The 229,261-nt window shown below is 52.9% G+C and carries 219 protein-coding genes, 3 tRNA genes, 1 other RNA gene and 2 pseudogenes (1 of these 225 cut by a window edge); 78 read left to right on the top strand and 147 right to left on the bottom strand.

The genetic code is table 11. The features are described 5' to 3' along the window. Together mscK and acrR are read right to left on the bottom strand one after the other, a co-directional pair. A protein-coding gene (gene mscK, locus ACIPDS_RS12675) for a mechanosensitive channel MscK (protein WP_400736138.1) crosses the window boundary here: on the bottom strand, window positions 1–513 show its start. Its footprint begins 2,841 nt before the window's first position; the window shows 513 of its 3,354 coding nt (coding positions 1–513); it begins with the start codon at window positions 511–513; its stop codon lies beyond the left edge, outside the window. 126 nt (window positions 514–639) lie between these two features. After that, the gene (gene acrR / locus ACIPDS_RS12670; protein ID WP_400736135.1) at window positions 640–1,284 is read right to left on the bottom strand and encodes a multidrug efflux transporter transcriptional repressor AcrR; all 645 of its coding nucleotides are present in this window, start codon (window positions 1,282–1,284) and stop codon (window positions 640–642) included. Window positions 1,285–1,426: 142 nt separating this feature from the next. On the opposite strand from acrR, the gene acrA reads away from it, so the two are divergent. The 6 genes from acrA (at window position 1,427) to ACIPDS_RS12640 (ending at window position 8,225) form a co-directional block, all read left to right on the top strand. Next, window positions 1,427–2,623, top strand: a complete 1,197-nt coding sequence (acrA, locus tag ACIPDS_RS12665; protein ID WP_166514720.1) for a multidrug efflux RND transporter periplasmic adaptor subunit AcrA — start codon at window positions 1,427–1,429, stop codon at window positions 2,621–2,623. A 22-nt stretch (window positions 2,624–2,645) separates the two neighbouring features. Next, entirely contained in the window at window positions 2,646–5,792 is a 3,147-nt protein-coding gene (gene acrB / locus ACIPDS_RS12660) for a multidrug efflux RND transporter permease subunit AcrB (RefSeq protein ID WP_400736130.1), read from the top strand. A 546-nt stretch (window positions 5,793–6,338) separates the two neighbouring features. Continuing rightward, the gene (gene tomB, locus ACIPDS_RS12655) at window positions 6,339–6,713 is read left to right on the top strand and encodes an Hha toxicity modulator TomB (protein ID WP_400736127.1); all 375 of its coding nucleotides are present in this window, start codon (window positions 6,339–6,341) and stop codon (window positions 6,711–6,713) included. A 25-nt stretch (window positions 6,714–6,738) separates the two neighbouring features. Continuing rightward, window positions 6,739–6,957 carry an HHA domain-containing protein gene (locus tag ACIPDS_RS12650; protein ID WP_166514717.1) on the top strand — a complete coding sequence of 73 codons (219 nt, stop codon included), beginning with the start codon at window positions 6,739–6,741 and terminating at the stop codon, window positions 6,955–6,957. A gap of 139 nt (window positions 6,958–7,096) precedes the next feature. Beyond that, a complete protein-coding gene (gene maa, locus ACIPDS_RS12645; RefSeq protein ID WP_400736123.1) occupies window positions 7,097–7,651 on the top strand; it encodes a maltose O-acetyltransferase in 555 nt (184 codons plus the stop codon). Between the two features lie 103 nt (window positions 7,652–7,754). Beyond that, window positions 7,755–8,225, top strand: coding sequence for a YlaC family protein (locus ACIPDS_RS12640; RefSeq protein WP_166515072.1), 471 nt, complete (start codon window positions 7,755–7,757; stop codon window positions 8,223–8,225). On the opposite strand, the gene ACIPDS_RS12635 is transcribed toward ACIPDS_RS12640, so the two are convergent. Further along, a complete protein-coding gene (locus ACIPDS_RS12635) occupies window positions 8,200–9,645 on the bottom strand; it encodes a PLP-dependent aminotransferase family protein (RefSeq protein WP_400736747.1) in 1,446 nt (481 codons plus the stop codon). The two genes, ACIPDS_RS12640 and ACIPDS_RS12635, sit on opposite strands and share 26 nt — an antisense overlap. Before the next feature lie 103 nt (window positions 9,646–9,748). Between ACIPDS_RS12635 and ACIPDS_RS12630 the strand changes: the two genes are divergently transcribed. Further along, window positions 9,749–10,459: a GNAT family N-acetyltransferase gene (locus ACIPDS_RS12630; RefSeq protein WP_400736119.1), complete on the top strand. Its 711-nt coding sequence runs from the start codon at window positions 9,749–9,751 to the stop codon at window positions 10,457–10,459. Here ACIPDS_RS12630 and ykgO read toward each other — a convergent pair. Further along, a complete protein-coding gene (ykgO, locus tag ACIPDS_RS12625) occupies window positions 10,456–10,596 on the bottom strand; it encodes a type B 50S ribosomal protein L36 (protein WP_003859006.1) in 141 nt (46 codons plus the stop codon). The two genes, ACIPDS_RS12630 and ykgO, sit on opposite strands and share 4 nt — an antisense overlap. Then, window positions 10,596–10,859 (bottom strand): type B 50S ribosomal protein L31, encoded by a 264-nt coding sequence (locus ACIPDS_RS12620; protein WP_166514714.1) that lies wholly within the window; start codon window positions 10,857–10,859, stop codon window positions 10,596–10,598. Before ACIPDS_RS12620 ends, ykgO begins: the two co-directional genes overlap by 1 nt. A gap of 282 nt (window positions 10,860–11,141) precedes the next feature. Between ACIPDS_RS12620 and ACIPDS_RS12615 the strand changes: the two genes are divergently transcribed. The 5 genes from ACIPDS_RS12615 (at window position 11,142) to ACIPDS_RS12595 (ending at window position 16,125) form a co-directional block, all read left to right on the top strand. Further along, a complete protein-coding gene (locus ACIPDS_RS12615) occupies window positions 11,142–12,173 on the top strand; it encodes an isopenicillin N synthase family dioxygenase (RefSeq protein WP_400736744.1) in 1,032 nt (343 codons plus the stop codon). 26 nt (window positions 12,174–12,199) lie between these two features. Beyond that, window positions 12,200–13,006, top strand: coding sequence for a MetQ/NlpA family ABC transporter substrate-binding protein (locus ACIPDS_RS12610; RefSeq protein WP_400736111.1), 807 nt, complete (start codon window positions 12,200–12,202; stop codon window positions 13,004–13,006). Continuing rightward, window positions 13,003–13,794: a methionine ABC transporter ATP-binding protein gene (locus tag ACIPDS_RS12605; RefSeq protein ID WP_400736108.1), complete on the top strand. Its 792-nt coding sequence runs from the start codon at window positions 13,003–13,005 to the stop codon at window positions 13,792–13,794. Before ACIPDS_RS12610 ends, ACIPDS_RS12605 begins: the two co-directional genes overlap by 4 nt. Beyond that, complete coding sequence (locus ACIPDS_RS12600; protein WP_400736741.1) at window positions 13,791–14,450, top strand: methionine ABC transporter permease; 660 nt, start codon at window positions 13,791–13,793, stop codon at window positions 14,448–14,450. The genes ACIPDS_RS12605 and ACIPDS_RS12600 overlap by 4 nt, the downstream gene beginning before the upstream one ends. Window positions 14,451–14,547: 97 nt before the next feature. Beyond that, entirely contained in the window at window positions 14,548–16,125 is a 1,578-nt protein-coding gene (locus ACIPDS_RS12595; RefSeq protein ID WP_400736105.1) for an EAL domain-containing protein, read from the top strand. 15 nt (window positions 16,126–16,140) lie between these two features. On the opposite strand, the gene ACIPDS_RS12590 is transcribed toward ACIPDS_RS12595, so the two are convergent. The 3 genes from ACIPDS_RS12590 to ACIPDS_RS12580 form a co-directional block, all read right to left on the bottom strand. Further along, window positions 16,141–19,227 carry a beta-galactosidase gene (locus tag ACIPDS_RS12590; RefSeq protein ID WP_400736102.1) on the bottom strand — a complete coding sequence of 1,029 codons (3,087 nt, stop codon included), beginning with the start codon at window positions 19,225–19,227 and terminating at the stop codon, window positions 16,141–16,143. 93 nt (window positions 19,228–19,320) lie between these two features. Further along, entirely contained in the window at window positions 19,321–20,400 is a 1,080-nt protein-coding gene (locus ACIPDS_RS12585; protein ID WP_400736099.1) for a LacI family DNA-binding transcriptional regulator, read from the bottom strand. A gap of 76 nt (window positions 20,401–20,476) precedes the next feature. Next, entirely contained in the window at window positions 20,477–21,091 is a 615-nt protein-coding gene (locus ACIPDS_RS12580; protein ID WP_400736096.1) for a YitT family protein, read from the bottom strand. Between the two features lie 89 nt (window positions 21,092–21,180). On the opposite strand from ACIPDS_RS12580, the gene ACIPDS_RS12575 reads away from it, so the two are divergent. Continuing rightward, window positions 21,181–22,605: a PLP-dependent aminotransferase family protein gene (locus tag ACIPDS_RS12575; RefSeq protein ID WP_400736093.1), complete on the top strand. Its 1,425-nt coding sequence runs from the start codon at window positions 21,181–21,183 to the stop codon at window positions 22,603–22,605. 84 nt (window positions 22,606–22,689) lie between these two features. Here ACIPDS_RS12575 and ACIPDS_RS12570 read toward each other — a convergent pair whose 3' ends face one another. The 3 genes from ACIPDS_RS12570 to ffs form a co-directional block, all read right to left on the bottom strand. Next, a complete protein-coding gene (locus ACIPDS_RS12570; RefSeq protein ID WP_166514705.1) occupies window positions 22,690–22,905 on the bottom strand; it encodes a hypothetical protein in 216 nt (71 codons plus the stop codon). Next, on the bottom strand, window positions 22,902–23,150 hold the full coding sequence (locus tag ACIPDS_RS12565) for a hypothetical protein (RefSeq protein WP_400736089.1): 249 nt from the start codon (window positions 23,148–23,150) through the stop codon (window positions 22,902–22,904). The genes ACIPDS_RS12570 and ACIPDS_RS12565 overlap by 4 nt, the downstream gene beginning before the upstream one ends. A 291-nt stretch (window positions 23,151–23,441) precedes the next feature. Next, an RNA gene (ffs, locus tag ACIPDS_RS12560) (signal recognition particle sRNA small type) lies at window positions 23,442–23,538 on the bottom strand. Between the two features lie 165 nt (window positions 23,539–23,703). On the opposite strand from ffs, the gene ACIPDS_RS12555 reads away from it, so the two are divergent. Continuing rightward, the gene (locus tag ACIPDS_RS12555) at window positions 23,704–24,015 is read left to right on the top strand and encodes an MGMT family protein (protein WP_400736086.1); all 312 of its coding nucleotides are present in this window, start codon (window positions 23,704–23,706) and stop codon (window positions 24,013–24,015) included. Window positions 24,016–24,072: 57 nt separating this feature from the next. Here the strand turns inward: ACIPDS_RS12555 and ACIPDS_RS12550 are convergent, their stop codons facing one another. Further along, entirely contained in the window at window positions 24,073–24,576 is a 504-nt protein-coding gene (locus ACIPDS_RS12550) for a YbaY family lipoprotein (protein WP_166514702.1), read from the bottom strand. 217 nt (window positions 24,577–24,793) lie between these two features. Here ACIPDS_RS12550 and tesB point away from each other — a divergent pair, with 217 nt between their 5' ends. After that, entirely contained in the window at window positions 24,794–25,654 is an 861-nt protein-coding gene (gene tesB / locus ACIPDS_RS12545; protein ID WP_400736082.1) for an acyl-CoA thioesterase II, read from the top strand. A 106-nt stretch (window positions 25,655–25,760) separates the two neighbouring features. On the opposite strand, the gene amtB is transcribed toward tesB, so the two are convergent. The 5 genes from amtB to ACIPDS_RS12520 form a co-directional block, all read right to left on the bottom strand. After that, window positions 25,761–27,047 (bottom strand): ammonium transporter AmtB, encoded by a 1,287-nt coding sequence (gene amtB, locus ACIPDS_RS12540; protein WP_400736738.1) that lies wholly within the window; start codon window positions 27,045–27,047, stop codon window positions 25,761–25,763. Between the two features lie 33 nt (window positions 27,048–27,080). After that, entirely contained in the window at window positions 27,081–27,419 is a 339-nt protein-coding gene (gene glnK, locus ACIPDS_RS12535) for a P-II family nitrogen regulator (protein ID WP_015965555.1), read from the bottom strand. 209 nt (window positions 27,420–27,628) lie between these two features. Next, the gene (locus tag ACIPDS_RS12530) at window positions 27,629–29,407 is read right to left on the bottom strand and encodes a SmdB family multidrug efflux ABC transporter permease/ATP-binding protein (protein WP_400736078.1); all 1,779 of its coding nucleotides are present in this window, start codon (window positions 29,405–29,407) and stop codon (window positions 27,629–27,631) included. Continuing rightward, on the bottom strand, window positions 29,400–31,175 hold the full coding sequence (locus ACIPDS_RS12525) for a SmdA family multidrug ABC transporter permease/ATP-binding protein (protein WP_400736075.1): 1,776 nt from the start codon (window positions 31,173–31,175) through the stop codon (window positions 29,400–29,402). The genes ACIPDS_RS12530 and ACIPDS_RS12525 overlap by 8 nt, the downstream gene beginning before the upstream one ends. Before the next feature lie 23 nt (window positions 31,176–31,198). Continuing rightward, window positions 31,199–31,657, bottom strand: a complete 459-nt coding sequence (locus ACIPDS_RS12520) for an Lrp/AsnC family transcriptional regulator (protein WP_153743501.1) — start codon at window positions 31,655–31,657, stop codon at window positions 31,199–31,201. A gap of 115 nt (window positions 31,658–31,772) precedes the next feature. On the opposite strand from ACIPDS_RS12520, the gene ACIPDS_RS12515 reads away from it, so the two are divergent. Beyond that, entirely contained in the window at window positions 31,773–32,822 is a 1,050-nt protein-coding gene (locus tag ACIPDS_RS12515; protein ID WP_400736071.1) for a PLP-dependent cysteine synthase family protein, read from the top strand. Between the two features lie 45 nt (window positions 32,823–32,867). Here the strand turns inward: ACIPDS_RS12515 and cof are convergent, their stop codons facing one another. Then, window positions 32,868–33,686, bottom strand: a complete 819-nt coding sequence (gene cof / locus ACIPDS_RS12510; RefSeq protein ID WP_400736068.1) for an HMP-PP phosphatase — start codon at window positions 33,684–33,686, stop codon at window positions 32,868–32,870. Window positions 33,687–33,785: 99 nt separating this feature from the next. Between cof and ACIPDS_RS12505 the strand changes: the two genes are divergently transcribed. Together ACIPDS_RS12505 and queC are read left to right on the top strand one after the other, a co-directional pair. Continuing rightward, window positions 33,786–35,486 (top strand): SgrR family transcriptional regulator, encoded by a 1,701-nt coding sequence (locus ACIPDS_RS12505; RefSeq protein WP_400736065.1) that lies wholly within the window; start codon window positions 33,786–33,788, stop codon window positions 35,484–35,486. Window positions 35,487–35,553: 67 nt separating this feature from the next. Continuing rightward, window positions 35,554–36,249: a 7-cyano-7-deazaguanine synthase QueC gene (gene queC, locus ACIPDS_RS12500; protein WP_400736062.1), complete on the top strand. Its 696-nt coding sequence runs from the start codon at window positions 35,554–35,556 to the stop codon at window positions 36,247–36,249. 291 nt (window positions 36,250–36,540) lie between these two features. On the opposite strand, the gene ACIPDS_RS12495 is transcribed toward queC, so the two are convergent. From ACIPDS_RS12495 to bolA, 9 genes are all read right to left on the bottom strand, one after another. Next, window positions 36,541–36,939, bottom strand: a complete 399-nt coding sequence (locus tag ACIPDS_RS12495) for a YbgC/FadM family acyl-CoA thioesterase (protein ID WP_061282103.1) — start codon at window positions 36,937–36,939, stop codon at window positions 36,541–36,543. 103 nt (window positions 36,940–37,042) lie between these two features. Beyond that, window positions 37,043–37,420, bottom strand: a complete 378-nt coding sequence (locus ACIPDS_RS12490; RefSeq protein WP_400736058.1) for a helix-hairpin-helix domain-containing protein — start codon at window positions 37,418–37,420, stop codon at window positions 37,043–37,045. Window positions 37,421–37,570: 150 nt separating this feature from the next. Beyond that, window positions 37,571–39,442: a peptidylprolyl isomerase gene (gene ppiD, locus ACIPDS_RS12485; RefSeq protein ID WP_400736054.1), complete on the bottom strand. Its 1,872-nt coding sequence runs from the start codon at window positions 39,440–39,442 to the stop codon at window positions 37,571–37,573. 212 nt (window positions 39,443–39,654) lie between these two features. Then, window positions 39,655–39,927, bottom strand: coding sequence for a nucleoid-associated protein HU-beta (gene hupB, locus ACIPDS_RS12480; protein ID WP_153743509.1), 273 nt, complete (start codon window positions 39,925–39,927; stop codon window positions 39,655–39,657). Between the two features lie 209 nt (window positions 39,928–40,136). Beyond that, entirely contained in the window at window positions 40,137–42,491 is a 2,355-nt protein-coding gene (gene lon, locus ACIPDS_RS12475; RefSeq protein WP_062773871.1) for an endopeptidase La, read from the bottom strand. Window positions 42,492–42,674: 183 nt separating this feature from the next. Next, entirely contained in the window at window positions 42,675–43,949 is a 1,275-nt protein-coding gene (gene clpX, locus ACIPDS_RS12470; protein WP_166514689.1) for an ATP-dependent protease ATP-binding subunit ClpX, read from the bottom strand. A gap of 134 nt (window positions 43,950–44,083) precedes the next feature. Next, window positions 44,084–44,707 (bottom strand): ATP-dependent Clp endopeptidase proteolytic subunit ClpP, encoded by a 624-nt coding sequence (gene clpP, locus ACIPDS_RS12465; RefSeq protein WP_166514688.1) that lies wholly within the window; start codon window positions 44,705–44,707, stop codon window positions 44,084–44,086. A gap of 230 nt (window positions 44,708–44,937) precedes the next feature. Then, complete coding sequence (gene tig / locus ACIPDS_RS12460; RefSeq protein ID WP_166514687.1) at window positions 44,938–46,236, bottom strand: trigger factor; 1,299 nt, start codon at window positions 46,234–46,236, stop codon at window positions 44,938–44,940. Window positions 46,237–46,570: 334 nt separating this feature from the next. Continuing rightward, window positions 46,571–46,888: a transcriptional regulator BolA gene (gene bolA, locus ACIPDS_RS12455; RefSeq protein WP_062773878.1), complete on the bottom strand. Its 318-nt coding sequence runs from the start codon at window positions 46,886–46,888 to the stop codon at window positions 46,571–46,573. A 299-nt stretch (window positions 46,889–47,187) separates the two neighbouring features. Between bolA and ACIPDS_RS12450 the strand changes: the two genes are divergently transcribed. The 8 genes from ACIPDS_RS12450 (at window position 47,188) to ACIPDS_RS12415 (ending at window position 55,022) form a co-directional block, all read left to right on the top strand. After that, window positions 47,188–47,766: a lipoprotein gene (locus tag ACIPDS_RS12450; protein WP_166514686.1), complete on the top strand. Its 579-nt coding sequence runs from the start codon at window positions 47,188–47,190 to the stop codon at window positions 47,764–47,766. Window positions 47,767–47,812: 46 nt separating this feature from the next. Next, window positions 47,813–49,288 (top strand): muropeptide MFS transporter AmpG, encoded by a 1,476-nt coding sequence (ampG, locus tag ACIPDS_RS12445; RefSeq protein ID WP_400736045.1) that lies wholly within the window; start codon window positions 47,813–47,815, stop codon window positions 49,286–49,288. A 472-nt stretch (window positions 49,289–49,760) separates the two neighbouring features. Further along, window positions 49,761–50,708: a cytochrome o ubiquinol oxidase subunit II gene (cyoA, locus tag ACIPDS_RS12440; RefSeq protein WP_166514684.1), complete on the top strand. Its 948-nt coding sequence runs from the start codon at window positions 49,761–49,763 to the stop codon at window positions 50,706–50,708. A gap of 19 nt (window positions 50,709–50,727) precedes the next feature. Then, window positions 50,728–52,719 (top strand): cytochrome o ubiquinol oxidase subunit I, encoded by a 1,992-nt coding sequence (gene cyoB / locus ACIPDS_RS12435; protein WP_166514683.1) that lies wholly within the window; start codon window positions 50,728–50,730, stop codon window positions 52,717–52,719. Continuing rightward, on the top strand, window positions 52,709–53,320 hold the full coding sequence (locus ACIPDS_RS12430) for a cytochrome o ubiquinol oxidase subunit III (protein WP_062773885.1): 612 nt from the start codon (window positions 52,709–52,711) through the stop codon (window positions 53,318–53,320). Before cyoB ends, ACIPDS_RS12430 begins: the two co-directional genes overlap by 11 nt. Beyond that, the gene (locus ACIPDS_RS12425; protein WP_062773886.1) at window positions 53,320–53,649 is read left to right on the top strand and encodes a cytochrome o ubiquinol oxidase subunit IV; all 330 of its coding nucleotides are present in this window, start codon (window positions 53,320–53,322) and stop codon (window positions 53,647–53,649) included. The genes ACIPDS_RS12430 and ACIPDS_RS12425 overlap by 1 nt, the downstream gene beginning before the upstream one ends. An 11-nt stretch (window positions 53,650–53,660) precedes the next feature. Next, window positions 53,661–54,548 (top strand): heme o synthase, encoded by an 888-nt coding sequence (gene cyoE, locus ACIPDS_RS12420; protein WP_166514682.1) that lies wholly within the window; start codon window positions 53,661–53,663, stop codon window positions 54,546–54,548. Window positions 54,549–54,866: 318 nt separating this feature from the next. Next, a complete protein-coding gene (locus ACIPDS_RS12415) occupies window positions 54,867–55,022 on the top strand; it encodes a Hok/Gef family protein (RefSeq protein WP_400736038.1) in 156 nt (51 codons plus the stop codon). An 82-nt stretch (window positions 55,023–55,104) separates the two neighbouring features. On the opposite strand, the gene ACIPDS_RS12410 is transcribed toward ACIPDS_RS12415, so the two are convergent. After that, a complete protein-coding gene (locus tag ACIPDS_RS12410; protein ID WP_400736035.1) occupies window positions 55,105–55,863 on the bottom strand; it encodes an IclR family transcriptional regulator C-terminal domain-containing protein in 759 nt (252 codons plus the stop codon). Between the two features lie 152 nt (window positions 55,864–56,015). Between ACIPDS_RS12410 and ACIPDS_RS12405 the strand changes: the two genes are divergently transcribed. From ACIPDS_RS12405 to ACIPDS_RS12370, 8 genes are all read left to right on the top strand, one after another. After that, window positions 56,016–56,837, top strand: coding sequence for a shikimate dehydrogenase family protein (locus ACIPDS_RS12405; RefSeq protein ID WP_400736032.1), 822 nt, complete (start codon window positions 56,016–56,018; stop codon window positions 56,835–56,837). Next, window positions 56,834–58,528: an FAD-dependent oxidoreductase gene (locus ACIPDS_RS12400; RefSeq protein WP_400736029.1), complete on the top strand. Its 1,695-nt coding sequence runs from the start codon at window positions 56,834–56,836 to the stop codon at window positions 58,526–58,528. The genes ACIPDS_RS12405 and ACIPDS_RS12400 overlap by 4 nt, the downstream gene beginning before the upstream one ends. After that, window positions 58,525–58,845 carry an NIPSNAP family protein gene (locus ACIPDS_RS12395; protein ID WP_395596753.1) on the top strand — a complete coding sequence of 107 codons (321 nt, stop codon included), beginning with the start codon at window positions 58,525–58,527 and terminating at the stop codon, window positions 58,843–58,845. The genes ACIPDS_RS12400 and ACIPDS_RS12395 overlap by 4 nt, the downstream gene beginning before the upstream one ends. Window positions 58,846–58,856: 11 nt before the next feature. Beyond that, complete coding sequence (locus ACIPDS_RS12390) at window positions 58,857–60,551, top strand: FAD-dependent oxidoreductase (protein ID WP_400736024.1); 1,695 nt, start codon at window positions 58,857–58,859, stop codon at window positions 60,549–60,551. A 74-nt stretch (window positions 60,552–60,625) separates the two neighbouring features. Further along, the gene (locus ACIPDS_RS12385; protein WP_400736021.1) at window positions 60,626–61,429 is read left to right on the top strand and encodes a sugar phosphate isomerase/epimerase family protein; all 804 of its coding nucleotides are present in this window, start codon (window positions 60,626–60,628) and stop codon (window positions 61,427–61,429) included. Between the two features lie 13 nt (window positions 61,430–61,442). Next, complete coding sequence (locus ACIPDS_RS12380; RefSeq protein ID WP_400736018.1) at window positions 61,443–62,807, top strand: MFS transporter; 1,365 nt, start codon at window positions 61,443–61,445, stop codon at window positions 62,805–62,807. Beyond that, a complete protein-coding gene (locus ACIPDS_RS12375) occupies window positions 62,804–63,823 on the top strand; it encodes a Gfo/Idh/MocA family protein (protein ID WP_400736015.1) in 1,020 nt (339 codons plus the stop codon). Before ACIPDS_RS12380 ends, ACIPDS_RS12375 begins: the two co-directional genes overlap by 4 nt. Window positions 63,824–63,983: 160 nt before the next feature. Further along, complete coding sequence (locus tag ACIPDS_RS12370) at window positions 63,984–65,348, top strand: MFS transporter (protein WP_400736012.1); 1,365 nt, start codon at window positions 63,984–63,986, stop codon at window positions 65,346–65,348. Between the two features lie 42 nt (window positions 65,349–65,390). Here ACIPDS_RS12370 and ACIPDS_RS12365 read toward each other — a convergent pair whose 3' ends face one another. Beyond that, window positions 65,391–65,882, bottom strand: a complete 492-nt coding sequence (locus ACIPDS_RS12365) for a YajQ family cyclic di-GMP-binding protein (RefSeq protein ID WP_400736009.1) — start codon at window positions 65,880–65,882, stop codon at window positions 65,391–65,393. A 190-nt stretch (window positions 65,883–66,072) separates the two neighbouring features. Here ACIPDS_RS12365 and panE point away from each other — a divergent pair, with 190 nt between their 5' ends. Together panE and yajL are read left to right on the top strand one after the other, a co-directional pair. Next, window positions 66,073–66,984: a 2-dehydropantoate 2-reductase gene (gene panE, locus ACIPDS_RS12360; protein WP_400736006.1), complete on the top strand. Its 912-nt coding sequence runs from the start codon at window positions 66,073–66,075 to the stop codon at window positions 66,982–66,984. After that, entirely contained in the window at window positions 66,947–67,540 is a 594-nt protein-coding gene (yajL, locus tag ACIPDS_RS12355; RefSeq protein ID WP_400736003.1) for a protein deglycase YajL, read from the top strand. Before panE ends, yajL begins: the two co-directional genes overlap by 38 nt. Before the next feature lie 173 nt (window positions 67,541–67,713). Here yajL and ACIPDS_RS12350 read toward each other — a convergent pair whose 3' ends face one another. Both ACIPDS_RS12350 and thiI read right to left on the bottom strand, forming a co-directional pair. After that, window positions 67,714–68,529 carry a hypothetical protein gene (locus ACIPDS_RS12350; RefSeq protein WP_400736000.1) on the bottom strand — a complete coding sequence of 272 codons (816 nt, stop codon included), beginning with the start codon at window positions 68,527–68,529 and terminating at the stop codon, window positions 67,714–67,716. A 377-nt stretch (window positions 68,530–68,906) separates the two neighbouring features. Further along, the gene (gene thiI, locus ACIPDS_RS12345; RefSeq protein WP_400735997.1) at window positions 68,907–70,355 is read right to left on the bottom strand and encodes a tRNA uracil 4-sulfurtransferase ThiI; all 1,449 of its coding nucleotides are present in this window, start codon (window positions 70,353–70,355) and stop codon (window positions 68,907–68,909) included. Between the two features lie 199 nt (window positions 70,356–70,554). Here thiI and xseB point away from each other — a divergent pair, with 199 nt between their 5' ends. The 4 genes from xseB (at window position 70,555) to ACIPDS_RS12325 (ending at window position 74,617) form a co-directional block, all read left to right on the top strand. Continuing rightward, window positions 70,555–70,797 carry an exodeoxyribonuclease VII small subunit gene (gene xseB, locus ACIPDS_RS12340; protein ID WP_166514667.1) on the top strand — a complete coding sequence of 81 codons (243 nt, stop codon included), beginning with the start codon at window positions 70,555–70,557 and terminating at the stop codon, window positions 70,795–70,797. 1 nt (window position 70,798) lies between these two features. Next, a complete protein-coding gene (gene ispA / locus ACIPDS_RS12335; RefSeq protein ID WP_400735993.1) occupies window positions 70,799–71,698 on the top strand; it encodes a (2E,6E)-farnesyl diphosphate synthase in 900 nt (299 codons plus the stop codon). 18 nt (window positions 71,699–71,716) lie between these two features. Then, window positions 71,717–73,579, top strand: coding sequence for a 1-deoxy-D-xylulose-5-phosphate synthase (dxs, locus tag ACIPDS_RS12330; protein ID WP_400735990.1), 1,863 nt, complete (start codon window positions 71,717–71,719; stop codon window positions 73,577–73,579). Window positions 73,580–73,642: 63 nt separating this feature from the next. Beyond that, window positions 73,643–74,617, top strand: a complete 975-nt coding sequence (locus ACIPDS_RS12325) for an aldo/keto reductase (RefSeq protein ID WP_400735987.1) — start codon at window positions 73,643–73,645, stop codon at window positions 74,615–74,617. A gap of 99 nt (window positions 74,618–74,716) precedes the next feature. Here the strand turns inward: ACIPDS_RS12325 and pgpA are convergent, their stop codons facing one another. From pgpA to nrdR, 6 genes are all read right to left on the bottom strand, one after another. After that, window positions 74,717–75,214, bottom strand: a complete 498-nt coding sequence (gene pgpA / locus ACIPDS_RS12320) for a phosphatidylglycerophosphatase A (protein ID WP_400736735.1) — start codon at window positions 75,212–75,214, stop codon at window positions 74,717–74,719. Further along, a complete protein-coding gene (gene thiL, locus ACIPDS_RS12315) occupies window positions 75,201–76,172 on the bottom strand; it encodes a thiamine-phosphate kinase (RefSeq protein ID WP_400735984.1) in 972 nt (323 codons plus the stop codon). Before thiL ends, pgpA begins: the two co-directional genes overlap by 14 nt. Window positions 76,173–76,246: 74 nt before the next feature. Next, window positions 76,247–76,666 carry a transcription antitermination factor NusB gene (gene nusB / locus ACIPDS_RS12310; protein ID WP_062773912.1) on the bottom strand — a complete coding sequence of 140 codons (420 nt, stop codon included), beginning with the start codon at window positions 76,664–76,666 and terminating at the stop codon, window positions 76,247–76,249. A 19-nt stretch (window positions 76,667–76,685) separates the two neighbouring features. After that, window positions 76,686–77,156, bottom strand: coding sequence for a 6,7-dimethyl-8-ribityllumazine synthase (gene ribE / locus ACIPDS_RS12305; protein WP_062773913.1), 471 nt, complete (start codon window positions 77,154–77,156; stop codon window positions 76,686–76,688). 85 nt (window positions 77,157–77,241) lie between these two features. Continuing rightward, a complete protein-coding gene (ribD, locus tag ACIPDS_RS12300) occupies window positions 77,242–78,345 on the bottom strand; it encodes a bifunctional diaminohydroxyphosphoribosylaminopyrimidine deaminase/5-amino-6-(5-phosphoribosylamino)uracil reductase RibD (protein WP_400735979.1) in 1,104 nt (367 codons plus the stop codon). Window positions 78,346–78,348: 3 nt separating this feature from the next. After that, the gene (gene nrdR, locus ACIPDS_RS12295; RefSeq protein ID WP_166514660.1) at window positions 78,349–78,798 is read right to left on the bottom strand and encodes a transcriptional regulator NrdR; all 450 of its coding nucleotides are present in this window, start codon (window positions 78,796–78,798) and stop codon (window positions 78,349–78,351) included. Between the two features lie 150 nt (window positions 78,799–78,948). Here nrdR and ACIPDS_RS12290 point away from each other — a divergent pair, with 150 nt between their 5' ends. Both ACIPDS_RS12290 and ACIPDS_RS12285 read left to right on the top strand, forming a co-directional pair. Beyond that, window positions 78,949–79,491 (top strand): DUF3251 domain-containing protein, encoded by a 543-nt coding sequence (locus ACIPDS_RS12290; RefSeq protein WP_400735975.1) that lies wholly within the window; start codon window positions 78,949–78,951, stop codon window positions 79,489–79,491. A gap of 294 nt (window positions 79,492–79,785) precedes the next feature. Next, entirely contained in the window at window positions 79,786–80,646 is an 861-nt protein-coding gene (locus tag ACIPDS_RS12285; RefSeq protein WP_400735972.1) for a nucleoside-specific channel-forming protein Tsx, read from the top strand. Between the two features lie 88 nt (window positions 80,647–80,734). Here ACIPDS_RS12285 and ACIPDS_RS12280 read toward each other — a convergent pair whose 3' ends face one another. From ACIPDS_RS12280 to queA, 7 genes are all read right to left on the bottom strand, one after another. Continuing rightward, entirely contained in the window at window positions 80,735–80,842 is a 108-nt protein-coding gene (locus tag ACIPDS_RS12280; protein WP_166514657.1) for a type I toxin-antitoxin system toxin Ldr family protein, read from the bottom strand. 290 nt (window positions 80,843–81,132) lie between these two features. Next, entirely contained in the window at window positions 81,133–81,480 is a 348-nt protein-coding gene (yajD, locus tag ACIPDS_RS12275) for an HNH nuclease YajD (RefSeq protein ID WP_062773921.1), read from the bottom strand. Window positions 81,481–81,593: 113 nt separating this feature from the next. Continuing rightward, entirely contained in the window at window positions 81,594–82,565 is a 972-nt protein-coding gene (gene secF, locus ACIPDS_RS12270; RefSeq protein WP_400735968.1) for a protein translocase subunit SecF, read from the bottom strand. Between the two features lie 10 nt (window positions 82,566–82,575). Next, on the bottom strand, window positions 82,576–84,423 hold the full coding sequence (gene secD, locus ACIPDS_RS12265) for a protein translocase subunit SecD (protein WP_166514655.1): 1,848 nt from the start codon (window positions 84,421–84,423) through the stop codon (window positions 82,576–82,578). Between the two features lie 27 nt (window positions 84,424–84,450). Beyond that, on the bottom strand, window positions 84,451–84,783 hold the full coding sequence (yajC, locus tag ACIPDS_RS12260; RefSeq protein WP_062773927.1) for a preprotein translocase subunit YajC: 333 nt from the start codon (window positions 84,781–84,783) through the stop codon (window positions 84,451–84,453). Between the two features lie 22 nt (window positions 84,784–84,805). Then, window positions 84,806–85,933: a tRNA guanosine(34) transglycosylase Tgt gene (gene tgt / locus ACIPDS_RS12255; protein WP_166514654.1), complete on the bottom strand. Its 1,128-nt coding sequence runs from the start codon at window positions 85,931–85,933 to the stop codon at window positions 84,806–84,808. A gap of 53 nt (window positions 85,934–85,986) precedes the next feature. Then, the gene (gene queA, locus ACIPDS_RS12250; RefSeq protein WP_400735963.1) at window positions 85,987–87,057 is read right to left on the bottom strand and encodes a tRNA preQ1(34) S-adenosylmethionine ribosyltransferase-isomerase QueA; all 1,071 of its coding nucleotides are present in this window, start codon (window positions 87,055–87,057) and stop codon (window positions 85,987–85,989) included. A 91-nt stretch (window positions 87,058–87,148) separates the two neighbouring features. Between queA and acpH the strand changes: the two genes are divergently transcribed. Together acpH and ACIPDS_RS12240 are read left to right on the top strand one after the other, a co-directional pair. After that, the gene (gene acpH / locus ACIPDS_RS12245; protein ID WP_400735960.1) at window positions 87,149–87,730 is read left to right on the top strand and encodes an ACP phosphodiesterase; all 582 of its coding nucleotides are present in this window, start codon (window positions 87,149–87,151) and stop codon (window positions 87,728–87,730) included. A 171-nt stretch (window positions 87,731–87,901) separates the two neighbouring features. After that, entirely contained in the window at window positions 87,902–88,504 is a 603-nt protein-coding gene (locus ACIPDS_RS12240) for a peroxiredoxin C (protein ID WP_062773935.1), read from the top strand. 123 nt (window positions 88,505–88,627) lie between these two features. On the opposite strand, the gene ACIPDS_RS12235 is transcribed toward ACIPDS_RS12240, so the two are convergent. From ACIPDS_RS12235 to ACIPDS_RS12225, 3 genes are read right to left on the bottom strand one after another with little or no spacing between them, the layout of a single operon-like run. After that, window positions 88,628–90,496, bottom strand: a complete 1,869-nt coding sequence (locus ACIPDS_RS12235) for an amidohydrolase (protein WP_400735955.1) — start codon at window positions 90,494–90,496, stop codon at window positions 88,628–88,630. Between the two features lie 22 nt (window positions 90,497–90,518). Continuing rightward, a complete protein-coding gene (locus tag ACIPDS_RS12230; RefSeq protein ID WP_400735952.1) occupies window positions 90,519–91,061 on the bottom strand; it encodes an antibiotic biosynthesis monooxygenase in 543 nt (180 codons plus the stop codon). Between the two features lie 60 nt (window positions 91,062–91,121). After that, entirely contained in the window at window positions 91,122–91,763 is a 642-nt protein-coding gene (locus tag ACIPDS_RS12225) for a hydrolase (protein WP_166514640.1), read from the bottom strand. Between the two features lie 262 nt (window positions 91,764–92,025). Here ACIPDS_RS12225 and ACIPDS_RS12220 point away from each other — a divergent pair, with 262 nt between their 5' ends. Then, on the top strand, window positions 92,026–92,928 hold the full coding sequence (locus tag ACIPDS_RS12220) for a LysR family transcriptional regulator (protein WP_400735948.1): 903 nt from the start codon (window positions 92,026–92,028) through the stop codon (window positions 92,926–92,928). Here the strand turns inward: ACIPDS_RS12220 and malZ are convergent. From malZ to phoB, 7 genes and pseudogenes are all read right to left on the bottom strand, one after another. Continuing rightward, the gene (malZ, locus tag ACIPDS_RS12215; protein WP_400735945.1) at window positions 92,922–94,736 is read right to left on the bottom strand and encodes a maltodextrin glucosidase; all 1,815 of its coding nucleotides are present in this window, start codon (window positions 94,734–94,736) and stop codon (window positions 92,922–92,924) included. The two genes, ACIPDS_RS12220 and malZ, sit on opposite strands and share 7 nt — an antisense overlap. Window positions 94,737–95,021: 285 nt before the next feature. Then, window positions 95,022–95,332 (bottom strand): annotated as a pseudogene (locus tag ACIPDS_RS12210) (CcdB family protein). Window positions 95,333–95,334: 2 nt separating this feature from the next. Beyond that, entirely contained in the window at window positions 95,335–95,568 is a 234-nt protein-coding gene (locus ACIPDS_RS12205) for a type II toxin-antitoxin system CcdA family antitoxin (protein ID WP_400735942.1), read from the bottom strand. Between the two features lie 189 nt (window positions 95,569–95,757). After that, window positions 95,758–97,110 carry a proline-specific permease ProY gene (gene proY / locus ACIPDS_RS12200; RefSeq protein WP_166515068.1) on the bottom strand — a complete coding sequence of 451 codons (1,353 nt, stop codon included), beginning with the start codon at window positions 97,108–97,110 and terminating at the stop codon, window positions 95,758–95,760. A 140-nt stretch (window positions 97,111–97,250) separates the two neighbouring features. Then, the gene (gene brnQ, locus ACIPDS_RS12195) at window positions 97,251–98,570 is read right to left on the bottom strand and encodes a branched-chain amino acid transporter carrier protein BrnQ (protein ID WP_166514635.1); all 1,320 of its coding nucleotides are present in this window, start codon (window positions 98,568–98,570) and stop codon (window positions 97,251–97,253) included. A 411-nt stretch (window positions 98,571–98,981) separates the two neighbouring features. Continuing rightward, a complete protein-coding gene (phoR, locus tag ACIPDS_RS12190; RefSeq protein WP_400735937.1) occupies window positions 98,982–100,277 on the bottom strand; it encodes a phosphate regulon sensor histidine kinase PhoR in 1,296 nt (431 codons plus the stop codon). A 21-nt stretch (window positions 100,278–100,298) separates the two neighbouring features. Continuing rightward, window positions 100,299–100,988 carry a phosphate response regulator transcription factor PhoB gene (phoB, locus tag ACIPDS_RS12185; protein ID WP_062773960.1) on the bottom strand — a complete coding sequence of 230 codons (690 nt, stop codon included), beginning with the start codon at window positions 100,986–100,988 and terminating at the stop codon, window positions 100,299–100,301. Between the two features lie 191 nt (window positions 100,989–101,179). Here phoB and sbcD point away from each other — a divergent pair, with 191 nt between their 5' ends. Both sbcD and sbcC read left to right on the top strand, forming a co-directional pair. After that, window positions 101,180–102,382 carry an exonuclease subunit SbcD gene (sbcD, locus tag ACIPDS_RS12180; RefSeq protein ID WP_400735933.1) on the top strand — a complete coding sequence of 401 codons (1,203 nt, stop codon included), beginning with the start codon at window positions 101,180–101,182 and terminating at the stop codon, window positions 102,380–102,382. Further along, complete coding sequence (gene sbcC, locus ACIPDS_RS12175; protein ID WP_400735930.1) at window positions 102,379–105,519, top strand: exonuclease subunit SbcC; 3,141 nt, start codon at window positions 102,379–102,381, stop codon at window positions 105,517–105,519. Before sbcD ends, sbcC begins: the two co-directional genes overlap by 4 nt. Window positions 105,520–105,716: 197 nt before the next feature. Here the strand turns inward: sbcC and mak are convergent, their stop codons facing one another. Further along, complete coding sequence (gene mak / locus ACIPDS_RS12170; protein WP_400735927.1) at window positions 105,717–106,619, bottom strand: fructokinase; 903 nt, start codon at window positions 106,617–106,619, stop codon at window positions 105,717–105,719. Window positions 106,620–106,706: 87 nt separating this feature from the next. On the opposite strand from mak, the gene rdgC reads away from it, so the two are divergent. Further along, window positions 106,707–107,618, top strand: coding sequence for a recombination-associated protein RdgC (rdgC, locus tag ACIPDS_RS12165; RefSeq protein WP_400735924.1), 912 nt, complete (start codon window positions 106,707–106,709; stop codon window positions 107,616–107,618). Window positions 107,619–107,658: 40 nt separating this feature from the next. Here rdgC and ppnP read toward each other — a convergent pair whose 3' ends face one another. From ppnP to ACIPDS_RS12145, 4 genes are all read right to left on the bottom strand, one after another. Continuing rightward, complete coding sequence (ppnP, locus tag ACIPDS_RS12160; RefSeq protein ID WP_400735921.1) at window positions 107,659–107,943, bottom strand: pyrimidine/purine nucleoside phosphorylase; 285 nt, start codon at window positions 107,941–107,943, stop codon at window positions 107,659–107,661. Between the two features lie 77 nt (window positions 107,944–108,020). Continuing rightward, entirely contained in the window at window positions 108,021–108,698 is a 678-nt protein-coding gene (locus tag ACIPDS_RS12155) for an AroM family protein (protein WP_400735918.1), read from the bottom strand. A 281-nt stretch (window positions 108,699–108,979) separates the two neighbouring features. Next, the gene (gene aroL, locus ACIPDS_RS12150) at window positions 108,980–109,504 is read right to left on the bottom strand and encodes a shikimate kinase AroL (protein WP_400735915.1); all 525 of its coding nucleotides are present in this window, start codon (window positions 109,502–109,504) and stop codon (window positions 108,980–108,982) included. Between the two features lie 271 nt (window positions 109,505–109,775). After that, on the bottom strand, window positions 109,776–110,228 hold the full coding sequence (locus ACIPDS_RS12145; protein WP_166514623.1) for a YaiI/YqxD family protein: 453 nt from the start codon (window positions 110,226–110,228) through the stop codon (window positions 109,776–109,778). Between the two features lie 172 nt (window positions 110,229–110,400). Between ACIPDS_RS12145 and proC the strand changes: the two genes are divergently transcribed. Further along, on the top strand, window positions 110,401–111,210 hold the full coding sequence (gene proC, locus ACIPDS_RS12140) for a pyrroline-5-carboxylate reductase (protein WP_166514622.1): 810 nt from the start codon (window positions 110,401–110,403) through the stop codon (window positions 111,208–111,210). Window positions 111,211–111,265: 55 nt separating this feature from the next. Here proC and ACIPDS_RS12135 read toward each other — a convergent pair whose 3' ends face one another. The 4 genes from ACIPDS_RS12135 to ACIPDS_RS12120 form a co-directional block, all read right to left on the bottom strand. After that, window positions 111,266–111,601 carry a PsiF family protein gene (locus tag ACIPDS_RS12135; protein WP_400735910.1) on the bottom strand — a complete coding sequence of 112 codons (336 nt, stop codon included), beginning with the start codon at window positions 111,599–111,601 and terminating at the stop codon, window positions 111,266–111,268. 93 nt (window positions 111,602–111,694) lie between these two features. Next, window positions 111,695–113,104 (bottom strand): alkaline phosphatase, encoded by a 1,410-nt coding sequence (phoA, locus tag ACIPDS_RS12130; RefSeq protein ID WP_400735907.1) that lies wholly within the window; start codon window positions 113,102–113,104, stop codon window positions 111,695–111,697. Between the two features lie 96 nt (window positions 113,105–113,200). Beyond that, window positions 113,201–113,464 carry a sigma-S stabilization anti-adapter protein IraP gene (locus tag ACIPDS_RS12125; protein ID WP_400735904.1) on the bottom strand — a complete coding sequence of 88 codons (264 nt, stop codon included), beginning with the start codon at window positions 113,462–113,464 and terminating at the stop codon, window positions 113,201–113,203. A gap of 414 nt (window positions 113,465–113,878) precedes the next feature. Then, window positions 113,879–115,078, bottom strand: coding sequence for a multidrug efflux MFS transporter (locus tag ACIPDS_RS12120; RefSeq protein WP_400736730.1), 1,200 nt, complete (start codon window positions 115,076–115,078; stop codon window positions 113,879–113,881). Between the two features lie 276 nt (window positions 115,079–115,354). Between ACIPDS_RS12120 and ddlA the strand changes: the two genes are divergently transcribed. Beyond that, window positions 115,355–116,455 (top strand): D-alanine--D-alanine ligase, encoded by a 1,101-nt coding sequence (ddlA, locus tag ACIPDS_RS12115; RefSeq protein ID WP_400735901.1) that lies wholly within the window; start codon window positions 115,355–115,357, stop codon window positions 116,453–116,455. A gap of 39 nt (window positions 116,456–116,494) precedes the next feature. Here the strand turns inward: ddlA and ACIPDS_RS12110 are convergent, their stop codons facing one another. Continuing rightward, window positions 116,495–116,689: a DUF2754 family protein gene (locus ACIPDS_RS12110; RefSeq protein WP_166514617.1), complete on the bottom strand. Its 195-nt coding sequence runs from the start codon at window positions 116,687–116,689 to the stop codon at window positions 116,495–116,497. Between the two features lie 236 nt (window positions 116,690–116,925). Between ACIPDS_RS12110 and ACIPDS_RS12105 the strand changes: the two genes are divergently transcribed. Continuing rightward, window positions 116,926–117,228 (top strand): DUF2755 family protein, encoded by a 303-nt coding sequence (locus tag ACIPDS_RS12105; RefSeq protein ID WP_400735897.1) that lies wholly within the window; start codon window positions 116,926–116,928, stop codon window positions 117,226–117,228. Here ACIPDS_RS12105 and ACIPDS_RS12100 read toward each other — a convergent pair. Continuing rightward, the gene (locus ACIPDS_RS12100) at window positions 117,225–118,331 is read right to left on the bottom strand and encodes a DUF1615 domain-containing protein (protein ID WP_400735894.1); all 1,107 of its coding nucleotides are present in this window, start codon (window positions 118,329–118,331) and stop codon (window positions 117,225–117,227) included. The two genes, ACIPDS_RS12105 and ACIPDS_RS12100, sit on opposite strands and share 4 nt — an antisense overlap. A gap of 30 nt (window positions 118,332–118,361) precedes the next feature. After that, on the bottom strand, window positions 118,362–119,585 hold the full coding sequence (gene sbmA, locus ACIPDS_RS12095; protein WP_400735891.1) for a peptide antibiotic transporter SbmA: 1,224 nt from the start codon (window positions 119,583–119,585) through the stop codon (window positions 118,362–118,364). Window positions 119,586–119,918: 333 nt separating this feature from the next. Between sbmA and ampH the strand changes: the two genes are divergently transcribed. Continuing rightward, entirely contained in the window at window positions 119,919–121,079 is a 1,161-nt protein-coding gene (gene ampH / locus ACIPDS_RS12090) for a D-alanyl-D-alanine-carboxypeptidase/endopeptidase AmpH (RefSeq protein ID WP_400735888.1), read from the top strand. Here the strand turns inward: ampH and ACIPDS_RS12085 are convergent. Both ACIPDS_RS12085 and ACIPDS_RS12080 read right to left on the bottom strand, forming a co-directional pair. After that, window positions 121,076–121,702 (bottom strand): helix-turn-helix domain-containing protein, encoded by a 627-nt coding sequence (locus ACIPDS_RS12085; RefSeq protein WP_400735885.1) that lies wholly within the window; start codon window positions 121,700–121,702, stop codon window positions 121,076–121,078. The genes ampH and ACIPDS_RS12085 overlap by 4 nt on opposite strands. A gap of 91 nt (window positions 121,703–121,793) precedes the next feature. Further along, window positions 121,794–124,631: an autotransporter outer membrane beta-barrel domain-containing protein gene (locus ACIPDS_RS12080; protein ID WP_400735882.1), complete on the bottom strand. Its 2,838-nt coding sequence runs from the start codon at window positions 124,629–124,631 to the stop codon at window positions 121,794–121,796. A gap of 534 nt (window positions 124,632–125,165) precedes the next feature. Between ACIPDS_RS12080 and hemB the strand changes: the two genes are divergently transcribed. Beyond that, a complete protein-coding gene (hemB, locus tag ACIPDS_RS12075; RefSeq protein WP_400735878.1) occupies window positions 125,166–126,140 on the top strand; it encodes a porphobilinogen synthase in 975 nt (324 codons plus the stop codon). Window positions 126,141–126,333: 193 nt separating this feature from the next. Then, the gene (locus tag ACIPDS_RS12070; RefSeq protein ID WP_400735875.1) at window positions 126,334–128,040 is read left to right on the top strand and encodes a lysophospholipid acyltransferase family protein; all 1,707 of its coding nucleotides are present in this window, start codon (window positions 126,334–126,336) and stop codon (window positions 128,038–128,040) included. Window positions 128,041–128,118: 78 nt separating this feature from the next. Here the strand turns inward: ACIPDS_RS12070 and tauD are convergent, their stop codons facing one another. The 8 genes from tauD to ACIPDS_RS12030 form a co-directional block, all read right to left on the bottom strand. Next, window positions 128,119–128,970, bottom strand: a complete 852-nt coding sequence (tauD, locus tag ACIPDS_RS12065; protein ID WP_166514608.1) for a taurine dioxygenase — start codon at window positions 128,968–128,970, stop codon at window positions 128,119–128,121. Then, entirely contained in the window at window positions 128,967–129,794 is an 828-nt protein-coding gene (gene tauC / locus ACIPDS_RS12060) for a taurine ABC transporter permease TauC (protein WP_400735870.1), read from the bottom strand. The genes tauD and tauC overlap by 4 nt, the downstream gene beginning before the upstream one ends. Continuing rightward, window positions 129,791–130,558: a taurine ABC transporter ATP-binding subunit gene (gene tauB, locus ACIPDS_RS12055; RefSeq protein WP_400735867.1), complete on the bottom strand. Its 768-nt coding sequence runs from the start codon at window positions 130,556–130,558 to the stop codon at window positions 129,791–129,793. The genes tauC and tauB overlap by 4 nt, the downstream gene beginning before the upstream one ends. Window positions 130,559–130,568: 10 nt before the next feature. Next, window positions 130,569–131,534 (bottom strand): taurine ABC transporter substrate-binding protein, encoded by a 966-nt coding sequence (tauA, locus tag ACIPDS_RS12050; RefSeq protein ID WP_400735864.1) that lies wholly within the window; start codon window positions 131,532–131,534, stop codon window positions 130,569–130,571. A gap of 261 nt (window positions 131,535–131,795) precedes the next feature. Then, the gene (gene mmuM / locus ACIPDS_RS12045) at window positions 131,796–132,728 is read right to left on the bottom strand and encodes a homocysteine S-methyltransferase (RefSeq protein WP_400735861.1); all 933 of its coding nucleotides are present in this window, start codon (window positions 132,726–132,728) and stop codon (window positions 131,796–131,798) included. Next, complete coding sequence (gene mmuP / locus ACIPDS_RS12040) at window positions 132,715–134,127, bottom strand: S-methylmethionine permease (protein WP_400735858.1); 1,413 nt, start codon at window positions 134,125–134,127, stop codon at window positions 132,715–132,717. The genes mmuM and mmuP overlap by 14 nt, the downstream gene beginning before the upstream one ends. A gap of 389 nt (window positions 134,128–134,516) precedes the next feature. Then, entirely contained in the window at window positions 134,517–135,638 is a 1,122-nt protein-coding gene (locus ACIPDS_RS12035) for a JmjC domain-containing protein (RefSeq protein ID WP_400735855.1), read from the bottom strand. A 142-nt stretch (window positions 135,639–135,780) separates the two neighbouring features. After that, window positions 135,781–137,079: a diguanylate cyclase gene (locus ACIPDS_RS12030; RefSeq protein WP_400735852.1), complete on the bottom strand. Its 1,299-nt coding sequence runs from the start codon at window positions 137,077–137,079 to the stop codon at window positions 135,781–135,783. Window positions 137,080–137,240: 161 nt separating this feature from the next. Here ACIPDS_RS12030 and ACIPDS_RS12025 point away from each other — a divergent pair, with 161 nt between their 5' ends. Next, window positions 137,241–137,456 carry a hypothetical protein gene (locus tag ACIPDS_RS12025; protein ID WP_166514600.1) on the top strand — a complete coding sequence of 72 codons (216 nt, stop codon included), beginning with the start codon at window positions 137,241–137,243 and terminating at the stop codon, window positions 137,454–137,456. A gap of 238 nt (window positions 137,457–137,694) precedes the next feature. Here the strand turns inward: ACIPDS_RS12025 and ACIPDS_RS12020 are convergent, their stop codons facing one another. From ACIPDS_RS12020 to hpaG, 10 genes are all read right to left on the bottom strand, one after another. After that, window positions 137,695–138,210: a 4-hydroxyphenylacetate 3-monooxygenase reductase subunit gene (locus ACIPDS_RS12020; RefSeq protein WP_400735848.1), complete on the bottom strand. Its 516-nt coding sequence runs from the start codon at window positions 138,208–138,210 to the stop codon at window positions 137,695–137,697. Window positions 138,211–138,229: 19 nt separating this feature from the next. After that, complete coding sequence (hpaB, locus tag ACIPDS_RS12015; RefSeq protein ID WP_035896538.1) at window positions 138,230–139,792, bottom strand: 4-hydroxyphenylacetate 3-monooxygenase, oxygenase component; 1,563 nt, start codon at window positions 139,790–139,792, stop codon at window positions 138,230–138,232. A 394-nt stretch (window positions 139,793–140,186) separates the two neighbouring features. Continuing rightward, window positions 140,187–141,077, bottom strand: coding sequence for a 4-hydroxyphenylacetate catabolism regulatory protein HpaA (hpaA, locus tag ACIPDS_RS12010; protein WP_400735843.1), 891 nt, complete (start codon window positions 141,075–141,077; stop codon window positions 140,187–140,189). Between the two features lie 8 nt (window positions 141,078–141,085). Then, window positions 141,086–142,462, bottom strand: a complete 1,377-nt coding sequence (gene hpaX, locus ACIPDS_RS12005; protein WP_400735840.1) for a 4-hydroxyphenylacetate permease — start codon at window positions 142,460–142,462, stop codon at window positions 141,086–141,088. A 109-nt stretch (window positions 142,463–142,571) separates the two neighbouring features. Next, on the bottom strand, window positions 142,572–143,363 hold the full coding sequence (gene hpaI, locus ACIPDS_RS12000; protein WP_400736727.1) for a 4-hydroxy-2-oxoheptanedioate aldolase: 792 nt from the start codon (window positions 143,361–143,363) through the stop codon (window positions 142,572–142,574). Window positions 143,364–143,377: 14 nt separating this feature from the next. After that, complete coding sequence (gene hpaH / locus ACIPDS_RS11995; protein ID WP_400735837.1) at window positions 143,378–144,181, bottom strand: 2-oxo-hept-4-ene-1,7-dioate hydratase; 804 nt, start codon at window positions 144,179–144,181, stop codon at window positions 143,378–143,380. 244 nt (window positions 144,182–144,425) lie between these two features. After that, window positions 144,426–144,806, bottom strand: coding sequence for a 5-carboxymethyl-2-hydroxymuconate Delta-isomerase (locus ACIPDS_RS11990; protein ID WP_400735834.1), 381 nt, complete (start codon window positions 144,804–144,806; stop codon window positions 144,426–144,428). Window positions 144,807–144,815: 9 nt separating this feature from the next. Further along, window positions 144,816–145,667 (bottom strand): 3,4-dihydroxyphenylacetate 2,3-dioxygenase, encoded by an 852-nt coding sequence (gene hpaD, locus ACIPDS_RS11985; RefSeq protein WP_400735831.1) that lies wholly within the window; start codon window positions 145,665–145,667, stop codon window positions 144,816–144,818. Window position 145,668: 1 nt separating this feature from the next. Beyond that, complete coding sequence (hpaE, locus tag ACIPDS_RS11980) at window positions 145,669–147,135, bottom strand: 5-carboxymethyl-2-hydroxymuconate semialdehyde dehydrogenase (protein ID WP_400735828.1); 1,467 nt, start codon at window positions 147,133–147,135, stop codon at window positions 145,669–145,671. Beyond that, window positions 147,132–148,409, bottom strand: a complete 1,278-nt coding sequence (gene hpaG / locus ACIPDS_RS11975) for a 4-hydroxyphenylacetate degradation bifunctional isomerase/decarboxylase (RefSeq protein ID WP_400735825.1) — start codon at window positions 148,407–148,409, stop codon at window positions 147,132–147,134. The genes hpaE and hpaG overlap by 4 nt, the downstream gene beginning before the upstream one ends. A gap of 262 nt (window positions 148,410–148,671) precedes the next feature. Between hpaG and hpaR the strand changes: the two genes are divergently transcribed. Both hpaR and ACIPDS_RS11965 read left to right on the top strand, forming a co-directional pair. Further along, entirely contained in the window at window positions 148,672–149,085 is a 414-nt protein-coding gene (gene hpaR / locus ACIPDS_RS11970; RefSeq protein WP_400736724.1) for a homoprotocatechuate degradation operon regulator HpaR, read from the top strand. 459 nt (window positions 149,086–149,544) lie between these two features. Beyond that, window positions 149,545–150,033 (top strand): transcriptional regulator, encoded by a 489-nt coding sequence (locus ACIPDS_RS11965; protein WP_400735822.1) that lies wholly within the window; start codon window positions 149,545–149,547, stop codon window positions 150,031–150,033. 15 nt (window positions 150,034–150,048) lie between these two features. Here ACIPDS_RS11965 and ACIPDS_RS11960 read toward each other — a convergent pair whose 3' ends face one another. The 6 genes from ACIPDS_RS11960 to ACIPDS_RS11935 form a co-directional block, all read right to left on the bottom strand. Continuing rightward, window positions 150,049–151,056: a fimbrial protein gene (locus ACIPDS_RS11960; RefSeq protein WP_400735819.1), complete on the bottom strand. Its 1,008-nt coding sequence runs from the start codon at window positions 151,054–151,056 to the stop codon at window positions 150,049–150,051. Between the two features lie 6 nt (window positions 151,057–151,062). After that, on the bottom strand, window positions 151,063–153,552 hold the full coding sequence (locus ACIPDS_RS11955; protein WP_400735816.1) for a fimbria/pilus outer membrane usher protein: 2,490 nt from the start codon (window positions 153,550–153,552) through the stop codon (window positions 151,063–151,065). A gap of 26 nt (window positions 153,553–153,578) precedes the next feature. Further along, window positions 153,579–154,247 carry a molecular chaperone gene (locus ACIPDS_RS11950; protein WP_400735814.1) on the bottom strand — a complete coding sequence of 223 codons (669 nt, stop codon included), beginning with the start codon at window positions 154,245–154,247 and terminating at the stop codon, window positions 153,579–153,581. Between the two features lie 61 nt (window positions 154,248–154,308). After that, window positions 154,309–154,803: a fimbrial protein gene (locus ACIPDS_RS11945; RefSeq protein WP_400735811.1), complete on the bottom strand. Its 495-nt coding sequence runs from the start codon at window positions 154,801–154,803 to the stop codon at window positions 154,309–154,311. An 87-nt stretch (window positions 154,804–154,890) separates the two neighbouring features. Continuing rightward, window positions 154,891–155,565 (bottom strand): LuxR C-terminal-related transcriptional regulator, encoded by a 675-nt coding sequence (locus ACIPDS_RS11940; RefSeq protein WP_400735808.1) that lies wholly within the window; start codon window positions 155,563–155,565, stop codon window positions 154,891–154,893. Between the two features lie 592 nt (window positions 155,566–156,157). After that, on the bottom strand, window positions 156,158–157,048 hold the full coding sequence (locus tag ACIPDS_RS11935) for a siderophore-interacting protein (RefSeq protein ID WP_400735805.1): 891 nt from the start codon (window positions 157,046–157,048) through the stop codon (window positions 156,158–156,160). 243 nt (window positions 157,049–157,291) lie between these two features. Between ACIPDS_RS11935 and iutA the strand changes: the two genes are divergently transcribed. Then, on the top strand, window positions 157,292–159,505 hold the full coding sequence (gene iutA / locus ACIPDS_RS11930) for a ferric aerobactin receptor IutA (RefSeq protein ID WP_400735802.1): 2,214 nt from the start codon (window positions 157,292–157,294) through the stop codon (window positions 159,503–159,505). Between the two features lie 56 nt (window positions 159,506–159,561). On the opposite strand, the gene ACIPDS_RS11925 is transcribed toward iutA, so the two are convergent. The 3 genes from ACIPDS_RS11925 to budA are packed head-to-tail and all read right to left on the bottom strand — an operon-like array spanning window position 159,562 to window position 162,825. After that, window positions 159,562–160,332 carry a (S)-acetoin forming diacetyl reductase gene (locus tag ACIPDS_RS11925; protein WP_400735799.1) on the bottom strand — a complete coding sequence of 257 codons (771 nt, stop codon included), beginning with the start codon at window positions 160,330–160,332 and terminating at the stop codon, window positions 159,562–159,564. 20 nt (window positions 160,333–160,352) lie between these two features. Then, entirely contained in the window at window positions 160,353–162,074 is a 1,722-nt protein-coding gene (alsS, locus tag ACIPDS_RS11920; RefSeq protein ID WP_400735796.1) for an acetolactate synthase AlsS, read from the bottom strand. Next, window positions 162,046–162,825 carry an acetolactate decarboxylase gene (gene budA / locus ACIPDS_RS11915; RefSeq protein ID WP_400735793.1) on the bottom strand — a complete coding sequence of 260 codons (780 nt, stop codon included), beginning with the start codon at window positions 162,823–162,825 and terminating at the stop codon, window positions 162,046–162,048. The genes alsS and budA overlap by 29 nt, the downstream gene beginning before the upstream one ends. A gap of 102 nt (window positions 162,826–162,927) precedes the next feature. On the opposite strand from budA, the gene ACIPDS_RS11910 reads away from it, so the two are divergent. Further along, complete coding sequence (locus ACIPDS_RS11910) at window positions 162,928–163,809, top strand: LysR substrate-binding domain-containing protein (protein ID WP_400735790.1); 882 nt, start codon at window positions 162,928–162,930, stop codon at window positions 163,807–163,809. 26 nt (window positions 163,810–163,835) lie between these two features. On the opposite strand, the gene ACIPDS_RS11905 is transcribed toward ACIPDS_RS11910, so the two are convergent. From ACIPDS_RS11905 to ACIPDS_RS11895, 3 genes are all read right to left on the bottom strand, one after another. Then, complete coding sequence (locus tag ACIPDS_RS11905) at window positions 163,836–164,396, bottom strand: NUDIX domain-containing protein (RefSeq protein ID WP_400735787.1); 561 nt, start codon at window positions 164,394–164,396, stop codon at window positions 163,836–163,838. An 88-nt stretch (window positions 164,397–164,484) separates the two neighbouring features. After that, on the bottom strand, window positions 164,485–165,678 hold the full coding sequence (locus tag ACIPDS_RS11900; RefSeq protein ID WP_400735784.1) for an MFS transporter: 1,194 nt from the start codon (window positions 165,676–165,678) through the stop codon (window positions 164,485–164,487). Between the two features lie 96 nt (window positions 165,679–165,774). Continuing rightward, window positions 165,775–166,911, bottom strand: a complete 1,137-nt coding sequence (locus tag ACIPDS_RS11895; protein WP_400735781.1) for an alpha/beta hydrolase — start codon at window positions 166,909–166,911, stop codon at window positions 165,775–165,777. A 163-nt stretch (window positions 166,912–167,074) separates the two neighbouring features. Between ACIPDS_RS11895 and ACIPDS_RS11890 the strand changes: the two genes are divergently transcribed. Then, window positions 167,075–167,959, top strand: a complete 885-nt coding sequence (locus tag ACIPDS_RS11890) for a LysR family transcriptional regulator (RefSeq protein WP_400735778.1) — start codon at window positions 167,075–167,077, stop codon at window positions 167,957–167,959. Between the two features lie 52 nt (window positions 167,960–168,011). On the opposite strand, the gene ACIPDS_RS11885 is transcribed toward ACIPDS_RS11890, so the two are convergent. Continuing rightward, complete coding sequence (locus ACIPDS_RS11885) at window positions 168,012–171,329, bottom strand: autotransporter outer membrane beta-barrel domain-containing protein (RefSeq protein WP_400735775.1); 3,318 nt, start codon at window positions 171,327–171,329, stop codon at window positions 168,012–168,014. 326 nt (window positions 171,330–171,655) lie between these two features. Beyond that, entirely contained in the window at window positions 171,656–171,868 is a 213-nt protein-coding gene (cspF, locus tag ACIPDS_RS11880; RefSeq protein ID WP_166514574.1) for a cold shock-like protein CspF, read from the bottom strand. Between the two features lie 286 nt (window positions 171,869–172,154). On the opposite strand from cspF, the gene ACIPDS_RS11875 reads away from it, so the two are divergent. The 6 genes from ACIPDS_RS11875 to ACIPDS_RS11850 all read left to right on the top strand — a co-directional run bounded on the left by ACIPDS_RS11875 (window position 172,155) and on the right by ACIPDS_RS11850 (window position 177,750). After that, window positions 172,155–172,373 carry a cold shock domain-containing protein gene (locus ACIPDS_RS11875; RefSeq protein WP_400735771.1) on the top strand — a complete coding sequence of 73 codons (219 nt, stop codon included), beginning with the start codon at window positions 172,155–172,157 and terminating at the stop codon, window positions 172,371–172,373. Window positions 172,374–173,069: 696 nt separating this feature from the next. Continuing rightward, window positions 173,070–174,158 carry an ABC transporter ATP-binding protein gene (locus ACIPDS_RS11870; RefSeq protein ID WP_400735768.1) on the top strand — a complete coding sequence of 363 codons (1,089 nt, stop codon included), beginning with the start codon at window positions 173,070–173,072 and terminating at the stop codon, window positions 174,156–174,158. Next, entirely contained in the window at window positions 174,151–174,780 is a 630-nt protein-coding gene (locus ACIPDS_RS11865) for an ABC transporter permease (RefSeq protein ID WP_400735765.1), read from the top strand. The genes ACIPDS_RS11870 and ACIPDS_RS11865 overlap by 8 nt, the downstream gene beginning before the upstream one ends. Continuing rightward, entirely contained in the window at window positions 174,780–175,457 is a 678-nt protein-coding gene (locus tag ACIPDS_RS11860) for an ABC transporter permease (RefSeq protein ID WP_400735762.1), read from the top strand. Before ACIPDS_RS11865 ends, ACIPDS_RS11860 begins: the two co-directional genes overlap by 1 nt. 31 nt (window positions 175,458–175,488) lie before the next feature. Next, on the top strand, window positions 175,489–176,379 hold the full coding sequence (locus ACIPDS_RS11855) for an ABC transporter substrate-binding protein (RefSeq protein ID WP_400735759.1): 891 nt from the start codon (window positions 175,489–175,491) through the stop codon (window positions 176,377–176,379). A 54-nt stretch (window positions 176,380–176,433) separates the two neighbouring features. Next, entirely contained in the window at window positions 176,434–177,750 is a 1,317-nt protein-coding gene (locus ACIPDS_RS11850) for an LLM class flavin-dependent oxidoreductase (protein ID WP_400735756.1), read from the top strand. 4 nt (window positions 177,751–177,754) lie between these two features. Here the strand turns inward: ACIPDS_RS11850 and ACIPDS_RS11845 are convergent, their stop codons facing one another. The 7 genes from ACIPDS_RS11845 to ACIPDS_RS11815 all read right to left on the bottom strand — a co-directional run bounded on the left by ACIPDS_RS11845 (window position 177,755) and on the right by ACIPDS_RS11815 (window position 182,993). Continuing rightward, entirely contained in the window at window positions 177,755–178,555 is an 801-nt protein-coding gene (locus ACIPDS_RS11845; RefSeq protein ID WP_400735753.1) for a phosphate/phosphite/phosphonate ABC transporter substrate-binding protein, read from the bottom strand. Further along, entirely contained in the window at window positions 178,548–179,519 is a 972-nt protein-coding gene (locus ACIPDS_RS11840) for a fatty acid desaturase (RefSeq protein ID WP_400735750.1), read from the bottom strand. Before ACIPDS_RS11840 ends, ACIPDS_RS11845 begins: the two co-directional genes overlap by 8 nt. Window positions 179,520–179,800: 281 nt before the next feature. Further along, window positions 179,801–180,385, bottom strand: a complete 585-nt coding sequence (locus tag ACIPDS_RS11835; RefSeq protein WP_400736721.1) for a LuxR C-terminal-related transcriptional regulator — start codon at window positions 180,383–180,385, stop codon at window positions 179,801–179,803. A gap of 175 nt (window positions 180,386–180,560) precedes the next feature. Then, window positions 180,561–180,917 (bottom strand): DUF4156 domain-containing protein, encoded by a 357-nt coding sequence (locus tag ACIPDS_RS11830; protein ID WP_166514564.1) that lies wholly within the window; start codon window positions 180,915–180,917, stop codon window positions 180,561–180,563. Between the two features lie 48 nt (window positions 180,918–180,965). Beyond that, on the bottom strand, window positions 180,966–181,505 hold the full coding sequence (locus ACIPDS_RS11825) for an Ail/Lom family outer membrane beta-barrel protein (protein ID WP_400735747.1): 540 nt from the start codon (window positions 181,503–181,505) through the stop codon (window positions 180,966–180,968). Window positions 181,506–181,791: 286 nt separating this feature from the next. Then, on the bottom strand, window positions 181,792–182,280 hold the full coding sequence (locus ACIPDS_RS11820) for a hypothetical protein (RefSeq protein ID WP_400735744.1): 489 nt from the start codon (window positions 182,278–182,280) through the stop codon (window positions 181,792–181,794). Then, on the bottom strand, window positions 182,253–182,993 hold the full coding sequence (locus ACIPDS_RS11815; protein ID WP_400735741.1) for a transcriptional regulator: 741 nt from the start codon (window positions 182,991–182,993) through the stop codon (window positions 182,253–182,255). Before ACIPDS_RS11815 ends, ACIPDS_RS11820 begins: the two co-directional genes overlap by 28 nt. Before the next feature lie 1,135 nt (window positions 182,994–184,128). Between ACIPDS_RS11815 and ACIPDS_RS11810 the strand changes: the two genes are divergently transcribed. Both ACIPDS_RS11810 and ACIPDS_RS11805 read left to right on the top strand, forming a co-directional pair. Continuing rightward, window positions 184,129–185,139: an acyltransferase family protein gene (locus ACIPDS_RS11810; RefSeq protein ID WP_400735738.1), complete on the top strand. Its 1,011-nt coding sequence runs from the start codon at window positions 184,129–184,131 to the stop codon at window positions 185,137–185,139. A gap of 90 nt (window positions 185,140–185,229) precedes the next feature. Further along, a pseudogene (locus ACIPDS_RS11805) lies at window positions 185,230–185,531 on the top strand (tyrosine-type recombinase/integrase); the annotation flags it as partial. A gap of 240 nt (window positions 185,532–185,771) precedes the next feature. Here ACIPDS_RS11805 and ACIPDS_RS11800 read toward each other — a convergent pair. The 12 genes from ACIPDS_RS11800 to ACIPDS_RS11745 all read right to left on the bottom strand — a co-directional run bounded on the left by ACIPDS_RS11800 (window position 185,772) and on the right by ACIPDS_RS11745 (window position 194,330). Beyond that, window positions 185,772–186,503, bottom strand: coding sequence for a DUF2971 domain-containing protein (locus ACIPDS_RS11800; RefSeq protein ID WP_400735735.1), 732 nt, complete (start codon window positions 186,501–186,503; stop codon window positions 185,772–185,774). 120 nt (window positions 186,504–186,623) lie between these two features. Further along, window positions 186,624–187,100: a hypothetical protein gene (locus ACIPDS_RS11795; protein ID WP_400735732.1), complete on the bottom strand. Its 477-nt coding sequence runs from the start codon at window positions 187,098–187,100 to the stop codon at window positions 186,624–186,626. 31 nt (window positions 187,101–187,131) lie between these two features. Beyond that, window positions 187,132–188,274 carry a hypothetical protein gene (locus ACIPDS_RS11790; RefSeq protein ID WP_400735729.1) on the bottom strand — a complete coding sequence of 381 codons (1,143 nt, stop codon included), beginning with the start codon at window positions 188,272–188,274 and terminating at the stop codon, window positions 187,132–187,134. A gap of 608 nt (window positions 188,275–188,882) precedes the next feature. Then, window positions 188,883–189,374, bottom strand: coding sequence for a DNA-binding protein (locus tag ACIPDS_RS11785; protein WP_400735726.1), 492 nt, complete (start codon window positions 189,372–189,374; stop codon window positions 188,883–188,885). 33 nt (window positions 189,375–189,407) lie between these two features. Continuing rightward, on the bottom strand, window positions 189,408–190,193 hold the full coding sequence (locus tag ACIPDS_RS11780) for a hypothetical protein (RefSeq protein WP_400735723.1): 786 nt from the start codon (window positions 190,191–190,193) through the stop codon (window positions 189,408–189,410). Then, a complete protein-coding gene (locus ACIPDS_RS11775; protein WP_214598054.1) occupies window positions 190,190–190,363 on the bottom strand; it encodes a hypothetical protein in 174 nt (57 codons plus the stop codon). The genes ACIPDS_RS11780 and ACIPDS_RS11775 overlap by 4 nt, the downstream gene beginning before the upstream one ends. 413 nt (window positions 190,364–190,776) lie before the next feature. Next, on the bottom strand, window positions 190,777–192,540 hold the full coding sequence (locus tag ACIPDS_RS11770; RefSeq protein ID WP_400735719.1) for a primase-like DNA-binding domain-containing protein: 1,764 nt from the start codon (window positions 192,538–192,540) through the stop codon (window positions 190,777–190,779). After that, a complete protein-coding gene (locus ACIPDS_RS11765; protein ID WP_006809968.1) occupies window positions 192,537–192,851 on the bottom strand; it encodes a DUF4222 domain-containing protein in 315 nt (104 codons plus the stop codon). Before ACIPDS_RS11765 ends, ACIPDS_RS11770 begins: the two co-directional genes overlap by 4 nt. A gap of 10 nt (window positions 192,852–192,861) precedes the next feature. Continuing rightward, the gene (locus tag ACIPDS_RS11760) at window positions 192,862–193,065 is read right to left on the bottom strand and encodes a hypothetical protein (protein ID WP_400735715.1); all 204 of its coding nucleotides are present in this window, start codon (window positions 193,063–193,065) and stop codon (window positions 192,862–192,864) included. Beyond that, a complete protein-coding gene (locus tag ACIPDS_RS11755) occupies window positions 193,062–193,277 on the bottom strand; it encodes a hypothetical protein (protein WP_400735712.1) in 216 nt (71 codons plus the stop codon). The genes ACIPDS_RS11760 and ACIPDS_RS11755 overlap by 4 nt, the downstream gene beginning before the upstream one ends. Then, window positions 193,274–194,149 carry an integrase gene (locus ACIPDS_RS11750; protein ID WP_400735709.1) on the bottom strand — a complete coding sequence of 292 codons (876 nt, stop codon included), beginning with the start codon at window positions 194,147–194,149 and terminating at the stop codon, window positions 193,274–193,276. Before ACIPDS_RS11750 ends, ACIPDS_RS11755 begins: the two co-directional genes overlap by 4 nt. Beyond that, window positions 194,142–194,330, bottom strand: coding sequence for a host cell division inhibitor Icd-like protein (locus tag ACIPDS_RS11745; protein ID WP_400735706.1), 189 nt, complete (start codon window positions 194,328–194,330; stop codon window positions 194,142–194,144). Before ACIPDS_RS11745 ends, ACIPDS_RS11750 begins: the two co-directional genes overlap by 8 nt. A 132-nt stretch (window positions 194,331–194,462) precedes the next feature. Here ACIPDS_RS11745 and ACIPDS_RS11740 point away from each other — a divergent pair, with 132 nt between their 5' ends. Continuing rightward, a complete protein-coding gene (locus ACIPDS_RS11740; protein ID WP_032677338.1) occupies window positions 194,463–194,654 on the top strand; it encodes a toxin-antitoxin system HicB family antitoxin in 192 nt (63 codons plus the stop codon). A 48-nt stretch (window positions 194,655–194,702) separates the two neighbouring features. Here ACIPDS_RS11740 and ACIPDS_RS11735 read toward each other — a convergent pair whose 3' ends face one another. The 7 genes from ACIPDS_RS11735 to proB form a co-directional block, all read right to left on the bottom strand. Further along, entirely contained in the window at window positions 194,703–195,272 is a 570-nt protein-coding gene (locus ACIPDS_RS11735) for a Bro-N domain-containing protein (protein WP_400735702.1), read from the bottom strand. A gap of 20 nt (window positions 195,273–195,292) precedes the next feature. After that, complete coding sequence (locus tag ACIPDS_RS11730; RefSeq protein ID WP_219323636.1) at window positions 195,293–195,505, bottom strand: AlpA family transcriptional regulator; 213 nt, start codon at window positions 195,503–195,505, stop codon at window positions 195,293–195,295. A gap of 134 nt (window positions 195,506–195,639) precedes the next feature. Beyond that, window positions 195,640–196,590, bottom strand: a complete 951-nt coding sequence (locus ACIPDS_RS11725; RefSeq protein WP_400735698.1) for a DUF6387 family protein — start codon at window positions 196,588–196,590, stop codon at window positions 195,640–195,642. Window positions 196,591–196,732: 142 nt separating this feature from the next. Continuing rightward, complete coding sequence (locus ACIPDS_RS11720; RefSeq protein ID WP_400735695.1) at window positions 196,733–197,947, bottom strand: tyrosine-type recombinase/integrase; 1,215 nt, start codon at window positions 197,945–197,947, stop codon at window positions 196,733–196,735. Window positions 197,948–198,113: 166 nt separating this feature from the next. Further along, window positions 198,114–198,189 (bottom strand) — tRNA-Thr (locus tag ACIPDS_RS11715). 113 nt (window positions 198,190–198,302) lie between these two features. Next, the gene (gene proA / locus ACIPDS_RS11710) at window positions 198,303–199,553 is read right to left on the bottom strand and encodes a glutamate-5-semialdehyde dehydrogenase (RefSeq protein WP_400735693.1); all 1,251 of its coding nucleotides are present in this window, start codon (window positions 199,551–199,553) and stop codon (window positions 198,303–198,305) included. 10 nt (window positions 199,554–199,563) lie between these two features. Then, window positions 199,564–200,667, bottom strand: coding sequence for a glutamate 5-kinase (proB, locus tag ACIPDS_RS11705; RefSeq protein WP_166514516.1), 1,104 nt, complete (start codon window positions 200,665–200,667; stop codon window positions 199,564–199,566). Window positions 200,668–200,950: 283 nt separating this feature from the next. On the opposite strand from proB, the gene phoE reads away from it, so the two are divergent. Continuing rightward, a complete protein-coding gene (gene phoE / locus ACIPDS_RS11700) occupies window positions 200,951–202,036 on the top strand; it encodes a phosphoporin PhoE (protein ID WP_166514515.1) in 1,086 nt (361 codons plus the stop codon). Window positions 202,037–202,181: 145 nt separating this feature from the next. Here phoE and crl read toward each other — a convergent pair whose 3' ends face one another. From crl to gpt, 3 genes are all read right to left on the bottom strand, one after another. Next, the gene (gene crl / locus ACIPDS_RS11695) at window positions 202,182–202,583 is read right to left on the bottom strand and encodes a sigma factor-binding protein Crl (RefSeq protein WP_166514514.1); all 402 of its coding nucleotides are present in this window, start codon (window positions 202,581–202,583) and stop codon (window positions 202,182–202,184) included. Between the two features lie 57 nt (window positions 202,584–202,640). After that, on the bottom strand, window positions 202,641–203,885 hold the full coding sequence (frsA, locus tag ACIPDS_RS11690; RefSeq protein ID WP_400735688.1) for an esterase FrsA: 1,245 nt from the start codon (window positions 203,883–203,885) through the stop codon (window positions 202,641–202,643). 106 nt (window positions 203,886–203,991) lie between these two features. After that, window positions 203,992–204,450, bottom strand: coding sequence for a xanthine phosphoribosyltransferase (gpt, locus tag ACIPDS_RS11685; protein WP_042395309.1), 459 nt, complete (start codon window positions 204,448–204,450; stop codon window positions 203,992–203,994). A 256-nt stretch (window positions 204,451–204,706) separates the two neighbouring features. Between gpt and pepD the strand changes: the two genes are divergently transcribed. Then, the gene (pepD, locus tag ACIPDS_RS11680) at window positions 204,707–206,164 is read left to right on the top strand and encodes a cytosol nonspecific dipeptidase (protein WP_400735684.1); all 1,458 of its coding nucleotides are present in this window, start codon (window positions 204,707–204,709) and stop codon (window positions 206,162–206,164) included. Between the two features lie 92 nt (window positions 206,165–206,256). On the opposite strand, the gene ACIPDS_RS11675 is transcribed toward pepD, so the two are convergent. The 9 genes from ACIPDS_RS11675 to ACIPDS_RS11635 form a co-directional block, all read right to left on the bottom strand. Continuing rightward, window positions 206,257–206,700 carry a GNAT family N-acetyltransferase gene (locus tag ACIPDS_RS11675; RefSeq protein WP_400735681.1) on the bottom strand — a complete coding sequence of 148 codons (444 nt, stop codon included), beginning with the start codon at window positions 206,698–206,700 and terminating at the stop codon, window positions 206,257–206,259. A 2-nt stretch (window positions 206,701–206,702) separates the two neighbouring features. After that, the gene (gene dinB, locus ACIPDS_RS11670) at window positions 206,703–207,758 is read right to left on the bottom strand and encodes a DNA polymerase IV (RefSeq protein ID WP_400735678.1); all 1,056 of its coding nucleotides are present in this window, start codon (window positions 207,756–207,758) and stop codon (window positions 206,703–206,705) included. Between the two features lie 96 nt (window positions 207,759–207,854). Beyond that, the gene (gene nqrM, locus ACIPDS_RS11665; RefSeq protein ID WP_062777320.1) at window positions 207,855–208,070 is read right to left on the bottom strand and encodes a (Na+)-NQR maturation NqrM; all 216 of its coding nucleotides are present in this window, start codon (window positions 208,068–208,070) and stop codon (window positions 207,855–207,857) included. Window positions 208,071–208,072: 2 nt separating this feature from the next. Continuing rightward, complete coding sequence (gene nqrF / locus ACIPDS_RS11660; protein WP_166517324.1) at window positions 208,073–209,296, bottom strand: NADH:ubiquinone reductase (Na(+)-transporting) subunit F; 1,224 nt, start codon at window positions 209,294–209,296, stop codon at window positions 208,073–208,075. Window positions 209,297–209,308: 12 nt separating this feature from the next. Continuing rightward, the gene (gene nqrE / locus ACIPDS_RS11655; protein WP_052284364.1) at window positions 209,309–209,905 is read right to left on the bottom strand and encodes an NADH:ubiquinone reductase (Na(+)-transporting) subunit E; all 597 of its coding nucleotides are present in this window, start codon (window positions 209,903–209,905) and stop codon (window positions 209,309–209,311) included. A 6-nt stretch (window positions 209,906–209,911) separates the two neighbouring features. Beyond that, window positions 209,912–210,550, bottom strand: a complete 639-nt coding sequence (locus tag ACIPDS_RS11650; RefSeq protein WP_062777277.1) for an NADH:ubiquinone reductase (Na(+)-transporting) subunit D — start codon at window positions 210,548–210,550, stop codon at window positions 209,912–209,914. After that, on the bottom strand, window positions 210,543–211,337 hold the full coding sequence (locus ACIPDS_RS11645) for a Na(+)-translocating NADH-quinone reductase subunit C (RefSeq protein ID WP_400735673.1): 795 nt from the start codon (window positions 211,335–211,337) through the stop codon (window positions 210,543–210,545). Before ACIPDS_RS11645 ends, ACIPDS_RS11650 begins: the two co-directional genes overlap by 8 nt. Next, a complete protein-coding gene (locus ACIPDS_RS11640; RefSeq protein ID WP_400736716.1) occupies window positions 211,330–212,568 on the bottom strand; it encodes an NADH:ubiquinone reductase (Na(+)-transporting) subunit B in 1,239 nt (412 codons plus the stop codon). Before ACIPDS_RS11640 ends, ACIPDS_RS11645 begins: the two co-directional genes overlap by 8 nt. Window positions 212,569–212,571: 3 nt before the next feature. Continuing rightward, window positions 212,572–213,915, bottom strand: coding sequence for a Na(+)-translocating NADH-quinone reductase subunit A (locus tag ACIPDS_RS11635; protein ID WP_400735670.1), 1,344 nt, complete (start codon window positions 213,913–213,915; stop codon window positions 212,572–212,574). A 547-nt stretch (window positions 213,916–214,462) separates the two neighbouring features. Between ACIPDS_RS11635 and dpaA the strand changes: the two genes are divergently transcribed. Next, complete coding sequence (dpaA, locus tag ACIPDS_RS11630; protein WP_400735667.1) at window positions 214,463–215,203, top strand: peptidoglycan meso-diaminopimelic acid protein amidase; 741 nt, start codon at window positions 214,463–214,465, stop codon at window positions 215,201–215,203. On the opposite strand, the gene ACIPDS_RS11625 is transcribed toward dpaA, so the two are convergent. Next, window positions 215,174–215,941 (bottom strand): class II glutamine amidotransferase, encoded by a 768-nt coding sequence (locus ACIPDS_RS11625; RefSeq protein ID WP_400735664.1) that lies wholly within the window; start codon window positions 215,939–215,941, stop codon window positions 215,174–215,176. The two genes, dpaA and ACIPDS_RS11625, sit on opposite strands and share 30 nt — an antisense overlap. A gap of 41 nt (window positions 215,942–215,982) precedes the next feature. Then, the gene (gene lpcA, locus ACIPDS_RS11620) at window positions 215,983–216,564 is read right to left on the bottom strand and encodes a D-sedoheptulose 7-phosphate isomerase (RefSeq protein ID WP_035894459.1); all 582 of its coding nucleotides are present in this window, start codon (window positions 216,562–216,564) and stop codon (window positions 215,983–215,985) included. Window positions 216,565–216,802: 238 nt separating this feature from the next. Between lpcA and fadE the strand changes: the two genes are divergently transcribed. Then, a complete protein-coding gene (gene fadE / locus ACIPDS_RS11615; protein WP_400735659.1) occupies window positions 216,803–219,247 on the top strand; it encodes an acyl-CoA dehydrogenase FadE in 2,445 nt (814 codons plus the stop codon). A 128-nt stretch (window positions 219,248–219,375) separates the two neighbouring features. Next, the gene (locus tag ACIPDS_RS11610; RefSeq protein WP_400735656.1) at window positions 219,376–220,146 is read left to right on the top strand and encodes an amidohydrolase; all 771 of its coding nucleotides are present in this window, start codon (window positions 219,376–219,378) and stop codon (window positions 220,144–220,146) included. Between the two features lie 162 nt (window positions 220,147–220,308). Here ACIPDS_RS11610 and ACIPDS_RS11605 read toward each other — a convergent pair. Further along, window positions 220,309–220,385, bottom strand: a tRNA-Asp gene (locus ACIPDS_RS11605). 130 nt (window positions 220,386–220,515) lie between these two features. Further along, window positions 220,516–221,247 carry a DNA polymerase III subunit epsilon gene (gene dnaQ, locus ACIPDS_RS11600; RefSeq protein WP_400735653.1) on the bottom strand — a complete coding sequence of 244 codons (732 nt, stop codon included), beginning with the start codon at window positions 221,245–221,247 and terminating at the stop codon, window positions 220,516–220,518. On the opposite strand from dnaQ, the gene rnhA reads away from it, so the two are divergent. Then, a complete protein-coding gene (gene rnhA, locus ACIPDS_RS11595; RefSeq protein WP_166517332.1) occupies window positions 221,201–221,779 on the top strand; it encodes a ribonuclease HI in 579 nt (192 codons plus the stop codon). The two genes, dnaQ and rnhA, sit on opposite strands and share 47 nt — an antisense overlap. Here rnhA and ACIPDS_RS11590 read toward each other — a convergent pair. Further along, window positions 221,776–222,498 carry a class I SAM-dependent methyltransferase gene (locus ACIPDS_RS11590; RefSeq protein WP_400735648.1) on the bottom strand — a complete coding sequence of 241 codons (723 nt, stop codon included), beginning with the start codon at window positions 222,496–222,498 and terminating at the stop codon, window positions 221,776–221,778. The genes rnhA and ACIPDS_RS11590 overlap by 4 nt on opposite strands. Before the next feature lie 31 nt (window positions 222,499–222,529). On the opposite strand from ACIPDS_RS11590, the gene gloB reads away from it, so the two are divergent. Next, on the top strand, window positions 222,530–223,285 hold the full coding sequence (gloB, locus tag ACIPDS_RS11585) for a hydroxyacylglutathione hydrolase (RefSeq protein ID WP_400735645.1): 756 nt from the start codon (window positions 222,530–222,532) through the stop codon (window positions 223,283–223,285). 71 nt (window positions 223,286–223,356) lie between these two features. Then, window positions 223,357–224,718, top strand: coding sequence for a murein transglycosylase D (mltD, locus tag ACIPDS_RS11580; RefSeq protein WP_400735642.1), 1,362 nt, complete (start codon window positions 223,357–223,359; stop codon window positions 224,716–224,718). A gap of 56 nt (window positions 224,719–224,774) precedes the next feature. On the opposite strand, the gene ACIPDS_RS11575 is transcribed toward mltD, so the two are convergent. Both ACIPDS_RS11575 and ACIPDS_RS11570 read right to left on the bottom strand, forming a co-directional pair. Next, on the bottom strand, window positions 224,775–225,569 hold the full coding sequence (locus ACIPDS_RS11575; RefSeq protein ID WP_400735639.1) for an endonuclease/exonuclease/phosphatase family protein: 795 nt from the start codon (window positions 225,567–225,569) through the stop codon (window positions 224,775–224,777). Window positions 225,570–225,711: 142 nt separating this feature from the next. Then, entirely contained in the window at window positions 225,712–226,887 is a 1,176-nt protein-coding gene (locus tag ACIPDS_RS11570) for an MFS transporter (RefSeq protein ID WP_400735637.1), read from the bottom strand. Between the two features lie 104 nt (window positions 226,888–226,991). Between ACIPDS_RS11570 and yafC the strand changes: the two genes are divergently transcribed. Beyond that, window positions 226,992–227,882 carry a DNA-binding transcriptional regulator YafC gene (yafC, locus tag ACIPDS_RS11565; protein WP_400735635.1) on the top strand — a complete coding sequence of 297 codons (891 nt, stop codon included), beginning with the start codon at window positions 226,992–226,994 and terminating at the stop codon, window positions 227,880–227,882. A gap of 74 nt (window positions 227,883–227,956) precedes the next feature. On the opposite strand, the gene dkgB is transcribed toward yafC, so the two are convergent. Next, on the bottom strand, window positions 227,957–228,760 hold the full coding sequence (gene dkgB / locus ACIPDS_RS11560) for a 2,5-didehydrogluconate reductase DkgB (RefSeq protein ID WP_400735633.1): 804 nt from the start codon (window positions 228,758–228,760) through the stop codon (window positions 227,957–227,959). A gap of 162 nt (window positions 228,761–228,922) precedes the next feature. Next, a tRNA-Asp gene (locus tag ACIPDS_RS11555) sits at window positions 228,923–228,999 on the bottom strand. Window positions 229,000–229,261: the final 262 nt, after the last annotated feature.

Genomic DNA, 229,261 nt, shown 5'->3' with positions numbered 1-229,261 from the left:
GGAGTTCATCGCATTTTGCACCCGCTCTGGCTGCGTTTGTAATGAGACCAGCTGGCTGTTGTAGGTGGCTAAATCGTTTTGCGCATTTTGCAGATCGTCAACAGCCTGTGAAACGCGGGCCTCAAGCTGGCGAAGCGAGAGCGTACTGAGCGTTTTGCGCGTTTCATCATCGTTGTCGACATCGGACAGGGAGTTCAGATTGTCGGTTGCCTGGCGAAGCTTCGCCGGTGCCTGTTCCACCTGCTTTTGTAATTGGCTGGTTTCGGCTTTGACGCGCTCTATTTTATCCAGCAGTTGCAGTGTTTCATTGAGGTCCTGCTGCACCAGCTTATCCTGGGGCGTCAGGTCTTTCTTATTAGCAAGGGAATTAAGTTGATCCTGAACGTCAGCGCGGTCAGGAATATCATTGCCGTTTATCGCCCGCGCGTGTACCGCAGCGATAGAAAAGAAAAAGCAGACAGCAATAATACAAAATGCGGAAATCGTAGCCCGTGGGCGGATAGTAAGCAGCATAATATTAACATGTGTGATTGCTAAAGCCGGCAGTCAACCGGGGATAAATGCCTGGGCAGAATAGCACTAATGGCGACAAGCGAATAGACGGATATTCCAGGATTGTTCCTGGTCATCAAGCGATAATTAAAGGGCGGGTTCGCCGCGTAAGGTCGGGCAAAACTGGTACATTTCAAGCAAGACCGCGACATAAGACTTCGCTTCGGCTCGAAGGTCAAAAGATGCGGGGGCAAATAGCCAGTTTTCCATCAGCCCAGAGATGTAGCTGCGGGTTAAAATTGCGGCGCGGCGACTTAACAAATTGGCCGGTAACATGTTTGCCATCACACAGTCATTTAACGCCTGTTCAATTCTATCGTAACTTTCTATACATAAATTGTACTGTGCCTGTTGCACAACGGCCATTTCACCGACAAACTCACACTTGTGAAAAATAATTTCCATCAGAAGGCGTCGGCGTTCTTCCATCACGGTTGCTTCAAGAATATAAACCAGTATTTCCCTTAGAACTGAGAGTGGATCGTCCGGGAATTTTGCCCGATACTCAATTTCAAGATCGCTGATACTGGATTCAGATAACGCCCAGATTTCGTTAAACAGATCAGACTTACCCTTAAAGTGCCAGTAAATGGCGCCACGCGTCACGCCGGCCGCCTTTGCAATCTCGGCCAGTGAAGTAGAAGATACGCCCTGTTGTGAGAACAATCTTAGGGCAACATCCAGAATGTGTTGACGTGTTTCACGCGCTTGTTCTTTGGTTTTTCGTGCCATAGGCCAGTGAAATTGCAGAGGTTATGGTTACATACATTTATGAATGTATGTACGATAGTATGATGATAATACAAACGCAGCAATGGGTTTGTTTACGCTTGTTTCATTGATCAATTTGAAATCGGACACTCGAGGTTTACATATGAACAAAAACAGAGGGTTAACGCCTCTGGCGGTCGTTCTGATGCTCTCAGGCAGCTTAGCGCTAACAGGATGTGACGACAAACCAGCTCAGCAAGGAGCACAACAGGCGCCAGAAGTCGGCGTCGTAACGGTCAAATCTGAACCTCTTGTCATCACAACGGAACTGCCAGGCCGCACCAGCGCCTTCCGCATCGCCGAAGTACGCCCGCAGGTTAGCGGTATTATTTTAAAGCGTAACTTTACCGAGGGTGGTGAAATCACAGCGGGCGAGTCGCTGTATCAAATTGATCCAGCAACTTACCAGGCGTCTTATGAAAGTGCCAAAGGTGATTTAGCGAAAGCGCAAGCTGCCGCCAACATCGCCAAGGTGACCGTCAACCGTTATTCAAAACTGCTCGGCACGCAATATATTAGCCGTCAGGATTACGATACCGCTGTCGCCGATGCACAGCAGGCAAACGCCGCTGTCCTCGCTGCAAAAGCGGCCGTTGAAACGGCGCGTATTAATCTGGCTTATACCAAAGTGACCTCCCCGATTAGCGGTCGTATTGGTAAATCGTCCGTCACTGAAGGTGCGCTGGTGCAAAATGGCCAGACCACTGCGCTGGCAACCGTTCAACAATTAGATCCTATCTATGTTGATGTCACCCAATCCAGCAACGACTTCCTGCGTCTGAAGCAGGAACTGGCGGATGGCAAACTCAAGCAAGAAAACGGTAAAGCGAAAGTCGATCTGGTGACCAACGATGGCATCAAGTATCCACAGAGCGGCGCATTAGAGTTTTCAGACGTGACGGTCGATCAGACCACCGGTTCTATCACGCTGCGCGCAGTGTTCCCGAACCCGGATCACACGCTGCTGCCGGGGATGTTCGTTCGTGCACGCCTGCAAGAAGGGACTAACCCGAATGCGCTGCTGGTACCACAGCAGGGTGTTACCCGTACGCCGCGTGGCGATGCAACCGCATTGGTTGTGGGTGCAGACAACAAAGTTGAAACCCGTCCGATCGTTGCTTCACAGGCGATTGGCGACAAGTGGCTTGTGACAGAAGGTTTGAAAGACGGCGACCGCGTGATCATTACCGGTTTGCAAAAAGTGAAGCCGGGCGTGCAGGTAAAAGCTCAGGAAGTCACTTCTGACGATAAACAGCAAGCCTCAGCAGGCGCCGCTCAGTCAGAACAAACCAAGTCTTAACTTAAACAGGAGCCGTTAAGACATGCCTAATTTCTTTATCGATCGCCCCATATTCGCATGGGTGATCGCCATTATTATCATGCTGGCTGGGGGGCTATCGATCCTCAAATTGCCGGTAGCGCAATATCCAACGATTGCGCCGCCAGCGATTTCGATAACAGCCATGTATCCAGGGGCTGACGCCGAAACGGTGCAGAACACCGTGACTCAGGTTATCGAACAGAACATGAACGGTATCGATCACCTGATGTATATGTCATCGAACGGTGACTCTACCGGTACAGCGACCATCACCCTGACCTTCGAATCCGGTACCGATCCAGATATCGCGCAGGTTCAGGTTCAGAACAAGCTCGCTCTGGCGACGCCGCTTCTGCCGCAGGAAGTTCAGCAGCAGGGTATCAGCGTTGAAAAAGCCTCCAGCAGCTTCCTGATGGTTGTCGGCGTTATCAACACCAACGGCACCATGAATCAGGATGATATTTCTGACTACGTGGCCGCCAACATGAAGGATGCGATAAGCCGTACTAGCGGCGTCGGTGACGTTCAGCTGTTCGGTTCCCAGTACGCGATGCGTATCTGGATGGACCCGAATAAACTGAACAACTTCCAGTTAACGCCGGTCGATGTTATTGCCGCACTGAAAGCACAGAACGCCCAGGTTGCAGCAGGCCAGTTAGGGGGTACACCGCCGGTTAAAGGTCAGCAGTTGAACGCCTCTATCGTTGCGCAGACTCGTCTGACCAACGTGGATGAGTTCAGCAAAATTCTGCTGAAAGTGAACCCGGATGGTTCCCAGGTTCGCCTGCGTGATGTGGCGAAAGTGGAGCTGGGCGGCGAAAACTATGACGTGGTGGCGAAGTTTAACGGCCAGCCGGCTTCCGGTCTGGGGATTAAACTGGCTACCGGCGCTAACGCCCTGGATACCGCTAACGCCATCCGCGCTGAACTGGCGAAGATGGAGCCGTTCTTCCCATCAGGGATGAAAATCGTTTATCCATACGACACCACCCCATTCGTTAAGATCTCGATTCACGAAGTGGTGAAAACGCTGGTCGAAGCGATCATTCTGGTGTTCCTGGTGATGTACTTGTTCCTGCAAAACTTCCGCGCGACGTTGATCCCAACTATCGCGGTGCCGGTCGTATTGCTGGGGACCTTTGCCGTACTTGCTGCATTCGGCTTCTCGATAAACACCCTGACGATGTTCGGGATGGTGCTCGCCATCGGCCTGTTGGTGGATGACGCCATCGTGGTGGTCGAGAACGTTGAGCGTGTTATGGCCGAAGAGGGGCTACCGCCGAAAGAAGCCACGCGTAAATCAATGGGCCAGATTCAGGGCGCACTGGTGGGTATCGCGATGGTGCTGTCAGCGGTATTTATCCCAATGGCCTTCTTCGGCGGTTCTACCGGTGCTATTTACCGTCAGTTCTCCATCACCATTGTTTCCGCGATGGCGCTGTCGGTTCTGGTTGCGTTGATCCTGACGCCAGCACTGTGTGCCACCATGCTGAAACCTATTCAGAAAGGTAGCCACGGCACAACCACCGGTTTCTTCGGTTGGTTTAACCGTATGTTCGATAAGAGTACGCACCATTACACCGATAGCGTAGGCAACATTCTGCGCAGCACCGGTCGTTATCTGCTGCTCTATCTGATCATCGTGGTGGGCATGGCGTTCTTGTTCGTGCGTTTACCAAGCTCGTTCCTGCCGGACGAAGACCAGGGCGTATTCCTGAGCATGGCGCAGCTGCCTGCCGGTGCGACCCAGGAACGTACGCAGAAAGTGCTCGATGAGATGACCAACTACTACCTCACCAAAGAGAAAGATAACGTTGAATCGGTCTTTGCCGTAAACGGCTTTGGTTTTGCGGGTCGTGGTCAGAACACCGGTATCGCCTTCGTATCCCTCAAAGACTGGAGCGAACGCCCGGGCGATGAGAACAAGGTTGAAGCGATTACCGGTCGTGCGATGGGCTACTTCTCACAGATTAAAGATGCGATGGTGTTCGCCTTTAACCTGCCAGCAATTGTGGAGCTGGGTACAGCAACCGGCTTTGACTTCCAGCTGATTGACCAGGGCGGTCTGGGCCACGAAAAACTGACTCAGGCACGTAACCAGCTGTTCGGTATGATTGCGCAGCACCCTGACATGCTGGCGGGCGTTCGTCCGAACGGCCTGGAAGATACGCCGCAGTTCAAAGTCGATATCGATCAGGAAAAAGCACAGGCGCTGGGCGTTTCCATTAGCGACATCAACACCACGCTGGGTACGGCCTGGGGTGGTAGCTACGTCAACGACTTCATCGACCGTGGTCGTGTGAAGAAAGTGTATCTTATGTCCGAAGCGAAATACCGTATGCTGCCGGAAGATATTGGTAAATGGTACGTTCGCGGCAGCGACGGCCAGATGGTGCCGTTCTCAGCCTTCTCAACTTCACGTTGGGAATACGGTTCACCGCGTCTGGAACGTTACAACGGTCTGCCTTCCATGGAGATCTTAGGCCAGGCCACTCCGGGTAAGAGTACCGGTGAAGCCATGAACCTGATGGAAGAGCTGGCGGGTAAACTGCCGGCAGGTATTGGTTACGACTGGACGGGCATGTCCTATCAGGAACGTCTGTCAGGTAACCAGGCCCCTGCCCTGTATGCCATTTCGCTTATCGTCGTCTTCTTGTGTCTGGCGGCACTGTACGAGAGCTGGTCAATTCCGTTCTCGGTTATGCTGGTTGTTCCACTGGGGGTTATCGGTGCCCTGCTGGCGGCAACATTCCGTGGCCTGACTAACGACGTTTACTTCCAGGTGGGTCTGTTGACCACCATCGGGCTTTCGGCGAAGAACGCAATATTGATTGTTGAATTCGCCAAAGACTTGATGGACAAAGAAGGTAAGGGTCTGATTGAAGCCACGCTGGAAGCGGTGCGTATGCGTCTGCGTCCAATACTGATGACTTCACTGGCGTTTATCCTCGGCGTTATGCCGTTGGTTATCAGTACCGGTGCTGGCTCCGGTGCTCAGAATGCCGTAGGTACAGGGGTTATGGGCGGGATGGTCACCGCGACCGTTCTGGCTATCTTCTTCGTGCCGGTATTCTTTGTGGTGGTCCGTCGTCGCTTTAGCCGTAAGAGCGAAGATGTTGAGCACAGCCACAAGGTTGAGCATCACTAACAGTACGTCATCTCAGGGGCCGCGCAAGCGGCCCTTTTTTTTTCTGGCACCGCCTCAATGATTCAAATCCCCTGCATGAAGCCCGCTCTTTATTGATTAAGAAAATACAAACTGCTGTTGGTGCGCAATATTAATAATAAATTAACCTTAACCCTAATCCTGAATTGAGATTTATCTTTAATTAATTATGAATAATCTGTATTCCTCTAATCACTGATAGAATTTAAGAATGTTCCTAAGAAGGTAAGTAGCACGATGATAAGTTTATGAGGTCTAACCTATTGAATTGCCCATACCCACCGCACATTTCAATGTACAAACAAGGTGTTAGCCTTTTAGCCTTCATTGATGTTCTCATCGTTGCCTGAAAATTTAAGCTGATGAAGATTAATTGTAATTTTTCGTAATAGCTCGATGAAATCTTATGCAGAGTAGATTATAGTTAAAGCATATCGGCAACACCTGTGTGTTTCGGATTGACAAGCAGTACCCATCCCGCAACGGTATTTGTTATTCGCTTTTGTTTTACTATCAGGGGGATGCGTTATGGACGAATACTCACCAAAAAGACATGATATCGCACAGCTTAAGTTTCTTTGTGAAACCCTGTATCATGATAGCCTTGCCACGCTGGAAGAGAGCAACCATGGCTGGGTCAACGACCCAACAGCAGCAATCAATCTGCAGCTTAATGAGCTGATAGAACATATTGCAACGTTCGCACTTAATTATAAGATTAAGTACTGTGAAGATAATAAACTGATTGCACAGATTGACGAATATCTGGATGATACTTTCATGCTATTCGGCAACTACGGCATTAATAGCGACGATCTTCTGAAATGGCGCAAGTCAGGGAACAAACTCTTCCGCTGTTTCGTCAATGCAAGCCGTGCTAACCCCGTTAGCCTCTCTTGTTAAAACTATTACAATTAATGGGTGAATTATGTCTGATAAACCACTAACTAAAACTGATTATTTGATGCGCCTGCGACGCTGTCAGTCAATTGATACGCTCGAGCGCGTCATTGAAAAAAATAAATATGAACTCTCTGATAATGAACTGGCTGTATTTTACTCAGCAGCGGATCATCGTCTGGCTGAATTGACCATGAATAAACTCTACGACAAAATCCCCGCAACGGTTTGGAAGTTCATTCGATAGTATTGTCTCTTAACGTGTGTGGCTTACTCCCTCTCGATTCGTCAATATCTGTGATTATTATCACATCGATTGACTGGGAACGTTCCCAAATAATGAATAACCTTTTATCGTGATAGCTTCCACTACCCGGGAGGCTTCCATGAGTGAAGAAAAACGTAAGATGATCGCCGGTGAGTTTTACCGCCCGTCAGACGATACGCTAAGAACAGACAGAATACGTGCCAGGCAACTTATCCACCGTTATAACCATACGGCTCCGGGTGAGAAAACCGAACGCGCGCAGCTGCTAAAAGAATTATTAGGTCAGGGCGACGGCGCCTATATTGAACCCACTTTTCGCTGTGATTACGGCTATAACATCCATCTTGGTGCTAATTTCTACGCCAATTTTGACTGCGTCATGCTGGACGTCTGCCCGATTCATATCGGTGATAATTGCATGCTCGCACCGGGCGTACATATTTATACCGCTACCCACCCATTGAATGCGACTGAACGCAACAGCGGTATCGAATATGGTAAACCGGTCAATATTGGGCATAACGTCTGGATTGGCGGAAGAGCGATTATTAATCCCGGCGTGACGATTGGTGACAATGCGGTTATTGCATCCGGCGCGGTGGTGGTAAAAGATGTGCCAGCCAACGCCGTCGTTGGGGGTAATCCTGCGGCAATCATTAAAATGGTCCCCTGAGACATCGCTGACTGTTATGCTTTTTTGCAACTGATCTGTTACTTTCAGTAAGGATTATCGCAACATACAATAGGCTATTGTGTCTTACGTTGCCGAGCAAAAGATGTCAGAGATCCAGCGATTACTCACGCAAACCATTGATGAATTGAATACCACTGAAAAGCGCGACAACCGGCCGCGCTTTAGTATCAGTTTTATACGCAATCATCCCGGCCTCTTTATCGCCATGTATCTCGCCTTCTTTGCCACTTTGGTGGTCATGATGCGGTCAGATACGCTGGCTGATTCCGTCTGGCTGCTGTGGTTGATGTTTGTGGCGCTCAACGGCTTTTTCTTTTTTGACGTTTATCCTCGCTACCGTTACGAAGATATCGACGTACTGGATTTTCGCGTCTGCTACAACGGCGAATGGTATAACACGCGTTTTGTACCGCCGCAGCTCATAGAGCGCATCCTCACCTCAGACCGCGTGGAAAATACCCTGAAAGCACGGTTACAAAAAATGATCGCCACGAAGGGCGAACTGTCATTTTACGATGTATTCAGTCTCACCCGCGGCGAAGCGGCACAATAAGCCGCTGTAGCGTCCGTATTGCGGCTGAAAACTGCGATGCGGACGTATTGCCATAGCCGAGCACCAGCCCGCTTCGCGCGCGCTGCGCATCAAGATAAAATGGACTGAGTGCGGCAGGCGCCATCTGGTGCAGTCGCGCCTGCCGCACTAATTCAACATCATCAATTCCCTCTATTTCTACCGTCAGATGCAAGCCCCCCTCTCCTGCCATCAAACGATGCGCAACGGTGAGTTCCTGGGTTAGCGCATCATACAACTGCATTTGTCGCTTACGGTACAGCCGGCGCATCGCCGCCAGATGTCGGGCGTAATGTCCTTCTTCAATAAAGCGAGCCAATGCACATTGCTCTGCGCGATGTCCGCCGCGCAATAGCGCACGAATCACCGGTTGCGCCGCCTCAACCAACATGGTCGGTAACACCATAAAACCAATTCGCAGCGAAGGGAAAAGTGTCTTACTGAACGTTCCGAGGTACACCACCGGGGCGTTGTCCACCATTCCACGCATAGCGGGAATCGGCTCACCGCTGAAACGAAATTCGCTGTCGTAGTCATCTTCGACAATCCATGCCCGGTGCTGACGCGCATAATCGAGCAGCGCCAACCGGCGGGCCGCGCTCAACACGCTGCCAGTGGGATATTGATGTGAAGGTGAGGTGAAAATCAGCGTGGGCGGTTTTAGATCGGTGGGGATCTGCATACCTTCATTATCGACCTGAACGCCTTGCAGGCTGAGGCCCGCCGAGATAAATGCGCTTTTGGCACCAAAATATCCCGGATCCTCAACCCAGGCGGTTTGTCCCGGTTCGCTGAGTAAATGGGTACACAGATTGACGCCTTCCAGCGCCCCTTCGGTTATCACAATCTGCTTTGCATCACAGTCAATACCGCGTGATAACGCCAGATGTCGGGCAATGGCCACTCGTAGCGACCACTCCCCAGCCGCATCGCCATAGCCTAACAGAGCGCTTCCCTCTTCACGCAGCACTCTGTCGAGCAATCGCCGCCACAGCGGGAGAGGAAAATAGTTTATCGCCGGGGTTCCGGGCGCAAACAGCAACGGTGGGGTATCGCGAGGCTGGACAGTCGGCAGCGCATCCAGACGCGGCGGCAAAGACACCGGTGCCGCCGATAATCGATTGGACTCCTGCGGCAACGAAGCCACGCGTGAACCCCGGCGATCGCGGGACAGATAGCCTTCCATCGCCAGTTGTTCCAGGGCCGCATTCACCGTATTGCGCGAGATCTGTAACCGCTCCGCGATGATGCGCGAGCCGGGAAGCCAGCTCTGAGCCTGTAGTTGCCCGTGCATAATCGCCTGCCGTAGCGCGCTATACAAACAGCGTTGTAACGTTAACGTGCCGCGAGCTTGCAGCGATTGGGCCAGCATGGCAAAAAAGGGGGCGTCGGGTATATTCATCATCTCTCCTGGTGGCACCATCAGAATATAGACCCATGGCACTTTTTAGGGAACCAGCAAAAACGCTACTCTCAATTTCTTATTTGTTCCCCAAGGAGAGGTTATGAGTCAGCTTAATCAATTTGGTCAGTTAATTGGCGATGCCCTGCCCGACTGGCAACCGCGCCCGCATCCTCAGCGGGTGACGCTGGAAGGCCGTTATTGCCGTCTGGAGCCGCTTTGCACAAAACACGCTGACGCACTGTTTGCCGCCCACCAGCAGGCAACGGATACCCGCGCCTGGACGTGGTTATTACGCGAGCCTGAAAATTCATTAGCGGGTTATCGCGAGTGGATTGCCAGCGTAGAGACGCTACAGGATCCGATTCAGTTTGCGGTCATTGATACGCGCACCAACCTCCCGGTCGGTTCGCTGGCACTGATGCGTATTGACTCTCATCATGGCGTGGTGGAAGTGGGACACGTGCACTTCTCCCCATTACTTAGCCGCACGCCCGCCTCTACCGAAGCCCAATGGCTCCTGATGCGTTATGTGTTTGATACTCTGGGATACCGCCGCTACGAATGGAAATGCAACAGCTTCAACGAGCCGTCGCGCAATGCCGCACAGCGATTAGGTTTTCAATTTGAGGGCCGCTTTCGCCAGGCGTTGGTGATAAAAGGACACAACCGGGATACCGACTGGTTCTCTATTATTGATGCGGAGTGGCCAGCGTTAGATACCGCTTTTCAGAAATGGCTTGCCGTCGACAACTTTACCGCCGACGGCAAGCAGCGCCAGTCCCTGGAGACATTTCGTCAAGCTCAGGCTTAACGTCGTTTTTTACGCCCCTGCACGGCCTTGAAGCGGGGGTTAGATTTGCAGATAACGTACAGACGCCCTTTGCGTTTCACAATCTGGCAATCGGGATGGCGCTGTTTGGCGCTGCGCAACGAGTTGAGTACCTGCATCACGAACCTCTTTTAACATCAACAAATCGGCCAAAGCGCTGGGTAAAGCGCGCTACGCTACCTTCCGTCGACGCGGTGCGCTGCTTCCCGGTGTAATACGGGTGCGATTTGGACGACACATCAATCGTGACATACGGATATGTCACCCCATCCAGCTCAATTTCACGGTCGGTTTTGATGGTTGACCCGACGGTGAAGAACTCATTCGCACTGGTATCATGAAATACCACCGGACGATAATGGGGATGGATATTGGCTTTCATCTTAACCTCAAAGATTATGTTATAACATAACAATTAAGATACGCCGTCTTTATCTGCTTTACAACCCTTCTTTTAATCCGGTCTTTCTATAGCGATTTTTCGCAAAAGCTCAGACCCCCACCTCGACATAAATTAGAAAATAACGTTATTGGCGGCCCTTTTCCTCATCAGGCAGGCTGTGGTCATCAACCCGACGGAGATATCCCATGCAGCGCTGTTGTTGTCATCCCGCATTTGCACCACCTGATTACCCTATTAGACATTGGCAAAACGGAGAACATGATGAGCCTGACTTCCCTGCCCGTATTAAGCCTGGCACGCTACCACCAAGCATCTGAGCGCCCGCTATTTTTAGAGCAGCTTCGCCAGGCCGCGCGTGACGTTGGATTCTTTTATCTGACCGATCACGGCATCAATGAGACTCTCCAGCAGTCACTGCAAGTCGAATCGCGCCGTTTCTTTGCGTTAACGGATGCACAAAAACAGCAGGTGGCGATGATTCACTCCCCGCACTTTCGCGGCTATAACCGCAGCGCCGCAGAGCTGACGCGCGGGCAGCCAGACTGGCGGGAACAGTTCGATATTGGTGCCGAACGACAAGCCGTTGCCCTCGCTGACAACGATCCTCGCTGGCTGCAATTGCAGGGGCCAAATCTCTGGCCGGATGCTCAGCCCACGCTGCGACCGGTATTAATACAATGGCAACGAGCCATGACGGAGATGGCCATGACGCTGCTCCGCGCTTTTGCCGAAGCGCTACAGCTACCGCCGGAAGCATTCGACACGCTGTATGGCGAAAAACCCAACGAGCACATCAAACTTATTCGCTATCCGGGTCAGCAGGAGACGCACAACAGCACCCAAGGCGTAGGCGCGCACAAAGACTCCGGTTTCCTGAGCTTCCTGCTACAAGACGAGCAAAAAGGATTGCAGGTGGAGATCAAGGAAGGCCAGTGGATAGACGCCGAACCGCTACCCGGTAGCTTTGTGGTCAATATTGGCGAATTGCTCGAGCTTGCCACTAACGGCTACCTGCGTGCCACCGTCCACCGCGTGGTTTCACCGCCATCACATACGCAGCGCCTGTCGATAGCCTTCTTCCTCGGCGCGCAGCTGGACGCCATCGTCCCAATTTATTCGCTGCCGGAAGCGCTCGCAAGCGAAGCGAAAGGGCCGCAAAGTGACCCGCAAAACCCATTGCTGCGGGATGTCGGCTGGAACTATCTGAAAGGCCGTTTACGTTCTCACCCGGACGTGGCGGAACGCTATTACCGTGACGTACTGCGCGCACGCAGTGAACAACTCATCGCCTGACAACAACACGAATAAGGAATCACACCATGAAACACGCCGCCTTTAAACTGGCAGGAATTGCCCTGTCTCTTTCCCTGGCCTGGAACGCCTCTGCCGAACCGCTGCGTATTGCCGCCGACCCGGTTCCCCACGCTGAGATCTTAAACTTTATTAAAAAACAGGATCCGAAACTCGATTTAAAAATCGTGGAGCTGACCAGCGGCGTAAATGCCAACGAACTGCTGGCAAATGGGGATGTTGATGCCAACTATTTCCAGCACGTGCCGTATTTAAAAGATCAGGAAAAAGCGCTGGGTAAAACCTTTGCCGTTGCCGCTACCGTGCACATTGAACCGCTGGGGATCTACTCGCGCAAACATAAAGATCTGAAATCACTGCCGGAAGGCGCGACCGTCGCGGTGCCTAATAACACCACCAACCTAAGCCGCGCGCTGTTCCTGCTGCAAAGCAACGGGCTGATAAAGCTGGCGGATAAATTCACCGACCCCGCCACCACGCTTGCGACGCCAAAAGATATTGTCGAGAACCCGCATAAGCTGAAGATCCTTGAGGTTGAATCACCGCAAATCCCACGCTCGCTGGACGATGTAGACCTGGGCGTTATCAACGGTAATTACGCGCTTGAAGCCGGGCTCAGCCCAGCCAAAGATGCATTGGGCCTTGAGAGTGCAACCAATAACCCGTATGCCAATATTCTGGTCACAACGCCACAACTGGCGAGCGATCCGCGAATTAAAGAACTGGCAAAAGATTTGACCTCCCCGCAGGTGGCGGAATTTATCCGTCAACATTACAACGGCTCAGTGATCCCGGTTAGCGCGCCGAAATCATGATTGTCATTGAAGGGCTGAAAAAGCAGTATGCCGGAAGCGGCCAACCGGCACTCAACGACGTTTCGTTCACCGTCCCGAAAGGGGCGATTTACGGAATACTGGGGCGCAGTGGGGCAGGTAAAAGCACGCTCATCCGCTGCCTGAACTTATTGGAGCGGCCTGACGCGGGCCGCATCCTGTTCGACGGTAACGATATTGCGCAGTACGACAAAGCGCAGCTGCGCGCTCATCGGCTGCGCACCGGGATGATTTTTCAGCACTTCAACCTGCTGCATGCCCGTAGCGTTGCCGACAACGTCGCGGTGCCGCTGGAAATCGCAGGCGTTGCGAAAGCCGAGCGTCAACAGCGCGTTGCTGAACTGCTGGCGCTGGTGGGGCTGAGCGATAAAGCGCACGCCTTCCCCTCCCAGCTTTCCGGCGGGCAAAAACAGCGCGTGGGGATTGCGCGGGCGCTGGCGGCGAAGCCGGATGTACTGCTTTGCGATGAGGCGACCAGCGCGCTGGACAGTGAAACCACGGCCAGCGTACTGGCGCTGCTTGAAACCATCAACCGCCAGCTAGGACTGACTATCGTGCTAATCACCCACCAGCTGGAGGTGGTGAAAACCCTCTGCGATCATGCGGCTCTCCTTGAAGGCGGAGAGCTTCAGGAGAGCGGAAAAATCGCCGATTTGCTGGCTTCCCCCTGGTCACGCCTGCGGGATATTTTACTTGGCGACGGTGAAGAAGAACGTCGTTTTCTCGCTCGTCACGGCCTGGACAGGAGACATTTATGCATAGTCGCATGAGCTGGGAAGATTTATGGCCGCTGCTGGCGGAAGGGACGCTCGATACCCTCTACATGGTGGGCCTGGCTGCGCTGTTTACCGTTTTAATCGGTCTGCCGCTTGGCGTGCTGTTATTTATTTCTCGCCGCCAGGGGCTGGTGCCAATGCCACGGCTTAACGCCGCGCTCGGCGCCATTATCAATACCGGGCGTTCGCTGCCGTTTATCGTGCTGCTGATTGCGCTCATCCCTTTCACCCGGCTCCTGGTCGGCACCACGCTTGGCAGCACGGCGGCAATCGTGCCGATTACCATTGGCGCCTTCCCATTCTTTGCCCGCCTGACGGAAAGCGCGCTGGATGAGGTGGATTACGGGCGTATTGAAGCCGTATTGTCGATGGGCGGCAATGCGTGGCACGTGATCAGCAAAGCGCTGTTACCGGAGGCGCTCCCGGCGTTATTAGCGGCCACCACGTTGACGGTGGTCATGCTGATTGGTTTTTCCTCGATGGCGGGGGTTATCGGTGGCGGCGGTTTAGGGGATTTGGCGATTCGCTATGGCTATCAGCGATTTAACGATCAAATCATGGTCGGTACGGTAGTGATACTGGTGTTGATGGTGCAAGGCGTACAGATGGGCGGTGACCGAATGGTCCGGGCGCTGGCGCATCGCCGCTAAGTGAGGAAAATTATGGCGGGAATCAAGATTTCCCGTCATCACCCCACGGGTTGTCAGGTATACTTGTCAGACTTTTCTCAGGATAAGGACAGGGGCAGTGACAACTCGACATCTGGTCGGTTTAATTACCGGCGTGCTTATCCTGGCCATCCTCCTTCCTATCTTATTAAGTATCTGGCTTGCCCAACGCGAAACCCATAAGCAGTTTATTGCCGAGCAGGAAGCTTACGCATCGCGGGTGCTGATTCGCACCGGGCAGGTGATGAATCAGGTCAAAAGCGCGCTAAAACAGATGGATGCGTTGAAAAATCCAGGCTGTAGCAAAACCCATCTGCAAGAAATGCGCCGCCTCTCCTATTCCTGGCGCTATATTCAGGAAGTGCTTTATATCGACGGGCTCACAACAAAATGTTCGTCGCTGGAAAATAACGGCAACACCTTCACCTTTCCACCCCCCGACCGCATTACTCCCGCCGGCTATCGCGCGTGGTACACCGAACAAAACGATCTGGGTATTAAACGTTATATGGCCGCTTTCGCTTCAGAGCACCATATGGTTATCATTGATCCCATTTCGCTCATTGACGTGATCCCCTTTAGCAATAACACCACCAATGTCGCGCTCATCAGCACCAGTAGTAATCGTGTCTTTAGCCGTAGCGCCGAGTTGGATCCTAAAATCCTGCTGCGCATTCACAAGGACCAGCTCACTACGCTTACGGAAAACAACGTTGTTTACACGGTACGGCAATACCCCGAGCTGCAGCTGTCTATTTTAACCTGGTCCTCCACCCTACCGTTGTCCGAACGGTTACATCATCAACTTCTCATCTGGCTGCCCGCCGGTATCCTGATTAGCTTACTGGCAAGCTGGCTGATTATCCGCGTTCTGCGTCGTCTACAATCGCCGCGCCAGCGTTTGCTCGACGCGTTGAATAATGCTGACATCACCGTTAACTATCAGCCGATTGTGTCGCTGACGGACGATAAAATGGTGGGCTGTGAGGCGTTGGCTCGCTGGAAGCAGCCAGACGGTAGCTATCTGTCACCCGATATTTTCATCCCGCTTGCCGAGCAAACAGGCCTTATCACTCATCTGACGGAAAATGTGGTGAAAACGGTTTTCCGCGACCTCGGCAAGTGGTTGCATCTGCACCCGGAAATTCACGTCTCCATTAATCTGTCGGTGAATGATTTCCACTCCGTGGTGCTGCGAACCTTGCTGCATCAGCAGTTGAGAATCTGGGATGTAGCGCCGCAGCAAATTGCGCTGGAGCTCACCGAACGCGGCTTTGCCGACCCCAATACCATCCTTCCGGCGATTGCCGCCTACCGTCGCAGCGGGCACCCTGTCTATATTGATGATTTTGGTACCGGCTACTCCAGCCTGCGCTACCTGCAAGATCTTGAAGTCGATACCCTGAAAATCGACAAATCTTTCGTCGATATGCTGGAATACGCGCAGGTGACGCCGTATATCATTGAGATGGCAAAAAACCTGCAGCTGAACATCGTGGCGGAGGGTATTGAAACGCCCTGCCAGGAGAAATGGCTGCGTGAACATGGCGTACATTTCGGGCAAGGCTGGCTCTACAGCAAAGCCTTATCGAAAGAGACATTCATTCTCTGGGCTGAGAATAACCTCTCAGCACATGGCATCAGCGCTGCACACTGATGCCACGTCACCCCGCTAGCGCTGTTGCCAGCTAAACTGATAGCGCAGCTTGCGTTGCGGCAGTAAAAATTCCGGCAGCACGCTTGGGCTCCAGGAATCGTCGCCGCCGACGCCCATATGGAAGGCATCAAGGTTCAGCCAACATCCCGGTTCCTCGCGCAGCAGATGATGATGCGTAACCTCATGCAGCTGACGCTGGCTATAGCGATTCAGGCCGAAATGGAAATCGCCCTGCCAGACGTGCACGCCATAATTGAGCTTCCGCGTTTCGCCACGCAGACCGTTTTCCGTCGGGAAGATATACGGCGTGTGGAGCGCGGCCAGCGGCAACTTCCAGCGTCCCTGACGCGCCGCGAGCCGGCGGTCCGGGTAGTTCTCATGAGGGCCAAGCCCCAGCCAGCTGACCTGTTCTTCCACCGCCACTAGCTGGCAGTGCAAACCGATGCGCGCGGGATGTGGAATGTCGTCAGCCACCTGCACATCAATATCGCCGTGCAACAGGCCATGCGTATCGATAAGCCAGCGTTTATGGCTTATAAACAATATCTTGCCCTGATATTCCCAGCTATGCTGCGTTTCCACCTCCACGCCTCGTTCATGCGTGAACGCTCGGCACAGCAGCAATCTCGGCGTCATTGCGTACATTCCTGCCGCTTTCCAGCGTTCAACCCACGCATTCGGATCAATACGCGTCACTTCGCTCACGCCAATATCGTTATCCAGCGGGGCGCGCGTGAAATTATCGCGCAGCGGCGACAACAAACTCGCTTGCCCCTCGTGCCACCATTGCACCAAATCGCCCGATTCACGGCTGAACTGCCAGCGCTGATTGCCGTGGGTAATCTCGAATGCCTGCGCCTCAACGTGCAGTTGTGGTGCGTCACCCGCGTCGAGCAGTACAGGCAGTGACAAGGCTGACGGCAAGCGCAGCTGCGCCCAGGCGCACACATGATTCGTCGCAGACCAGGCGGTGGCGAGTGGCTGGTAAACTTCAAGGTTCAACCAGCACTCCCCCCGCAGCGTGGCAAGCTCGTTAAACGGTAGCGTCACCCGCAAGGTCGCCTGTGGCGCAATATCCAGCGCAATATCGCCATCGGCAATGCTCTGCCCTTCAACATTCACCGACCATCGCAGCCGCTCGTTATCGGTGTGACGAAACAGATAATCGCTGCTGATATCCACCGTAAGCGGCGCGCTTTCCACCGGCGTAAAGGTGAAAAACTGTTGCGCTCGCTGGGCCTCAAAGAGCGCCGGATGCGGGGTTCTGTCGGGAAATACCAGACCATTCATGCAGAACTGACGGTCATTTGGGATATCACCAAAATCGCCGCCGTAGGCCCAGAAGATGCCGCCATTGTCATCGGTTTTGCACAGCGCCTGATCGACCCAGTCCCAGACAAAACCGCCCTGCAAGCGCGGATTCTCCCGAAACGCCTGCCAGTATTTGGCAAAGCCGCCGAAGCTATTGCCCATCGCATGGGCGTATTCGCATAAGATTAGCGGACGCGTCTCATCCGGCAGGCCAATCCACTTTTTGATGCCCCATTTTGGTACGGTCGGATGCGGCTGGTCGGAGTCCACCCGCGCATACATCGGGCAGACGATATCGGTCGCCGCCGTATTCGCCCCGCCGCCCTCATACTGTACAGGGCGTGAAGGATCGGCCGTTTTTAGCCAGCGATACAGCGCATCATGATTTGCGCCGTGGCCTGATTCATTACCCAGCGACCAGATGATAATCGAAGGATGATTGCGGTCGCGCGCCACCATACGGGTCACGCGCTCACTCATGGCGGGTAGCCAGCGCGGATCGTCTGCAAGACGGCTCATCGGCACCATGCCATGTGTTTCAATGTTTGCCTCATCGACCACGTACAGTCCGTACCGGTCGCACAACCGATACCACAGCGGATGATTAGGGTAATGAGAGCAGCGCACGGCGTTAAAATTGTGCTGTTTCATCAGCTCAATATCGCGGCGCATGGTCGCTTCATCCACCGCTTGCCCATGCTGCGGGTGATGCTCATGACGGTTCACGCCGCGGATCAGCAGCGGTTGACCGTTCAGTTTAAGCAGACCGTTGCTGATTTCTACCTGACGGAACCCCACGTCACAGGCCTCTGATTCCAGCCGTTGGCCGCTGGCATCAAGCAGATTCAGCACAAGACGATAGAGGTTTGGCGTTTCCGCGCTCCATAACGCTGGCTTAGCGAGCGTTAGCGTCAGGTTAACGCGCTCCGCATAACCGCCGCGTTCATCAATGACGTTATTCCCCGCGGTCTGGCGTCCGCTGGCGACCAGCTTCTCACCGTGCCACAGCGTGGCCTCCACTTGCGAAGCGGTAACATCATCCCCCTCAAGCGTGACCTGAACGGCAAGCTCGCCGGAGGTGAATCGGTCGTAAAGCCGCGGCGTAATCTGATAATCGGCAATGCGGGTGGCCGTTTTATGCAACAGCGTGACGTCGCGATAAATTCCGCTCATCCGCCACATATCCTGATCTTCAAGATAGCTGCCATCGCACCAGCGCAGCACCATCACCGCCAGCCGGTTCTCCCCGGCCCGCAGCACGCCGCTGAGGTCAAATTCGGCGGGTAGTCTGCTGTCTTGCGAATAGCCTATCCACTTGCCGTTGCACCACAGATGAAACGCCGAGTTAACGCCGTCGAAAATAATCCGCGTCTGCCCCTGCGCCAGCCAGTCGGCATCGACATGGAAACGCCGCGAATAGCAGCCGGTGGGATTTTCAGACGGCACCTGTGGCGGCGTGACTGGAATGGGGTAAGTGACGTTGGTATAAATCGGGGTATCAAATCCCTGCATCTGCCAGTTAGACGGCACCGGCATAAGCACCGCGTCATTAAGATCGCTTTCTATCCAGCTCTCCGGCACGGCTTCTGGCGCGGTAAAAAAGCTAAATTGCCAGTTACCGTTAAGCGAGCGGCGAGCGGTGCTGGCCTTATCCCGCAAGGCGTCCTCCGGCGTGCGCCAGCTGTGAAAAGGCGCGTGGGCTGGCAGACGGTGCCATTGGGTAAGCTGTGGATTTTCCCAATCACGACGCGCCAGTAGGGCACAGAGGGTTAAGGCGGGAGAGTGTGGCATAGTAACCTCGTTGCGAAGCGCTCACAATTTTTGCTGAGAGTGCCCGGATCGGACGATTTGGTAAAGGATCGGATCGACAGGAAGCGAGTCAGATCACAAATCATTCGATCGTCTGGCAACCTTTGCCGCCAGTTCTTGTAAGCATTGCGCAAGGTCGACATCCGGCAAGGTTTCCGGTTGGCTTACCGCCGTTGAACCGCGCTCCACCAGTTCGACACTCAAACGGACTTGTTGAAGCTCCGCGGCCTGCGAAGCTCTGGCAATCAAGGCGTCAACGCTCAATCGCCCGGCTTCTTTAAACCGCTGGCGAATGGTGGTCAACGGCGGCGAGAACCAGGCGCTATCGGTGGTATCGTCATAGCCGATAACCGACAATTGCCCCGGCACCCGAATGCCTTTTTCCGCACAGGCTCGCAGGACGCCCAGCGCCATCTGGTCGTTTGCCACCAGTATTGCCTGCGGGTACGGTTTTGAATTCAACAAACGGTGCGCTTTTTCGTAACCCGACGCCGCGCTCCAGTCGCCGTAAGCCACAGCCACCGGCGCAAGCCCCACTTCCTTGAGCACATGTTGCCAGCCGGATAAGCGAGCGCGCGCTGAGACCGACGTTTGCGGGCCAGCCAGGAGCGCTATTTTCTGATGCCCCAGCGTCAGCAAATGTTCAACGCCCAGGCGAGCGCCTAGCTGTGCGTCAAAGACCAGGCTATTAACCTGCGCATCGTGGGCGACATCGAGAAACAGTATCGGCACTGGCGATGCCGCCGCCAGCGATTCAGCCACCTCACGCTCCAGCGGCACGTTCACCAGCAGGCCTTCCACGCGCTGGGAATGCAGTTCCTGTAAGGCCGTAAAGCAGGCGTCGCGGTCGTTGCTTTCCACCATTGAAATCAGCACTGACCAGCCTACCTCTCCCGCGCGCCGCTTCACCGCAGAGGCAATTTGCGAGGGAGCGTGAAGCGCGAGATCGGTGGTCAGTAACCCCAGCGTGCGCGTCGCTTTTCCGGCGAGATGCTGGGCACCGCGATTTGGCACATAGTTTAGCTCCCGCATCGCGGCCTGGACTTTTTCTCGCGTACGCAAAGAGACATGCGCCGCCTGATTAATGACCCGCGAGACGGTCTGATAGGAGACCCCCGCTACGCGAGCGACATCATAAAGGGTGATTGTTTTCATTCTGGCTCAGATAATCTGCGGTGATAGCGGCAGTGTAACCTGAAATGGCGCCCCATACTGTGAGCGCTTCATAAAATCAAACAGACTGCTCAGCTTTGAGCGGACGACGCTGCGCCACGCGCGGCAGCTGAAACCACGGCAGACAAATCTGGATGAGCGGGCCAATAGCCAGCGCATAAATGACCGTTCCGATGCCAAACGCACCGCCAAGTAGCGTACCAATCAGCAGAACCGACAGCTCAATGGTCATGCGGATCCAGCGTACCGGCCAGCCGGTGCGGGCATGAATGCCGGTCATCAGCCCGTCTCGCGGGCCTGCGCCAAACCCCGCGCCAATGTACATTCCAGTCGCCAGCGCGTTTAAGATAACCGCCAGCGCCAGCATCAGCGCACGGAGCCATAGCGATTCCAGCGGCGGCATAAGCGCAAGCGTTGCGTCCGCGGCCAGCCCAAGAACAATCACGTTACTGATTGTGCCAAGGCCCGGACGTTGGCGCAGCGGGATCCACAGCAGCAATACCGCAGCCCCCGTGAGGATCATCACCACGCCTAAATTCATTGACGTTAATCCGGCGACGCCAAGATGGAAGACGTTCCACGGATCGGCCCCCAGATTGGCGCGCACGTAAACGGCAGTGGATACCCCATAAAGCATTAACCCAAAATATAGCTGAATCAGTCGGCGTAACATTGGCACCTCTGCCTGTCGGTTAAGAACTTCATCATCGGCAAAAATGGCATTATGATTAATGACCAGTTTTTAAAAAGTGGACTGCTCTTATGCGTCGACGTTCCGCCACCCAATCTTTAATTCGCCTACTGGGCCACTGGCAAGAAAGCCCCTCCTCCACGCCGCTGTGGCGGCAGTTGACGGACGCCTTACGGCTGCTGATTCTGGATGGTCGATTGCCGCTTGGGACTCGCCTACCGGGCGAGCGCGAGTTTGCCAGCGCGCTGGGGGTGAGCCGGACAACCATTGCCAGCGCGCTGGCGCAGTTGCGTGATGAAGGGTATGTCCAAAGCCGGCAGGGAAGCGGATCAACGGTGACGCTCGCGGGTACGAGCATCCAGCGCACGTCGCGCCAGTCCACATCCTCGACGCTCGACCTCTCTACCGCCGCACTTGCCGCTGGAGCAGAGATTCATCAGGCCTACAGCCATGCGCTCGGTATGCTGCCCGGCTATCTCAGCCACACGGGCTACGATCAGCAGGGGCTGCCCGCCTTGCGCGAAGCGATTGCTCGTCGTTATTGCGCGCGCGGATTGCCCACGACGGCTGACGAAATTATGCTGGTTAACGGCGCGCTGAGCGGGCTGGCGCTGATCCTGCGGTATCTCACCGGGCCAGGCGATCGCGTGGTGGTGGAAACGCCGACCTATCCATTGGCTATCGCCGCCATTGAAGGCGCATCATGCCGACCGGTCGCCCTTCCCCTGCCGCACAACGGCTGGGACACCGATGGGCTGGCGGCAATTATTGCTCAGACGGCCCCGCGTCTGGCGTATCTGATGCCCGATTTTCAAAATCCAACCGGGCAATGTATGGATCCCGCCACCCGACAGATTGTCGCCGATCTTTGCGCTCGCACCTGTACCACCTTAGTCGTCGACGAAACCATGGTCGATTTATGGTACAACGCCCCGCCGCCTCCGCCGCTGGCGGCATTTAACACTGACGCCCCGATTATTACCGTCGGTTCTACCGGGAAAAGCTTTTGGGGCGGCCTGCGGCTGGGGTGGCTACGCGCCTCAACGCAGACCATCGCCGCGCTGATTCAGACTCGCGATACGCTGGATTTGGGTTCGCCGCTGCTGGAACAACTCGCCACCTGCTGGCTATTGGACAATGAAAGTACGCTATTACCCGAACGGCGGCAGCAGCTCACGGCGCGACGAGACATGTGCGCGTCGCTGATGCGCGAGTATTTTCCACAGTGGAAATTTGTTCTGCCGGAGGGAGGATTGTCGTTCTGGGTGGAGTTACCGGAAATGGTCGCCACGCGGTTTGCCGCGCGCGCGGAAAGCTGCGGGATTCATCTTGGCGTCGGCACACGCTTTGGTCTGGCGGGCGGCGGTGAAAGAAATTTGCGTATTCCTTTCACTCACGATGACGACACGCTTAAATATGCGTTTACCACATTACAGCCCATATGGGACGCCTTAGCAGGCCAGCATAGCGCCAACAGAATACGCAAAATTATATAATAGTGGGCCGCGAGGAGATTTCCCCACAAATAAATATAGCCTGGCGTTTTTATTATCCGGTGACAACCGTCACCCAATAATATATTAATGCTGCGGAGGAATCGGGAATCCTTTCAGGGATATCACAAAGGATTCTCCCTCTTTTTTAATTTTTGCACCGGTATCGCACCAGTCAGAGGCGATGCGAAAGAACTCATCGCTGCCAACGTCCCAGTTAAGAAGAACATGTTTGACATAGCCTGAGCGTAACAGATTGCAGGCTTCACTGTAGTTACACGCTATTGACGGTTGCTGTTTCATTTTCTCTTCTTCAGGATTTTTCGTAATGCTTTGATTTCTTTAGGCGTAAATGGCGAAACGTCCTCTTCCGTATGCTGACTGTCGACGTCATCTTCACATACACCCGCCAGTTCCTGGTTCTCGAATGCAAACTGCAGGAGCTTTTCGGTCGCGGCACTTAAGGTCAGACTGTTCGCTTCGGCGTAATGGCGAAGGCTTTCTTTAACGGTTTCATCAATTTTCACATTGAGCACTGCGACTGTCATGTTGACCTCTTCCCGTATCGACGCGCAACGGCGCGGCTAAAGTGGTTTTTGTATTTTTTCTGTAATAACTAATACATGAAAGCCACAATGCATTCCACAAATATATTTATAGTAGGATGCGCCATCTAAATAGCCGATATTAATTTAAAGGGAATTTGTGACAGTATTATGACAAGCAAATGAAATTTAATAAGATATAAATAAGAGTGAAGCGGGAATTAACCATAATAAGGCTATGGCTAAAATAGAGAACGTCAGGTGATTTTTCGGGAGGGCTGAATTGGGTGGGGGCCCTGCCAGCTACATCCCGGCACACGCGTCATCTGCCCTGGCTGCTTCCTTCCGGACCTGACCTGGTGAACAGAGTAGCGTTGCGGGAGAACCAACAGAGCCCCCATTGAGAGCGTTGTTCCCAACGCGCTGGCGCATTATCACTGCTGAGCCCGGCAATTGCAAGCTATCGGCTTTCACATGCTGGATTCTTGCACAATCCTCTCTTCACAGCAGACGTTTAGCTGATTATGCTGAACATTCCTCCTTCAGGAATAGAACAATGGAAGCAGTAGACTCGTTCCCCCATCGCGTATGGCAAATCGTCGCCGCTATCCCCGCAGGTTACGTCACCACCTACGGTGAAGTCGCCAGACTGGCCGGGTCGCCTCGCGCAGCGAGACAGGTTGGTGGTGTGCTAAGACGCCTGCCGGAAGGTTCTACGCTGCCGTGGTTCCGGGTGGTTAATCGTCATGGGGCAATTTCACTCACCGGGCCCGATCTTCAGCGGCAACGTCAGGCGCTGCTGGCCGATGGCGTGCAGGTTTCAGGCAATGGGCAAATTGATTTGCAGAAATATCGCTGGCGATATTAAAGAGTGTGGTGGGATAAACTTAAAAAAAAATGCCCTCGCAATGAGGGCATTCGTCGATTACGGGATCTGCACCGGGGCAGTATCTTTAACCGGAGCCGCGGAGGTATCCGGTACTGGAACCGCCGTTTGCTGCACTGGAACCAGAATCAAATCAGCTTTGGTTCCGTTATGGTTAATCACTTCCTGAATGGTGTCAGTGATAAACAGCAGCTTACCATCAACCGTGACGGCTGCGCTCAGCAGGATACGCGCATTTGGCTGGATATCCGCTGGGTTAAATGGCAGCACAAAGCTAAATGGTGCCTGCTTCCCATCGGTACGGAACACTTTCTGCGCCAGTACTTTTGACGGTGCGTCGGCAAGCGAGGCATCGGACAGGGTTACCGTTAATACCGCATTCGGTGGCAATGCCACTTTCTGACGGATCAATACGTTACCGGTGACGCTCGGGCCCGCAATGGCCTGAACGGCTTCTGGGGTATGATTTTGCTGGTGCGTCTGCGAACAGCCCGCGAGGGCAAGTGCAACCGCCAAACCGCTTAAGATCGGCACAAGTTTCATTAGCATTCTCCTTTTCGCTCACTCGAATTAAGGCCATTTTCTCAATTGAGTGACAACGCCTTAACAAACTTAACCGCTCAAGTGTGGCACATAATTTACATTTATGCCTGTAAACGGCCGATTATTCAGATAATTGAACCCATCGGACCACTGAGTAAATTACGTTATAATGGAGAGATACACCTGCCGTATGACAGTAAAATTATAGAGGGTACTAATGAGCCAGGCGCTATCAAATCTGCTGACATTAATGAATCTGGAAAGAATTGAAGAAGGCCTGTTTCGCGGGCAAAGCGAAGATCTGGGTCTGCGTCAGGTCTTTGGCGGACAGGTTGTCGGCCAGGCACTGTATGCCGCCAAAGAGACCGTTCCTGCAGACCGCTTAGTTCACTCGTTTCACAGCTATTTCCTGCGCCCTGGGGACAGCCAGAAGCCAATCATTTACGACGTGGAAGTGCTGCGCGACGGAAATAGCTTCAGCGCCCGCCGCGTGGCTGCCATCCAAAACGGCAAACCGATTTTCTATATGACGGCATCATTCCAGGCCCCTGAACCGGGTTACGAGCACCAGAAAAACATGCCAGAGGCACCATCGCCGGAGGGGCTGCCTTCAGAGACGGATATCGCCCGCTCTCTGTCGCATCTGTTGCCGCCGCAGGTCGCTGAGAAGTTTTTGTGCGATAAGCCGATTGAGATCCGCCCGGTGAAATTCCACAACCCATTAAAAGGTCACACCGCCGAACCGCGCCGTCAGGTATGGATGCGGGCCAATGGCGCTGTGCCGGACGATTTGCATATTCATCAGTATCTGCTGGGCTACGCCTCTGATTTCAACTTCCTGCCGGTCGCGTTGCAACCGCACGGCGTCGGCTTCCTTGAGCCGGGCATGCAGGTTGCCACCATCGATCATTCGATGTGGTTCCATCGCCCGTTTAATTTAAATAATTGGCTGCTGTATAGCGTGGAAAGTACGTCGGCTTCAAGCGCCAGAGGCTTTGTTCGCGGTGAGTTTTATACCGAGGACGGGGTACTTGTTGCTTCAACGGTACAGGAAGGGGTGATGCGTAACCGAGGGTAATCCGCTGGTAGCCCGTCCAGGCGCAGCGCCGCCGGGAATTCCCCGGAGTCGGTGCTCACGCACCTCGTCCGGGCTACCATTGCAGATATTCAATTATCGACAGGATTTATGCGTTATAGGCATTTTCGCCGTGGCTGTTCACGTCGAGACCTTCACGTTCCTGCTCTTCCGAAACGCGCAGACCCACCGTCAAATCAGCAACTTTGTAGCCAATAAAGGCGACAACACCCGACCAGACGATGGTGATGCCAATGCTCTCCAGCTGCACGAGAACCTGATGCCCCATGGTGACGCCTTCGGCATACCCCACACCGCCAAGCGATGTTGAAGCGAAAATACCGGTCAGGATACAGCCAATAATTCCGCAAACGCCGTGTACCCCGAACACATCGCAAGGATCATCTACGCGCAGTACGCGCTTCAAGGAAGTGACGCCCCACAGCCCGGCCAGCCCGGCAACAATCCCCAGAATCAGTGCGCCACCCACCCCGATAAAACCACATGCTGGTGTGATAGCCACAAGGCCTGCAATCGCCCCGGAACACGCGCCCAGCAGTGAAGGTTTACCACGCAGCGCCCACTCACCAAACACCCAGCCGAGAATCGCCGCAGCGGTCGCCACAACGGTGTTGACAAAAGCCAGACCGGCAATTTCGTTGGCCGCGCTTGCCGAACCGGCGTTGAAGCCAAACCAGCCGAAATAGAGGATCGCGGTGCCGATAAATACCATCGGCAGGTTGTGCGGCTTGAAGGCTTCTTTGCCAAAGCCCACGCGCTTGCCAATCAGATAAGCCCCCACCAGCCCCGCCACCGCGGCGTTGATGTGCACCACCGTGCCACCCGCAAAATCAAGCGCGCCGTGACTTCCCAACAGACCGCCGCCCCAGACCATATGCGCAATCGGCACGTAGGAAAGCGTCAGCCAAATGACCACGAAAATCAGCACCGCAGAGAAGCGAATACGTTCCGCCAGCGCGCCCACAATCAGCCCGACGGTAATACAGGCGAAGGAACCCTGGAACGCAACGTGGATATACTGATAGAAGGTGCCCATGGGGTCAGTAATTTTAATATTTTTCAGCATCACCCAGTCGAAGCTGCCAAAGAAGCTGCCGCCGGTGCCAAAAGCTAAAGAGTAGCCATAAATCACCCACAGTACGCAGACCAGCGCGAAAGTCACCGCGACCTGCGTCAGCATAGAGAGCACGTTTTTACCGCGGATAAGTCCACCGTAAAACAGGGCAATGCCGGGGATGGTCATAAACAACACCAGCGCGGTACAAATCATCATAAAAGCGTTATCGGCTTTATCGATGGTAGCAGGCGCCGCCATGGCCAGACCCGGCAACAGTGCCAATGCGCTCAACCCCGTTTTCACGATTATTTTTTTCATCATCTTTATCCCTATCACTGTGCTGGCTGGGAATTACAGCGCGGCTTCGTCGGCTTCGCCGGTACGAATACGGATGACGCGCTGCAGTTCGGCGACAAAAATCTTACCGTCACCAATTTTTCCGGTATAAGCGGCTTTGCTGACAACATCGACCACTTCATCGAGCTGATCGTCGGCGATAGCCACATCAATCTTTACTTTCGGCAGGAAATTGACGCTGTATTCCGCACCGCGGTACAGCTCGGCATGGCCTTTCTGGCGACCGAAGCCTTTCACTTCCGTCACCGTTAAGCCCTGAATGCCAATGGAAGACAGCGCTTCGCGAACGTCTTCGAGTTTGAATGGTTTGATTACCACGGTAACCAGCTTCATAGATCCCCTCCAGTCAGAATTCGGTAATGGCCGTGAACACGAAAGAGATAAAGCAAGGGACGTGCCAGAAATGAAAATCATCAGGCTGAGCGTGGAAATCAGGGAGGTTGGCAATCCTTTAGAAAGTCGTAAAAACAAAAACGCACCATGCGGGTGCATGATGCGTTTCACAAAAGCATTCTGTTAGAAAAATGCCTGACGCTGGTGCATCAAGAGGTTAATGCTTCGTCCTGAGCGCTGGCGGCCAGTTCTTCTCCCGCCAGCTGAAGCTGATACATTTGCCAGTATCGCCCTTTTTCTTCAAGCAGTTGCTGGTGTGAACCCTGCTCGACGGCGTGCCCACGATGAAGCACCATGATGGTGTCCGCATCCACAATGGTCGATAAGCGGTGCGCAATCACCACCAGCGTCGTGTGCTGGCGCACGGCGGCCAGCGCATGCTGAATAGCCTGCTCGGTACCCGAGTCGATATTGGCCGTTGCTTCATCGAGAATCAGCACCTGCGGCGTATCAACCAGCACCCGCGCCAGCGCCAGTAGCTGCTTTTGCCCCACTGAAAGGTTATTCCCTTGCTCGCCCAGATGGGTATAAATACCGTCGCTCATCGCGCGCGCCAGCTCCGCCAGCTGCACCGTTTCGAGAACCTGCCAAACCTGCGCTTCACTGATATCACGCCCCAGGGTGACGTTAGCAAAGAATGAGTCCGCCAGCACCACCGGGTCTTGTTGCACCACGGCGATACCTTCCCGTAATACGGCGTGGCTTAGGCTTTGCAACGGCCGACCGCCGAGGCGAATTTCACCGGAATTCGGCGGATAGTAGCCCATCAGCAGGCTCGCCAGCGTACTTTTCCCGCTGCCGGTATGCCCTACCAGCGCCACAAAACTGCGCGCCGGGATCGACAATGAGATATTTTGCAGCACCATTTTGTCGTCACGATAGGCAAACGACACGTTATCGATATCAATGTCGCCATTCTCCAGCGGAGTCGTGTCCTCGCCATACTGCTGGCGCGGCCTGTCCATCAGTTCGAACACGCGCTCGCCCGCCACCACAGCCTGTTGCAGCATGGATTGCTGCGTGGTCAGCTCAATGAGCGGCTCATTGAGTCGGCCAAGATAGCTGATAAAGGCATACAGTACGCCGACCTGAATTGAGCCTTGTGCACTAAACCCAAACAACATCAGCAGACCGCAAAGCACCAGCGTGGAAAACAGGCTTAACAATGGACGCAGGAGGAAACCGTCGAGCCGCAGGGTTTGCATACGCGCCATGTAATGTGAGCGGCTGACCTCGCCAATACGCTCGCCAAAACGCACCTGCTGCCGGAACTGCTGGATAACGCTCATGCCGTTGATGACTTCGTTAAAGCCATCGTTAATGTCCGCAAGATAAGCGCGAACGCGGCGCACGATAGGCGTGCTGTACCGCTGATAGATGATCATCACCGTCAGGACCGCCGGGAAGATAGCCATCGCCACCAGCGCCATGCGCCAGTCGAGGCTAAACATCGCCACCAGCATAGCGCCAATCAGCGCCGCACTGCGAAGCACCGTCGCCACCACGGTCACGTACAGGTCGCGAATGACTTCAGTATCGTTGGTGACGCGGGAAATCAGCTGACCTACCGGCTGGGTGTCAAATTCGCTTAACGGCTGGCGAAGCGCGGCATCCATGACATCAATTCGTAACTGTTGCACAACGCCGACTGCCGCGCGGTTAAAAAGCAGCGATTGACTATAGTGCAGGCCCGCCGCCAGCAATTGTAAACCGATATAGGCGGCCGCCAGCCCCGCAACGGTGCCCCACGGTAAAAGATCTTTCGCCACCAGATTGTCGATAAAGTAGCTTATCAGAAGCGGCCCGCTAACCTCTGCGGCGGCGGCCACCCATAACATCACCACGGCAATCGTCAGTGGTTTGCGCCACGGCGAGCCGTATGCCAACAGGCGTTTCAACGTCGGCCACAGTTGCCCGAAACTACGCATCCGCAACCTCCGTTTTTTCATCTTCCGGCACATCATTAAGCGCGGCTTCAAGCTGCTGATAGCGGTGCATGTCGCGATACCAGCCCGGTTGATGCGCCAACTGGTCATGCTGACCGCGTTGCGCGATATGCCCGTGCTGCATCACAATAATTTCACTGGCATCGGTCAGCGCCGAAAGCCGGTGAGCGCTGATAATCAGCGTACGCCCCTCGCCCCACTGGCGCAGGTTATGCAATATCTGGTGTTCAGTGCGGCCATCAACCGCCGATAGCGCATCGTCAAGAATCAAAATTTCGGCATCTAGCAGCAGCGCACGCGCGATAGAGATACGCTGTTTTTGCCCGCCGGAGAGCATCACGCCCCGCTCGCCCACTTCGGTGTCATAACCCTGAGGCAAACGCAGAATATCGTCATGAACGCAGGCCAGCCGCGCCGCACGCTCGATTTCCTCTTGTGTCGCCCCCGGATTGCCCAACGCGATATTATTAGCGACCGTATCCGAGAACAGGAAAGCCGTCTGGCTGACGACCGCCAGACGGCTACGCCAGGCATCCAGCTGAAGCTGGCGCAAAGGAATGTCGTGGAAACGGATTTCGCCCTCATCGACATCAAAGTGGCGCTGAATCAACGACAAGATAGTCGATTTGCCCGAACCGGTTGGGCCGCAAAGCCCCAGCATATGACCGGGTTTCAGGACGACATCCACGTCGCTCAACGTCGCTTTATCCGTTTGCGGATAGCTAAAGCGACGAATCGCCAGCGTTAAGGTTCCGCGACCTTCGGGAACCGGCTGCGTGCCATCGTTAACGACGGGCGCTTCCGCCAGCAGCGTACGAATTCGGCTGTAGGCGGCGCTGCCGCGCTCTACAATGTTAAACATCCAGGCCAGCGCCAGCATCGGCCAGATCATAAGTCCCAGATACATCATAAAGCTGGTTAACTGACCGAGCGTGAGGATGTCCTGCGTCACCATCCAGCTCCCGCCGGCAATCGCCAGCAGGTTCGCCATTCCGATAGCGATATAGATGGTGGGATCAAAGCGGGCATCAATGCGCGCTACGCGCATGTTTTTCACGCCGGTATCCGCCGCATCGGCGGAGAACTGCGCGGACTGACGGTCTTCGAGGCCGAAAGCTTTAATCATGCGGATACTGGTCAGGCTTTCCTGGGTGCGATCGTTCAGGCTTGAGAACGCCGCCTGGGCTAGCTTAAAGCGTTCGTGCAGCAGGTTGCCGTAACGGTGGATCACGAGCGCCATGATTGGCATTGGCACCAGCGCCAGTAAGGTAAGCTGCCAGCTAATTTGGGTCGACATCACGATAAGCACCGCGCACCCCATAACCAGCGAATCCACCAGCGTTAATACCCCTTCCCCGGCGGCAAATACAACCCGGTCGACATCGTTGGTGGCGCGAGCCATCAAATCACCGGTGCGGTGGCGCAGATAAAATTCCGGGTGCTGACGGCTTAGCTGGCGATAAAAGTCTTCACGCAGCTCAACGGCTAACTGATAAGACGCCCCGAAAAGCAGCACGCGCCAGACATAGCGCAGCAGGTAAACCACCACCGCAATCAGCACGATGGTGCCGACCCACATCATCAGCGTCCGCGCGCCAATATGGTGTTGCGATACGCCGTCCACCACGATGCCCACGATTTTCGGTGGGATAAGTTGCAGGATGGCAATGATAATCAGCAACGCGACCGCGCCGAGATAGCGACGCCATTCCCGACGAAAGTACCAGCTGAGTTGAGCAAATAATCGCACGCAGTAAAATTCCAGACAGAGTGTTATTCGATGGGCAGCGCGGTGGTGTATTTAATTTGTTCCATCGCAAAGCTTGAGGTGACGTCCGACAGCCCAGGAACCCGATTGACCAGGCTCTTATAAAAATCATCGTAGCGTTTCATGTCGGCCACCTGCACACGCATCAGGTAGTCGTACTCCCCCGCCATGCGCCAGAAACCGAGAACTTCCGGCATCTGAGTCACTTCGCTGACAAAAAGGCTGTACCAGTCGCTGCTGTGATGCTGAGTTTTGATCAGCACAAATGCCGTCAGCCCTAACCCCAGCTTTTCTGCATCGAGCAACGCCACGCGGCCCAGAAGTACACCGTCATCTTCGAGTCGTTTGAGACGTTTCCAGCAAGGAGTGGTGGTCAGATTAACGGCATCCGCTAACGCCTGCAAAGAGAGCGTGCAGTCCTTTTGCAGTAAAGACAGCAGCTTTCGGTCAATTTTATCTAACATAGGGGCCACCGGGAGAAAACTTTTCTAAGTTGATTCTATTTTAAAGGCAAGATGGCAACAATTTTTTCTGTGCTATTCGCTAAGCTAGGCACAAAATGACAAACGGATAATCACCATGAATAGCACCTGGGTCAAACACGCGATAAGCGAAATTAACGCCGATTACCAACGCAGCGCCGACACGCATTTGATTCGCCTGGCGCTTCCGGCATTTCCCGGCATTCAACTGTATTTAAAAGATGAAAGCACTCATCCCACCGGCAGCCTGAAGCACCGTCTGGCGCGTTCTTTGTTTCTGTACGGCCTTTGCAACGGCTGGATTAAAGAAGGCACCACCATTATTGAGTCATCTTCTGGCTCAACGGCGGTTTCTGAGGCCTATTTCGCCCGTCTGCTTGGGCTGCCGTTTATCGCGGTAATGCCATCGTGCACGGCAAAACGAAAAATCGAGCAGATCGAATTTTACGGCGGACGCTGCCACTTTGTTGAGAGCGCCTGCGAAATCTACGCGGCTTCCGAAATGCTGGCGCGCGAACTGAACGGTCACTATATGGATCAGTTCACCTACGCCGAGCGCGCCACCGACTGGCGTGGAAATAACAATATTGCCGATAGCATTTTCCGTCAGATGTCGCATGAACCCAATCCCGTACCAGCATGGGTGGTAATGAGCGCGGGTACCGGCGGCACTTCCGCGACCATTGGTCGCTATATCCGCTGCCAGGGTTATGAAACGCAGCTGATGGTAGTCGACCCGGAGAACTCGGTCTTTATGGACTACTGGCAGAGCCGTGACGCCAGCCTGCGCGGTACTGTGGGCAGTAAAATTGAAGGCATCGGCCGCCCTCGCGTCGAGCCCTCTTTTATTCCTGATGTGGTAGATAACATGCTACGCGTACCCGATGCCGCCAGCGTCGCCACCGCGCAGTGGCTGGAAACCCAGCTTGGCCGCAAGGTTGGCGCATCAACCGGCACCAACATGTGGGGAGCGTTGCAGCTTGCGGCACAGATGCGCGCTGAAGGAAAAACCGGGTCGATTGTGACGCTGCTGTGCGACAGCGGTGAGCGCTATCTTGATACCTATTACAATCCGCAGTGGGTAGCGAGCCATATTGGCGATGTTGCGCCGTGGCACAGCCAGATTCAGCAGCTGCTCGGTCAATAAAAAAAAGCCAGGCATCATCTGAGCCTGGCTTGCTGGAAGATCTCTCTATTCGGGGGAATAAGGAAGGTTTGGTTTATCCAGCCAATGCGTTAAATAGTGAGAAACCGCCTGATTGTTGCAGTTTCCAATAATCGGTAGGTGGGGCAGCGCGGCTTTGAGTTGCCCCATTGCATTCCCCATGATCACACCGCGGCCCACCAGCCCCAGCATTTCACGGTCGTTCATTGCATCGCCAAAGGCCATGCATTCGTCCATTCCGACGCCCAGATGCGCGCCCAGTACCGATAGGGCTGCGCCTTTGTTGCTGCCGAGCGGTAACACTTCCAGACAGTCCACCGCCGAGAAACAGATATCAGCGCGCTTATCCAGCGCTTCAACCAGCTGGATGCGCAAGCGGCAGAGATCGTCGTGATCGCCACAGAAACAGATTTTGGTTACCTGATGCGCCGGGATCCTTCGCAAGTCGCGGAGCTGATAACGAAAGCCGCTATAGACATGCGCTAACAACAAATCAGGAATATCCTTGCCGGTGAACCAACCCTCATCATTAAAAACGTGAACGCTGGCCTTTGTCTCCCAGTGGCTATGCAGCACCTGCTCCGCAACGTCCGGGCTGAGATCGCTGCGGTGCATCACCTCCCCCTGCTGGGAGTGAATGCGCGTGCCGTTACCGGTTATCAAAAAGGCGTTCAGCGATAAGGCTTCAACAAGGGGGCGCATCTCGAGCACATGGCGACCGGTGGCAAAAGTTAGCGTGATATCGCGCTCGCGCAGTCTCTTTAGAACCGCGACTGTGCGCTCACCTAAACGGTGGTCCGGCATCAAAAGGGTGCCATCCATATCAAACGCTGCGAGTCTTGCCATTTTTTATTCCGCCTCTGTTCGCTTTTTCTTGCCACCCAGTATCCGCTGAGATATACGGAAGTAATACTGAATAGTTAATATTTATTGTTCCGGGTTTATATGCGACTGTTAAATCGTTTGAATCAGTTCCAGCGCCTGTGGCAGCCGTCGCAGGGGGAAGCGCAACAGGTGACCATCGCCGAACTGGCAGAGCGCTGTTTTTGTAGCGAGCGTCACGTGCGCACGCTACTGCGTCAGGCGCAGGAGGCAGGCTGGCTCACCTGGCAGGCGCAGTCCGGGCGCGGCAAGCGCGGGCGCTTGACGTTTCTTACCGCGCCGGAAACGCTGCGTAACGAGATGATGGAAACCGCACTTAATCGCGGGCAACAGCACAACGCCCTGGAGCTGGCGCAGATCGCGCCGGTAGAACTGCGGGCGCTGCTGCATCCGTTTCTGGGCGGCCAGTGGCAAAACAATACGCCCACGCTGCGTATACCTTACTATCGACCGCTGGAGCCTCTACAACCTGGTTTTCTGGCCGGGCGCGCCGAACAACATCTTGCCGGACAAATTTACTCCGGGCTCACCCGCTTTAACCGGGAAGCCTCTCAGCCACAGGGCGATCTGGCGCACCACTGGTCGGTTTCAGCCGACGGGTTATGCTGGCAATTCTATATTCGCTCAACGCTGCATTGGCATAATGGCGATGGGGTGGAAACCGATCAGCTTCGCCGCCGTCTGCTGATGCTGCTGGCGCTGCCTGAACTGTCGAGATTGTTCTCAAGCGTCCGGGAGATTAGCCAGACGCATCCCCAGTGTCTGACCTTTTCCCTGCATCGCCCCGATTACTGGCTTCCCCATCGGTTGGCAAGCTATTGCAGCGTGCTGGCGCATCCGGACGATCCACAACAGGGCACCGGCCCTTTTATGCTTAAGATTTTTGAACCAGAACTGGTGCGGATAGAGAGTCACCATCGCTATCATCACAGCCACCCATTACTGCAAGCAATTGAATACTGGATAACCCCGCAGCTCTTTGAACAAGGTTTGGGAACCAGCTGCCAGCACCCGGTACAAATCGCGATTGGCAAGCCTGAGGAGCTGGGGAAATTGCGGCTGGTGAGTCACAGCATCAGCCTTGGATTTTGTTATCTGGCGCTGCGCCAGAGTCCACGCTTGAGTAAAGCGCAAGCGCAGCGAGTCATCGCCTTGATTCACCGCTCCGGGCTGCTGCAAAGCCTGCCGCTGGGTGAAAACCTGATTACCCCCAGCGAAGAGATGCTGCCCGGCTGGGCCATCCCGCTACCCCACGAAAATAGTGATGTATCTCTGCCCGCCAGCCTGACTCTCATCTATCATCTGCCCGTTGAACTGCACACGATGGCGGAACAACTTAAGGGGGCGCTGGCAAAACTGGGCTGCGACCTGACGGTGATTTTTTACGACGCGAAAAGCTGGAACGGTTGCTCGGACCTTCCGCAGGCCGATCTGTTTATGGGTGACCGGCTTATTGGTGAAATGCCGGAATATGCGCTTGAGCAGTGGCTACGCTGTGATGCGCTGTGGCCGGCGCTGTTTACCGATGCCCAGGCGCTGCGTGTGCAGAACGCGCTGGATGAAGCACAGGCCGAGCCCGATGATGAACGGCGTATTGCCGCGCTGAAGCATCTTTTTACTCATCTGATGCGCGATGCCATTTTGACGCCGTTATTTAATTATCAATATCAAGTTAGCGCCCCTCCGGGGGTTAACGGCATTCACCTGAACGCCCGCGGCTGGTTTGATTTTTCCGAGGCCTGGCTACCGCCAGCCTCTCGCTGAAGAAGCTGGTCGACGCAGCGCGCAGGCGTTACCATAACGGCCTTTAGAGTCACAGACAGGAAAAGCCATGAAACGTGCCGTTGTCGTCTTTAGCGGTGGACAAGATTCCACTACATGCCTGGTGCAGGCGCTGCATCAATATGATGAAGTGCACTGCGTCACGTTTGATTATGGTCAGCGCCATAGCGCTGAAATTGAGGTCGCCCGTGAGCTGGCTATTACGCTTGGCGCACGCGCGCACAAGGTGCTGGATGTCACGCTATTAAACGAACTGGCCGTCAGTAGCCTGACTCGCGATAGCATTCCAGTACCTGATTACGAACCTGACGCCAACGGTATTCCGAATACCTTCGTCCCCGGACGTAATATTCTGTTTCTGACGCTGACGGCCATTTATGCCTACCAGGTGCAGGCTGAAGCCATCATTACCGGCGTGTGTGAAACTGACTTTTCCGGCTACCCGGACTGCCGCGATGAGTTCGTGAAAGCGTTGCATCACGCGGTAAGTTTAGGGATGGCGAAAGATATTCGATTCGAAACGCCGCTGATGTGGCTGGATAAAGCACAAACCTGGGCGCTGGCGGACTACTGGGGCAAGCTCGACCTGGTGCGTAGCGAAACCCTGACCTGCTACAACGGCATTAAGGGCGACGGCTGCGGTCATTGTGCGGCGTGTAGCCTGCGCGCTAATGGATTGAACCATTATCTGGCGGATAAGCCGGGTGTGATGGCGGCGATGAAGCAGAAAACGGGGCTAAAATAAGCCCGGCGTTATTCCCGGCGGCGCTTGAGCTCGCCCGTGTAAACCCGGCGGCGCTGCGCTTGGCCGGGCTACAAATGTACATACAGGTAGCCCGGGTGACAAAGGCTACTGCACGTAGCCCGGGCAAGGCGTTTACGCCGCCCCCGGGACAGATAGCCCGGGTCACAAACACTACTCCACCGTAGCCCGGGCAAGGCGTTTACGCCGCCCCCGGGGCTGGTAGCCCGAGTCACAAACACTACTCCACCGTAGCCCGGGCAAGGCGTTTACGCCGCCCCCGGGGCTGGCACATCACTCAACCATCGCTTCCAGGTGCTCCCGCAACTCCCCTTCCAGCGCCAGCGCCTTCTGCGTTTTCAGGTCGATACACACGAAAGTAATCAGCGCATCGGCAACCACCTGGCCTTCAGGCTCAAGCGTCACCACCTGGCTTAGCACGCCGCTTTTCCCATTGAGCTGCTCGACTTTACTGGTTACCGTCAGCAGATCGCCAAGCACCGCCGGACGACGGTAGTTAATGTTGATGTTTACGACAACAAAGGCGATGTGGTTCGCACTCATCCATTGGAATCCCGCACTGCTTTCCAGACCATCCCAGCGAGCTTCTTCAAGAAACTCCAGATAACGAGCGTTGTTGACGTGTTGATAGACGTCCAGGTGATAACCGCGAACTTTGATTTGTGTCTGCATAGCGCCATAGCCTTATTATTTTAAATAGAGTCAGAGGTCACACCACTGGTATGACCTCTTTAGTCTGGCAAACTTTCAGACGAGTGCAAACATGACGGATAAATTAAAGCGTGAGGTGTGCCAGATTTCGTTCAACCAATGAGTTGCCCATCCCCGGCACCTGCTTGAGATCGTCCAGCGTTTTAAACGGGCCGTACTCTTCGCGATAGCTGACGATAGCCTGCGCCTTCTTAAGCCCAACGCCGTTCATCGCCAGGGCGAGTGCCTCCGCCGTCGCCGTGTTGATGCTCACTCGGGTACCTTCATCGTCCGCTGCTTTCACACTGGCAGAAGCCTTTGCCTGTTCCCCCGACGCTTCGCTGGCTTTGGTCTGGACGGCCTGCGCTTTTGCAGAAGAGGACTGCGCGGCATGAACACTGGCACTCATTCCGGCACATGCCAGTACAGCCGCCATAACACACATTTTGATTCCACATTTCATGCTGATTTTCCTTGTTAGTTGATAGCAAGGAAACCATAACGGCTGTGGTAAAACCGTTCAAAAGGCAGATTTTAAATGTGGAAAAGGCCGCGAAAGCGGCCTTTGTGGTGTACAACGCCTTACAAATTTTTGCGAGGCGTGTTCCGATTATTACTGCTGTTCGATGATGTCGCCGAACTTAATTTTCGCGGATTGACGCAGGTTGTTCATCAGCGCTTCGAAAGCAACCTGGGCGTTATTCTGGGTAATCCCCTGCACCATCGCTTTTTTCTGCGCTTCTGGCATTTCGCCGGCTTTCACTTCATCCAGGGCCAGCAGAACCACGTTACCCTGCATATCGTTGCCGATACCATAGCTTGGCTTATCTTTCTGCGGCAGTGGCAGTGCGAAAGCAGCCTGGCTCAGCGGATCCTGGCCTGCGCGGCTCAGGGTTTTGCTAGCGCTAAAGCTCAGACCAGCCGCTTTCATGGCGTCGTCGCCTTTACCGTCTTTCAGCGCTACCAGCAGCTTCTCAGCATCCAGTTTGGCCTGCTGCATCGCTTTGTTGTGCTTAACGATATCCGTCACCTGTGCTTTCACATCCGCCAGCGGTTTCACCGTTTCGGCTTTATGTTCGCTCACGCGCAGGATAAAGGCACGGTCACCGTCAACGGTGATGATGTCGGAGTTGCTGCCCGGCATACCGTTTTCGCCCACCAGGCCGCCGTTAAAGATAGCGTCTGAGACCGGTTTGAAATTCAATTCTGCCGGCAGAGAGCTGCGATCGAACCAGCCCGTCTCAACGGCTTTCACACCCGCGGCCTGCTCGGCACCTTCCAGAGAGCTGTTATCGTTGCTAGCCGCGTCACTCACCTTCTGCTGCAGCGCGTAATACGCATCAAGAGACTTCTCTTGCTTCACTTTGTTGGCGATATCGTTACGCACGTCCGCCAGCGGTTTCAACTGTGAAGGCTGAACATCGTCCAGACGCACCACCAGGTAACCCACGGAGGATTTAATCACGCCAGACAGCTGGCCTTTTTCTTTCAGACCGGCATTTTTCAGCTCGTCAGGCGTAGTGGACTCTTCAAGCCACCCCATGTCGCCGCCGTTACGTGCAGAGATAATGTCTGACGATTTTTCTTTTGCCAGTGCGGCAAAATTACCGCCTTTGTTCAGCGCGTCGAGGACGGCTTTCGCATCGGCTTCTGTCTTCGTCTGAATCACGCTGTAGCGGTTACGCTGCGGCTGAGTGAACTGATCTTTATGTTCATCGTAATAAGTCTGAATTTCGTCATCAGTGACATCGTGCTTCATCGACGCCGCATCCAATTTGATGTAGCTGATACGGAACTGTTCCGGCGCCACGAACTGGCCTTTATTCTGTTCGTAGTAACTCGCGACTTCCGCGTCACTCACCTGCTGTTTTGCCGCCAGCGCATTAACATCGATGGTCGCTTCACGCACCAGACGCTGCTGAGCCACCAGCGCTGCCAGCTGTTCGGTTTCGCCCGGCAACATGAAGTCGGTGCCAGCAACAGCGTTTACCAGCTGCTGAGTGGTTAACTGGTTACGTAACGCCTGAGCGTACTGGTCAGCGGTCATGCCCATTTGATTCACCAACGCGTTGTAGCGGGTGTTATCAAATTTGCCTTCGCTCTGGAACGCTGGAGTCGCGAGGATCGCTTTACGCACTTGTTCATCGCTGATGCCAAGACCTAAGTGCTTCGCATACTGATCCAGCAGCGCTTCATCGATCAGACGATTCAACACCTGCTGGCGCATAGATTTGATGTAATTCTCGTTAGCGGCCAATTCTGAGTACTGGTCGCCAAGCTGCTGCTGCATGCGGTTACGCTCGCTGGCAACAGCATTTTCAAACTGGCCACGGCCAATTTCCTGGTCGTTTACTTTTGCGGCGTAATTATTGTTACCGCCGATCAGATACCCACTCACGCCGGTCAAAATGAACGACACGATAATGAGACCGAAAATGACTTTGATCACGACGCTATTGGCTGCCGTGCGTAAATTGTCCATCATGGTGTAACAACACTCCGCTGTAGGTGACAAATACCTCGAGCAGCATAGCACGTGATGGCCGCTGCGCGTGAGGCCGTATTGTGACAAGAAACCGGGGTGGTTGTCAGCACACACCGTACATAAACGCCTAAAACGCCGCATTCAGGCATAAAAAAAGGCACATCAGTCGATGCGCCCTTATACTTTGCCACATTCCCGTTACGGGAAAGGGATCAGTTTACCGCGTCTTTCAGTGCTTTACCTGCACGGAATGATGGTACTTTCGCCGCAGCGATAGTGATCTCTTTACCGGTCTGAGGGTTGCGGCCAGTACGGGCAGCACGCTCTTTGACAGCAAAGGTACCGAAACCTACCAGTGCAACGTCATCCCCAGCTTGCAGAGATTCAGTAACAGAAGCAATTAAAGCATCTAACGCACGTCCAGCTGCAGCTTTGGAGATATCCGCGCCAGCAGCAATTTTGTCAATCAGTTGAGATTTGTTCACTGTTCTCTTCCTCTCTTTATTATTTATATCGCACCGGAATCCTTCGCGGCACAATCGCGGAGCAGTTATATCAGGACTACCATGCCCTTACAACACCCGTTGTCGACGACACACCTGCCAGCCGTCTAAATTAGCGAGACAAAAAAAGGCTGGCAAGTGAGTTTATGCTTGCCAGCCTCATATTTATTATCGCTCTTTGCGCGAGGTCACTATTTTGCGCTTACAACCTGCATTCCGCTTGGTTCATTTTGCAGCGCCAGAGCCAGAACTTCCTCAATACGCTTCACAGGATGAATCTCAAGATCGGCGAGAACGTTGTCAGGAATCTCTTCCAGATCGCGTTTGTTCTCGTCAGGAATCAGAACTGTCTTAATGCCGCCACGGTGTGCTGCAAGCAGTTTTTCCTTCAGACCACCGATTGGCAGCACCAGGCCACGCAGGGTGATTTCACCCGTCATTGCCACGTCTGCGCGCACCGGGTTACCGGTCAGACAGGAAACCAGCGCGGTACACATCGCGATACCGGCGCTTGGGCCATCTTTCGGCGTTGCCCCTTCCGGTACGTGAACGTGAATGTCGCGTTTTTCGTAGAAATCAGGGTTAATACCCAGTTTTTCCGCACGCGCGCGCACCACGGTCAACGCAGCCTGAATGGACTCCTGCATCACTTCACCCAGAGAACCGGTGTAGGTCAGCTTGCCTTTACCCGGTACGCAGGCGGTTTCGATGGTCAGCAGATCGCCGCCCACTTCCGTCCACGCAAGCCCTGTAACCTGACCCACACGGTTTTCTTCGTCCGCACGACCGTAGTCGAAACGCTGAATGCCGAGGTAGTCATGCAGGTTATCGCCGTTAATCTCGATGTGTTTAAGCGTTTTATCCAGCAGCAGCTGTTTCACCGCTTTACGGCACAGTTTCGAGATTTCACGTTCCAGGCTACGCACGCCCGCTTCGCGAGTGTAGTAACGAATAATGCCAACAATGGCGCTATCGTCTACCGTCAGTTCGCCTTTTTTCAGCGCATTACGTTCAATCTGCTTCGGCAACAGGTGACGTTTGGCAATGTTCAGCTTCTCGTCTTCGGTGTAACCGGACAGACGAATCACTTCCATACGATCGAGCAATGGTGCCGGAATGTTCATGGAGTTTGACGTTGCCACAAACATCACATCGCTGAGATCGTAATCCACTTCCAGGTAGTGATCGCTAAACGCCACGTTCTGTTCTGGATCAAGAACTTCCAGCAGAGCAGAGGCCGGGTCACCGCGCATGTCCGAAGACATTTTGTCGATCTCATCCAGCAGGAACAGCGGGTTTTTAACCCCCACTTTCGCCATTTTCTGGATAAGTTTACCCGGCATAGAGCCGATGTAGGTACGACGGTGACCGCGAATTTCCGCTTCATCACGCACGCCGCCCAGCGCCATACGAACGTATTTACGTCCCGTGGCCTGCGCAATGGACTGACCCAGAGAGGTTTTACCCACCCCTGGAGGCCCTACCAGGCACAGAATTGGCCCTTTGAGCTTGTTCACACGGCTTTGTACCGCGAGGTACTCAAGAATGCGGTCTTTGACGCGCTCAAGGCCGTAGTGGTCGGTATCGAGGATTTCCTGCGCCTGACGAAGGTCTTTTTTAACCTTGCTGCGCGTGTTCCACGGCACCTGCACCATCCAGTCGATATAACCACGAACCACGGTCGCTTCCGCTGACATCGGTGACATCATTTTCAGCTTCTGCAGTTCAGCTTCGGTTTTCTCTTTCGCTTCTTTCGGCATTTTCGCGGCGTCGATCTTGCGCTTCAGCGCTTCGTTCTCGTCCGGGACTTCATCCATTTCGCCGAGTTCTTTCTGAATCGCCTTCATTTGCTCGTTCAGATAGTACTCACGCTGGGATTTTTCCATCTGCTTTTTGACGCGGTTGCGAATGCGTTTCTCAACCTGCAGCAGATCGATTTCCGATTCCATCATCGCCATCAGATATTCCAGGCGCTCGTTGATGTCAGACATCTCGAGAACAGACTGTTTATCTGCCAGCTTCAGCGGCATGTGCGCGGCGATGGTGTCCGCCAGGCGTGCAGGGTCGTCAATGCTGTTAAGCGACGTCAGCACTTCTGGTGGGATTTTCTTGTTCAGTTTGATGTAACCCTCAAACTGACCGATTGCAGTACGCACCAGCACTTCCTGCTCGCGCTCTTCAATCGCTGGCGACTCCAGGTACTCTGCTTTCGCAGAGAAGTGCTCACCGTTATCGGAAAGCGTGGAGATGCGCGCACGCTGCAACCCTTCGACCAGTACTTTGACCGTACCGTCCGGGAGCTTCAGCATTTGTAAAATAGAGGCCACGGTCCCGACGGTGAAAAGATCGTTTACACCCGGCTCATCCGTTGAAGCATCTTTCTGCGCGACCAGCATGATTTTTTTATCATGATCCATGGCCGCTTCCAGACAACGGATAGATTTTTCCCGCCCTACAAATAAGGGAATGACCATGTGCGGATAAACCACCACATCGCGCAGCGGCAATACGGGGATTTCAATGCGTTCAGAACGCTCAGGATTCATAGAGCTCTCTCTTAGTTTAGTGTCCGCCAGGTAAGCTGGCCGTGTGACTGTGCTTCACACAACCATTAACATGTAACCAGTATATGGGGATGTATTCCACACATTCAACGCTATGAATCAGGAAAAATAAAAGGGGAGATAAAATCCCCCCTTTTTCATTAACTGATTGTATGAACTGGTGAATTATTCGCCAGATGCCTGCTGTGCTTCCGGCTTGCCGTAAATCAGCAGCGGCTCGCTCTGACCCGCAATCACCGATTCGTCGATAACCACTTTTTCGACGTCTTCCATAGAAGGCAGATCGTACATGGTCTCAAGCAGCGCCGCTTCTACGATTGAACGCAGACCACGCGCACCGGTTTTACGACTCATCGCTTTCTTGGCGATAGCGTCCAGCGCTTCATCACGGAATTCCAGATCCACGCCTTCAAGATTGAACAGCGCCTGGTACTGCTTGGTCAGGGCGTTTTTCGGCTCTTTGAGGATCTGAATCAGCGCGTCTTCGCTCAGCTCAGTCAGCGTAGCGACAACCGGCAGACGACCGATAAACTCAGGGATCAGACCAAATTTGATCAGATCTTCTGGTTCAACCTGGGTCAGCAACTGGCCTTCGCTGGCTTTATCGCTTTTCGATTTCACCGTTGCACCAAAGCCAATACCTGAACCGGTTTCAACGCGGTTGGCGATCACTTTATCCAGACCGGCAAATGCACCGCCACAGATAAAGAGGATCTTCGAGGTGTCAACCTGCAGGAATTCCTGCTGCGGATGCTTGCGTCCACCCTGCGGAGGAACGGCAGCCACGGTGCCTTCGATAAGCTTCAGCAGAGCCTGCTGTACGCCTTCACCGGACACGTCGCGAGTAATCGACGGGTTGTCAGATTTACGCGAGATTTTGTCGATTTCATCGATGTAAACAATACCGCGCTGCGCTTTCTGTACGTCGTAATCGCACTTCTGCAGCAGTTTCTGAATAATGTTTTCAACGTCTTCACCCACATAACCGGCTTCGGTCAGGGTTGTTGCATCCGCCATGGTGAACGGAACGTCCAGCAAGCGCGCCAGCGTTTCCGCCAGCAGCGTTTTACCAGAACCGGTTGGGCCAATCAGCAGAATGTTACTTTTGCCAAGCTCAACGCCGTTGCTGGTATCGCCATTACGCAGACGTTTGTAGTGGTTATATACCGCGACAGCCAGCACTTTTTTCGCCTGTTCCTGACCGATGACGTAGTCATCAAGGTGGTGACGAATTTCGTGCGGTGTTGGCAGCGCGCTGCGTTCGCGATGCGGCGCTACCTCTTTAATCTCTTCGCGAATGATGTCGTTACATAAGTCGACACATTCGTCGCAGATATACACGGATGGGCCGGCGATGAGCTTACGCACTTCGTGCTGGCTTTTGCCGCAAAAAGAGCAGTACAACAATTTGCCCGAGCCATCTTTGCGTTTATCTGTCATGAGTCAAAACCTCTTTTTAAGTTCTTTGTGCCGCATATGACGACGCAAATGCCATTCTTAAGCGCAAGCTGCTACGCAAGCGTTGTGCCGCCCTTAGTATTATATACCTTGCAGCAGCACGTGCCGTCATGACATTAGTTACGCTGACTCAAAATTGAATCAACCAAACCATACTCCACCGCTTCAGAGGCAGACAGGAAACGATCACGTTCGGTGTCGCTTTCAATCTGCTCCAGAGATTTGCCAGTATGGAGCGCCATAAGCTCGTTCATGCGCCCTTTCACTTTCAGGATCTCGCGAGCGTGGATTTCAATATCCGTCGCCTGGCCCTGATAACCGCCCAGAGGCTGGTGAATCATCACGCGGGAATTTGGTAAGCAGAAACGCTTACCTTTTGCGCCTGCCGTCAGCAGGAACGCGCCCATTGACGCCGCTTGCCCCATACAAATGGTGCTGACGTCCGGCTTGATAAACTGCATGGTGTCATAAATTGACATCCCTGCTGTGATCACGCCGCCAGGGGAGTTGATGTACAAGTAGATGTCTTTTTCCGGATTTTCTGCTTCCAGAAACAGCATTTGCGCCACAATCAGGTTTGCCATGTGGTCTTCCACCTGACCGGTCAGAAAGATGACGCGCTCTTTCAGCAGACGGGAGTAGATATCAAAAGAACGTTCGCCACGTGAGGTCTGTTCAATGACCATCGGCACCAGGGCCATGTGGGGTGCAAAGTTATCTCGTTCGCCACTGTATGACATTTCCGTCTCCTGGATAAAAAATAATATAGCCACAGCATTCTGATTATAGAGATGCGGCGAGTGATTCGTTTCCCCAGTAATGGGTACGATCTTACCCTATTTCAAGCATAACAATATTTTGTTGTTACGCTAACACTGAAAACGGCTTTAGTTGGCTATCAGTGCAATAAAAAAAACCCGTCACCAGAAGGCAACGGGTTTTTCACGAAACCATAAACCGGAAAGCGAAATTACGCCTGCTGGTTCATCAGTTCGTTGAAGGAAGTTGCTTTTTCAGTCACTTTCGCTTTTTCCAGAACCGCTTCAACAGCCTGTTCTTCCAGAGCGACGCTGCGCATGTTTTCCATCAGCTCTTTGTTTTTGCTGTAGAATTCAATAACTTCTTTCGGATCTTCGTAAGCAGAAGCCATCTCTTCGATGAGGGTAGCAACGCGTGCTTCGTCAGCTTTCAGCTCGTTGGTACGAATGACTTCGCCCAGCAGCAGACCGACAACAACGCGGCGTTTAGCCTGCTCTTCGAACAGTTCGCGAGGCAGTTCCATCGCTTGCTGCTGGTTGCCACCGAAACGCTGTGCAGCCTGACGGCGCAGTACGTCGATTTCGCTGTCAATCAGGGCAGCAGGAACGTCGATTTCGTTAGCCTGTACCAGACCTTCGATTGCCTGAGTTTTAACGCGGTTACGTACCGCAGCTTTCAGTTCGCGGTCCATGTTTTTACGGACTTCAGCACGCAGACCTTCAATTGAACCATCTTCCACGCCGAAACGTTTGATGAAATCAGCAGTCAGCTCTGGCAGTTCACGCTCTTCAACTTTCTTCAGGTTGATAACGAACTTAGCCGCTTTACCTTTCAGGTTTTCAGCGTGATATTCTTCTGGGAAGGTCACGTCGATGGTGAATTCTTCACCCGCTTTGTGGCCTTTGATACCGTCTTCAAAGCCTGGGATCATACGACCCTGGCCCATTGCCAGTACGAAATCAGTGGCTTTGCCGCCTTCGAATTCTTCGCCGTCTACAGAGCCGGAGAAGTCAACGGTAACACGGTCTTCAGCGTCAACTGCGCCGTCTTTGTCTTTCCAGTTTGCCTGCTGCTTACGCAGAGTGTCCAGCATGCCGTCAACGTCAGCTTCGGTCACTTCAACAACCGGTTTTTCAACTTCGATAGCGTCCAGACCTTTCAGTTCAACTTCTGGGTACACTTCGAATTCAACGGCGTAAGTGAAGTCTTCACCCAGTTTGTATTCGCCTGGAACGTAGTTCGGTGCGCCAGCTGGATTGATCTTCTCTTTGATGATCGCATCAACAAAGTTGCGGCTCATCAGGTCACCCAGCACGTCCTGACGCACGGAAGCGCCATAACGCTGAGCAACAACATTCATTGGTACTTTACCTTTACGGAAACCGTCAATGCGTACTTTTTTCGCGACGTTGACCAGCTCGCTTTTTACAGCGTTCTCGATGCTGTCAGCAGCGATAGTAATCGTTACACGGCGGCCAAGGCCCTGAGTGGTTTCAACTGAAACTTGCATCTTGTTACCTCAAAAAAATCACAGTGCTCGGTCAACTCTGAATCGTGCCTTGCAGTACCGGGACGTTATCTTTAAACCAGAAACACATTCCCTGTAGCCAGAATCATCCCGAAGACATTCCGAAAAATAAGACGCGCATTATAGCGGCATCACTTTTATGAGTCGAGAACGGTTATCACGCGTTGCTGCGGCATTTTTCACAATTCCCGGCTATTTTTTGTCTGAATACTGTCGCTTGCGTGCAAAATTCAGACAAAACAAAACGGCCCGCAGGCCGTTTTCTCATAATCTGTACGCAACATACTGGAAAAGTTCCGTGTTGCAAATGCCTTTTCTACGCGATGGTGCCTGCACCACGACATGGCGGCGAAGCAATGACGGTATCCTGCAAACCTTCCCACTCTTTTCGCGTGTAAGTATGTAATGCCAGCGCATGTACGGTGGACGCAAACTCCTCTGTCAGGGTGCCATAGATCATCCGGTGACGGTTAAGGAAGCGTTCCCCGGTAAACTTGTCGCTGACCAACACAACTTTAAAGTGGCTCTCAGAGCCTGCCGGTACGTTGTGGCGGTAACTTTCATCAACAACTTCCAGGAACACAGGATCAAACGCTGCCCTTAATTTTTCTTCGATTCGTTCACGCATCATCATGATATTACTCCTTCGACAACGTTAAGATGCCGCCTATCCCTTTAAATGTTAGCCGCTTTCGCTAACTTCATTACGCAAAGGTAACAAAAAAATAGCGTTCACCCCATTTTATTTGTCAAGTAGATGAAGTTAACGCCTTTTACAATCCGCGCTCATCTGAAATTCGCCCTGAAATTGTCCGTAAGCGCATAAAAACGTCAAGGCGATGAAATTACATGCATTGCCTACTTCCCCTGGCCGTTGGCAATGTTATGATGGCGGGGATTTTTAAGTAAACCATGCGTTTTGAGACCCCTGACATGTTAAAAAAAATCCTCTTCCCTTTGGTTGCACTGTTTATGTTGGCTGGATGCGCGACGCCTCCGACGACCGTTGACGTGTCGCCTAAAATTACGCTGCCTCAGCAGGATCCAAGCTTGATGGGCGTTACCGTCAGCATCAATGGCGCCGATCAGCGTCAGGATCAGGCGCTGGCTAAAGTGACCCGTAATAATGAACTGGTCACGCTCACGGCTTCCCGCGATCTGCGCTTCCTGATGCAAGAAGTACTGGAAAAGCAGATGGCTGCGCGCGGTTATATGATTGGTCCAAACGGTGCGGCTAATCTGCAAATCATCGTAAGCCAGCTGTATGCGGACGTTTCCCAGGGTAACGTGCGTTACAACATCTCGACCAAAGCAGACATCGCGATTATCGCGACAGCCGCTAACGGTAACAAGATGACCAAAAACTACCGCTCAAATTATTCCGTTGAAGGCGCGTTCCAGGCCTCTAACAAAAATATCTCTGACACGGTTGATAGCGTACTCACCGATACCATCGCGGATATGTCTCAGGACACCACCATCCACGACTTTATCAAACAGAACGCGCGTTAATCCCGTCGCAGACCCGGCCTCAGGCCGGGTCTGAACATGAATGACTATGTCTGCTCACTATCTGCGTATTTTTCAGCAACCCAAATCAGCCATTCTGCTGATTCTTGGCTTTGCCTCCGGTTTACCGCTTGCCCTCACCTCCGGGACGCTACAGGCGTGGATGACGGTCGAAAACATCGATCTGAAAACCATCGGTTTCTTTTCGCTTGTCGGTCAGGCGTACGTCTTTAAGTTTCTCTGGTCTCCAGTCATGGACCGCTATACGCCGCCGTTTTTAGGGCGTCGTCGCGGCTGGCTGCTGACAACCCAATGTTTATTGCTCCTGGCCATTGCGGCGATGGGCTTTCTCGAGCCGACATCACAACTGCGCTGGATGGCCGCGCTGGCGGTGGTTATCGCGTTCTGCTCGGCGTCACAGGATATTGTTTTTGATGCCTGGAAAACTGACGTCCTTCCTACGGAAGAACGCGGGGCTGGAGCCGCCATCAGCGTGCTGGGCTATCGCCTGGGGATGCTGGTTTCAGGTGGCTTAGCGCTGTGGCTGGCCGATAAATGGCTTGGCTGGCAGGGCATGTACTGGCTGATGGCTGCACTGCTGGTGCCGTGTATTATCGCAACACTGCTGGCGCCCGAGCCCAGCGATATTGTCCCGGTGCCCAAAAGCCTTGAGCAGGCAGTGGTGGCCCCGCTAAAAGATTTCTTTGGCCGCAATAACGCGTGGCTTATCCTGCTGCTGATTGTGATGTACAAACTTGGCGATGCTTTCGCCATGAGCCTCACCACCACGTTTTTGATCCGTGGCGTGGGCTTTGATGCGGGTCAGGTTGGGATGGTGAATAAAACCCTCGGCCTGTTTGCCACCATCCTCGGCGCCCTTTACGGCGGGGTATTAATGCAGCGCCTGACGCTGTTCCGTGCGCTGCTTATCTTCGGCATTCTGCAAGGGGTATCGAACGCCGGATACTGGATGCTGTCAGTCACCGATAAGCATATCTATTCAATGGCCGCCGCCGTTTTCTTTGAAAATCTGTGTGGTGGTATGGGCACCGCCGCTTTTGTGGCGCTGCTGATGACCTTGTGCAACAAATCATTCTCCGCCACGCAATTCGCCCTGCTCTCAGCCCTCTCGGCCGTTGGCCGGGTTTATGTTGGCCCGATTGCTGGCTGGTTTGTCGAAGCTCACGGCTGGCCGACGTTTTATCTGTTCTCGGTAGTTGCTGCTGTACCCGGTATTTTGCTGCTGCTGGTTTGCCGTCGCACGCTTGAGTATACGCAAGATACCGAGCTGTTTATGCCGCGCACCGCCTATAGCGGCGGTTATCGATTAGCCCTGCGTTTATTGCTGATTGGCGCTGTGCTTGTGGGTATCTGGCTGCTGATGCTGATAGCCAATGCACTCGATATCACCACCCTGAACGGGGCCGGAATGGTACTGGAAGCAGGTGTGCTGGTTGCCTTTGCCGGGATTATGATTGGCTGCATGTTAGATTATCTGGCGATGCGCAAGGCACATTTGCAGTGAGTACGATAAAAATACTGTCGATACGCTGTAATCACGATACGTAATAATAACTACCACGTCGTATATTAAAAAAAATATTTGTGCTTTTGTGCCCTTAAAAATTCTGGAAATTATTGGAAGGTCTTCACTGAGCGTTATTTCATTAAACGATTCAGCATCCTTCCAATTAATTTTTCGTTTTTAAATTGTCTATTATTTGATGATTAATTGTTAATTATTTGTATATTTTCGGCAATGGTTATACCAATTGCCCTTTTTACCCCTCGTTCATTCCCCCTTTCGTTATAACACCCGTCAAATGGGCTTTCAGCCTGAAATGTAGACATATTTAGCAACATCTGTGACAGGTGCGGCAGAACCCGGTAACACCTCGCTGACAGAGCACCAATGATGTTTACAGTAATGTAACCTTCCCGTAAAATGCCCACACACTTTAAACGCCACCAACACCCCGTGGAATTGAGGTCGTTACATGAGACTCAGGAAATACAATAAAAACTTGGGATGGTTGTCATTAATCGCCAGCACTGTATTACTCAGTGGTTGTGATTCTGCGCTACTTGACCCCAAAGGACAGATTGGACTGGAGCAGCGTTCGCTGATACTGACGGCTTTTGGCCTGATGATGATCGTCGTGATTCCCGCCGTCTTAATGGCAGTCGGTTTTGCCTGGAAGTACCGTGCAAGCAATAAAGATGCGAAGTACAGCCCTAACTGGTCACACTCCAACAAAGTTGAAGCTGTGGTCTGGACAGTGCCTATCCTTATCATCGTATTCCTCGCCGTACTGACATGGAAAACGACTCACGCCTTAGAACCTAGCAAACCGCTGGTTCATGACGAGAAGCCTATCACTATCGAAGTCATTTCTATGGACTGGAAATGGTTCTTCATCTACCCAGAGCAGGGCATTGCTACCGTTAACGAAATCGCCTTCCCGGCGAACGTTCCGGTGCAGTTCAAAGTGACCTCTAACTCGGTGATGAACTCCTTCTTTATTCCGCGTCTGGGCAGCCAGATTTACGCCATGGCCGGTATGCAGACCAACCTGCATCTGATCGCTAACGAACCAGGTATCTACGACGGTATTTCTGCAAGTTACAGCGGCCAGGGCTTCTCGGGTATGAAGTTCAAAGCAATTGCAACGCCTGATCGTGCAACGTTCGACCAGTGGGTCGCGAAAGCGAAACAATCGTCTAACACCATGGACGACATGGCGGCATTCGAGAAAGTGGCTGCACCGAGCGAATATAACAAGGTGGAGTACTTCTCCAGCGTGAAACCTGATTTGTTCAAAGATGTGACGAGCAAGTTTATGGATCACGGCAAGAGCATGAACATGTCCAAACCAGAGGGCGAGCACGCAGCGCATGAAGGAATGGAAGGCATGGACATGAGCCACGCGGAATCCGCTCACTAAGGGGCCGAGGAAGAATACGATGTTCGGAAAACTTACACTGGATGCAGTGCCGTACCACGAACCCATTATTATGGTTACCGTGGCGGCGATTATCGTCGGAGGACTGGCGATTGTTGCTGCGCTCACTTACTTCGGTAAGTGGTCCTATCTATGGAAAGAGTGGCTAACTTCGGTTGACCACAAACGCCTTGGCATCATGTATGTCATCGTCGCAATCATCATGCTGCTGCGCGGCTTTGCTGATGCCATCATGATGCGTAGCCAGCAGGTGCTGGCTTCAGCCGGGGAAGCAGGCTTCCTGCCGCCTCATCACTACGATCAGGTCTTTACCGCCCACGGCGTTATTATGATCTTCTTCGTGGCGATGCCGTTCGTTATCGGTCTGATGAACCTTGTGGTTCCTCTGCAGATCGGTGCGCGCGACGTGGCGTTCCCGTTCCTGAACAACCTGAGCTTCTGGTTCACGGTTGTCGGCGTGATTCTGGTTAACCTGTCATTGGGCGTAGGTGAATTCGCGCAGACCGGTTGGCTGGCTTATCCGCCTCTATCGGGAATAGAGTACAGTCCGGGCGTAGGCGTCGATTACTGGATTTGGGCATTGCAGCTCTCCGGTATCGGTACGACCCTGACCGGTATTAACTTCTTCGTGACCATCATCAAGATGCGTGCACCAGGAATGACGATGTTCAAGATGCCGGTATTTACCTGGGCATCTCTGTGCGCCAACATCCTGATTATCGCCTCCTTCCCAATTCTGACGGTTACTGTCGCGTTGCTGACCCTGGATCGCTATCTGGGCACCCATTTCTTCACCAATGATATGGGCGGCAACATGATGATGTACATCAACCTGATTTGGGCCTGGGGTCACCCGGAAGTGTACATTCTGGTCCTGCCTGTCTTCGGCGTATTCTCCGAAGTGGCGGCAACCTTCTCGCGTAAACGCCTGTTTGGCTACACCTCACTGGTGTGGGCGACCGTGTGTATTACCATCCTGTCGTTCATCGTTTGGCTGCACCACTTCTTTACCATGGGTGCTGGCGCGAACGTAAACGCCTTCTTTGGTATTACCACCATGATTATCGCCATCCCTACCGGGGTGAAGATCTTCAACTGGTTGTTCACTATGTATCAGGGTCGCATCGTCTTCAACTCTGCGATGCTGTGGACCATCGGCTTTATCGTGACCTTCTCGGTTGGCGGTATGACCGGCGTTCTGCTGGCGGTTCCAGGTGCTGACTTCGTGCTGCACAACAGCCTGTTCCTGATTGCGCACTTCCATAACGTCATCATCGGCGGTGTGGTATTTGGTTGCTTCGCAGGTCTGACCTACTGGTGGCCGAAAGCCTTTGGTTTCACGCTGAATGAAACCTGGGGTAAACGCGCCTTCTGGTTCTGGATCATCGGTTTCTTCGTGGCATTTATGCCGCTGTACGTGCTGGGCTTTATGGGTATGACCCGTCGCCTGAGCCAGCAGATTGATCCGCAGTTCCACCCAATGCTGGTTATTGCCGCGTGCGGTGCAGCACTGATTGCCTGCGGTATTCTGTGCCAGCTGATTCAGTTCTACGTGTCTATCCGTGACCGCGAGCAAAACCGCGATCTGACCGGTGACCCGTGGGGCGGCCGTACGCTGGAGTGGGCTACCTCCTCTCCTCCTCCGTTCTATAACTTTGCCATTGTGCCGCACATTCATGAGCGTGATGCATTCTGGGAAATGAAAGAGAAAGGTGAAGCGTACAAGCAGCCAACTCAGTATGAAGAAATTCATATGCCGAAAAACAGCGGTGCTGGCATCGTGATTGCCGCCTTCGCAACGGTATTTGGTTTCGCCATGATCTGGCATATCTGGTGGATGGCAATTGCCAGCTTCGCAGGCATCATCATCACCTGGATTATCAAAAGCTTTGACGAGGACGTGGATTACTACGTGCCGGTGGCGGAAGTCGAAAAACTGGAAAATCAGCATTTCGATGAGATTTCTAAGGCAGGGCTGAAAAATGGCAACTGATACTCTGGCGCATAACGCCCACGCGCATGAACACGGGCATCACGATACAGGGCCGATGAAGATCTTCGGTTTCTGGATCTACCTGATGAGCGACTGCATTATCTTCGCCACGTTGTTCGCCACCTATGCCGTTCTGGTGAACGGCACGGCAGGCGGCCCGACCGGTAAAGATATCTTTGAACTGCCGTTCGTTATGGTTGAAACCGCACTGCTGTTATTCAGCTCCATCACCTATGGCATGGCGGCTATCGCCATGTACAAAAACAATAAGAGCCAGGTTGTCTCCTGGCTGGCGCTGACCTTCCTCTTCGGGGCAGGGTTCATCGCGATGGAAATCTATGAATTCCATCATCTGATTGTTGAAGGTATGGGCCCGGATCGCAGCGGCTTCCTGTCAGCGTTCTTCGCGCTGGTCGGTACGCACGGTCTGCACGTGACCTCCGGTCTTATCTGGATGGCGGTGCTGATGGTGCAGGTTTCCCGTCGCGGCCTGACCAGCACTAACCGTACCCGTATCCTGTGCCTGAGCCTGTTCTGGCACTTCCTGGACGTGGTATGGATCTGTGTGTTCTCCGTTGTTTACCTGATGGGGGCAATGTAATGAGTCATTCTACTGAAAGCAGCGGCGCTTCCCACGGCAGCGTGAAGTCCTACATGACAGGATTTATCCTGTCTATCATCCTGACGGTTATTCCGTTCTGGATGGTGATGTCAGGCAGCGCGTCGCATGCGGTAATTCTGGGGACCATTCTGGTCACCGCTGTGGTGCAGATTGTTGTACACCTGGTGTACTTCCTGCACATGAACAGCAAGTCTGACGAAGGCTGGAACCTGACCGCATTTGTCTTTACCGTGATAATCATTGCCATCGTAGTAGTCGGTTCAATCTGGATTATGTGGAACCTGAACTACAACATGATGGTTCACTAAGAGCGGCGAGTATGTTTAAGCGATACCTGCAAGTTACGAAGCCTGGCATCATTTTTGGCAACCTGATCTCCGTGATCGGCGGTTTCCTGCTGGCCTCCAAAGGCCACATCGATTACCCGCTGTTCGTCTGGACGTTGATCGGCGTGTCTCTGGTGGTCGCCTCGGGTTGTGTTTTCAACAACTACATCGATCGTGACATCGACCGTAAGATGGAACGTACGAAGAACCGAGTGCTGGTTAAGGGACTGATTGCGCCAAAAACGTCGCTGGTCTACGCCACTTTGCTGGGTCTCGCTGGCTTCATGCTGCTGTGGTTCGGTGCCAATCCCCTCGCCTGCTGGCTTGGGGTGATGGGCTTTGTGGTTTATGTCGGCATCTATAGCCTGTACATGAAGCGCCACTCTGTCTACGGCACGTTGATTGGTTCTCTCTCCGGCGCTGCGCCGCCGGTGATTGGCTATTGCGCCGTTACGGGCAACTTCGACAGCGGTGCATTGATTCTGCTGGCGATCTTCAGCCTGTGGCAGATGCCTCACTCCTACGCTATCGCGATTTTCCGCTTCAAGGATTATCAGGCAGCGAACATCCCGGTTCTGCCGGTGGTGAAAGGCATTGCAGTAGCAAAAAACCACATCACGCTGTACATCGTGGCGTTTGCCTTAGCGACCCTGATGCTCTCATTGGGCGGTTACGCCGGGTATAAATACCTGGTGGTTGCCGCGGCGGTGAGCGTCTGGTGGCTGGGCATGGCGCTGCGCGGTTACAAAGTGGAAGATGATAAGGTCTGGGCGCGCAAGCTGTTCGGTTTCTCAATCATCGCCATCACCGCGCTGTCCGTCATGATGTCCGTCGACTTTATGGTGCCGAGCTCACAGAACTTGTTAGCTTACGTCTGGTAAGACAAGAGCTGTTCCTGAAAAACCCTGCTTCGGCGGGGTTTTTTATTGCCTGAAGAACGGTCATGAACCTGGTATTGATGAATTCCGAATTATTGGCATGCTCAGCGGTTAGGCAGCAAGGTCAGGGAATATCAGGTATAGAATCGCGGCGGGTGCTTGAGACTATCTGTCTTGAGCATGATGTGAAAGGCAGATAGACGAAAGCCCCAGATAACATTCAGCGTCCGGCAAGACGCTTAACATTAATCTGAGGCCCCTAAATGCACAACAACATTAGGTTAGCCTCTTACCGACCTTCGGGTCAAGGAGAAGTAGGCTATGCAACGGAACAAGGTCATGATTGTTGTCCTGATCGTCCTGTGTATTACCGTCGTGATGTCGGTACTGGTCACACGCAAAGATCTTTGCGCGGTCCGTATCCGCAGCGGGCATACGGAGGTCGCCGTCTTCACAGCCTACGAATCTGTTAAGTAAGAGACCCGGCGGGGAGAAATCCCCGCCACTCTTGATGTTGGCCGGTATTCTCAACGCACCCGATTTTTTAAACTGGCTAAAGTTAGCTCACCAGCATTGCCTGTGCGCTATAAAGCAAATCCAGATGATCGCGGCACAGCGCGTCGATAGAAGTCCGGGACTGATGGCTGGTCAAACTCAGTGCCCCCCAATACAGCCCTTCCCTGTCGGCAAGGGGTACTGCAATCACCAGCATGCCAATCTCAAACTCCTGTTCAATCGTGGCATATCCCTGACGTCGTACCTGCGCAATACACGCCATTAACGGGGCCACCTCCGTTATCGTATACGGCGTGCGCTGCTCGCGGGTTATGCGTTGTAATACCGCCTCACACTCCGCTTTCGGTAAAGACGCCAGCCATAAACGACCGCCGGCGGTGCAGTGGATCGGCACTCGCTCGCCCAGACGCACGGAAGTGGAGTTAAACGGCGTGTGCTTACTACGCGCAATATAGACCAGTTCGTTATCATCAATGACCCCGACGGAAGCGTGTTCTTCCGTGCGGCTGGCCACATATTCAACTATCGGACGCACCATACGCGGAAACTGGGCCGAATCCACATAGGCCTGCCCGAGCCGGAGATTTTTTGCCGTCAGCCAGTAGTAGCGGCCATCAGTCGCAAGATAGCCGTCATGTACCAGCGTCAGAAAAAATCGTCGGGCGGCGCTTTGGGTAAGGCCACTCATTTTTGCCGCCATCGGTACCGTTAAGCGGGGATTCGCCTTCGAGAAAAGCTGGATTAACGCCAGCCCCTTTTGCAGCCCAACAATCAAATCGCGCTGATGAATCTCGTTTTGCATAGTCGTTCACACTTTTGCAACATTAAGGGTCATTTACTGCGATTATCGCACTGTTGGTGCGATTAACAACCAACCTGTCCGAATTCTGCGTTGTCGCTCACCGCTTCCGTTGAAATACTCAAGCAACACTTAGTTAACAATTGAGGTGAGCAATGGTCAGTGGATTTACGCAAGTGGTCGCCGTTATCGGACATCCTATTACCCAGGTGAAATCGCCAGAAAACTTTAACCACTTTTTTGCCAGCCAGAAGATGGACAAAGTGATGATTCCGGTCGATATCGCGCCAGAGGCCGTTGCCGACTACCTTAATGCCCTTCGCGGCTGGCAAAACATGAGCGGTATCCTTGTCACCGTACCGCACAAACAGCGCGTTGCCGGGCTACTCGATTGCCTGACGCCTCGTGCACGACATCTCAATGCGGTGAACGTGGTGCGCAAACTGGCGGACGGGCGGCTTGAAGGCGACATGCTGGACGGCGTCGGCTTCCAGCGCGCAGCCGCAGCACACGGTTTCCAGCCGGCGGGCAAACGTGCGCTGCTCTCCGGGTGCGGAGGAGTCGGTAGCGCCATTGCCTGGGGTTTATGCGAAGCTGGTATCCAGCAACTTGCGCTTTATGACCGCGATGATGCCACCCGTCAGCGTCTGGAAAACCGCCTGGCAACTCACTTCCCCAATGTGCACTTGAGCGCCCTTCCTGACTCGCTGACCGAGATCGATCTGCTGGTCAACGGCTCACCCGCCGGAATGGCAGGCTTTGACGCGCTGCCGTTACCTCCGTCACTTCTGGAAACCTTAGCGCCAACAACCCATGTTGCCGATGTCGTGACAGCTCCGGTGAATACTCCGCTGCTGGCCTTTGCCCATGAACGTGGGTGCAGCACGCAAACCGGCCCGGAGATGGCGCTGGCGCAAATGCAGCTGATGGGACAATTCATCGGTGCGATTCCATCACCCCATGAGGCCACCGCATGAAAAGCTGGGATGTTATCGTCATTGGCAGCGGCGCAGCCGGCTTTGCCGCTGCCGTAACCGCCTGCTGTAAAGGGCTGTCCGTGTTGATGCTGGAAAAAGCCCCGCACTTTGGCGGCACTTCGGCTATCTCCGGCGGCGCCGTGTGGATCCACGATACCGATCAGGCGCGAAAACTGGGGAAAAGCGGCGCTCCTGAAGACATCAAAACCTACCTGTGCACGATTATCGGTGAGGCTAACTATCGTCCAGAACTGGTAGATGCCTTTGTCTGTGCCGGACGAGAAGCGCTGGCGTTTCTGGAGCAGGAAGGCGCGGTGAAGTACAGCCTGCGCCCCCTGTCACCGGACTATTATCCCAATGAGCCCGGTGCGGTTGACGTGGGACGCGCCCTGGAAGTCGTAGAGTACGACGGCCGCGAGCTGGGTGAGCACTTCCGTACCCTGCGCGCTCCGCCGCCGGGGATGTTGCTATTTGGCGGCATGATGGTCAACCGCGTGGATATCCAGCACTTTCTTGATATACGCCGCTCCTGGCGGTCGCTGCGTCACTGTAGCAAATTATTGTTACGCTACGGTCGCGACCGGATGCGCCATCATCGCGGTACTCGTCTGGCGATGGGCAATGCGCTGATAGCACGCATGGCGACGCTCGCGCTGCGAAAAGGGCTGGAGCTTAAGCTTAACGTGACGGTAAAAGCGCTCACGGAGCAGGACGGGCAGGTCACCGGCGTGGTCGTTGAGCAGGAAGGAAAAGCTTTAACGCTGCACGCCCGACGCGGCGTGGTCCTCGCGGCAGGCGGTTTTGCGGCAGGGCAGATTGCGCCACAATTTCGTCCTGCAACCCAGCAACACTACACCATGTCACCGGACACCAACGACGGCGCTGCGTTTCAACTGGGAATGTCGGTACATGCCCAGCAAGGCGCCGACTTGCCTTCCAACTTTTTCTGGGCCCCGGTTTCGGTATTACGTCATCCAGATGGCCGGGAAGAACGTTTCCCGCACCTGGTGACCGACCGCGCCAAACCTGGAGTGATTGCCGTAAACCAGCGCGGTATGCGCTTCGTAAATGAATCTAACTCCTATCATCACTTTGCCAGCGCCATGCAGCAACAGGCAGAAAACGCCCCTTGCTTCTTACTTTGTGACGCCCTGGCGATGAAAAGCTACGGCCTCGGGCTTGCGCGTCCAGCGCCGGTCAACAACGACGCGCTGGTCAGCGCCGGATATCTCTATAAAGCCCAAAGCCTGCGCGAGCTCGCCCAGCAGATAGGCGTTGACCCACAGCAACTCGAACAGACCGTCGCCCGCTACAACCGCGATGCACAAAACGGTGAAGATTCGGCATTCCACAAAGGCGGCAACAGCTATAACCGCGCGATGGGCGATGCCGCACACCGGCCCAACGCCTGTAATGCCCCGCTGGTGAATGCGCCGTTTTACGCCGTCAAACTTTTTACCGGTGATTTAGGGACTTCCCGAGGGCTTGTTACCACCGCCAACGCGCAGGTGGTCAATCAGCAAGGGAGCCCTATCGGCGGGCTGTATGCCGTAGGCAATGATATGGACTCCATTATGGCCGGCACCTATCCCGGGCCGGGCATTACGCTTGGCCCGGCGCTCACCTTCGGCTACCTCGCGGCCATCCACATGACACAACAATCCCCACAAACCTCAGGAGAAACATCATGATCTATGAAAAACGCACTTATACCATCAACCCACTGAAAATGGCCGACTGGTTAGCCCTGTATAAAAGTGATGCCTATGCGGTGCAGACGGAACATCTTGGCAAGCTGATTGGCTTCTTCTTTACCGAGATTGGCGTGGTGAATCAGGTGGTGCACATCTGGGCATACGAGAGTCTGGATGATCGCCTGGTGCGCCGCGCGCGCATGTCGCAGGACGAGCGCTGGTTAACCTTTTCGCGCAAAAATCGCGAACTGGCGGCGGTCGAGCGTCTGGAGTCGGTGCTGATGCGGCCGACCGATTTCTCTCCGCTGCAATAAGGAATCAGACGATGAGCAGGCATGTTGACGTCGATCTGCTGGTTGTCGGCTCCGGTGCGGCGGGGCTTGCCGCCGCCGTCACCGCGGCACTCCACGGTGCACGGGTGCTGGTTGCGGAAAAAGAGTCGGTGATTGGCGGCACCAGCGCCTGGTCAGGCGGCTGGCTTTGGATCCCCCAAAATCCTCTCGCCCGCGAGGAAGGCATTATCGAAGATGATGCGGCACCGCTGGCCTATTTGCAGGCGGAAATGGAGGGGCTTCCTGCCGACTCACGCCTGCGCACGTTTTTACGTTATGGCCCGGAAATGGTGACGTTCTTCCGGCAAAATACCGCCGTGCAGTTTCTTTCCGGCAGCAAAATGCCCGATTTTCACAATAGCCGCAGCTTTGCCACCGGCGGGCGATCGATCACCGCCCAGCCTTATGATGGCAGCGAACTCGGCGACTGGCTTCATCGCCTGCGTCCCCCGCTGGAAACCATCAGTCTGGCGGGGATGGGGATTGCGGGCGGTGACGACATGGCGCACTTCTTTAACGCCACCCGCTCGCCACGCTCTGCGCTGTATGCGGCTCGCCGACTGTTTCGCCACGGCTGGCAGCGCCTGCGTTACGGACGTGGCCGCCATCTGGTTAACGGCAACGCCCTGATAGCCCGCTTGCTGCGTTCTGCCTTAGACGCTGGTGTTGCTTTCCAGCTCAATGCTCCGGTTTGCCGACTGCTTGAAGGAGCCGAGAGCGTCACGGGAGCCATCCTTGCCAGCGACGACGGCGATATTCAGGTAAATGCCGGTGCAGTGGTGCTGGCAACCGGGGGATTCCCGCACGATAAGCAGCGGCTGGCGGAACAGGTGCCCCACGCCAGTCAGGGTTTTGGCCACTTCTCCGCCGCACCACCGGGTAATCAGGGTGATGGCATTCGTCTGGGCGAGTCGGTTGGCGGGCAGTTTGATACCTCGCTGAAAAACCCAATGGCCTGGGCACCCGTGTCGCGGGTGTCATTAGCCAGTGGCTTACAGCTGGCGTTTCCTCATCTGGTCGAGCGGGCAAAACCCGGCTTTCTGGCCGTTCGTCCCGATGGCAAGCGCTTCGTCAACGAGGCTGATTCCTACCACGACTTCATCGCCGCGCTTCTTCATGCCACGCCTGAAGGTGAAAAGCCCCAAGCCTGGCTTATCGCCGACAGTCGCGCGCTGCACCGGTACGGGCTGGGGCATGCGCGACCAACGCCATTTCCGGTTGAGGCCTGGCTGCGCACAGGTTATCTGCAAAGCGCCAGCACGCTGGAGGCGCTGGCGGAAAAATGCGGTATTGAATGCGCAGCGTTGTGCGACACCGTCACACGCTTCAATGACTTCGCTCGTCGCGGGCATGATGACGATTTCCAGCGCGGCAATTCAGCCTACAACTGCGCACAGGGCGATGCCCGCCACCAGCCTAGTCCAACGTTGGGGGCGCTGGAAAAAGCGCCCTACTACGCGGTGCGGATCCTTCCGGGCTCCCTTGGCTCGTTCAGCGGCCTGAAAACCGATGAACAGGCACGGGTGCTGAACGCGCAAAACCACCCTATTCACGGGCTGTTTGCCGTGGGAAACGATATGTCGAGCGTAATGCAAGGGTACTACCCCAGCGGCGGCATTACGCTTGGCCCTGCCATGACCTTTGGGTATCTGGTGGGAAAAAAACTCGCCGCCAATATCACGCATTAAAAACTTACGCATTTTGCCAGCGGAAGGCGCCAAACATAACAAAAAACCTCACCTGCAACTGTACTGGAGCCTTTATGAATATGCGTCCCCTCTCCCTCGCTGCTCTCACCATGCTCGACGTTCCGCCACCGGAACAGGTGCGTATCGCCGCACTGACGGGCTATAGCCACGTGGGCCTTCGCCTGCTCCCCGCCACGCCAGACGATCCTGATTACGACATGCTCGGTGATACCTTAACGGTACGCGAAACGCTGGCGGCGCTGCGTGACACCGGTATTCGGGTGTCTGATGTCGAAATTGTGCGCCTGACGCCGGACTTTACGCTTGAGGCGTTACGTCCCTTTCTGGAAACCGCCGCGCGTCTTGAAGCACGCCAGGTGTTAGTTGCCGGTAACGATGACAATCTCAACCGCAGTGCGGATAACCTTGCCCAACTGGCGCAAGCGGGGGAAGCCTACGGTCTGACGATGAATCTGGAGCCGATGCCCTGGACACAGATGCGCACCCTCGCGGACGCTCAGGCGCTGATTAACGCCAGCGGGCAGAATAATGTAGGGATTCTGGTCGATGCCATTCACTTCTGGCGGGCCGGTGAGTCGCTGGCGACGCTGGCAACGCTTGCGCCACACCAGCTCAACTATATGCAATTGTGCGATGCACCAGCGCAGACGCCAACGGATCCCCAAGAGCTTATCTATCAGGCCCGCTGCGCGCGTAAAGTACCGGGCGAAGGTGGCCTGGATTTACGCGGCTTGATGGCGGCACTTCCCTCCACATTACCCGTCTCACTCGAAGTGCCGCTATCCGGTATTCAGGGGGCGATGCCTGCTACGCAACGCGCACAGCTGCTGTTTAACGCAGCCCAATCTTTCCTGTAAACAGGAGCTCGCTATGTCACAGACTCAACGCCTGGATGTCAGAGAACTCATTAATACCAATCCCCTCAGCCGTTATCAAAAGCTGGTCATTTTCCTCGGTTTTTGCGTGATTGCGCTGGACGGTTTTGATATCGCTATCATGGGATTTATCGCCCCTACGCTGAAACAGGAATGGGGTGTCAGCAATCATGAACTTGGATTTGTCATCAGTACCGCGCTGATTGGTCTGGCGCTGGGTGCGCTCTTCTCCGGCCCGCTGGCCGACTGGCTGGGGCGTAAAAAAATCATTATCAACAGCGTCTTTTTCTTCGGTTTCTGGACCATTGCCACCGCGTTTTCCCAGAATATTGAACAGATGATTTTCTTTCGCTTTATGACCGGGCTGGGGCTTGGCGCCGCCATGCCAAACATGAGCACGCTGGTCTCTGAATACGCGCCTGAGCGACAGCGCTCATTTATTATTACCGTGATCTTCTGCGGCTTTACCTTTGGTGCGGCCGTTGGCGGATTTGCCGCTTCATGGCTGATCCCGCAGTTTGGCTGGCATTCACTGATGGCGCTGGGCGGGATCCTGCCGCTGCTCTTTTCCCCCCTGTTAATCTGGAAACTGCCGGAATCCGCCCGCTTTCTGGTCATCAAGCAGGCGCCGGCCGCCAGAGTCCGCGCCATACTCGAGCGATTCTACCCCGGTCAGGTCAGCGAAAACGTCAGCTTTATCCTGCCCCAGCAGACGATAAAAAGCGGCGCGATGCGTATTGTTCTCTCGCGCGACTACCTGCTCGGCTCGCTGATGTTGTGGCTGGTCTACTTTATGGGGCTGTTTCTGGTCTATATCCTCGGTAGCTGGCTACCGTCGCTGGTGAAAGAGATTGGCTTAACGGTTAGCCAGGCCGCCATCATGACCGCCATTTATCAGGCCGGGGGAACCGTCGGTTCCCTGTTTGCCGGTTGGTTAATGGACAAGATCAATCCACACCGGGCGCTGGGGCTTATCTATGCCGTTGGCGGGTTATTTACCATGGCTATCGGCTACGCTGGCGTCAATTTTCCCCTGCTGTGCCTGCTGGCATTGGTCAGCGGGGCCTGTCTTAACGGCGCGAATACCGGAATGAACGCACTTTCCGCACGCTTCTACCCAACGCAAGCACGCGCCACCGGATCGAGCTGGATGCACGGTGTCGGGCGGATCGGTGCCATTCTCAGCGCCTTCGCCGGTGCTGAGATGCTGGCGATGGGTCTCGATTTTAAATCTGTCTTTCTGATTCTGGGAATTCCTGCCGCCTTAACTGTCCTCGGTCTTGCCGTAAAAAGTTTTTGGGCCGCGAGGCCGGGCAGCACGAAATCGCCTGTTACCACCACATTGCGGAGTCCATCATGAATCGTATTCGTCTTGCCGTTATCGGCGCGGGCGCTATCGGGCGCAAACATATTGACGTGATTAACCAGACGCCGCAGGCGGAACTGGTGGCGCTGGCCGATCCCTCAACGCAGGCGGAGAACCTGGCAAAAGATCTTGGCGTCGCATGGTATGCCGATATCAATGAGATGCTGGATAACGAAAAGCCACAGGGTGTGATTAACGCCACGCCGAATACCCTCCATGTTCCTTGTGCCATCGCCTGCGTAGAGCGTGGTATCCCGGTGCTGGTCGAAAAACCGGTCGCCGAATCCGCCGAGCGCGCTCAGCAACTGGTGGATGCAGCGAATAGACACGGTGTACCGGTACTGGTGGGCCATCATCGGCGACATAACGCCCTGACGGCCGCGGCAAAAAAGCTGATCGATAGCGGCGAGTTGGGCAACATTGTGGCCGTGTCGGCGCACTGGATTTTACAAAAGCCCGATGACTACTTTGATGTTTCCTGGCGACGCGAGCCGGGTGCCGGGCCGCTGCTGGTCAATCTGGTGCACGATATCGATCTCCTGCGCTATCTGCTTGGCGAGATTAATAAAGTGCAGGCAATGACCAGCAACGCCACCCGTGGTTTTGCCAACGAGGATAGCGCGGTGGTCAACCTCCGTTTTGCCAGCGGCGCGCTAGGGAGTGCGGTGCTGAGCGACTGCGGCGTTAGCCCGTGGAGTTGGGAGATGAACTCGGCGGAAAACGAGGTTTACGCCCACGCACCGGAGAACTGCTATCTGATTTCTGGCAGCAAGGGCGCGCTCGCCATGCCGCAAATGCGCTGGTGGCGGTATGGAGAACAAAGCGGCTGGCACGCCCCGCTATTGCAGGAAACACTCAATATTGAAGCCATCGATCCGTTCATTCTGCAACTGCGACATTTTCTCCAGGTTATCCGCGGTGAGGTCGCACCAATTATTGATGCAAATGATGCATTAAAATCGCTGAAAGTCATCGATGCAATTCGACGTGTTTCGCTGAACGCCGCATAATGCTTTACTCTCCTCCGGTGGTATCTCTGCCACCGGATTATTCTTTTCTGTCTCTATTTCGCACAAATGATTCATTAATGTAATATTTGTTAATTAAGCGTCTGTTTACCCTGCCCTCTCCCCGCACTACACTACTGCCAGCTTTTATTTTGAGGTGGGAATGAACGATTACAAAATGACGCCCAGCGAGTTACGCGCAACCTGGGGTTTAGGAACCGTATTTTCTTTGCGTATGCTCGGCATGTTTATGGTTCTGCCGGTTCTGACCACATACGGTATGGCGTTGCAGGGCGCAAGCGAAGCGCTGATTGGTCTGGCTATCGGTATTTACGGCCTGGCGCAGGCCATCTTTCAAATCCCCTTTGGGCTGGTCTCTGACCGAATTGGACGCAAGCCGCTCATTATCGGCGGCCTGGCGATTTTCGTTCTTGGCAGCGTGATTGCCGCCCTATCAGATTCCATCTGGGGCATTATCCTCGGCCGCGCGCTACAAGGTTCAGGCGCGATTGCGGCGGCGGTCATGGCGCTACTTTCCGACCTGACGCGCGAACAAAACCGAACCAAAGCGATGGCGTTTATTGGCGTCAGCTTTGGCGTCACCTTCGCTATCGCGATGGTGCTTGGCCCCATCATCACCCACAAACTTGGCCTCCACGCGCTATTCTGGATGATTGCCGGGCTGGCTACGCTTGGGATTTTGTTGACGATTCTGGTGGTACCGGACAGTCAAAATCACGTTCTCAACCGTGAGTCCGGGATGGTAAAAGGCTGCTTTAGCAAGGTGTTGATGGAGCCGCGTCTGCTGAAGCTCAACTTCGGTATCATGTGCCTGCACATTTTGCTGATGTCGACTTTCGTTGCCCTGCCGGGCCAGCTGGAAGCCGCCGGATTCGCGGCCGCCGAGCACTGGAAAATCTATCTGGTCACGATGCTGGTGTCGTTTGTGTCGGTGGTGCCATTTATCATCTATGCCGAAGTTAAACGCCGTATGAAGCGCGTGTTTATCCTGTGCATTTCCCTGCTGCTGATTGCTGAAATCGTGCTGTGGGGTTCCGGCAACTCGTTCTGGGAACTGGTCATCGGCGTACAGATATTCTTCCTCGCCTTTAACCTGATGGAAGCGCTGCTGCCCTCGCTTATCAGCAAGGAGTCTCCGGCCGGTTATAAAGGCACGGCGATGGGGATTTACTCCACCAGCCAGTTCCTCGGCGTGGCTATCGGCGGTTCGCTAGGTGGCTGGGTTGATGGCCTGTTTGATTCGCAAACGGTATTCCTCGCCGGCGCTTTACTGGCGACCGTCTGGCTGCTGGTGTCGATGACGATGCAGGAACCCCAGTATGTGAGCAGTCTGCGTGTTGAAATTCCAGATAACATCGATGCGAATGATGCTTTACGCGACCGCCTGATGGCGATGGATGGCGTGAAGGAAGTGTTGGTGGTGGCGCAGGAGCATTCCGCCTATGTCAAAATCGACAGTAAGGTGACGAACCGCTTTGAGGTTGAGCAGGCGATTGCCGCTCAATAAAATGATGCTGCCCGCAGAGCTTCGCGGGCAGCGCTTACGCGATTAATCGCGGAAGTTTTTGAACTGGAACGGCTGGCCGAGATCGCCACCGCGTACCAGCGCCATCGTAGCCTGCAGATCGTCGCGTGCCTTACCGGTTACGCGAATCTCTTCACCCTGAATCTGCGCCTGGACTTTCAGCTTGCTGTCTTTAATCAGCTTAACGATTTTCTTCTGAACCGCACTCTCAATCCCCTGCTTCAACTTGGCTTCAACAAACCAGGTTTTTCCGCTGTGGACGAAATCTTCCGGCACGTCGAGCGACGTCCCTTCAATGCCGCGTTTAAGCAGCTTCGCGCGCAGAATATCCAGCAACTGATTAACCTGGAAGTCAGATTCGCTCAGTACCTTAATCGTCTTATTCGCTTCGTTTAATTCAAAAGTGGCTTCAACGCCACGAAAGTCAAAGCGTGACTCAACTTCGCGGCTCGCGTTATCAACCGCGTTGCGCGCTTCCTGAAGATCTACTTCAGAGACAATATCGAAAGATGGCATCTTTTCCCCTCCCTTAGTTTCTTTTGCGTTGCATAATACCTGCAACACGGCATAACTCAACTGGTTATCCCTGGAAGGTGAGTCGCAACCTTCCTATTACTCGAAATCCATAAAGCATATACTTATTGTTAGCGTGAAGTATGACATACCAGTAGCATCGTTTGTGTTAATAAAACGGTCGGGAGGCTATTTGAAAATTACGGTATTGGGATGTGGCGCGCTGGGCCAATTATGGATGACGGCACTCCACAAAAAAGGATTTGAAGTACAAGGCTGGTTACGCGTACCTCAGCCCTACTGTAGCGTAAATCTCGTTGAACTCGACGGCTCGATATTTAATCAGGCGCTTATCGCCAACGACCCCGATTTTCTGGCACAAAGTGATTTGCTTTTAGTCACGCTTAAAGCGTGGCAAGTTTCTGACGCGGTGAGAAGCCTGGCCGCACACCTGCCGGTGACAACACCCATCCTGCTGATTCATAACGGTATGGGGACGCTACAGGAGCTTAACGATCTCAAGCAGCCGATTTTACTCGGCGCCACCACGCAGGCCGCGCGCCACGATGGCAGCGTTATTGTCCATGTCGCTAATGGCACCACGCACATCGGCCCGGCAAAGCAGTATGAGGAAGACTACAGCGCGCTCGCGGTAACCTTGCAGAATGTTCTGCCTGACGTCGCGTGGCACGACAGCATTCATTCCGCCATGTGGCGTAAGCTGGCCGTTAACTGCGTCATTAACCCACTTACCGCGCTAATGAACTGCCCGAACGGTGATTTACGCCACCACCAGCAGCAAATTGCCCGCATCTGCGAAGAGGTGGCGATGACCATGACGCGGGAGGGATTTCATACCTCCCCGGAAAATCTGTTATTTTATGTCAACCAGGTGATTGAACTGACAGCGGAAAATATCTCCTCCATGTTGCAGGACATCCGCGCACTTCGGCATACGGAAATCGACTATATCACCGGTTTTCTACTCAAGCGCGCGCGGGCGCACGGCATTCCTGTGCCTGAAAATACCCGACTGTATGAACTGGTTAAACGTAAGGAGAGTGAATATGAGCGCGTCAGCACTGATTTGCCTCGCACCTGGTAGCGAAGAAATGGAAGCCGTGACCACCATTGATTTATTGGTGCGTGGCGGTATCCAGGTCACGACCGCCAGCGTCGCAAGCGATGGCAACCTTGCTATCACCTGCTCGCGCGGCGTTAAAATTCTGGCCGATGCTCCTCTGGTTGAGGTAGCGGACGGGGAATACGACATCATCATTCTCCCGGGCGGAATTAAGGGGGCGGAATACTTCCGTGACAGCACGCTGCTGGTTGAAACAGTGAAACAGTTCCAGCGCTCTGGACGCATTGTGGCCACCATTTGCGCGGCCGCCGCCACGGTTCTTATCCCGCATAATATTTTCCCTTACGGCAATATGACCGGCTTCCCGGCGCTGAAAGATAAAATCCCGGAAGAACAGTGGCAAGACAGGCGTGTCGTCTGGGATCCCCGCGTCAACCTGCTCACAAGCCAGGGGCCAGGTACGGCGATTGATTTTGCTCTGAAGATTATTGAACTGCTGGTGGGGCGCGAGAAGGCGTATGAGGTTTCGACGCAACTGGTGATGGCAGCGGGGATTTATAATTTTTATGAGGGGTAGTGGTGGTTGGGGGCGAGAAGTTCAGGCTTCATCCTATTCGGGTAATACCGGGATATTTACCGCAGCCACCGATGTTAAAAATGGGCCGTATCTAATCCATAATTCCCTCTGATAAAGATGATGGGTTTCACTTGCTGACCAGTGAAACCCATCACGCAATATAGAATTGAACATCAGTCTTTGCTGTAGCGCTCAACTAAATCTTCCACCACCATTTTGTAGGTTGTTTTTTCAAGGTCGTTCATCTGTCGCTGAATAGCGTCAGCGTCAACTTTCTGATCTTTTGGTGGCGTCAATGGGATCGTCAGCGATTCGGCGTTAACCGGCGAGTAGGCCGACCACTCTCCGCTGGCGACATCCACTAAAACAAACCGAATTAAATACCGTAGAGATAACCCTGCTGTCTTTTCTCCATTGTATTTTTTCCACACCATTTCTTTTAATGCGGGATTATATTTAGCCGACTCTATCTCATCCCAGTAAACGACAATGGTACTGTGACGGCCTTTCGCAGAAATATATCTTAATGCCTGCATATAATTGGCATTAATTACCGCACCTTTATTCTCGGTATCATTTTCAGCGAACTCATTGACCGCTTGTTTCACTGAAGTGGCAGGCTGAGCGGCTCGTTTTTTTCTGGCAACCGGAATGCCAGAAAATGTTGAAACCTTATAATAGCGCTGCATTTCCTTTTGCATCATCACATCAGGCGCTCGTGAGCCCGATTTGACCAGCACAATGGAGGAATGCAGAGGAACTTCAAACTGCCCTTCAGCTTCCTCAACGGCATTCTGGATATCTTCTTCCGAGATTTCCAGCGTTAGCTCATTGCCGAAAACATCCTGCTCAGAGAGTTGCGTCATAGAAGTGATGTCAGTACGCTGCGGAGCGGCAGCTTTTTTCTTATCATCAATTGATGAGGATTTGGAACAGCCATTAAGTAAAATAGCGCCCATAAACAGAATCAATAAATATCTATTATTCATCGAGAGAACCTCATTAATCACATGCTTATCAAGCACGCGGGGATTATCTTTCGATTATACTTTTATTTTAACTTTAAAAGGATAAAAATAAATATTCATTTATTGAATGGGGCATAACTAAAAAATAAAAACAATGAATTAAATATTTAACCCATAATCTGTATATACCCAAAATAATTCGAGTTGCAGGAAGGCAGCAAGTGAGCGAATCCCCAGGAGCTTACACTGGTAAGTGACTGGGGTGAACGAACGCAGCCAACGCACATGCAACTTGAAGTATGACGGGTATAAATAATAGAACAGCGGTTATGGCGACATATATATCACCATAAAAAAACGCCTCAAAAGAGGCGTTTCAGGAAGAGACTTCGCGCGCTCTACGGGCGATACACTTTCACGTTAGCAAAGCCCTGCTCGCGCAGATACAGCGCCTGCAAGCGGCTCATCACGCCACGTTCGCACCACAGCAAATAGGTTTTGCTCTGATCGAGATTACCAAACTGCGTACTGAGCTTATAGAACGGTAGCGATGCCACGCTGACCCCTTCCACATCAAGAGGCTTAGCATCCTGCTCGTCAATAGAACGGATATCGAGGATCACGTCGTTTTCAGTGAAACCGCTGACGGTTTCAACTTCCACCACTTCCTGCTCGGTCTGCTGAGCGATATCGCGGATATCAACGTTATTCGCTTCGGCAACCACTTTATCAAGGATGGTGAAATCGAAGTTTGCTTCTTCGGCTTCGATTTTCGCCTTCACTGCCTTGATGGTTGGGCTTTTGGAAATAACGCCGCAGTATTCCGGCATGGTACGAGCAAAATCTTCGGTACCAATTTCACGCGCCAGATTAATGATGTGCTCTTTATCGTGCGAAATCAGCGGACGCAGAATCAGGGTATCGGACACATTGTCGATTAAACGCAGGTTTGTCAGGGTCTGACTCGATACCTGGCCCAGCGCTTCACCGGTCACCAGCGCCTGAACGCCGTAGCGTTCTGCAACTTGTGATGCGGCACGCACCATCATGCGCTTAAGCACAACGCCCATCTGGCCATCTTCGACTTTCTCGAGGATTTCGCCGACGACCGGTTCAAAGTTGATGGCGACAAAGCGCACGCGGTGCGAACTGCCGAAGCGGTTCCACAGGTAGTGCGCAACCTGGCGTACGCCGATTTCATGCGCGGCACCGCCGAGGTTAAAGAAGCAGTAATGGACGCGACAACCGCGACGCATCAGCATATAGCTGGAAACGCCGGAGTCGAAACCACCAGAAATCAAAGACAGCACATCTTCCTGGGTTCCAATCGGGAAGCCACCGATACCTTCATAACGCCCTTTCACCAGCAGCAGACGGTCATTTTCAATTTCGAGGTTAACCGTGACATCCGGGTGCGAAAGCTTCACGCGCGCCGATTCAATGTGCTGGTTCAGACCGCCGCCGACATAACGTTCCACCTCGATAGACGTGAACTCATGCTTACCGCGACGCTTCACGCGCACACAGAAAGTTTTGCCTTCAAGCTTCTCGCGCCAAAGCGGCAGCGTCAGCTCAAAAATGTTGTGCAGTGAGGTAAACGGGACGTCTTCCACTTCCAGAATATGGTGGATCCCCGGAATACGCGTCATCGCGTCGAGAAGAGTCTGACGTTTGTCCTCATCTTTCGAGCGAACTTCGATGTGATCCCAGTGGCGCACAATAGCGAGGGTTTCATCGAGATTTTTGAGAACGTTACGAATATTCCCGGTTAAAATTTTAATAAAGCGCAAACGCACAGTTTGGCTTTTGATGGTGATTTCCGGGAACAATTTAATGATAAACTTCATGGCGGCAATGGTTCGTTGGCAAGCCCTGAGGGGCTTTGAGCAAAAAGATGTATCGCAGTGTACCCATAATATCAGCAGTACCTGCGTCCAGGTCGCGGAGTATACCATCATCCTGCTTACCATTGCGTGTTATTTGCTTCACGCCCAGACTCCGTTACCATAGACACCGTCGCGATATAACAAGAGCCAAACATTCATTATGCCAAAGAAAAATGACGCCCCGGCCAGTTTCGAAACTGCTTTAACCGAACTTGAGCAGATTGTTAACCGTCTGGAAAGCGGCACCCTTCCACTGGAAGATGCGCTAAACGAATTTGAACGCGGCGTGCAGCTGGCACGTCTTGGGCAGACGAAACTGCAGCAAGCCGAGCAACGCGTGCAGATCCTGCTTGCCGATAACGAAGATGCTCCTTTAACGCCATTCACGCCGGACGCCGAATAAAATGGATTTTTCGCAACAGCTCAATGCCTGCGTCGATAGGGCAAACGACGCGCTGCGCCGATTTATCGCTCCGCTACCGTTTCAGAACACTCCTCTGGTTGACGCCATGCAGTATGGCGCATTATTGGGCGGTAAACGCCTGCGCCCCTTCCTGGTTTATGCCACCGGAAAAATGTTTAACGTCAGCATGACCACGCTGGATGCGCCAGCAGCGGCCGTTGAATGCATTCATGCCTATTCGCTGATGCACGACGACCTGCCGGCTATGGACAACGACGATCTGCGCCGCGGTCAGCCAACCTGTCATATTAAATTTGGCGAGGCGAGCGCAATTCTGGCCGGTGACGCGCTACAAACGCTGGCGTTCTCTATACTCAGTGATGCGCCGATGACCGAAGTCAGCGATCGCGATCGCCTGGCGATGTTATCAGAGCTGGCCTCCGCCAGCGGCGTTGCGGGAATGTGCGGCGGTCAGGCGTTGGATCTGGAAGCCGAAGGCCAGCAGGTCAATCTGGAGATGCTGGAGCGCATCCATCGCCACAAAACCGGTGCGCTGATTCGTGCCGCCGTGCGCCTTGGCGCATTGAGCGCGGGTGAGCAAGGCCGTAAAGCGCTGCCGCTGCTGGATAAGTACGCGGAATGCATCGGGCTGGCGTTCCAGGTTCAGGATGACATTCTGGATGTGGTGGGGGATACTGCGACCCTCGGAAAACGTCAGGGCGCCGACCAGCAACTTGGTAAAAGCACCTATCCCGCACTGCTGGGCCTTGAGCAAGCTCAGAAAAAAGCCAGTGACCTCATCGCTGAGGCACGTCAGTCATTAACCGTACTGGCGGCACAGTCACTGGATACCACAGCACTGGAAGCGCTAGCGGATTACATCATCCTGCGCGATAAATAAACAATAAATGAGTCTCCGATGAGTTTTGATATTGCCAAATACCCGACCCTGGCGCTGGTCGATTCCACCCAGGAATTGCGCCTGTTGCCAAAAGAGAGCCTGCCGAAACTGTGTGACGAGCTACGCCGTTACCTGCTCGACAGCGTGAGCCGTTCAAGCGGACACTTTGCCTCCGGGCTTGGCACGGTGGAACTCACCGTGGCATTGCATTATGTCTACAATACGCCGTTCGACCAGCTTATCTGGGACGTCGGCCATCAGGCTTACCCGCACAAAATTTTGACCGGGCGTCGCGACAAAATTGACACCATCCGGCAAAAAGGCGGCCTGCACCCCTTCCCGTGGCGCGGTGAGAGCGAGTATGACGTGCTGAGCGTCGGTCACTCCTCCACTTCCATTTCCGCAGGAATTGGCATTGCCGTGGCGGCAGAAAAAGAGAATAAACAGCGCCGTACCGTCTGCGTGATTGGCGATGGCGCGATTACCGCCGGCATGGCGTTTGAAGCGATGAACCATGCGGGCGACATTAAGCCTGACATGCTGGTCGTGCTAAACGACAACGAAATGTCTATCTCTGAAAACGTCGGCGCGTTGAATAACCATCTGGCGCAGCTGCTCTCCGGCAAGCTGTACTCTTCGCTACGCGAAGGCGGCAAAAAAGTCTTTTCTGGCGTTCCGCCGATTAAAGAGTTACTTAAGCGCACCGAAGAACATATCAAAGGGATGGTCGTCCCGGGGACGCTGTTTGAAGAGCTGGGCTTCAACTATATCGGGCCGGTAGACGGTCACGACGTATTGGGATTGGTGAATACGCTCAAGAACATGCGCGACCTGAAAGGCCCGCAGTTCCTGCATATCATGACTAAAAAAGGCCGTGGCTATGAACCGGCTGAAAAAGACCCGATCACCTTCCACGCGGTGCCAAAATTCGATCACACCAGCGGTAAGCTGCCAAAAAGCAGCGGCGGTCTGCCGTCATATTCCAAAATCTTCGGCGACTGGCTGTGCGAAACGGCGGCGAAAGACGCGAAGCTGATGGCGGTAACGCCTGCGATGCGTGAAGGCTCCGGGATGGTCGAGTTTTCAAAAAAATATCCTGACCAGTATTTCGATGTCGCGATTGCCGAACAACATGCGGTGACGTTCGCGGCAGGTCTGGCAATTGGCGGCTACAAGCCGATTGTGGCCATCTACTCGACCTTCCTGCAACGCGCCTACGATCAGGTGATCCACGACGTCGCCATTCAGAAATTACCGGTGCTGTTTGCCATAGACCGTGCGGGTATTGTTGGCGCTGACGGGCAAACCCACCAGGGGGCGTTTGATATCTCCTTCCTGCGCTGCATCCCAGAGATGGTCATCATGACGCCAAGCGATGAAAATGAGTGCCGACAGATGTTGTACACCGGCTATCATTACGGCGATGGCCCAAGCGCGGTGCGTTATCCGCGTGGCACCGGTACTGGCGCAGCGCTTGAACCACTGGCATCGCTGCCTCTGGGCAAAGGCGTGGTGAAACGTGAAGGCGAAAAACTGGCGATCCTGAACTTTGGTACGCTGCTGGCGGAAGCGGCAATCGTCGCTGAAAAACTTAACGCGACGCTGGTTGATATGCGCTTTGTGAAGCCACTGGATGAGCGCCTGATCCTTGAGATGGCCGCACGTCATGAGTCACTGGTGACGCTGGAAGAAAATGCCGTGATCGGCGGCGCCGGAAGCGGCGTCAATGAAGTGCTGATGGCACATCGCAAACCGGTACCGGTACTCAATCTTGGCCTGCCTGATTTCTTTGTTCCACAAGGAACGCAGGAAGAGGCACGCGCTGACCTCGGTCTGGATGCCGCAGGGATTGAAGCGAAGATCGCGGCCTGGTTGGCATAATTCCTCCTTTCGCTCCTGCTATGCTTAAAGGTAAACCTTTTACCCGTTAGCAGGAGCGACATCATGCAATACCATCTCTTAGGACAAACCGACCTCCGGGTTTCCCGTCTTTGCCTGGGCTGTATGACTTTTGGCGAGCCGGACCGAGGTAAGCATGCCTGGACGCTGCCGGAAGACAGCAGTCGCCCCATCATTCAACGCGCTCTCGAAGGCGGCATCAATTTTTTTGATACGGCAAATAGCTATTCTGACGGCAGCAGCGAAGAGATTGTCGGCCGCGCGCTACGCGACTTCGCGCGTCGTGATGACGTTGTGGTTGCTACCAAGGTTTATCATCAGGTGGGCTCGCTCGAAGAAGGCCTCTCCCGTGCGCAGATCCTGCGTTCCATTGACGATAGCCTGACTCGTCTTGGCATGGACTACGTCGATCTCCTGCAAATTCACCGTTGGGACTATCGCACGCCGATCGAAGAGACGCTCGAAGCATTGAACGACGTGGTGAAAGCGGGGAAAGCGCGTTACATCGGCGCGTCGTCAATGCACGCCCGCCAGTTCGCCCAGGCGCTGGCGCTACAGAAAAGCAATGGCTGGGCGCCGTTTGTCACCATGCAGGATCACTACAATCTCATCTACCGCGAAGAAGAACGCGACATGCTTCCGCTGTGTACTCAGGAGGGCGTGGCGGTTATTCCGTGGAGCCCGTTAGCCCGTGGGCGTCTGACGCGCCCGTGGGGAGAAACCACGGCAAGACTGGTTTCCGATGAGTTCGGTCAGACGCTTTACAGCTCAACGGAAGAAAACGATGAGCAAATTGCCGGGGAGCTGGAACGGGTAGCCGAAGAGATTGAGGCCAGCCGCGCGCAAACGGCGCTGGCGTGGCTTTTGAGTAAACCGGGGGTGGCAGCGCCGATTATTGGAGCATCGCGTGAGGATCAGTTAGATGAGCTGCTAAATGCGGTGGATATTACGCTGACGCCGGAACAAATTGCGGCGATGGAAGCGCCCTATCAGGCGCACCCGGTGGTGGGGTTTAAATAAGCATGTAGGCCGGATAAGGCGAAGCCGCCATCCGGCAATGTGCACCGTTCCTGCCGGATGGCGGCTTCGCCTTATCCGGCCTACGATTCTACGGAATCATCACAGAATATGATGCCCTGCCACATACAGAATCGCTGCGGAAATCACCCCGGCGACGATATCATCCACCATAATCCCCATGCCGCCGTGGATATTGCGGTCGAACCAGCGGATGGGCCAGGGTTTCCACATATCAAAAATGCGGAATACAACAAAGCCCGCCAGCACCCACTGCCAGCTGATGACCGGGATCGCCATCAAGGTTATCCACATGCCGATAAACTCATCCCACACGATGCTTCCGTGATCGTGGGTGCCCATATCACGCGCCGTGCGGCGGCAGATATACACGCCGATGCAAATACCGAACATCACCACCAGCGAATAGACTTGCAGCGGTAAAAAGGTCAGCAAATACCAGAACGGGATTGATGCTAACGAGCCCATCGTGCCTGGCATAATTGGGCTTAACCCGCTGCCAAATCCGGTCGCCAGCAGGTGCCAGGGATTGCGTAAATTCAGGCGACTTTTTGCGGCGTCATGCTTAGCCAAAGTGATCGTACCCCTTCCAGTCCAGCGTCACCGCTTTTCCATCTTGTGTAAAATTGAGCCCTTCCACATCGGCGCTAATTTGCCCAATGCAGGTAAACGGTGTCCCCAGTTTACCCAGCGCCACTTCAAGCGCCCCGCGGTTTAGCTCAGGCACGGTGAAGCAGAGTTCATAATCTTCACCGCCGGACAGCGCCCAACGGCAGGCTAATTCTGGCGCAACATGACGCTGCATGGCTTCAGAATAGGGTAAGGCATCAAGGTCAACACGCGCACCGACGCCGCTGGCTTTCAGGATGTGCCCAAGATCAGAAATCAGCCCATCGGAAAGATCGATAGCCGAACTGGCCAGGTCGCGCAGCGCTTGCCCTTGCAGAACGCGCGGCGTTGGCCGCAGATGACGCTGTCGTAGATATGCGGCGTCGTCTGGTTCATCGATGGTCAACTGATTGAGGAGCAAGGCCAGCCCGGCGGCGCTATCGCCTGGCGTACCGGTGACATAGATCCAATCGCCCGGCTTGGCACCGGAGCGTTTTAGCGCCCGCCCCACCGGTACGTAACCGTGGATACTCAGCGTCATCGACAGCGGCCCTTTCGTAGTATCACCACCAATAAGCTGCATATCGTAATAATTGAGCTGCTCAAACAGGCTATCGCTAAACGCCGCCAGCCAGTCTTCATCGACTGAAGGAAGCGTCAGCGCCAGGGTTAACCACGCCGGGTCAGCCCCCATTGCAGCCAGATCGCTGACGTTAACCGCGAGCGCTTTATAAGCGAGGTCAGCAGGGTCAATATCAGGAAGAAAATGGTTACCCGCGACCAGCGTGTCGGTGCTGATTGCCAGGGTTTGTTTTTCGGGGATGTTGAGTAACGCGCAGTCGTCGCCAATTCCGGTTTCGACATCAAGACGGGCGTTTCGTACTCGGTCAAAATAACGGGCAATCAGGGAGAATTCGCCGCATGCCATACGTTATGCCTCAGCAGAAGGATAAAACAAGGCCGGGGAAAGTGGCAGAAACCACCCTCTCACCGGCCTACGGGTTACTTTTTGCGGGGACGAATTGCAGGAGCGGCTTTATCCAGCACGCCGTTGACAAACTTGTGGCTGTCTTCAGCGCCAAAGGTTTTTGCCAGCTCGATAGCTTCGTTGATAGCCACTTTATACGGCACGTCATCACGTTTTGACAGCTCGAACAGCGCAATACGCAGTACCGCTTTTTCCACCTGGCCCAGCTCTTCAAGCAGGCGAGACAGGTATGGCTTCATCAATCCGTCGAGGTACGCGCTGTTAGTCGCTACCCCGGACAGCAGTTCACGGAAGTACGCGACGTCGACATCTTTAACGTCTTGTTCCGCCAGGAACTGGTATTCAACATCAGAGATGTCGTTCTGGGACAACTGCCAGGAGTAGAGCGCCTGGACGGCACACTCACGGGCGCGGCGACGAGCAGCAGGTTTCACGGATTTCCCCTTACAAAAATCAGGCCTTGATGGCTTTCAATACATTAATCATTTCAATCGCGGTCAGTGCAGCTTCTGCACCTTTGTTACCGGCTTTTGTGCCAGCGCGTTCGATAGCTTGTTCAATACTTTCGGTGGTCAGAACACCAAAGGCTACCGGGATTCCGCTGTCCTGAGCGACTTGCGCCAGACCATTGCTTGCCCCGCCAGCAACATATTCGAAGTGAGCCGTACCGCCACGGATAACCGTTCCGAGCGCAATCACCGCATCATATTTACCGGTTTTTGCCAGCGCGTCTGCTGCCAGCGGCAGTTCATAAGCACCTGGAACCCAAACGACGGTGATGTTTTCATCTTTAACCTGACCAATGCGTTTCAGGGCGTCGATAGCACCTTCCAGCAGGCTGTCATTGATAAAGTTGTTGAAACGCGCGATGGTGATGGCGACGCGAGCGTCCGGGGTAGCAACGTTAGCTTCAATAATGTTCATACTCTTCCTTTGGGTTCATTTGCCCCGCAGGGGGGCGGATTTTATCATAATATTCCGGGCGCTGCTGCTTCTAATTCAGAAAGCCTCACCTGGCTGTTAAATGCAGGCAGACATCGGGGCCGACCTGACGTATCTCATTGAATTTAAAATGGGGGGCATCAGCCAGTTTCTCAAGCCCCGGCAGCACACATAATCCGCGCGCCTCGCTGCCTAATAGTTTAGGTGCGATGTAGACGATAAGCTCATCAACCAGACCCGCCTGAATCAGCGCCCCCGCAAGCGTTGGCCCCGCCTCCACCCAGATGCTGTTAATTTGCTGTTTTCCCAGCTGCATCATCAGGAGAACCAGATCGAGATGACCATTGTGCTCAGGCACCGTTAGCGTCTGGACGCCCTGCGGCCAGCGGCGCGTATCCTCTTGGGTGCGCGCAAACAGCGTTTCACCCGGCTGCTGCACAATGCGATGTTCAGGCGTGACGCGATTGCCGCTGTCGATAACAATACGCAATGGCTGACGCAGATTTTCCTGTGGGTAAAGCTGCTGCGTATCGGCGTTAAGCTCATCCCAGCGTACGGTTAAAGCAGGATTGTCAGCCAGTACGGTGGCGCTACTGGTTAAAATAGCATGGCTTTCGGCGCGCAGACGCTGCACGTCGCGGCGAGCCTGTGGTGAGGTGATCCACTGACTTTCCCCGCTGGCCATCGCCGTTCTGCCATCAAGCGATGCGCCAAGTTTAAGCTGTACATACGGAAAACCGGTGCGCATCCGTTTGAGAAAGCCTTTATTCAACGCTTCAGCTTCGCTCATCATCAACCCGTGGCTGACTTCAATACCGGCCTGCTGCAAACGGTACAGGCCGCGACCTGCAACCTGTGGATTGGGATCCTGCATCGCCGCCACCACGCGTGAAACACCGGCGGCAATTAAGGCATCGCAGCATGGTGGCGTGCGCCCGTGATGGCTGCACGGTTCAAGCGTCACATAGGCGGTCGCGCCTTTCGCTTTATCGCCCACCATACGCAGCGCGTGGACTTCCGCATGCGGTTCACCGGCACGATAATGGAAACCTTCGCCGACGATCTCGCCCTGATTCACAATCACGCAGCCGACCCGCGGGTTCGGATGCGTGGTGAATCGCCCGCGCGCGGCTAATTTTAGCGCACGCGCCATATACATTTCATCGAGCATAGCTTAGTCCTGTAAGCGGGCGATCTCTTCGCCAAACTCTTTAATATCTTCAAAGCTGCGGTAAACGGAGGCAAAGCGGATATAGGCCACTTTATCGAGCTTTTTCAGCTGCTCCATCACCAGATTACCCAGCAGCTTGCTCGGGACTTCGCGTTCGCCGGTGGCGCGCAAATGTGATTTGATATGATTAATCGCCATTTCGACGTCATCAGAGCTCACCGGGCGCTTTTCCAGCGCTCTTTGCATACCGCTACGCAGTTTGTCTTCATTAAACGGTTCACGCACGTCATTGCTTTTCACCACGCGTGGCATCACCAGCTCAGCCACTTCAAAAGTGGTGAAGCGTTCGTTGCAAACCAGGCATTGACGGCGGCGGCGAACGGAGGAACCTTCTCCCACAAGGCGGGAGTCAATCACTTTAGTGTCTACGGCGAAACAGAATGGGCAGTGCATACGACGTCCTGACGGTGAGGGTTGATGAAATCTATTTTACCCTGAACTGGCGTGACAACAAAGGAACAGCGCTTTTGAGACAATGGATCGATGTCAGAAGCGCGAATGCGCGCTACCATTGCGTTATCCCAAGAGAAGGAAACAGACCGAATGACAAGACGTTACCTAAGAATCGCCCTGCTGGGAAGCCTCGTCAGCCTGACCGCCTGCGCACCGCAAGCAGAAGTGAAGCAGATGCACCAAAGCATCAGCACCTTAAGCGCAGAGATGACTCAGCTAAATAAAGAAACGGTAAAAATTACCCAGCAAAATGCGTTAAATGCAAAATCAACGCGGGGTGCCTACCTGCTGCCGGGGGCCAACACGCCTGCGCGTTTAAACAGCCAGGTTGGCACGCTGCGCATGTCGATTAAAAACATCGCGCCTAATGCTCAGGGAACCGCGCTCACCTTACGTATTCAGGGCGAGTCCAACGATCCGCTGCCTGCCTTCACCGGTACCGCGGAATGGGGCCAAATTCAGGGCACTACCGAGCAGTATCAGGAGGTGAACGTGCAGAATCAACTCTTCTCCGCACCCGCAACCTTACTGGCACCGAGCGATGTGGATATTCCCCTTCAGCTTAATGGCGTGACGCCGGAGCAGCTAGGCTTTGTGCGTATTCACGACGTTCAGCCGGCTAACCCACAATAGAATTTCAGGCGCCGCGGGTTTCCAGAACGCGTCGGCGCTGCCCTCTTTCCCCCTCACCTTTCATACATCTGCTGTGTGTAAATATTTGCAATAATTCACCCCATCAGTACAATCGCGGCGTCCAATCTACGCAAACGTGAACGCAATCGATTACGCACTTGAAAAATGTGTGAACTGCGACTGATTTTCGTGAGCAAGGATTCATATAATAGGCACGCAGAAACACGAAACATTTAGAAAAACTTCGGTGATAAAAATCACTCTCTTTCGAATTTTTTTATTAGTGGCAGAAATATGAAAAAAACATTACTTGCAGCCGGTGCCGCGCTGGCGCTTACCGCTTCTTTCACTGCGAATGCTGAGGACTCTCAGCCACAGTACGTTTCCGACTGGTGGCATCAGAGCGTCAACGTGGTTGGCAGCTACCACACACGCTTCTCTCCAAAACTAAACAACGACGTTTATCTGGAGTACGAAGCGTTTGCTAAAAAAGATTGGTTAGATTTCTACGGCTACATCGATATTCCAAAAACCTTCGACTGGGGTAATGGTAACGATAAAGGCGTGTGGTCTGACGGCTCCCCAATGTTCATGGAAATCGAACCGCGCTTCTCTATCGACAAGCTGACCGGTGCTGACCTGAGCTTTGGTCCGTTCAAAGAGTGGTATATCGCCAACAACTATATCTACGATATGGGTGACAACAAAGCCAGCCGCCAGAGCACCTGGTATATGGGTTTGGGTACCGATATCGATACCGGCCTGCCGATGAGCCTGTCCATGAACGTGTACGCGAAGTACCAGTGGCAGAACTACGGCGCATCTAATGAAAACGAGTGGGACGGCTACCGCTTCAAAGTGAAATACTTTGTGCCGATTTCCGACCTGTGGGGCGGTAAACTGAGCTACATCGGTTTCACCAACTTCGACTGGGGCTCAGATCTGGGCGATGACGAAAACCGTACCAGCAACTCTATCGCATCAAGCCATATCCTTGCGCTGAACTACGATCACTGGCACTACTCTGTCGTCGCACGTTACTTCCATAACGGCGGCCAGTGGAAAGAAGGTTCAACCCTGAACTGGGGCGAAGGCGATTTCAGCGCCAAATCTACCGGCTGGGGTGGTTACCTGGTGGTGGGTTACAACTTCTAAGTTCGATACCGCAAAAAAGGCCAGAGGTTTCCCTCTGGCCCGTTTCGGGCGCATGCTGCCACGCGGCGGCAATCACGCCCACCTCGCCTTATTTCCTGCTATGCCACCAGCCTAAAAACAGACCCGTCGCGATACTGACAAGCGTGGGTGCTGCCAGATCGTGCCAGAAAAAAAGACAAACTTCCGTGAGCGTCATATAGCCGCCTTGGTTGCAATGGCAACGGTTCGCGGCTATCCTTGAATTGCTGAAGTTCATGGATTGCCCCCGTTATGTTGCCGGTGAATACCGAACAATGTGCGGGGGTTTTCACTTTCCAGCGACAAGGCCACCGGGGATCAAGCCCCCGCAACACTGCGCCTCACCGGGTCACCCCGGCTTACCGCTGATTCTACTCTGTAAGCCTCACTCTACATGGCCTAAAAACAAAAAAATCCCAACCTTGCGATCGGGATTCCAGTGGCCCTGTAAACGTTACACTGCGTCGGCTATTTCTTTTTATTCATCATCGCCTGCAGGTTGGCAAATGGGTTGTAGGTGGCTTCCCCCACGTCCTTTTGCGCATCTTCTCCGGCAATAACCGTCGAGCCGTATTGGTCCGCTTCGGTATATTTCGAATGCTCATGATCGTGACAGTACAAACACAAAAGCTCCCAGTTACTACCGTCTTCCGGGTTATTAGTATGGTCGTGATCCATATGGTGAACCGTCAACTCACGCAGGTTGGAGTAAACAAACTCACGTGAACAGCGCCCGCAGACCCATGGGAATAGTTTCAATGCTTTTTCGCGGTAGCCGCTTTCCAGACGCACGTAGTTTTTAGGGATAATGGCCATGATGACTCCTCACAAAGCAATAATCGGGTATATGTTGAATATGATGCTGCAATAAAAAAGCCGCAACACAATCGGTGTGTTACGGCTTTTTTCAATCACGTAAAAACGCTCGCTTACGGCAGAATGGACGGCTGATCCGCCCCTTCCTTCTCAACTTTCTGCTGCAGCATATGCTCGCGCTTCATACCCAGTTTCAGCGCCAGCGCGGAAGCTACGTAGATAGACGATGCCGTACCGATAGAAACACCGATAAGCATGGTCAGCGAGAAGCCTTCTAATACCGGACCACCGAAGAGGTACAGCATCAGAATCACCACTAACGTAGTACCGGACGTGATTAACGTACGGTGCAACGTCTGGGTCAGCGACACGTTAAAGATTTCGTAAGGCGTACCGCGACGAATTTTGCGGAAGTTTTCACGAATACGGTCAGATACCACGATGCTATCGTTAAGCGAGTAACCGATTACCGACATCAGGGATGCAACGATAGTCAGGTCAATCTCGATATGGAACAGCGAGAGGATACCGATAGTGATGATAACGTCGTGCGCAAGCGAAATAACCACACCTGCCGCCAGTCGCCATTCAAAACGGAAACCGACGTACACAAGGATGGATAACAGCGCCACCATCAGCGCCATCGCACCGGTCTGTGCCAGATCGGCACCGACGCTTGGCCCAACGAACTCAATACGCTTCACGGCAGCGTTCTGGTGAGTGGCCTCGTTAATAACGCTCAGCACCTTACTACCCAGCACCTGTCCGCCATCCGCACCTTCAGTTGGCGGCATACGTACCATGATGTCATGGCTGCTACCGAAGTTCTGCAGAAGCGGCTCAACAAAGCCCGCTTTCTCCAGCGCATCGCGCATCACGTCCATATCCGCTGGTTTTTCCAGCGTAATTTCGATAACCGTACCACCGGTGAAATCGAGCCCCCAGTTAAACCCACGTACGCCCATCACCACGATGGCCGCAATCAGCAGGAAACCTGAGATGCCGAAAGCCCAGTAGTCCCAGCGCATAAAGTCATAGACTTTACGGCCGTGGTTCAATTGTTCAACAGTATATTCCTGTGCCACATCGCACTCCTCAGATTGACAGCTTTTTGACGCGCTTGCCGCCATACAACAGGTTTACGATGGCACGCGTACCGACAATCGCGGTAAACATCGACGTCGCCACACCGATACCGGTAGTAATCGCGAACCCTTTAATTGCCCCGGTGCCAACTGCATACAGGATCAGGACTTTAATCAGCGTCGTAATGTTCGCATCGAAGATGGAACTGAACGCGCCGGCATAGCCCTCATTGATTGCCTGTTGTACCGAACGTCCATTACTCAACTCTTCTTTGATACGTTCGTTGATAAGGACGTTCGCATCGACCGCTACGGCAAGGGTTAATACAATCCCCGCAATACCCGGCATACTGAGCGTTGCGCCCGGCAGCAATGACATGATACCGACGATCAGTACCAGGTTTGCCAGCAGTGCACTTGTCGCAATCAGACCGAACTTCTTATAGAAGAACAGCATGAACAGGATTGAGACCACCAGACCGGCCAGACATGCTTCCAGGCCCTGTTTAATGTTCTGCATACCCAGCGTTGGACCGATGGTACGTTCTTCAACAATCTGGATTGGCGCAATCAGCGCACCCGCGCGCAGCAGCAGCGAGAGCTGGCGTGCTTCATTCGGGTTGCCAATCCCGGTGATACGGAAGCTGTTACCCAGTCGAGACTGGATATTGGCGATGTTAATCACCTCTTCTTGCTTCACCAGTACCGCACGGCCATTCGCATCTTTTTTACCGCTGTCTTTATATTCCACAAACAGGGTCGCCATCGGCTTGCCGATATTGTCCTTGGTGAAGTTAGACATGATGTTGCCACCTGCGCTATCCAGCGAGATGTTAACCTGCGGTTGGTTATATTCGTCCTGGCTTGAAGTCGAGTCGGTGATATGGTCACCGGTCAAAATCACACGTTTGAACAGCACAACCGGCTGGCCTTCACGGGTATTTTTCACTTCAGAGTCGCCCGGAATACGCCCGGAAGCGGCCGCAGCCTGATCCACATTGCTGTTAACCAGACGGAATTCCAGCGTCGCCGTCGCGCCCAGAATTTCCTTCGCACGCGCGGTGTCCTGAATACCCGGCAGTTCGACCACAATGCGATCGGCGCCCTGACGTTGAACCACTGGCTCAGCAACGCCCAGCTGGTTCACACGGTTACGCAGAATGTTGATGTTCTGCTGGACCGCATATTCACGAGCTTCGCTCAGACGCGCATCGGTCATCACCGCACGCAGCGCATTGCTGCCCTGGCTTGAAATAACCAGATCCTGATGACGCTTGCTCAGGTAGGAGATCGCTTCATCACGCGCTTTAGCGTCACGGAAGTTAATGCTCAGACCGTAGTTGTCTTCTTTACGAACGGTAGTATAAGGAATGCCTTTTTCACGCAAGTCGCTGCGCAGGCTATCGATATTTTGTTCCTGGAGTTTGCCAAGAGCGGTATCCATATCCACTTCCATCAGGAAGTGAACGCCGCCACGCAAATCAAGACCGAGCTTCATCGGTTCTGCATGAATTGCAGCCAACCAGCGCGGCGTTGCCGGAGCAAGGTTAAGCGCCACGACATATTTGTCACCCAGCACGCCCATTAACGCTTCACGCGCGCGCAGCTGAATGTCGGTGGTGTCGAAGCGCGCAAGAATAGCGCCCTCTTCCAGTGCCACAGACTTAGCGGTAATTTTTTCTTCTTGTAACGTTTTCTGGACCTGGATCAGCGTTTGCTCACTGGCGGCGACACCGCGCACGCCAGTGATTTGAACAGCCGGATCCTCACCATACAGGTTGGGAAGTGCGTAAAGCAGGCCGACGACAACGACGACGACCAGCATGATGTACTTCCACAAAGGATAACGGTTTAACACGGCAGTTCCCTTTGGGAAAACGAAATATTACAGCGCCTTCATGGTGCCTTTCGGCAGAACGGCAGCTACGAAGTCACGTTTGATAACCACTTCAGTGGTGTCGTTCAGTGCGATAGAGATGTAGCCAGTTTCTGCTACTTTCGTCACACGACCAACCAGGCCACCGTTTGTCAGGACTTCATCGCCTTTCGCAATGGAGCTCATCAGGTTTTTATGTTCTTTGGTACGTTTCTGCTGTGGACGCAGGATCATGAAATAGAAAATCAGACCAAAGACCACCAGCATCAGAATCAGAGACATCGGGCTGCCCTGCGACGGAGCCCCGGTTGCTGCTACCGCATCAGAAATAAAAAAGCTCATTCAAATTCCCTCATTATTAAAATTAATCAACGTTCAAAGGTGGAACCGTACGCCCCTGGCGTTGGTAAAAATCGGTCACGAAGCTCTCTAATTTACCCTCTTCAATAGCCTTGCGTAAACCAGCCATTAAGCGCTGATAGTAGCGAAGATTATGAATGGTATTGAGGCGCGCGCCCAATATTTCGTTGCAACGGTCAAGATGATGCAAGTATGCGCGCGAATAATTGCGACAGGTGTAGCAATCACACTCAGCATCGAGCGTGCTGGTATCGCTTTTATGCTTCGCGTTGCGGATTTTCACCACGCCGTCGGTCACAAAGAGATGACCATTACGGGCGTTACGCGTTGGCATAACGCAGTCAAACATGTCGATACCACGACGTACGCCTTCAACCAGATCTTCTGGTTTGCCCACGCCCATCAAGTAACGCGGTTTATCGGCTGGGATCTGCGGACAGACGTGCTCCAGAATGCGGTGCATGTCTTCTTTAGGCTCACCGACCGCCAAACCGCCGACAGCGTAGCCATCAAAGCCAATATCCACCAGACCTTTCACGGAGATATCACGTAAATCTTCGTAAACGCTACCCTGAATGATGCCAAACAGCGCATTTTTGTTACCGAGGCCGTCGAAACGGTCGCGGCTACGCTTGGCCCAGCGCAGAGACATCTCCATTGAGCGTTTCGCGTAATCCCAGTCCGCCGGGTATGGCGTACATTCGTCAAAGATCATCACGATATCGGAACCGAGATCGTATTGAATCTCCATCGATTTTTCAGGATCGAGGAAAATCGGATCGCCGTTTATCGGGTTACGGAAGTGAACGCCTTGCTCGGTGATCTTGCGGATATCGCCCAGGCTGAATACCTGGAAACCGCCGGAGTCGGTGAGGATTGGCCCTTTCCACTGCATGAAATCGTGCAGGTCGCCGTGCAGCTTCATGATTTCCTGACCCGGGCGCAGCCACAGGTGGAAGGTGTTGCCGAGAATAATCTGCGCGCCGGTGTCTTTCACTTCTTCCGGCGTCATGCCTTTCACGGTGCCGTAAGTTCCCACAGGCATAAACGCTGGGGTTTCCACGACGCCGCGATCAAAAACCAGGCGGCCGCGGCGTGCGCGACCGTCTGTGGTGTCCAGTTCAAATTTCATCTTCACTCCTGCGTCAGAAAAACAGTCTGACGTTAAACACTCATGCCGGAAACTTATTCCCCGACACGCTCAGAAATAGCCTGCGGATTGTACGTGATAAACATCGCATCACCGTAACTAAAAAAGCGATATTCCGCTTTTACGGCTTCATGATAGGCGTTCATGATGTTTTTATAACCAGCAAACGCGGAAACCAGCATAATTAGCGTCGATTCCGGCAGGTGGAAGTTGGTCACCAGCGCATCTATCACCTGATATTGGTAGCCTGGGAAAATAAAGATTTGCGTGTCGCCAAAGAACGGCGCAATCAGCTCATCTTTGGCGGCCTGCGCCGCGCTTTCCAGCGATCGCACGGAAGTCGTACCAACGGCAATAACACGGTTGCCACGCGCTTTCGCCGCCAGCACCGCGTCAACCACATCCTGCGGGACTTCGGCATACTCGGAGTGCATGATGTGATCTTCAATGGTATCGACGCGTACCGGCTGGAAAGTTCCTGCCCCTACGTGCAGGGTGACGAACGCCATCTCGATGCCTTTTTCGCGAAGCTTCGCCAGCAGCGGCTCGTCAAAGTGCAGACCGGCGGTAGGTGCCGCGACGGCGCCCGGCTTTTCGCTATATACCGTCTGATAGAGTTCGCGGTCAGCGTCTTCATCCGGGCGGTCGATGTACGGCGGCAGCGGCATGTGGCCTATCGCGTTAAGGATATCCAGCACGCTGCGCTCGTCATCAAACTCCACTTCAAACAGCGCGTCGTGGCGTGCAACCATCGTCGCTTTGATGCTTTCGTCGTCGCCAAGCAGCAGTTCAGCACCCGGCTTTGGCGCTTTGGAGGCGCGAATATGTGCCAGAATACGTTTATCATCCAGCATGCGCTCAACCAGCACTTCAATCTTGCCGCCGCTGGCCTTACGTCCGAACAGACGCGCCGGGATCACGCGGGTATTGTTAAAGACCAGCAAATCCCCAGGGTTGAGCTTGTCGAGCAAATCGGTGAAAGTACCGTGAGTCAGCGCGCCCGTTGGCCCGTCCAGAGACAGCAAGCGGCAACTACTGCGTTCAGCTTGTGGATAGTGGGCAATCAGGGATTCGGGTAGTTCAAAGGAGAAATCGGTAACGCGCATGACGGTAACTCTGGGCTTAATAATGAGGCGGGTAGTCTAGTGCCGGGGCGTCCTCCCTGCAACCCTTACCCCTCTGGATAAAGAACAAACAATGAATTTTCTCGCTCACCTGCACCTCGCTCACCTCGCTGACAGCTCGCTTTCAGGGAACCTGCTGGCGGATTTTGTCCGTGGAAATCCAAAAGAGGACTATCCGACCGATATTGTTGATGGCATCCATATGCACCGCCGTATTGATGTGCTGACCGACAACCTGCCGCAGGTTAAAGAGGCGCGTGAATGGTTTCGGCCACAGACACGCCGCGTGGCGCCGATTACGCTGGACGTGATGTGGGATCACTTCCTCTCTCGTCACTGGGCAAAAGTTTCCCCGGATATCGCGCTCACCGAATTCGTCGACTACGCCCATACCCAGGTCACCTCCATTTTGCCGCAGGCCCCGGAGCGCTTTCTGGTACTAAACCAACACCTATGGTCAGAACGCTGGCTGGAACGCTATCGTGAGATGGATTTTATAAAGCGCGTGCTAAACGGCATGGCCAGCCGGCGTCCGAAACTGGATGCGCTGCGTGACTCCTGGCAGGATCTGGATACGCACTATGACGAACTGGAAACTCGCTTCTGGCAGTTTTATCCGCAGATGATGCAGCAGGCGAAAAACAAGACGCTGTGACCCTTGCATCGCGCCACGGAATGGCTATGCTTAATCCTTTGATAAAAATAAAAAATCAATAGATGAAACCTATCTAATTAATTGTCGCAGCCTTTTTGTGTTAATCCCCTTTAGTGTCTATACTTGCCCGCGTTGCGTTACATTAACCCTATAAAATCAAAGGAGAACCCCATGGTTCTGGTTACTCGTCAAGCGCCTGACTTTACCGCTGCTGCGGTATTGGGCAACGGTGAAATCGTTGAGAAATTCAATTTCAAACAGCACACCCAGGGTAAAACCACCGTTCTGTTCTTCTGGCCGATGGACTTCACCTTCGTCTGCCCATCCGAGCTGATTGCCTTCGACAAACGTTACGAAGAGTTCCAGAAGCGCGGTGTTGAAGTGGTTGGTGTTTCTTTTGACTCCGAATTTGTCCACAACGCATGGCGTAACACCCCTGTCGATAAAGGCGGCATCGGTGAAGTGAAATACGCAATGGTTGCTGACATTAAGCGTGAAATTCAGAAAGCTTACGGCATCGAACACCCGGACGAAGGCGTTGCGCTGCGCGGCTCCTTCCTCATCGACGCAAACGGCGTTGTCCGTCACCAGGTGGTGAACGATCTGCCACTGGGCCGTAACGTTGACGAAATGCTGCGTATGGTTGACGCCCTGCAGTTCCACGAAGAGCACGGTGAAGTTTGCCCGGCACAGTGGGAAAAAGGCAAAGAAGGCATGAACGCGTCTCCAGACGGCGTGGCTAAATATCTGAGCGAAAACGTTTCTAGCCTGTAATCGGCTAACGCTTCGTCAAAAAAAGGCTCGCATTTGCGAGCCTTTTTGTTTCCTATAGCCCGGCAATGCCTCGTCTGGGCTACCTCCTGTAGCCCGGCCAAGCGCAGCGCCGCCGGGATCGTCTTAGAACGAGAAGCAAGAACAGCCCAGCGCGCCCCAGAAGGCCCGGTCGTCTGAAACCGGCACGCCTGACTGACGGGCGATATCATGCTGATGCCCGTGAACCCCACAGCTCCCGCAGCACTGGTGCATCTGGACAACTGCCCCCATGTGCACACCGCCCGGAGGCGCTGAACGATAGTGGCCCGGAACTTTCACCACCGGTGACCAATCGGGAACCACCGGAATCGCAGGCGGGGCGAGCGGCGTAAAGTGCCCAGCGGCATAAACCACTTTGCCATCAACAATGGTCATGACCGATTCAATACCTTTGATCTCTTCTTCAGGGACGTTGAAGTAGTCTTTCGACAGCACCACCAGATCCGCCAGCTGATCTTTTTCAATTCGCCCTTTCTTACCCTGCTCGCTGGAGAACCAGGCGCTGCCCGCGGTCCACAGTTCCAGCGCCACATCGCGCGGCAGACGATTGTCGTCGTCATACATTGACATCCCACCCACGGTGCGCCCGGAAACCAGCCAATACAGCGCCGTCCACGGGTTATAGCTCGCCACGCGAGTCGCATCCGTGCCAAGCCCTACCGGAACGTCAAGCTCGAGCATTTTCGCCACCGGCGGGGTATGTTTGACCGCATCTTTGCCGTAGCGATCGACAAAATATTCGCCCTGGAACGCCATACGATGCTGTACCGCAATCCCGCCGCCCAGCGCCTTCACACGTTCGATGTTGCGCTCGGTGATAGTCTCCGCGTGGTCAAAGAACCAGTGCAACCCGTTAAACGGAATATCGCGGTTGACCTTCTCAAAGACGTCCAGCATACGGCTGATCGACTCATCGTAGGTGGCATGCAGGCGGAACGGCCAGCGATGTTCAACCAGATGGCGCACCACCCGCTCCAGCTCATCTTCCATTCCCGGCGGCAGATCTGGGCGAGGTTGCAGGAAATCTTCAAAATCGGCCGCCGAGAACACCAGCATTTCGCCCGCGCCGTTGGCCCGGTAAAAATCGGTCCCCTGCCCCGGTTTGAGCATATCCGTCCAGCGTTCGAAATCTTCCACTTCCTGCTTCGGACGCTGCGTAAACAGGTTATAGGCGATGCGAATGGTCATCTGTTTATTGGCATGCAATTGCTCGATGATTTCGTAATCTTCCGGGTAATTCTGGAAACCGCCGCCCGCATCAATGGCGCTGGTTAATCCAAGGCGATTCAACTCACGCATAAACTGGCGCGTTGAGTTCACCTGCATCTCCAGCGGCAGCTTTGGCCCTTTCGCAAGCGTCGCATAAAGGATCATCGCGTTCGGTTTCGCAATCAGCATCCCGGTCGGATTGCCGTTATTATCGCGGACAATTTCCCCACCCGCCGGTGCCGGCGTCTCTTTGGTATAGCCGACGGCTTTCAGGGCGGCGCGGTTTAGCAACGCTCTGTCATAGAGATGCAGCACAAATACCGGCGTATCCGGTGCGGCCTCGTTGAGCTCTTCAAGAGTTGGCATACGGCGCTCGGCAAACTGGAATTCGCTCCAGCCGCCAACCACGCGTACCCATTGTGGTGATGGTGTTCTGTCGGCCTGATCTTTAAGCATCCGCAGCGCATCCGCAAGCGACGGCACGCCTTCCCAACGCAGTTCAAGGTTGTAGTTCAACCCGCCGCGGATCAGGTGGAGGTGCGAGTCGTTAAGTCCGGGGATCACCGTGTGACCGTGAAGATCGACAATCTGCGTGCCTTCGCCCGCATAGGACATCATTTGGGCATCGCTGCCGACGGCAAGGATCTTACCGTTAGCGATCGCCACCGCATCCGCGCGTGGCTGTTTAGGATCCAGGGTATGAACCTGGCCCTTTGTTAAAATCAGTGTCGCGGTTTGAGACATGACATTCTCCTTTGGTGCCAGGTCAGGCCTTTTTCAGCCACCCGGCAAACAAACGGGTCACGATGGGCATCCACAACCAGACCACCAACGCAACCACACAGGCATCATTGATAAAATGCAGCAATAGCGTTCCCTTCATCGACGGCAGCACGACACCGGTAATGGCAGGTACCAGATTGGTACTGGGAAAAATCACCAGCAGCGTTATCAGAAATTGTTTCCAGCGCTTAGGCTGGCGCACGTTAGCGGCGGGTGGCGTAAACCAGAATGCGGCTTCAGTGCGCACTTCGGTGTGGTCACCTTCAGCTAACAGCGGCGCGATTTGATCCACCAGCTTCTGCCGCACGTCAGACTGGGTCCAGGCGTAGAGATGTTCGAGGGTGTCAAAGCGGATAATGATATTCCAGGCCGTCTGACCATCGACCGGGCGAATAACGTTTGCGCCCAAATGGCCGGGATAATTGGCGGCGACGGGCATAATTTCGCCAAGCCAGGCTTCATACTGCGCAACGTGTTCTGGACGGATGGCGTGGGTAATGACCAGCGTGACATGCTTTTGCGTCATGGCGGAGGGTTCCTTGCTATCGCTTAAAGGCGGGGGAACTTCCCCGCCAGCATCATGACGTTAAGCTTTACGTTCTGGCGCGCCGTGCACCATGGTGTAAGCGTAATCCACGCCCATACCGTAGGCACCGCTATGCTCGCGTACCAGATTCATCACCGCGTCATAGGTTTCTTTGCGTGACCAGTCGCGCTGGTACTCAAGCAGCACCTGCTGCCAGGTCACCGGTACTGCGCCGGCCTGTACCATGCGGTCAATAGAGCGCTCATGCGCATCCACGGAGGTGCCGCCGGAGGTGTCGGTAACGACATAAACTTCAAAGCCTTCTTCCAGCGCCATCAGGGCCGGGAAGGTCAGGCAGACTTCCGTCCACAGCGCGGAGATAATCAGTTTTTTACGCCCGGTTGCTTTCACCGCTTTAACAAAAGCCGCATCTTCCCAGGAGTTCATTGAAGTACGCTCAATCGGCTTCACATCAGGATGTACCGCTAATAACTCAGGCCAGATATAACCACTAAAACTTTTGGTTTCGACAGAGGTATAAATTACCGGAACATTAAATATTTTCCCGGCTTTGGCTAACGCGACGGTATTATTTTTTAAAGTCTGACGATCGATATTTGCCACGCCAAAGGACATTTGCGGCTGATGGTCAATAAAAATAAGCGCAGAGTTTTGCGGGTCAATCAGTTCCCTAATAGACATTACACACCTTCCTAATCAACGAGTTAAAAGATTACGGTCAAGGTCACCGTCAGCAATTGGATCCTGAATCAGAAAGCATTTTGAGTATAGCGGGAAATTTCTAACGAGTTATTAAAGAAAACTGACCATTCTGTGACGATAATAATTTCACCTGACGTTAATGCTCAAAAAAATGCACAGGTTTTATCTAATTTATTCACTAGCATTGTGTTTTGGCATTCGGTACAACATAGGGAATTATTTTTTGGGATATTTTTCTCTTATGCGTATCAATCTGGACGTTTTGCTTATTCTCGATGCCCTCGACAAACACGGCTCCTTTGCCGCCGCCGCCGAATCCCTGTTTAAAACGTCCGCTGCGCTTAGCTATATGATTCAGAAGCTGGAAAACGATCTCGGCATCACCCTGCTTGACCGTTCCGGCCATCGCGCCAAATTTACCGATACCGGACGGATGATGCTGGAAAAGGGGCGTCTACTGCTGGATGCGGCAAAAGATCTGGAAAAGCAGGCGGTACAGCTTAGCTCCGGCTGGGAAAAGGAACTGTCGATTGCGCTTGATGACTCTTTTCCCTTCGACGCGCTGGTGCCTATCATCAAGGATTTTTATGCTCTGCATAAACAAACGCGTCTTAACTTCACTCATCATACCCTCGCCGGTTCATGGGAGGAGCTGACCCACAATGGTGCCGATATCATTCTCGGCGCCATTAATGAGCCACCAACGTCGGCGGCGTGGTCGTACAAAATGCTGGGCACCATAGATAACGTTTTTGTGGTGGCGCCAGATCATCCGCTGGCCGGTGCGCCGGAACAATTAACTAATGAGCAGCTCTGCCTGCACAGGGCGATTATCATCAGCGACAGCGCGCGTTTTTGCCATCCGTTAAAATCGAATCTGATGGATGAACAGCCCCAGATTCGTGTCGATGATTTTCAAAGCAAAGTGACGCTTCTGCGCGCGGGCGTAGGCTGCGGCTTTTTACCGCGCCATATTGCCAGCCCGCTGATAGCCACGGGTGAACTGATTGAAAAATCGGTGATTTCGTTTCGCCAGACCGACGTTGCCTATATGGCCTGGCGCAACGGTCACGATGGGCTTGCACAGCGCTGGTGGCGTGAAACGTTGCTGGCCAGCGCCGGGGAAACAAGCCTTTATCAGTGACCTTTCCAGAGGGTGGCGGAGATAGCGGGCAATACCAGTACGCCCTCCGCGAGCTGCCCTTCGCCTTCTTTGCGCTGCCATTTGACGTCCAGCAGCGGTGATTCGGGAAGCACCACTTCACAGGCGTCGCAGCGGTTAATCGCTACCATCACACGCTCTGCGCCAAGCACGCGCAAGAACACCACCACATCGCCTTCGGCGTACAGCACTTCACAAGCCCCCAGACGGAGTGCTGGCGTGCTTTTGCGGAGCGCCGCCAGACGCCGGTACAGCGCCAGCAATTCACGGTCTTGCTTTTGTTCATCCCACGGGAACGGCTTGCGGCAGAACGGATCGTTATCCCCCTCCAGCCCCACTTCATCGCCATAATAGATGCACGGCAAGCCAGGCCAGCTAAACAGCCAGACCACCGCCAGCGGCAGGCGCGCCACATCGCGACCGAGCAGAGATTTAAACCGTGCAGTATCGTGGCTATCCAGCTGATTAAACATTCGCAGTTGCTGCTGGTGCGATAACCCGGCACGATAATCATCCATCCAAGCGATACAGGTTTGCGCATCAATTTTCTGCGGATCGTAGGAGATATCGGTGTTCGCAAGAAAGCCCCATAGCGGGAAGGTAAAGCCGCGGTAGTTCATTGCCGCATCCTCCGCATCAAGCTGCAACCACTGACGGGCATCGCCAAAGTGTTCGCCGAGCACGTAGGCATCCGGGCGCTCAGCTTTCGCTGCCTGAGTAATGCCTGAGACGTGAAGAAGGTTGTTCTTCGCCCCACCCGCTTCGCCAAGCATATGCACCACGTCGAGCCGCCAGCCATCCATATTCCACGGGGCTTTTAGCCAGTGGCGGACAATACTGTCTTCACTGCGATAGATTTCATCCACCAGCGCGGCAGACTGAAAATCGAGCTTGGGTAAGCTTGAGTAACCCAGCCAGTCCAGCGCTTTGCCTTCGTTTGAGAAACTGTAGCGATCGCGCCACGGTGATGCCGGATAGTGGCAGGCCCCGTCGCTGCCGCGATGATGGCGGTCAAACCACGCGTGGGTATCGCCGCTGTGATTGAATACACCATCGAGGATAATCCGCATTCCCTCACGCTGGGTATTGTGGCGTAAGCGCAGCAACGCCTCGTTGCCACCAAAATGGGGATCAACCTGGCGATAATCTTCGGTATCGTATTTGTGCACGCTGGGGGCGGTGAACACCGGGTTCAGATACAACGCGGTGACGCCTAGCGCCTTGAGGTACGGTAGTCTGGCGCTGATGCCATCAAGATCGCCCCCATAAAAGGTCGAACCACCGGCTTCTGCGGTGAGTGGGTCATCCCATTCCCGTCGAATAATATCGTGCCCGGCGGCATGATGGTGATAGACGTTATCCTGCCCTTCGGCACGCGTGGTGCTGCGGGCAAAACGGTCGGGGAATATTTGATAGAAAATCTGCTCCGTCACCCACTGCGGGCCGGTGTCAACGCTGTCCCAGGCAAACAGTTCCAGCTTGGCCGGCGGGAACGCGCTAAAGCCTTTTGGCGAAAACCACAGCTGGCGGTCTTGCCACAGCAGCTTAAAGACGTAGCGTCGGCGCGGCTGTCCTTCACGCAGGTTAATCTCCCCACGCCATTGCACCACGTCTTGTTTCGGTGATTTACCACTGCGCCGCATCGGCAGCGCCATCTCTTCGTTATCCACTTCCGCGCGCAGAGTAACCCGCTGTGGCAGATCGTCACCACGCAGCCAAAGGCTAATTATCAATTTATCCTGCTGCTGTTTTATAAAGGGTGCAACAGGCAGGTGCCAGGCGTTTAACATCGTTTATCCCCTATTTCAAAAATGTGCCCACCTTGCCATACGAATATTTCACCCTACTCATCTTTTAGGCATTTTTGTAGGGAGGAGGACAGGGGCGCAGGGACGGACTCTTAGAAGCTCAACACTGGGTCATGTTTGATAAAAGCTATCAGCGCCGGACGGCACGATATACAGCATCAAGTGAACTAAATCATATTCTCAACTGTTTAAATACATGTGCTTATAGAGGATTCTTTGCGACCATTAAGCAGAATGCTTGCGCTGCGGAGATTTAGATGCCCCCAGTTAAATACCATCCAGCATGAAATCAATAGCCGCTTTAACCTCATTCCGGTATGTCATGGCCGTGCAAAACTCGCCGCAATCCCCCGCTTTGGTACACCAACCATTTCAATAACGATAGCAAAGTAATCATTGCCATCAATCAGTCGGATGATTGGCATGATGCGTTCCGGCAATTTGCCTGGGAACTTCTCCACGGGGCTTAATGGAATCATCATACGCTTATCCAGATCGTCAATGATTTCACTCTAAACATCCAGCAGATAGGGATAAACGGCGCTCTTATTGGGGTTGTAGTAAACGGTAAACTGCATGATTAGAACGTCCGGTATTGTTCAGAAAAGCTGCCATGCTCTTCCAGAAAAGCATTCAGGTTAGCTATAGCTTCCGCGTTCTCTTCCTTCCAGCGTGCCGCCTCAAGCTTGCGCAGTTCAGTATCGATAGCCGCACTCAGTGTCTGGGACAAGTTCATGCCCACAGCGCGTGCTCGGCTCAGTAAATCGCGATCGATCGTCACATTGACGTTTTGGGTGATGCGTTGAGTAGCCATATTAAGCCTCCTTGCGTGCATGTGTTCATTGTACGCACATTCCAGTACACAGGCGAAAAAAACGCCGGAGAGGGCTTACTGGGAAATCTGCAAGCGGTGTTCATAACAAAACGCCCCCGACCATCAAGGCCGAGGGCGGTTAAGATGTGAAAACCCGCAAACCGGGTTTTTCATTAGCCAGCGCAGAAATTAGCTGCGACGGCGGTTTTTAAACATCCAACCGACCAGCAGCAGCAGGATCCACGCAAAGCCCACATACAGGGAGATACGGGTTTCTGGATGGTAACCAATCAGCGCGATAATAAAGACCAGGAACACCAGACCGGCGATGGTGGTCGCCACGCCGCCCGGCACTTTGAACTTCAGCGCTTTCACTTCATCGGCGGATAAACGACGGCGGAATGCCACCTGCGAGAGCAGGATCATGATCCACACCCATACGGTGGCAAAGGTCGCCAGCGAGGCAATCACCAGGAAGACGTTTTCCGGCATGATGTAGTTCAGGTACACCGCAAACAGTAAGGCTACCGTCATGACCGTGACCGTCACCCACGGAATACCGCGGCGCGAGGTTTTGGCAAAGAATTTAGGCGCACTTCCCTGCTCGGCCATGCCGTGCAGCATACGACCAACGCCAAAGACGTCAGCGTTGATTGCCGAAAGCGAGGCGGTCAGCACCACAAAGTTCAGGATGCTGGCGGCAAAGGTAATCCCCAGATGCTGGAAAGTCAGCACGAACGGACTGCCGTTGGTGCCCACCTGATTCCACGGGTAGATAGACATAATGACGAACAGCGTACCGACATAGAACACCAGAATACGCATCGGTACGGAGTTAATGGCGCGCGGAATAGACTGCTCAGGATTCTTCGCTTCACCGGCGGTAATACCGATAATTTCAATGCCGCCGTAGGCAAACATCACCATCTGTAGCGACATCACCATGCCTATCCAGCCATTGCTGAAGAAGCCACCGTTGCTCCATAGGTTATGGATCCCGGTAGGCTGCCCGCCGTTGCCGATACCCCAGATGATGATGCCAAAACCGGCCAGAATCATGACGATAATGGTGGCCACTTTGAAGAAGGAGAACCAGAACTCCAGCTCGCCAAATACCTTAACGCTCATCAGGTTGACGGCGCAGATAATCAGCACCACGCTGAGTACCCATATCCAGTGCGGCACAGTCGGGAACCAGATGCCCATATAGATACCGAACGCGGTGACATCGGCAATGGCGACGATCAGGATTTCAAAGCAGTAAGTCCAGCCGGTGATATAGCCCGCCAGCGGTCCGAGGTTTTCCTGCGCGTAGCGAGAGAAGGAGCTTGCAGACGGGTTATGCACGGACATTTCGCCCAGCGCACGCATAATGATATAAGCGGCCACGCCACCAATAATATAGGCCAGCAGCACGCTTGGCCCGGCCATTTTGATAGCGTCGGCGGAACCGTAAAATAGCCCCGTACCAATTGCCGACCCGAGGGCCATAAAGCGGATGTGCCGGGCACTTAGCCCGCGCTTCAGCTTGTTGTTTTCCATCGTTTCCAGTGCCATGTTCAGACCCATCATTCCCACGCGGCCATCAACGACCGCGTGAACAACTTAGGTTAAAGTACCCAAAATAAAAAACCACGGAACATCACGTCCCGTGGTTAAACACCGTTAAAGCGCCGTGCAGATTAGTGCGCGCTTGATGTTACCTGGCGTCCTGCCATGCGATCCCAGATTATAGCCAGAACCGCCATCACGATTGTTGGCATCAACCATGCCAGACCTTGCTCCGCCATCGGTAAACGGGCAGTCCAACCCGGCAGTACGTCGGCAAAAGCAGAGGCTTTGATTGCGTCAAGGATACCAAAAATCAGACTGATAAACATCGGTGGTGCAATCACGCGGCCGGAATTATGCCACCAATTGCGGGTAAAACTGAGTACTACAAGTGCGATACACGGCGGATAGATGGCCGTCAGCACCGGAATAGAGATTTGAATCAGGTGGCTCAGCCCCAGATTCGACACCGCCATTGAGAACAGACCCAGGATAAATACCAGCGTACGGTAGGAGAACGGCAGGTACTGAGCAAAGAACTCGGCGCATGCACAGGTCAGGCCAACCGCGGTCACCAGACAGGCGATGAAGATAAGCGCTGCCAGCATGAAGCTACCCGCACCGCCGAAGGTGTGCTGAACGTAGGCATGCAGAATGGCCGCGCCGTTGGCGTTTTGGTCAACAAGCGTCGCGCTATCAGAACCCAGACGGAACAGCGCCAGATACAGCAGCGTCAGGCCAACGCCCGCCATCAGGCCAGCCCAGATGGTATAACGGGTCAGCAGACGTGCTTCGGTCACACCACGGGAACGCGCAGCGTTAACGATAACAATACCGAAGACCATCGCGCCCAGCGTATCCATAGTCAGATAGCCGTTCACAAAACCGTTTGAAAACGCCGCGGTTTCATAAGCTTCCATCGCGTTGCTGATAGGGCCGGCTGGCCACACAACGGCGGCAACAGACAGAACAATCAGTGCCAGAATTTTCAGCGGTGCCAGGAAGTTACCGACAGTATCGAGCAGTTTGCCAGGGTAGAGCGAGACCAGAATCACCAGTGCAAAATAGATAACGCTATAGATAAACAGCGGCAGTTCGCCGCTACCGGTCAACGGCGCAATACCAATTTCAAAGGAGACGGTCGCGGTACGCGGTGTCGCAAACAGCGGGCCCACGGCGAGGTAACACACGGTCGCCAGCAAAACGCCTGCCACTTTACCAATTGGCGTGCTGAGGCTGTCGACGCCGCCGCCCACTTTCGCCAGCGCGATAACGGTGAGCACCGGAAGGCCAACGGCGGTAATCAGAAAGCCAATCGCCGCGGTCCAGACGTGGGGGCCTGCCTGCAAGCCAACCATAGGAGGGAAAATGATGTTGCCTGCGCCAACAAACAGCGCAAAGGTCATAAAGCCCAGAGCGATGATGTCACGCGATTTCAATTGATGGGTCATATGTAACTACAGCCTGTGGATGTGGTGTTGTAAAACGAAAATTTATCGCGCCAGCGCCTGTGGAATGATGCAGAGGAAACCAACGACAAACTTAGCGGGATATGCTCCCTTCGCGATGTAAAGAAGAATAGTTTTTTGATTTACCGCGAATTAACAGTCTGTTCGTGACTGTCTGGTGGGCAATTTAAACGCTTATAACGTTTTAAAGCAACACGGGATCGTAAAACCAGATGATTATATTGATAGTGAATTTACAAGCAGACTTTTCAACTGGATTTAAGAAAAACATCTGGCTAATCATGCGAACAAAAAACAACCAGACGTTCGTTAATCAACCGACATTTCATTGACTGCAAAGCAAACAGACCAGCCGAGGCTGGTCTGTGGAAAGTTAAGCTGACAAGCACCGAATCAGCCGTCGTTTTTGGCAATTAAACGTTCCGGGAGCAGGAAGCTAAAGCAGGAACCTTTACCCAGCTCACTGGTGATATCCAACCGACTATCATGATGGTTAACCGCATGTTTCACTATCGCAAGCCCTAATCCGCTGCCGCCGGTTTGTCGCGAACGCGCCTTATCAACGCGATAGAAACGCTCGGTCAACCTCGGCAGATGCTCAGGCGAAATTCCCGGCCCATTATCAGACACGCTAAACAGCGCGCCGTGCGGCGCATGCTGCCAGCGTACGGTGATAACCGTACCTTCTGGCGTATGATTAACGGCGTTATACACCAGATTCGACATGGCGCTGCGCAATTGCTCCTCATTGCCCAGCACCTTTAGCGACTCATCAATATCGAAATGGAACTGATGCTGACGATGGCTTAAGGTCTGCGCTTCGCGTTCAACTACCCGCAGCATCATCGGCACATCAATTTTCTCATTGAGCGCCAGCACGGGTGATGCCTCAATTTTCGACAACGTTAGCAACTGCCTGACCAGCCCTTCCATCCGCTGAGTTTGCTCACGCATGGTGTGCAACGCTTTCTCACGTACCGAGCCTTCCAGCGGCTGCTCCTGCATCATCTCAAGATAGCCTTGCAGCACCGTCAGCGGCGTACGCAGCTCGTGGCTGACGTTAGCAAAGAAGTTACGCCGTGCGCCCTCAAGCTGGTGCATCTGGGTCACGTCCCGGGCGACCATCAGCAGCTGGCGGTCGGTATAAGGCATAATGCGAATTTCCAGATGGCGTCCGCTATTCAGCACCAGGTGCAGCGGCTTATGGAATTCACGCTTTTTAAGATGTTGCGTAAATTCAGGGTAACGCAGCAGGTTAAGAATATTTTGCCCGCTATCATCGGGCCAGCGAAGCCCCAACAACTGCTGGGCCAGGCCATTACACCAGAAAATCGCCCCTTCCTCAGTGGTCAGCACCACCGCATCCGGTAAGGATTCTGCGCCGCTGCGAAAACGCTTGATAAGATTACCCAGCTCACGGCGACGTTTCTTATTACGCAGCTGCATCTGGTTAAGTCCGTACAGCAGCGGTTCCCAGCTACCGCGCCCCGGCGGCGGGGTCATGCTTCTATCAACCCACAGCCACCAGGAAAGGCGCAGTAAATTCCAGAAATGCCAGATGAGCAGCCCGGTCACCGCCGCCAGTAAAAACCACGGCAGATAACCGAATACCAGTCCTAGTACCACGGCCGGGAAGCAGCACAGCAGCAGCTCCAGAACCAGCCTTTTCCATGACAGCCGTTCCAGCACGGGTCACACTCCTGTCAACAATTAGAAACGGGTGGAAAAACGATAACCCGTGCCGCGAACAGTTTGCACCATGCGGTCATGACCACTGTGTTCAAGCGCCTTGCGCAGGCGACGAATATGCACATCAACGGTTCTGTCTTCAACATAAACGTTAGTTCCCCAGACGTGGTTTAGCAGCTGTTCGCGGCTGTAGACACGTTCCGGGTGCGTCATAAAGAAATGCAGCAGTTTAAATTCCGTAGGCCCCATGTCCAGCGGGTTTTCGCCGGTCATGACGCGATGAGAAGTCGGGTCAAGGCTCAGCCCCTGCATCTCAATCACCTCTTCCACCGCCATCGGGGAAATCCGCCGCATGACGGCTTTTATGCGCGCCACCAGCTCTTTCGGTGAGAACGGCTTAGTGATGTAATCATCGGCCCCCGTCTCCAGCCCACGTACGCGATCTTCTTCTTCACCACGTGCCGTCAACATCACCACGGGAATATCTCGGGTTAGCGCTTCACGTTTGATATGCTTGATAAATTGCAGCCCAGAACCGCCCGGTAACATCCAGTCGAGCAGAATTAAGTCGGGCCAGGGTTCATTGAGTTTGTTGACAGCGCTGTCGTAATCTTCCGCTTCCACCGGCTGAAAACCGTTTTGCTCCAGAACGAAACACACCATTTCACGGATAGGTGCTTCATCTTCAACGACCAGAATACGTCTTGCCATTATTTGCCCTGTTTTTAGACATCAGTATTATATACGCCGTCATTATGCGTCAGATTTATGACAGTTTTATGATAAACATGACCGTGAGATGATAGCCCTTCACCGTTTATGACACACGGTATAAACATTCATCGAAATCTCTGTAGGTGAATGTTTATAATCAACTTTACGTCACTTTTCCCGGAACCGCTATGCGCATTATCCACACATCGGACTGGCACCTTGGCCAGAACTTTTACAGCAAAAGCCGCGCCGCTGAGCATCACGCGTTCCTGCAATGGCTGCTCGACACCGCAAAATCTGAGCAAGTTGACGCCATTATTGTCGCCGGTGATATCTTCGACACCGGCTCGCCACCGAGCTACGCGCGTGAGCTGTACAACCGATTTGTGGTCGATCTCCAGCAAACGGGCTGCCATCTGGTGGTGCTCGCGGGCAACCATGATTCCGTCGCCACGCTGAATGAATCCCGGGATATCCTGTCGTTCCTTAATACCACGGTCATTGCCAGCGCCGGTCATGCGCCCTTTATTTTAAATCTGCGCGACGGCACGCCCGGCGCCGTATTTTGCCCGGTGCCGTTCTTGCGACCGCGCGACATTATTACCAGCCAGGCGGGACTCTCCGCTCAGGAAAAACAGCGCCAGGTGCTGGAAAGCATTACCGAGTATTATCAGCAGCAATATCAGCAGGCCTGCGAACTGCGCGAGGATCGTCCGCTGCCGATTATCGCCAGCGGTCACCTGACCACCGTCGGCGCCAGCAAAAGCGATGCGGTACGCGACATTTATATTGGCACACTGGATGCGTTTCCGGCACAAAACTTCCCGCCGGCGGACTACATCGCGCTGGGTCATATCCATCGGTCACAGAAAATTGGCGGCAGCGAGCACATTCGTTACAGCGGGTCGCCTCTGTGTCTGAGTTTTGATGAAACCGGCAAAAGCAAAAGCGTCAATCTGGTCACTTTCGAAGGCGGAAAACTGGCTGAGGTCACGCCGCTTACCGTCCCGGTGACGCAGCCGTTGGCGGTGATCAAAGGTGATTTTGACAGCATTAGCGCGCAGTTAGCCGAATGGCGTAACGCACAAGCCGAACCGGCCACCTGGATTGATATCGAGATCGCCAGCGATGAATATCTTCACGACATTCAGCGCAAAATCCAGACGCTCACCGATGACCTGCCGGTGGAGGTGCTGCTGGTGCGCCGCAGCCGTGAACAGCGGCAGCGTATTCTGGCAAGTCAGGAGCGCGAAACCCTGAGCGAGCTGAGCGTCGAAGAAGTTTTCCACCGCCGACTGGCGCTGGAAACCCTTGAGGAAGAGCAACAACAGCGGCTGCACATGCTGTTTGTCCAAACGCTAAATGATTCTGGCGAGGAGGAACAGCCATGAAAATTCTCAGTCTGCGCCTGAAAAACCTCAACTCGCTTAAAGGCGAGTGGAAAATCGATTTCACTCAGGAACCGTTCGTCAGTAACGGCCTGTTTGCCATCACCGGCCCCACGGGCGCGGGGAAAACCACCTTACTCGACGCTATCTGTCTGGCGTTGTATCACGAGACGCCGCGGCTTAATACGGTGTCACAGTCGCAAAACGATCTGATGACCCGCGATACCGCTGAATGCCTGGCAGAAGTTGAATTTGAAGTTCAGGGCGTGGCCTACCGCGCCTTCTGGAGCCAGAACCGCGCCCGTAATCAGCCGGACGGGAATCTCCAGGCGCCGCGCGTAGAGCTAGCGCGTTGTGCGGATGGGCAGATTCTGGCCGATAAAGTAAAAGATAAGCTGGAGATGACGGCCTCCCTGAGCGGCCTGGACTACGGTCGCTTCACCCGCTCCATGCTGCTTTCGCAGGGTCAGTTCGCCGCTTTCCTGAATGCCAAACCGAAAGAGCGCGCCGAACTGCTCGAAGAGCTCACCGGCACCGAAATTTATGGTCAGATCTCAGCCCGGGTGTTTGAAAAGCATAAGCAAGCGCGCGGGGAATTAGACAAACTCCAGGCTCAGGCCAGCGGTATGGTGCTATTAAGCGAAGAGCAGCAGCAAACGCTGCATCAAAGTTTGCAGGCACTTACTAGCGAAGAAAAACAGCAGCAACATCAGCAGACTATCGCCACACAATATCAGCATTGGCTGGCGCGCCAGGCTGAGTTGACTGTGGATGCCAAAAAAAATCAGCAGGCGCTGGCAGAAACAGAACAGTCACTTATTGCAGCGCAGCCTCAGCTCACCGCCCTACAGCGCGCTCAACCCGCCGAGGCGCTGCGTCCACGCTGGACAAACATGCAAGAGCAGGCTGCCACCGTCGCCAAAACCGACCAGCTCATCGAGCAAGTGAATACTCGCTTACATGATGCCAGCCGACTCCGCGACCGGATCCGTTATACCGCCGAGCGTCAGAGCACAACGTTAAAGCAAACGCATAATGCACTTCTGCAATGGTTACACGAGCATGAAAGTATCCAGCGCTGGCAAGGCGAGCTGACCGGTTGGCGCAGCGCTTTCGCCCAGCAGGCTCGCGAGCGCACGCAGCTACAAAACCATGAGCTGCGGCTGCGCGAACGGGAAAAACAGTTAGCGCAATTGCCCGCGTCTACCTTAACGTTGACCCAGGATGAGCTGGCCGAGCAGGTTGCCCAACATGCCGCCACGCGTCCATTGCGTCAGCAGCTTAGCCGTCTGTATCCGCAGTTTATGCCCTTACAAGCTCGCCGCCAGCAGCTTGTCGAGGCCGGGCTTGTGCGTCAGCAGCAACTGGACAAACTGAATCAGGAACTCACTCAGCTGCGTCAGATATATAAAGATAAAAAGCAGCAGTTGAGCGACGTAAAGGCGATTTGTGAGCTGGAAGCGACCATTGTCCGTCTGGAAGCCGAACGTGCGCGTTTACAGCCGGGTGCGCCTTGTCCGCTTTGCGGCTCTACCCAGCATCCGGCGCTGGCGGAGTATCAGGCGCTGGCCCCCGACGCCAATAAAGCTCGCCGCGAGGTGCTGGAAAAAGAGGTCACTCGTCTGGCGGAGGACGGTGCAACGCTGCGCGCGCAGCTTGAAGCGCTGCAAAAACAACAGTTCAAAGACAATGATGAGCAAGCATCACTTTCTCAGCAGGAGCAAGTACTTACATCACAATGGCTTGAAACCACGCGCCTTCTGGCGATAACGCTGACGCCTTCGGACGATATCAGCGGCTGGTTAAGCGCGCAGGAAGAGGCCGAACAGCAACGCTATCAGCACAGCCAGCGGCTAGCGATTGAGGGGCAGATCCGCGAGCTTCAGGCACAGAAGAAACAGTTAAACGATGAATTGACGCAGCGTAGCGAAGCATTGGCACAAACGCTGTCGGCGTTCGGCATGACGCCGCCTGCCAGCGGTGAAGAATCGGCCTGGCTTGCCGCCCGCGAAGCGGAGATCCAACGCTTGCAGCAGCAGCAAAAGCAAAACCTGGATATTCAGCAACAATTGGCACAGATTCAGCCGCTACTTGAGACACTGCCTGCGGCGCAGATACCCGATGACGGTAGCCAGGCAAATCTTGACGGCTGGCAGCAAGTCCACAACGACTGCATCGCGCTGGAAAGCCAGCGGCAGACGCTGCAACAGCAGAAAACGCAGGAAAATGCGCGCCTACAGCAGGCCGAGCAGGCCTTCGATCAGGCGCTCGCCGATTCTCACTTTAGCAGCCGGGAGGCGTTTCTTGCCGCCCTGCTCGATGGTAATGAGCGTCAACGGCTGGAACAGCTTAAGCAATCGCTCGAGACTCAGCATCAGCAACGTCAGGCGCTTACCGCCCAGGTGCGAGAAGCGCTCGAGCGCCATCTTAGCCAGCGTCCGCAGGGTTTGCCCGCTGAGCTCACGCTTGAAGAGGTACAACAACAGCTGCAAACATTAGCCCGCCAGTTGCGTGAAAACAGCGAGCGTCAGGGGGAATTGCGCCAGCAGTTGAAGCAGGATAACGATAATCGCCAGCAGCAGCAGTCGTTACTAGTGGAGATTGAGCATGCTCAGGCCACGCTTGAAGACTGGGCGCATCTCAACGCGCTGATTGGCTCTAAAGAAGGGGATAAATTCCGTAAGTTCGCGCAAGGCTTAACCCTGGATAATCTGGTGTGGCTGGCGAATGAGCAGCTTAGCCGCCTGCACGGTCGCTATCTGCTCCAGCGCAAAGCCAGCGATGCGCTGGAGCTGGAAGTGGTGGATACGTGGCAGGCGGATGCGGTGCGCGATACCCGCACGCTATCGGGCGGCGAAAGCTTCCTGGTCAGCCTGGCCCTTGCGCTGGCGCTGTCGGATCTGGTGAGTCATAAAACCCGTATTGATTCACTCTTCCTCGATGAAGGTTTCGGCACGCTCGACAGTGAGACGCTGGACACGGCGCTCGACGCGCTGGATGCGCTGAATGCCAGCGGCAAGATCATTGGCGTCATTAGCCACGTTGAAGCGATGAAAGAACGGATTCAGGTGCAAATTAAAGTGAAGAAAATCAATGGGCTTGGGTATAGCCGGTTGGATAAGGTGTTTGCCGTCGACTAGGTGTCTTCCCGGCGGCGCTGCGCTTGGCCGGGCTACAATTGCATACGTAAATGTAGATACTGTGGGCATTGACAACATGTAGGCCTGATAAGCTACGCGCCATCAGGCATAACCGCGCACATTGCCGGATGGCGGCTATCCTTATCCGGCCTACACCAGTCGGTAGCCCGGGCGAGATGGTTACACCGACCCCGGGATCACGCAGGCCACAACCACGCCGCCCCGCGCACGCCGCTGGAATCACCATGCCGCGCTTTGCGAATCGGCGTCTCACATTCGCCGCCGAATACCCACGGTTTCACCAATGGCGGCACCGTTTCATACAACCGCTCAACGTTACTCATGCCGCCGGCCAGCACAATCACATCCGGGTCAAGAATATTGATAACATGCGCCAGCGCTTTAGCCAGTCGCTGTTCGTAGTGGCTAAACGCCAGCTTCGCCTGCGCGTCACCTTCGTCGATGCGCCGCATAATTTCAACGCCAGTCAACGTATTGCCGCTAAGACGGCGATAATCGGTGGCAAAGCCCGTGCCGGAAATAAAGGTTTCAAGACACCCCTGCTTTCCGCAGTAACACGGCACTTCTGCCCGATAACGCAGTTCGTCGTCGTTCATCCACGGCAGCGGATTATGGCCCCACTCGCCTGCCGTACCGTTCCCGCCGGTATGCACCCGACCGTTGATGGCGACACCTGCGCCACAGCCGGTGCCGATGATCACCGCGAATACGGTTTGTGCGCCCGCCGCCGCGCCGTCCACCGCCTCGGAAACCGCCATGCAGTTGGCATCGTTGGCTAAACGCACTTCGCGCCCCAGGCGACGGCTCAAATCTTTATCAAACGGTTGGCCGTTAAGCCAGGTCGAATTGGCATTCTTGACCACCCCGGTATAGGGCGAAATCGACCCCGGAATGCCTATCCCCACCGTGCCCGTTTCCCCGGTCGCTTTTTCAGCCAGAGAGACAAGATGGGCAATATTTTCAATCGTTTGCTGGTAATCACGCGGGGTTGGCAGGCGGTGGCGAAAAAGCTCCTCACCGGCATTGCTGAGCGCAATCACTTCTGTTTTTGTGCCACCTAAATCGATTCCAATTCGCATTCATTGCTCCTGTTTAAATCAATGCAAGGTCAGAGACAATTCGTTATCATTGCCCGCTGATTTAACGATAACACCGTGGAAATTATCATGCTGTGGTTCAAAAATTTAATGGTTTACCGTCTTAGCCGCGACGTTTCCCTGCGCGCAGCAGAGATGGAAAAACAGCTCGCTGAGATGACCTTTACCCCATGCGGCAGCCAGGATATGGCAAAAACCGGCTGGGTACCGCCGATGGGTTCACACAGCGATGCACTGACGCATGAAGTGAATGGTCAGATAATCGTCTGCGCCCGCAAAGAAGAGAAGATCCTTCCGTCCCCGGTGATTAAACAAGCTCTGGAAGCAAAGATCCAGAAGCTGGAAGCCGATCAGGGACGTAAGCTGAAAAAAACAGAAAAAGACTCGCTGAAGGATGAAGTGCTGCATTCCCTACTGCCGCGCGCGTTCAGCCGCTTTAGCCAAACCATGATGTGGATCGACACCGTTAACGATCTGATTATGGTCGACTGTGCCAGCGCCAAAAAAGCGGAAGATACGCTCGCGCTGCTGCGTAAAAGCCTCGGTTCGTTGCCGGTCGTACCGCTGACGATGGAAAATCCGATTGAGCTGACGCTGACCGAATGGGTTCGCTCCGGTACGGCGGCGCAAAGTTTCCAGCTGCTTGACGAAGCCGAACTCAAAGCCATTCTTGAGGATGGTGGCGTGATCCGCGCGAAGAAACAGGATCTGGTGTGCGATGAGATTGCGGTGCACATTGAAGCGGGCAAGCTGGTGACTAAGCTTGCGCTTGACTGGCAGCAGCGTATTCAGTTTGTGATGTGTGATGACGGTTCGATCAAGCGCCTGAAATTCTGCGACGAGCTGCGCGACCAGAATGAAGATATTGACCGTGATGATTATGCCCAGCGTTTTGACGCGGACTTTATTTTAATGACCGGCGAGCTGGCGGCATTGATTAAAAGTCTGGTCGAAGGATTGGGCGGCGAAGCCCAGCGCTAAACCTGCATTTCCCTTCCTGTCGCAACAGGAAGGGAATCCATTACAGATAGCGGCACAGATAAGACGTTGGCTCGGCGACCTCAAGATTAAACTCGCTGTGGCCCGGCACGTTGAACACATCTCCGGCGTTATAAACTTTCCATTCAATTTCCCCCGGCAACAGCACATTCAGCGCACCGCTAATGACGGTCATTTCTTCTGGCTGTGCGGTACTGAAAGTGTATTCGCCTTCTAACATCACACCGACGCTAGCACGACCCGTGCTGCTGCTGGTGAAACCGATGGATTTCACTTTTCCTTCAAAATAATCGTTGCTCTGAAGCATAAACCGGCCCTTATTGTCTTGTCGTAAAAAACCAATATAGGGTTGCGAACAGAAGCCTGTCACGCAAAATCATACGGTTAACATAATAATTCTGCGGCCAGTCTGGCGACTAGCACATTCGATAAGAGAACCGGAACATCCAGCGCCTTTTGTAGCAGATCCCGGTGGCGCTGGTCATAGCCAAGCGAGTCCAGCACCAGTACGTCTGCCCCTCGCTCCACTAATGAATTGCCCGCGGAAATCAGATGTTCATCGCTGTCACGGATAGGGTTTGCTAACGCGTAGTAGGGTGAGCTTGGCAGCATCTGCCATTTTTCCTGCTGCGCACTTAAAATCGCTTCAACCGGAACCAGCACTCCCACCTGGTGCCCTTCAACGATTGAGGCCACCAGCGGCGGAATAATTCGCTGAGGCTCTAAAAGCATGGCATTACGCGCCACCATGCCGCGCAGTTTGAAAGTATTGAGTAAAAGAATGACGTCATAGGACTGATTATCGAGAATTTCGATCACCGCCTGTAGGCTTTTCTCGACCTTCAGACGAGAAACTTCAACAAACTGGTTATCGTTTAACAGGACTAACAAGCGCTCTTCACCGGGATCTGGCGCATACTCCTCCATCACTTCCGCACGACTCATTTTCCCCAACAAGGTCATATGGGTAATTTGATCTTCCCTGATGTGCTCGGTTAAAAGCGGCAATACTTCACTGACGGGTACAACCCCAATCGTTAGAATCGCCATCGTTGCACTCATGTTATCTACCTTCTACCTTGCATTGTTCACTTCACACATAGCCACCTGGATGGATGAAAAATACCGCTCAAAAGCGTAGCAGTACATTCTTTAGCCTGAATGTAAAGATTCCAGTAATTTCCAGTACTCTCCTGATATAGATTGATTTTAACTTTTCTATAACATTAATAATAAGTAATAAATGTGATTTACGCCCGAAATAGCCACGAATAATTTATGGCTATTTCGGCAGGCAAAGCGGAAGGATAAGCGAGATTGAAGACGAAAAAAGCAGGTCTTTGTTAGCTTGCGGTCACCAGGGAAAGGGCGTTAAGGATAAGCGTGACCACCTGGTCAGGTGTTGCCGAGGCGTCAACAATATAATGGGCGGTTTCACGGTACAGCGCGTCACGCTGGGCCAGAACTTCAGCCACTTCTTCGCTGATTGGCTTGCCGGTAAGCGTAGGCCGCTGTTCAGCCTCTGGAAAGGCTTCCAGTCGACGGGCTAATATCGCTACCGGGGCATCAAGATAAACGACAATGCCATTTTGTCGCATAAACGCACGATTTTCCGCCGCAAGTATAATTCCCCCACCGGTGGCGACCACCGTTCCCGGCTGCGTAACGGATTTCAAGGTTTGCGTTTCACGGGCACGGAATCCCGGCCAGCCTTCTGCGGCCACAATTTCCGCGACGCTCATACCGGATTGCTGCTGCAGAGCGAGGTCGGTATCCACAAAGCGGAAATGGCAGGCATGGGTCAGCGCTTGGCCTATTGTTGTTTTTCCGCAGCCTCTGGCTCCGATAAGAAAAATAGGCTGTGTCATTACCTGGAATTCCCCCTGATGATGCGAATGTGCGGGACGAGCATTTGAAGCGTGGATCATATCACCAAACTAGTACACAAGTAAGTGTAAACCTAAGATTACAAGAAGAACGCGTTACGTTATTTATCGCCCATTCAGGCGGATAAAGAGCTCAACATAAGCGTAAAAAAAAGATGCCACATGGCGTAGCGCTAACAGTACATGAAATTATCTTGCTTTGACAAGCCAGTTAATGCGGCAAAGGTAGCACATTCTGGTATCAGAAATCCTGTCAACCGCGCTTCACGGCCAGCAACCATTTATCGAGTTCGGCGGCAAACTGCTGGCGGTCACGCTGAGAAAGTGCACTGGGGCCACCGGTTTGAATGCCGCTTGCGCGCATGGTGTCCATAAAATCGCGCAAGGTTAAACGCTCGCGGATTGTCGCATGGCTGTAGCGTTCGCCACGCGGGTTCAGAGCCGCACCGCCCTTTTCCAGCACCTCCGCGGCCAGCGGAATATCGGCAGTCACCACCAAATCACCCGGCTGGCACAGACGGACAATTTCATTATCCGCCACGTCGAAGCCCTGCGGCACGACCATGGATCGAATATAGCGCGATGGCGGCACGCGCAGATACTGGTTAGCCACCAGCACCAACTCAGTTTGCGTACGGTCTGCGGCGCGGTAAAGCACCTCTTTAATCACATTCGGACACGCATCCGCATCCACCCAAATCGTCATCAAGACTTCCTTTTACACGGGAACGTTAAGCGAGATTATACGGTAAGCCGCCGCAATGGCGTAATAAAGTGCGCGCCCGAGTCTCCCCGCAATGGTTCCCGCGCTGCAAATTGGATGAATTTGCGTGTATAACAGTAAACTACGTATAAAAACAGACTGAGGGAGAAACGTGATGGAGAAGAAAATTGGCTTCATTGGCTGCGGAAATATGGGCAAAGCCATTCTTGGCGGCCTGATTGCCAGTGGTCAGGTACTTCCTGGGCAGATTTGGGTCTATACGCCATCGCCGGATAAAGTAGCCGCGCTGCGCGATGAGTATGGCATTAACGCCTCGCAAAGCGCTCAGGAAGTGGCACAGGTAGCAGATATCGTCTTTGGGGCCGTTAAACCCGGCATTATGGTGAAGGTACTTAGCGAAATCGCCTCCAGCCTGAATAAAGATTCTCTGGTGGTGTCGATTGCCGCAGGCGTGACCTTAGAACAGCTGGCGCGGGCGCTGGGTCATGATCGTAAGATCATTCGTGCTATGCCGAATACCCCTTCACTGGTGAACGCAGGGATGACCTCCGTGACCCCGAATGCGCTGGTCACGCCGGAAGATATTGCCGACGTACTGAATATTTTCCGCTGCTTTGGCGAAGCGGAAGAGATTGCCGAACCGATGATTCATCCGGTCGTTGGCGTCAGTGGCTCCGCCCCGGCCTACGTGTTTATGTTTATCGAGGCGATGGCCGACGCCGCCGTGCTGGGCGGTATGCCGCGTAAGCAGGCATATAAGTTTGCCGCTCAGGCGGTAATGGGCTCCGCGAAGATGGTGCTGGAAACAGGCAAGCATCCCGGTGAGCTTAAAGACATGGTCTGTTCTCCAGGCGGTACAACGATTGAAGCGGTGCGCGTTCTGGAAGAGAAAGGATTCCGTTCTGCCGTGATCGAAGCGATGACGAAATGCATGGAAAAATCAGAGAAGATGAGCAAGTCGTAAACGCTATGACCCGGCAATCGCTGCCGGGTCACACTGACTTACCATAGAATTGAGATTATTTTTTCTTCAGACAGGTACTCATGAAGGTTTTACGCTCGTCGCCTTTTAAGGTCTTTTGAGCCGCCTGCGCATTACAATCCTTCATCTTTTGTTGCTGTGGCGTCAACGTTTTACCGTCGGCAGCCGCTCCTGCGCCTTTAAGGCAGGTACTCATATAGGTTTTACGCTCATCACCTTTGAGGGTTTTGGCGGTCGCCTGTTGGTTACAGCTGCTCATACGCTGTTGCTGCGGAGTCAGGCTTTTCTCCGTTGCCGTGGCGGTGGTTGCCGCAGACGCTGAAGCCGCAACAAACATTCCGCACAGCAAAGTCACCATTAATGTTGTTTTCATTACACCATCCTTTTGTGAGAGATCACCGTAAGTCTGGTCTCAGAAAGCCATTAAAACAACCCGGCCCCGCGATTTCGCTGCCGGGTTGAATCATTACAGCCCCAATGCCGCTTTCATGGTGTAGTAAAGATCGGTCTGATCCGTCAGCCCAACCACATTCGCCGCGTGCGGGCCATAGGCCGCAATGCGCAGCTGCGTCCCGGTATGTTCCATCGACTCCTCTTCCGAATTGCCGTAGCTCATCACCATCACCGCGCCGTCTTTGGTGTTCAGCGCCTGAGTCAGCCCCGGCGCTTTGGTGTCAGGCGGGATAATCTGGCTGGAGTGTGCGTGGTCGGCGGTGACGATAACCAGGGTATTGCCATCTTTTTTGGCAAATTCCAGCGCTTTTTGTACGGCTTCATCAAGGTCGACCGTTTCACCAATCTGCCCACACGGATTAGCGGCGTGATCCTGCTTGTCGATAGAAGCCCCTTCCACTTGCAGGAAGAAACCCTTCTCATGCGTACTGAGTAACGCGATGGCTTTGTCGGTCATCTGCGCCAGCGTCGGCACGCTCTCATTGCGTTTCGGGTTTGGTGTACAGGTGACCGCGGCTTTATCGATGTTGCCATGGTAGGAGGCTTTTGGCCCTTCCCAGCGCACGGGCATATTGCCGTCGGAGAACAGTCCCAGCAGCGGTTTATCCTGATTTGCCTGGGTGATAGCGGCAAGCGTAGTGGCATCGTTCACCAGTTGATAGCCGCGCGCCTGGGCCTGCTCGCGCAGGGTTTTGCCCTGCCATTCCCCGGCCGTTGCCGTTTCGGCAAAGGTTTTCGCCCCGCCGCCTAGCGTCACATCAGCACGGGCGTTGAGCAGCTGTTCGGTAATCGAGCCTTTGCCCCCTTTTTCCAACGCATTCGTTGGGCATTTTTCTGAGGTCACGCTTGGACCATAGCATTTGCGCGAGGTGACGTGGGAAATCAGCGCCGCCGGTGTGGCATCCTGAAGCTCCGCGGTCGAGACGTTGCCGGTCGCAAGACCAGCCGCTTTTGCCAGCTCCAGAATGGTCTGGTGGTCTTTTTCGTGGATATCCACGCCCAGCGCGCCGTTATAAGTTTTCACCCCGGTGCTCCAGGCCGTTGCCGATGCAGCCGAGTCAGTCACGTAGTCCGGTTTACCGGTTTTTTTATCCAGCGAGTAGTGCGTGTACTGACCGGTCAATGGCAGAGCGTCAATCCCTTTAAAAAAGCCGCCAGCGCCCTCGGCATAATTTCGCGCAGCGGTAATTTCCGAATCCCCCATTCCGTCACCAATCAGCAAAATCACGTTCTTTGCTTTTTGATTATTGAGTGATGCGCGAATAGCTTCAGTCTGATCGGCAGATAAACGACGAGCGCCGCCAGGCTGGGTGATATCACCTTGCGCTGCGCGGTTATCAAGAACCGCGGTATCAGCGTTGGCATGAACAACGGGCAGGCTTAACAGAGGTAATAATGCGGCAAAAATTGCGCTGTATTTCACTTGATCTTCTCCATGTATAAATACGTCAATAACGAAACAAGGAGACTGTAAGAAAAGAGCGTGACAGTTTAATGACAGCGCCTGAAAGTGTTTTACCTACTGATTTTCGTAGGTGAGAAATAACCGTTTAACATGGTGATATAATAATTCATTATTATGATCGACATCATGTTCCGCAGGCTCAAGCTTATTCAACGTCGCCGTGATATCGCCCTCTAATGATTGTGGGGATTCCTGCTTCATATGCTGTAAAAGCGTCGTTACCACCACTTCCAGCGCATCAACCTGAATGCGTAATGCATTGGCTTCATCTTCCTTCTCTGCCAGTCTCACCAGCAGTTCAGCAATGAAGTTTTTCATCGCACTTTATCCTTGTATGACAGATGGGCAGGGAGTCAGCCCCTAAACTAAATAGACCGATATACCCGTCATACTTCAAATTGTAGGTGCGTTGTCTACGCTCGTTCACCCCGGTCACTTACCAGAGTAAGCTCCCGGGATTCACTCCCTTACCGCCTGCCTGCAACTCAAAGTATTTAGGGTATAAACGCCACGATTCTATTCCCCTAAAACAAGGTGAATAGAATTACAATAATCAGACAATTCTGCAATACCAATAGATAAAAAATATAATCCGTAGCTATTTCATAGCATTGGTTTTTTGGCAGGCCAGCGAAACGTTTTGCTGGTGAAATATTGCTATTACTTATGGATAATAATGCTGGCTGGAGGATGGAATAATAGCGGCTCCATTATTCCATCCTTTTAACGATATTACTGGCGAACCGGCCGAGTCCGGCGCAACATCACCGCTAATTGCCACAGGTTGATCAAAACGATCACCGCGGTGACAATAAAGACCCAACGGAACCCCGCCATTGCCGATACCGAGGCACCAATTAACGGCCCGACGACGTTGCCCAGATACATAAACGACTGGTTATAACCGAAAATACGTCCAGTGACCCGCTCACTAATATATTTAAGCAATAGCGTTTGCACGGCGGGCAGCATTGCGCCATCCGCAAAGCCCAGAATAAAGCGCAAAATGCCAAGCTGAAGCGGCGTGGTGACAAACGACATGGCAAAAAAGAGCACCACCGCAAAGATTAAGGTGCCAACTAAAATACGCGCAGTGCCAATGCGATCGCCAAGTTTACCCAAGCGAGGCGCCGACATCAGCGCCGAGACGCCCGGCACGGCGGCAATCATGCCGCTCAAAAAAGCTATGTTGCCGCTATCGGGTGACATCGACTGGATAAACAGCGTCAGAATAGGACTGATAGAGCCATTACACAGCTGAATCACCATGGTGGTGACAAAAAGACTGATCACCAGGCCCGGATACGGCAGCGAAGCAAATACCGCTTTACCGCTGAGCTTCTCGCCTTTATTCAGCTGGGGTCGCGGCCCCTCTTTGATTAAAAACAGCGTCACCATAAAGCTTATCAACAGCAGGAAAGCGGTGATGAAGAACACCTTCCGCAGTCCGACGTGGTCGGCCAGGAATCCGCCGAGCAGCGGCCCGCCTATCACCCCGGTAATCTGCGCAGTTGAGAGCGTGCTGAGCGCCCAACCGCTGCGGTCGCGCGGCACCTGTGAGGCCACCAGCGCCATGGCATTGGGAATATAGCCGGAGGTTAAGCCCATAATCGCGCGCAGGATAAACAGTTGCCAGACGTTGGTGGCGAAGGCCTGTAGCAAAATCGCAATCGCCATCCCCAACGAGGCCCGTAATAACATCAGCTTGCGGCCTTTACGGTCAGCAAGGCTGCCCCACATCGGCGACACCACTGCTGATACCAGGAAAGTGACGCTAAAGGTCAGCCCAGACCACATTGAAAGCGACTGATGCGAGGTGACCCCCAACTGCGCGATATACAGGGGTAAAAAGGGTAAAATTTGACTGATCGCCAGACCGGTGAAAAAACACCCGAGCCAAACGGAAATAAGGTTAACCTTCCAGGATTCCATCACGAAATGTTGTCAGTTCAAGTTGCGGGAACGAGTGCACAGGTTAGCAAGTTGCAGTTTGCGCGGTATTGTCAGAGATGCTTAATGTATTATTTCAGGATTTTATCATTCACTTAGCACACATTCGTGATTTACATCACACCATAGCCGCGATGACGCAGTGAATTATGCTTATCCGCCGCACGTTAATCGTGCCATTCGATATGGAAAAGGCAGATGCGCTGCAATACCCGTGATATGTTATGTGCTTTGCATTTAGAACAGATGGAATGAGAAATGGCAAAGTTGCGGGTTGGCATTGTTTTTGGTGGAAAATCAGCGGAGCACGAAGTCTCTTTGCAGTCCGCAAAGAACATCGTAGAAGCGATTGATAAGACGCGTTTTGACGTCGTATTGTTGGGCATTGATAAGCAGGGACAATGGCATATCAGCGATGCCCAGAACTACCTGTTTAATGCCGAGGATCCTGCCCGTATCGCCTTGCGTCCTTCCGACACTACCCTCGCCCACATCCCGGGCAAAGAACATCAGCAGATGATCGATGCCGCCAGCGGGAAACCGCTTGATGCCATTGACGTTATTTTCCCGATCGTTCACGGCACGTTAGGCGAAGATGGCTCCTTACAAGGCATGCTGCGCATGGCCAATCTGCCGTTCGTGGGTTCCGACGTGCTGGGCTCTGCCGCCTGCATGGACAAAGACGTCACCAAGCGTCTCCTGCGTGACGCCGGGCTGTCGATTGCCCCGTTCGTCACCCTGACGCGCCGTAATCGCGACAGTTTCACTTTCAATGAAATCAAGACAAAGCTGGGTCTGCCGCTGTTTGTTAAGCCCGCCAATCAGGGCTCTTCAGTGGGCGTTAGCAAGGTCAACAACGCGGAGCAGTATCAGAAAGCCGTGGCGCTGGCATTCGAGTTTGACCATAAAGTGGTGGTGGAACAGGGTATTCAGGGCCGTGAGATTGAGTGTGCGGTGCTGGGGAACGATTTCCCTGAGGCCAGTACCTGCGGTGAAATTGTGCTAAACAGCGAATTCTACGCCTATGACACCAAGTACATCGATGATAACGGGGCGAAAGTTGTGGTTCCTGCGGCCATCTCCGCCGAAGTGAACGATAAAATCCGTCAGGTCGCGATCGACGCTTATCAGACGCTTGGCTGTTGCGGCATGGCGCGCGTTGACGTCTTCCTGACGGCCGACAACGAGGTGGTGATAAACGAAATCAACACGTTGCCTGGCTTTACCAATATCAGCATGTACCCGAAACTGTGGCAGGCCAGCGGTCTGGATTACACTTCGCTGATTACCCGTCTGCTTGAACTGGCGCTGGAGCGTCATCAGGCGGACAAGGCGCTGAAAACCTCGATGAACGGTTAACAGACTCCCCCGGCGTCGCCAGCGACGCCGGGAATCACATCACGCTTCCCGCCGACGAATGATAAACCCTGCCAACCAGAAGCTAATGACCCAGGTAACCATCCCTACGGCATAGGTTTGCCAGCCTTTCGCCTCGAAACCGAGCAGGCCAACAATCCCGTTAAGAATAAAAATCAGACCGATCGCAAAGGCGTAGTAATGCCAGTCGCGGCGAATTTTGGCAGGCAGGTTCATAGCAACTCCCGAAGAAAAAAATGATGATGCCATAACGCCCCGCCCGCGTCTGTGGTGTAAACAACAATTAGCGAATGTTAATGAATTGCCGCATCGAACAACAAGTTGGGCCGTAAAAACCAGGATTATTCCTGCTCAAAATTTACCATAAATCCGATGTTTGTCCTGGGCACCCACTGCCACACTAACGCCAGTAACACGAAATCGTCTGTGTTGACGTTATCCTGGAGGTTTTTATGACCGATTTCACCTTATTAAAGCTCATGTTCAGCAAAAAAAAGGGGACATCTTCCACTTCGGGTAATCTGGCGTATGCGCTTTTCGTTTTGCTCTGTTTTTCCGTGGGTGCGCAACTTTTAACGCTGGTGCTGCATGCGCCGGGCGTCTATGAACACCTGATGCAGATGCAGGACACCGGGCGTCCACGCGTAGAAATGGGCCTGGGCGTGGGCACGCTATTTGGCGTCGTACCCTTCCTGGCAGGCTGCGTCATCCTTGGCATCGTTTCGCTGATGCGCCGCCTGCGCCATCACGACTAATTGAGCGCCATGCATTTAGCCCGACGTTCATCTACCCGTTTTGCAAACCATGCGGTGGTTAATTTGCGGGTGATCTTCGGGCTATCAAGCTGAATGCCTGGCAACATCTCTCGGGCTAACGGTTTCCCCGCTTTCTGCTCGGCAATCTTATAAACGCCCTGGTAAACCGCGGTCTTTTCAAAGGCCAGGCTGTCGCCTTGACGAAGCTGATTATGGATTTCAGCCTGACTTAGCGACAGCTTGTCTGCCAGCTTCCTGACGGCCTTTTCGGTGCTCCCCGGTTCGTCACTACCATAAAGAACCACATCCCCGTCCAGCGCCAGTTTGACTCCGGTCGCTTTACTGACCGCAGACTGGAATGCCGCGTTGCGGCTGGCATACCATCCGGCGTTAAAATCAGCAAAACGGTAAATCGGGGCCGTATAGTTGGCGGGATAATTGAGCAGATGATAAGTGCCAAACCAGACTCCGCCGCGTAGCGTAAACACTTCCTGGCGAACGGTTCCATCCATCTTCCACGGGTAGTTATCCTGGTGGGCCTCGGCAAACGCGATGCTAACCTGCATTGGTCCGCCGGTATGAACCGGGTTCAGCGAGCCAAAGAGTTTCTGCCCCATTGGAACCATGCCGATGAAATCATCAAAAATCGCGCTCAGCTGTTTTTCCGTTTTCACCTGATCCAGGCGTTCGCTGTAGCTTTTACCGTTTGGTGAATTGATTTTCAGCGCGGTGTGTACAAGAAAGACCGGGATATGCATCTTCTCAGCACGACGGTCAATTTCCTGCCACGCGATTTTACTTAGCCCAGGGACCGCCGGGTCGGCCTGATAGTTTGACTCCTGCTGCGCGACCGCCAGCACCGAGCAGATATTTTCTTCCGTCGGCGCGAGCTTCTGACTCTCAAAGGTTTTCGCCAGCGCCTGCGCCCAGGCATTTTTATCCTTGACGCTGGCGGGCATTTTTTGCCGCACAACGCTTGCCACATCCACCGGTTTCTCCCCTGCTTTCATCTGCGGTGCTTGCTGGCTGGTACAGGCGCTTAATAGCGCCCCCGCCAGCAGCGTGAGGGGTAAAAAACGGTAACGCGTTACGGCAATCGCCATGGGCTATCCTTATCAAAGAGTGAGTATCACTTAGCTCTGCGGCTGAATAATGTGATCTTGCATGTCGTTATTGTCCAGTTCACGTTCAAAACTACGCAGACGTTTGTAGATAGACATCAGTTCCACAAGCGTTGTCCAGGAGGTGATTAAATACTGGAATGAGCTTCGCACCTGCCCAAAGACGTTGGTTATCTGCGTCATCAGGCCGAGCGTAATCGTACCGGCAACAATTGATGGAAACAGCAAGAACAACCCGAAAACGTTATCCACCTGCAGGTACAGAATACGGGCGATATTAAAGTACATGTAGTGGAAATAAAGACGAAAATAGTTCTGGCGCACCGCGCTGAAGAGCTCGCGTAAGGTTGGCGGCGTGGCGCGATTGGCATCATCTTCACCGTAGACCAGTTCTTTACGGTACGCGGCTTCAACACGCTGATTTTTAAAGTTCAGCCCAGGGAGTTTAATCCCGACCACCGCCAGTAGTCCCGTCCCCATTAGCGACCAGATAATGGCGGCAATGACCAGACCATAAGGAATGTGGCCAACAATCGGTAGATTAGGTACGTGCGCGGAGAGCGTCACCAGCACCGGAAGGAAGGCAATTAACGTCATGATCGCATTGATAAAGCTGGTGCCCATATCCTCAAGCGTAGAGGCGAAACGCATGGTGTCTTCCTGCACACGCTGTGCGGCACCTTCAATATGGCGTAGCTGCTGCCAGTGCGCGGTGTAGTATTCGTTCATCGCCGTGCGCCAGCGGAAGACATAGTGGCTGACAAAGAAGTTATTCAGGACGCCAATGACAACCGCAATTAACGCGATGCCGAGGAAAATGCCGATTTCCTGATAGAACTGGTTAATCGAGACTTTATTCGGCGAGGCCAGCGCGTTCTGGATCAGGTCATAGAACGGCGCATACCAGGCATTGATTGCCACGCCGACTTCCACCATAAACCAGGTGACAAAGATAATCAGCGCGGTACCCAGAATTGACCAGTATTGCCAGCGATGCGGGCTGCGGACAAACCAGTATCCAGCAAACAGGCCCACGCACAGCAGGTAGTAGGCATAAAACATCAGATAGTTCAGCGACCAAAAGCGACGGGCGCTAATCGGTACATCGTTGCTTGCCCCGGCAATATGCAGCAGCCAGCTACCGCCACCTGCCTGCCAGAAAATAACGGCAATCAGTGCCCAAATAAACACCGAGAGAAAAAACGGTCCCGGTTTTGGGAAAAAAGACTTAAACATAATGCTCTCCTGCTTACTTCTTATGGTTTTGCTAAGTGCTGTGACAACAGAATACCGCTACGGAACATTTTTACCGTAAAGAGGTATAAGGCAATGTTACTGGGCAATCAGACCGGAAAATGTCGGCAGAGTTCGCCGGAGTCTCTCTTTGTATCATACGCATTGGATCACAAAAGCGTGTAATCAGCGTAATGAATAATCATCGCATTTACGCCCGGTTACGTTTTTCCCGCTATGATAGCGTTTAATGGTGCTGCGCCTGGTGCCGAATAGTTATATTTTTAGTATAAATAAGCGTAACTCTCCCATTTCAATTCATGATGGATGCCCCCGTTGAAACGTAGTCTGCTTTTTTCTGCCGCGCTCTGCGCGGTGTCATTGACCTCGGTGCAGGCCGCTGAGCCGCTTACCACTCCCACGTTTGCATCCGATATCGTTGACCGGTATGCCAATCATATTTATTACGGAAGCGGAGCAACCGGTATGGCGCTGGTGGTCATTGATGGCAATCAGCGAGTTTTCCGCAGCTTTGGCGAAACGCGTCCCGGCAACAATGTCCATCCGCAGCTTGATTCCGTCATCCGCATCGCCTCACTGAGTAAGCTTATGACCAGCGAGATGCTGGTAAAGTTACTCGATCAGGGCGTGGTTAAGCTTGACGATCCGTTGAGTAAGTATGCGCCTGCCAATGCCCGCGTGCCGACTTATAACGGTACACCGATTAGGCTGGTGAATCTGGCAACGCACACGAGCGCCCTCCCCCGGGAGCAGCCCGGCGGTGCGGCACATCGTCCGGTCTTTGTCTGGCCGACGCAATCGCAGCGCTGGAGCTATCTCTCTACCGCCAAATTACATGCAGCACCCGGCTCACAAGCAAGCTACTCCAACCTGGCTTTTGACCTGTTAGCCGATGCGCTGGGTAATGCGGCAGGCAAACCCTATCCAAAGCTTTTTGAAGAGCAGATTACGCGTCCGTTGGGGATGAAAGACACCACCTTCACGCCATCACCGGATCAATGCGGCCGTCTGATGGTGGCAGAAAAAGGGGCTAGCCCGTGTAATAACACGCTGGCGGCGATGGGCAGCGGCGGGGTTTATTCAACACCCGGCGATATGATGCGATGGATGCAGCAGTACCTGTCTTCTGATTTCTATCATCGTAGTAATCAGGCCGATAGAATGCAGACGCTGGTGTATAAACGCAGCCAGCTGACGCGGGTCATTGGAATGGACGTGCCAGGGCATGCCGATGCGCTCGGCTTAGGCTGGGTTTACATGGCTCCAAAAGATGGGCGTCCTGGGATTATTCAGAAAACGGGTGGTGGTGGCGGTTTCATCACGTACATGGCGATGATTCCTCAGTCGAACGTCGGCGCGTTTGTGGTCATTACTCGCTCGCCGCTCACACGCTTTGTGAATATGAGCGACGGCATCAACGATCTTGTTAGCGAACTGAGCAGTAATAAAGCCGCCGTGGTGGTACCCGCGTCTTAATAATCGTAAGGCAAACGCGTGATACTGACGAGTTTGCCTTTTTCCATTTTGATATAGTCACCCTTGCGCAATGCGGACAGCACTTCAGCAATAACCGAGCGTGAAATACGCGTCCGTTGCTGGATGAAATTCAACACGCCAATACGTGTACGGATAGCATCGTCCCAGGCCATCATCATTAATAGCGTTGAACGGATCTGATGGTAGTGGTTCGTACCAATCAACTGTTTGTCGCGCATCTCTAACATTCGCGTCTGCCAGGTCATCCAATAAAAAGCTTCTCGCCACAGGTGGTAACGATCAAGACATTGCAGGGTGTCTATGGCGGGTAAGTAATAGCCTCGGCAGTCGGTTTCAGCAATCAGCATATAGTCGTTCTTAATTTTATTCACTGCTGCGGCAAGGCCAAAAATGGCAGGGTTCTGCACGATGCCATAAAGAATGTTGCATCCAGTGCGATGCAGGGAGACAGCGCCATGCTGAATAACAATGGTGTAATCGTTTAACGTACCGGTGGGGGGAAGGAACGTCTCGCCCGGCGTCAGGGCAAATCGTGTTCCTTGTTGAGATAGCTTTTTGTCGAGAGTAAAAAACTCGCTGAGCGGTTTACTCAAATGTGGCATGTTATGCAATCCTTGCAAAAAATGCTCGTCATCATGACGAGCATTGAGAATGATGAAAAACAGGGAAGTTACCTTCCCTGTTTTCAGGGGATTACCAGGTGTATTTCACACCGGCATTTGCCGCCCAATCCTGATCGACATCACCGCCACCGAGGTAGTTAACACCGGTGTAGGCGCTGAAGTTCTTGGTGAAGCTGAACTGGCTACCCACGCCTACGCGTACGGCAGAACCTTCAACGCCGTTGTCAATGTTATCGCCATTGATGTTGGAGTCGTTGTTGGAATCGTCATAGACGTAAGCCAGTTTGAAGTAAGGCGTCATTGCCTGGTCACCGAAGTTGAAGGTGTAACCCGCATCAACACCCAGTTCGTAGCGCAGGCTATCGTAATCCTGGTCGCCAACTTTCATGCTGTTGCTCAGACGATAGTTATCACCAGACTGGAACAGACCAGAAATAGCACCGTACGGCGTTACGTAACCTGCGTCGTTCAGTTTCAGGTCATAGCCCAGTTTCAGACCAAAGCCCCATGCATCAGCAGTGGTATTACCATCAACATAATCGCCGTTGCTCATGGAAGCGGTCAGGTCGTTGTTGAAACGGCTATAGCTCAAGTTGCTGTCGAAGAAGATGTTGTTTGCAAAGCGAGCAGAAGAGTAGATATAGGCAGACTGGCTGTCTTGATCCACCTGACCAGAATGGTCGTTCATGTCACCTTTAGCGAAGCCAGCAGCAGCACCGACGATCCACTTAGCGTTGTTACCGTCAACTTTAGTATCCAGACCTACCATGATGCCGTTAACGTCTTGATCGTAATTGATCGTGCCGTTATCGCCATTGAAGTTACCGCCAAAGTAGCTGACCCATGCGCCACCGTTGTCTTCTAAACCATGACGTGCAGAGTTCAGACGGGTGTTCAAGGTATCCTGCTGCAGGTTCCAGATGTTGGTGTTAGCAGACGGGATGCTCAGTGCCATGTTAGCGTAATCGGTCAGCTCCATCTGGCGCAGAACAACGGTGTTGCCTTCCTGCTGTGCCTGGTAGGTGTATGCACCCAGGTCAGCACGATTAGCGGCACTGAAGGTCGCAGTAGAGTTCACATCGTTGACATAGATAAGTTCTTTACCTTTGTAGTCAGAGATGCGGCCTTCGCCAGTAGAGTTGTTGATACGAACTTTGTAGTTACCGGATGCAGCAACAACGCCGTCATTCGCGTCATCAACGCTGAATTCCTGATCGCTGTTGTAGGTGTTGCCGTTGCCGTTGACGGTCAGGTGACCATCTGCGTTCATCGCGATAACACCGTAACCGTAGGTTGCGTCAGACTTGTCAGTGGTGTTGGTATGGCCGTTCACCAGGTCAGCATCTAACACATAGTCGCTGCTGTTGATGTTGAATACGCCACCGTTGGTCAGTTCCATGGTATCAGTGCCGAACGCGTTGGCTTCATATGCGCCCGCGCCGATGCTGAATTCACCGCCGTTAGATACGGTGATGGTGTTAGCGTACAGGTAAGTGGTTTCGTTGTTCAGATCAACAGTTGAGTAGCTATCAACGGTCAGATGATCGGTCGCAACCTGGCCACCAGAGCTCAGGTTCAATTCTGAACCGTTGGTCAGGGTGATGGAGTCAGACAGCAGAGAAGAACCGTTTGCAACATCAACCTGTGAGCCGTTATTCACGGTCAGCGTGTCGATATTTGAAGCATTGACGGTGTTCCACTGTGAACCGTTATCCAGCGCTACGTTGAATACGCCGCTCTGGAAGGTCTGATCGTCAACAACGTTGCCCCACTTGTCGTAGGTAGAAGTTGGTTCAAGGCTGTTCACCGCTACGTCATACATATCAGCAGTGCCGATTGCGTTGTAGCTAAATACTGCAGCACCGGTCCACTTGCTACCGTTGTCCAGTTTGATGTTCAGCTCATCAACGTTCAGGCTATCATCTGCCCAACCACCGTTGGTGCTGATGAAATCGCCATCGTCATCGTATTTACCATTTGGATAGAAATTCGCGTTCCAGGTACTAGAGAAAGCGACATCGCCAGTCAGCGTTGAATTGCTGAAGACCACGTTGTTTTTCATTGCATAATTGGACGCGGAGCTATCAGTGAAGGACAGCGCAACATCGTTCGCGCCACCATTGCCATTGTAATCACTTGGCTCTTCAGAGTTGCCGTAGAAACCACTATTTTCCAGCGGAGTATAAGAGCCGGAGGTTACAGTGGAGTCGGTAACAACAATGTTGTTATCCCAGGTGTGGGCATCGGTGGTGTAGTCAACGTTAGAAGTGTCACCCTGGGACAGAGCGATACCTGCAACGCGGGAGTTATCAGTAATATTGATATTACTTTCAACGTCCAGAGTTACTGCAGTACCTAAATAAGCGTAGTCAGCAGTACGGTAATCTTCTGATTTCGCTTTACCGTCAGCATCAAGATAGCTGTCGGTGAAATAGAAGTATTCGTAATCATCATCAATGGTAGAGTTAGCAACGTTCAGAGTGAATACGTCACCATCATGCCATGTGTAGTCAACGTCGGTGCCGTTATTCCAGCCGTAACCGTCGTGATCGTAAACTTTCTGAGAAGTAATCATACCGTGAATAGTTGAGTTCTGAACGGTCAGCGTATTATCAGTGCTGTCCGTATAATCATTATTCAGGTAATAAGTTGAAAGAACGCCGTTTACAACGTCGCCGTTGAAGTTGTTGTCATAATTACCGTCGGCTGCATTATCATAGATATAACCATAATATGAGATGTAGTCGGTATGGTCAGGATCCGTCCAATTGTTCCAGCTAAACGCTGTAGACGAATCATCATGATAGCCAAAGGTATCGTATGTGGTCGCATTTGCCTGAGAAGCGAGTGCCAAAGTGCAGGCCAATGCTAATTGTGATACTACAAGTTTCTTTTTCCAGGAGTGCATTTGTCATCCCTCCTCGGGGACGTATATATGTTGATCCATCAATTAACAATGCAAATAAGAACATTAATGCTCTGCGGAGGGAATTATGCGACGTTCCTGACAAATGGTTCAATTATAGTTTACTAAAAGTTCGATTTAGTACTTTTTAAATAATTCCTTACGTGTATGCGTGATGTTAAAACCCATTAAATACATGTAGTTATTTAGATGAAGTAATAAAAAACAACATTGTAACCATATAAATAAACAACCGTAAATTCATACCGCAGATGAATATCAAGATACTAAAAAAGACATTATTAAAAAACATAAAAGCGGTGCCAATAATTCAGGTAAAACCACACAGATAATATATACACATAATTTATAGCTAAATGGTTTGCATTGGTTTAATTAATTAACAACGCGTCATGTGTCTATCTAAAACGCTTTTTTCCGCCAGGCCACCCGCCGCATAACCACCACTTTAGTAAAACATTCGCCCTACGATTCAGTTACACTAGTACTCCTTGTTTCACAAACATCAGGCATATCATGACAGACTTACTCCATCGCCCCCGTCGCCTGCGCCAATCTCCCGCGCTGCGCGCTATGTTTGAAGAGACAACACTGAGCTTAAACGACCTGGTGTTGCCGATCTTTGTTGAAGAAGAAGTTAACGACTACAAAGCCATCGAAGCCATGCCCGGCGTGATGCGTATTCCAGAGAAACATCTGGCACGCGAAATTGAACGCATTGCGAATGCGGGTATCCGCTCGGTGATGACTTTTGGCATCTCCCACCATCTCGATAGCACCGGCAGCGATGCCTGGAAAGAAGACGGTCTGGTGGCGCGTATGTCGCGTATCTGCAAGCAAACCGTACCGGAAATGATTGTCATGTCCGATACCTGCTTCTGCGAATACACCTCCCACGGCCACTGCGGCGTGTTGTGCGACCATGGCGTTGATAACGATTTAACCCTGGCAAACCTTGGCAAACAGGCGGTGGTTGCCGCCGCAGCGGGCGCGGACTTTATTGCGCCATCCGCCGCCATGGACGGTCAGGTGCAGGCCATTCGTCAGGCGCTGGACGCGGCCGGTTTTACCGATACCGCCATCATGTCCTATTCCACCAAGTTCGCCTCCTCCTTCTACGGCCCGTTCCGTGAGGCCGCAGGAACCGCGCTGAAGGGCGATCGTAAAACCTATCAGATGAACCCGATGAACCGCCGTGAAGCGATTCGCGAGTCGCTGCTCGACGAAGCTCAGGGCGCTGATTGCCTGATGGTTAAACCGGCCGGTGCCTACCTCGATATCCTGCGCGATATTCGCGAACGTACCGAGCTGCCTATCGGCGCTTATCAGGTCAGCGGCGAGTACGCGATGATCAAATTTGCCGCTCAGGCCGGGGCAATTGATGAAGAGAAAGTGGTACTGGAGAGCCTGGGCGCGATTAAACGTGCGGGCGCAGACCTTATCTTTAGCTATTTCGCACTCGATTTAGCCGAGAAAAAAATCCTGCGTTAATCTCATCGCGGGCGAGGTGCCGACTCCGGGACTTCCCGGCGGCGCTTCGCCTGGCCGGGCTACAAGGGCGAGGGTTTCGACTCTCGCCCTTTTGTTATTTTCAGGCTGGGCCGCCCCTCAAAACGTCACCAAACCGCCATACAATCGACACATCTCCCTTCTACTGTCACAGCAGGACAGAGGAGGAGCCGTTATGTTTAGTCTCGACAATGTCATCGCCGATCTGTGGCCTCAAGCGAGGCCGAGCCCCTGGCAACAGAAACTTCTCAAGAGGTTAATGCATGAGGAAGAGTTCCAGCAATTCGCGGCGCGTCACCCCCACTTAAAGGGGCTGGATACGGTCGAACAGATACTCGAACATCTGAATATTCATTGTGCGGTTCCCGTTTATTGTCTGGAACAGATCCCCGAACAGGGCCCGCTGGTTATCTTCGCCAACCATCCGACCGGTACCCTCGATGGCCTGGCTTTGCTCTACGCCGTCTCCCGCGTTCGTCGCGACGTGAAAGTGGTCACCAATCGAATGCTGACTCACCTCGAACCGCTTCAGTCGCTGTTTATTCCTGTCGATAATATCAACGGTCGTACGGCCAAATCGGCACTTCAGAAAATGGACAGCCAGCTGCAAAGCGGCGGCGTGCTGATCTTCTTTCCCGCAGGCGAAGTCTCGCGCCTGACACCTCGTGGTATTTGCGATAAAAAATGGCACACCGGGTTTATTAAACTCGCCGCTAAATACCGCGCGCCGCTGCTACCGGCGTGGATTGATGCGCGCAATAGCGCACTGTTTTACGCCAGCGCGCTGGTGTCGCCCAATCTGCCGTTGATGCTACTGGTTCAGCAGATGTTCCGCCGTCGCAACGGTAGTTTACCGGTGACAATAGGCCAGCAAATTGCCTGGTCATCCTGGTTTACTCCGCAGGCCACGCCTCGCGAGATGGCGGATAAATGCTATCGCCACTTACAGTTGCTGGGTAAAGGGCTGCCGGGGTTGTTTAAAACCGAGAGTGCCATTGCCCGACCTGAACCGCGTGCGTTACTTAAGCGCGAACTGAGTCAGGCAGAATGTCTGGGCCAGACGGCAGATGGTAAGGTTATCTATCTGTGGCAGCGTAATGGCAAGGAGGATGCGCCGTTGCTGCGGGAACTTGGGCGTCTGCGAGAATTCGCCTTCCGTGCAGTGGGTGAAGGCAGTGGCAAACGCCGTGACGTGGATGCCTATGATGACGACTACCTGCACCTGATTCTCTGGGATCAAGACGATCTGGAAATCGTGGGCGCTTATCGCTTTATCCCCACCGCCATACAGCGAGAAAAACGCGGGCTTGAGGGGATCTACAGCGCCAGCCTGTTCCATTACGACGCCCGCATGGACGATGTTCTCCAGCACGGTATTGAGCTGGGACGCAGCTTTATTCAACCACGCTACTGGGGACGTCGTGGGCTGGACTATCTGTGGTCTGGCATCGGCGCATATCTTGCTCGCTATCCGCACTATCGCTACCTGTTCGGCCCGGTCTCTATTTCCGGCGGATTACCGCCACTGGCTCGGGATTTGCTGGTCGCCTTTTATCGCTTATGGTTTCCGGCAACGCATCCGCTGGCTGAATCACGTCGCCCTTATCCGGCGTCGTTACCCGACGTGTTGGCGCAGTTCGGCGGTGAGGATTATAGCGAGGATTTAATCCGCCTGAAGTCATTGCTCGGCAACCTCGGCTGCGGCATACCTGCGCTCTACAAACAGTATTCCGAAGTGTGCGAACCGGGCGGCGTGCAGTTTATCGATTTTGGCAGCGACCCGGATTTTAACAACTGTGTGGATGGCCTGGTGTTGGTGGATTTAACTTATCTCAAAGCAAACCGTTATCAACGGTATATCGGCGCGCATTTAGGTTTGTAGGCCGGATAAGGCATTTATGCCGCACCGTGCCGGATGGCGCTACGCTTATCCGGCCTACAATCGGTGCCAGCCGGGAGCTCACGACGCCCGATAATAGGGTTTATCCCCCAGTATCGTCGCCCGATGCATTATCCGCCGCTGCGGCAGATAATCGGCGTTGGCATAATGCTGCGTCACCCGGTTATCCCAAATCGCCACATCGTTGGGCTGCCAGCGCCAGCGCACCTGAAATTCCGGTTTAGTGACATGGGTAAAAAGGAAACTCAGCAGCGCTTCGCTCTCTTTCTCCGTGACATCCACAATTCGGGTGGTGAATCCTTCATTAACAAACAGCGCCTGCTTACCGCTTACCGGATGAGTACGTACTACCGGATGCAGCAACGGCGGGTTCTTCGCCACCGCTTCCAGCCAGCGCTGATGTTCTTCTTCGCTTTTACGGTACTTATATTCCGGGAACGATTTGCGGAAATCATGCTCGGCGCGCAGGCCGTTTAGCAGCGCTTTAAACGGCTCAGAGAGCGCTTCATAAGCCGCAATGCCGCTGGTCCACAGCGTATCTCCGCCAGTTGACGGCAGCTCTTTCGCCGCCAGAATCGCTCCGGCAGGCGGCGTATCAATAAAGGTCACATCGGTATGCCAGTTATCGTTGTCCGGCGGATTATCGTCATGGGTATCCAGTACGATAATTTCGTCAACCCCCGGCGCATGCGGATAAACCGGGTGGATGTGCAGGTCGCCAAAGCGCAATGCCAGCGCGCGCTGCTGCTCTGGAGTAATCAGTTGCTCACGCAGGAACACCACCTGATGACGCAATACCGCGTGATACAGTTGTTCAAACTGGTTATCGCTCAGCGGACGGGTCAGATCCGCGCCGCTAATCTGCGCGCCGATGTAGGGCCCCAATGGGCTAATTGCCAGACGTTCACTCATTGTACTTCTCCATGCCAGGGGGTCAGACGGCGCTGAAGCGCACGCAGCCCTAATTCCAGACCGAAAGCGATAATCGCAATCACCGCAATCCCTGCCAGCACCACGTCAGTGGCTAAAAACTCCCCGGCCGATTGCACCATAAAACCTAAACCACGGGTGGCGGCGATAAGCTCAGCGGCCACCAGCGTTGACCAGCCGACGCCAAGCCCAATGCGTAGCCCGGTTAAAATTTCCGGCAGCGCGCCGGGCAGAATGACCAGCCACAGAACCTGCGCGCGATTCGCGCCTAACGACTGCGCGGCGCGAATGCGCACCTGCTGAGCGCTTTTCACACCCGCCAGCGCCGACATGGCAACAGGGGCAAAAATCGCCAGATAAATCAGTAAGATCTTCGAGGTTTCGCCAATCCCAAACCAGATAACCATCAGCGGCAGATAGGCCAGCGGCGGCACCGGCCGATACAGTTCGATCAATGGGTCGAGGATCCCCCGCACCGTCGGGCTTAACCCCATCGCAATGCCGACGGGGATCCCCACGATCGTCGCCGCCAGCAGTGCAATAACGATCCTGCCAAGGCTTGCCGCCAGATGCTGCCACAGCGTGGCATCCATAAAGCCCTGCGCGCTGGCAATGGTCAGCAGTTTTTGCAGTACCTGCCCTGGTGCTGGCAGAAACAGCGGATTGATAAGCTGTGCCGCCGTCACCGCCCACCAGATAGCGAGCAGTACCGCAAGCGTCGTCAGGCTCAACGTCAGATGACGGGAGAATGGCCAGCGCAGCTTAAGGGAACGCTGACGCGGTTTATCATTAATCACCACGCTCATGAGAAGGCCTCCCGTTGTTCAAATACCCGGCTTAGTACGTATTCACGTTGCTCAATAAAGCGCGGGTCGGATTTAATGCTGCGGCAATCTTCTCCGGCGACAAAGCGGCGGGCAAAATCGAGCGGCAAACGCTCCAGCACCCGCCCAGGCCCCGGCGACAGCAGCACCAGCTCGGTGGCCATAAAGATCGCCTCTTCGATATCGTGGGTAATCAGCAGCACCTTTTTGCCCGTCTCATGCCACAGCTTCAGAAGAAGGGTCTGCATCTGTTCACGGGTAAAAGCATCGAGCGCGCCAAAGGGTTCATCCAGCAGCAGCAACTGCGGATTGGCCGCCAGCGCGCGGGCAATGCCAACTCGCTGACGCTGGCCGCCGGAAAGCTGCCAGACGAAACGTTTTTCGGCCCCCTCCAGCCCCACTTTTTTGAGCATCTGCGCCGCAATATCCCGGCGCTCCACTTTATTAACTCCGGCAAGCTGTAGCCCCAGCGCCACGTTATCCTGCACGTTGCGCCACGGCAGCAGACCTTCATTCTGGAAAACGACGCCACGATCGGCGCCCGGCCCGTCAATGCGTTTACCGTCAAGCGTGATGCTGCCATGCTGATAAGGCACAAATCCGGCAACCAGATTCAACAGCGTGGTTTTGCCGCAGCCTGACGGCCCAAGCACCACCAGCAATTCACCGCTGTCCAGCGTGAGATTGATATCCGCCAGCGCCGGTTTGCCGCCGTAGTCGGCAAAAAGATGCGAGATTTGCAGCATCACAGCCCCCTTATTTCACAAAACGATCGGTAACGTACTGGCTATAGTCGGTTGCGACATCCGGCACTTTGCCCTGCGCTTTCAGGAACTGCGCGGTATCAACGATCGCTTTATTGACCGGGCCATTGAGCGCCTGCGCCTGCTGCTCAGCGGTAAGATAGGTATTGCCTTTCACCAGCACCGGCACGTCCGCTTCAGGTACGCCGCTCAGGCGTGACAGCTTGCTGATGTTTTCCGGCTGCGCCAGCCATTTGTCCGGGTTATCGATATAGGCGCGCTGAGCTTCAATGGCGCTTTTAGCGAACGCTTTCACCACTTCCGGGTGTTTTTCAGCGAAGTCTTTACGCACTACCCAGACGTCCAGCGTTGGCGAGCCCCACTCACCGACTTTCGCCGAATCGGTCAGTACGGTGCCCTCTTTTTCCAGCTCGTTAACTGCTGGTGCCCAGACGTAAGCACCGTCGATATCCCCGCGCTGCCAGGCGGCGATAATCGCTGGCGGCTGGAGGTTAAGGATCTGCACCTGACCCGGTTTAATGTTCCAGTGTTTTAGTGCCGCCAGCAGGCTGTAGTGAGTGGTTGAGATAAACGGTACGGCGATGCGTTTGCCGATTAAGTCTTCCGGTTTGGTAATGGTTTTTTTCACCACCAGCGCTTCGGAATTCCCCAACTGTGAGGCCAGCAGGAACACTTCAATCGGCACCTTTTGACTGGCGGCTACCGCCAGCGGGCTTGAGCCAAGATTACCAATCTGCACATCGCCGGAGGCCAGTGCCCGCACAATGCTCGCGCCGCTATCGAACTTGCGCCAGTCCGGTTTGGCCCCGCTTAATTTTTCGAAGGTGTTATCCGCCTGCGCGACCTTGGCCGGTTCAGCGGAGGTTTGGTAAGCGATAGTGACGTCCACGGCCTGAGCCTGAAAAGCGATAAGTGCCAGCGTGGCGGCGATAAGGGTGAAACGCGATGCGATTGCCATATTGTCCTGCTCCCATGTCTTGTTATGGGTGCAGTATTTCCGGCGCGGTGGGTTTGATAAAGGAATTAAATATGCTTGTTAATGCCAATTCGTTTTTAGAAAAAAAGTGGCAAAAGATAGTTGGAGAATGGGATTTGTCCCGGCGGAGCTTGCGCAAGATCCGTATGTATTTGTAGGCCGGATAAGGCGAAGCCGCCATCCGGCATTGTGCCCGGTAGCGCCGGATGGCGGCTTCGCCTTATCCGGCCTACACCGATAACATCAGCAGTGAGACTTCAGCGCCGCAATATCCTTCGGCGTCGTGCGGCAGCAGCCGCCAATCAGCTTCGCTCCCGCCGCCAGCCACTGCGGCAGATACCCCTCAAGCGTCGCACACGCTTCGCCGTGATGATGCCAGGTCTTGCTCACCGCATCATAATGCTCGCCGGAATTGGGATAGACCACTAGCGGCAGCGGCGTCTGGCTATGCAGGTACGACAGCGCATCGGTGGTATTTTCCAGCGCGATACAGTTAATGCCAACCGCCACAATCTGCGGGTAATCCGCCAGCAGCGCCAGCACATCGCACAATGGCGTACCGTCGCTGAGATGCTGCGAGTCACGCAAGGTGAACGAGAACCACGCCTGTGCCACCGGATATTCCGCCAGCAGCTGCGCCAGCGCGCGAATTTCAGCAAATGATGGCAGCGTTTCACAGGCCAGCAGATCGACGCCCGCCTCCAGCAGCGCTTCCACGCGCGGACGATGGAATTCCTGGAACACCTGTGGACTGCGTTGATAATCACCGCGATATTCCGAACCGTCCGCCAGATACGCGCCATAAGGCCCAACGGATCCGGCAATCAGTAAATCTTTCGCCGCCGGATTTTCCGCCAGATAAGATTCGCGCGCCTGGCGGGCCAGCTCAACGCTTTTAGCAATGAGCGATCGCGACTGTGCTTCATCCAGCCCGCGAGCGGCAAAACCGTCCGGCGTTGCCTGGTAGCTGGCGGTAATGGCCACCTGCGCCCCGGCACGGAAATAGTCGAGATGCACGTCGTAAATCAGCTGTGGGTTTTCCATCAGCACTTTTGCCGACCACAGGCTATCCGCCAGGTCACAGCCCCGCGCTTCCAGTTCGGTCGCCATCGCCCCATCCAAAAGGACAAAGGGATGTTCAGCCAAAATCGCGGTTAAAGGATTATTCTGCGGCATGCTGCGGCTCCTGTTGGGTGTGACGTGAACGGGTTAAATAGTAGGCGCCGTAACACAGCGCCACGAACGGCAGTCCGCACCATAGCGCAATGCGCTGCGAGGGATCAAAGGCCAGCCCGACGCAGGCAACCAGGCACAGCACGAAGCCGGATACGGGCACCAGCGGATACCACGGCGCACGGTAGTGCAGCTCGCTTAAGGCTTTACCTTGTTGCAGATGACGGCGACGGAAGACAAAGTGCGAGGCGCAGATGCTAATCCACACCGCCACCACCGCAAAACCGGAAATTGCCGACAGCGCCACGAATACGGTATCCGGCGCTACAATGCTGGAAAATAGCGCCAGTAAACCTCCCAGCATACTGACCGACAGCGCCACCAGCGGCACGCCATTTTTATTGAGCTGCGAGAAACAGCGCGGCAGCGTGCGCTCGTTGGAAAGTGACCACAGCATGCGCCCGGAAGCGTACAGCCCAGAGTTCGCCGCGGATAAAATCGCGGTCAGAATAACGAAGTTAAAGATGTCCGGCGCATACGGAATACCGACTTTTTCGAACACCAGCACAAACGGGCTTTTCTCGACGCCCGCCTGCTGCATCGGGATCAAGGCCGCCAGCACAAAGACAGTACCGATAAAGAAAATAATCAGCCGCGCGATGGTGGTCCGAATAGCCACCGGAATCACTTTATGGGGGTTTTGAGTCTCACCGGCCGCGATACCGATTAGCTCAGTGCCTGAGAAGGCAAAGTTAACCGCCACCATGGTCATCAGGATTGGTAGCCCGCCGTGCGGGAACCAGCCTTCAGCGGTAATGTTGGTAAGACCCGGCGCGGGCGAGCCATCCTGCATCGGAATAAAGCCGAAAATCGCCGCACCGCCAAGGATGATAAACGCGATGATGGTTATTACCTTCACCAACGAGAACCAGAACTCCCCTTCCGCGAAGAAGCGGGTCGAAATGACGTTAAGACCGAAAATCAGCACACAGAAGAGTAAACACCAGATCCACACCGGCACCTGCGGGAACCAGTACTGCATACAAAATCCAGCGGCGGTAAAGCTTGAGCCGAGCGCCACGGTCCAGGTGAGCCAATAGAGCCAGGCGACGGTATAGCCCGTTGCCGGGCCAAGATAGCGCGCCGCATAGACATGAAACGCGCCGGTTTCCGGCATCGCCACCGACAGTTCGCCCAGGCACTGCATCACCAGCCAGACCACCAGTGCGCCAATCAGATAGGCTAACAGCGTCCCCGCCGCACCGGTCGTGGAGATGATATAACCGGTATTAAAAAACAGCCCTGTGCCAATCACGCCGCCCAAAGAAAGCATAATCAGATGGCGGGTTTTCATGGTGCGCTTAAGCTGCCCACCTTGTTGCGTTGTGTCTGTGTTTTGCATGATTACCTTCTAAACGTATGGACATCTAAACATCCAAATAAGAAGGGAGTTATACAATGATTGCTGAGGGATTGCAAAAAAGGGGCGTAGCAGAAATGGGGATGGGTTGAATGGCCCCTCACCCTAACCCTCTCCCCAAAGGGGCGAGGGAACCGAACGGCATCGTGGTGAGTTGGTGATCCTGTGTCTACCTTGAGGAGAGAGGGAACCGATCGGCATCGTGGGTGAGTTGGTGATTCTGTGTCTATCTTGAGGAGAGAGGGAACCTACTGGCAGCGTGGGTGAGTTGAGCATTTAAACCAAAGGCAACACCGCTTTTCTCCCTCTCCCTGTTAGGGAGAGGGCCGGGGTGAGGGTACAGCGCGCACCCAAACCACACCTGCAAGACATTATTCCGCGAAGAACCAGTATCCCTGATTAATCAGCCCCGTCAGTTCAACAATAAACGCCGGGTTTTGTAGCGCATCGCCAAAGTAGGTTTTATCCAGCACGGTATAGCGGCTCAACACGTCAGCCGCCTGCGAACAGCAGGTTTCCAGACGTTCGCTGTTAATGAAGAAGCTGCCACCGACATTCAGCACGCGCAGGCCGTTCAGACGGCGCAGAGTTTCGCCATCTTCCAGCGCGGCGGCCACTTCTTCTGGCACAAACGGTGGCTCAGCTGGCGCAATATCCAGTTCATGGCGCGGCGTTGAAGCAAAGCTACCGAACCACTGCTTGAAATCATCCGGCTGGCGGATCATGTCGATCATCAGCGTCCGAAGCCGCTCCAGTTCGTATTCTTCCACTTTACCCGCGTGTTCACGGCAGGTGAGATCGGGATCGGTGTAGTACTTCTCACCCAGATCGTTTTCCAGCACGTAGTCGGCAAAACTGCTGATAAGCTCTCGACCGTTTGGCCCACGGAACCCTACCGAGTAGTTAAGCGTCGCTTCGTAGGTGAAGCCGTCGTGTGGGAATCCAGGCGGAATATAGAGAATATCGCCCGGCTCCATTTCCACTTCAATAATCGGCGTAAACGGCTCAACGTGCAGCAACGCAGGGTGCGGACAGTGCTGTTTTAACGGCAGCGCATCGCCCACGCGCCAGCGGCGACGCCCCATCCCCTGGATGATAAACACGTCGTAGGGATCGATGTGTGGCCCTACGCCGCCGCCCGGCACCGAGTAGGAGACCATCAGATCGTCCAGTCGCCAGTCCGGCAAGACGCGGAACGGGCACACCAGTTCAGCGGAAGGTTCATGCCAGTGGTTGACCGCCTGCGCCAGCAGTGACCAGTTTTTCTCACCCAGATGGTCAAAACTTTCAAACGGCCCATGGCTGGCTGACCAGACACCATCGTTATGGCTGACGAGGCGGCTGCTGACTTCCATTTCCATCGACAGACCCGCCAGTTCGTCTGGCGTAATCGGATCAACGAAGTTGGGGAATGCGTTTTTTAATACTACTGGCTGTTTTTGCCAGTATTTTTCTAAAAATTCTGGCCAGTTAAGATTCAGTTGATAAGCCATGTTTAATACCATCAGTAGAGAAGTAAGCGCGATTATAAGAAGCAACCCGCGAGTGTGCATTGTGATGAATCAATTGCGGGTAGTACTTATGAATGGCATTCCTAACGTCTTATCGTTCTGATGGATTATTCATGGTCAATAATCAGGCGACCACCACGCGGTTTCGCCCCTGCTGCTTCGCCCGATATAGCGCGGCGTCACTGCGGCTTATCAGTTCAGCGCTGATATGACCCGTGCTTTGAATGTTACAGACCAGCTGCGACGCATCCCAGGTCATCACTCCCAGACTAATGGTTAACGCGCCGCCAAGCGGGCTGCTTTCATGTTCAATGGCAAGCGCCTGCACCCGTTCACGCAGGCGCTCAGCAACTGCCAGAGCGCCCTCGCCGTTGGTATCCGGCAATATCACCAGGAACTCTTCCCCGCCGTAGCGACTCACGCAATCCGCCGGACGCAGCCCCCCTCGTAGCGCTTCAGCAACACCGCGTAGCACCTGATCCCCCGCCTGATGGCCATAGGTGTCGTTATAACGCTTAAAGAAATCGATATCTGCCATACACAGCGACAAAGAAGAACCTTCACGTTGGGCGCGGGTAATTTCATTATTAAGCCGCTCATCCATATAGCGCCGGTTAAACAGGCCGGTGAGATGATCGCGTTCGGCATATTGCAGCAGCGTTTGGTTAGCGCAGGCCAGCTTCTGCTCGGCAATTTTGCGGTCGGTGATATCCACCCACGCCGCGGAAATCCCCGACACATGGCCGCCCGCATCGTTTACCGGCAGCGGTTTAATATAGAAATAGCGCCCGTGTAGATACACCTCTTTACTGGCGATCTCTTCCCCGCTATCCAGCAACATAAAATCTTGCTGTAACAGTAAATGCCAATCCGGCACGATATCTTCAAGGGATTTTCCAGGCAGCGTGGCAGCGTCTTGCCCCAACAACTCGCCCATCGCCTTATTGGCTTCCACCAGCAATCCTTTGCGGTTAATCATGCAAAGCGCCAATGGGGTATTCTGGTAGATAGATTCGAGTTGCAGTACGCGCTCGCCAAGCTGAGAGATGTCGCGATCGGTGCCGCGATACCCAGTCAACGTGCCGTTTTCATCAAACAGCGGGATCCCGCTGGTTTCGAGGATCACCACATGACCGTCCGCATGCACATTGCGGTTTATCAATCCGCTGAAAGGCTGGCGCGAGGCCAGTATTTCTTCGAAGCTTTTTTTCAGACGCGCCGTTTCGCCGGGAGCCATAAAATCGAACGGCGTGCGGCCCAGCACCTGTTCTGGCGTATACCCTAGCTGATTAGTCACCATTTCTGAGACCCAGACATAGCGACTGTCAGCGTCCACTTCCCATATCCAATCGGTATTGTGATGCAAAAGCTCAGCCAGTCTTGCTGAATTATCCCTTTCCTGCCGCGTGAATTGGTTATCCATAGCCATTCATCCTTTTCTATAGCCGAGCGCACCGACATAATGCTTAATAAATAGCCAATTCGTCAACAAAGACATAATGACTCGTTATCCATTCACCGCATATTCTTTAACGATTCTTGCTACTGCTCTATTCTTATAACAAGAATAAAGGAGGCTTTCCTGTGATTTCAATTGAATATTTATGCCCTGGCTGCGCAACGGCAATCGAAATATCTCATGTCGAAAAAATTAAAAACTCACAAGACGAATATCCGCTTAAGTGTCCCGCCTGCGACCGTCATATCAGTAAAGAGCAGCTAATCAAATTCACGCGTCAAAAAGCGCAGGAGATGATTGATGAAGCGTTATCACAGCTAAAAAAGGGGGCAATCCAATAACAAAAAACGGATATGCGTCAAATTGACATTCTGTAATTAAATAATATTACGCATCATCCTTTCAGTATTTCTTAACGGTATTTATTAATCCTTTCTAATCAATTTATCCTGCAAGCCATAAATAGGCAGAATTAATCACCTGCGCCCGACAGGCGCTGCTACCGCTGAACGTCACCAGACAAAAAAAACGGATGACTTTCTACGTCACCCGTTGGGTTAAAACTACAGTTACCGTGACTCAGACCAGCGCTGCCGCTTCCATCATGACCGGATGAAAACGGCGCTTAAAGTAAACCAGTCCATGCCCCTCTTCTTCTGCAAGGGCGATATTCTGGATTTCCACCAGATAAACCAGATGACTGCCGATGGTCTGTACCTGACGAATTTCCCCTTCGAGACTGGCCAGCGCGTTGTTTAGCACCGGTTGCGCTAACGCCCCATGCTGCCAACCGCTGAGGTTAAAACGCTCGTCCATCGCCATACCGGTCATGCCGGCAAAATGACGCGCCATGATCTCCTGATCGTGGTTAAGCACGTTAATACACAGCTTGCCATTACCCTGAAATACCGGGTTCATGGCGCTGTTGGCATTGATACACACCATCACCGACGGTGGCGAATCCGTCACCGAGCACACGGCGGTGGCGGTGATCCCGCAGCGCCCGGCATCCCCTTCGGTCGTGACAACATTCACCGCAGCCGAGAGGCTGGCCATCGCATCACGAAAACGCAGACGTTGTTCATCTAATTGCATTGTGTCCCCCCGCTGCGTATTACTTCAGCAGCTTATCCAGCAGATTAATATCGGCGTTGTTGTGCAGGTGCGGCACCGTCCAGCCGTTCTGGTCGTATTCAGACAGGCAGCGATCGACCATCGCCATCATTTTGTCCATGTTGCCGGAGGTTTGCGCCTGACGCAGACATTGCAGGCGGATCTCATCCTGGCTACCGGAGTAGTTAATTTCATACAGCTCATGGCGACCGCCAAATTCGCTGCCGATCGCATCCCACATCAGCTTTAAGATCTTGATACGTTCAACGTGATCCATGCCGTTGGAGCCGCGCACATATTTCGCCAGGTACTGGTCGATCTGCGGATTATTCAGATCGCGGGCGCTCGACGGCAGGTAGATCAGGCCGCTGGTGACGTTGCGCTCGATAATATTTTTGATCTTGGCGTAGGCCATCGGCGCCATCACGCGGTAGGTTTGCAGCGCGGCATGATCCGGCAAATACGCCCCGTTAACCCACGGCGTGGCTTCCGAGCACATTGAGTCACTCAGCGCCCAGAACATGTTGCGCCAGGCCACCACTTCACCGAGATCCGCCTGCACGCCGCGGAACTCAGAAGTGCCGGTGCACTCCAGCGATTTCTTCAACAATCCGGTGATAAAATCGAGCTTCACCGCCAGACGCACGCACGCCTGTAGCGGGTACATACGGGCAAAACCGCCTTCCATCGTCCAGCGACGACAGCGATCGAAATCGCGATAAATCAGCACGTTTTCCCACGGGATCAGCACTTTATCCATTACCAGGATCGCATCGTTCTCGTCGAAGCGGCTGGAGAGCGGATAGTCGTAAGGCGATCCGGTCGCCCCCGCCACCAGCTCGTAAGACGCGCGGGAAATCAGCTTCACGCCCTCGGCATCCATCGGGGCGACGAACATCAACGCAAAGTCCGGGTTTTCACCCATCACCTGCGCGGAACCAAAACCAATCATGTTGTAGTGGGTCAGCGCCGAGTTGGTCGCCACTACTTTCGCACCGCTAACGATAATCCCGGCATCGGTTTCCTTTTCCAGCTTGATGTAGACGTCTTTCACTTCATCAGCGGGTTTGTGGCGGTCGATAGGAGGGTTGACGATAGCGTGGTTGAAGTACAGGCCGGTTTCCTGAATACGCGAGTACCAGTGGCGAGCGTTCTGCTCAAACTGACCGTAGAAAGCCGGGTTGGCTCCCAGCGCGCTGCCGAATGCGGCTTTATAGTCCGGCGTGCGTCCCATCCAACCGTAGGAGAGGCGCGACCACTCGGCGATGGCGTCGCGCTGCTGGCGGAGGTCGTCGGCACTTTTCGCCACGCGGAAGAATTTGTGGGTGTAGCCACCGCTGCCGGTATCGGTGTTCCAGCACAGTTTGTCCTGCATTTCCGGTTTGTGCAGCGCGTCGTAAAGCTGGCCGACGGAAGCCGCCGCGTTGCGGAACGCCGGATGGGTGGTCACGTCTTTGACGCGTTCACCGTAGATATAGATCTCACGGCCATCCTGTAAGCTTTTCAGATACTCTTCACCGGTTAACGGGCGCTTGGTGTCTGCACGGAAATCTTCAGGTTTCATGAGGGTCTCTCCAGTATTTATCGGATTTGTAATTGTTAAATTTATGTTTTGTTCTTGTTTCGTAATTGAAGCGTTTAAAGCGAAATCGGTGAAGAGACTTTTGGGTCAACGGCGGGTACTTTTCGGGCGGGGTTGAGTTATGTGATCTGGGTTGGGTTTGGTGCCGCTCCCGGCGGCGCTTCGCTTGGCCGGGCTACATAGGGTTTGGTGCGTGTTTTCCCCTCACCCCGGCCCTCTCCCCAAAGGGGCGAGGGAGAAAACCCAATATGCCCACCGCACGGTCGGTTCCCTCTCCCCGCTGGGGAGAGGGAGAAAACCAGAACGGCGCTGCGGGTAAAACCGCACAGGTCGGTCCCCTCTCCCCTCTGGGGAGAGGGTTAGGGTGAGGGGGCATCTACGACACCGGTACTTTCTGCGCGCGAAACGTACTCGGCGAACATCCCACTAAGCGATTAAAAAAGCGGGCAAAATAGGCCGGGTCTTTAAACCCCAACTGCCAGGCAATCTCACTCACCGTACTGTCGGAAAACAGCAGTAGCCGTTTCGCCTCCCGCAATTGACGATCAAAAATCAGCCGCTTTGGTGGCCGGTTGGCAAAACGGCGGCAAATATCGGTCAATCGCGACTCGGTCAGGTGGAGTTCGCAGGCGTATTCCGGCACCGTTAAATGCCGGTGGTAGTGGCTGTCGATCATCTGATTAAAGCGCTGGAACAGCTTCAGTTCCCCGCGCACTCCGCTCCCCGCAGGATCATCGAGCGGCGCGTTGCGCAGCAGCAACGTAAACACCGCCTGTGCCAGCAGCACCAGCGTATGCTCACGCCCTGCCAGTTGCGAGGTGGATTCGCGCTGGATTAAGCGCCAGTAGTGCGCCAGCGCCCCCAGTTCGTCCGGTTTATCCGCCAATGATAAACACATGCCCGGCAGACCGAACGCCTCCCGGGTGCCGGGATACAGCACCTCCAGCAACGGCCAGATCAGCTCTTCTCTGACCGTCAGTACGTGCCCGTCACTGTCCGATTCGGTAATAAACGCATGCGGCACCGACGGTGGCGTCAGCACGAACAGCGGCGCCTGCACCGAATAGCGATGGTCATCAAGCTGGAGCTCAATCTGCCCGGTATCAAGAAAGTGCATCTGGAAAAACTGATCGTGGCGATGCGCCTGCATATCACGACCAAAAAAGTCCGCCATTCTGGCAAAAGACTGATAATGAACGTCTTTGCTGCCAAGACTCTCGACATACTCGGTGCTGATATCGATATTGGTAATCGTCTGCTGGCACATACTCCCCCCTACGGCGTCGCCCGCGGACGAGACGATTTCATCGGGATCAGCCAGACAATCACCGCCCCTACCACCAGCAATCCAGCGACAAACCACAGGCCGCTGTTAAAGCTGCCGGTCACATCCTTGAGCCAGCCGATCATAAACGGGCTCAGGGCCGATCCGATATTGCCGGTCGCATTGATCACCGCAATACCGATCGCGCGAGCGCGCAGACTTATCGACTGATCCGGTGTGGTCCAGAAGATCGCCATTGCGCTAAATGAACCGGTCGACGCCATCACGATCCCCAGCAGTTGAATCAGGCTATGATCGGTCGCCGAAGCCAACAGCCAGCCCGCTGCGGCAAACAGGAACGGCAGCGCCGTGTGGTGCTTGCGCTCCTGATATTTATCGGAACGACGGCTCCAGTAAATCATCCCCAGAATGGTACAAATCTGCGGCACGGCGGCCAGCAGGCCGATAGTGATATTGCTGCTGCCTTCGTTAAAACTCTTTAAGATCTGCGGCGTCCAGATGCTGATGGCGCTGAGCGTGTTGGTCAGGCAGAAATAGGCCAGCGTGTACATGATGACAATCGGCGTGAACACTTCGCGCCACAGGCTACGCTGCTGCATCGCATGGTGGCTGATGGCGCCTTCCGGCTGCACCAGCTTCAGGCGGTCGTTGTCCATCATCTCCTGTAAACACTGCTTATCCTCGGCGGTCAGCCATTTGGCTTTCGCCGGTGAGTCGTCGAGCCAGTACCAGACCATGATCCCAAGCAGTACCGCCGGGAAGCCTTCCAGCAGGAACAACCACTGCCAACCGTGCAAATTCTGAATGCCGTCCATCGATAAGATGTAGCCGGAGACAATCGATCCCAGCGCGGTCGTTACCGGCATGGCTATCATAAACAGCGCATTGGCGCGGGCGCGGAAGAAGGCCGGAAACCAGTAAGTTAAATAGACCAGAATACCGGGCAGGAATCCGGCTTCGGTAATGCCCACCAGCATACGCAGCACGTACAGGCTTTTGGGGCCGACGGCGAACATGGTGGCGGTAGACGCAATCCCCCATAGCACCATGATGGTCGCAATCCAGCGCCGCGCGCCGACAATGCTGAGCATCACGTTGCTGGGAATACCGAAAATAACGTAGGTGGCGTAGAACAGCGTCGTGGCGAGGCCGAACATCGTGGCGCTGAGGCCGAGATCGGCCCCCATCGTCAGCCCGGCAAAGCCGATGTTGATGCGATCCAGAAACGAGAAAATAAACAGTACAAACAAGAACAACACCAGGCGGCGAAACAGCTTGTTGATAACCGACTGCTGGCCCGCCGTCAGCTGCTTATGCTGTTCGGCGGGGTTTTGCTGTTCGGGGATAGCAGATGATGTATCGCTCATTGTCCTTTCCTCTGATGGGAAGTTTTGTAGGGTGAAGCAGGTTTGCCCGGCGCGCTTCGCTTGCCGGGCCTACCGTAGGCCGGATAAGCGCAGCGCCATCCGGCAGGAGTTAATACACGCCAGAAGAACCCTGCGCGGTTTTCTCCGCGCCAAATCGTGCCGCCAGCGCTTCTGCACCGCGGGCCAGCAGCGTGGTATCCACACCCACCGCGACAAACAGCGCGCCCAGTTCCAGATAGCGTTTCGCCAGCGCTTCATTCGCCATCAGGATCCCCGGCGCTTTCCCCGCCGCACGAATCTGCACGATGGCGCTTTCAATCGCCGCCTGCACTTCCGGGTGCTGTGGATTACCGGCGAAGCCCATATCCGCGCTGAGATCCGCCGGGCCGATAAACACGCCGTCTACGCCATCGACGTCAAGGATCTGCGCCAGATTGCTCATCGCTTCCCGGGTTTCGATCTGTACCAGCACGCACATCGCTTGATTGGCCTGGTGGAGATAGTCCGGGATGCGATTCCAGCGCGACGCTCGCGCCAGCGCGCTGCCGACGCCGCGCACGCCCTGCGGTGGATACCGCGTTGCCGCCACCGCGGCCCGCGCCTCATCGGCGTTCTGCACCATCGGCACCAGCAGAGTTTGCGTGCCCACATCCAATAGCTGCTTAATCTGCACCGCGTCATTCCACGACGGCCGCACGACTGGCTGGCTCGGGTACGGCGCAATCGCCTGGAGCTGGGTCAGCACGGTCTGCACGTTATTCGGCGCATGTTCGCCATCAATCAGCAGCCAGTCGAATCCGGCCCCCGCTAATAGCTCGGCGCTGTAGCTGCTGGACAGCCCAAGCCATAGTCCAATCTGTGGATGCCCGGCCTTCAGCGCATCTTTAAAACTGTTGTTAATCATTCGGTTATCTCCTAAACAAACCGGCAGCTGATGGCGCCCATATTGCCGTAGTCGACGTGGAAGGTATCGCCCTTGCGCGCCGGAACCGGGCGGGTGAACGAGCCGCCGAGAATAATCTGCCCGGCTTCAAGCTGGACGTCGTAGGGCGCAAGCTTATTCGCCAGCCACGCGACGCCATTCGCCGGATGGTTCAGCACGCCTGCCGCCACGCCGGTTTCTTCAATCACGCCGTTGCGGTAGAGCAGCGCGGAGATCCAGCGTAAATCCAGTTCATCGGGCTTGATGGGCCGACCGCCGAGGATCACTCCGGCATTCGCCGCGTTATCCGAGATGGTGTCGAATACCTTGCGCGGGCGCTGGGTTTCCGGGTCGACGTTGTGGCTGCGAGCATCAATGAGCTCTAGCGCTGGGATCACGTAGTCGGTCGCGTTGTAAACATCGAACAGCGTGCAGTTGGGGCCGCGCAGCGGTTTGGCCAGCACGAATGCCAGCTCGACTTCAATGCGGGGAACGATAAAACGGTCGGTGGGAATATCGCCGCCGTCGTGGAAAAACATATCGTCAAGCAACGCGCCGTAGTCCGGTTCGCTAATCTGCGAGCTGGCCTGCATTGCTTTGGAGGTCAGGCCAATTTTGTGGCCTTTCAGCGTGCGGCCTTCGGCAAGCTTCATCGCGACCCATTCGCGCTGGATGGCGTAGGCGTCTTCAATGGTGATGGACGGATAATCCAGCGACACGGCGCGGATCTGCTCGCGCTGCTTTTCGGCCTGATTGAGCCGCTGGGCAATCAGGGTATGAGTCTGTTTATCGAGCATAGAGATTCCTGTGACATTGTTTTCTCCCTCTCCCCGTGGGAGAGGGCCGGGGTGAGGGCATCAGGCCGCAGAGGTCCCCCCTCACCCTAACCCTCTCCCCAAAGGGGCGAGGGGACTGACCGAGCGCGTGTTTTCTCCCTCTCCCCGTGGGAGAGGGCCGGGGTGAGGGCATTAGCCCGCAGAAGTCTCCCCCTCACCCTAACCCTCTCCCCAAAGGGGCGAGGGGACTGACCGTGCCGATGTTTTACTTAAACAACGCGTGCACGTTGTTCTGTTTGTAATTGAGCGTTGGATGCAGTTCGGCAAGCTCAAATGACAACGCCAGATAGCGGCTATCCATCAGCGCGGCAAAGTGTTTTTTGATAAGCTCAAACAACATTTCCGCCACTTCCTGACGGCTCTCCAGGCTGCGCCCGCTGCCGATTTTCAGCGTCATATGCACAAAAGCATAATCATGCTGGCCGTCGGCCATCTGCCAGGTTTCCAGCCAGTGCGCGCGGCTACGGATGCCGCCCAGCGGGAAAATCCCCGTGGCGGCTAACGCGGCGTTCACTTTGCCAAACAAGCCGGGTAAGTCAGCCTGTTCACGGATATTGTCGGTACATTCAGCAATAAAATGCGGCATGGTTTTTCCTCAAGCTGGCAGCGGGAAAACGGCATTCACTTGGCCCGTACCGGAACTGGCGAACAGGTCGGTGACAAACTCCACCTTGCCGTCGTATTTATCCCAGCCCAGCATGCCCAGTAGCATGACGGTGTCGTGCATATTGCCTTCGCCGTAGCAGTAGTCGGCATACTCCGGCAGCATGGTGCAAAACTCCTTAAACTTGCCTTCACGCCACAATTTGACCACCCGCTCATCCATCTGATGATCGAACTCGCGGGTGTAGCTGTTCATCCCCTCTTCCGCCCGCTGGTCGTCGATAAAGCGATGCGATAGCGAGCCGCTGGCGAACACCGCAACGGTGCCGTCGTAGTTTTCAATGGCTTTCAAAATGGCCTCACCCAACCGGCGGCTATCGGCAAAATCGTGCACCGTGCAGAAGGCGGAAATCGACACCACTTTAAAATGCTTGTCGCTGTTCATATAGCGCATTGGCACCAGCGTGCCGTACTCCAGCTTAAGGCTAGGGATATTGTGCGCTTTGGCGCGCACGCCGAGCTTTACCGCTTCATCAGCAATTAAATGTCCCAGCTCCGGGTTGCCGTCATAGTCATAGGTCATGTCGCGGATAAAATGCGGCAGTTCGTTGCTGGTATAAATGCCCTTGAAGCTGTCCGCACAGTTGATGTGGTAGGCGCTGTTCACCAGCCAGTGGGTGTCAAAGACGATAATGGTGTCGACGCCCAGCTCGCGGCAGCGTTTGCCAATTTCGATATGTCCATCAATCGCCGCCTGACGGCAGCCAAAGTTTTTCCCAGGAATTTCTGAGAGATACATTGAAGGTACATGCGTGATTTTTGCTGCTAACGCTAACTTACCCATTTCACACTCCCCATTTCGGGATCGGATGGTCGCCCATCGAAATACAGACGTTCTTCATCTCAGCGAACACTTCAAAACTGTATTCACCACCTTCACGTCCGGTACCGGAGGCTTTCACGCCGCCGAACGGCTGGCGCAGGTCGCGCACGTTCTGGGTGTTGACGAACACCATGCCGGCCTCAATCCCACGCGCCAGGCGCAGCACTTTGCTGATGTCCTGAGTCCAGATATAGGAAGCCAGACCGTACTCAATATCGTTAGCGAGTCGTAGCCCTTCCGCTTCGTCTTTAAATGGAATAAGACAGGCCACCGGGCCGAAAATCTCCTCTTGCGCCACACGCATACGGTTATCCACGTCCGCCAGCACCGTGGGGCGCAGGAAGTTGCCGTTTCGCAGATGGGCAGGTAAATCGGTCGGCTTCTCCGCGCCGCCCGCCAGCAGGGTCGCGCCCTCTTCAATACCGAGACGGATATAGCCGGAGACTTTTTCCCAATGCGGCTTGCTAATCAGCGCGCCCACCTGGGTGTTGGGATCGGTCGGGTCGCCTACGCGCAGGCGGTTCGCGCGCTCGGCGAAGCGTTTAACGAACTCGGGATAAATACTCTGCTGGATAAAGATGCGCGATCCGGCGGTGCAGCGTTCACCGTTAATCGAGAAGATGGTGAACAAGGCGGCATCGAGCGCGCGTTCAATGTCGGCATCTTCAAAAATCAGTACCGGCGATTTGCCGCCCAGCTCCATGGAGTACTTTTTCAGCCCGGCGTTTTTCATGATGTTGCGCCCGGTGGCGGTGCCGCCGGTAAAGGAGACGGCGCGCACGTCATGATGGCGCACCAGCGCATCTCCGGCGCTGGCACCGTAGCCTTGCACCACGTTCAGCACGCCCGCCGGGATACCGGCTTCCAGCGCCAGCTCGCCCAGACGGTCGGCGGTCAGCGGCGACAGTTCAGACATCTTCAGCACCGCGGTGTTGCCCAGCGCCAGACAGGGAGCAACCTTCCAGGTCGCGGTCATAAACGGCACGTTCCACGGCGACACCAGCGCACATACGCCAACCGGCTGCACCAGGGTGTAGTTGAGCATTTTGTCGTCAACCGGATAGGTTTTACCGTTCATCTGCTGGCACACTTCGGCAAAGAATTCGAAGTTGTGGGACGCGCGGGGGATCAGCACGTTTTTGGTCTGATGAATCGGCAGGCCGGTGTCGGCGGTCTCCATCGCCGCAATTTCCGGCACGTTCTGGTCAATCAAATCACCCAGACGGCGCATCAGGCGCGCGCGCTCTTTCATCGGCAGGTTAGCCCACTTCGGGAAGGCCTCTTTTGCCGCCGCCACCGCCTGATTCACTTCGGCTTCTCCGCCGGATGCCACTTCCGCCAGCACCTCACCGGTTGCCGGGTTGGTGGTGTGGAAATAGTCGCTGCCCGCGACGTTTTTACCGTTAATCCAATGGTTAATCTTTTTCATTTCGCACTTTCCTCACTGACAATCCGATTTACCAGGCGCCCCACGCCCTCCACTTCCACCACCACTTCATCGCCCGGCGCCACGTCGGACAGCCCTTTTGGCGTACCGGTGGCAATCATGTCGCCCGGCTGGAGCGTCATAAATTCGCTGAGGTAGGCAATCAAAAAGGGAATGCTGAAGATCAGGTCGGCGGTCGTGCCCTGCTGGCGTAGCTCACCGTTGACGTAGGTGCGTAACGCAAGATTGTGCGGGTCCGGGATGGACTCTTTCGGCACGACGTGGGGAGAAATCGGGGTGAGCCCATCGCGGCTTTTTACCCGCAGGTTTGGGCGGTAGTAGTTTTCCAGGTAATCCCGAATGGCGTAGTCGTTACAGACGGTATAACCCGCCACAAAGTCCATGGCGTTGGCTTCGCTAACGTGACGCGCGGTTTTACCGATAACCACCACCAGCTCCGCCTCATAGTGCATGTATTCCACGTTATTTGGACGTACGGAAGTTTGACCATCGCCGGTTATCGTGTTGGGCGCTTTAATGAACACCAGAGGTTCTTCCGGTGGCTTAAATTCCAGTTCGCTGGCGTGGTCGGCGTAGTTCAGGCCGAGGGCAAAAAGCGTGGGGTGGGAAGGCGAATGGGCAACGGTAGCGACTTCATTTTCTGCCACCACCGGGTTTTCCAGAGGCGAAAAACCGTCGGCCAGAATGCGGACGCGATCGCCTGGTTGCAGCGTAACGCGTGAGTGTGGCGTACCGATAAGAATGGCATCGCCCGGTTGCAGGGTGGCAAATTCACTTAACGCGCAGAGTAATTCCGCAGCGCTGCGTTGCAGGTCGGCGGTATTCCAGCTGTCAGCCTGTCGGCCGTTGATTTCGGTAATAATGGTGAGGTTATCAACGTTTTCACGCGCCACCACCTCACCCAGCGGGCAAAAACCGTCGCGGCATTTGGCTTTAATCGCCGGGCGATAAAAGCTGTCTTCTGGGAGACTCACTTCGTTCGCCAACGCATATCCGGCGATATAGTCTGCCGCCTCTTCAACACGTACCTTACTCGCCGTTTTCCCGACCACCAGCGCTACCGTGCCGCCGCTTAGCACCGTTTCCCCCTGTGGATAGGGAATCGGTTCACCGCTGCGGCGCACGGTGTTGTGCGGTTTGATAAACCAGACTGCCGTTTTAGGCAGCGCCTTGTACGGAGGCTGCCGAAATGCCTCGCGCCACGCCTCAAGCTGGCTGCGGTGGTTGAGCGCCACGGCGAAAACAGTACTTTTCATGAACAGCTCCTTAGCAAAAACCTTTTCATTAACATGTTAACGATCTGTTTTATGCTTCAGCTGCTCATTTAGCAAACACAAGTAGATTATTTGTGACTTAATTAACAAAAAATTTACACAGTAAAAATATAGTTCTTAATTATCAATACATTAAAAACAATACGAGGATTTCTTCTACTCATGCCGCTAAAAATGCGCTGTTGCTAAAAGCAACATTGCTATATTGTTCATATATTAACGATAAGAATTTACGGGAGGCATGATGCATGATTCGTTGACCATTGCGCTGATGCAGGCGCGTGAAGCGGCAATGAGCTATTTCCGCCCAATTGTGAAACAGCACAACCTGACGGAGCAGCAGTGGCGAATTATTCGCGTTCTGGTGGATAACCCTTCGATGGATTTTCACGATCTCGCCGCCGCCACCTGTATTTTGCGTCCCAGCCTGACCGGGATCCTGACCCGCATGGAGCGTGACGGACTGGTGCTACGGTTAAAACCCGTTAACGATCAGCGCAAGCTGTATGTGTCGTTAACCAAAGAGGGATACGCGCTCTACGAGCGCGCGCAGGCGAAGGTTGAGGAAGCTTATCAGCAAATTGAGCAGCATTTTACGCCGGAAAAAATGCGGCAATTGACCGCGTTGCTGCATGAGTTTATTGCCCTCAATAAATAGTCCTGGCGTGCAATAAAGCAACGCCCAGCAACGTGCGGGGTTATGCCTCATGGCGCACGGCGTAGGCCGGATAAGGCAACGCCGCCATCCGGCATTGTGCGGAGGTTATGCCTGATGCCGCGCGTCGTAGGCCGGATAAGGCAACGCCGCCATCCGGCAATGTGCCGGGATTATGCCTGATGGCGCTACGCTTATCAGGCCTACAATTCCCCTGAACTCTGCCGGATAAGGCAACGCCACCACCCCGTGCGTGCCACGGTTAAAAAAACCGGTGGTGAATCCATGCTGGAGATGATTAACCCGACGGCACAAGACACGTGTTGTTTATTTTTGTCATCAATACGCGCCCTTTCTATATAAGAATATAGGGAGCGTAAATTTGTTAAAATCACCCTGAGATCCCATTCAATTTGTATATAATTTAATAACTTATCAGCAGGCGTAACTATAAGGTATTACATGGAACGTCTATATTTGTTAAATAATCATGTTTATTTTGACACTGCGGCGGGAATGTTATCGTCATCACTCTGTTTTACTCAAAAAATCCCTTTAAGCAAACCCGCAAGTCATTGTTTAAGACTACTCATAGCACAGCAGGGTAAAATATGTGACTACCCCTTTATTAGCCATCAGATTTGGGGTGAACGAGGGAAGTGGACAAATCACAATACGATTCATCAGCATATTTATCAGCTACGCACCAGGCTAAGTAAGGCCGGTATCAATAAAGAGGCTATCATTACTATTCCACGAATGGGGTTCCAGCTTTGTCCGCAGGTTGTGGTGGAGCCGGTAAAAACAGAAGATAGTCCGCATAGTGCAGAAAAAATAAAATCAAAGCGGACTCTCTGGGAGCGTTTGCCCAATTTGCGGCACACGCTTTACGTGCTAATTATACTGAATTTAATGATGACATTCGTTCTGACAGTACGGTTTTTCCTGTAGCATACAATATATGTATTACTCATAATTAATGGTGAAGTTCGCCGTCGCCTCTGCAACACCTGCTTGAATACTGCTTTCTGTTTGCACATAGCGGGCCGTAAAACTGTAATTATTAATCCCGCTGGTGGTTGTCCCCAAAGAGAGGGCTTCGCCTAACGTGACGCCCTTTTGTCCATAAAGGAGTTCGACGCCAATGCCTTTAGCCGTGGTATCGGCGTCGGGATTGTTCAGCGGCAAAATATTCCCCGTTGAAACCGAGGTGCCCGTAAATGTCACCGTCGGTTTAATACTTGAGTCACAATTCATACCGAGAGTAAAACCGGTGCTGCCAGCATAGCTACCCACGCCGGTAAAATGCGACACGTGTACTTCGCCTAAAGGTACAGAAGGTGTTTTATTGGTCAACTCGCAGCTTTTGACATTTACGACAAAACTATTAAGCATAATATCCACCATATTGACGCCATCAGAAGTTCGCCAACGCGTTAATACTCCTGCAGGAACAACGCCTCCCTGTGATATTTTTCCCGTCTGATACAAATATACCGTCGCATTACCGATGTCTGCCCAGCGCCCGGAACCACTATTAATGGTGCTGGCAGCACGGGAATAGCTCCCACCCGCGGTGGTGGGATAACGAATCCCGGTCGCCGTGCCATTAGCATAAACAATGTACATATACAGATTCGGGATCCCGGTTTCGATATAACCCGTGTCATTCGGTGAATAGCCGGCACGGACGGTATAAGAACTGTCCGTCATCATAAAGCTTTCCCCACCGGTACAGGCCATGATCCGCTGAGAACCACTAATCCCCATCGCAGAGGCCATCGTCGCATTGGTTATTGCGCGTGTTTGCCGCTGCGAAGCACTGGTTGCGCCGGGATCGAAGGTTTCTGTCGAAAATGAAACCGAGACGCTTCCCGCCGTCGCGCCGTTTTGCAGTGTGCAGGTTGCCTGAGCCGCGCCACTCGCCGCGACGAGCAACGTCAGCGCCGCTGAATAGATCGATAATTTCATCATTGCTCCCTAATTCGCTCTGCATTCCAGATTGATGATGGCAATACCATTAATTTTTTTAACCCCGGCGAAATTCACCACTGCCTGACAACGCTGGTGACTTCCCCAGGAGACATTCAACGTCGTACTGTCCTCAAGCCCGCTAAGGTAGACTTCACCACGCTCATTGACGATACCTGTCTGCCTGTCTCCAGCACTCACCACCGCGCCATAGGGCACATTTTTTCCCTGCCAACGCAGGTGAGCGTAGAGTCGATTACCGCGCACGGGTTTAAATTCCGCCAATACCAGCGCACCGCGGCTGGGCACGACTTTCTGAAGAGTATTGCCAATTTCAACGTCGTCAGCTGCACTCTGTGCGTCAATGGGAATCACGTTTTCTTGATACACGGTCAGCCACGGCACAATGGCGTTGCCCCAGCTATCGGTGGTTACGCCGGTGGTATTCTTCACTTTTAGATTCCCGCCTCCCGGGGCATGTACCAGCGCGCTAGCGCCGCCTTCAGGCAGTTCCTGACCAAGCGTCAGGCCATAGGGATGCGCCACAAGCGATCCCTGCAATCCATAGTTAAGACGCCGATTTTTTCCGTATTCCGTTGAATATCCCGCAGAGGCAACGCCCTTCGAACCGGTGTAGCGAAGGCTGGCAGCACTGCCGTTGCGCGCGCCGGATTGTTCGTCTTTCGCGTAGGTTTGCGACAGCAAGTAGTTCAGGTTGTTATCACTTAGCGCCGTGCCCGAGAGGGTGGCCTGGTTCTGGGAGCGACCATTTTGTGCTTTGGTCTGGCTATAGCTTAAAAGCGCCGAATTCCCCGGGCTTAACCAACGGTTGAGCGGCACGGATAGATTCATGGAATAAATTTTGTCGCGCCCATCGCGACCCTGGGTTTGGTTATCGCTATAGCTAAGAGAAACGCCGACTCCCGCGACGTTAACGTTATAGCCAAACGTCATCGAGCGCGTTTTGCCCCCGTTGCCGCGCCAGTAGTTTTGTTGATAAGCGGACAACGACAGGCCGCCCCACTCACCCAGATTCTGGTTTAACAAAAGCTGCATGCGTTGTTTAGGTTGACCGTACTGACGCGAACCGCTATCTCGCCAGGCCTCACTCGCCTCTTCAAAGCTGTAATATCCGGCGGTGGAGTATCGGTAGCCAGCCAATGTCATGGTGGTATCGGTCGCCGTAATGTTTTTGCTGTAGCGGAACTGTAGCGAATTCCCCTTAGCGTCATCCTCTTTAGCAAATCGGCTTCTGGCATGCGTGAAATCAAAGGAGATCGCCCCCCATTCACCCAGCCCCTGGCCCAGACCAATGGCGGCAGCGGCGTAATGTTCGGCCCCGACAATCCCACCGTACAAGGTCGTGGCGTTCAGCAGACCGTAAACGATTTCACTTTGGGCAAATTTCTGTTCGTATGCGCCACTATTTTCACTGCGGTATTTCCCGCTGCTGACCGCATATTTCAATTGTCCTTCACGCACCATCGTGGGCGCGGAAGAGAACGGCTGGACAAAGGTTCTCACGCTGCCATCTTCTTCGCGGATGATGACATCCAGATCCCCGCTTGATGAGGTCGGAAACAGATCGGTGATTTCAAAAGCGCCAGGCGTGACCGAGGTTTGATAAATAATGTTCCCTTTCTGGCGAACTTCGACCTGGGCGTTACTCATGGCAATGCCCCTGATTATCGGCGCAAAACCTTGCTGGCTTTGGGGCAGCATGCCGTCATCAGAAGCCAGCATCAGCCCGCTAAAGTTGAAGCTGTCAAACACCAACGCCGTGGTCGCACTCTGCCCTACGGTCAGACGCGAGCGAAGTGCGCGAACGTCCCGCTCAAGCCATGACTGCATACTTTTCCACTCGTTACTGCCATGATTATCATGAGTGTAATAGCTGTAATTACGAACCCGCCACGGCCCCATGTTTGCGCCGCTCCGCAGATTGAGATACTGCGAGCTGTCTTTACCGTCATCATAGCGGGCTTCCATGCCGTTAAGGTTATAGCTGGCGAAAAGCATCGGTAGCCCGTTGTCCCACTGCTCGGGCGCGATATCCCCACGGATAATAGGCTTTAATGCCGCTTGCGGCACCGAAAGCTGCAACTGCTGCTTTGCGCTATCAAACACGCTGGTTGCCTGTGGGATATATTGCGCGACGTTCGTCAGGGCATGATCCGATGCCAGGGCAGCAAGCGAAGGAAACTGGTCAGTACGGATGCCAAATTGTGCCAGCATCGACGGAGTGTATTGCGCACACAGCGCTTTACCACACGCCTCAAAGGTGATGCTATGCCGACCAATCGACTGGCCATTTATTAGCACATCAACATTCCACGTACCCGCAGACGCCGTTTCAGGATCGCTAAAGGACTGTAGATTTAACTGCTGCTTTTGTTCATCGGTGAGATCCAGTGCATTGGTATCAAAATAGAGATCGGCATGGGCCGCTATCGGTGAACAACCCCAGGTTAGCAGGAGCGCCAGCTTGCTTACTTTCATCTTCAATGTCCGTATCGTCCTGATGTTCAGAAACTCAGCGTGACGGCTGGCGTTAAACCGCCGTAATCATTAATTGCCTGAAGCTCAATACGCCCGTGCGAGGCGGTATGGCCAATCGCATGTGAGGACAAAGGCGCAATATATCCGGGAGCATCAATGCGCAGGCCGTTAACGCGTAACGTCCCGATATTGATGAAATAAGGCGTTGGATTGTGCAATGTGAGGGTTTGCCCATTACCCGAAGCGGTGACCTGCTTTACCGCCTCGGCGGCACCTGTCGCATTCAGCGTTGAGGGGCGCCAAATCATCTTCAGGACGCTCTTCGTCGCAATCAGCATCCGATTACGTTCATTACTGTCTGAGGCAGGAATGGCTTTAATATTCAGCCAAAATAGCGATTCGCGATCGCGCGGCAGGCCATCATTGATTTTGGTCATGCGGATTTGCCAACTGGTATCCGGCATAAGCTTAAATAAAGGAGGGGTCATGACAAATGGCGCTGAAATGTCACTATGTTCACGATTCTCAAGCCACGACTGCACAAGATAAGGGCGACTTTCACCCGTAATACCAATTGTAATGGCCGCCTCTTTGGCGGATTCATTATAAATAACACGAGTAGAACTTAGTGTAATACCTGCCCAGGTCGGATGGGTACAGCAGATAATCAGCAGTAGCGAGCGTAATAATTTCAATTATTGTTCTCCAGAGCGGATTAACCTGAATAATAGGGCTGGTGATCACCAGCCCATAATATTATGGATAAACGATCGTGAAATTAGAGGTGGAGGTAATATCACCGGCTGTTACCTTATCTGCGGTGGATTGCAGTTTGGCAGAAAAATTAAGCGTATTGGCAGCAGTCTTCGATAATGCATAAGAACTGGAAGGGGTATTTGGCAACACCTGTAAATTATTGGCATCAAAAATAGCAATAGCGACATCACTGGCTTTGCCAGTTCCGCTGTCAATCTGGAACAGCTTGCCTTCCGGGTCAGCGCTGCCATCGAAGCGCACGGTCGCACTGTCATACGGGCAGTTTGCCAGCGTTAACTGGAACGAACGCCCCCCTACGGAATCACCTTTGGCCTTAAATGAACTGGCAGCAACGGTTCCAAAATCAACGGTGACATCTGATGCCGAAATGGTGCATGCGGTGTCCGTAATGGTTCCGCTAAAGGTGACAGTACCATCGCTGGCAAAGGCGCTGGCGCTACAAAATAATAATGCGAAGGGAATGACGTGTTTCATTAAGGGTGTCCTTGTAAATAAAACCTCCCTAACCTTCATTATGCAGGTGGAGGTACTGTTGATAAAAATTAATCGTCAATACGCTTACTAGATAATTGAGGAGATTTGCATTATCCGGTGAAGCTCAATAATGTTTTTCACACCTAACTTGGCGTATATCCGTAATCGGTGGGTGTAAACGGTTTTGGTACTAATATAGAGTTCTTCAGCTATCTCCGACGGGCTCATTCCTTGTGCCAGATAATTCATTATCTCAAGTTCTCGCTTAGATAAACGCGAAAACATAGAGTCGCAGCAGCTCACATTCAGGCGCAGGGCTCCGGCAAAACGCGTAAACATTATTGTTGCACGACGCGGTTTCATCATTCCCAATTGCACCAGACTACGTTTTAATCCTGAAATACTTTCATAGCGGTTAACTAATATATCGCACAGATCCATCAGCACCCGAGTTAATGGGCTTTGATAATCAAAGAGCTCATTCACAAAAACCATTACCGTGAATAAAGGATTATCGCGTTTGATCCGATTTAGCATGCTGATAGTTTGAGCCGTAACAATGCCCTGAATATCAACGATAAGAGAACTACATTGGTTAACAGCCAGTAAGTGATTGATATCGTCTTTAAACATAACCTGACGACACTGCACTCCGACTCCCTTATTATTCAGATTTACAGAATCTGATCTAACCTCGGCGAGTAATAGCGTTATAGCCTCACTAAACACAAAGTCATCACTTAAAATCAGTATTAAACTCAATAAGTCACTCCATGATTTAAGAAATCTCAATCAATATTCTGTGAATATTCCTGTCCTGTATCAGCTAGAACTCATGAACAAATTGTAAATAAAATAACCCTATTGTTTCAATTGGGATTAATCTTCAGTCTGTGTAATAAAATTCCTAAAGATAATCATTATTGATTTTCAATAAGGAAAGTTTTCGTTAAACAAACTTAAAGCATCTCAATGTTATAATAAAATGACATTTTATTAACAATTAATTTAAGAACATTAACCTTTTAAATCATAATGTTAGGAATAATCATTTCAGGGGAATTATTTTTTCATGGTAAATTTGATTCCCTTTCATGTTAACAAAATGAGATTTTTTGGTAGATTTGATCCTATGCAACGGATGCGCCCATCACTAAAGGAGTAATGGTTAATAGAAAAACCAACCCTAAAGGGTTAGAAATTTATGGAGTGAGGTCATTAATAGGATTTATAAAGATACGCTCTGGTTTTTCAACGTTCCTCAGAAAAGTTATCCCCAGTCTTAGGAATAGACCGTGCAAAATCCTACGTAGCAGAGAGACAAACAAAGCTCATTAAGAAGTAAATTATGCCGTTAACGAACCCGACCTTTCGCCCAATAAGCCATAAAATTAATGGTGTCCTGATCCACACCGCATTCGGCAATTAAATAACGCCGTAGCCGTTTTACCACCGTCGATTCTGCAGCAACCCAACCATAAAATATATTGCTATCGCTGGTCGCTTTATCCCATAGCAGTTCCCCTTCAGCTTCTTCCCGAACGCTTCCCGCCCCTTTTGTTTCGGCAACCCGGGCTAATTGTTTGACGGTCGAAATAAGCCGTTCACCGTGCCGGGCCGCCTGAGGTTGGCGCGGTAACCAGTGGACTTCGGCAAATTCAAACGCGGTTAAATCTGCGCAGTCGCCCGGCTCAGGGACTTCAAAAAATGCCTGAACTTTTGGCGGATTCACCTGCTCCGCCAGCATCTCAAGAATGCCACGTGCGGCCGGTAGCGCCGTCTCATCGGCAATAATCAGCGCATTTCGCAGCCCTACGGGTGGCGTCCATTCATAGCCGCCGCTATCGGCAGCATGGGCGGCGTTGGGGGCCACCATCTGGAGAGCATCGCCGATGCTGGCATTTATCGCCCATGCCGAAGCGGGGCCTTCGGTGCCGTGACGAACGAATTCCACCGTGACTTCCTGACGGACAGGATCGACGTGGCGCAGCGTGTAGGTGCGGAGAATCGGACGCCGTTCCTTCGGGGTCGCTAAAAAGGTTTGATACCACTCACCTTCCACCGGCAGCGCTGGCGGCGTGCCGTCTTCAGCAGGCAACAACAGCTTTATCCGCTGATCCGGCGAGTCGGATTTCATCTGCGCCACATCCGGCCCGCTGAATACCAGGCTCAGCATTGAGGGAGAAACTTCGCGCTTATGCGCCAGTTGCACATTGAATACCCGATAACCCGGAACATCCGCCATAAGCCTTCCTTTAAAACGCCAACGCAATCATGAGATTTAATCAACTCTACGATCTTAGTGTTGATAATGAGAAATATTATCGTCAATATTCGCGTTATCACAACTGATATAAGCCCATGAAATTATCATGGTTTATACGTTCCCTGGCATTTTTACGCTTCGGGAAATGCAGCCCCGCTGCGTCTTAACTCACTGAACCGCATCTTTAGGCTGATGTTTGTCAGCCCGTGCGCAGGAATGATGATGATGATAACCAAAAAACATACCCTCTGGGCTTTGAACCCGCTGCTGCTCGCCATGATGTCCCCGGCCGTAGCGCAACAAACCGATGATGAATCCATCGTCGTTTCCGCCAGCCGCAACAACCGTACCGTTGCCGAAATGGCGCAAACGACCTGGGTGATTGAAAACGCTGAGCTGGAACAACAGATTCAGGGCGGCAAAGAGCTGAAAGACGCGCTGGCGCAGCTGATCCCCGGTCTTGACGTCAGCAGTCAGAGCCGTACCAACTACGGCATGAACGTCCGTGGTCGGCCGCTCGTGGTGTTGATTGACGGCGTACGCCTCAACTCTTCACGCACCGATAGTCGCCAGTTGGATTCAATCGATCCGTTCAATATTGAACATATTGAAGTCATCTCCGGCGCCACCTCGCTGTACGGCGGCGGCAGTACCGGCGGGCTTATCAATATCGTCACCAAAAAAGGCCAGCCGGAAACGCAGGTTGAGTTTGAAGCCGGAACCAAAAGCGGTTTTAACAGCAGCAAAGATCACGATGAGCGCGTTGCCAGCGCCGTCTCCGGCGGTAACGACCATATCTCCGGGCGGATGTCGGTGGCCTATCAGAAATTCGGCGGCTGGTATGACGGCAACGGCGATGCGACCCTGCTCGATAACACCCAGACCGGGCTGCAATATTCCGATCGTCTGGATGTCATGGGCACCGGCACGCTCAATATTGATGAAACGCAGCAACTTCAATTGGTGACCCAGTACTACAAAAGCCAGGGCGATGACGATTACGGCTTAAATCTGGGAAAAGACTTCTCGGCGCTAACCGGCGCGAGCAAGCCCTACGTCAGCAGCGGCCTGAACTCTGACCGCATTCCCGGCACCGAACGCCATTTGATGAGCTTGCAGTATTCCAATAGCGATTTCCTCGGTCAGGAGCTGGTCGGCCAGGTTTACTATCGCGATGAGTCACTGAAGTTCTACCCGTTCCCCAGCATGAACAAGAACAATGAACTGACCTCGTTCTCTTCATCGCAGCAGGAAACCAATCAGTATGGCGCGAAGCTGACGTTAAACAGCACGCCGCTGGATGGCTGGCAGTTGACCTATGGGCTGGACGCCGATCATGAGCGCTTTACCTCAAATCAAATGTTCTTCGACGTAGACAAAGCCAATGCCTCCGGCGGGCTGAATAACCAGCAGATTTACACCACCGGGCGCTACCCGTCGTACGATATCAGCAACCTGGCGGCCTTCCTGCAGTCGAGCTATGACATCAATGAGATCTTTACCTTAAGCGGCGGCGTGCGCTACCAGTACACCGAGAACAAGGTGGATGATTTCATTGGCTATGCGCAACAGCAGCAGATTGCCGCAGGTACGGTCAACTCGGCCGATGCCATTCCCGGCGGTTCAACCGATTACGACAATTTCCTGTTTAACGCCGGACTGCTGGTTCATCTCACCGAGCGTCAGCAAACCTGGTTTAACTTCTCACAGGGCGTAGAGCTGCCTGACCCGGGTAAATACTACGGGCGCGGCGCGTACGGGAAAGCGGTTAACGGGCATCTGCCGCTGACCAACAGCGTTAACGTCGATGACAGCGCGCTGGAAGGGATTAAGGTGAACTCATACGAGCTGGGCTGGCGCTACACCGGCGACAACCTGCGCACCCAAATTGCCGCCTACTACTCGTTGTCTGACAAGAACGTGCAGGCGAATAAAGATCTGACCATCAGCATCGTTGACGATAAGCGCCGCATTTACGGCGTGGAAGGTGCGGTGGACTACTTTATTCCTGATAGTGACTGGAGCACCGGCGGTAATTTCAACGTCCTGAAAACCGAGTCCAAAGTTGACGGTCAGTGGCAGAAATACGATGTGAAGATCGCCAGTCCTTCAAAAGCGACGGCGTATATCGGCTGGGCACCAGACCCGTGGAGCCTGCGCGTGCAGAGCACCACCTCCTTTAAACTGAGTGACGATGCGGGTAACGAGCTGGATGGCTACACCACCATCGATGTGCTGGGCAGCTATCAGCTTCCGGTAGGGAAACTCAGCTTTAGCGTCGAAAACCTGTTCGACCGTGACTACACCACGGTGTGGGGGCAGCGCGCACCGTTGTATTACAGCCCGGCTTCCGGCCCGGCTTCCGGCCCGGCTTCGTTGTACGACTATAAGGGACGCGGACGGACGTTTGGCTTGAATTACTCAGTGTTATTCTAAAGAAAATGCCCCTGTAGAGATACAGGGGCATTCGCGTTTTTCGCACGTCATCGCGCTTAGTTAAAGACCATCCCACCGTCAATCAGCAAGGACTGGCCTGTCATGTAGTCTGAGTCTGGGCCAGCCAGATAAGATACGCAGGCGGCCACATCTTCCGGCTCGGACAAGCGGCCAAGCGTGATGCGTTTAGCAAAGGTTTCTGTGCCGTAGCCAAGTGGTTTGCCTGCGGCCTCGGATACCTGACGGTCGATTTCGGCCCACATTGGCGTTTTGACGATGCCCGGGCAGTAGGCATTCACGGTGATCCCAAGCGGCGCAAGATCCCGCGCAGCGGTCTGAGTTAAGCCACGAACCGCAAATTTACTGGAGCTGTAGACCGCCAGTTCTGGATTACCGGTATGGCCCGCCTGCGAGCAGGCGTTGATGATCTTGCCACCGTGCCCCTCTTTACGAAACGCGTCAATCGCGGCCTGAATCCCCCAGATCACCCCTTTCACGTTGATGTTATAGACCTTATCGACAATCTCTGGGGTGATCGACTCGATTGGCGTAGAAGGCGCAACACCGGCGTTATTGACGATAACGTTGAAACCGCCCAGCGCGGTGCGGGCTTTCTCGACCGCCGCAAACACCTGCTCACGGTTAGAGACATCAACCTTCACGGCGATGGCCTTGCCACCATTACGGGTGATTTCATCGGCAACGGCGTTTGCCGTCTCCTCGTTATAGTCAGCGATGGCAACGGCAAAGCCATCTTTCACCAGGCGAAGCGCAATCGCTTTACCAATCCCCTGGCCTGAGCCAGTGACGAGAGCTACTTTTTGCATTTCTCTATCCTTATCGTGATTCACAAAATCTGGCTGAGATGGAGCTGGCCCATCAGCAGCGGGTTATCACTGTAGTCGACGGGAATGGCCACCACGGCCGGGCCGTCGACATCCATCGCCGCACGCAGCGTTGGCTCGAGCGCGTCGGCGCTCTCCACGGCAAAACCTTTCGCGCCAAAGGCGTCGGCATAGGCTTTGAAATCAACGGGGCCAAACTCCACGCCGGAAAGACGCTGGTATTTTTTCTCTTCCTGGATAGCCACCATGTTGTAGGCGTTGTCCACCCAGATGATGTGCAGAACGTTGGCATTGAGGCGCACTGCGGTTTCCAGCTCCATGCTCGATTGCAGGAAGCCGCCGTCACCGGACACCGAAACCACCTTGCGGCCTGGGTTGACCAGCCATGCGCCAATCGCCCACGGCAGCGCAACGCCCATGGTCTGCTGACCGTTGGAGATCATCACCTGACGCGCCCGGAAGCTGTAGAGGTAGCGGGCAATCCAGATGTGGAAGCTGCCCATGTCCACAGTCAGCGTCACGTCGTTATTGACGATGTCCTGCATGGCCCGCACGATGCGCAGCGGATGCAGAGCAAACTGATTGAGCGACGCGCCGCGACTGTCGAGCAGAGAGCGCTGATGCTGGCGATCGATGAGAATTTCTGACGCATGCGGGCTTAAAGAGAGCTGGCGTTCGATCCGGTTGGCGAGCAGGCTCAGGGTTTCGGCAATGTCCCCCACCAGCTCAAGATCCGGGACATAGTGACGTTCTTCATAGGCAGGCAGCACATCAATGTGCACAAGCGTAGCGTCGCCGCCGTTCCACATCGACGGTTCGTATTCCACCGGGCTGTAGCCGATGCAGATAATCAAATCCGCAAGATGGAGCAATCTGTCGCCCGCCTGGTTATTGAATAAACCGACGCGTCCGGCAAATCGGCTGAAGTTCTCCTGATTCACCGCCCCGGCGGCCTGATAGGTGCTGGTCACGGGGATACGGCTTTTTTCCAGCAGCTTACGCAGCGCTGCACTGTTGGCGGGTTGACTGGCCATCAGCCCCAGCAAGATAACCGGATTTTTGGCGTTTTCGATAAGCTTCGCCACATCGTTAATAGCAGATTCCGGCGCCGGGCCCATTAGCGTCGGGCCGCTGGCCGGCAAAATAGCGCCCGTGGCGGGCTGGTCAACAATATCCTGCGGCAGGCTAACGAATGCGCTCCCCGGCCTGCCATGCTCGGCGGCGCGAAACGCGTTCGATACCACTTCGGCAATCGCGTCCGACGAACTGACCTCTACGGCGTATTTGGTCACCGGGCTGAACATGGCGACGGTATCCATACTCTGGTGCACCTGTTTGGCTTTATCCGCCCGTTTCACCGCCCCGCCGAGTGCGACCACCGGGTCACCCTCACTGTTGGCGGTGGCAATGCCGGTTATCAGGTTCGAGCAGCCCGGCCCGGAGGTCACCAGTGCGACCCCGGCCTTGCCGGTTAGCCGCCCGACCGCCGCTGCCATAAATGCCGCGTTCGCCTCGTGGCGCACCGGAATAATCTCGATGGAGGAGTCCAGCAGGGAGTCAAAAACTTTGTCGATCTTCGCCCCCGGGATCCCGAATACCTGCTTCACGCCCTGCGCTTCCAACTGGCCGACAACCATATCGGCGCCGTGCGCCCACTGACGTGACTGTTTCTCACTGTTCACGATAGTTCTCCTGTTAGTTTTCGACGGAACGGATCGCTGCATCGAGATTGCTGGGATGAAGGTCGGCCTGTAAAAAAGCGCTATCGGCAGGCAGGTCAATCATTAGCTTGTGAATTTCACCGAAGGTCAGCACCCCGCTCTCTAGCTGGTAGTCGAGTAGATGGCCCCCGCCCTGGCGGTCGTCGGTGATGAAATGTTCGTGATAACCGGCTACGTTGATGCCCTGCATATGCTGCGGTGTGCGGAACCCAACCAGTACCCCTTCGCGCTGGTTAAAGCGGAAAACCGGCTGGTCATCGAGCACGTCGGTCATCGCCCGGTACGGTGGCTTCTGGCGCGGGACGGTGCGGGTGTGGGCATGGCGGAAATTACCGTCGATGCGCAGCGCGCAGAACAGGTTATCTGAGGGGATTTGCTGGTCGATCAGGTCGTGGATCTGCTGACGGCTAACCGGCCCATTGAAGGTTTTGCGATACTGCGGCTGGAACCAGGTCATCACCGCGAACGGCGTTTTTTGCTCAGGTTTCGCCGCACGGGCGCTGCCGTCGGCACGCAGCTGATATACCTGGCTGCTGAAGGCAATCATTTCACCGTCCAGCTCGTTGAAGGTGCCCAGGCCAAAATCACCGTGCGCCAGCAGATCGGCGATGGTGGTTTCCCCCTCGTACACGCCGCTTAGCAGCGCGCTCATTAGCGATGTTTGATAGATAACGCTGTCAGGATGCTGGGCAGAGAACCCGCGTAGGGTCTCGCACAAACTGGCCTCACAGTCACAGGCAGATGAATGCATCACGCTCGTCCTTTTCAACTTTATTTAGAAAGGTTAAATAAATGTTGACCCGATTCAGCAGAGAGTTCCAATATAGAATCCATACTGGTTTGAGACGTTTTAGATATGGAACTTCGTTATCTGCGGTATTTTGTCGCGGTCGCACGCGAGCGACACTTCACAAAAGCGGCCAAAGCGCTGGGCATTTCGCAGCCTCCACTGAGTCAGCAGATCAAACGGCTCGAAGAGGAAGTGGGCACGCCGCTGTTCAGACGCCTGACCCGTGGCGTTGAGCTAACCGAAGCGGGAGAAGCGTTCTACGACGATGCCTGTAAGATTCTGGCGCTGAGTGACGCGGCGCTTGAGAAAGCCCGGGGTATTGCGCGCGGGCTAAACGGTAGCCTGTCGATTGGCATAACCAGTTCAGACGCCTTCCATCCCAAAATCTTCACCCTGATCCGCCAGTATCAGTTGCAGAACATGGCGGTGCAGGTTCACCAGGTCGAGGCCAATATGTCTTCGCTGACGGCGATGCTGGCGGAGGGCGAACTGGATATCGCCTTCGTGCGGCTGCCGTGCGAGAGCAGTAAAGCGTTCGAGCTAAACATTCTCGACCGGGAACCGATGGTGGTGGCGCTGCATCGCGACCATCCGCTTGCGGCATGCGGCAGTCTGGCGCTGGAACAGCTGCGCGATACGACGGTGGTATTGTTTCCGCAGGAGATTGCGCCGGGGCTGTACGATCAGGTTTACAGCTGCTGTGAGCGGGCCGGGATTGACGTGCAGCATGCGTTGCAGTCGTCACAGCTTTCATCTTCCCTAAGCATGGTCTCCGCAGGCGGCGGATTCGCGCTGGTGCCGAAATCAATGGCGGCCATTTCACCGCCCAATATCACCTATCATGCGTTGAGCTCGCCTGAAATCTATACCGATATCGCCCTATGCTGGCGGCGGTTTGAACGCTCCCACACGGTGAAGCGTTTTTTATCGACGATCAATGCGTCATGACGCTGCATGCGCATTCAGTCTGGCGGTTAAGCGCCTGAGAAACGGGCGCTGCGCATTTTCTCACTGGCTAACAAAAACGCGGTTACCGAGGTTGCGTCGGTAATTTTTCCCGCCAGTATTAACGCGCGGAAGTCCGCCATCTTCATCTTTTTGACGGTAAGGCCATATTCTTCGTCATCAAGCTGCTGACCGGCAAAAGTGAGCTGTGAGGCGAGGTAAATGTGGTAGCCCTGCGTGGAATAGCCCTGTGCCAGCTTCTGATAGCCCACATATTCGAGCTTGCCGGCAATAAGCCCCGTTTCTTCACGTAGCTCGCCGGCCGCTACCTCCTCTGGCGCGGCGGTGGGCGACATTTCCCAGCTGCCCTGCGGCAATTCAAGCGTTCTTACGCCCAGCGGATAGCGGAACTGTTCAACGACATAAATTTCATCGTCCTGAACCGGCACAATGACCACAAAATCTGCTTTCTCGACGACCGAATAAATCCCCTCGCTGCCGTCGGCCCTGCGGATACGATCTTCTTTGAGCGACATCCAGCGGTTACGGTAAATCTCTTTGCTGGCCAGTGTCGTTATCTCATCGCTCATGGGCATTTTCCTTATGGCATTCATTACGGTTATCGACGGTATAGTCGAGCCTATCATTTCATCTTCACCGATGGCTATGACTATGCCCTTAAACGCGGAGGCGGTTTTGCCGTGAGACAATGAATGTCAGCATCGCCGCTGCCAGTAGCAATACGCCACTTAATCCAAATGCACTTTGCCAGCCAACGTTATCAAACATCATTCCGCCTATCGTCGAGCCGAGCGCAATAGAGAGCTGGATAACCGCCACCATCAGTCCACCGCCCGCCTCGGCATCCTCCGGCAGCGTTCGGGCAATCCACGTCCACCAGCCCGTTGGCGCGGCTGTTGCCATCAATCCCCAGAACCCTAAGAGCGGAACAACCATCCAGACATAATGCCCTGCCAGAAGCAGCGTGACCGCGATACCGGCCATCAGCAAAGGAATCGCGATCAACGTTGGGTAAAAACCCGCTTTCAAAAACGTGCCAATCACCAGCGTGCCGACAAACCCCGCCACGCCAATGGTCAGGAGAATGAGCGATAACGTCGTGATATCGACGCGGGTGACGGTTTCGAGAAAGGGGCGCACGTAGGTAAATAGCGCAAATTGCCCCATAAAGAACAGCCCGCAGGCGCACAGCCCCGTGACCACGGTGGTGCTACGAAGCAGTCGCAAGGCTGAGCCACGTGCGGGTCGGTCTTTATCCATATCCATCGTTGGTAAACTGAACCACTGCCAGATAAAAGCCACGATGGCCACCGGCACCAGGCACCAGAATGCGCCGCGCCAGCCGACGGTGGCGCCCAGGTAACTTCCCAACGGTGCAGCCACCACCGTTGCCAGCGCATTGCCACCGTTGAAAATGGCTAGCGCGCGGGGAACAAGGTGCTGCGGCACCAGGCGAATCGCCGTTGCCGCTGACATTGACCAGAATCCACCGATCGCGATACCAATCATGGCGCGTCCAATCATATAAATCAGATAGCTGGAGGCCTGGGCGATAATCATGCCCGATACGGCCATCAGCATCGTCATGCCGAGCAGGAGATATTTACGATTCACATTCCCGGCAAGGGTCGAGATAGTCAGGCTGGTCACAACGGCCAGCGCGCCGGAGATAGCAATCCCCTGGCCCGCCAATCCTTCGCTGACGTATAACGCTTTCGCTATCGGCGTGAGCAGGCTGACAGGCATAAATTCTGACGCGATCAGAACAAAAACACACAAGGTCATGGCAAAAACACCGCTCCAGTGCGCGGGTTCTTTATCGTGGGGGATGTGACGACTTAACGTGGACATTGAGCTACATCTCTTATTTTTGAGCGAGAAAATCATGGCAGGTGGAATACCACCCGCCTCTCGCGGGTGGTATTTTGATAGCGCTAGCTGAAGGCGTTATTTGAGGTTGGTTTTGAAGAACTGGTCAAATTTGGCAAACGGTATTTTCCCCGCCACGTTGTCGTACAGGTCAACATGGTTGGCGCCCGGGACAATCACCAGCTCTTTATTTTTGCTGCCCACCGCTTTAAAGGCGTCTTGCGCAAAGTAGCGCGAGTGTGCCTTTTCGCCCGTCACGATAAGCGTCGGGATAGTAATTTCATTGGCGTAGCTCAGCAGCGGCATATTCATAAACGACAAAGGCGTTGTCGCCGTCCAGGCGCCGGTAGAGTTCACCGAGCGCTCATGGAAACCGCGTGGCATACGGTAATAATCAAAGAACTCTTTCAAGACCGGATGCGGATCCGCAGGCAGCGTTTCAGGCAAAATGCGATCGGCTGCGGTGACGTTTCCCTTCTCATCGACATAAATATCATGACCAGCATGGGCGAAAGTGCCATTTTCCGCATCCTTCCAGCGCTGTGCATTCAGATATTGCAGGACGGCACGGCGATCGGCGGTGGAATAACGGTCTTTGCCGTCGCCTACGCCATGACCCATCGCCCGGCTCATGTCGTACATCACGCTGGTGGCAACCGCTTTGACGCGCGTATCCATTGCCGCGTCGTTCAGCGCCATGCCGCCCCAGCCGCAAATACCGAGTAGACCGATACGCTCACGATCGACCTCTTTTTGTAATCCGAGGAAATCCACCGCTGCGCTAAAGTCCTCGGTATTAATATCCGGGGAGGCGACATTGCGGGGATAGCCACCGCTTTCACTGGTGTAAGAAGGATCAAAAGCCAGGGTCACGAAACCTTGCTCGGCCAGAGTCTGCGCATACAGGCCGCTGGACTGCTCCTTAACCGCCCCAAAAGGCCCGCTGATAGCAATTGCCGCAAGCTTACGATCGCCGCGATCTTTTGGCATGTAGAGATCGCCCACAAGCGTTATCCCATAGCGGGTCGGGAAAGTGACTTTACGGTGATCAACTTTATTGCTTTGGGCAAACGTTTTATCCCATTTTTCAACCATCGAAACAGGCAGATTTGGATTAGCAGTATCGGCATAACTCATTGTTGTTACTCCACTTAATGATGTGCACAACAGCAGGGCGGGTATGACTGCTGTCAGTTGTCTGGTGAAGAATTTCATCAGGGCTCCCCTAAAAAACAGGTTGTGGGTACAGGTCTCATACGGACAACGCTGCGGTGATTTGTGGCATGGGGGCATTATAGAAAGAGGAATGAGTTCTGATTAGAGGGGGATAAATGCTAGAATTCATACCATATTGTTATAAATAGGCAGAGTTGGCGCGATGGCAAAACGGGAAAACTACAATGAGCTATACCTGTTTGTGCAGGTGGTACGGGAAGGCAGCTTTACCGCCGCCGCCGCACGACTGGGGCTGGCACAATCCGGCGTTAGCCGTTCCATCCGCGAGCTTGAAGAGCGGCTAGGCGTTCAGCTTCTGGTGCGCACCACGCGAAAGCTCTCATTAACTCAAGCCGGCGAGCAGCTTTATCAGACAGCAGAATCGGGCTTTGATGCCCTGGATTCAGGGCTGGCGACGCTTGCCTATTATCGACAGACGCCTTCCGGCACCGTGCGTATTAATGCCAGCCAGCATGCGATTGATAAATGTCTGCTGCCAAAGCTGGCGGTCTTTAAACAGCGATACCCGGATATCAGGCTGGAGCTGATGAATGAAAGCCGCTTCGTCGACATTATTGAGGAACGCTTCGATGCCGGTGTCCGACTTGGGCCTGAGGTTGGCAGCGGCATGATTGCTGTACGCATTACCCCCGATATGGAGATGGCCGTGGTAGGCACACCCGATCATTTTCGCCGTTACGGTTTTCCACAAACTCCGGCCGATTTAATCGTCCATCCCTGTATCGCCTATCAGTTCGGCGACGGCAGCCTGTATCAATGGGAAATGGTAGACGGGGAGAAAAAAATAACCCATCGGCCGCAAGGACAATGGGCATTATCGGATAGTTATATGGAAGCCGAAGCCGCCCGGCTCGGTCTGGGGCTGGCATATGTTCCGGTCGAACTGGTTACCGATGATTTAGAACGCGGAGCGCTTATTCGGGTTTTACAGCGTTACAGTCTGCGTATGGAGGGATTATTTCTTTATTATCCGCACCGCAATGTATCTCCTGCGCTAAGAGCGGTGATTGATACCCTGAAAATATAGACGTATCGGATGACACCGCTACCCTCGCCTACGGGCAGCGGTGTGTCGGTGGTCAGAACTGATATTTCATGCCCAGCATCGCAGAGGCGTCGCTGTAGCCAGCATCGCCAATATCGACAGCCGTCCCGCCCCACAGATTAAGGGCTGGTGTCAGCTGTCCCTGAACGCCCAGCTTCAGTTGACCCACGTTACGCGTGCCCGACATGCTGACCTCTTCACCATCCATCCGCACGCCATACTGCTGGCTATTGTGGAGCCAGTTAGCTTCAACATAAGGTTTGAATTCACGCTGTTTACCCTCGTCCTGCGATGAATGACCTTTCAGATACAGACGCACGCCAAGCCGCGTCTGGAGATTATCGTTGCCAATATCCTGCACATGGGTGCCGTTATCCTCGGTATAGGTATGATTTTTCACGCCCATCCAGATAGCCTGCGCCTGCGGTTGTACATACAGTTCGCTGTGCTGGAACTGGGCAAGTGAGGCGATATAGCCGGTCTCAAGCGATGCGGTGAATCCACGGCTTTTATAGGAAGCCTTAGCCTGATCCTTGCCATCGATCTCGTTGTTAAACCAGCTGTACTGAACCCAGCTGTCGGCATAAAGACCGGTTTTCGCTTGCGCGTTTTCGAACCATGTTCCGTATAGACCCGTGCTGTAGCCATTAATCTCTGATTGAGATCGATATCCTGTGAGGCTGGAATCGGTGTTCGCGTACTGCCTGGCATAGCCTGCCATGATGCCGACATCCCAACGGTCGAGATCGCCAAATGTGCCATGAATCAGCTCATCGCCTAACTGCACCACGTAGCGATTGGCCTGCGTTTTTAACTGGTTGCTGCCGCTGTTAAACCGCGTCTGTCCCCCTTCCTGACGCAGCCACAGCTTGCTGTAACGACGTTGTCCAGTCACCGGGTCGAGATACTCTGTGCCACCTTCACGGTCGTCGAGCGTGAGATTAAAGAGCGTATTAGCTGCGGTCAGGTTGGCGATATAGCCACCAATTTCAGGACGCAGCGTTTTCGGCGTCGATACCAAAGGCGCAATAGGCTTGCCGGGGTTGATGGGTGGCGTAACCAGCGGATTGCCTGGATGATCCGTTGTCACCGGAGGCTTAACCGGCGGCACAGGAGGCTTGCCGGGATCCGTTGTCACCGGAGGCGTAATCGGTTTACCAGGTTTAACCGGCGGTACTGGAGGCGTGCCGGGATCCGTTGTCACCGGTGGCGTAACCGGTTTACCGGGTTTAACCGGCGTTACAGGAGGCGTGCCGGGATCCGTTGTCACCGGTGGCGTTACCGGTTTACCGGGTTCAACCGGCAGCACTGGAGGCGTGCCGGGATCCGTTGTCACCGGTGGCGTAACCGGCGGTTTTTCCGGCGGGATGACAGGGCCGGTATAGTGGTTGGTGAGATACCAGTTATTGCCTTTTTGCACCAGCGAGTAATCATACAGGCCAGCCACAATACGCCCTTTTTGATAGAAGGCCGTCGAGGATGAATGACCTTTAACATCAATAAGTTCGATACCATTGATAGCACTGGCACCGATGCCGCCAAGGTTAGTCACGCTGACGCCTGTACTGCCGTCCGTGCTTCCCGCAATATTCACCCGGTCGGCCGGGGAATCATCGCCGGCCAACACGCCGTTCATCAGTAAAAGGCCGTCGCTTCCCCCGGTGTAGTCACCGGCAATATTCAATTGGCTGCCCTGGGTTATGGCGTCCCGGTTAAGCTGTATTGTGCCGTCATTACTCAGATTGCCGTTCACGGTAAATTGGCTGGACACCGGAGCCGTCGTTGAGGCTATATCGCCGACCGTCAATAAGCCGCCGCTTGCTATTGTCGTCGCACCAACCTGCCCCGTACCGGAGAGCTGGGTATTTTGCTGCACCATGACCGGCCCGCTAATGCCGCCAGTCACGTTCAGATTACCCGCTGCAATCACGGTATTGCCGCTGTAGGTATTCTGACCGGCCAGGGTTAAAACCCCGTCGCCCGCTTTGGTAAACTCACCGTTGCCGCCGATCGCCTGAGCGAGCGTGGAGTCGTGCCCGTTGGTATTAAACGTACCGCCGCCGGTCGCTATCGTCACCGCACGTTGTGCAGAGAGGTCGAGCGCATTGTTTATCGTCAGCACACCGCCATCAAAGGTCAAAGCCCCGGAAGTTGCCCCCAGCGCGCTATCGTCGGCAATGGCAATAGTGCCCTGCTTAATTGTCGTGCCGCCGCTGTAGGTATTTCCATCCATGGCTTCCGGCGCCAGCGTGAGCAAGCCGTCGCCCTGTTTAATTACCTGACCGCTACCGACAATCTGGCCGACATAACGGTCATCATCTGGCTGGGCTAAAATCAGCATGCCGTTATTAATCACATTTTCGGTGTTGCCGGTTTTCGGGCTGTTGGTCGGCAGACTTTGTGCCCGAGCCTCAACCGTGGCATCGACATCGTTATTACCATCAGGGTTGATAATTAACTGACCGCTGAACCCATCATTATTTCCGCTTAATCCCAGAATCCCTTGATCAACGGCGACTCGGGTAAATCCTTCAAGCGAGCCGCTAGCATCCCAGCGGCCCAGGCCCGATTTTGTTAAGGTGGTGAAGTTTTTGATATCGCCGCGCAATGAATCCAGTGAGCCTTGTTGACCATCCAGCGTTAAATTATTGGTCCCACCGCCACCGTTAATATTGCCGGTAACCTCCGACCCCGCATAGAAGAAGAGATCGTCATCACCGCGGGAAAATTGCAGATCGCCCTCAACGCGTCCACCGGTGTTATTTTCAAATCGAATACCGTTCCCGCCGCTGGTGCCAATAACATTCCCCCCACCAGGACGCTGGATAACGCCATAATTCACGACATTATTTCGCGTTCCTGACTGGGTATCCTGAAACCAAATTGCCGCCGTGGCAGATGCGCTGATCACCCCGTTATTAACAATGGTATTTCCATACCCCATCACGTTAATCGCTTCGGCCATATTATTATTGCCGTTGACGATAACCTTCCCGCTTTTATCTATATTAATAACGGTATTATTTTGCGCTTCAATAGTATTTGGCCCGGTACCCGGATAACCACTAAATCCCCCCCGATTACCACCGGGGGAGTTGGTTACCGTACCACTGACATTAATAACGTTGTTGTCACCCACACTTATTGCAGGGGTATTGCCACCGTTTAGCGTCGCATTCTGATTTATGGTGATATCAACGTTGTTGGTTTTTGCGCCAACGCCCAGCATGGCATTGGTTTGATTATCACAGACATATTGATTGCCGGTAGCAGGACATGCGGCATAGCTTTGCCTGATGGCGCTAGTGAGCAGCACCGCGCTGGCGAGTAAAACAAAAGTTTTCTTTTCCATAGGAGATCGTTATTTGTGTCAATGACAGCAGTATTAGTGCTAATGCTTTTGTATGATGATAACAAAATAGACCTCCTGGGAATTTTTATCTATCTATTCCAGGCATTTTCTTAAATTTAAAAACTATTATATCCATTTGTAATACAAATGTGATCGAATCTCGCCAATTATATTTATTATGTAAAAACAAAACTCTATTTGCAGAATTGAATAATCATTCAATTATCGGGCATAAATTATGCTGTTCCGCTTATGGGAAATATCTATAAATAATTATATTTATAGATAAAAAATATCAAGTACAGTAAAAATAAAAAATAACGCCGTCAGGATAAATAAATATTAGCCGCCATAGGCCCGCTAAGACTGTTGATACGACAAAACTCGACGCGAATGCCGGGATAGAGAGATTCAGATTCACTGGCGTTGAAAGCTGAAATATGGAGCTGGACGTCTTTTCGTCCATCGGATGGAGTGATAAAACCTTTACCGCTGCGGATATCAAAAGATTTGACAATTCCTGTCATTTTACGAGACAAATAATTTCCTTGTTAAAAAATACGCATCAATTATACGCTATTTATAAATTAAAGCTATTTTTAAATTTTCCCCCAGTAGAACTTCCAGACGGCTAAAAAAAGGCTTGCTAATTTATGCCGTCCATGTTTAAGTAACCCATTGGTTCGATAAATAAACAGTTGTATACATTCGCTCCGCAGCCCTCATAACCAGACGTTATCGCTGATACCCTCTCTCTTTGAGCCAACACATTCATTACATCCTTTTTGTAATGCCGAAATTTAACAATGCTCAACGGGAGTCAATATGTCTGCAAGAATTCAAGGGTTGGTGAAGTGGTTTAACGAAGATAAAGGTTTTGGTTTCATCTCTCCACTCGATGGTAGTAAAGATGTCTCCGTTCACTTTTCAGCGCTTCAAGGCGATGACTTCAATACTCTTTTTGAAGGGCAGAAAGTTGAATTTGCTATCAAGAATGGCGATACACGCCCTGCGGCTTCAAGCGTATTACTCTGTGATAAATAAATACTCATAAGTATGCTATACATAATGAGAGTATTTCAACGTTTACGCATGGGTATCTCCTGTTTAAGGGACCCAAACCAGACACTTTAAATCAGATTGTTTGTTGCGTTCATGCGCAACAGCGCTGATTTAAATGGATAAATTACAAAACATAAGGCTTTTGGGATGACAATCCGAAAGCGCATCATTTTAAGGTACATACTATTATTCTAAATATACATTTCAAATGCCCATGCTGTAGTGGGTCACAATATCGCACATCGGCCTTCGACGTTTCCGAGAAAAACCCGTACGGGGCTAAGTGCATTTTTTGTAAATCAACCATGCTATTTTCCAGAACGAATAACATCAAAAAAACTGTTATCGCGTAAATCAGCATCATCAAGCGGCACTGGGTGTGAAACGCTAAACGGGTACGCCAGTACGTACACAATAATGAGCCTGAACAGCCGTAAGTCATCACCCAAGGCCTGGAAGTTGCCAGCCTGACACCCTCTGATGGTAAAAGCAGAATCGGGATGGTCAGGCGAATCCCGAAAAAGCCATGTAGCAACGCTTCATCCCCTCCCCCTTTCTATATTATCAAAATCCAAATACCTGCAATACAAATGCAAATATCATATTTGCGCCTTGTTCATCGCCTCTGTAGTTTGTGTTTTATATAAACGCAATAATTTCAGGGCGCTATTGTTTCATATGATAAGACTCGAAAACATAAACAAAACGTACCCTGGTAGTACGCACGCGGCAATCGGCAAATTAAATATCGTTATCAATGAAGGTGAATTCTGCACATTCGTTGGCCCTAGCGGCTGTGGGAAAACAACTATATTACGTATGATTAATCAACTGGATATCCCGGATGCCGGTTCGGTCTATGTTCAGGGTATTAAAATAGCCGATGCCGATATTATTCAGGTACGGCGGAAAATCGGTTTTGTGATGCAAAGTGCAGCCTTATTCCCGCACCGGACCGTTTCCCAGAATATCGCCACCGTTCCACGCCTTCTTGGCTGGAATAAAAAGCATATTCAGGCGCGTATTGATGAACTGGTTGAGGTCATGTCCCTCGACCCGAGTCTGCTTGCGCGCTACCCCCACCAGCTTTCAGGCGGCCAGCAAGGGCGGGTGGCGATTGCCCGCGCGCTGGCGGCCGATCCCCCTATTCTATTAATGGATGAACCCTTTGCGGCCATCGACCCGGTCGTGCGGGAAAAGCTCCAGGACGAGCTGTTGCAGCTCCAGCAGCGCCTGCACAAAACAATCGTGCTCGTCACCCATGACATCAACGAAGCCATTCGCCTGGGCGATAAAATTGCCATCTTTCAGGAAGGCGGCGTGCTGGCTCAGTTTGATACGCCCGATAATATCCTCGCTCAACCTGCCAGTGAGTTCGTGGCGCGCTTCATCGGGCCTGAGCCCAACTTAAAACGCCTTGCCAGGCTTCAGGTTGGGCAGCTTCCGCGTCACGATGTTTCCCTGGTCGACGAGGCGCTAACCCCCATTTCCAGCCAGCATCCGGTGGTTGCCAGCCCGCTGCGGCTGGTGCTGGATAAACAGCTGCGCCCGCTGTACTGGCTCGACCCTGAGCGAAGCACTACCTTGCCCGTTTCACTTACCCTGAAGGCGCTTCACTCCCTGCGTTTCGCCTACAGCGCACTTCTGGATGCGCCGGGAGGCGTGCTGGTGCACGTCAACGGAGACGGTCAATATCAGGGCAGTATCTCCCACGGGCTGCTTCAGCGCGTGCTGGACGGTAATGTGGATGTGCGCCGCTATGATTGACTGGCAATGGATTGCGGATAATCAGGGGCCGATTGCTGCCCTGCTCTGGCAACACACGCTGCTGGTCGTGATATCACTGTTTTTCGGCACAGTGCTCACTGGGGTGTTGATTGGCCTGACCCTGCGCTGGCCCGCATCGGCTCCGACACTGCTTGGCCTGTGCGGGGTGCTGTTTACCATCCCCTCGCTGGCGCTATTTATTCTGCTGATCCCATTTACCGGCCTGTCGCTCACCACCTCAGTGATCGGTTTAACGCTTTATTCATTGCTGATCCTGCTACGAAACGTGGTCGCCGGGATAGAAAAGCTGCCATCGGACGTGCTCGAATCCGCCCGCGCGCTGGGTTACACGCGCTGGAACCGGTTTGTTGACGTTGAGCTGCATCTGATTATCCCGTCTTTGTTTGCCGGGCTACGTATTGCCTCGGTCACGCTCGTCGGGCTGGTCACGGTCACGGCGCTAATTGGTCAGGGCGGCCTTGGGCAACTGCTGCTGTCAGGCTTTAATCAGGATTTCCTTACGCCGATTGTCGTGAGCGTGGTGCTGAGCCTGGTGCTGTCGTTTATTTTTGATTCTCTGATAGCGCGTCTGGGCTATTGGGTGACGCCGTGGGCACGCTAATGGATATCTTAACCGCAACCTGGCACTGGCTAACTCAGCCAGACCACTGGCTCAGCGATACAGGGATCCTGCTGCGCTTACGCGAGCATCTCTGGTATGTGCTGGTGAGCATGCTTATCGCCTCGGCCATTGCGTTACCTCTGGGGGTGGCGCTGGGCTACTGGCGTAAAGGGGCTTTCCTGGTCATCAACCTGTTCAACATTGGCCGGGCGATCCCGTCTCTTGGCCTGATTTTATTGTGCATTATTCTGTTTGGTTTCAATGATGTGCCGGTGTTTATTGCGCTAATCGCTTTGTCTGTCCCGCCGATCCTGACCAATACCTGGGTTGGGATTTACCACGCAGACCGCACCCTTTGCGACGCCGCCACCGCGCTTGGCATGACGCCCATACAAAGCCTCTGGCAGCTGCGCATCCCGCTGGCGATGCCGTTGATCTTTGCCGGAATTCGCACCGCGCTGTTGCAGCTTATCGCCACGGCGGTGGTCGCCGCCTATGCCGGGCTTGGCGGGCTGGGGCGCTTCCTGATTGATGGTCTTGGGCAACGCGATATACCGCAGGTCATTTCCGGCTCCCTTGTGGTGACGCTGCTGGCACTGGCCTGCGAGGGAATATTTTCACTAATCAACAACGTGTTATTTCAGTCAAAGGCCGCACCCGCAATAACGCAATCATGATAAAAAAACCACCTGCAAAAAAAGAGGCACTATGAAGCAATCATTATGGCAAGCGTTTAACCGCCGTGGATTTAAATTATCCCTTCTGGCGGCAGGATTATTCGGCTTAAGTTTTACCACCCTGGCGGAAACCGTCACCATTGGTGGGGCAAACTTTACCGAAAGCTCTATTCTTGCCAATATTTACGCCAGCGCATTAAAGAAAAATAATATTGATGTGAAAACGCGGCTTAATCTGGGTAACCGCGAAATTATTATTCCGGCCCTGAAAAGCGGCGAAATAGATATTGTCCCGGAATATCTCGGCGCACTGCTGAATTATTATGACACGAAAACTCTGGCGACTACCCAGAGCGACGTTAGTGCCGGGCTGGCTAAAGTGCTGCCGGCAGAATTCACGCTGCTCACCCCCTCTCCCGCCAGCTCGGTCACGGCCTGGGCCGTTCGCGCCGAAACGGCCAAAAAATACGGCTTAACTAAGCTCTCCGATCTCACGCCTGTTGCACACGAGCTGGTGATCGGCGGCCCGCCGGAGTTTCCGGTTCGTGCCCTCGGTTTGCCGGGCCTGAAGCGCGTCTACGGCCTGGAGTTTAAAGAGGTGAAATCCCTCGATATGGGCGGGCCGCTGTCCCGTCTGGCGCTGAACTCCGGCAAAATTGATGTGGCAACGGTGGTGTCCACCCAGGGTTCGCTCGCCAAAGAGGACTGGGTGGTACTGGAAGATGATAAACACGAGCAGCCAAGCCAGAACGTTGTGCCGTTGGTACGCAAAGCGGCGCTGACGCCAAAAATCGACGGCATCCTTAATAAGGTCTCTCAAAAGCTGGATAACACCGCCCTGGTCGAGCTGAACAAGCAGGTTGACCTCCAGCACAAAGATCCTGCTGCCGTGGCGGAACAATGGGTTAACACCAACCTTTAACGCTTTCCATTATTCAATGGCCAGGGATCGGCCACAACCTGACACAGGCCCACAATGTCGCATAACACCATGATCCTGAACCTGTTCTTTTTCAATCCACAGGGTGACTACCGCTTCTCATGGCGTCACCCGGACGCGCCCGAACACGAAATTTTCACCCTCAGCTACTACACCGCCCTTGCCCGCAAGGCCGAAGCCGCCACGCTTGATGCCCTGTTCATTGCCGACCATACCGGGATCTGGGACAGCGGCCTTGCCCATTATGCCAATGCCCGGCTTGAACCGCTGACGCTACTCTCGGCGCTGGCCGCCGTGACGGACAATATTGGCCTGATGGCAACCGCTTCAACGTCTTACACGGAACCCTATAATCTGGCGCGCTATTTCGCCTCGCTCGATTTCCTGAGTAACGGGCGCGCAAGCTGGAATATTGTGACGTCCTGGCTTGAAGAGGAAGCCGCCAATTTCGGGCTGGATCAGATCCCGCAGCACGGTAATCGTTACCAGCGCGCCGGGGAGTTTATCGATGTGGTCACCCGTCTGTGGGACTCATGGGAAGATGGCGCGCTGCTGTTTGATAAACCGCGCGGGCTGTTTGCCGATGCAGACAAAGTGCACCATCTTAACCATCAGGGCGATTTCTTTAAGGTGCGTGGCCCGCTTAACGTGCCACGTCCGCCGCAGGGACACCCGGTTCTCGTGCAGGCTGGTTCTTCCGAAGCCGGTAAGCAGCTCGCAGCCAGCTGGGCGGATATGCACTTTGTGTTTATCAAGTCCATCGAGCAGGGCAAAGCCTACCGTGAAGAGATGAATCAGCGCCTGAAAGCGCTCGGACCTTCGCCTGAAGCCTTTAAAATCATCGCCGGGGTATTGCCGGTGGTGGTGAATTCCGAGGCCGAAAAAGCCGAGCGCCAGCAGCTTAACGCGCAGCTGATGAGCGATAGGATGGCTATCGATCTGCTTTCGTCTTATCTGAAGCTGGATCTCAGCCCTTATCCATCCGATAAACCGCTGCCGCCGCTGCCGGACGAAGCCAACTTCGACGGTATTCGCACCGTGCTGCAACTCATTCGGGATTACGATCCCGCTCTGACCATTCTGGAACTCGGTCGTCTGTTGCTGCAAAGCTCCGACAGCTGGCTGGTTATGGGCAGTGCGCAGGAAGTTGCCGACACGCTGGCGGAAATCTATCTTTCCGGGGCTGCAGACGGCTTTAACCTGATGTTCCCGCAGTTACCGGGGGATTTTGATCGCTTCACGGAACAGGTTGTCCCTATTCTCAAAGCCAAAGGGGTGATGAAAACCGACTATGCGGCGGGCACGCTGCGGGAAAAACTGGGCCTTCCACTGGCCAGAAACCACTTTGCCTGAATAACTACAGCCGGGTGATCCCGGCTGTTTGCGCCGCCTTGCGCCAGTCCAGTAATAACGAATAAGGCTCCCGCGTCACCTCGCTAAAGCCGCCAATCAGCAGTGCGGCACAAATTTCCCGGTATTCCGACGCACTCACCAGCGTATGAAGCGCTTCGCGCAGCGCAGCCAGCGTGTCGGAAGAGGTTTTCGCGGCGGTGATGAGCGGTAATCCTGGCGCCAGCGGGCTTTGGTCGATAATCGCCAGCCCTTCCAGCAACGCGGGCTCATGACGTTGTAATAGCGCCCAGGTGACGCAGTCGATGGCCGCGATATCCCCTTCCCCGCGATTCACATCGTAAAGCGATTGACGATGGCTACCGCTCAGGGCAACGCGCGAGAAAAAGCGCCCGTTCACCGCCAGTGGCGTCACCATTTTCATGAGTACGTTGTAACCTGACTGCGAATCGGTGGAATTGCACACCACCGGGCGGCCGCGAAAATCACCCAGGGTTCGCAGTTTATCCTCCTCGCGCACCACTAACACGCTGCGGTAAGAGATGTTCTCGCAGCCCGGTGCGGTGTAGTGAAAACAACCGACCACCTGAACGTCCAGAAGCTGTGTCATAAGCGGATAACCACAGGTCTGGCTCAGGATAAGCTGCGGGTTTTGCCAGTGTGTCACCAGCGCCTCCTGGGGCAATACTGGCTTGAGGCTCCCTACCGGCACGCCCCGGGCAACCAGCAGTTTCTGAACCGCCAGCCACAGGGCATCGGTGTCGCGGCGGTTAACGGCGTACATCGGCAATGCCAGCGGCTCACTCATGACCGTCTCCTTTATTAATCCCCGGATGCACCGTCACATTCACCGGTTTCCCCCAGAAACGGCGCAACCATTCACCGTATCCTTTCACCACAAAACCGTGATTGCGCTGCTGATAGGCATCGCGATTGTGCAGGTAAATCGCCTTTAGCCCGTACCAGGGCACGCCTGGCAGATCGTGATGTACAGAATGATAGTTAAGATTCAAAAAAAGGACTCGCCAGAACAGCCCGGCCTCGTTAATGACCGAACGCGCCAGCGGATCGTCCGCCGCCTGGTGCTCAAAAAAAGATCGCACTTTGGTCAGCGCCAGCGCGGGGTAACTCACCGCCACAACAAACCACACAGGCGAGAAGCCAAGGTGCAACATCCAACCAAAAAGCACGGCGAGTAAGGCCCCGTGGATGACCCACATCAGCATGGCGGCAACCTGCATGTGGCGAAAGGCGGACACGGCACAGCCCAGCGTCTGCACAATATCTATCAGCGGCGCCAGCAACAGCCGTCCGATAAAAGTATTACGCAGGTGAATCACCCGCTTCTGCCACGGGCGAAACCGCGCCCAGCTTTCATCGCTAAAATAATAAGACTCAGGATCGTCCACCGGTACGGTAAGGTGGTCATTACGGTGGTGTGCCAGATGGGAGTCGCGGTAGAGACCATACGGATACCAGACCGCCAGCGGCAGCGTGCCGAAAAGCTGGTTCAACCGGGGAAAGCGGGTAGGATGCCCGTGGATCAACTCATGCTGTAGCGACATATACCACGCGGTAAACCCGATAAGCAGCAAGGTAGCGGGATATAAGCCCAACGCCTGCCAGTTAGTCAGTGTGGCAAACCAGCCGCCATAAATGACCATCATGAGTATCCAGGTCGGGAGTTCGCTGCGCCACAGAACGCTGGTTGAAAGCTGGTGAATATGTTCTCGCTGTTGTGGATGCAAATAGAGGGAGTTTCGTTTACCCATTCCTTCCGACGTCCTTTCCGCCCGTGAATATATGGCATGAAGATCGGGGATAACGCCTGAAATATCAAAGAACTTAAATCACTTTGCTTTGCCAGAAAGCCGCTGGCAGGAAGTTCACCCCGATGAGGGTTTTACGCAGGAGGTTCGGGCAGATCTAAGCATGGTGCCGATGCGTCATGTCACCGAAAGCCGGGGGGGATTTGGGCTGGGTTTTTATCCTGATGGCGGCATATTCCTTCAGGGTTATGCCGCCATCAGGATAATCGACCGACACTTTGCTGCTACGTAAAGTCAGCCTCATGCAAAGGAGAGCAATGGAGATAAATCTCACCTAGCCGTGACGATCGCTTCAATTTTTTACATAACGAGTAGTGGCAATAGTAAATACTTTTGATCGAGCAATTAAGAATGAGCGCGATATTTCTTACGGACATACCGGTCAGGCGTTTACGTAATACGAAAAGTTCCTTCTCTGTTATTGGCGCGACATCTTTTGGCACCGCGCTTTGTCCATAAGTCAGGCTATCCAGCGCAGATACAAACGACGTTACGTCGTTGCCCCCAATCGACAACAAGATAATATCCTCTTGTTTCTTATACCAATACTTTGCCATCGAATGCATAAAACCATCAATCACGAGTACAACCTTCAGGCCGGTCTGTTGCAGGTTTTCAAGCCAATCATCATGAATAAAGTAAATAAGATTATCGATGCAAAAATTGACGAAAAGAAAATCATCGACCCGATTTATAACCCTCGTTTCGTTGACCAGATGGGCAAGAGAATAAGTGAACAGCGGATTATTATCTGGCCACACCGCGAGCGTGATTGGCTCATGAGATCGTGCTTTAAAATGTGTATCCATACCTTGCAACAACATACCCATCGGTAATATAAGACATCTTTCCCGGCATAACAGGAATCATCATAATGACCTTCAAAAAATGAAATATCATTCCCTTGTCACATTAATGAATCAGAGCAGACAGCAACCTTCAATGTCGATCCCTGCTCCATGTTCATCAATGAAATATATTAAATTACGGGCAACGGTACACCGCTCCGCTTAGCGTCACGTTGGTTTGCTGACTTGAACCACTGCCATTGTACGAACTGCCGGTTTGCCCCGCGCGTTGCGTCAGCAGCACCACTACATTACCGCCCATTTTCCAGGCCTCATTTTTCATATCATTTCGCGCGCCTGTTTCGAGGTTACTGTTTGAGGTCCAACCTCCGGTAAAGAAGTTGCCCTGGCTGCCGGTGATGTCGCCTAACCACGAACACTCTTTTCCTGGCTCGTTATGCGTCAGGCGTACCCGCTCCGCCCCCGAATGTAATGAGTTGGCGCTACAGGCGGTTAAAAACAATGTAATAAGAACTGGTAATATAAATTTCATCGATAAACCTTTATATCTTTAATATAACTTTATTTGAGAGTTCAGTTTTTAAAAGCGATAACCAACGCTAACGCCAAACGTATTGGCATCGATAGATAAGAATTCTGACGCTTCCCAGGAAAGATCCAGCGATAGGTTAGTTAACGGGTTAAATATTACCCCGGCCCCATATGCAAACGAATCATCCGTTGATTCGTGTGAGTGGGTATTCTTCATTTTCATTCTCGCCATGCCTGCGTTGCCATACAGGCTGATATAATCATTGAAGCGATAAGTTGGGCCAAACATGACCGAACCATAATCAATGGTATCGGAACCCTCTTTTTTTAATTTTGCTGATTGCCAGCTATAGTGTTCAATTTCGTGGCGAGTCGCCGTTAATGCACCAATAAAACCCCAGCGTTCTTTAAACTCATAGCGATATTTAATATTAAAGCCGTGTAGATCTTTGCTGTCTGAGCTTTTTAATGCGCTGAGGTGTGTTTGAGCATACCCCATTGATACCGTATGTGTTCCACTAGCCATGCTCTGAGATGAGACTAACAGACCAAAACAAATCATTGCAGCGCCACGAAGTCGCGTAGACATGGATAAATACTTCCTCTTTATCTTATTGAAAAAATTGTTAGTTAAAACCGCTGAAACGTCTTCTGATGTCCGTTTTCAGCAGCGGAAATATAACTAATCAGTGCAGATAAAGTCTGGAAGAAGATCTTACAAAAATCATAATCTCACACTGTTGCTTTTGAACAGAGTCAGAATGATTGGTTTTAAATCCATAAATTTCAATGAGTAAAGAAAATCCGTTACCTTACCGCTTGTCACCATCGTTTCATACAGGTGCTGGGATGTTCTGCAGACACTCCTGGGCAACTCAACTTGCTGTGCATACGTTGTAAATCTGACGATTAAGTGAAAACAGGTATGTTTTCTCGCCAATGCGTTGAATTCGCAATTCGTTACGGGCTCCAGGGTGGAGCAGACGGAAATAAGAGAAAAAATTTCCGACATTATCATCAGGGAATATTTTCACAGAATCGATTTCGAACGTGAAAAGTTCGTCAGTAATGCGCCGCAGATTTTTCATGTAAACATCACGATATAACAGGCTGTGCTCATTGTTTTCTTTTTTTACATCAAGCTGTAACGTAATGCGTTGCGTTTTGAAGTCGATGACAATATCCCCTGCAACGTTTATCCCTTTCGCCTGTATATTGCTTATCGTTTTGGTAGCACAGAAAAAATCGTCCATAGCGGGATGGCTGACAGCGTTTTTCTTTATTACCTGTACCCACAACACCGCGGAGACGAGAATAAAGAATACGGTGAATATTCTTAATAACGTTCTTTTAGGGTAATGCATTTTGGCTCCGCGACGGTGAGTGGGTTGAGACACTGGACGAAGATATGGGTATCCGGCACCCTGATGTAGTAAATATGACGCCCATTTTGCTTAATTACTGGCATGGTTAATTCTGAATAGGCCGCAATCACATCCTCGACGGAGGTTTTATCGTTTTTTACTTTATAAAAATAGTAATCGTCATGGGTCACAGGTGCTGAAAAGTAGGAATTGCTATCCCACAGGTTAGCAACAAAACCCGCTATCATCACAAGCGCGGCCAGTGCCAGAAAAAGCCATTCTCTCCGGTAAGCTATCGGCGGTTTGTTGTGCTCATACGGTGTCGGCGTTTCGTCGAAGGTTTCGGCTGAATGTTCTAGCGGTTCAGGGAGGGTTTGCGGGGAAGCCGTAGGCTTAATAAGCGTGATGGATAAAACCAGCTCAACGCCGACTTTGGGCCGCGTTACCACGGATGAGGGCGGTAGGCCTATTTTATCGAAAGTATTACGTAACTGATTGATGAGTTTATAATAGCTGGCATCAGAGACTACGACTCCCTTACGCCCCCAGACCCAGTGAATTAAATCATCCTTTTTGAATAAACCCTTATAGAAAGCCAGCAGTAAATTCATTTCGGATTCTGAAATGCTCACCGTTTTATCTGCGTGAATCAACGACATACGATGCGAATCAAATATCACGCGATTGTCGATAAGATACTTTCGCTCGCTCATGGCTTCTTCTGCAATTTATTCATTGATTATTCAATTCTGCCGTTGGACAGCCTTGCTAAGCGCTGCGGTAAAAGCCATACGGAACCTTTAGCGGTCATATTAACACAGGCTTGAATCACACAAAATTTGGTATGTAATAGTTCCATACGTTATCAACATCTACGGTAATGCGCGTACAGACCGACTATTTAGCAACTATTCGTGTGTATTCATCGCGTTGGGGCTAGTCGTAATGGCACTCTATAATGCCTGTTCAATGGATATATATATGCGCTCTGGCCGTTCTGGACATTATACAACTCATTCACCGGACCGTGATTATGGCAACCCAGCATTGGACACTGATTTGCCGTAAGGCTCATAACAAGAACTGGGGGAGGTGAGTTGTCAGAAGCCTACTAAGCGGTAAGGAAGCTCAGAATCAACCAGCCTAAGTGATGTTTCATCGTGACCAGGGAACCTGGTAGTTAACGAGTCGAAGAACGGGGGCCAGTTACAGATTATGTAAACTTTAGCGAAGCTGCTCATGCGACCTCAGACTATATCGTCAAGAATTACAGATCGCTAAGGCCACATGGCTATAACGATGGGGTTGCCTCAGTCAATCGTAAAACCGATACAGGAAAACGCTAAAGCGGTGGACAGTTTTAGTTGACAACTTCAGAGATAAGATACATGGCAAAAACCACAATATACGGGCTTTGAGTTGATTTAGATAGACCTGGGAAAAGTTTAAAATTTGATAACTGGAGTCGAGTCTCCAACCTTCGCATTACAAATTAATAGATATCATTTAACCACGTTTTTTACATCAAGATTGCCGCATTTACATTCCGCAATTTAACGATACATGATGTGAGAAGGAGAATGTAGATCCTCTAAACATGATACAAAAATGGCACGAGACTGTGCTGGCGATAGAATAATCAGTAATTTTATGACATATCTTGCTTTAAAATAGACCACCAACTAAAACCAGCTCACAGCAATTGCATACTCATGCATAAAAAAACAGCAACTCGATGCTTTCTTTGACTAGAACAACTTGTTTCATCACAAGTTTAAGCAGGTAATTTGGAATCAGTCGAATAGGTTATATACTCTAGCCATAAAAATTGTAGGTTAATGGAAAACAATGGAAATAAAATCGCTAACCGGAATTAGGGGTTTAGCAGCCCTTTATGTTGTCGCCTTTCACTTGGCGGATAAGAATGCAATACCACAGATATTGCCTCTTATAAAAAATGGATATATTGCAGTAGATTTCTTTTTTGTATTATCCGGATTCATAATGAGCTTAGTTTATTACAGTTCATTACGTGAAACCACACAGGAAAATTACATAAACTTTGCCTATAATCGTCTGGCGAGGGTCTATCCGGTCTATTTACTTATTCTAATAGTAAGTTTTATTTTTGATTTCATCTTGAATGGAGTCATTCCTACTCACGCCACTGTATTCATAAATACATTTTTCTTACAGTCAGTCTGTGCTCATAATTACATCGGTTCATCCTGGTCTCTCTCAACAGAAATAATAGCTTACTTACTTTTTCCTCTGTTGTTGGCTATTATTAGAGATAAGCGTGCAATAATTGCATCTGTAATGATTGCCATAGGAACACTAACATATTTGTTTGCATCTAGAACGCCAAATTCATTAGATTACTCATACTTATATTCGTCGATAGCAAGATGTCTAGCAGATTATGTCATTGGAATTGCTGCATATGTTTCATTTAAAAACGGATTGATGTTTAATCGTAATTCATCATACGTGCTTGTTGCGTTACTATTAATATCTTTAAATTACGCAGAAACCGATCTATATTCCTTAGCTTTATTTTCAGCGATAATCCCTACGCTTATAGATTCAAAAAACATTGTTTCTAAAACCTTATCACTTAAACCATTACATTACCTAGGAAATATATCATATTCCCTTTATTTGGTCCATTCTGTTTTGATAACTCAATTCAGAGGACAGATGCAATTCTTTGAACATTGGAGGACTGTAAGTTTCATTCTTTCATTAATAATTTCGACGATTCTCTTTCATTTAGTAGAGAAACCCGCAAGAAACTGGCTTAAATCCATTCGTACAACAAGAACACAATACTCAGCCACTGAATTAAGCATCAATTAAATACAGAAATAAGCGGGTGTTAACCCGCTTTATCTTTGCACGTTATTTCCCAGAGAATGTAGGCTACTCAACATCAGGTACGTTGGATAAGTGTGCAAAATGCGGTCTGATACTAACACAGCCTGGAGCTCAGCGTTAAGGAAGGCTGGAATAGAAAATTTCCGCCTCCATGACCTCTAGCATACTTGAGTAAGCTGGCTTATATAGTCTGGCCTGTCACGCAGTGCGCTACTGCAATGGGCGGGTGGGAAAGTATCGAGATGGTGCAGCGTTATGCACATCTGGCACCAAATCACCTGACGCAACATGCCATGCAAATCGACTCATTCCTAGCGGGGAATGACACAAATATGGCACAAGGGGCTTTTTATGGACTGGTGAATATTGCGTAAGGCCGCATAGTTACTGGTGCGATAAGAGGAACAACACATATCAACATAACAAATTGATTTTTAATAATTTAAATGGATATCATTTTAGAAGGTACCCCCATAAGTACCCCCAAAGAGAATTATGCCAAACATAAAAGTTCAGATTTCAACCAACCTTACCTTAGAGAAACCGAGTTCAGAGTATCTGCCTCACTCTTAAGACGGAACGACAATAGAATGCCCGTTGTAACGGTTTGAAATTTAACCAATCCGTATAAAATCTAACGAATATTTAGTGGAGGATTTCGTTGATTGAAACCATTTCAAATGCGACCATTCTGGACCAGACAATAGAGTCTGTAGCGTTTTTTTATCCCTTTCATTCATTCTTAATCCTAATGCTATAGAGTTGACCGCTAAAGGTTCAAACTTTCTCGCACCAAAGTTTTGAACAATCAGTCGTCGTTCCCTTTCATATTTCCAGCTAGTATATTTTGTCGTTAGAATAGAAAGTAAAATATCCCCGGCAATATTATCCAAACCGTTATAGCTATTACCTTTTTCGAAATGATGAATGCGTTTAATAATGTCATCAAAGGGATAATTGTCCTGATATTCTACATTAGTCCCAAAAAATTTAACTCCATTTTCCCTCAAATATTCCTCTTTAAAACCGATGCAAATTCCTTTATGCTCGTCGGCATAATGCGACCACATCAATTGATTTTTTCTTGCTTTACTAAAGGAGCAAATCCCAACTGTCTGCAATGAGTGTTTAAGTGCTTCCTCATATTTAACTCTAACATGAAGGGGCATGGGATAGTGCTCCCAAACAGCATTGAGTACATTTGAAAATGAAGAACTTGCCTCAAAGGGATCATTAAGAGTATCAGCTTTTGCAAACCATAACTCTCGATTCAATAATAGTTCTAGGCTACTTTTATCAAACTTACGATATTTAAATAATATCCTTGGCTTTGGCAAGCGTATCACATCTACTCCTATTTAATTCTCAACACTTATTTAAAACAACAAAATGACCAATAAAAATATGAAAGGGGCTTACTAAACCCCTTTCTTCAAAAATCATAAGCGTAGTATAAATACTGTTCGCTATAATTTATCTTCCAATTCTTTTTCGTTTATCACTGCATATAATCTATTTATAAATGTGATATTTCTTCGAATAAGAACAATCACACAGGATAGTTGAATCAATAATACAGTTAAGATATAAGAACAGCTTATCCCTTTAATAAATAATCGATTATTCGCATATAAATCTGTACCACGAAGAACTGCATTAAATGCATAGAAAGCGATAATAAATATTAATACAGCAGCAGACATGATGATAATAAGAATCATCCCTTCTATGCGTTTCGCTTCATTTTTACTTGCTAAAAAATCCACTTTCTCAGACTTCATCAATCCAGCTATTGCATTTGGATATAGATAAGCTAACCAAATACCAGCAATAGCAAAAATCATCGCAGACGTATTTTGCAAAACGCCAAGCAAATCAACAACATATGAATACCTGACGCTTTCGGAAATGCAAAAGCCGCTGACAAGTAGAACGACGGCCATGAGAATCCCAATTAGGATTTTTATTATCACATCATCCTCCTATAGCGACCCCATCGTTATTTGCTGAAGGCATCATTACAATTTTATCAGTTTGATTACCTTCGAGGCCACTAACTAGTTCTTTTCGTTTTTCATTAATTAGTTCAGACAACTTTTCAGCCGAGATATGTGCATTATCATTTACGGTATATGTAGCATTTAAATAGTCACGCATGACATATTCGTCTAACCACTTAGTCTGTCCGTTCTTACCATCCTGTTTAAAGCCAATATTGTTCCAAGAAGAACCGAAAGCATAATCCTCTTCATAAAAATCGAAAAGTTCGTCAATTTGTTTTTCAGTTGGCTTTTCTTCAATAATTAACTCGATTTGTCGTTCCTTATGAGTTTTGGGAACCTCATCACGTAATACAGGAAATTTGTCAAAAGCCTTTACCCACCAAGCTCTTTTATCGGGAACTTTAGCTCCAATTGTATCTCTTATTACAATATGTGTAATAGAATCTCTAATTCTCTTTATATTTAAACGCCCAGCTTTCTTCATATACTGCAGTGCTTCAAATAAAAATCTAACGCGTGAATGTCCGTCATCACTTTCAAATGTAACAACACTATACTTTATATCCTTCCCACCTGGGTTTGCTCTGCATACTTCAGCAATTTTACGCCCTGGATATGGCATCCTGAAATTAGCATAATCTCTAATGTAACGGCCAAAAAGGTAGTTATCTGAGTTTGAGTGAGGGAAGCGAATTGCAGCAAGTTTATTAAACTCAGGGATATACCAGTAATAGCATGGCTTACCCCAAATATATTTCACTCCGTCAGTCATATCATCCGAAAGCATCTTAACGTCACTGGATGATGAGTTTACCTTTGAATCTGGTGCAACGCCTTGAAGATTACCATTTCCGTCAAGTTCTGATTTCCAAAGTACAAAAAAATAATCGCCTGTTTTTTCGTCTTTATGTACACCACGACAATAAACCTTTTTTCTCAGTCTAGAGTCATCTACTAATGGTAAAGTTTCTTCAAAAGAACGAGAACAGACCCAACTGGACAGGGAGTCTAATATATTTACAATATCCGCACTTTTTTGTACTTCATCTTTACCATTGTAAAAACCAGCTTTTGTTACATCAAAAAATGTTAAGCGCCCTGCTTCTTCAGCCATGATACTGCCCTGCAACATGTTTAAAATGGCTACATTCTATACTTAGCAAACAAAAGTGCTTACTGGTAATTTGAACAGCAGAAAAAAACTGTTTATACATACAGTATCATAGCAAACTTTCTCATCACAGCGAAAGATAAACAATCTTAAGTATCCTAATGACACAATTAAGCAACTGTAACTTAGAGCGCGTTCTGCCAAAAATCCCCACTTGCGCTGCCGGTGGGTGACAACTTTTGACAACTCAATCTGAACGCCAGCGTCCGGGCAAACCAGAACAGCGATCTGAAAGAGGCTCGAGGATGGTTGCAAAGGGGGAGTGCTTGACACCTCCCCTTCACGAGTTCGTGTGCCTGAAGTTTTCTAAAGCGGTAGCGGTTGACACTTTCCCCCTGACTTTAGCAAATCTAAGCATCGCAGCTGGACACATCAACACCGATTTTCCCTATCAGGACTAACAAAAGCTAACTGCCGGGCTCAACAAATCTCAACGCCAGCCCTTTACACTTCTGCGGCAGCTGCTGTTCGTGGGCGTCAGGATCCGTTAGGTTGGGTTGACACTTTTCCCTGTTTTTCGCGAAAAGTGTCAAGTTTGAGGGGCTGGGGGTTTACAGTTTTTCACCGTCCAGCAGACAGAGCGCCCTTAATCCTGTTTTGCTCCAGTCATCCGGCGTATCAGGGTGCATTGTGGCAACGTAGGCCAGCTCTGAACGAAGAAACCGTAAAGCGCCCGCTGCACGGTCTTTGCCATAAAAGCTGTGGGTTTCTTCATCCGGCCGGAAGAGAATCAGCTGTTGCTCATCGGGTTCGTACTGAACATCAAAACCCAGCTCAGTGGCGGCTGCCTCCACCCGCTGAACAGCATCATTATCAGCCGGTAGCTCTTTCCCTCCATCATGCTCCCATACCCATGCGGCGACCTGCGCCCACGTCATTTCAGTCTTGTGTTCGCCAGCACCAGCAGAATTTTGTTTAGCGTGCGATGCGTCAACATCCACTTTATCATCAGAAATAACAATTTCACCGCGGGCTATCCAGCCGTAAACAGTTTGCCGGCTGACGCCCATATGCCTGGCGTAGGCTGATTTACTTAACAGCATCCTGTGATTCCCTCCGGGCAGAAAAAAGCGCCCTCAGGCGGCCTGCTTCTCTTCTGAATTTATCTGCCGCTGGCTGCCTTTGAGCATCGCGCTGACATGTTCGCTTAACTGTTCAAGGCCGGTCATGCGGGGCTGAACTTCTGATGGATCGTCGTTCTTCCCGTACACGAGATTGTTATACCAGGTTCGGACAGCTGTAATTTGTGCGACGTCCTTCCTTACCGCGTCGACCAGATCGGCAACCGCGCTAATCACCTGCCCGTTCTCTGATGCAACACGGGAGAAGCCGAGACGTTTTAGCTGTTCCGTATCGAGTCCCGAACACACTGCGTGCGCCCTTAGTAAGGCGTCCGCCAGCTCCAGATGCTTTCCACTGTGCATCGACAGCAGCATTTTTTCCTGGCTGCGGCGATCCAGTCGGGCGAATGCCTGGCGCATTTCACTGTCACGCATGAATCCCTGAACATCATCAGATGCCAGTGGATTAACCGGAGCGAGCTTGTTCTTCAGGTAATCGAGAATGTTTGCGGCCTGCTCGCTTACGGCTGCCACCCCGCGGGTAAAGTCTTTGAGCGTGTCCGGGTTCCGGGCTTCACCTGCCCTGCGATTTTTTGCCTGTTCGTTCAGATCCGGATCGTTGCGGATAACGTCCAGCAAATCCGCCTCAGCTTCGGCCTGCTGCGCCGTTGTCCTCAGGCTGGTGAGTTCGCCCGCCATACCACGGAATAAAGCGGCCATCTGAGTATTTGGCGCAACAACCTTACCGGCATAACCTGCCAGCTCGATACTGTGTTTCCCTATCTTGATTGAGTAGCTCACTGGCCAGCCTCCATTTTTGATAGCCCCGCATCAAATACCTTGCGCGCAACAGCATGGATTGACGGCGCGATCCCTATGCCCGACTTCTGGCGCTCCCTCTCCTGAATGGTTTTCAGAGCCTGAATCTGTTCCCCGTTCAGGAGAACGGGCTTAACGTTAACCTTGCTCATGATGCCCCCTGTTAAAGCGATCGTTAAAGCTTCATTAATCGCAACAACCAACATGTTTATTGCGACTTATGAAACGATGTTAATGAAATCGCAGGGGTGTACAACGCAAAAAGAGTGGATGCGTTTTAAAGAATTTGCTCTCAAGGTGTTCATGGTGTTCATAAAGGCAACAAATCACATATAAAACAATGAATTAACCTATGAACACCGGTGTACATACAGCTCTTTGAAGTGTTCATGGTATTCATATTTTTGTTTACTAAATAAGCAATGAGAAAAAGTGGTCTATGAACACCATGAATACCCTATTAACACCTTAAACAAAGGTGTTCATACACTATCTTTATGTTTTAATTGAACTTTAACCAATCTATGAACACTATGAACACCTTTCGCCATATTTAGCTAAACATTCATCCCTTTTTCTCAGCTCGCGGGTGCACCTGCGGCAGCCAGTCCTCCGCACTTTCTGAAAGTTCGACGTTCGTCACCACGCCGCGGGTCTTTCTCTCCTTGCGGTACTCGTGATTAAACTCCCGCATGGCGCTTTCCATCCCCTCTGCGAATTTATTCAGCGTCAGCGGCTTGTCGAAACCATTAGCCTCCAGGAATGCCAGGTAAGCGTGATAAAGATAAACTCGCGGATAGTGTGGCGGGTTACGGTTGCCCACGAGCATCCCGGCGCAGTCGGCCAGGCGCTCAAGATGCGCGCAGAAGGCATACAGTGGATCTGTTTTCTGCTTCACCTCCAATGCTTCTTCGCTGTTTCGTTGCTCCAGCAGCAGCGCCCGCGCTTTTTCCGGGTTTGAGAAGGTTGCCAGCAGCCTGCGAACAACCACCGGAATTTCAGCGGATATCTTTTCTGCCAGGTCGGGATCCTTATCCTCTTCGCTGACGCGCCGGTTAAACTGGAAAATTACGCGGCGCCGGGAAACGCCGCCGGCACGTTCGGTGAAAATCATCGGCGTGTTGTTCGTGGCCACAACCACCGCCCGCAGAACTGCGGTGTACTGGTGTTCGTGTTTCGGGTCTATCTCCACGGCATCCCCGCCGGTTATCGCTTTTATCCCGGTGCCCTCTCCTGAATATTTGGGCTGATCAGGAAGCGTTATCATGCTTTTCCCGACGAACTGCGCCCGCCCACGCGCGCTGTCGAGCGCCGCCATATTCCCGCTGGCGGTGTTATGCGCCCCGGCAAGCATCGTGGCGATATGGGTAAAGACGCTTTTCCCGCTGCCGCCCTCCCCGGTTATCTCGAGGAACAGCTGCCAGTCGTACCGGTTCGCCAGCACCATAAAAAGCGCTGCAGCGATTCGCTGCATCTTAATTGCGTCTCTATCTGATGCGTAACTTAGCCATTTATGGAAGTTCGGCGCGTGGTCGCGGAGGTTTTCGCCCGGCACCGCCGGCGTGTAGGTCACGCCGTTATGGTTGGTCAGCCAGTTATCCTGGCTGTGTTCGGAGAAAACGCCGGTTTCCATATCGTAGACGCCATTAGCAAAGGGGATCAGGCTGCGCCGCGGCTCCCCCATTACCGGGATAACAATTTTCAGGGCGTCGATAATGTTGTTGATCGCGCGCTTGCTGAAGTTGGTTTTGTTCTCGTTGTAGATAGCCACCATTTCGCGGCTCAGCTCAAGCAGAGACGTTTTCTCCCAGATGCCGGCACGGTAGACGTACACGCCTTCGCTGTTTTCATTGATCGCAATGCCGGTGTAACGCGCGGCCAGTATGAGCGCCTTTTCGTTATCAGCCAGGTCGCGAAGGTTTACATCCGTCAGCGGTTTGCCGATCACCATGCTTTTGCCGGCTTCCGCATCGGCTTTGAGGCGCGGCAGCTGTGGCGTCCAGTCCTCCAGAAGCTGATAACCTTCAGAGTAGAATTGCGCGCGCTCCACGCCGGCCACCGCCAGCTTTGTAGCGAGAATGGTTATCTGCCGTTCGGTCAGATGCCCGCCACGACAAACGCGGGCATAGAGCCGGCCATCATCCACAATCCGGATATTCTCCAGCTCCGCCAGCTGCTTTTTATCCAGCACGACCGGCGGCACGGTGTCGCCAATCGGGTTCATTTCATGCCATGCTTTGGCGAACGTCCAGGCATCGGCGCCGGCAAAGATAATTGACTCCTCCATGAGATCCGCCGGCTGCTTTTTAAGGTTTGGTGCATTCTTCATTTTCTGTTCCCTCGCTCCCTGATGATTTCCCGCATAACCCGAATTCGTTCGATGCCCTGTACCCGCATAATCCGATCGATATCTTTCTCGCCGGCAACCGGCGCGGAAGAAACAAATTCAAACTCCCGCACCAGTCTTTCGGGCGTGCAAAAACACGGTGAGCTGTACCCTTCACGGCAATATGTCACTCTGTCGAATCGGTAACTTTCGATAATTACGATGTTGCCCCGACTGTCCTTCCATTTATCGCCCGGCCTGATTTCAGGGTGAGCGCGGCCACCAGCAGCTAAGCCGGAATTTTTAATCGTCATATTTTTTACCTCACGCCGCTGGCGGGATTACCTGATAACCAATTTTTCTCAGAAAGCGCGCGGCACTCTCCACCGTAAAAATGATCTCGTCGTCCAGAAGGGGGCGCATCGACTGCAAACCGTTCGACGTGTCCACCAGATAGCGGCCGCCGGCCGGAAAACTGAATACGGTTTTGCCATCGCTACAGCGCACCAGATTATAAATAGCGGTCATGGTCTGACCTCCCTGACTTTCACCAGATATTCCGATGCCTGACTGATCAGGCTGTGAACCGCCGCGACACGAAAGCTTTCCATTTCATCATCCGGCGCCAGGGTGTCTATCCACATATCGAGAACGGCAAGCGCCTGACGGCTGTATTCAAGCGCCTGGCCTGCGCTGGTCGTCAGCATGGCAATGGATTCGTTTTGAGTTGGCTTTGTCATGCATTCACCTCCATAGCGAGGCGTGTCTGGATAGCCGCGGCCTTGCTCCCCAGCTGGAGATAAGTCCGGGTGATTGCCGGGTTACTGTGTCCGAGCATTTCAGAGGCGACCAGCAAGCCCTGTTCGCCGCCAGCGGACATGAGATTAAAGGCGGCAATTTTGCGGCTGGAATAGGCGCTCAGGCGCAGACGCGTGTTTACTACGCGGGTAAACCACACCATGACGTTGTGCAGTTTCTTCCAAATCGTCTGACGGCTCACGCTACCTTCCATAGACTGGCAACGGTTACTTTCAATCTGGCTGCGGGAAAATACCAGGTCGTCACCGATAAGATTGCGCTCCATGCGTTCACGCAGTCGTTTGATGATGCCCGGCGGCAGCTGTTTGGTGTCGTGCTTAACTTCAGCCTTTGCCACCAGCTCAAACACGATCGCCTGTTCTTCTCCCGTCATGCCGGCGGCCAGTTCGTCGCAGCTCACGCTATCCCAGTGCATGTACCCAATGTGATCGCCCGCAAGCCGGGCAGCGTCCTTACGCTGATGGCGAACAATCTCGATCCCCTTCCGGGTCGCTCTGGCTTCCGCTGCTTTGGTCTGCTTCGCTACGATGATTGTTGCAATGCCGGTTTCCCAGTTGATGCAGGAGTAACGGAAGTTGCACACGTCGCTGGTACGCCAGCCGGTAACGGTCGCAATATCCCACCAGAGTAAAACCCAGTCCGGCTGGGTCTGCTGGATGCGTTCGCGCAGTTTGCGCTGCTCTTCCCGTTCGTAAACGGGCGTCATGGTGCGGGTGCCTTTCGTGGTAGCCGCTTTTACCACGTTGCCGCGCAGCTCGCGGGCTTTAGCTGTCAGGGTCTGGAGGTTAAACATGCTGCACCTCCTCAACGCGAAAACGACACGCCAGAATACAGACACATTCTGCTGGCGTTTTTGAACGCGCCTCGCGTTCAGTGGAAGCTGTGACACTGACGATCTGATTAGAGAATTCACCCAGGGTGAGAAAACGCCATGTAAATTCAGGGCGTGTTTGGGTAGACTTAGTGCAAGCCATAATGTTACCTCAACTAACGTTTTGGTTAGACGCCCCGGTACTGCTCCAACAGTCTGGGGCGTTGTCTTTTCAATGTACGCCGTGATAACGTACGTACATAACAAAAACCATACTATGAGGTTATGTACGTACGTGTCAACTGCAAAACGAGATAAAACACCTAAGGGTGAGGGCTGGTCACCTACTTTCCAGATTCGAATTAATCCAGAACTGCGCCAGCAATTGAATGAAGCAGCTGAGCGCGCAGGTATGAGCCTTGGGAATTGGATGAAGGAACTTGCCCGCGCTGAGCTCCGTAAACAAGGCATAGAGCCTAAAGGCTGATCCATCAGCCTTTGAGCCGGGTAATAATCCCGGCTTCTTCCTGCCTTTTTATTCATCGCTATTTTCCTTCAGTAACTCGGGTTGATACTTACGCCACAGCTGGCTCTCCTCCCGCTCAAGAGCCTCTTTTACTCCCTTACACTGCTGCAACTTGTACCCGCGTTTGCTGGCCTCCTGCTGATAAGCAGCCATGCGCCGGCTGAAGTCGTTCAGGAACACGAACGGCACTCCATAGAAGCCAGTTTTACGAATTGAGGGAATGACCTCACGGAATACCCAATTACTGAAATGGTGCGCAAAGGTGCCGGGAGTAGTTGCCTTACGACTACGTGAGATCAGTTTGTAGAATCCTGACTCGCATACAGTTCGCATAGTCTGCTTTCCACCAGGGGTGGGTATTAAACACTCCCCCTTTTCATCGTCATCCAGACGTCGCAAAGCAACCTTGCGATCTGTTATTTCCAGAGCTGCGCATACATCTGCTGCTACAAACCATGGCTCGCCCAGGATCTTAACAATTCGTACTTTTGCATCCTCAAATTTAATGACCGAAATATCATCGCTGCTGTTTTCAGGGTGAGCAAAACCCTGCCCGGCACGGGCATTTTTGATCGTCATATTGGTTTTCCCGGGCTAAGTTACAGTTGTGGTTTTGTGGAAATTAGAGCATCACGCTCTTCAATACGCTGGCTAATCCATTCATCTACTTCGCTTTCAACAAAAGCTACAGACCGTGATCCAATCTTAACGGAGGAAGGAAAACGATTCTGACTAATAAGTCGATAAATCCAAGCTTTACTATAACCGGTGCGCCGTTGCACTTCAGGAAGACGGATAAGGACTTGAGACATGTTTAACTCCTGTAGTTGTTTGTGGTCTACAGGAGTGGATTTTGACTAAGATTCAACGCAGAAGCGGTACAAAACTGGAATATTTTTTTTGCCAGATTTTTATGCACTACATGTTTCGATGAATTCTAAACCATCTAATCTTCAGAGAGTTTCAGTACATCTGAAAGTCGCATATTTTTTAGATAATCGTTTTTCTTAGCGTAAAATTTAACCTGCTGTAGTGCGTTATCATTTACAAATCGCTCTACAAATGGCCGAATAGTATCCTTGACCTGAGTACCACCAATGACATCAGAGTCAGGTTTCAAAGGGAATAAAATCCGAGCGATAAGTTCATTGCTTATCTTACGCTCATGTACTTTCTCCCACAGTAGTAAATCTATAAATGGTATTAATTTATATAGGAGGATTTTTTTCAGCGTAGAAATGCCAATTCGGAAGTTCCCTGACTCGGGTTCATCCATACCAACTTCCGAGCGCCATGATTTTAATAATCCTCTGAATTCACTCAAAAGTTCATCATCTGTATAAGATGCTAAATTTACCTTTATAACTACTTCACCTTCAAAATACTCACTTCCCTCTTCTAAGGCGCTAACGCTAGAGAAGATTTTCCCTTCTTTAATAGTTGGTTGTCTTTCCCCAACTTGGATGATATTAGCATTAGCAAAATGCCTGTAATAAGTTACTAAGTCTGCCATGGTGAAGGCTTGTATTGCTTCATCTTCGCTTAGTTCAGAACAATGGGGCTTTAGGTGGTGATCCATGGATATTACAGACATTCCATTGACCAGAAATTCAACAGTTTCATTTAGCTCTATAGGTTCATCATGGAAAACTTTTAGAAGATCTTCAGGGATTTCCTTAGAGACAACAGCTCCAGATTGAATGTTTTGGAGAAGAGATTTCTGTAACTGCTTCCATTGCTCACGTTCTTCATCGTCGTTAGGATCGTATTCACAAGCAAAAATAGTTCTAAACTCTATCTCCGACAGCACTTCTTCGACAGTAAGTGATTCGAAAACATCGTATTTCTCTACTGACATCCAACTTGTAATTTCTTTTACCTGAACTCGTGTTGCCATGTATAGCCTCGCGTCTTCTACTTAATTGGGCTAAGCCAGTCCACAGAGGTGTACAGATTTCGAAAATTTGCAAAGACATAGCCTATTCTTTGTTCATCTACAGAAGTCTACTACTGTCAATTAGCACTGTCTATACATACAGTTAAGCGCTTTTCCAAAACGTTCCGTGCACTACATTTTCGCCGTTTTCCAACGCCTCCATATAGTCGGCATACCACTGGAGCATTTCGCGGCGGCCATCCAAATACTGGGCGTGGTTGTACGTTCCTCGTATAGAGTTTTTGTCGACGTGTGCCAGCTGCGTTTCAATCCACGCGGTGTTGTAGCCCTGTTCGTGCAGGATGGTACTCATGGTGTGCCGGAAACCGTGCCCGGTGACTTTTCCGTTATAGCCAATCCGCTTAAAGACTTGGTTTATGCTGGCTTCACTCATTGTTTTTCGCGGATCGTTACGGCCCGGGAACACAAGCGGGTAATTGCCTGTTAGCTCTTGGATCTGACCAATAAGCGTAAGAGCTTGCCTGGACAATGGCACCACATGAGGGCGACGCATTTTCATGCGTGAGGCGGGTATTTCCCAGACCGCCTTACTGATATTGATTTCATCCCAAAATGCCCCACGGAGTTCGCCGGGACGCAATCCGGTGATAATCAGCAAACGAGCAGCCAAAACTACTAACTCGCTTCCTGAATATCCTGACAACGCATTGAAGAAATCAGGCAATTCTTTAGGTGTGAGGAAAGGAAAATGATTGGACTCGTGCCCTTGCATCGCGCTGGTGAGATCCGGGGCAGGGTTATACTCAGCTCGACCGGTGACTATTGCGTAACGGAAAACTTCCCCGCAGCGCTGCCTAACTTTTCTTGCCTTTTCGGTAGCGCCGCGCCCCTCAATGCGCCGTAGCACATTCAACAGTTCAAGCGGTTTGATTTCGGCTATTGGTTTTTTGCCAATGTATGGGAACACATCTTTATTGAAGGCTTCGAGGATGTCTGAAGCATAACCAGCAGACCATTTTTTTATTTTGCTGCTGTGCCATTCAAGGGCAATATCTTTGAAGGTGTTGTTTAACTGAATTTCAAGGGCAATCTTTTCCTCCCGTTTCGCTTCCATAGGATCGATACCCCCAGCGATACCCCTTTTCGCTTCTTCACGTTTTGCCCGAGCATCGGCCAATGTGACTTCAGGATACACACCAAGCGCTAACAGCTTCTCTTTGCCGGCTACACGATACTTGAGCCGCCAGTATTTGCCGCCATTAGGTTTAATCAGGAGATACAAACCACCACCATCAGCCAGCTTGTAAGGCTTATCTTTAGGTTTGGCGGCATCCACCTGCCGGGCGTTTAGTTTCACTTGGGGGTACCTCCTCTAGACCGAACAGCATATACCCCCATAAGTACCCCCAAACGACCGTAGATTTCAGGGAACTTTAGTAGACGTAGAAATACTAAAAGGGGCTGTAAAGCGCAGAGTATAAGGGGTTTAAGTGAATTTTGGTAGACTTGGGGAGACGTTAGAATGGTGCCGATAAGAGGAGTCGAACCTCCGACCTTCGCATTACGAATGCGCTGCTCTACCAACTGAGCTATATCGGCCCTGCAAGACGCGTTCACGAGCGTGAACTACGGAACGAAAGGTTAGAACTTACAGGGCGATGCGTCAATAGTCTGATGAATCAAGTGCCTATTTTTGCATCGCCCGCTATCAATTACGCACGAATGGTATCTTCACCAAAGCCGATCCACTTGTAGGTGGTCAATGCTTCCAGACCCATTGGGCCGCGTGCATGCAGTTTTTGCGTGCTGACAGCCACTTCTGCGCCAAGTCCAAATTGACCGCCGTCGGTGAAACGCGTAGAGGCGTTAACGTATACCGCGGAGGAGTCCACTTCGTTGATGAAGCGGTTGGCATTACTCAAGGTGCGGGTGAGAATGGCATCGGAATGCTGAGTACCGTGGGCGCGGATATGCGTAATGGCGTAATCCATATCAGGCACAATAACCACATTGAGATCCAGTGACAGGAACTCGTTATCCAGTTCTTCTGGCTTCAGTGCTACCAGCTTCGCCGGGCCTTTCAAGATGTGCATTACGATTTCATCGCCGTGCAACGTCACGCCACTTTCTGCCATCTGTTGGCTTAATCTTGGCAGGAACATTTCAGCGATGTCCTGGTGCACCAGCAGGGTTTCAACGGTATTGCAGGTGCTAGGACGCTGGGTTTTGGCGTTAACGATAATTTTCAGCGCCGGGTCAATCTCAGCAGAATCATCCACATAAATATGACAAACGCCGATACCGCCGGTGATCACCGGGATGGTCGACTGTTCGCGACACAGCTTGTGCAGACCTGCACCACCGCGAGGGATCAGCATGTCGATGTATTTATCCATGCGCAGCATTTCACTGACCAGCGCGCGATCCGGGTTATCAATAGCCTGAACCGCCGCTTCTGGCAGGCCACACTCTTTTAACGCACGCTGGATCACCCCCACCGTGGCGGCGTTGGTGCGGCAAGTCTCTTTGCCGCCACGCAGAATCGCTGCGTTACCCGTTTTCAGGCACAGCGCGGCGACATCAACGGTCACGTTCGGGCGAGCTTCATAAATAACGCCAATCACGCCTAGCGGCACGCGGCGACGTTCAATACGCAGGCCGCTATCCAGCAGTCCGCCGTCAATCACCTGACCTACCGGATCCGCTAATGTGCAGACCTGACGAACGTCGTCGGCAATCGCCTTCAGACGCGCTGGCGTCAATGCCAGACGGTCGAGCATCGCTTCGCTCAGTCCGCCTTCGTGTGCGTGAGAGAGATCTTCGGCGTTGGCGCGCAGAATCTCGTCACGGTGAGATTCCAGATAATCAGCAATGGTTTCCAGAACGCGATTTTTTTCACGGCTGGATAGCAGCGCCAGTTTGTATGAGGCCTGCTTAGCCGCAATGCCCATTTGTTCCAGCATGTTGAACTCCTTAGCGAGTGATCATGTCGTCGCGGTGAACGGCAACCGGGCCATATTCATAGCCGAGGATGTCAGCAATCTCTTGCGAGTGGTGCCCGGCAATCAGACGCAGGGCATCGCTGTTGTAGCGGCTTACGCCGTGTGCGATATCACGACCTTCAAGATTACGAATACGGATCACTTCACCACGGGAGAAGTTGCCTGTCACGTTTTTAATGCCTTTTGGAAGTAATGAACTCCCCCGCTCTAAAATCGCGCCGGTGGCACCGGCATCAACCACTAATTCGCCCGCCGGTGGTGCGCCAAAGATCCAGCGTTTACGGTTCTCAAGCGGTGTGTCCTGGGCGTGAAAACGCGTGCCGACGGAGACGTTCGCCATGACGTCGCCGATGACGCCAGGCAGGCTGCCTGCGGCGATAATCGTGTCGATACCTGCACGGCAGGCAACGTCCGCGGCTTGCAGTTTGGTGCCCATACCGCCGGTGCCGAGGCCGGAAACGCTGTCGCCAGCAACGGCGCGCAGCTCGTCATCAATGCCATAGACATCTTTAATCAGTTCAGCGTCAGGATTGCTGCGCGGGTCGGCGGTGAACAGACCTTGCTGATCGGTCAGCAGCAGCAGTTTGTCAGCGCCCGCTAAAATCGCGGCCAGCGCAGAGAGGTTATCGTTATCGCCAACTTTAATTTCAGCGGTGGCGACGGCGTCGTTTTCATTAATAACCGGAACGATGTTGTTATCCAGCAACGCACGCATGGTATCGCGGGCGTTAAGGAAGCGTTCACGGTCTTCCATGTCGGCACGCGTTAAGAGCATCTGACCAACGTGAATACCGTAAATTGAAAACAGCTGTTCCCACAGCTGGATTAAGCGACTCTGACCGACGGCGGCCAACAGTTGTTTAGAAGCGATAGTCGCGGGCAGTTCGGGGTAACCCAGGTGCTCACGTCCGGCGGCGATAGCGCCTGACGTCACAATAACAATTCGATGCCCAGCCGCATGAAGCTGGGCGCACTGGCGAACCAGTTCCACAATGTGCGCGCGGTTCAGGCGGCGCGATCCGCCCGTTAAAACACTGGTGCCCAGTTTGACCACCAGCGTCTGACTATCACTCATGATTCTCTGCCGTTAAATAAGGAAAAAAGATACCAAACCCACGTTGTAGCAGGACTCAGCCCACTTGCCAACTGCCAGCGTTGAAAGGAGGGATTTTGTTGCGCGGGATCAGGCAGCCTAGTGAGGATTGTTGACAGTTTTATGACAGAAAAAATTAATCATACATTTTTATAATTAATCGAACATTGTCATAAATTTTTAACATGTGCGGGATAAAAACGTTCCAGTTTTTTCACAGTGGTCTTTCACAGCAATTTAGAACATAAAAAATCGGGAACGAGAAATGCAAAAAACAACGCTGGCATTAACGATGATGGGTATTATTGCGTCTTCTTCAGCGATGGCCGCAGAAGTTTATAACAAAGATGGTAATAAGCTGGATGTGTACGGCAAAGTGAAAGCCATGCATTACATGAGCGATGATTCCGGCTCCGATGGCGATAAAACATACATTCGTTTCGGCTTTAAAGGCGAAACCCAAATTAACGACCAGTTGACCGGTTATGGTCGCTGGGAATCTGAATTCTCCGGCAATAACGACGAAAGTAATTCGTCACAAAAAACACGTCTGGCCTTCGCCGGTCTGAAATTAAAACAGTTCGGCTCTTTCGATTATGGTCGTAACCTGGGCGCGCTGTACGACGTGGAAGCCTGGACCGATATGTTCCCGGAATTCGGCGGCGACTCCACCGCGAAAACCGATAACTTTATGACCAAACGTTCCAGCGGCCTCGCGACCTACCGTAATACCGATTTCTTCGGCGTGGTCGACGGTCTGGATTTAACCTTGCAATATCAAGGTAAGAATGACCGTAGCACCTATGCAACGGCCAACGGCGACGGTTTTGGCTCCTCTCTGACCTATGATTTTGGCGGCAGCGACTTTGCGGTTAGCGCAGCCTATACCAACTCTGACCGTACCGATGTGCAGCAGGCTAAATCTCTGTCGCAGGGCGGCAAGAATGCCGAGTCCTGGGGTACGGGCCTAAAATATGACGCCAATAATATTTATCTGGCGATGATTTATACCGAAACGCGCAATATGACGCCGATTAAAGGCCTGGTTGCAGCGGATCAGGGTTTTGCCAATAAAGCGCAGAACTTCGAAGCCGTCGCGCAATATCAATTTGATTTTGGTCTGCGTCCATCCCTGGGCTATGTGCAGATGAAAGGCAAAAACCTGGAGAACGGTATTGGCGACCAGGATCTGATGAAATATGTTGATGTCGGCGCGACCTACTATTTCAACAAAAATATGTCCGCCTTTGTCGATTATAAAATTAACCTGATTGATGAAGATGCCGTGACTAAGCGCCTGGCAATTATGACTGACGATGTGGTCGCAGTGGGTATGACTTACCAGTTCTAATCGCGTATTCAAAATAAAATGGCCGGATAAGGAATTATAACTTTATCCGGCCATTTGCTTTTTTATTGCCCGATGGCGCTTCGCTTATCGGGCCTACGCCAAGAGAAAGGCCAGCACGTTGGCTGGCCTTGTGTGTCGGGATAATTTACGCGCTACGCTTTAACGCTTCGTTAGAAAAGCCTTTCGCAGGCTCTAGTCCCAATTCTAATGTTTTCAACAGGTCTTTCACGCGGCCATGGAAACCCTGCAACGTTAACTGCAGACGTTCAACCACCTCGGGGTCCTTGATCTCGACTTCCTGCCATACCCCCTCCTTATCAAACAGTCCGAACCGGTAGCTGTAGGTAAAGCATTTTTCATGGGCTTCCATTTCCATCCACCAGCCCCAGAACTCACGCTTCTCCGGTGCAGGCTTTACATTCACGCAAACGGCCAGGCAATCGAAGAAAAATCGGTTCTCTTCGCACTGTTCTTCGCGGATATAAGGGCCAAGCGCAGCGAACTTCTTAATCAATCTACTCTTCGGGTGTCCACTCGGTAACGTCATTGCGATCTCCTTTAGTGATGCAACTGTTTTACCAAATCAATAGAATTTATCAATATATTAACAAAATCTATTGTTGATCCACCCGGCAATTTCTTTCAGCGCTTTGTCAAAATTGCGATACACCGGATTAAATGGAATCGATAAAAGTTTCCCCTGCGCGGATGACGAGACGATGAGACGCGACTCTTCTTCCGGGCTGAAAGGGTCGTTATCCCAGAACCCTGAAAGCATTGGCGTAGGGCAGCGACGGCCCAGCAATCCTTGAGTTTTCAAGGAGTAGCGGTTGAGCTCCACGCTCAGCGCTTCGTCAGACGCGTCAGGCATACCCAAGCGCGAGGCCAATACGTCCAGATACATTTCGGGAACGCGTCCCTGATGCAGTGGATCGCTCAATAGCCCATGAACCACCGGCCCCAGACAGGCGACGGCTTTCAGATTTTGCGCCTCCAGATAGGCCAGACGCACGGCGATGTTGGCACCAAAGCGGAAGCCAAAAGCCGCCACACGCGTATGGTCAACCCACGGAATGTTCGGCAGCGCACGGATAACGTGCTGGTGCAGCAGGCTGGAGTCCTGCGTCAGCTTCCATTTTGAAGAGAAGCCGATAGAAGGCATGTCCACCGTCAGCATCGCAATACCCAGCGGCGCAAAATAGTGTTCATACAGGCTGTAGTAGTCTGTCTGTAAACCATCCAGGCCGCCGCACATCAGCACCGTAGGGAACGGGCCATCACCCTTTGGCATATGCAGGAAGCCGGTGATTGGTGAGCCGCCGGGGATCGTAAACTCCAGTTCACGCATTTCACCGGGTAAACGTTTCGCCGCTTCCTGGTAGGCACGGTTGCCCAACGCCTGGGCTTGTTCAGCAAGCTCGTCGCCTTTCAGGTGCGGATAGGCGGCAATGCTATACAGGTTTGATGCATGCAGCCAGTGACGGCCGCTGCGCGTTTCATCCGACTCTTGCATGGCTTTCTGCTGCCAGATCATCGCCTGCGTTGACCACTCGTAAATCCAGTTGCCACCTCGGTAACCGACGACGGTATCAAACAGCTCATCATCGGTACGTTCGGCCTGGCTCATGACGATACGCGCCTGGACATCAAGGATTTCCTGCGGCGTTACGCCTCGCCAGATCCACATTAATCGGTTGATCATGCGGTACCAGTGTGGAATGTTCGCACCGCTCAGCGCTGACTGCATACTGGCGGTACTCCCGGTGTTAAACCGACGCACCAGGGTGGATGTTTCGGGGTGTTTGAAACGCGGCTTGAATAGCGTTTCGCTGAGATTGGCTTCTGGCATCACAAAACCTCCATGGATACGAACTTAGGACTATTGTAACGCGTGAGAGGTTAAAAAAAACAACGCCCGGCATAACCGGGCGTTGGGAGCGCATTTATTGACTGAATTAACGGCCAGAGATAGGCGGTACGAATACCACGCCCATATCCCATGGCTGTTCGATCCAGGTATCCTGCGGGATATCAATAACATAATCATTAACCAGTGGACGACCCGCTGGTTTGGCGAAGATGGTGACGAAATGCGCTTTTGGGTACATTTCACGAATCGCAACGGCGGTACCGCCGGTATCGACCAAATCGTCGATAACAATAAAGCCTTCACCGTCGCCTTCCGCGCGCTTGAGAACTTTCAGTTCACGCTGGTTGTCGTGGTCATAGCTGGAAATGCATACGGTGTCGACATGACGAATGCCCAGTTCACGTGCCAGCAGTGCAGCAGGTACTAAACCGCCACGGCTAACGGCAATAATGCCTTTCCATTGCTCAGAAGGCATCAAACGCGCAGCAAGTTTGCGTGCGTGAATCTGCAACATGTCCCAGGTGACGACGTATTTTTCGCTCATGTGAAGTGTCCCAGCCTGTGTTATACGGCTTAAAAAGTGTTCAAGGGGGAAATGGGTTGCGCGAGATTATAGAGATCTGACGCACTAAAAACCAGTGTTTAGCGGAAACACGGGCTCTTTTTGCGTGCTTTGTTCTACCGCAAAGCAGAGAAAGTGGTATTCTCAACCCCATCGCGCAAGCCAGGCTTGTGGTATATGTATGTGCTAACCCTTTACCTGCAAGCGACTTTTGCAGAACGCCGTAAGGAGACTCATCGTGTCTGAACTGTCTCAATTATCCCCGCAGCCGCTGTGGGATATTTTTGCCAAAATCTGTTCCATTCCGCACCCTTCTCATCATGAAGAGCAGCTCGCTGCCCACATCATTGGCTGGGCGAAAGAAAAAGGTCTGCACGCAGAACGCGACCAGGTCGGCAACATTCTGATTCGTAAAGCCGCGACGCCGGGCATGGAAAACCGTAAACCGGTCGTGCTGCAGGCGCACCTCGATATGGTGCCGCAGAAAAACAATGACACCGTGCACGACTTTGCTAAAGACCCGATTCAGCCGTACATCGACGGCGAGTGGGTAAAAGCGCGTGGCACCACGCTGGGTGCAGATAACGGTATCGGTATGGCGTCCGCACTGGCGGTACTGTCTGATGATTCCGTTGAGCACGGCCCGCTGGAAGTGCTGCTGACTATGACCGAAGAAACCGGTATGGACGGCGCATTTGGCCTGCAATCCGGTTGGTTGCAGGGCGAGATTCTGATTAACACCGACTCTGAAGAAGAGGGTGAAATCTACATGGGTTGCGCTGGGGGTATCGACTTTACCAGCAGCCTGCCGCTGACCCGTGAAGCCATTCCATCTGGCTTCCAGACCTTCAAGCTGACCTTGAAAGGCCTCAAAGGCGGTCACTCCGGCGGTGATATTCACCTCGGTCTGGGTAACGCCAATAAACTGCTGGCCCGCTTCCTGGCCGCACACGCTGCCGAACTGGATCTGCGTCTGGTTGATTTCAGCGGCGGTACGCTGCGTAACGCCATCCCACGCGAAGCGTTCGCTGCGCTGGCGATCCCGGCTGATAAAGTTGACGCGCTGAAAGGTCTGGTGAAAACCTACCTCGACATTCTGCAAAACGAACTGTCAGCGAAAGAGAAAAACCTGAATCTGGTGCTGGAAACCTTTACCGTTGAAGGTAAAGCGCTGGCCAACGCGTCGCGTGATGCTTTTGTTCAGTTGCTGAACGCCACGCCAAACGGGGTGATTCGTAATTCTGACGTTGCCAAAGGCGTAGTCGAAACCTCTCTGAACGTCGGCGTGGTTTCCTTTACCGAAGATACCGCCATCATTCACTGTCTGATCCGTTCACTGCTCGACAGCGGCAAAGATTACGTGGTGAGCATGCTGGAATCTCTGGGCGCGCTGGCCGGGGCTAAAACCCAGCCAAAAGGCGGCTACCCGGGCTGGCAGCCAGATGCTAAATCTCCGGTAATGCAGCTGGTGCGTGAAACCTATCAGCGCCTGTTCAATAAGGTACCGAATATTCAGATTATCCATGCGGGTCTGGAATGTGGTCTGTTCAAGAAGCCGTATCCGAACATGGATATGGTGTCGATTGGGCCAACCATTACCGGGCCACACTCACCGGATGAGCAGGTTCATATCGAAAGCGTTGGCCAGTACTGGCAGCTGCTGACGGAACTGCTGAAAGCGATTCCGGCGAAGTAAGTTTTAAGCCGTTCCCGGCGGCGTTAGGCCCGGCTACATTTGTGCATATTTGTAGCCAGGCCAAGCGCAGCGCCGCCGGGAATATCACCGCCCTACCTGACCTTCTCCATCCGATAATTCACAAACGTCTCACCGCGCGCCTGAACCTCTTGCTCTGCAACGATCACAAATCCATGTTGCTCAAAACATGGCCTGGCGGTAATGCTCGCTTCAACCGTTAACGTTCCCGTTGGAATTTGTGCAAATAGCGCATCCAGCAAAGCGCTGGCAACGCCCTGCCGCGAGTAGTCAGGGGCGACAAAAAGCAGGTCGATATCGTTACCCATCGCGGTGATAAATCCGACTGGACGCGCGTCCACCGTCGCCACCAGCACGCGCGATTCCGCCATTTTTTGCCGCCAGCGGGCCTCATCCACCTGCGCCCAGGCGGCGATTTGAGACGGTGAGTAATGCTGGCTTGCGGTTTCACGTATTGCGCGTAGGAAAATCTGACACAGCGCCGGGAAATCGCTTTCACGGTAACAACGGATAAGCATGATTAAATTCCTAAAAGAAGCTGCCGTTCCAGTTGCGGATCCAGCAGCGTAACGTGCAGCCCCACCAGGCGGACACCGCGCTCAGCGCGCCTTTCGTGCCAGGATTTATGTGCCGTGGCGATTAAGTCGTCTTTGTTAAGCTTCGGCCAGACGTGCTCCTGGGTGGTTTGCTGGAAGTCGTTAAATTTTAATTTGACGCCCTGGCGCGCAATCAACAGATCCGGCCGGACTTTCGCCAGCCGACGCTCAAGTTCAGGGTAGAGCCGTTCGATAATCGCCTCACAATCCGACCACCGGTGAATATCCTCTTCCAGCGTGCGTTCAACGCCTATCGATTTGCGTTGGCGATCGCTGTTGATCTCACGCTCATCGATCCCCTGACTGCGCTCCCAGAGGATCCGGCCAAATTTACCAAAGCGCTTAAGCAGCATCGCCAGATCGCTATTCTGCACATCCTCACAGGTCCGCAGCCCCATGCTTTCAAGCTTCGCAGCAGAGACTTTGCCGACGCCGGGAATTTTACTCAATGGCAGGGTTTTAAGAAACGCCGGAACGTCCTCGGGCGTTAGCACAAACTGGCCGTTGGGTTTATTGAGATCGGAGGCAATTTTTGCGAGAAATTTGATCGGCGCGACGCCCGCCGAGGCGGTCAGCGCAAGTTCATTAAAGATGGTCTGGCGGATCTCCTGGGCCATCAACGTCGCCGAACCGTGGCAGTGCGGGCTGTCGCTGACATCAAGGTAGGCTTCATCGAGCGAAAGGGGTTCAATCAGCGAAGTATAGCGGGAGAAAATTTCACGAATATGGTTTGAGGCTTCACGATAAGCTTCAAAACGCCCGGGTAATAACGTGAGATGCGGGCAGAGCTTTAGCGCCATTCCCGTCGGCATGGCGCTGCGCACGCCAAATTTGCGCGCCGGATAGTTCGCCGTACTGATCACCCCGCGCTGTACCCGACTGCCGCCAATGGCGATAGGAATATCGCGCAGCGCCGGGTTGTCACGCATTTCAACCGCCGCGAAGAAGCAGTCCATATCAATATGGATTATTTTGCGCATCGTTAGCCCTCACTTACCACTGGATAAGTATACAGCACAACAATAGCAAATGAGAAGTGTGAGAAATTGCCCGACGGCGTCGGGCAACAGGGAGATCTACAGAATGCGGTTTTGCTGACGTTGCGCTTCGCGCGCCATGCGTTTTTTACGCGCATCGCAGGGTTCAGGGCAGTCGCAGACTTTTTCGATACCCAGTGAGGAGATCCCGCCACAGCTACCCTGCAGACTTTTTCGCTTCACCAGATATCCCAGCGACATGCCGAAAATCGCTAACGCGAAAATGCCAAATGTCGCCAGAAATACCGTTAACATCATCAGCCTCCAAAGTCGTCGAGCATGATATTTTCATCCTCTACGCCCAGGTCTTTAAGCATTTTTATCACCGCGGCGTTCATCATCGGTGGCCCGCACATATAAAACTCACAATCTTCAGGCGCCGGGTGATCGCGCAAGTAGTTCTCGTAGAGAACGTTATGAATAAATCCGGTATAACCCGTCCAGTTATCTTCCGGCAACGCGTCGGAGAGCGCAATGTTGAACGTAAAGTTAGGATTTTCCCGCGCCAGCTGCTCAAATTCTTCGGCATAGAACATTTCACGCAGCGAGCGCGCGCCGTACCAGAAGCTGATTTTCCGCGTGCTGTGCAGACGTTTTAGCTGATCGAAGATATGTGAGCGCATTGGCGCCATCCCGGCACCACCGCCGATAAAGACCATTTCGGCCTCGGTCTCTTTGGCAAAGAATTCACCAAATGGCCCGGAAATCGTCACCTTATCCCCCGCTTTAAGCGACCAGATATACGAGGACATGATCCCCGGCGGCGCATCCGGTGCAGAAGGCGGCGGCGTGGCAATACGCACGTTGAGCATGATGATGCCCTTCTCTTCCGGGTAGTTCGCCATCGAGTAGGCGCGCAGGGTCGGCTCTTTCACATCAGAGATATAGCGGAACAGATTAAATTTGTCCCAGTCGCCGCGATACTCATCCGGTACGTCAAAGTCAGCGTAGGCCACTTTATGCGGCGGACACTCAATCTGAATATAGCCCCCGGCGCGAAACGGTACGGTTTCTCCTGCGGGGATCGCAAGCTTCAGCTCTTTAATAAACGTCGCTTTGTTATCGTTCGAGATAACTTCACATTCCCACTTTTTCACCCCGAACACTTCATCCGGTAGCTCAATTTTCATGTCCTGACGCACGGCAACCTGACAGGCCAAGCGGCAGCCTTCTTTGGCCTCACGCTTGGTGATATGCGAAAGCTCAGTCGGCAAGATATCGCCACCGCCCTCTTTCACCGTTACTCGGCACTGACCACAGGAGCCACCGCCGCCGCAGGCGGAGGAGATAAAGATGCCATTGCTGGATAACGTGTTCAGCAGCTTGTCACCCGCCGGGGTTTTAATTTGCCTGTCCGCTTCATTGTTGATTTCAATAACCACGTCGCCTGCGTTCACAAGCTTTGATTTAGCAAACAAAATCAGCAGCGATAGCACCAGTACGATCAGCGTAAACATGATTACGCCAAGTATTATTTCCATGATTAACGGCCCTTATAGCTGCACACCGGAAAATGACATAAACCCTAATGCCATCAGTCCGGTGGTGATAAAGGTGATCCCTAAGCCGCGCAGTCCCGCAGGCACGTTTGAATATTTCATTTTTTCGCGGATCCCCGCCATGGCGACGATCGCCAGCATCCAACCGATCCCGGAACCAAAGCCGTAAACGATAGATTCGCTGAAGTTGTAGTCACGTTGCACCATAAACGACACGCCGCCAAAGATGGCGCAGTTAACGGCGATGAGCGGCAGGAAGATACCCAGCGCGGTATAGAGCGACGGGAAATACTTGTCGAGGATCATTTCAAGAATTTGCACCAGCGCCGCAATCACCCCGATAAAGGTGATGAAGTTAAGGAAGCTGAGATCGACGCCTTCCGCCAGCGCACCGTCGCGCAGCACCAGGTTGTAGACCAGGTTGTTAATCGGTACAGCAAGACCGAGCACAACGGTTACCGCCACGCCCAGACCAAAGGCGGTTGAGACTTTCTTCGAGACCGCGAGGAAAGTACACATCCCGAGGAAGAACGCCAGCGCCATGTTTTCAACAAACACCGCGCGAACAAACAGGCTAATGTAATGAGCCATAATCGGTTACTCCTTTTCCTGCTGTTCCGGCTTCCAGCTACGCAGCGCCCAGATCAGCAAACCGATAATGAAAAACGCGCTCGGTGCGAGCAAGAACAGGCCATTTGGCTGATACCAGCCGCCGTTTTTCACGGTTTCCAGTACGGTGATACCAAACAGCTTACCGCTACCGATAAGTTCGCGCAGGAAGCCAACAATCAGCAAAATCGCGCCGTAGCCGAGGCCGTTGCCAATGCCGTCCATAAAGCTCGCCATCGGCGGCGACTTCATGGCATACGCTTCCGCGCGCCCCATCACGATACAGTTGGTGATGATAAGGCCGACAAACACCGACAGCTGTTTTGAGGTCTCATAGGCGAATGCGCGCAGTAGCTGATCGACCACAATCACCAGCGAGGCGATGATCGCCATCTGCACAATGATGCGCACGCTGTTCGGAATATGATGACGGATCATGGAGATAAACATGCTGGAAAACGCCGTCACCAGTGTCACCGCGATGGTCATCACGAAGGCCGTTTCCAGCTTGGTGGTGACCGCCAGCGCCGAACAGACGCCAAGCACCTGTAACGCAATCGGGTTATTAGCGATAAGCGGGCCGACCAGCACGCGCTTCATCTCTTTCATATCGCCCTGCTCAGCCATGATTCAGCTCTCCTTCACGCACCTTTTTCAGGAACGGGCCAAAGCCCATCTCACCCATCCAGAAATTGAAACTGTGCTGCACACCATTAGCCGTGAGCGTCGCGCCTGATAGACCATCAACCGCATAGAGGTCGCCCTGTGGTGCTGCGCCTTTCATCACTCTCAACGCAGGTTGGCCGTTATCGTCCAGCACCCGTTTGCCGATAAACTGCGCACGCCAGTTAGGGTTTTCGATTTCCCCACCGAGCCCCGGCGTTTCACCCTGGTCGTAGTAGGTGATGCCCTTAATCGTGCGGCCGTCGACATCCAGCGCCACAAAGGCATACATCATCGACCACAGGCCGTTGCCGTAAACCGGCAGGACAATTTCTTGTACCTGCTGCTTTTCGTCTTTGATGAGGTAAATTTCCACCACATTGCTGCGACGTTTGATACCTGCCGGGTCTTGATTAGCCTCAAGCGCCACGCTCTGCTGCGGATCTTTAAGCGCCAGCCCCTGATTAAACTTCGCCGGATCGCTGTCCAGCAGCTCGCCGCTTTTTAAGTCCACCAGCCGCGGCGTCACGCGCGCAGCGTAGATTTCTGCTACCGCATCGGCGGACATGTTGTCCTGCATAAGTCCGGCCACCGCCAGGATATTGCGCTGCTTATCGAGCGCGCGCTGTTCCTGCTGGCGCGGTTTTAGCCCGACGGCGGAACCGGCAACCACGATAGAGCAGACCAGGCAAAGCACCAGCACCACCAGCAGCGTTTTGCCGATGCTATCGTTACTTTTGATTTCAGCCACGCGATTTCCTCCGCTTAATGTTGGCCTGCACCACCAGATAATCGAACAGCGGCGCAAAGAGGTTGGCGAACAGAATCGCCAGCATCATCCCTTCTGGATAAGCCGGGTTGACCACGCGAATGAGCACGCACATCACGCCAATCAACGCGCCGTAGCACCATTTGCCTTTATCGGTAAACGAAGCAGAGACCGGGTCGGTGGCCATAAACATCATGCCGAAAGCAAAACCGCCCAGTACCAGATGCCAGTACCACGGCATAGCAAACATCGGGTTGGTATCCGAACCTATCAGGTTAAACAGGGTCGCACAGGCAATCATGCCGACCATCACCCCGGCAACAATGCGCCAGGAGGCTACGCGGCCAAAGATAATCAGCGCGCCGCCGAGCAGGATCATCAGCGTTGAGACTTCACCAATTGAGCCCGGAATATTGCCGATAAACGCGTCCATCCAGCTCACCGGCTGGCCGGTAACCACGTTCACTAGCGACTCACCGCCGTGACTTGCCCACTGGGATAGCGGTGTCGCACCGGAAAAACCATCAGCCGCAGTCCACACCAGATCGCCGGAAATTTGCGCCGGGTAAGCAAAGAACAGGAATGCACGTCCCGCTAGCGCCGGGTTGAGGAAGTTGCGTCCGGTTCCGCCAAAAATCTCTTTTGCGATCACCACACCAAAGGTGATGCCCAGCGCCGCCTGCCATAACGGCATGGTGGGAGGCACAATCAGCGCGAAAAGAATGGAGGTAACAAAGAAGCCTTCGTTGATCTCATGCTTGCGCACAATCGAAAACAGGACTTCCCAGAAACCCCCGACCAGAAACACGGTGGCGTAGATAGGGACAAAGAACACCGCGCCCAGCATCATCATGCTCATCCAGCCGGCATCAGGGGCAAAACTGACGCCTAGCGCCTGCGCCAGGCTGTAGTGCCAGTTGGCGGCAATCACCTGCTGTAGCTGTTCTGCACCGTATAATTTATGCAGCGCCGGAAGCGTTTGCAGCCCCACGTTGTACATTCCCCAGAACATCGCGGGAAACACGGCGAACCAGACGAGGATCATCATCCGTTTGAGGTCGATGGCATCACGAACGTGCGCAGCCCCCCTGGTGACATGGCCCGGGGTATAAAGCAATGTCGCCATCGCTTCGTATAGCGGGTAGTATTTTTCCAGCTTGCCGCCCTGCGTAAAGTGCGGCTCAACTTTTTCCACTAGCTGTTTTAAGCCCATCACTTAACCTTCCTGCTCAATTTGCGTTAATACACTGCGCAATACCGGGCCGTATTCGTATTTTCCCGGACAGACATAAGTACACAGCGCCAAATCTTCTTCATCCAGTTCCAGACAGCCCAACGCCTGTGCGCTGTCGGTGTCCCCTGCAAGCAGATCGCGCAGCAGTACGGTCGGCAGAATATCGAGCGGCATCACGCGCTCATAGCTGCCGATTGGGACCATGGCGCGTTCCCCGCCGTTGGTATCGGTTGAGAGATTAAAGCGTTTTTTCTTGAAGAAATGGCCAAGCGTGGTGCGGGTTATCGAGAATTTATTGCGTCCTGGCGCAACCCAGCCGAGGAACTCTTTTTCACGCCCTTCTTTCAATACGCTGACCTGAAGATGAAAGCGCCCGAGGAAAGCCTGTGGCCCGGCGGCGGTGGTGCCGTTTAACACCGACCCGGAGATAATGCGGTTTTCACCCTCATGTAATGCGCCCACCAGCAGCTCGCTAAGGTCTGCCCCCAGAGTGGTACGAATTAAACGAGGCTCTTTGACCTGTGGGCCACCAAGAGCGATAACCCGTTCGGTCCATAACACGCCTTCCAGGAACAATTTGCCGTAGCCGATAACGTCCTGGTAATTCAGATGCCAGACCTGTTTGTTGAGGCTGACCGGTTCCAGGAAATGAATATGGGTTCCCACTAACCCGGCCGGGTGCGGCCCGGTAAACTGGTTATAGGTCACCTGCCCCTGCGGATGGCCTCCCAGCTTGCCACCGCTGCGCTGACAGACGTGGACTTTGCCGTCCGTCAGACGGGTGAGGAGGGTTAAACCGGCGTTAAAAGCCTCGCGATGCGTCAATATAATCGGCTCTGGATCGGCGGCCAGCGGGTTGGTGTCTATTGCGGTAACAAAAATTGCCGCAGGCTCAGTGCCGGGCGCAGGTGTTTTACTGAAAGGCCGGGTGCGCATCGCCGTCCACAAACCTGAGTCAATCAACTGCGCGGCAACGACGTCACGCGACAGGGTCGCCAGTTCGTCAGACGCATAGCGGGTAAACGCCACGGACTCATCGCCGTCGACGTCAATCACCACCGATTGCAGCACGCGGCGCTCACCGCGATGAATGGCACTTACCGTGCCGCAGGCTGGGGAGGTAAAGCGCACGCCGGGAATTTTTTTATCTTCAAAGAGCAGTTGCCCTTTGATGACCCGGTCCCCCTCTTTTACCGCCATAGACGGACGTAAACCGACATATTCTTCGCCTTTCACCGCCACACGCGTGACGGCGATATCATCAACACGTTGCTGATCGGGCTGGCCGGCAATCGGCAGATCAAGGCCTTTCGTTATTTTAATCATACTGTTCGCAGGTATCCGTTAACGACGGCGACAACATAAGGTTGAGGCCAGCGTTTTGGTTAACGAGACAAAAGAAAGGAGTGACGCCGAAAACCCAATTACATTCCATGATTGGGTAAAACGAGAAGCTAAAGCATCCTTTCTTACACTGTTTGAGAGTTACTTCTTGCACCATCCGCACTACAGGTTTCAAGCAGGATAATGTCGTAACGAAAGTTTACCATTTTCTGCTTCCTGGCGGCAGCAGTTCCGCTTTTCAGCCCACCAAAATGCGAGCTAATACGCAAAGTACTCAGGATTCGGACAAAGATAGCTAGTGAATCATCAGCTTATCCTACACTCTCTTGAAGACGAATCCTGGGAGGCTGCACACAGCACAACGCACCGGGTTGTTGCTGGAATGCGATACGAAATTGTAAACGCGAAACGCCCCTCTTGCGAAAAAATGCGGTGGTGCTAAGGTGAGCGCACAAAAACAGATTTATCTGCTTTTTCTCCCTGTTGCCTTCCCTGGCGTGTAAGTTTTTTTTATCAAGGAACAAGTTGTATGCGCAAAATCGCATTATTTATTGCGATGCTTTTAATGCCGTGCGTTTCGTTTGCTGGGTTACTGAGCAGCGGTGCCCCGACGACGCCAGTCAGCAAAGAATATAAGCAGCAAATGATGGGCTCGCCCGTCTATATCCAGATTTATAAAGAAGAGCGCACTCTCGATCTTTTCGTCAAAATGGGCGAAACGTATCAACTCCTTGATAGCTATAAAATCTGCAACTACTCCGGCGGTTTAGGGCCGAAGCAGCGCCAGGGCGATTTTAAGAGCCCGGAAGGGTTTTATTCCGTCCAGCGCAGCCAGTTGAAACCGGACAGTCGTTTCTATAAAGCGATTAATATCGGTTTCCCGAATGCTTATGATCGTGCGCACGGGTATGAAGGGAAGTATCTGATGATCCACGGTGCCTGCGTTTCGGTTGGCTGTTATGCCATGACCGATTCCGGTATTGATGAGATTTTCCAGTTTGTCACCGCGGCGCTGGTATTCGGGCAGCCGGGCGTTCAGGTGAGCATTTATCCGTTCCGCATGACGGATGCGAATATGGAACGTCATAAGTATTCGTATTACAACGAATTCTGGAAGCAGCTTAAGCCGGGTTATGACTATTTCCAGCAGACGCATCGCCCACCGATGGTGTCAGTGGCCGATGGTCGTTACGTGGTGAGCAAGCCGCTCAGCCACGAAGTCGTTCAGCCACAGCTGGCGTCAAACTACACGCTCACCGAGGCAAAATAAGCGCCATTCGCCTGGCATAATCTTGTGCCAGGTTTCATTCCCCGTCAGCGGTTGAGTAGCGATAACGGTCACCACATCGTTGGCGGTAGTCTCTTTCTGAAAATCGATTTCGACATCCCTATCCAAAAGCGTGGCGACGCCAAACGGTGCGCGGCGGGTAATCCAGTACAGATTCGTTGAGCAGAATGCCATCACGTAGCGTCCATCAGACAGCAGCATGTTAAACACGCCTTTTTCACGTAATGTCTCGGTCAGCGATGCAATGTACTTAAACACGCCCAGCATATTCCCCGGCGTGCGCGGATACCGCTGGGTTAGATTGTGCAGCAGCCAGCAGAAAGCTTTTTCACTGTCCGTCTCCCCCACCGGACGAAACTGCCCGGTCTCCAGCGATTTGTAGCCCGAAAGTTGTCCATTGTGGGCGTAGGTCCAGTTACGGCCCCATAGCTCGCGGGTAAAAGGATGGGTGTTTTCCAGCGCCACCATTCCCCGGTTAGCCTGGCGAATGTGCGCAATCACCGAGCAGGATTTGATGGGATAGTCCTGCACCAGTTTTGCGATTGGGGATTGATAGCTCGGCTGCGGATCTTTAAACGTGCGACAACCTTTACCTTCATAGAAAGTAATTCCCCAGCCGTCTTTATGCGGCCCGGTACCACCACCGCGCTGCACAAGCCCGGTGAAACTAAAGCAGATATCGGTTGGCACATTGGCGCTCATCCCGAGCAATTCGCACATATCACACCCCCACAGCAATCGGGGCCGAAGCCCCGTGGCTCTTATGCCTTAACCATCTCTTTTTCAATAAGCATGATCAGGATATGGATAACTTTAATGTGGATCTCCTGAACGCGGTCGGCGTAGCCGAAATGCGGTACACGGATTTCAATATCCGCGGAGCCTGCCATTTTACCGCCATCTTTCCCGGTCAGGGTAATGACTTTCATGCCCTGCGCACGTGCGGCTTCAATCGCCTTAATGACGTTTGCGGAGTTGCCGGAAGTAGAGATACCCAGCAGAACATCGCCCGCACGGCCGACGGATTCCACGTAGCGAGAGAAAACATATTCATAACCGAAATCATTACTGACGCAAGAGAGGTGGCTGACGTCGGAAATAGCAATTGCCGGGTAGCCCGGACGGTTCTCACGATAGCGCCCGGTCAGCTCTTCTGCGAAGTGCATAGCGTCACAATGCGAGCCGCCGTTACCGCAGGAAAGCACCTTGCCACCTGCTTTAAAGCTATCCGCCAGCAGGACTGCTGCGCGCTGAATGGCGTGGATATTGGCTTCGTCTTTCAGGAAGTTTGCCAGCGTATCGGCCGCTTCATTCAGTTCGTTACGAATAAGATCCTGGTACATGAGGATAATCCTTCAGCATTAATAAAATTGTCATCGGTAGTGTAACGGATAGCGTGAGGACAGAGAAGCAAGCACGGTTCTATTCAGCGGATGTTTGGATTATTGGTGCGCTAAAAAGCGACAACAATGTGAGCGAGGTTGTAATTATTTTGTAAACACATTGCTAATTAAAATCACATCAACTACAACCATAACATCACAAGTGGTCAGACCTCCTACAAGACAGGGGCATTTTGCTATGATGATTTTGAGTGTGGTATTAACGATTGCTTTACTCGGTGTGCTGTTCTATCACCGTGTCAGTTTGATGCTCAGCAGCCTGATTTTACTGGCCTGGACGGCGGCGCTTGGCGCGGCAGGGCTGTGGAATCTGTGGCTACTGGTGCCGCTTGCCATCATCCTCGTGCCGTTTAACCTTATCCCTATGCGTAAGGCGCTGATTTCAGCACCGGTATTCCGCACATTCAGTAAAGTGATGCCGCCAATGTCGCGCACGGAAAAGGAAGCGATTGATGCCGGCACCACCTGGTGGGAAGGCGATCTGTTCCGCGGTAACCCCGACTGGAAAAAGCTGCACGGCTACGCGCGTCCGAAACTGACAGCGGAAGAACAAGCCTTTATTGATGGCCCGGTTGAAGAAGCGTGTCGCATGGCGAATGACTTTTCAATCACTCACGAAATGGCCGACCTGCCGCCTGAGCTGTGGGCTTACCTGAAAGAACACCGCTTCTTCGCGATGATCATCAAGAAAGAGTACGGCGGCCTGGAATTCTCTGCTTACGCTCAGGCTCGCGTCCTGCAAAAACTCTCCGGGGTATCGGGCATTCTGGCGATCACCGTCGGCGTACCTAACTCTTTAGGCCCGGGCGAACTGCTGCAACACTACGGTACTGAAGAGCAGAAAAATCACTATCTGCCGCGCCTGGCGCGTGGTCAGGAAATTCCCTGCTTCGCACTGACCAGCCCGGAAGCGGGTTCTGATGCCGGAGCCATTCCCGATACCGGCGTCGTGTGTATGGGTGAATGGCAGGGCGAACAGGTACTGGGCATGCGCCTGACCTGGAACAAACGCTACATTACGCTGGCACCGATTGCCACCGTGCTGGGTCTGGCCTTTAAGCTGTCTGACCCCGACAAACTGCTGGGCGGCGCTGAAGAGTTAGGCATTACCTGTGCGCTTATCCCAACCAACACCCCGGGCGTGGAAATTGGTCGTCGTCACTTCCCGCTGAACGTGCCGTTCCAGAATGGGCCAACCCGTGGTCAGGATATCTTCGTGCCGATTGATTACATTATCGGCGGGCCAAAAATGGCCGGACAAGGCTGGCGTATGCTGGTGGAATGTTTGTCGGTGGGTCGCGGCATTACTCTGCCGTCCAACTCAACCGGTGGCGTGAAATCGGTGGCGCTGGCAACCGGTGCTTACGCGCACATTCGCCGTCAGTTCAAAGTCTCTATCGGTAAGATGGAAGGGATTGAAGAACCGCTGGCGCGTATTGCGGGTAACGCCTACGTCATGGATGCGGCGGCCACGCTAATTACCTACGGCATTATGCTGGGCGAAAAACCGGCCGTGCTGTCCGCTATCGTGAAATACCATTGTACCCATCGCGGTCAGCAATCGATCGTTGATGCAATGGATATTACCGGCGGTAAAGGGATTATGCTGGGTGAAGGCAACTTCCTCGCCCGTGCCTATCAGGGCGCCCCTATCGCCATCACCGTGGAAGGGGCAAACATTCTGACCCGTAGCATGATGATCTTCGGTCAGGGGGCTATTCGTTGCCATCCTTATGTTCTTGAGGAGATGGCGGCAGCGCAGAATAAAGATGTTAATGCCTTCGACAAACTGCTGTTCAAGCATATTGGCCATGTCGGCAGTAACAAAGTCCGTAGCTTCTGGCTGGGGCTGACTCGTGGCTTAACCAGCTCAACGCCAACGCGTGATGCGACCAAACGTTACTACCAGCACCTGAACCGCCTGAGCGCTAACCTGGCATTGTTGTCAGATGTATCGATGGCCGTACTGGGTGGCAGCCTGAAGCGTCGTGAGCGTATTTCTGCGCGTCTGGGTGATGTGCTGAGTCAGCTGTACCTCGCTTCCGCGGTATTGAAGCGCTATGACGATGAAGGCCGTAACGAAGCAGATTTACCGTTAGTCCACTGGGGCGTGCAGGATGCGCTGAATCAGGCCGAACAGGCGATTGACGATCTGTTGCTGAACTTCCCGAACCGCTTTGTGGCAGGGGTAATGCGCGCGGTTATCTTCCCGACCGGTCGCCACTACGTTGCGCCATCCGATAAACTGGATCATGCGGTCGCGAAAATTCTGCAAACGCCAAGCGCCACCCGCTCACGTATTGGTCGCGGTCAGTATCTGACTCCAAGCCAGTACAATCCGGTGGGGCTGCTGGAGGAAGCGTTGGTTGATGTGATGGCTGCTGACCCAATCCACCAGCGTATCTGTAAAGAGATTGGCAAAAACCTGCCGTTTACTCGTCTGGATGAGCTGGCACGTAACGCCCTGGCAAAAGGGCTGATTGATCAGACCGAGGCCGCCATTTTGACCAAAGCGGAAGAGAGCCGTCTGCGCAGTATTAACGTTGACGACTTTGCTGCCGATGAACTGGCGACCAAGCCGGTAAAGCTGCCGGACAACGTACGTAAGGTTGAAGCCGCGTAACGTTTCCCATCGCACCCACTAAGCGGAGCCTGGCTCCGCTTTTTTTTATCCCTTTTCCCCTCACCCGCCTAAGCGCCTGATAAGGTGTTACAGTTATAAGATGCCCTGCCATAAAGGAGCGACTCACTGTGTCTGGTTTGAAAATTACCCTTTTACAACAACCGCTGGTGTGGATGGACGGCCCCGCGAACCTGCGCCATTTTGACCAACTGATGGAAGAGATTGTCGGGCGTGACGTGATTGTCTTGCCGGAAATGTTTACCACCGGTTTCGCCATGGAAGCCGCCGGGCAGTCGATGTCAGAAGAGGAAGTGATCGCCTGGATGCGCGAGCAAGCCCTACGCACCAATGCGTTGGTTGCCGGGAGCGTGGCACTGCAAACCGGACTTGGCGCGGTAAACCGTTTTCTGCTCGTCGAGCCAGAGGGACGCGTGCATGCTTATGATAAGCGCCATCTGTTCCGTATGGCTGATGAGCACCATCACTACGTTGCCGGCGACAAGCGTATCGTGCTGACATGGCGCGGCTGGCGAATTCTGCCGCTGGTTTGCTATGACCTGCGTTTCCCGGTGTGGTCACGCAACCGCAACGACTACGATTTAGCCCTGTATGTCGCTAATTGGCCCGCGCCGCGTTCGCTGCACTGGCAGGCGCTGTTGACGGCGCGCGCGATTGAGAACCAGGCCTATGTGGCGGGATGTAATCGGGTTGGCACCGACGGCAATGGTCATCACTATCGTGGTGATAGCCGGATTATTTCGCCACAGGGTGAAATTCTGGCGACGGCCGACGCACATCAGGCGACGCGCATTGAGGGTGAGCTTTCCCTCACGGCGCTACGGGACTATCGCGAGAAATTCCCCGCGTGGCAGGATGCCGATCCCTTTGCGTTGGGATAACGCTTAAATCACCATCATGAGCGTGCAGAAGAACGCTCATGATGCGTTTTTCATTATGGGCGCTGCAATAGGCAAACGAAGTCAGAAAGCGGACGAGGCGGGAAAACTGAGGGCCTGAAACGACGAAAGCCTGAATCATTTCTGATTCAGGCTTTCTAAATGTGGCGGAACGGACGGGACTCGAACCCGCGACCCCCTGCGTGACAGGCAGGTATTCTAACCGACTGAACTACCGCTCCACAACGTTCCCTTCGGAACGAGGCGAATATTACGGTCTCCCGGTAAAACCGTCAACGCTTTTTCTCTACTTTTGAATCGTTTGCTGCAAAAATCGCCCGAGCGCTTATTTTACCAGCAAATTAAGGCATTCTAAGAGCGCCAGAGGCAGCTTCCGCCCTTTTTCTGCACCAGGTCGAGGCGTGATTCATGATTCATCAGCTCCTCGTCGGTGGCGTAAACAACGCGTAACTGGCCTTCCCCGCGCACAATACGCTGAATTTCCGTACTTCCCGCCTGCTGCTGCCCTTCCCCTTCCATCGCAAACTTGATAGACGTTTGACCACCGGTCATTGTCAGATAGACGTCTGCCAGGATCTGAGCATCGAGTAATGCGCCGTGCAGCGTACGCTTGGTGTTGTCTATTTCGTAGCGCGAGCATAACGCATCGAGGCTATTACGCTTGCCGGGGAACATCTTCCTCGCCAGCGCCAGGCTATCGGTAACTTTGCAGAAAGTGTTGGTTTTTGGAATACCACGATTGAGCTTACTAAACTCATAGTCCATAAAACCGATATCGAACGATGCGTTATGGATGACCAGCTCCGCACCGCGAATGTAGTCCATAAACTCATCGGCGACGTCGGCAAACGTCGGTTTATCCAGCAAAAACTCATCGGCAATTCCGTGTACGCCGAAAGCTTCCGGGTCCACCAGCCTGTCGGGTTTGAGGTAGACGTGGAAGTTGTTGCCGGTCAAACGACGGTTAATCACCTCGACGGCACCGATCTCAATGATCTTATGGCCTTCATAGTGGGCACCGATCTGGTTCATACCGGTGGTTTCGGTATCCAGAACGATCTGTCGTGTAATTGCAGTGCTCATATCAGTCATTTATGTCAGACTTGCCGTTTTACTTTCAATTGCAGATACAGGAAGTCTACCAGAGATGCTAAAGCAGGTAGAAATTTTCACCGATGGCTCTTGCCTCGGTAATCCCGGCCCAGGTGGTTATGGCGCTATTTTACGCTATCAGCAGCGGGAAAAAACCTTCAGTGAAGGCTATCGCCTGACAACCAATAACCGCATGGAAATGATGGCGGCTATCGTCGCACTTGAAGCGCTCAAGGAGCCGTGCACCGTGGTGTTGAGCACCGATAGCCAGTATGTTCGCCAGGGGATCACCCAGTGGATCCACAACTGGAAAAAACGCGGCTGGAAAACCGCGGACAAAAAACCGGTGAAAAATGTCGATCTCTGGAAGCGGCTTGATACGGCGCTGGGTAAGCATGAGATTCGCTGGGAGTGGGTTAAAGGCCACGCCGGTCACCCGGAAAACGAACGTTGTGACGAGCTGGCGCGTACTGCGGCTAACTCGCCAACGCAGGATGATATCGGCTATCAACCGGAGGCTTAGGCATCCGGTTTGCGGTACTGCCGCGTCGCGCCGACTGCCTGCTGAATACGGCTTTTCGCTTTATTTTGCCGCATCGGATTCAGCGTAAGGGGGAAAGTCCGCTTACGCGCGACAATCACTTGCATACAGCCCAATGCGGGGAGATGCGTGCCCAGCAACGCACCGCCCTGTTTGGCCCACGGCAGCACCTGAAAACGACTGTGGTGCATCACTTCAAAATTCAGCAGGGCCAGCCAATCCAGCTGGCGCATCAAGGTAAACATTCGGCTGTTGTAGGGTACGGACTTACGCAGCACTGGAACCAGTTTGCGTAATCCCATCAGACTGACTGGGTTAAAACTGCTGATAATAAGCCAACCGTCATCGATCAGTACGCGGTCAGCTTCTCGCAGCAGGAGGTGAGGATCGCTGCACCAGGGCAGAGTATGTGCGAGCAGGCAGGCATCCACTGATTTTTCAGCAAACGGCAGATGCAGCGGGTCTGCCATTACATGCATCGGGCTGCCTTCCAGAGAAATATTCACCTGATGAGAGATAGCACACGCTTCGGTATTGATCTCCGCGCTCAGATTGCCCACTTTTAACAGGTGGAAGCCGTACAATTTCCCCAACCAGGGTTTCAGTTGACGATCGAGGGCCTCACGATAATATTCACCCCATGGCATTTGCGCCCACGAGACAGGCGCTGAGACTGTTTGAGGTATCCTTGCCGGTTTCATCACAACCTTCCCTACGCTTAAGAGGTAACGAATGAATCTTAACAGTATTCCCGCATTTCAGGACAACTACATCTGGGTTCTTAATGATGAAACAGGTCGTTGTCTCATTGTCGATCCCGGTGAAGCCGCTCCGGTGCTAAAAGCGATTGAAGCGAATAATTGGCAGCCGGAAGCGATTTTATTGACGCATCATCATCACGATCATGTCGGCGGCGTGGCAGAACTGCATAAGCATTATCCGAATTTGTCAGTTTACGGCCCGGAAGAGACACGCAACAAAGGAACAACAAAAATCGTTGCCGACGGCGATCGCATTAACATACTGGAGCATGAGTTTCAGATTTTCGCCACGCCGGGACATACGTCAGGACATATTTGTTTTTACAGCGCTCCTTGGCTTTTTTGTGGCGATACCCTATTTTCCGGGGGCTGCGGGCGACTATTCGAAGGCACCGCTGCCCAGATGTATCAGTCATTCCAGCGAATCAATGCGCTGCCGGAAGAGACATTAATTTGTTGCGCACATGAGTACACGCTCTCCAATATGAAGTTTGCGCTGAGCGTTTTACCGCATGATATGTTCATTAAAGAATACTATCGAGAAGTTAACGAGTTACGTGCAAAAAACCAAATGACACTCCCCACAACTCTGAAAAAAGAGCGTAAGATTAATCTCTTTTTAAGAACGGATGATATTGATTTAATTGACGAAATAAACAAAGAAACAAAATTGCTACAATCTGAGCAGCGTTTTGCATGGTTACGGTCAAAGAAAGATAACTTCTGATACTTCCGGGTTGCGTTTTCGAAAGTTCGCCGTTATGATCGCTCGTCTTTTAAGCAACTATTGACACACACATGAAGGCAAAAGCGATATTACTCGCCTCTGTCCTGCTCGTGGGTTGCCAGGCTTCACAGCAAGGTAATGTCCAACAGCACGCACAGAGCCTTTCTGCGGCTAGTCAAGGGGAAGCAAGTAAGTTCGCAAGTCAGGCACGTTGGATGGACGATGGGACATTCGATACGCAGAATCAAGACTTGTGGGCTTATATTGGCGACGAGCTAAAGATGGGAATCCCGGAAAATGCCCGGGTTCGCGAACAGAAACAGAAGTATTTGCAGAATAAGAGCTATCTCCACGATGTAACTTTACGGGCAGAGCCGTATATGTACTGGATAGCCGGGCAAGTTAAAAAACGTAACATGCCGATGGAACTGGTATTACTACCCATAGTGGAGAGCGCTTTTGACCCGCACGCAACGTCTGGCGCCAATGCCGCAGGCATCTGGCAGATCATTCCGAGCACAGGGCGAAATTACGGTCTGAAACAGACCCGCAGTTATGACGCACGCCGTGACCTCGTTGCTTCCACAACGGCGGCACTGGATATGATGCAGCGCCTGAACAAAATGTTCGATGGCGACTGGTTATTAACCGTGGCAGCGTATAACAGCGGTGAAGGCCGCGTAATGAAAGCAATGAAAGCGAACAAAGCCCGTGGTAAGCCCACTGACTTCTGGTCACTACCGTTGCCTCAGGAAACCAAGCTGTACGTGCCTAAGATGCTGGCTTTGAGTGATATTCTCAAAAACAGTAAACGTTATGGCGTTCGCCTGCCTAGCGCAGATGAAAGCCGAGCGCTGGCGCGCGTTCGCCTCGACAGCCCGGTTGAGATGGCTCAGTTGGCAGATATGGCAGGTATGCCGGTCAGCAAGCTGAAAACCTTCAATGCTGGCGTAAAAGGTTCAACGCTCGGAGCCACTGGCCCGAAGTACGTTATGGTGCCACAGAAGCATGCAGATCAGCTGCGTGAGTCACTGGCCTCGATTGATATTGCTGACCTCCAGCCAACGCTGGTTGCCGACAATACGCCGATGACCAGTCGCAGCTATAAGGTACGCTCCGGTGATACGCTGTCAGGTATCGCGTCACGTTTAGGCGTGTCGACGAAGGACCTGCAACAGTGGAATAACCTGCGCGGCAGCAACGTAAAAGTCGGTCAGAGCTTAACGGTAGGTGCGGGTAGCAGCGCTGCGCGTCTTGCCGATAACAGCAGCATTACGTACCGTGTACGTAAGGGCGACTCTTTATCGAGCATTGCCAAAAGGCACGGCGTTAACATTAAAGATGTGATGCGCTGGAATAGCGGTACCGGCAATCTGCAGCCGGGCGATCAGATCACGCTGTTTGTGAAAAACAGCGACCGACCTGATTCCTGATAGGTAATAAATAAAAAGGCACCGATTCCCCCGGTGCCTTTTTTGTTTACTTAAGCCTACTTACCTGGGCTAAATTCGACAATCAGCGGATTATGATCCGATGCCCGAGTTACCAGAACGGATGACTCATTGACGTTAAGCCCCCGATAGAAAACAAAATCGAGCGGGCGGCCAAAGGCACGTCGACGCTGATCGTCATCAAAGCGAACCGGGCGCAATGACATATCGCGCGCAAAGCGATACAGCGCATTCATTCGCGGACGGCTCCACGCATTGAAATCTCCCGCCATAATCACCGGGCCGCTGTGCTGGGCTATCTGTTCGCCAATAGGCATCAGCTGCTTGCTGTAGACATCCACCCCAAGACTGAAATTAACGGCATGGATATTCACCACCATCAGTAGCCGAGAATCTGGAAGTGGATAAACGGTCACTAACGCCGATTTGGCCAGCCGCAGGATAGGTTCACGTTCGCGCAGCGGACAGCAGTAAACGGGTTGAGCCGCAGACAGCGTCATAACCCCTGAGGGATGATGCGGCAGCGCAAAAGCAGGAACCTGATCGGCAGCAAGATAGTTAGTGGTCGCAAACTTTACCAGCTCAGGAGTCGTTTGTGCCTCCTGAAGGAGTACCAGATGGGCATCTTTGCCAAACTTATTCAGCACCGACAGCCATTCAGCGCGCTGCTGCTTAAAGATATTCCACACCAGGATACGAATATTTTCATCAGTGCTTAACGGCTTACCCACCGACATTGCCTGGCTGATGCTGGTGTATGTGCCCGGCGGAGGCAAAATTCGCTCCACAGGCTGTCCGGCAATATAGCGCATGGCATAGGTATTTTTTCGCACTTTCTTTAATAACCTCAATAACGAAAGAACCCGCCTGCTTCCAGGAAGGTTCCTCATTTATAGGGTCTTTTGCGGGCAGTTTCAACGCTATTTATAATAAAGCCGGGTTTAGTTTTGTAAGCCTGGCCTTACTCTTCTTGTCTTATGCCTGTGCGGCCCGAGCGGTATTATCCAAACGTCCACTCAAGCTCGTTAGCAGCAACGCGGCAAGAACAATCACCGCACCAATCCACGGAGTTTGTGCCAACCCATAGTGCTCAACCGTTTGGCCGCCAATCACTGACCCTAAGGCGATACCCACGTTAAAGGCGGCAATGTTCAGACCCGATGCAACATCAACGGCCGCTGGCGTATACTGCTCTGCCTTCTGCACTACGTACACCTGTAACCCCGGTACGTTACCAAAGGCAAAGATTCCCATCACCAGAATCGTCGCCAGGGCAGCGTAGTGAATTGACGCGGTAAACTGAAAGACCATCAGCAACACTGCAAGTGCGGCAAAGATAAACTTCAGGGCCGGTACAGCGCCGTGCTTATCAGCCAGCTTGCCACCCCAGATATTCCCGATGGCGACGGCAATACCGTAACCTAATAAAATCAGGCTAACGGCGTTTGGCGTGAAACCGGCAAGATCTTGCATCATCGGCGTCAGAAAAGTGAACGCGGTAAATACACCGCCATAACCCAGTGCCGTTATCGCGTAAATCATCAGCAAACGCGGATGGGTCAAGACTTTCAACTGTTCGGATAAACTTGCCGCAGCACGGCCTGGGATATTCCGTGGCACAAGGACAGCGCTGGCAATAATCGCTATCACCCCCAGCATAGAGACTGCAAGGAAGGTTTCACGCCAGCCAAAGTGTTGGCCGATGAACGTCCCCAGCGGGACACCCGTTACCAGAGCAACGGTCAGGCCGCCAAACATAATGGCAATAGCAGAGGCGGCTTTCTCTTTTGGCACAAGGCTTGTGGCTATCGTTGAACCAATTGAGAAGAACACGCCATGAGCCAGGCCCGTTAGCAGACGCGCAATCACCAGGGTCATATAGCCCGGTGCCTGCCAGGCTAACAGGTTGCCAATAGTAAACAATACCATCAGCGCCAGCAGCAGCTGCTTGCGCGGTAATTTTCCCGTCAACGCCGTTAACACCGGCGCACCGATAGCCACACCCAGCGCGTAGATAGAAACTAACAGCCCTGCCGAGGGCAGAGAAATAGATAATTGTTCAGCAATGGTCTGAACCAGACCGACAATCACAAATTCGGTCGTGCCAATCGCAAAGGCACTGATCGTTAAGGCAAGTAGCGCCAACGGCATAATTTACTCCACATCATCAGTATTAAGATGACACGAAGTATGCGCGGATGTTTAAATAACAAAAATATTCAAAATCTCAATATAATTTTGCTTCAGGTGCAATAATGAGAGCAACTTCAGATGAAATCGCGATCTTTGTCGCAGTGGTAGAAAGCGGCAGCTTCAGCCGGGCAGCTGAACAGCTTGAGCTCGCCAATTCGGCGGTTAGCCGAGCTGTCAAAAAGCTGGAATCCAAGCTCGGCGTGAGCTTACTTAATCGCACGACACGCCAGTTGAGTCTGACGGAAGAAGGCGAGCGCTATTTCCGTCGGATGCAGGTGGTGTTGCAGGAAATGGCGGCGGCAGAAAACGAGTTGCTCGATACTCGTAATACGCCGCGAGGGCTACTAAGGGTTGATGCCGCTACGCCAGTTATGCTGCACTTCCTGATGCCGCTCATTAAGCCATTCCGTGAACGTTATCCTGAGATGACGCTTTCTTTAGTGTCGTCAGAGACGTTTATTAATCTGATTGAGCGTAAGGTTGATGTGGCGATTCGCGCCGGAACGCTGACGGATTCCAGTCTGAGAGCCCGTCCACTGTTTAACAGCTACCGAAAAATTATCGCATCGCCGGAGTATATCGCCCGTTATGGAATGCCTGAGAATGCGGCCGATCTTAAAGATCATCATTGCCTGGGTTTTACAGAGCCATCGTCATTAAATACCTGGCCGGTGTATTGCTGTGATGGGCAGTTTATGGAAGTCAGCTGTGCGGTTTCATCCAATAGCGGTGAGACGGTTAAGCAACTGTGTCTTAACGGTAACGGTATCGCTTGTTTATCGGATTATATGGTCGATAAGGAGATTGCCAGCGGGGAGTTTATTGAGCTACTGGCTGATAAACGGATGCCTGTCGAGATGCCGTTCAGCGCGGTTTACTATAGCGACCGAGCCGTTAGCACACGCATCAGGACGTTTATTGATTTTCTAAGCGAATATATGAAGGAAAGGTGATAACACTGTTTTTTACTGTTGTGAGCCCGGATATCATCCGGGCTTACAGAGGGTTATAGAGGGTTACAGCGAGATCAGTCCCACTGAGGTGCCAGACCTTCCGGGCTAACTAAACGGTCGTTGCAATCCAGTGCAGCTATCGCTTTTTTGTCCTCAGCATCAAGTTTTAACTCGAGCGCATGTAGGTTGCTAGCCAGATTTTCTCGCTTGGTAGAAGATGGGATCACCGCATAACCTTCACCCATCGCCCAGGCCAGAATGACCTGCGCAGCCGTCGCATCATGCTTGTCCGCAATACGTAAAATCACTTCATCCTTCAGAGCTTTACCGTAGGCTAACGTCATGTAAGACGTGATATGAATACCGTGCTCAGAAGCCCAATCAACCACTTTGCGGTTTTGCAGATACGGTGATAGCTCAATCTGGTTAGTTGCGATATTTTCGATGCCAACTGCTTTAATCGCACGTTCCATCAGCGGGATGGTGAAATTAGAGATACCGATCTGGCGGGTCAGCCCCTGCTCTTTTGCTTCCAGCAGCGCTGCCATAAATTCTTCTACCGGCACGGCATCTTCCGGCGATGGCCAGTGAATCAGCGTCAGATCAACGTAGTTTGTACGCAGCTTCTGCAGGCTTTCTTTAAGGCTTGCAACGAGCTTGTCTTTGCTCAGATTCTCTATCCAGATTTTGGTCGTAATAAACAGATCTTCGCGGGCAACGCCGCTTTCAGCGATAGCCTGACCGACAGCCGCTTCATTATCATAGATTTGCGCAGTATCGATGGCGCGGTAGCCGAGTTCCAGTGCCGTTTTTACGGAAGCGATAACAACATCATCTTTCAGACGGAATGTGCCGAGACCAAATGCAGGGATTGTCATGATTTTCCTCTTTATTTATCAATATTGGTTAACTGAAACCATTATGACGAATGCAAGGATGGGGAAAAAGATCCTAAAACGCAGAGGATTTTTGCTAAAAAAGCAATAATGAAAACGCAGATACAAAAAAGCCCTGAGCAAATGCTCAGGGCTCTTAATAAGTGGCGGAACGGACGGGACTCGAACCCGCGACCCCCTGCGTGACAGGCAGGTATTCTAACCGACTGAACTACCGCTCCACCGAATTTCTTTGTCACTACCCGGATTATTCATCCCGGTTTACTGCAATTTGATGCCAGGCAGTTTATGAATCACAAGTGATTCACCCTTCGGGCCGTTGCTTCGCAACGTTCAAAAGCTTTCGCTTTTGTCCTACTCTTTGTCGAGTAGTGACCTGCCTCGAAGATCGAGTGCCATACTTCTAATTTGATGCCTGGCAGTTCCCTACTCTCGCATGGGGAGACCCCACACTACCATCGGCGCTACGGCGTTTCACTTCTG

The sequence above is a fragment of the Kluyvera sp. NPDC087067 genome (assembly GCF_044745165.1).
Lineage (GTDB): Bacteria > Pseudomonadota > Gammaproteobacteria > Enterobacterales > Enterobacteriaceae > Kluyvera.
Note: the sequence above shows the minus strand (reverse complement) of the source record. Positions and strands in the feature narration are given on the sequence as shown.

What these genes read in the sequence shown, in the direction of transcription:
- acrR (WP_400736135.1), bottom strand. Translation starts at nt 1,284, where the DNA reads ATGGCACGAAAAACCAAAGAACAAGCGCGTGAAACACGTCAACACATT.
- acrA (WP_166514720.1), top strand. Translation starts at nt 1,427, where the DNA reads ATGAACAAAAACAGAGGGTTAACGCCTCTGGCGGTCGTTCTGATGCTC.
- acrB (WP_400736130.1), top strand. Translation starts at nt 2,646, where the DNA reads ATGCCTAATTTCTTTATCGATCGCCCCATATTCGCATGGGTGATCGCC.
- tomB (WP_400736127.1), top strand. Translation starts at nt 6,339, where the DNA reads ATGGACGAATACTCACCAAAAAGACATGATATCGCACAGCTTAAGTTT.
- ACIPDS_RS12650 (WP_166514717.1), top strand. Translation starts at nt 6,739, where the DNA reads ATGTCTGATAAACCACTAACTAAAACTGATTATTTGATGCGCCTGCGA.
- maa (WP_400736123.1), top strand. Translation starts at nt 7,097, where the DNA reads ATGAGTGAAGAAAAACGTAAGATGATCGCCGGTGAGTTTTACCGCCCG.
- ACIPDS_RS12640 (WP_166515072.1), top strand. Translation starts at nt 7,755, where the DNA reads ATGTCAGAGATCCAGCGATTACTCACGCAAACCATTGATGAATTGAAT.
- ACIPDS_RS12635 (WP_400736747.1), bottom strand. Translation starts at nt 9,645, where the DNA reads ATGAATATACCCGACGCCCCCTTTTTTGCCATGCTGGCCCAATCGCTG.
- ACIPDS_RS12630 (WP_400736119.1), top strand. Translation starts at nt 9,749, where the DNA reads ATGAGTCAGCTTAATCAATTTGGTCAGTTAATTGGCGATGCCCTGCCC.
- ykgO (WP_003859006.1), bottom strand. Translation starts at nt 10,596, where the DNA reads ATGCAGGTACTCAACTCGTTGCGCAGCGCCAAACAGCGCCATCCCGAT.
- ACIPDS_RS12620 (WP_166514714.1), bottom strand. Translation starts at nt 10,859, where the DNA reads ATGAAAGCCAATATCCATCCCCATTATCGTCCGGTGGTATTTCATGAT.
- ACIPDS_RS12615 (WP_400736744.1), top strand. Translation starts at nt 11,142, where the DNA reads ATGAGCCTGACTTCCCTGCCCGTATTAAGCCTGGCACGCTACCACCAA.
- ACIPDS_RS12610 (WP_400736111.1), top strand. Translation starts at nt 12,200, where the DNA reads ATGAAACACGCCGCCTTTAAACTGGCAGGAATTGCCCTGTCTCTTTCC.
- ACIPDS_RS12605 (WP_400736108.1), top strand. Translation starts at nt 13,003, where the DNA reads ATGATTGTCATTGAAGGGCTGAAAAAGCAGTATGCCGGAAGCGGCCAA.
- ACIPDS_RS12600 (WP_400736741.1), top strand. Translation starts at nt 13,791, where the DNA reads ATGAGCTGGGAAGATTTATGGCCGCTGCTGGCGGAAGGGACGCTCGAT.
- ACIPDS_RS12590 (WP_400736102.1), bottom strand. Translation starts at nt 19,227, where the DNA reads ATGCCACACTCTCCCGCCTTAACCCTCTGTGCCCTACTGGCGCGTCGT.
- ACIPDS_RS12585 (WP_400736099.1), bottom strand. Translation starts at nt 20,400, where the DNA reads ATGAAAACAATCACCCTTTATGATGTCGCTCGCGTAGCGGGGGTCTCC.
- ACIPDS_RS12580 (WP_400736096.1), bottom strand. Translation starts at nt 21,091, where the DNA reads ATGTTACGCCGACTGATTCAGCTATATTTTGGGTTAATGCTTTATGGG.
- ACIPDS_RS12575 (WP_400736093.1), top strand. Translation starts at nt 21,181, where the DNA reads ATGCGTCGACGTTCCGCCACCCAATCTTTAATTCGCCTACTGGGCCAC.
- ACIPDS_RS12570 (WP_166514705.1), bottom strand. Translation starts at nt 22,905, where the DNA reads ATGAAACAGCAACCGTCAATAGCGTGTAACTACAGTGAAGCCTGCAAT.
- ACIPDS_RS12565 (WP_400736089.1), bottom strand. Translation starts at nt 23,150, where the DNA reads ATGACAGTCGCAGTGCTCAATGTGAAAATTGATGAAACCGTTAAAGAA.
- ACIPDS_RS12555 (WP_400736086.1), top strand. Translation starts at nt 23,704, where the DNA reads ATGGAAGCAGTAGACTCGTTCCCCCATCGCGTATGGCAAATCGTCGCC.
- ACIPDS_RS12550 (WP_166514702.1), bottom strand. Translation starts at nt 24,576, where the DNA reads ATGAAACTTGTGCCGATCTTAAGCGGTTTGGCGGTTGCACTTGCCCTC.
- tesB (WP_400736082.1), top strand. Translation starts at nt 24,794, where the DNA reads ATGAGCCAGGCGCTATCAAATCTGCTGACATTAATGAATCTGGAAAGA.
- amtB (WP_400736738.1), bottom strand. Translation starts at nt 27,047, where the DNA reads ATGAAAAAAATAATCGTGAAAACGGGGTTGAGCGCATTGGCACTGTTG.
- glnK (WP_015965555.1), bottom strand. Translation starts at nt 27,419, where the DNA reads ATGAAGCTGGTTACCGTGGTAATCAAACCATTCAAACTCGAAGACGTT.
- ACIPDS_RS12530 (WP_400736078.1), bottom strand. Translation starts at nt 29,407, where the DNA reads ATGCGTAGTTTCGGGCAACTGTGGCCGACGTTGAAACGCCTGTTGGCA.
- ACIPDS_RS12520 (WP_153743501.1), bottom strand. Translation starts at nt 31,657, where the DNA reads ATGTTAGATAAAATTGACCGAAAGCTGCTGTCTTTACTGCAAAAGGAC.
- ACIPDS_RS12515 (WP_400736071.1), top strand. Translation starts at nt 31,773, where the DNA reads ATGAATAGCACCTGGGTCAAACACGCGATAAGCGAAATTAACGCCGAT.
- cof (WP_400736068.1), bottom strand. Translation starts at nt 33,686, where the DNA reads ATGGCAAGACTCGCAGCGTTTGATATGGATGGCACCCTTTTGATGCCG.
- ACIPDS_RS12505 (WP_400736065.1), top strand. Translation starts at nt 33,786, where the DNA reads ATGCGACTGTTAAATCGTTTGAATCAGTTCCAGCGCCTGTGGCAGCCG.
- queC (WP_400736062.1), top strand. Translation starts at nt 35,554, where the DNA reads ATGAAACGTGCCGTTGTCGTCTTTAGCGGTGGACAAGATTCCACTACA.
- ACIPDS_RS12495 (WP_061282103.1), bottom strand. Translation starts at nt 36,939, where the DNA reads ATGCAGACACAAATCAAAGTTCGCGGTTATCACCTGGACGTCTATCAA.
- ACIPDS_RS12490 (WP_400736058.1), bottom strand. Translation starts at nt 37,420, where the DNA reads ATGAAATGTGGAATCAAAATGTGTGTTATGGCGGCTGTACTGGCATGT.
- ppiD (WP_400736054.1), bottom strand. Translation starts at nt 39,442, where the DNA reads ATGATGGACAATTTACGCACGGCAGCCAATAGCGTCGTGATCAAAGTC.
- lon (WP_062773871.1), bottom strand. Translation starts at nt 42,491, where the DNA reads ATGAATCCTGAGCGTTCTGAACGCATTGAAATCCCCGTATTGCCGCTG.
- clpX (WP_166514689.1), bottom strand. Translation starts at nt 43,949, where the DNA reads ATGACAGATAAACGCAAAGATGGCTCGGGCAAATTGTTGTACTGCTCT.
- clpP (WP_166514688.1), bottom strand. Translation starts at nt 44,707, where the DNA reads ATGTCATACAGTGGCGAACGAGATAACTTTGCACCCCACATGGCCCTG.
- tig (WP_166514687.1), bottom strand. Translation starts at nt 46,236, where the DNA reads ATGCAAGTTTCAGTTGAAACCACTCAGGGCCTTGGCCGCCGTGTAACG.
- bolA (WP_062773878.1), bottom strand. Translation starts at nt 46,888, where the DNA reads ATGATGATGCGTGAACGAATCGAAGAAAAATTAAGGGCAGCGTTTGAT.
- ACIPDS_RS12450 (WP_166514686.1), top strand. Translation starts at nt 47,188, where the DNA reads ATGTTAAAAAAAATCCTCTTCCCTTTGGTTGCACTGTTTATGTTGGCT.
- ampG (WP_400736045.1), top strand. Translation starts at nt 47,813, where the DNA reads ATGTCTGCTCACTATCTGCGTATTTTTCAGCAACCCAAATCAGCCATT.
- cyoA (WP_166514684.1), top strand. Translation starts at nt 49,761, where the DNA reads ATGAGACTCAGGAAATACAATAAAAACTTGGGATGGTTGTCATTAATC.
- cyoB (WP_166514683.1), top strand. Translation starts at nt 50,728, where the DNA reads ATGTTCGGAAAACTTACACTGGATGCAGTGCCGTACCACGAACCCATT.
- ACIPDS_RS12430 (WP_062773885.1), top strand. Translation starts at nt 52,709, where the DNA reads ATGGCAACTGATACTCTGGCGCATAACGCCCACGCGCATGAACACGGG.
- ACIPDS_RS12425 (WP_062773886.1), top strand. Translation starts at nt 53,320, where the DNA reads ATGAGTCATTCTACTGAAAGCAGCGGCGCTTCCCACGGCAGCGTGAAG.
- cyoE (WP_166514682.1), top strand. Translation starts at nt 53,661, where the DNA reads ATGTTTAAGCGATACCTGCAAGTTACGAAGCCTGGCATCATTTTTGGC.
- ACIPDS_RS12415 (WP_400736038.1), top strand. Translation starts at nt 54,867, where the DNA reads ATGCAACGGAACAAGGTCATGATTGTTGTCCTGATCGTCCTGTGTATT.
- ACIPDS_RS12410 (WP_400736035.1), bottom strand. Translation starts at nt 55,863, where the DNA reads ATGCAAAACGAGATTCATCAGCGCGATTTGATTGTTGGGCTGCAAAAG.
- ACIPDS_RS12405 (WP_400736032.1), top strand. Translation starts at nt 56,016, where the DNA reads ATGGTCAGTGGATTTACGCAAGTGGTCGCCGTTATCGGACATCCTATT.
- ACIPDS_RS12400 (WP_400736029.1), top strand. Translation starts at nt 56,834, where the DNA reads ATGAAAAGCTGGGATGTTATCGTCATTGGCAGCGGCGCAGCCGGCTTT.
- ACIPDS_RS12395 (WP_395596753.1), top strand. Translation starts at nt 58,525, where the DNA reads ATGATCTATGAAAAACGCACTTATACCATCAACCCACTGAAAATGGCC.
- ACIPDS_RS12390 (WP_400736024.1), top strand. Translation starts at nt 58,857, where the DNA reads ATGAGCAGGCATGTTGACGTCGATCTGCTGGTTGTCGGCTCCGGTGCG.
- ACIPDS_RS12385 (WP_400736021.1), top strand. Translation starts at nt 60,626, where the DNA reads ATGAATATGCGTCCCCTCTCCCTCGCTGCTCTCACCATGCTCGACGTT.
- ACIPDS_RS12380 (WP_400736018.1), top strand. Translation starts at nt 61,443, where the DNA reads ATGTCACAGACTCAACGCCTGGATGTCAGAGAACTCATTAATACCAAT.
- ACIPDS_RS12375 (WP_400736015.1), top strand. Translation starts at nt 62,804, where the DNA reads ATGAATCGTATTCGTCTTGCCGTTATCGGCGCGGGCGCTATCGGGCGC.
- ACIPDS_RS12370 (WP_400736012.1), top strand. Translation starts at nt 63,984, where the DNA reads ATGAACGATTACAAAATGACGCCCAGCGAGTTACGCGCAACCTGGGGT.
- ACIPDS_RS12365 (WP_400736009.1), bottom strand. Translation starts at nt 65,882, where the DNA reads ATGCCATCTTTCGATATTGTCTCTGAAGTAGATCTTCAGGAAGCGCGC.
- yajL (WP_400736003.1), top strand. Translation starts at nt 66,947, where the DNA reads ATGAGCGCGTCAGCACTGATTTGCCTCGCACCTGGTAGCGAAGAAATG.
- ACIPDS_RS12350 (WP_400736000.1), bottom strand. Translation starts at nt 68,529, where the DNA reads ATGAATAATAGATATTTATTGATTCTGTTTATGGGCGCTATTTTACTT.
- thiI (WP_400735997.1), bottom strand. Translation starts at nt 70,355, where the DNA reads ATGAAGTTTATCATTAAATTGTTCCCGGAAATCACCATCAAAAGCCAA.
- xseB (WP_166514667.1), top strand. Translation starts at nt 70,555, where the DNA reads ATGCCAAAGAAAAATGACGCCCCGGCCAGTTTCGAAACTGCTTTAACC.
- ispA (WP_400735993.1), top strand. Translation starts at nt 70,799, where the DNA reads ATGGATTTTTCGCAACAGCTCAATGCCTGCGTCGATAGGGCAAACGAC.
- dxs (WP_400735990.1), top strand. Translation starts at nt 71,717, where the DNA reads ATGAGTTTTGATATTGCCAAATACCCGACCCTGGCGCTGGTCGATTCC.
- ACIPDS_RS12325 (WP_400735987.1), top strand. Translation starts at nt 73,643, where the DNA reads ATGCAATACCATCTCTTAGGACAAACCGACCTCCGGGTTTCCCGTCTT.
- thiL (WP_400735984.1), bottom strand. Translation starts at nt 76,172, where the DNA reads ATGGCATGCGGCGAATTCTCCCTGATTGCCCGTTATTTTGACCGAGTA.
- ribE (WP_062773913.1), bottom strand. Translation starts at nt 77,156, where the DNA reads ATGAACATTATTGAAGCTAACGTTGCTACCCCGGACGCTCGCGTCGCC.
- ribD (WP_400735979.1), bottom strand. Translation starts at nt 78,345, where the DNA reads ATGCTCGATGAAATGTATATGGCGCGTGCGCTAAAATTAGCCGCGCGC.
- nrdR (WP_166514660.1), bottom strand. Translation starts at nt 78,798, where the DNA reads ATGCACTGCCCATTCTGTTTCGCCGTAGACACTAAAGTGATTGACTCC.
- ACIPDS_RS12290 (WP_400735975.1), top strand. Translation starts at nt 78,949, where the DNA reads ATGACAAGACGTTACCTAAGAATCGCCCTGCTGGGAAGCCTCGTCAGC.
- ACIPDS_RS12285 (WP_400735972.1), top strand. Translation starts at nt 79,786, where the DNA reads ATGAAAAAAACATTACTTGCAGCCGGTGCCGCGCTGGCGCTTACCGCT.
- ACIPDS_RS12280 (WP_166514657.1), bottom strand. Translation starts at nt 80,842, where the DNA reads ATGACGCTCACGGAAGTTTGTCTTTTTTTCTGGCACGATCTGGCAGCA.
- yajD (WP_062773921.1), bottom strand. Translation starts at nt 81,480, where the DNA reads ATGGCCATTATCCCTAAAAACTACGTGCGTCTGGAAAGCGGCTACCGC.
- yajC (WP_062773927.1), bottom strand. Translation starts at nt 84,783, where the DNA reads ATGAGCTTTTTTATTTCTGATGCGGTAGCAGCAACCGGGGCTCCGTCG.
- tgt (WP_166514654.1), bottom strand. Translation starts at nt 85,933, where the DNA reads ATGAAATTTGAACTGGACACCACAGACGGTCGCGCACGCCGCGGCCGC.
- queA (WP_400735963.1), bottom strand. Translation starts at nt 87,057, where the DNA reads ATGCGCGTTACCGATTTCTCCTTTGAACTACCCGAATCCCTGATTGCC.
- acpH (WP_400735960.1), top strand. Translation starts at nt 87,149, where the DNA reads ATGAATTTTCTCGCTCACCTGCACCTCGCTCACCTCGCTGACAGCTCG.
- ACIPDS_RS12240 (WP_062773935.1), top strand. Translation starts at nt 87,902, where the DNA reads ATGGTTCTGGTTACTCGTCAAGCGCCTGACTTTACCGCTGCTGCGGTA.
- ACIPDS_RS12235 (WP_400735955.1), bottom strand. Translation starts at nt 90,496, where the DNA reads ATGTCTCAAACCGCGACACTGATTTTAACAAAGGGCCAGGTTCATACC.
- ACIPDS_RS12230 (WP_400735952.1), bottom strand. Translation starts at nt 91,061, where the DNA reads ATGACGCAAAAGCATGTCACGCTGGTCATTACCCACGCCATCCGTCCA.
- ACIPDS_RS12225 (WP_166514640.1), bottom strand. Translation starts at nt 91,763, where the DNA reads ATGTCTATTAGGGAACTGATTGACCCGCAAAACTCTGCGCTTATTTTT.
- ACIPDS_RS12220 (WP_400735948.1), top strand. Translation starts at nt 92,026, where the DNA reads ATGCGTATCAATCTGGACGTTTTGCTTATTCTCGATGCCCTCGACAAA.
- malZ (WP_400735945.1), bottom strand. Translation starts at nt 94,736, where the DNA reads ATGTTAAACGCCTGGCACCTGCCTGTTGCACCCTTTATAAAACAGCAG.
- ACIPDS_RS12205 (WP_400735942.1), bottom strand. Translation starts at nt 95,568, where the DNA reads ATGGCTACTCAACGCATCACCCAAAACGTCAATGTGACGATCGATCGC.
- proY (WP_166515068.1), bottom strand. Translation starts at nt 97,110, where the DNA reads ATGGAAAACAACAAGCTGAAGCGCGGGCTAAGTGCCCGGCACATCCGC.
- brnQ (WP_166514635.1), bottom strand. Translation starts at nt 98,570, where the DNA reads ATGACCCATCAATTGAAATCGCGTGACATCATCGCTCTGGGCTTTATG.
- phoB (WP_062773960.1), bottom strand. Translation starts at nt 100,988, where the DNA reads ATGGCAAGACGTATTCTGGTCGTTGAAGATGAAGCACCTATCCGTGAA.
- sbcD (WP_400735933.1), top strand. Translation starts at nt 101,180, where the DNA reads ATGCGCATTATCCACACATCGGACTGGCACCTTGGCCAGAACTTTTAC.
- sbcC (WP_400735930.1), top strand. Translation starts at nt 102,379, where the DNA reads ATGAAAATTCTCAGTCTGCGCCTGAAAAACCTCAACTCGCTTAAAGGC.
- mak (WP_400735927.1), bottom strand. Translation starts at nt 106,619, where the DNA reads ATGCGAATTGGAATCGATTTAGGTGGCACAAAAACAGAAGTGATTGCG.
- rdgC (WP_400735924.1), top strand. Translation starts at nt 106,707, where the DNA reads ATGCTGTGGTTCAAAAATTTAATGGTTTACCGTCTTAGCCGCGACGTT.
- ppnP (WP_400735921.1), bottom strand. Translation starts at nt 107,943, where the DNA reads ATGCTTCAGAGCAACGATTATTTTGAAGGAAAAGTGAAATCCATCGGT.
- ACIPDS_RS12155 (WP_400735918.1), bottom strand. Translation starts at nt 108,698, where the DNA reads ATGAGTGCAACGATGGCGATTCTAACGATTGGGGTTGTACCCGTCAGT.
- aroL (WP_400735915.1), bottom strand. Translation starts at nt 109,504, where the DNA reads ATGACACAGCCTATTTTTCTTATCGGAGCCAGAGGCTGCGGAAAAACA.
- ACIPDS_RS12145 (WP_166514623.1), bottom strand. Translation starts at nt 110,228, where the DNA reads ATGACGATTTGGGTGGATGCGGATGCGTGTCCGAATGTGATTAAAGAG.
- proC (WP_166514622.1), top strand. Translation starts at nt 110,401, where the DNA reads ATGGAGAAGAAAATTGGCTTCATTGGCTGCGGAAATATGGGCAAAGCC.
- ACIPDS_RS12135 (WP_400735910.1), bottom strand. Translation starts at nt 111,601, where the DNA reads ATGAAAACAACATTAATGGTGACTTTGCTGTGCGGAATGTTTGTTGCG.
- ACIPDS_RS12125 (WP_400735904.1), bottom strand. Translation starts at nt 113,464, where the DNA reads ATGAAAAACTTCATTGCTGAACTGCTGGTGAGACTGGCAGAGAAGGAA.
- ACIPDS_RS12120 (WP_400736730.1), bottom strand. Translation starts at nt 115,078, where the DNA reads ATGGAATCCTGGAAGGTTAACCTTATTTCCGTTTGGCTCGGGTGTTTT.
- ddlA (WP_400735901.1), top strand. Translation starts at nt 115,355, where the DNA reads ATGGCAAAGTTGCGGGTTGGCATTGTTTTTGGTGGAAAATCAGCGGAG.
- ACIPDS_RS12110 (WP_166514617.1), bottom strand. Translation starts at nt 116,689, where the DNA reads ATGAACCTGCCTGCCAAAATTCGCCGCGACTGGCATTACTACGCCTTT.
- ACIPDS_RS12105 (WP_400735897.1), top strand. Translation starts at nt 116,926, where the DNA reads ATGACCGATTTCACCTTATTAAAGCTCATGTTCAGCAAAAAAAAGGGG.
- ACIPDS_RS12100 (WP_400735894.1), bottom strand. Translation starts at nt 118,331, where the DNA reads ATGGCGATTGCCGTAACGCGTTACCGTTTTTTACCCCTCACGCTGCTG.
- sbmA (WP_400735891.1), bottom strand. Translation starts at nt 119,585, where the DNA reads ATGTTTAAGTCTTTTTTCCCAAAACCGGGACCGTTTTTTCTCTCGGTG.
- ACIPDS_RS12085 (WP_400735885.1), bottom strand. Translation starts at nt 121,702, where the DNA reads ATGCCACATTTGAGTAAACCGCTCAGCGAGTTTTTTACTCTCGACAAA.
- ACIPDS_RS12080 (WP_400735882.1), bottom strand. Translation starts at nt 124,631, where the DNA reads ATGCACTCCTGGAAAAAGAAACTTGTAGTATCACAATTAGCATTGGCC.
- hemB (WP_400735878.1), top strand. Translation starts at nt 125,166, where the DNA reads ATGACAGACTTACTCCATCGCCCCCGTCGCCTGCGCCAATCTCCCGCG.
- ACIPDS_RS12070 (WP_400735875.1), top strand. Translation starts at nt 126,334, where the DNA reads ATGTTTAGTCTCGACAATGTCATCGCCGATCTGTGGCCTCAAGCGAGG.
- tauD (WP_166514608.1), bottom strand. Translation starts at nt 128,970, where the DNA reads ATGAGTGAACGTCTGGCAATTAGCCCATTGGGGCCCTACATCGGCGCG.
- tauC (WP_400735870.1), bottom strand. Translation starts at nt 129,794, where the DNA reads ATGAGCGTGGTGATTAATGATAAACCGCGTCAGCGTTCCCTTAAGCTG.
- tauB (WP_400735867.1), bottom strand. Translation starts at nt 130,558, where the DNA reads ATGCTGCAAATCTCGCATCTTTTTGCCGACTACGGCGGCAAACCGGCG.
- tauA (WP_400735864.1), bottom strand. Translation starts at nt 131,534, where the DNA reads ATGGCAATCGCATCGCGTTTCACCCTTATCGCCGCCACGCTGGCACTT.
- mmuM (WP_400735861.1), bottom strand. Translation starts at nt 132,728, where the DNA reads ATGCCGCAGAATAATCCTTTAACCGCGATTTTGGCTGAACATCCCTTT.
- mmuP (WP_400735858.1), bottom strand. Translation starts at nt 134,127, where the DNA reads ATGCAAAACACAGACACAACGCAACAAGGTGGGCAGCTTAAGCGCACC.
- ACIPDS_RS12035 (WP_400735855.1), bottom strand. Translation starts at nt 135,638, where the DNA reads ATGGCTTATCAACTGAATCTTAACTGGCCAGAATTTTTAGAAAAATAC.
- ACIPDS_RS12030 (WP_400735852.1), bottom strand. Translation starts at nt 137,079, where the DNA reads ATGGATAACCAATTCACGCGGCAGGAAAGGGATAATTCAGCAAGACTG.
- ACIPDS_RS12020 (WP_400735848.1), bottom strand. Translation starts at nt 138,210, where the DNA reads ATGCAATTAGATGAACAACGTCTGCGTTTTCGTGATGCGATGGCCAGC.
- hpaB (WP_035896538.1), bottom strand. Translation starts at nt 139,792, where the DNA reads ATGAAACCTGAAGATTTCCGTGCAGACACCAAGCGCCCGTTAACCGGT.
- hpaA (WP_400735843.1), bottom strand. Translation starts at nt 141,077, where the DNA reads ATGTGCCAGCAGACGATTACCAATATCGATATCAGCACCGAGTATGTC.
- hpaX (WP_400735840.1), bottom strand. Translation starts at nt 142,462, where the DNA reads ATGAGCGATACATCATCTGCTATCCCCGAACAGCAAAACCCCGCCGAA.
- hpaH (WP_400735837.1), bottom strand. Translation starts at nt 144,181, where the DNA reads ATGCTCGATAAACAGACTCATACCCTGATTGCCCAGCGGCTCAATCAG.
- ACIPDS_RS11990 (WP_400735834.1), bottom strand. Translation starts at nt 144,806, where the DNA reads ATGCCGCATTTTATTGCTGAATGTACCGACAATATCCGTGAACAGGCT.
- hpaD (WP_400735831.1), bottom strand. Translation starts at nt 145,667, where the DNA reads ATGGGTAAGTTAGCGTTAGCAGCAAAAATCACGCATGTACCTTCAATG.
- hpaE (WP_400735828.1), bottom strand. Translation starts at nt 147,135, where the DNA reads ATGAAAAAGATTAACCATTGGATTAACGGTAAAAACGTCGCGGGCAGC.
- hpaG (WP_400735825.1), bottom strand. Translation starts at nt 148,409, where the DNA reads ATGAAAAGTACTGTTTTCGCCGTGGCGCTCAACCACCGCAGCCAGCTT.
- hpaR (WP_400736724.1), top strand. Translation starts at nt 148,672, where the DNA reads ATGCATGATTCGTTGACCATTGCGCTGATGCAGGCGCGTGAAGCGGCA.
- ACIPDS_RS11965 (WP_400735822.1), top strand. Translation starts at nt 149,545, where the DNA reads ATGGAACGTCTATATTTGTTAAATAATCATGTTTATTTTGACACTGCG.
- ACIPDS_RS11960 (WP_400735819.1), bottom strand. Translation starts at nt 151,056, where the DNA reads ATGATGAAATTATCGATCTATTCAGCGGCGCTGACGTTGCTCGTCGCG.
- ACIPDS_RS11955 (WP_400735816.1), bottom strand. Translation starts at nt 153,552, where the DNA reads ATGAAAGTAAGCAAGCTGGCGCTCCTGCTAACCTGGGGTTGTTCACCG.
- ACIPDS_RS11945 (WP_400735811.1), bottom strand. Translation starts at nt 154,803, where the DNA reads ATGAAACACGTCATTCCCTTCGCATTATTATTTTGTAGCGCCAGCGCC.
- ACIPDS_RS11935 (WP_400735805.1), bottom strand. Translation starts at nt 157,048, where the DNA reads ATGGCGGATGTTCCGGGTTATCGGGTATTCAATGTGCAACTGGCGCAT.
- iutA (WP_400735802.1), top strand. Translation starts at nt 157,292, where the DNA reads ATGATGATAACCAAAAAACATACCCTCTGGGCTTTGAACCCGCTGCTG.
- ACIPDS_RS11925 (WP_400735799.1), bottom strand. Translation starts at nt 160,332, where the DNA reads ATGCAAAAAGTAGCTCTCGTCACTGGCTCAGGCCAGGGGATTGGTAAA.
- alsS (WP_400735796.1), bottom strand. Translation starts at nt 162,074, where the DNA reads ATGCAGCGATCCGTTCCGTCGAAAACTAACAGGAGAACTATCGTGAAC.
- ACIPDS_RS11910 (WP_400735790.1), top strand. Translation starts at nt 162,928, where the DNA reads ATGGAACTTCGTTATCTGCGGTATTTTGTCGCGGTCGCACGCGAGCGA.
- ACIPDS_RS11905 (WP_400735787.1), bottom strand. Translation starts at nt 164,396, where the DNA reads ATGAGCGATGAGATAACGACACTGGCCAGCAAAGAGATTTACCGTAAC.
- ACIPDS_RS11900 (WP_400735784.1), bottom strand. Translation starts at nt 165,678, where the DNA reads ATGTCCACGTTAAGTCGTCACATCCCCCACGATAAAGAACCCGCGCAC.
- ACIPDS_RS11895 (WP_400735781.1), bottom strand. Translation starts at nt 166,911, where the DNA reads ATGAAATTCTTCACCAGACAACTGACAGCAGTCATACCCGCCCTGCTG.
- ACIPDS_RS11890 (WP_400735778.1), top strand. Translation starts at nt 167,075, where the DNA reads ATGGCAAAACGGGAAAACTACAATGAGCTATACCTGTTTGTGCAGGTG.
- ACIPDS_RS11885 (WP_400735775.1), bottom strand. Translation starts at nt 171,329, where the DNA reads ATGGAAAAGAAAACTTTTGTTTTACTCGCCAGCGCGGTGCTGCTCACT.
- ACIPDS_RS11875 (WP_400735771.1), top strand. Translation starts at nt 172,155, where the DNA reads ATGTCTGCAAGAATTCAAGGGTTGGTGAAGTGGTTTAACGAAGATAAA.
- ACIPDS_RS11870 (WP_400735768.1), top strand. Translation starts at nt 173,070, where the DNA reads ATGATAAGACTCGAAAACATAAACAAAACGTACCCTGGTAGTACGCAC.
- ACIPDS_RS11865 (WP_400735765.1), top strand. Translation starts at nt 174,151, where the DNA reads ATGATTGACTGGCAATGGATTGCGGATAATCAGGGGCCGATTGCTGCC.
- ACIPDS_RS11860 (WP_400735762.1), top strand. Translation starts at nt 174,780, where the DNA reads ATGGATATCTTAACCGCAACCTGGCACTGGCTAACTCAGCCAGACCAC.
- ACIPDS_RS11855 (WP_400735759.1), top strand. Translation starts at nt 175,489, where the DNA reads ATGAAGCAATCATTATGGCAAGCGTTTAACCGCCGTGGATTTAAATTA.
- ACIPDS_RS11850 (WP_400735756.1), top strand. Translation starts at nt 176,434, where the DNA reads ATGTCGCATAACACCATGATCCTGAACCTGTTCTTTTTCAATCCACAG.
- ACIPDS_RS11845 (WP_400735753.1), bottom strand. Translation starts at nt 178,555, where the DNA reads ATGAGTGAGCCGCTGGCATTGCCGATGTACGCCGTTAACCGCCGCGAC.
- ACIPDS_RS11840 (WP_400735750.1), bottom strand. Translation starts at nt 179,519, where the DNA reads ATGGGTAAACGAAACTCCCTCTATTTGCATCCACAACAGCGAGAACAT.
- ACIPDS_RS11835 (WP_400736721.1), bottom strand. Translation starts at nt 180,385, where the DNA reads ATGGATACACATTTTAAAGCACGATCTCATGAGCCAATCACGCTCGCG.
- ACIPDS_RS11830 (WP_166514564.1), bottom strand. Translation starts at nt 180,917, where the DNA reads ATGAAATTTATATTACCAGTTCTTATTACATTGTTTTTAACCGCCTGT.
- ACIPDS_RS11825 (WP_400735747.1), bottom strand. Translation starts at nt 181,505, where the DNA reads ATGTCTACGCGACTTCGTGGCGCTGCAATGATTTGTTTTGGTCTGTTA.
- ACIPDS_RS11820 (WP_400735744.1), bottom strand. Translation starts at nt 182,280, where the DNA reads ATGCATTACCCTAAAAGAACGTTATTAAGAATATTCACCGTATTCTTT.
- ACIPDS_RS11815 (WP_400735741.1), bottom strand. Translation starts at nt 182,993, where the DNA reads ATGAGCGAGCGAAAGTATCTTATCGACAATCGCGTGATATTTGATTCG.
- ACIPDS_RS11810 (WP_400735738.1), top strand. Translation starts at nt 184,129, where the DNA reads ATGGAAATAAAATCGCTAACCGGAATTAGGGGTTTAGCAGCCCTTTAT.
- ACIPDS_RS11795 (WP_400735732.1), bottom strand. Translation starts at nt 187,100, where the DNA reads ATGGCCGTCGTTCTACTTGTCAGCGGCTTTTGCATTTCCGAAAGCGTC.
- ACIPDS_RS11790 (WP_400735729.1), bottom strand. Translation starts at nt 188,274, where the DNA reads ATGGCTGAAGAAGCAGGGCGCTTAACATTTTTTGATGTAACAAAAGCT.
- ACIPDS_RS11785 (WP_400735726.1), bottom strand. Translation starts at nt 189,374, where the DNA reads ATGCTGTTAAGTAAATCAGCCTACGCCAGGCATATGGGCGTCAGCCGG.
- ACIPDS_RS11775 (WP_214598054.1), bottom strand. Translation starts at nt 190,363, where the DNA reads ATGAGCAAGGTTAACGTTAAGCCCGTTCTCCTGAACGGGGAACAGATT.
- ACIPDS_RS11770 (WP_400735719.1), bottom strand. Translation starts at nt 192,540, where the DNA reads ATGAAGAATGCACCAAACCTTAAAAAGCAGCCGGCGGATCTCATGGAG.
- ACIPDS_RS11765 (WP_006809968.1), bottom strand. Translation starts at nt 192,851, where the DNA reads ATGACGATTAAAAATTCCGGCTTAGCTGCTGGTGGCCGCGCTCACCCT.
- ACIPDS_RS11760 (WP_400735715.1), bottom strand. Translation starts at nt 193,065, where the DNA reads ATGACCGCTATTTATAATCTGGTGCGCTGTAGCGATGGCAAAACCGTA.
- ACIPDS_RS11755 (WP_400735712.1), bottom strand. Translation starts at nt 193,277, where the DNA reads ATGACAAAGCCAACTCAAAACGAATCCATTGCCATGCTGACGACCAGC.
- ACIPDS_RS11750 (WP_400735709.1), bottom strand. Translation starts at nt 194,149, where the DNA reads ATGTTTAACCTCCAGACCCTGACAGCTAAAGCCCGCGAGCTGCGCGGC.
- ACIPDS_RS11745 (WP_400735706.1), bottom strand. Translation starts at nt 194,330, where the DNA reads ATGGCTTGCACTAAGTCTACCCAAACACGCCCTGAATTTACATGGCGT.
- ACIPDS_RS11735 (WP_400735702.1), bottom strand. Translation starts at nt 195,272, where the DNA reads ATGACGATCAAAAATGCCCGTGCCGGGCAGGGTTTTGCTCACCCTGAA.
- ACIPDS_RS11730 (WP_219323636.1), bottom strand. Translation starts at nt 195,505, where the DNA reads ATGTCTCAAGTCCTTATCCGTCTTCCTGAAGTGCAACGGCGCACCGGT.
- ACIPDS_RS11725 (WP_400735698.1), bottom strand. Translation starts at nt 196,590, where the DNA reads ATGGCAACACGAGTTCAGGTAAAAGAAATTACAAGTTGGATGTCAGTA.
- proA (WP_400735693.1), bottom strand. Translation starts at nt 199,553, where the DNA reads ATGCTGGAACAAATGGGCATTGCGGCTAAGCAGGCCTCATACAAACTG.
- proB (WP_166514516.1), bottom strand. Translation starts at nt 200,667, where the DNA reads ATGAGTGATAGTCAGACGCTGGTGGTCAAACTGGGCACCAGTGTTTTA.
- phoE (WP_166514515.1), top strand. Translation starts at nt 200,951, where the DNA reads ATGCAAAAAACAACGCTGGCATTAACGATGATGGGTATTATTGCGTCT.
- crl (WP_166514514.1), bottom strand. Translation starts at nt 202,583, where the DNA reads ATGACGTTACCGAGTGGACACCCGAAGAGTAGATTGATTAAGAAGTTC.
- frsA (WP_400735688.1), bottom strand. Translation starts at nt 203,885, where the DNA reads ATGCCAGAAGCCAATCTCAGCGAAACGCTATTCAAGCCGCGTTTCAAA.
- gpt (WP_042395309.1), bottom strand. Translation starts at nt 204,450, where the DNA reads ATGAGCGAAAAATACGTCGTCACCTGGGACATGTTGCAGATTCACGCA.
- ACIPDS_RS11675 (WP_400735681.1), bottom strand. Translation starts at nt 206,700, where the DNA reads ATGCTTATCCGTTGTTACCGTGAAAGCGATTTCCCGGCGCTGTGTCAG.
- dinB (WP_400735678.1), bottom strand. Translation starts at nt 207,758, where the DNA reads ATGCGCAAAATAATCCATATTGATATGGACTGCTTCTTCGCGGCGGTT.
- nqrM (WP_062777320.1), bottom strand. Translation starts at nt 208,070, where the DNA reads ATGTTAACGGTATTTCTGGCGACATTTGGCATTTTCGCGTTAGCGATT.
- nqrF (WP_166517324.1), bottom strand. Translation starts at nt 209,296, where the DNA reads ATGGAAATAATACTTGGCGTAATCATGTTTACGCTGATCGTACTGGTG.
- nqrE (WP_052284364.1), bottom strand. Translation starts at nt 209,905, where the DNA reads ATGGCTCATTACATTAGCCTGTTTGTTCGCGCGGTGTTTGTTGAAAAC.
- ACIPDS_RS11650 (WP_062777277.1), bottom strand. Translation starts at nt 210,550, where the DNA reads ATGGCTGAGCAGGGCGATATGAAAGAGATGAAGCGCGTGCTGGTCGGC.
- ACIPDS_RS11640 (WP_400736716.1), bottom strand. Translation starts at nt 212,568, where the DNA reads ATGGGCTTAAAACAGCTAGTGGAAAAAGTTGAGCCGCACTTTACGCAG.
- ACIPDS_RS11635 (WP_400735670.1), bottom strand. Translation starts at nt 213,915, where the DNA reads ATGATTAAAATAACGAAAGGCCTTGATCTGCCGATTGCCGGCCAGCCC.
- dpaA (WP_400735667.1), top strand. Translation starts at nt 214,463, where the DNA reads ATGCGCAAAATCGCATTATTTATTGCGATGCTTTTAATGCCGTGCGTT.
- ACIPDS_RS11625 (WP_400735664.1), bottom strand. Translation starts at nt 215,941, where the DNA reads ATGTGCGAATTGCTCGGGATGAGCGCCAATGTGCCAACCGATATCTGC.
- lpcA (WP_035894459.1), bottom strand. Translation starts at nt 216,564, where the DNA reads ATGTACCAGGATCTTATTCGTAACGAACTGAATGAAGCGGCCGATACG.
- fadE (WP_400735659.1), top strand. Translation starts at nt 216,803, where the DNA reads ATGATGATTTTGAGTGTGGTATTAACGATTGCTTTACTCGGTGTGCTG.
- dnaQ (WP_400735653.1), bottom strand. Translation starts at nt 221,247, where the DNA reads ATGAGCACTGCAATTACACGACAGATCGTTCTGGATACCGAAACCACC.
- ACIPDS_RS11590 (WP_400735648.1), bottom strand. Translation starts at nt 222,498, where the DNA reads ATGAAACCGGCAAGGATACCTCAAACAGTCTCAGCGCCTGTCTCGTGG.
- gloB (WP_400735645.1), top strand. Translation starts at nt 222,530, where the DNA reads ATGAATCTTAACAGTATTCCCGCATTTCAGGACAACTACATCTGGGTT.
- mltD (WP_400735642.1), top strand. Translation starts at nt 223,357, where the DNA reads ATGAAGGCAAAAGCGATATTACTCGCCTCTGTCCTGCTCGTGGGTTGC.
- ACIPDS_RS11570 (WP_400735637.1), bottom strand. Translation starts at nt 226,887, where the DNA reads ATGCCGTTGGCGCTACTTGCCTTAACGATCAGTGCCTTTGCGATTGGC.
- yafC (WP_400735635.1), top strand. Translation starts at nt 226,992, where the DNA reads ATGAGAGCAACTTCAGATGAAATCGCGATCTTTGTCGCAGTGGTAGAA.
- dkgB (WP_400735633.1), bottom strand. Translation starts at nt 228,760, where the DNA reads ATGACAATCCCTGCATTTGGTCTCGGCACATTCCGTCTGAAAGATGAT.